The following is a 230,686-nucleotide window of genomic DNA, read 5'->3' as shown; positions in this document are numbered from 1 at the left end:
TGGGGTCGAGGACATCGGCGGGCAGGGCCGCAGCAGCATCAGGCATAAACGAAAGAACGTAGCCGCGACAGTCAGGACGGAGGCAATAGATTAAAAAGCAGCAAGCAGCGAGGCTGTTCTACGTGGCCACCAGGAAAAATGGCGGGCGAGCAGTACGTTCGGCTTGCCTTGTGTTAGGGGTTTGCGCACAAAGTCGGCGACGGGTAGTAGGTTCCGCTTGGGTAAGGGGGTAGGGAGCCACACACGGGGTAAGCGAGAAGCTGGCAACATACAGGAAGCTACGCTACGCAGGAAACGCGACGGTAAAGGTCGAGCCAACGCCCAGCGTACTGGTCACGGTGATGGTGGCCCCGGCGTTTTCAATCAGGCGCTTAATCATGTAGAGGCCCACGCCCGTGCCCTCCACATGGGTGTGCAGGCGCTGAAAGGCTTGAAACAAGCGTTGCTGCTGGCTTTCGCTCAGGCCCAGGCCATTATCCTGCACCGTGAGCACCACCGCTGCTGGCTGGCGCTCGGCGCGCACCCACACCTGGGCCGGGCGGGCCGGGTCGCGGTACTTGAGGGCATTGTTGAGCAGATTATAGACGATGGAGCGCAGATTAGCCGGCGCGAAGCGGACCGACAGGCTGTCCGGGATAGTGACCTCCAGCCGCGCTTGGGCCGCCGTCGCCTCGGCGGCCAAATCTTCCTGCACGGCGGCTACCAGCGGCCCCAGCAGCACCGGCTGCGCGGGGCCCGCGGTCGTTTGCTGCAGCCGAATCAATTCGGTGAGTTGGTCGATGGTCAGGCGAAAGCGGCTCACAGTGTTGTCGAGCAGCCCCAGCAGCGGGCCAATCAGCGGTTGCTGCTGCACGTCCAGGGGTAGGGTGTCGCGCAGCACGGCCAGCAATCCTTCTAGGTTGGTAATCGGGGATTTGAGGTCGTGGCTGGCCGTGTACACGAAGGTATCCAGGTCGGCGTTGGTGCGCAGCAGCCGCTGGTTGCTGATGTGCAAGGTCTGGTTAGTGCCTAGTAGCTCTTGGTTGACGGTCGCCAGCAACTCCTGCTGCTCGTGCAGCTCGTGCGTGCGCCCCTGCACCCGGGTTTCCAGCTCCTGGTTGAGCTGCTCGACCTGCTGGCGGGCGCGCACTTGCTCAGTCACATCATAGGAGAAATCGAGTACGCCATCGATGCGGCCCTGCGCGTCGCGCAAGGGGTGCAGGTACAGGTTGAGAAACACCTGTTCGGGCTGGCCGTTGCCCTTGAAGTCGAACCAACCTCCCAACTCATGGTGGTAGTACGGCTCGCCAGTTTGGTACACCTGGTCAAACAGGGCCACTACCCCCAACCCCACCGACTCTGGGGTGCCTTCGCGAAACGGCCGGCCGAGGAAGGAGCGGTGCGGAAACAAGCTCTGGTAGGACGGGTTAACGAACTGGTAGATATGGTCGGAGCCCTGGTAGACGGCCACGTAGGCGGGCAGTTGCATCAGCACCTCGTGGAAGCGCTGGCGCTGGGCTTCGGCCTCGGCACGGGCGGCCTGCTCGCGGGCCTGGCTGGCACGTAAATACGCTTGGCCCTGCACCTGGGCCGTAATATCGAGCACAGAATGGATAAGCTGCACGACGGTGCCGTGCGCATTGAGTACGGGGGCATTGAGCGGTTGCCAGTGGCGCTCAATGAACTGGCCGGGGTGGTCGGGGTCGGGCACATCGTAGTGCTGCTGGGCCATCTCGTGGGGTTGGCCGGTGGCCAGCACTTGGAGCAGCGAGGCGTGCAGGTTGTGCACCGCTTGAGCCTCGGGCGCCTGCGGGTTGTCGGGAAACGCATCAAATAAATACTGCCCGACCAAGTCCTCGCGCAAGGTCAGGGTAGCGGCCAGGTAGGCGTCGCTCACGGCTTCAATGACCAGCTCGGGCGAGAGCAGCAAATAGGGCCTGGGCAGGGCATTGAAGAGAAGCCCTAATTCTGGCGCGACGAGCATGGTCGAAAGTCAGGAAAGCAACAAGGTAGCGAAGGTACAGCGCTTCGCTACCCCCCCCCGCTGCAGTATGCTCTGGCAAATTGGTACGCTTCCCCTAAATCTTCTAACGTAGGCTGGTATGGCCAGCCGGAGTGCGCCAGCGGACAACCTCCGGCGGGGCCAGCAGCGGCGCAGTAGGTTCGACCAGTGCCGCGCTATTGGCCAAGAGTAAGCTACTGCCTAGAAGAATAGTGTGCAGAAGTGTGCAGATGCATAAAGGCAACGAAGTACGCCTACGCGTAAGATGAGGCTAGCAAAGCGCAGGATTGATAGGGTAAAAGTACCGTTTATTCCGGTTTTTTTACCGTTAGGCCCGTTGCGCAGCCGCCTAGGTTTGCAGGGGCAACACGAGTTGCCCCTCACCTTACGTGCTTATGCAACGCATTGCCATTTACGGATTTGGCCGCATCGGGCGGCAGCTGCTACGCATTGGCTTGCAGCAGCAGCTCTTTGTGCCAGCGGCCGTGGCCGATATCCGCGACGAGCCGACGCTGGCGGCCCTTTTTGCCGTCGATACCAACTACGGGCGCTGGCCCGAGCCAGTAGCCGGCCGCCCCGGTGAACTGGAGGTGGGCGGCCGGCTAATCCCGTATTACAACGCCAGCGCGGCCGTGCCCGACTGGGGCGCGCTGGGCGTAGACCTAGTAGTGGACTGCACCGGCCGGGCTACCACCCGCGCCGGGGCGCAGGTGCACCTCGACCGGGGCGCGGGGCGCGTGCTGGTGAGCGCCCCTAGCAAGACCCTGGCCGACTGCGACGCCGTGCTGCTGAAGGGCATAAACCTAGAAGATTTTGACCCAGCCCGCCACCGCATCGTGAGCATGGGCAGCTGCACGACCAATGCCCTGGCGGCTCCCATCAAGGTCATTAAGGAAGCCTTTGGCATTCAATATGGGCTGTTTTCCACGGTTCACTCTTACACTAATTCGCAGTCGCTAACCGACCAGCCGATGAAAGACCGGCGCGATTCTTGGGCAGCGGCCGAAAACATTATTCCTTCGTCGTCGGGGGCAGCGCGGGCCTTGCAGTTCATTTGGCCCGACCTGCACGTGACGGGTAAGGCGTACCGGGTGCCCACCCGCACGGGCAGCATCGCGGAGCTGACGCTGGTGACCGAGCGCGACTGCTCGGTGCAGGATGTGAACGCCGCCCTGCGCCAAGCCGCGCAAGCCGGGCCGCTGCACGGTGTGCTCGACGTGCTGGAAGATGAGTGGGCCTCGTCGCGCATTGTGGCCGACCCGCATTCTGCGCTACTCGACCTGCCCCTAACGGCTAAGCAGGGTCAGCTACTGTCGGTAGCCGCCTGGTACGACAACGAGTGGGGCTTCTCGAACCGCTTGGCTGAGGTAGCCGCCCACTTGGCCGGCGGCGCGTAGCCCCTGCTGCATTCCCTACCCCTGGTGGTGCTCGCACTGCGAGCACCACCAGCTTTGCCGCGCTACGCGAGTAGATACCAGCGCTGCGGGGCTACGCCTGGAGTTACGGGTACGAGGGCATTCACTGGGCCAATCACCAGCTGCGCTCACCCAGTACTGGCTGCGTTCCACTATTTCCGTGACGGGAAGGGTCACGCTCGCTGTTGCGGTACGCGGCCGGGGTAGCCGCCAGCTGCTGGCCGCCTTAGGTGGCCGTGGCTCTGGGCTGGCTTTGGCTTGATTGCCACTTTGCAGCCCGTTTAGCTGCCGCTGCATCCGAGTCGCCCACAATGGGTGCTTGATGGCCAACTCCCTGCCCTAGCGGCCTTTGCATTTTCCGCCTGGCTCGCTTAGGGTCACCTTCTCTTGTAACGTATGCCCACGCTACTGCCCCTTACCCCCGAAGCGCTGTGCGCTGTTCAGGTCTTCTGCGACCTGCCCGCCGACGTGCTAACCTGGCTGCAACAAGCAGGCGAGTTGCGTCGCTACGCGCCCGGCGAGGTAGTAGTAGCAGCCGACTCGCCGGCCGATAGCCTAGTGGCCGTGCTACGGGGCAGCGTGCGTTTTGGGGATGGCCCGGGGCCGGGTAACTACCGCCTGGAAGCCGGCGAGCTAGGTGGGGCCCTACCCTACTCCCGGGCCGAACGCTTTGCCCACCAAGGCGTGGCCGAAGTAGAAACCGAGGCGTATGTGCTGGCCTGCGGCCGATTTATAGAGCTGGAGCGCCTTAGCCCAGTGCTTACCCAGCGCCTCATTGGCTTGATGAACGACCGCACCCGCGCCGAGGTGCGCGCCCAGGAGCACGGCGAGCGGCTGCGGGCGCTGGGTAAGCTAGCGGCTGGCCTCTCGCACGAACTCAACAACCCCGCCGCGGCCGTGAGCCGCGGGGCGGCCAATCTGACGCAGTTGCTGCAAATCATTCCGCTGGGGCTGCTGGCGCTAGTGGCTACCAGCCCGCCCGCCGCCGCCCTGGCCACTGTTACCGACCTGGCGCGGCGGCCCCTGCTGCCCGTGGCGCTGCTGCCCGCCCTCGAAGCCGCCGACCGCGAGGCCGAGTTAGCCGATTGGCTCGAAACCCAGGGCTGCCCCGATGGCTACGAGCACGCCGCTGGCCTGCGTGAAGCCGGGCTGCACGTGGCCGACCTAGCCCCGGTGGCCGCCGCCCTACCCGCTGGTTCGCGGCCGGCCGCTTTTGCTTGGCTGAGTGGGCACCTGCTGGCCGCCCGCCTCGCGGCCGACATCAGCGAGGCCAGCCGCCGCATCAGCGCCTTGGTAGCCGACGTGAAAACTTACACCCACCTCGACCGGGCCCCCACCGCTGCGCCGCTGGTCGTCACTGAAGGGCTAGATAGTACCCTGCACCTATTTGACCACGCGCTACGGACGAAAAACGTGCGCCTGACTCGCGCCTACGCCTCCGGCCTGCCGCAGGTACTAGGCCAGGCGGGCAGCCTCAACCAAGTGTGGACCAACTTGCTCGACAACGCCCTCGATGCCCTGCCTGCGGCCGAGGGCACGCTCGCAGTGGAGGTAACGGCTGAGGCCAACCAAGTACGCGTCAGTATTACCGACAACGGACCCGGCATTCCACCCGAGGTGCTGCCGCACTTGTTCGAACCCTTTTTTACGACCAAGCCCCCTGGCGAAGGCACGGGCCAAGGGCTCGACATTGCCCGGCGCATCGTGCGGGAGCACGGCGGCCGGCTAGAAGTAACCTTCGAGCCGGGCTGCACTGTGTTTACTGCCTGGCTGCCCGCTCTTCGCCCCATCTCCTCATGAAAAAGCCGCTTATCCTCGCCGTCGATGACGACCCCCAGGTGCTGGCCGCCATCACCCGCGACCTGCGCCAGGAATTTCGCCAGCACTACCGCCTGCTGCCCGTCGGCTCGGGACCGGAGGCCCTTGCCACGCTCGACGCCCTGCGCGCCCGCGCCGAACCCCTGGCGCTAGTGCTGGCCGACCAGCGCATGCCCGAGGTGGAAGGCGTGGAAGTGCTGACCCGCGCTCGCGAGTTATTTCCGGAAGCCAAGCGCGTGCTGCTCACCGCTTATGCCGATACCACGGCCGCCATCCGGGCCATCAACTCGGCCCAGCTCGACTACTATTTGCTCAAGCCTTGGGACCCGCCCGAGCAACTGTTCTACCCTACCCTGCGCGATTTGCTAGCCAGTTGGCAGGCTACCTACCGCCCCGCCTACGACGGCCTGCGGCTGCTGGGCTACCAGTGGTCGCCACGTTCGCATGCGCTTAAGGACTTCCTCAGTGGGTATCTCGTCGGCTACCAGTGGCTTGATTTTGAGCAAGATGCAGAGGCCCGCACCCTGTTAGCCGCCACGGGCTTCTCGGCCCAGGAGTTGCCAGTGGTCATTTACCGCGATGGGCAGGCCGTGGCGCAGCCCGAACGGCAGGAGTTGGCCCGCCACCTGGGCCTGCTGGCCGCTGCCCGGCAAGAACTCTATGATGTAGTAATCGTGGGGGCAGGCCCCGCCGGGCTAGCCGCCGCCGTGTACGGGGCTTCGGAGGGCCTGCGCACGTTGCTTATTGAACGGCAGACGCCCGGCGGGCAAGCCGGCTCGTCGTCGCGCATCGAAAACTACCTAGGTTTTCCCACCGGCTTGAGTGGCAGTGAGCTAACCCACCGCGCCTGGACGCAGGCTACCCGCCTCGGAGCCGAGCTAATGGCCCCACAGGAGGTGACCAGCCTAGCCGTGCAAGATGGCTACAAGTTGCTGACGCTGAGCGACGGCAGCCAGGTGCGCGCCCGCGCCGTGGTGCTAACGATGGGCGTGAGTTACCGCACCCTGCAAGCGCCGGGCCTAGCACGCCTGAGCGGGGCTGGCGTATACTACGGGGCAGCTCGCACCGAGGCCCGCAGCTGCCGCGCCCAACCGGTTTTTGTAGTGGGCGGAGGAAACTCCGCCGGGCAAGCTGCGATGTACCTGTCGGGCTTTGCTTCCCGAGTGTATATCGTCATTCGGGGCGGGAGCTTGGCCGCCAGCATGTCGGCCTACCTCATCGAGCAGCTTACCCAGACCCCTAACGTAGAAATCCTCCCCTACACGCAGGTGTGCGAAGCATGCGGTGAAAGTTCTTTAGAGGCCGTGGTAGTACAAGCCGAAGGCCAGGAGTCGGTATGCTACCCAGCACGGGCACTATTCATTTTTATCGGTACCCGGCCCAGTACCGAGTGGATAAGTTCGCTGGCCCTGTGCGACCCGAAGGGTTTCCTGCTTACCGGCCGTGAACTGCTGGCCGACTCACGTTTTGCCCAAGCGTGGCTCGAGCCCCGCGAGCCGCACTTGCTTGAAACCAGTATACCTGGCCTCTTTGCCGCCGGCGATGGCCGGTCCGGGGCCATGGCCCGCGTTGCCTCGGCGGTAGGCGAGGGTAGCATGGCCATCAAGTTCGTTCATCAATACTTAGGAGAATAAGGTGAGGCGCTAGGATAAGTGAGCTGGCCGTCGCGCCGGGGGTAGTAGCCACGCTGGCACTCAATCAAGTGCGCCAGCCCTTACCCTACGCGAGCCGCGAAATGTAAAAATCGGTCTTTACAGCCAGCAACTAGCGTTTGTAATTGGCGAGCACATTTCGGGTTTGCTAGCGCCGGCTATCGGGAACATCTTATTTCGCGGCGGGGCCAGGGCGCGCTGCTTGCGAAGGGGGCATAGCTCGGTTCGCTCAGCTTAACGAACCTTGATTTTAAAGCGTCGATTCGCTTTCCTAGGTGCTTGAGCTAGGTCACTCTACCCCTCCAAGTTGGAGCCAGCTTTGATAATCTACCTTCTTAGGCCGGTGTAACCTGTAAGGGCTGCTAGTGAGCGGCTACATGGTTGGGATAACCTCATCTATTCGCTATTATCTTGCCTCAAAACTGAGCAATTATCGTTGAAATAAGTTCCGAAAAATTATTTATTTAATTTCTTTCCGTTACAATCCACCGCAAGGAAGTGGACCGTAGGTGGCCCACTAATCTTCCTGTTGCCAGCTAGTGAAAATATTAGAGAAAGAAACTGAAAATCAACTTATTAATCGCCTGTACGCTCGTGATGAAACGGCGATGACGTATTTTTACACCAACTATAAGAAAGCACTGTATGCCACTATTTGGCGGATTGTCAAGCAAGATGAATTGGCCGAAGACATCCTACAAGAGTGCATGCTCAAATTTTGGCTGGCCTTTCCAACCTATGATAGCAGCAAAGGCCGCCTCTTTACTTGGGCACTAAATATTGGCCGAAATTTGGCCATCGACCGCTTGCGGCAATTGCGCCTCGATGCCCAGCGCACGCACCCACTAACAACGGAGTTGGCCGCCACCCTACGGGCTACCCCCTCGTTTAATCCTGACCATATTGGTGTGCGCGATTGGCTGGCTTTGCTCAACTCGAGCGACCGGCAGTTGCTCGAAACCTTGTATCTCAAAGGCTTCACGCATACGGAGGCAGCCGAAGAATTGCAGTTGCCTTTGGGCACGGTGAAGTCGCGTATTGGCCGCATCATTCGTACCCTTGGGCTGGCCATAAGGTAATGGCTGCTATCCACAGCCCAGGCCTAGCTAATATAGCGGCTGCTTAATGCACTGTCGCTCTTAGCAAAAAGGCTAGGCGCTGCAAGCTTACTGCCTAGCGCTGGGCAAATTCATTTGATGCCCGGGGCGTGTAGGCGGTATTTTCCACCTCAGTGAGCAGCTTTTAGAGGCTGCAATCAAATTACGAGTGGGCAATTAGCCGGGGCCGTCTACACACGCAGGGCAACTGCTGGCATACGAAAAGCAAGCGTTTGGATAGATTATGAGCCTACTTAGAGAGGTGATTTTTCACCCTGCTTATTTGGAGGCAATTTGCTGGCATCTCAGCTACTGGGCTGGTACTACAACCCACCCGCTGCGCTTCTACAGCACGCTCTATTTATGACCTCGAAGACAAGTCGCATCAGTGCCGTTCGCCAAGTCCTGAATTCCCTCTCAGTGATTACCCCCAACCCCAGCGAGCAAGAATTGCAACTGCTCACCAATTACGTGCTCGGACACATCTCCTTAGAGGAAGCCAACGAGTTGCTCCAAGGGCGGGGCCGCGTAATGGTTGCGCTGTATGAGTATCAGTTGGTGACCGTTTAAGTACTTGCCACACGTATGAGTGGTGCAGTAGGCACTCTACACTAAGGATGCAACCATCCACTAGATGTAGCCATACTGGTGCCAACGCTTTCCTCGAACGTCTTCGTCGGGGGTAAACTGGCAGTGGCGCACTCCTCAGCCGATACGTAGCTATTCTCTTTTCCTACGCGCTACCAGTCTGCATGGCCCAAGCCGCTACCTGGCAAGCCTACTATATGGCGCACAAATATGAGTAGCCGGGCCCACGCCAGTCACGATTTAGCTAGCTAAACATTAAAGCACTAGCGGCCAGCAATGACTAGCATTGCGTAGGGCTGCTTATAGTGCTTAATGCTGCGAATGTGGCGCTTAGCGAAGCAGAGGGGCAAGCAAGCGGCCCATGCTCACCACTCCCAAGGCCAGTGACAGGGGTAGGATAAGCAGCCACGGACCCCAAAAAGGCATCGTAATCCACCACCACGACAGGGCAGATATATCACTGATGCCTAATAACTTGAGAGCAAGCGGAGCTAATACTAGTAAACAGTATAGCCCAGTGCCAAGTAGGATGGAGCGGCCATCAAAAGGCAGCTGGCCCGACTTGAGCGGGTAGAATGCGATGGACATGGGTGGGAAAAAAAGAGGCGAATGTAATCGGTGGCGGGGAGCCGGGCAGTCTGACACTTTCGTGACGAGCTTTATTCTATCACGTCAGTTCTAAGCATTTAGTTTCATCATTCTCAGAACTTACTTGCAAGCTAACCAAATAATTTGAATTTGCCATCACCTTATTTCCGTCCCACCTTAAACAATTTTAAGGTGCAGACTTACGCTGCGGATAGGTTCTCAATCTTCTACCAGTTTCAAGGCAACTTGGGCGAAAAGCTCAACTTATGGATTTGCGTGGCTAGCTCACTCACTAATTGAGCAGCTAGCCCGGCAGGTGGGCAACGAGTTTTGGAGTGCTACTATTTTGCTAATTAATAGCAAAAATACTTGTTTTACAACATTTTACCAGCGCTATCCGTAGAAGATTATTCTATGGAAAGTGACCGATTAGCTGCCTTTGCTCGCACAGGTAGTGTGCTTTGGCAAACCTTATTGCGGCGCAGCGTTCGGCTATATATAGCACTAAGCGAACCGAATACCGATATCTTGGAGGTGGAAGCCCACCTGCGCCTGATTGAGTTTCAGCTTATGCGGCACTTGCTACAAGGTGAAACGCCCTCGCCAGCCGCTACAGCCCAAGCTCAGGAAATTATTGAGTCTGCTCAAACCAAATTCCTGAGTTCAGAGACTGAACTCGCTAAATTGCGCTGCGAGCTATCGGCCCAGCAAGCGGCTACCCCTCTGCTGTGGGCTACCTTACTACCTAGCCCTCAGCCGCTTTTCGCCAGCGAGCCACTGTAAATGAAGCTGGTCCCTGGCCCCCTAACTAACCATCTTGCCTGACGCAACTGCCTAGTATTACTGCTTGCTCTAGCTGCACTAGACAAGAAATTTGGCAAGCCACGCGCCGCCTAAGCTTACCTTTGCGGTGCGAAACAACCACTGTGGTAAGTAGCTAGTGAGGTGTAGGCACCGGCACCAGCAGATTGCCGCTATTAGCTGCGTCTTACTGCTTTCTGATGCCTTCCTGCGCAGCTACCCATAGGGTAGGGCAGTCAATAAGTTGGCGTGGCCTTCGCTAGTTAGCTCTACGCCTGCCTATGGAAAACCCTACCCCCCTGCCACTAGCCGAAGCCCGGCGCTTACAAGCGTTGCGGCCGTACCAGCTTTTTAACACGATGCGGGACGAAACCTTCGCGGAGCTCGTGCGCCTGACAGCCAAACTATTCAACGTGCCGATTGGCATCATTGCTTTTGTGGAGGAAAATGAGGTGCGCTTTGGGCTCAACTACGGGCTAGACCCGGCAATGGACCGCGTGAACCGCTGGCAAACCCTGTGCTCGGTAGCCATGCTAAACCAGGAAACCAGTGTATTTGAAAACCTGCACGACCAACCCTGCGACCTGATAAACCCTACGCTGGTGCATGAGCTTAGCCTCGGTTTTTACGCTGGTAGCGCCCTGCGCACCCACGATGGCTATCCAATTGGGGTGCTGTGCGTGATTGACCAAAAGCCCCGGTCCTTCAGCTCGGCGGAGGCGGCCATTCTGGAGCGGCTTGCTGCTGTGGTGATGAGCCTACTCGATTTGCGGCTGCACCTGCAACAACAACCCACCTGGAACCAGCAGCTTTGGGAGCGTATTTATACCCGCATCGACACCTCCGTTACGCGCCTAGAAACCCTAGCAGCCTTAGCTAATTGGGAGGAGCAGGAGGATAGCCCGGCGGCCCTAGCGTACCAGCAATCGACGCAGGAGGAGATTTTACGCGTCATTGCGGTACTCACCGAGCAAATTCAGGCGCAAGTAGTCTGACGCCCCCGCTGGCCTCCAGCGCCTTAGTTACTCCCCCTACCCTGCCCGTGGGCAGTAAGCTTTGCCTGGCGCTGGTCAGGTTCGCTAGTTGAATTTGATGCCTGATTCTCGTCGTTTTTCGCTACCCCCAGTACCGGCCGTGTTGCTGGCTATTTTAAGTGTACAAGGTGGCGCCGCCATTGCCAAGGGGTTGTTTCCGGTGGTGGGAGCGGCGGGCACTGCCAGCCTGCGCATTGGCTTATCGGCCCTGATGCTGCTGGTGGCTGTGCGCCCCCGGCTCGGCCAGCTGCGGGCCGCGCAGTGGCGGGCCGTAGTGCCCTACGGCATCGCACTGGGCACCATGAACTTCTTGTTTTACTGTGCGTTGGCGCGCGTGCCACTGGGCCTGGGCGTCACGCTGGAGTTTGTGGGGCCGCTGCTGGTGGCGCTGGCCGGCTCGCGCCGCTTGCTCGATGTAGGGTGGGCGCTGCTGGCGGGGGTAGGCATTGCCCTCATCGCCCCCTGGAGCGGCCACGGCATCGATGTACTGGGAATGCTGCTGGCGCTAGCGGCGGGCGCGTGCTGGGCGATATACATTGTGCTGGGCGGGCGGGTATCGCAGGTGCTGCCCGGCAACACGGCCGTGGCGGTAGGTATGTTATTTGCCACGTTGGCCATCTTACCGTTTGGGCTCGCCAGCGGGCAATTGAACGTACTTACCCCGCGCCTACTGGGCGCGGGGGCAGCGCTGGCATTGCTTTCCAGCGCCTTGCCTTTCACCCTCGAAATGCAAGCTCTCAAGTCATTGCCTACGCGCACTTTTAGCATTCTCATGAGCATAGAGCCCGCGGCGGCGGCCATCTGCGGTTTGCTTTTTCTGCACGAACGTCTCACGCCTAGCCAGTGGGTAGCCGTGGGGCTCGTGGTAATCGCCAGTGCGGGCGCCACGCTCACGGCCCGCCAGCCAGCGGCGGCTGTAGGGGGCGAGTAGTGCCGGGCAGCGAGCCCTACCCCCCTGGCAGCGAGCAGGGCACTTACGCTGCTAAGCGGGCCGCCAAGTTTTCTATATCGGCCCGGCGGGCCAGCACGGCTAGCCACTCGCCCGGAATGGCCTCCTCGCCATAAGCTAGGCCCGCCAAGCCGCCAGCTACCGCGCCGGTCGTATCGGTATCGTCGCCGAGGTTGATAGCTGCCAGCACCGTGGCGGCGTAGGTGTCGTGCCGAAGCAGGCACCACAAGGCTGCCTCAAGGGTGTGCACCACGTAGCCGGAAGCAGAAAGTTGGGCTGCGGGCAGCGTGGGCAAGGTACCATCCAGCACCCGCTGGTAATAGGTATCTTCGACCACGGCGGGGAGGGTGCGGGGAGGGTGCCCATACGTAGCCAAGGAGCCACCAGAAGGCGCATATGCTCATAGGCAGCAAGGGGTGCCAGGCCCTGCCCTACCCCCCTCGCCACTAGCAAGTATAAAAAGCAGCCGAGCGTGGAGCGTGGGTGGCCGTGCGTTACGCTAGCCACCTGCTCAGTCAGTGCCCAAGCAGCATTTAAATCCAAGGTTTCAGCCTGCCAAGTTTGATGAAATAGGAGTGGCAAAATCCGCATTAGGGCGCCGTTGCCATTATCGGCTTCGGCACGGGGGCCGGCCAGCGTGGGTGCCATGTCTTGGCGCAGCCGGCCGATAGCAGTGCGAGTGGCACCTCCCACATCAAAAACGGTGCCTGTAGCCGTCCAGGAGCCATAGTGCAGCCACTTGATGACGCGCTGGGCAAAGTCTCGCAGGTCGGGGCCAGTGGTGCAGCCAGCGGGGCGGGCCAGCGTTTCAGCCAGGCAAAACGTGAGCGACGAATCGTCTGACCACGTGCCGGGCGGTTGGTGGTGCGTGCCGTAGCCACGCATCCCTACCACCGGGTCGCGCCGCCGCGCTTCGCGCCCCATAAACTCGACGGGTACACCCAGCGCATCGCCCACAGCCAGGCCTAATAAGGCCGCGCGCGTGGCGGCGAGGGTAGCAGAAATAGCCCTGCGCTAGCACGAAAAATAGACTGCCAGCAAAGTAAACTTAAACGACTGGTTTGATAGTTGTCCTATTGCCTGGCGGGCCCGTATATTAGGCGGACAAGACCGCTATTTCGGCACTTATCCAAGTCCCGTCGGTGTTTTTGCCGTACCTAACGACTACTCATATTATTGGCTGGCCGTTGCCACCTACATTTGGCTTCTTCTTAATTCCTTCCTAAATGTTTTCCCCTCGCCTCAAAATTGGCTCTTACGCTGGCCTGGTAGCCGCCGTGTTTGGGCTGGCGTCTTACCGCTTCTATGAACACAGCGGCCCGCAGGGGGCGCCCGGTAAAGAGCAAATACTGGTTGGCACCATCGTGCAGGGCTTATCGCAGGCGCATTACCAGCCTGAGCGCATCGACGATGCGTTCAGCAAGCGCGTGTTCGACCTAGGTCTCAAGCGCTTGGACTACCGCAAAAAATTTCTACTGCAGTCCGACGTTGCGCAGCTGATGAAGTATCAGACTGACATTGACGACGAAATCAAGCGTGGCACCCATGAGCTGCTCGACGTGAGCACTAAGCTCATGACCGAGCGTACCAAGCAAATGCAGGCGCTGGCCCACGAGATTCTGGCCAAGCCGTTTACGTTTGACAACGAGGAGACCATCCAGACGGACTTCGAGAAGGCTACCTTCCCAGCCACCTCTGCCGACCAGCGCGAGCAGTGGCGCAAGCTGCTGAAGTACGAAACGCTGACCCGCGTGGCCGAAATGATGGACGAGCAGGACAAGCGCCACGACCGCGTCAAAGTGGCTAGCCTCGCTAAAGAGCCGGCCACCGCCGAGCCCGACCGCACGCCCGTTCAAATGGAGGTGGAGGCCCGCAAGCGCGTGCTCAAATACTACGACGAGCAGTTTGCCGACCAGCCCGACGCCAATGAGGTGCTCAGCAACTACGCCAACGTCATTGCCAATACCTACGACCCACATACCGAGTATTTTGCACCTAAAGTCAAAGCCGAGTTTGACGAGCAGCTCACCGGCCAGTTTGAAGGCATTGGGGCTTCGCTGCAGGAAAAAGACGGACTGATTTACGTGGCCGACATCATTCCGGGCTCCGCTTCGTCGCGACAGGGCGAGCTGAAAAAAGGCGATGCCATTCTGCGGGTGGCCCAGGGCGCGGCCGAGCCGGTAAGCGTCGAGGGCTGGCACACGGCCAAGGCCGTGCCGCTCATCAAGGGCAAGAAAGGCTCGGAGGTGCGCCTGACCGTGAAAAAAGCCGATGGCTCGACTAAAGTTATTTCCATTATCCGCGACGTGGTGGTGTTAGAAGAAACCTACGCGCACTCGGCCATTATCAACGACCCTAGCGGAGTTAAAATCGGCTACCTGCGCCTGCCTGCCTTCTATGCCGATTTTAACGACACCGGCGCGCACTCGTCGGCTGCCGACGTCAAAACGGAGCTAGCTAAGCTCACGGCCGAAGGCGTGAAAGGCGTCGTATTTGATTTGCGCGAGAACGGCGGTGGCTCGCTCAACGACGCCGTGGAGATGGCCGGGCTTTTCCTGCCCAGCGGTCCCATGGTGCAGGTGCACGACAGCCGCGGTACCACGCAGGTGCTCAACGATAAAGACCCGCGCGTGCAGTATAGCGGCCCGCTCGTAGTGCTGGTAAACAAGCACAGTGCCTCGGCTTCCGAGATTCTGGCCGCTGCCATCCAGGATTACAAGCGCGGCATTATTATGGGCACCACCAGCACCTACGGTAAGGGTACTGTGCAGCGCGTTATTGACCTCGACGAAACGCTGCCTCCAGAACTGGCTAGCCTCAAGCCCTTTGGCTCGCTCAAGTTCACGATGCAAAAGTTTTACCGCGTAACTGGGGGCTCGACTCAGTTTAAAGGCGTAGCTTCCGACATTGTGCTGCCCGACATTTATTCATACCTCGACCAGGGCGAAAAAGAGTCGGACTTCCCGCTGAAGTGGGACGAGATTAAGCCCGCCAGCTACCGCCCCTGGGACGACCAGCCCAACTACGCCAAGCTTGAAGCTAATAGCAAGGCCCGCGTGGTAGCTAACCCAGCCTTCCAGCAAATGAACGAGCTGGTGCAAACTCTGCGCAAGCGCAAAGACGAAACGGTGGTATCGCTTAACCTGACCAAGTACCGCGCTTTCCAGCACCAGCTCAAGGCCGAGTCGGACAAGTACGAAGCCATCCAGAAGACGGCTACCCCGCTAGCCCTGGCGCCGCTGAATACCGACCGCACTGCCCTGGGCGGCGACTCAGTGAAGGTGAACCGCTCGATGCGCTTTACCCGTGGCCTCAACAAAGACATTACGCTTGGCGAAGCCGTCAACGTTATCAAAGACCAGATGTAATCTAGCGCAAGTTTTGCTGCTTGATTTAGCATTCAACGCTCCTGAGCCATTTGGTTTGGGAGCGTTTTTTTGTGCCCCTAGCACTGCGTTTTCCGCACTGCAAACACCGCACTAATGCTACTAGTAAATCAACCTTTAAAACAGGCAGAAATAAATATTAGCAATCATCAACTTAATATCTTGGCTATCAACAGTATAATTACCCTAAATTTTCCTCGAAAATCTTTAGCAAATCGCAACTAAAATTCTTCGCAAACAGTTTATCTGGTATGACTACGCAACCGGATACCCGCATTATTCCGCTCATCCCTGCCGAGGTTTACCCTACCCCTGCCGTGATGGCCATTTCGCCAGCCGAAGCTATGCTCTCGCGCGAAGAGCAGGAGCAGCAGCGCTTGGCCGACGAGAACTGGCGCCGGTCTATTCCGGCCCAAGTTTTCCTCAACTATTTCTTCGCCATCAACTACCACCTGCAGGAAGGCGAAGGCCCCCTAGGTGGCTTGCAGCACCTGCCGTTCTTCCGCCAGCACCAAGCTGAGCTAGTTGAGGCCGACGTAGCGGCCCTTATCAAGCTGCTGCACACCTGCTGGAGCACCGAGTACGCCCTGCGCGCCACTGCCGAGTTGGGCGACGATAACTTCCTGCGTAATGCCCTGCACTGGACGTTCCCGCAGGCCTACCACACCATTCTATCGGGCCTGCAAGCCTTCCTATATACCACGGGTGTGCGCACCAACAACGGCCAGGTGATTCGCCGCGAGGTGGGCCGCTTGGTGGTGAAGAACGCCTACCCCCGCCCTATCTCGTTTTACGCAGCTGGTGCCTACGGCGACTTTAGCATTCACCGGCTGCCCTTGGCAGGCTACAAGGCAGGGCTGCACATCGCTTCGCAGGAGATTGATGCCCAGGCGCAGATTGGCCAATTCTTGCGCACTACGCGCAAGCAGAAGGCCATCACCACTCGCCAGCAAGTGCAGGCGAACCCCAATACCGCTATTCGTAGCCAGAAGACAGGCCGCCCGCTCGATAAGTGGACTGCCGCCCACTGGCAGCAGATTACCTGGCGCCTGGGCTACACAACTATTTTCGATTTGCTGGGCCGCCTGCGCATCTCGCAGAGCAGCCGCGAGATTGAGCGCTACGTGGAGGCCGACATCGACTTCCGTCTGTTTCACAGCTCGTTGCTCAACATTGTGAGCTACCTCAATGGCGTGCACGAGACTTACGTAGCCAAGGCGCTGGGCTTGGAGCGCTACGAGCAGTTGGTGCGCGAACTACCTACTCATTTGCAGAACAGCTTTGTACAAGAGCGCCTGCGCACCCGGGTGCAGCCTACGCTGCTAGGTGCCGAGCCCGCCCCGGAGCTCAAAATGGCTGCTTAAATCGCAGATTACGCGGCTATTGCTGATGCTAGCTTCAGCTAGCGAAGGCCAGCTACCTGAGTTAAGCCGCTCCGAAATCGGAGCGGCTTTTTTCGTGAGCTACTTTTGTAGCTTCATCCTCATCTTTCCCTACCAGTCAGCAATTGCCGCGCGCCGATAGAATCAGTGAAATCCGCGCAATCTGCTAAATCTGTGATTTTATGCATCACCTAAGCGAACAAGAGCTGCTGCGCCGTCAGAAACTGACGCAATTGCAAGAAATTGGCATCGAGCCCTACCCCTCCGAATTATTCGACGTAAGCTTCTACGCGCAGGAAATTTTGGACAATTACCGCCCCGAGCTCAACAACTTTCAGGAAGTATCGCTGGCCGGCCGCTTGATGTCGTCGCGCGTAATGGGCAAGGCTTCCTTCGCCGAGCTGATGGACTCCTCGGGGCGCATTCAGCTCTACATCAACCGCGACGAGATATGCCCTGGCGAGGATAAAACGCTCTACAATACCGTATTTAAAAAGCTGCTCGACCTAGGCGATTTCATCGGTGTGAAGGGCCACGTATTTACTACGCAGGTAGGCGAAATCTCGGTACACGTGACGGAGCTAAAACTACTCGCTAAAGCGTTGCGGCCCCTACCCGTCGTGAAGACCAAGAAGGACGAAGCGACCGGCGAAGAAGTTACCTACGATGCCTTTACTGACCCCGAGCTGCGCTATCGCCAGCGTTACGTGGACCTAGTGGTGAACCCGCACGTGCGCGAAACTTTCATTAAGCGGACGCAGCTGGTGCAGGCCATGCGCAACTACTTGAACGACAAGGGCTATCTGGAGGTTGAAACGCCCATCTTGCAGCCGCTGTATGGTGGCGCAGCAGCGCGCCCCTTCAAAACGCATCACAACACGCTGGACATGTCGCTGTACTTGCGCATTGCCAACGAGCTGTACCTCAAACGCCTCATTGTGGGCGGTTTTGACGGCGTGTACGAGTTCTCGAAGGACTTCCGCAACGAGGGGATGTCGCGGTTTCACAACCCCGAGTTTACCCAAATGGAGCTCTACGTAGCCTATAAAGACTACGCTTGGATGATGGACCTGGTAGAAGAAATGGTAGAGCGGGTAGCCCTGGCCCTGCACGGCAAAACGGAAGTGCAGGTTGGCGACAACGTTATCAATTTCCAGCGGCCCTGGCAGCGCTACACCATGTTTGAGGCCATTGAGAAGTTCACGGGCGTGGCCATTGGGGAGATGGACGAAGCGGCCCTGCGCGAAACCGCCGCGAAGCTGCATGTGGGCCTCGACCCCAGCATGGGCAAATCGAAAATCATTGATGAGATTTTTGGCGAGCACGTGGAGCCTAAGCTTATTCAGCCCACGTTCATCACCGACTACCCCGTCGAGATGTCGCCACTGGCGAAGAAGCACCGCGACCACCCTGGTTTGGTCGAGCGCTTCGAGGCTATCTGCAACGGCAAAGAAATCTGCAATGCTTTCTCGGAACTGAATGATCCCATCGACCAACGCCAGCGCTTCGAGGACCAGCTGGAGCTAGGCAAACGCGGCGACACCGAGGCGATGGTGCTCGACGAAGATTTCCTGCGCGCCCTTGAATATGGCATGCCGCCTACGGCTGGCCTAGGCATCGGCATTGACCGCCTGAGCATGATTATGACCAACTCGCATTCTATTCAGGAGGTGCTGTTTTTCCCCCAGATGCGTCCCGAAGGGGAAAACCAAGGTTAAGTCCTACCCTACCCTACAATCAAAAGGCCCGCTACTGAAAAAGTAGCGGGCCTTTTTTTACAAAAGCACAGAACAAATAAGTAGCAAAGCTAGAAGTGTGCGATGGGACGTCTGATTTTACGACTAGAGTGTTTAACCAATTCTAGCAGAAGCTCCTACGGCCGGCAATTTTACTAGCAATACCAAGTCAACTTCGTTCAAGCTGTTTGTATATTCTTTAACGGTAGTGGCAAATGATGGTTACACTAGATTGCGAAAAAAATCGTGTTTTTTTCGCAATCTAGTGTAAGCTATTGTTAGATAGCACGATGCCGGGCATCATTTCCGTTGCCATCATAGTCTAGGTCGTTGTCATCGGGGGCATAATCATCCCCACCTATCGAACTACCGTTGCCAGTAGCCGAAGTTGTGAGGTCGCCGGGCTCGGCCGTGGGGCGAGCCCTACCCCCCCTGCTAGCGCTCATCGAGTCGAAAAGCGCATCGGCAGCTTGGCGGTCTTCACTTACGGCGGCATCGGGGTTGGTGTGAGGCGGCTGTAGCTTGGCGAGGGCATCCTGCACCAGTTTGCCGAGGCTACCCCCCCATTTGCCTGCCGACTCGCGTAGGCCTTTGCGAGCGTCTTCGCCGGTTTCGGGCGCTAGTAGCAGGCCGGCCACTATGCCGGCCGTGGCGCCGGCCAAGAGCGAAACAATAACTTTTCCGTTGTCTGTAGGCATGGGTGAAAAAGAGTTTATGGTGGGGAATAGAGTAAGTATCAATGCGAAAGCTAACGGCGAAACCAGCATCGTGGTTGGCTGCAGCACAAAAAAACCCCGCGCTGGGCAGCGCGAGGTTTTCAGGAATAAGCTATTCGGAATCAGCCTTATTTGGCAGCGTCCTTAGCAGCATCGGCACCTTTGTTCACCGCGTTTTTGGCGGCGTCGGCACCTTTGTCGATGGCATCGTCAGCTTTGTCGGCTACATCATCGCCTTTGCCTACTAAGTCATTGATGATTTTAGTAACTTCAGCTTTGCCTTTGCCCAGTTTGTCTTGCAGTTTGCCGAGGAGTTCTTCGCCTTTGCCTTCCGCATAGGTCAGGTCTTCGTCGGTTAGCTGGGCGTACTGCTGCTTTAGCTTGCCCTTGATGTCGTCCCAGTTGCCTTTAATGTTGAGGCTGCCGCCGGCACCCAACACGCCAAGGTCTTCGAGCTTTTCTGACAGGCCTTTAAACTTGGTTTCCAGGTCTGCGCTGTATTTATTGAACTGTTCGCCTAGTTGGCCGCCATACGTTTTAGCAGCGCCTTTCCAGTTTTCGAGCGTAGTCGAGCCTTTGTCGGGAGCCAACAAGATGCCAGCGATAATGCCAGCGCTAGCGCCAGCAAGTGCGGCGAGGATGATTTTGCCCGAGTTGTTATCTTCTTCGCGGTATGCCATGAGAAGTAAAAAGTAAGTGGTGAAGAGGTGAGTTGGTTGGGACCAGGCAAGCGAGGCTCACCGGTCGGGGGTTGGCAGCTATACGGGCCGGAAAGCGGCAGGTTGGGCGAAAGGTCTTAATTTCTTAAAGCAAGCGCACTGGCAGCGGACAGCTCCTACTTGCCTGTGCGGCCCGCCTCCAAAACCTGGCAGGTCCTTGTCTCGTCTATGTGCAGCTATGGTTCCTACCTCCTTCCTGGCCTTGGCAAGCGCGGCCCTGCTGCTCGGTAGCTGCCAGCGGCCGCCTACCCGCACCACGGCAGTAGCTACTGAGTGCATCGACCCGGCCCGCATCGACCCGACGGGGGCTTGCACAATGGATTACAACCCCGTATGCGGTTGCAACGGCCAAACCTACGCCAACCCCTGCGCCGCCACTAAAGCTGGCCTGCGTACTTTCACCACTGGGCCCTGCCCTACCCCTACCCACCCCTAGTTTACTAGCGCTTACCGATTGCCTATATGGCTACTGAGAAGAAATATTTTCGCAATGCTGCGCCGTTTCGCGTGCCCACCACCGACGGCAAGCTCATTGAAGAACACATTGGCTTGGCCAGCACCCACACTAGCCAGTATAGTGTGGCGCACATGGTGGCGCCGCCGCACTGGAGCGAGCCGCACCAGCAGCCCGAATTCGACGAAATCACGATTGTGGTGCGGGGTCGCAAGCGCTTCGAAATTGATGGCGACGTGGTAGAACTACAAGCCGGCGAGTCGCTGCTCATTCGGGCGGGTGCGCGGGTACGGTACTCCAATCCATTTGAAGCCGAGTGCGAGTACTGGTCGGTGTGCGTGCCGGCGTTCAGCCCCGCCACGGTTCACCGGGAAGAATAAAGCGCGCCTACCCCTTGTATATGCCCACCACCCTTGCCACCTACCCTTTCTTAAATCTTTTGCTGCATCCTGGCCCGCAGCCAGTGCTCGAAACCGAGTGGCTAGGTTTTGCCGGCAGTACTGATTTTCGACGGGCCCTGACGGAGGCGCTGCGCTTTGCCCAGCACCACCGCGTAACGGGCTGGGTAGCCGACGACCGCCGCCTAGGCGCCGTGCGGCCCAAAGACCTGGCCTGGGTGCACTCGGCGCTACTGGTGCCCATTGGCAACCTTGGCTTACGCCGTTTTGCGCACCTCGAATCGGCCGAAACTCTCAACCGCATCACCATCGATGGCATGTATCAAAGTGCGGTGCCTGGCCTACCCTACGAGTTTCGGCATTTTACTATGCTGGCCGAAGCCCGCGCCTGGGCCGGTGCACTAAGCTAGTAAGGCAGCACAAGTGGTTTTTCAACCAGCAGTCGAATACCCTGCCTACTCCCTTCTCGCACGCGGGGGGGTAGGCAGGGCATTTTTTAGGCTCGATGCTACTTCATGCACAAAGCGGCCGTGCTGCCCAACCTAAAATGATGCCTTGGTTCTGCGCAGCTAGTTTAGGCTTATCTAATGCTCAAAACGTGGGCAGTTACAACTCGCGTTAGGCGAGTAATAGCTGCTTGCTGAGCGCACTTGGTTAGAAAAACTGCTTAGACTATTCTTGTGCCGGCAACTGCAAGGGGTCTGTCAGAAACGCCAGCTTGTTGATTGTCATTACTTTGCGCTATGCACGTACTTTCCGTTAACACCGCCCTGCCTCAGGACTTTTCTTGGCAAGGGCAAGTTCTGCGCACCAGCATCTTCAAGCAGCCGGTGGCTGGCCCCGTGCGGGTGTATGCCGAGCACTTGGCTGGCGACGGCCAAGCCGATTTGCGTGTCCACGGTGGGCGCGACAAAGCCGTGTATGCCTACCCCCTGGAGCACCACGCGTATTGGCAGCAGTTTGTGCCGGTCCCGCGGCTAGTGCCGGGCGCCTTCGGCGAAAACCTCACCACAGTCGGGCTGCTCGAAGACCAAGTGCGCGTGGGAGACCACTTCTTGGTTGGTACGGCTGTGCTGGTGGCCCAGCAGCCTCGCCAGCCCTGCGTCAAATTGGGCTTCCGCCTGCAAGATGCATCGCTTGTGCGCCGGTTTGGGGAGGCTCGCCGCAGTGGCATCTACTTTCGGGTGCACCGCGAGGGAACGCTGCAAGCGGGCGATGCTATCACCCTGCTGCATCCTTCGGCGTACGCAGTCACCATCCAAGATATGGCGGAAGTGTACGCGCCAGGCCCCAAGGACCGCGCTAAGCTGGAAGCAATTCATGAACTGCCGATGCTCTCGGCCAGTTGGCGCGAGCGCGTCGCCCGGCTCCTAGAAGCAGCGGAGCCACAGTAAAAATGGGTCGGCTCGTTTGCAAGGAATAAACCAGGCGGGCCCGCAAGCCGCCGGTATGGCCAAAGTAGTAGCCGCAGTCGGCTAGGGCATTGCCCCCTTTTTGCCGAACTTACAGCTCGCTCTTTTCCTACCCCCTCTCTTATGAACAAGCTGCTTTGGCCGCTGGTAGCGGCTGGGCTACTAACCGGCGCTGCCCAAGCGCAGCCGCGCCCGGCAGCCCGGCGGCCCACTCCGGCGGCCGACTACATTGCGCCGGTGGGCATTGTGCGGCAGGCTTCCGACTCGGTGCTGCTCGACATTGTGCAGCGCCAGACGTTTCGCTACTTCTGGCACTTTGCCCACCCGGTGAGTGGGCTGGCCCGCGAGCGCGATAACACCGTGTGGGCACAATATTATTGGGACTACATCAACGAGGCCTACGACAGCCCTAATTTGAGCACGGCCACTTTTGGGCCCGAGGCCTGTGCCATCGGGGGCACCGGCATGGGCGTGATGGCGACGGTGGTAGCCGTGCACCGGCACTGGGTAAGCCGCGAGGCGGCGTTGCGCCGCCTCACCAAAATCGCGGATTTTCTGCTTAAGGCGGACTGCTACCACGGCATCTATCCGCATTTCATGAACGGGGCTACTGGCAAGACCATTGCCTTCGACCGCCTCGAGACGCGGCCGACCTCGTGGAAACCTCCTACCTGCTAATGGGGCTGCTTACGGCGAAAGCTTACTTTAACGGCACTTCCCTGCCCGAGCGCTACTTCCAGAAACGGGTGCAGCAGTTGTGGGAAGCCGCCGACTGGACCTGGCACACCCAAGGCGGACAGAACAAGCTCTACTGGCACTGGAGCCCGAACAACGGGTTTCAAATGAACTTCCCCATCGGCGGCTACGACGAGGCGCTCATCACTTACATCATGGCGGCGGCCTCGCCTACCCACCCCCTTGCACGGGCGGTGCACGATAGCTGCTGGGTGGGCAGCAAGGACTGGCGCAACGGCCATACGTACTACGGCTATCGCCTGCCCCTCGACGCCTACGACCAGGGCGGCCCTTTATTTTTTGAACAATATACCTACTTGGGTATCAACCCTAACGGCCTGACCGACGACCACGGCATCGACTACGCCGAGCAAACGCGCCACCACACGCTCATCAACCGGGCCTATTGCATAGCCAACCCCAAGCACTGGAAAGGCTACGGCCCTACCTGCTGGGGCCTAACGGCCGGCGACAGCTATAAGGGCTACCTGGCCCACTGCCCGAGTGTAGATGTGGGCGTAATTCAACCCACGGCGGCGCTGTCATCCTTCCCATATACCCCTACCGAATCTATGCAGGTATTGCGGCACCTGTATTACGACCTGGGTACCCACTTGTGGGGGCCGTTTGGCTTTGCCGATGGCTTCAGCGAAAGCCGCAATTGGTACGCCCGCACGCACCTAGCCATCGACCAGGGACCCATTGTGGTTATGATAGAAAACTACCGCTCGGGGCTGCCCTGGCGGCTGTTTATGGGCCAGGCCGACGTGCAACGCGGCTTGCAGCGGTTGGGCTTTACCAGCCGCCCCACCAAGCCCTAAAATAGGCTACTCACGAGCTGGCAGTAGCGGAATATATCTAGAAAAAAGGGCGGCCTTGAGGCATACGCAATGACCTGCTAGGGTAGGCAGGGGGTAGGCCTTTATCTACAACGAATTCCAACGACTTCGTGGCAATACTCTAGTGCTATGCCGCAGGCCAGTGCCCAAAGGCCAAACGAAACCTACTTCCCCAGTGGCTAGCTCAGCCAGCGGCACCTAGCTGAACAAGATAAGCAGGTATTTACCAGGTAATAATGCGCGCCCTTGATGGCGCTGCCTTACTACCTCCTTATTGGAGCAGGGTCATAGTTCAGGAAATGAAGCTTAATTCTTCCCTAAACGATGGTTAGCGATATGCCCAGCTCCTTTATTTTTCGGCTGTCGGCAGGCGCTATCCCTTGGTCGGTAATGATGTGGGCCACTTGCTCCAAGCCGCAAATGCGTCCAAAACCTCGCTTGCCAAATTTTGATGAGTCGGCCAGCACGATAGTTTGCTGGGCCGTGCGCATCATCTGCTGGTTGAGCCGCGCTTCCGCGATGTTGGTAGTGGTCAGGCCAAAATCCAGGTCGATGCCATCTACACCCAGAAACAACTTGCTGCACGCAATTTCGGCTAATACCTGCTCGGCGTGTGGCCCCGTCACCGAAGAGGAACTGTGCCGTAGGTAGCCGCCGAGCTGCAACACTTCAATTTCCGGGTGCTTCAGCAGTTCCAGGCCTACATTCAGCGCCGAGGTAATCACCGTGAGCGGCAGTTGTGTCGGAATGGCGCGGGCCAACGCCAACATGGTAGTGCCCGAAGCAATGATAACCGACTCCTGCGCCTGAATTAGCTGCGCCGCAACCGTCGCAATATCGGCCTTCTCACCCACGGCCAACTGCTCCTTCTCGTTGACGGGCCGGTCCTTGATATACGGGCTCTCTAACGATGCCCCGCCGTGCGTACGAAACAGTAATCCCTTCTCTTCCAGCAACTTCAAATCCTTGCGCACCGTCACGGCCGATACATGTAGGGCCTCGCATAGTTCGGGCACTTCAACGTGCTTATAGGCTTGGAGCTGTTGCAAGATGAGTTGGTGTCTTTTCACGCTGGCATTCATAGAGCAAAAGTAGAGCCTTTGGTGAAAGCAGGTACACAGCCTAACATCTGCAATAACCCGTCAAAAAACGAAAGCAAACGTAATTTCTAACGTTTTTCATAAAGCTGATAACGATATACTATTTAACATAACTCTTTGTATAACAGTTGATAAACCTCTAGGGGCAAGCAGCCATTCACTATTTTTATTCTTTCACTTGCTTTCTTTTGTTTCACTTTATTACTTTTACTTTGTTAAGAAAGCTTATCGACTACTAGAATCGAAATCATGCGAAACGTGATGAAAACAGCCACTTTTCACCGGCCTACCCTTATAGACCAGTTAACCAACCAGCCCATTTGGGATTTAATCGTAATTGGTGGCGGCGCGACGGGCCTAGGCGTAGCCATCGACGGCCTTAGCCGGGGTTACAAAACGTTGCTCCTTGAGCAAACTGATTTTGCTAAAGGCACGAGCAGCCGCGCTACCAAACTAGTGCACGGCGGCGTACGCTACCTAGCGCAGGGCGACATCGGCCTAGTGCGTGAGGCGTTGTACGAGCGTGGTCTATTGTTAAAAAACGCTCCTCACTTAGTTAAAAATCAATCATTTATTATTCCTAATTATGAGTGGTGGGGCGGCCCATACTACACCCTAGGCATGAAGATATACGACCTAATGTCGGGTAAGCTAAGCCTCGGTGCTGCGTCGCATATCAGCAAGCAGGAGACTATTGAGCGCCTGGGCAACATCAAGCAAGAGGGCCTGCACGGCGGCGTGGTCTACCAGGATGGGCAGTTTGACGACGCACGCTTAGCCATCAACCTTGCCCAAACGGCCGTTGAGTTGGGCGGCACGCTGCTCAACCACTGCGCGGTACAAGGCATTTTGAAAGATGCCCAAGGCCAAGTGGCAGGCGTAAAAGCCGTAGACAATGAAACAGGGAAATTATATGAAATAAAAGCGAAAGCAGTCGTAAATGCTACCGGTATCTTTGTAGACGAGATTCTGCAAATGGATAAACCTGGCACCAAAAAATTGGTGCGGCCTAGCCAAGGCGTGCACATCGTGCTCGACAAGTCTTTTTTGCCGGGCAATGACGCAATTATGATTCCCAAGACGGACGATGGGCGCGTGCTTTTCGCCGTGCCATGGCACGAGCGCGTCATCCTCGGCACCACCGACACGCCCCTAAACGAGTACAGCGAGGAGCCCAAAGCGCTGGAAGCGGAAATCAACTTCATCTTGCGCACGGCTGGCCGCTACCTCGCCCGCGCTCCCAAGCGAAGCGACGCACTGAGCGTGTTTGCCGGCCTGCGGCCCCTGGCCGCGCCGCAAGACGGTTCGGCAAAAACCAAGGAAATCTCACGCAGCCACAAGATTCTGGTGTCCGATGCGGGTCTCATCACCATTACGGGTGGCAAGTGGACGACTTACCGCCGCATGGGGCAAGACACAGTAAATAAGGCTATTAGCCTGGGAAAATTACCGAAAGCGGAAAGCCAAACGATTAACCTGGCCATCCACGGCGCGCTGGCCACCAGCGACGACGACCGCCGCAACCACCTCTACGTGTACGGCAGCGACCAGCCCGCCCTGCACGACCTGATTAAGCAGCAGCCCGCCCTAGGCGAAAAGCTGGACAATACACTCGAGTTTCTCCAAGCCGAAGTGGTGTGGGCCGCCCGCTACGAGATGGCCCGCACGGTGGAAGACGTGCTTGCCCGCCGTGTACGGGTGCTATTTCTGGATGCGGAAGCAGCTATTCGGATGGCCCCCACGGTGGCCGCGCTGCTAGCCCAGGAGTTAGACCACGACTATGCTTGGCAGCAAGCGCAGGTAGCTGGGTTTACCAAAACGGCTCAGAACTACCTGCTGCAAGCGCAGCCTACGCTTCAAGCGGCCTAGCGGCAGCATACTGTTCAAGTACTAACTACTTACCAACCACTTAGTGGCTGCTATTACTGGCTTTTGGCACTTGCTGCTAAGCCGGATAGGGCTTGTTTACTTTTGGCAGCAGCCTGTTTTATTTTTCCCACCCTTAAAAACTGCTTCCCATGCAGCAATTCATCCTCGCTCTCGACCAGGGCACGACCAGTTCCCGCGCTATTCTCTTCGACCAAAAAGGGCAGATTGTGGCCCAAGCGCAGAAGGAGTTTACCCAGATTTTTCCGAAGCCGGGCTGGGTAGAGCACGACCCGCGCGAAATTTGGTCGAGCCAGGCTGGCGTAGCCGCCGAGGCGACGGTGAAGGTGGGCCACAACGGCAGCAATATCGCGGCCATCGGCATCACCAACCAGCGCGAAACGGTGGTGGTGTGGAACCGCAAAACCGGCGCGCCGGTCTACAACGCCATCGTGTGGCAAGACCGGCGCACGGCCGAGTACTGCGCCCAGCTGCATGAAGATGGGCACGAGGAGATGATTCGTGCCAAAACCGGCTTGCTGTTAGACGCTTATTTTTCAGCGAGTAAGGTGCGCTGGATTTTGGACAACGTGGCCAAGGCTCGCGAGCAAGCCGAGGCAGGCGAATTGGCATTCGGCACGGTAGACAGCTGGCTGGTTTGGAATTTCACCCAAGGCGAATTGCACGTGACGGACGTATCGAACGCCTCGCGGACGATGCTCTTCAACATTCACACCTTGGTTTGGGATGACGAATTACTGGCCCTTTTCGACATTCCACGCAGCATGCTACCCACGGTAAAGCAGTCGAGCGAGGTGTACGGCGAAACCAAAACCACGCTATTCGCCAGCAAAATTCCGATTGCTGGCATCGCCGGCGACCAGCAAGCTGCCCTCTTTGGGCAGATGTGCACCCAGCCGGGCATGGTAAAAAGCACCTACGGTACGGGCTGCTTTATGCTGATGAACATTGGCGAAACGCCAAAACTGTCGCAACATAACCTATTGACTACCATCGGTTGGCAGCTTAATGGCAAGGTGTGCTACGCGCTGGAGGGCAGCATCTTTATCGCCGGGGCGGTGGTGCAGTGGCTACGCGACAACTTAGGCATTATCAAGACTTCGAGCGAAATCGAGCAGTTAGCCACGCAGGTTGACGACAATGGCGGCGTATATTTCGTACCGGCCTTTGCCGGGCTGGGTGCGCCCTACTGGGACCCCTACGCGCGGGGCACCCTCTTCGGGATGTCGCGGGCTACAAAGGCGGCCCACATTGCCCGCGCTGCCGTCGAAGCGATTGCTTACCAAACTATGGATGTACTGAAGGCGATGGAGGCCGATTCGGACCTCGCCATAGCGGAGCTGCGCGTAGATGGCGGCGCCACGGTGAACAAGCTGCTAATGCAGTTTCAGGCCGATGTGCTGCATACCAAAGTCGTGCGCCCCAGTATGGCCGAAACTACGGCTCTTGGCGCGGCCTACCTCGCTGGTCTGGCCGTAAGTTACTGGAAAGACGTGGCCGAAATCAAGAGCCTAGCGCAGGGCGACAGTTCGTACGTGCCCAATGCCGACCGCGAAGGCCTCGAAGCCGGTATTGCCGATTGGCACCGCGCCGTGCGCGCCCTGCAAGTATGGGCAAAGGGTGCTCCGGCCAAGGTTTCAGCTGAAAAAGCCGTAGTTTAATGAGCCCTTTTATCGCGGAGTTTATCGGCACAGCAGTGCTAATTTTGTTGGGCGACGGCGTCGTGGCCAACGTGATTTTGAAGGATACCAAAGGTCATAACGGGGGTTGGATAGCGATTACGACAGCTTGGGCACTAGCTGTATATGTGGGCGTGGTACTAGCTGGCCCCGTGAGTGGCGCGCACCTAAACCCAGCCGTGACGCTAGGTCTAGCACTAGCCGGAAAATTCTCCTGGGCGCTGGTACCCAGCTACGTGGCGGCCCAAATGCTAGGCGGTGCGTTGGGGGCCTTCTTGGTTTGGCTATTATATAAAGACCACTTCGACCGTACCCCCGAGCCGGGCTTAAAGCTGGCCGTGTTTTGCACCGGGCCGGCCATTCGCAACCATGCAAACAACTTTATCAATGAGGTAATTGGCACGCTAGTGCTGATGCTCACTATCTTCTACATTGCCGGGGCCGAAATGACGGCTACGCACGCGGCCATCGGCCTCGGCTCGGTTGGCGCGCTACCGGTAGCCTTGCTAGTATGGGTAATCGGGCTGGCACTGGGCGGCACCACCGGCTACGCTATCAACCCGGCACGGGACTTGGCGCCGCGCATCATGCACGCCCTATTGCCACTGCGCGACAAGGGGCCGAGCGAGTGGTCCTACGCCTGGATTCCGGTGCTTGGGCCACTGGCTGGGGCGGCGCTGGCGGCGCTGCTTTTCGTGCAGTTAGCTTAAGCTGCTACATCGCCTGCGCCTCTTGTCATTGCGAGCGCCGCGGAGAAATTACACGCGCACAATAATCGATTGATAACCTGCTAATGCGATTGCATAGCGGCGCTCGCAATGACAAAAGGCGTGCGTTAAGGCAGAAATTTCCTCCAGCCCCACCAGGTAAAATCATGAAAATAAGTACTTCTGGCTGGCACTTGTCAGCCTCCTGGGCTTGTTTTGCCCGTCCCGCGCCCAGGCTCAGGCCAGCGTGGCCGGCCTCGTGCCCGACTCGACGGACATGCGCTACCAGACCATTGACCTGAATGTGACGCTGAAAAACATGCACCTCTGGCGCGGCTTCAAGGTGACGAATGCCGCCTTGATCGCCGCCGACCTGCACTACACCACCCGCAACGAGCACTTCAGCACCGGTCTCTGGGGTGGGTCGGGTTTCACGGGTGAGTACAAGGAATTCGATTATTATGCTAGTTATTCGAAAGGACGATTTCTGCTTGCCCTTTGGGATATTAACAACTTTTCGAGCTACCCGGACGCTAATATTTTTTCCTACGACCGCGTCGGCACTTCGCGGACCTGGCAGTGGCCTACACGTTGAGCGATAAAATTCAGCTGCAGGCTTCGTAGAGCACCATTTTGCTAGGCCGCGACTGTTACACGGAGGCCGATGGGCGCATCAAAAGCACCTTTTCCCAACTACGTGCAGCTCGAATATCCGGTGTGGCAAAAGGGCAACGCGTCGCTGCGGCTAATTGCGGGCAGGGCATTTGCCTTCGAGTGTGAGCAAAGCTTTTACTCCAACCATCCCAATTTCACCAACCTCAGCGGTATATACGCCAAGACCCTGAAGCTAGTCACCTACGAAGCACCCGTGGCGGCCACCGCCCTCTGGAACCCTGAAAATAATTACGGCGCGCTTCAGATAGCGGCAACGTTTTTTTAAGCAATTAATTTACAGTGAGTAACCCAAGCCGTGATTTATCCTCACAGCTTGAGTTTACTTATTAAAACCTACCCATAACCCTCACCCAAGAGCAATTGGCCACGCCCGTCGGCACCACCCTCAAGCGTTACATTATGCGCAAGCAGACCGAGTTTCCGTATGCTACCGGCGAGCTCTCGCAGCAGCTGCGCGACCTAGCCTTAGCTAGCAAAATAATCAACCACGACATCAACCGCGCTGGCCTCAACCGCGGACACAGTGAATGTGCAGGCAGGGCGAAGCTCAGCAGCGCCTCGATGTGGAAGCCAACATCCGCTTCATCCGTGCCCTCACCAATGGCGGCGAGTGCTGCGCCATTCTTTCGGAGGAGGAAGAGATTATTCAAACGGGCACGGCAAAACAGTATTCTGTTATAATGAGGGTAATAGGTTCGATTACCCCGAGTTTGTACGCAATTTTCTCACCACGTGCAAAAAGCGCCGCTATTCGGGCCGCTTTGTAGTGAGCTCGCCTGCGCAGCCGAGTACCACCGCAACCTCTTCATGGGCGGCATCTACCTCTACCCCCCTACCGTGGCTAAGCCCACTAGCAAGCTGCGTTTGCCCTACGAATGCTACCCCCCTCACCTACCTCATCGAGCAAGCTGGCGGGGCCGCCGTGACCGGGACCGCCAACGTCCTCGATGTGCCCCCAACCACTGAGTTGCACCAGCGCGCGCCCCTTTTCGTAGGCTCGGCCGAGTTGGTAGCCGAGTTGCAGACATGGGCAGCCAAATAGGCGTAATTAGCATCTTCACACTGGCCACGACTTATATCGGCAAACCGCTCATTAAGTGTCGCTTACTACTGGGTGGGCATAAAAAAAGGCCGCGCCACCCGGCACAGAAAATCAAATTAATTAGTGCTTTTAAACGCATTATGAGCACTTTTTATAGGCAGAAAGGGTGGCAGAAAGGTTAAAAAAAGGGCAAGTAAACGCCTTTTTTTAACCTTTCTGCCACCCTTTGTCCTGCCTATTCTGCTGGAAAGTACGCTCGAAAAAAAAACCTGGCATTGCAAGATTTTCTACTAAGGAGCTGCTTAGGCCAGAAATTCTTGGAGCGCCGCCAGCACTTCCAACGGCGCACTTAAATGAGGACAATGCCCCGTGGTGTTTAGTGTAATCAGGGTAGCCTGGGGCAGTTGGGCCTGCAGGTAAGCTGTTACCTCATCCGGCACGGCAACGTCTTCCCGGCACTGCAGCAGCAGCGCCGGCAGCGGCAGCTGAGCTACGTCGGCGCGGTTGTCGGCCAGGAAGGAGAGGCGGGCAAACCGCCGGGCGATCGTGGGGTCCGCCTGGCAGAAATAGCCCGCCAACTCATAACCTAGCGCAGCCGGTTGGTCTTGCCCCATGAGCATAGTGGCAAACGTGCTGGCCCAACTCTGGTAATTGTCGTCCATCGCGGCCAGCAAGTCGAGCAGGTCCTGGCGCTCAAAGCCCCCGTAATAGCCGGGCTCGTTGATATAACAAGGTGAGACGGCCATCAGCACTACTTTGGAGAAGTAGGCCGGCGCCCGGTTAGCCGCCAGCAAGCCAATCATAGCCCCCACCGAATGCCCGATAAGCACGACATCGTGCAGGCTCAAGGCTTCACACACCTCGATGACATCCTGCGCATAGGCCTCCAGGGTGCTGTATTTCTCCGCCTCGTAGGCCGTCAAGTCTGAGTCGCCGGTACCCATTTGGTCGAAGAATACCAAGTGGTAGTGCACCGCCAGCCTAGGCCGAAGGTAATTCCAGATGTGCTGGTTGCAGTTGAAGCCATTGCAGAAAAGCAAGGTTGGCTTCCCGCCCCCTACTACGTTGACGTTGAGTTTTTCCAGTACTCCAAGCCGGACCGGCTTACTGGGTACAGGAAATGCCTGCTGGAATACCCCAGCGGCTCCTTTAGTAGAACTTTGCAAAGAGGATAAAAATGAGTGGGTAGGCAATTAGCGTATAAATATACCTACCTAACAGGCATTTATAAGCGCTAGCTCTACTACGTTCAGCATGCTTATTATACTGTTTTGCTAATAAACAGTATAATAGCAAGAACCCACCTATTATATCCGGCAGCAATCGAGCCACTACCCAGGCTTGCCAGCAGTTCCCATAGCTAAAAAAGTGATCTAGGGCCTTTGAGAACCCTATTTTATACCGCTACGAGGTACTTGTGTATGGTTGCCACGGGCACGCCAGTAGCTAGCTGAATCCTTTTAAGGGTGAGCCCCTCCCCTCTTAGGCGCCGCACTTCGGCCACCAACTCATCGGCCAGGGCGGGCCGGCCGGGAGCCTTATTACTACGGGCCTGGCCGGCTTTGATGCGCTCGGAGAAGCGTACGCGCTCCTGCTTGGCGATGGCGGCCAAAAAGCCAATGATGGCCTCGCGAAACATACCGGTGCTGTCGAGGTACTGCTCGGTGAAGGACTTGAATTGCACGCCGGCCGCCGTGAGTCGTTGCAGGTGGTTGAGCGTCTCGGTCACCCCCTCGCGGCTGAAGCGGTCGAGGCTCCAGAACAGCACCACGTCAAAGCGCCGCTGGTGAGCATCCACAAAGAGTTGCTGAAACTGAGGCCGCTCGGCGCTGCCGCCGCTTTCCTGGTCACAGTACTCCTTATATAGGGAGTAGCCTAGCCGCTGGGCGAAGGCGCGCAGCTCGCGCAGTTGATTTTCGTTGGTTTGGCCTTTGTCTTTCGTCGAGACGCGGGCATAGAGAGCTACTCGCATCGCCTGTTACCCTTTGGCGTGCATGTGCACGAGTTCTTTCATTTTGGCTAGCAGGCGTTCATCTACTGCCCTACCCACGGCGAGGTGGTCAGCCATTTGCGCCGGGGTCTGATACTCTGCCACGCGGCACAACACCTCAAACTTATCGGCGGGCACTTCCCCAAACGCCATGGCCCACTGGGCAAAGCTGCGGGTCGCAATGGGCCCCTCGGCGAGCTTGCGGACGTCGTGGTGACGCGGGTCCTGGACGATGCGCTCGTAGAGGTCCTTGATAACGGCCTCCTCCCCTTCCATTACTTGCATGAACTGGCCAGCGCCGTACACCAACGCCCCCGTCACGTGCTGGCGCTCGTTGAGGGCGCGCGCCTGCATGAGCAACACGACGAGCGTAGTGAGCGTCATCGCTTTTTTAGCCTGACTACTATAAATGATGTGATACATGACAAATTGTGCGCAGTGGAATGCCTACTTAAGGCAGGAAAGTATTATTCACAAAACTACTGTTTTTCGAATGAATTCCGGACCCACGCTAAAGGCCCCAAAAACGCAGGTTTTTGGGGCCTTTTTTAGGGAGGTTTTTCGAACGCCTACTTTGACCGGATGGCTGAGCTCGTCCGCACCTTTTTCAATTTCTCCTGGTCACGCTCCAAACCAAGCAAGTCGAGCACGACCTCGAGCTGGGTCGGCCAGTCCTCCACTAGGCGCAGGCGCTGATCGAGCGAGGCCAGCACCTGCACCAACTGCTGGTTGCCTCCCGAGGCGTCGTCGCTGGCCAGCACGTCGCCGGCAGCACGCCCCTGGCGGTCGCCCTCCGTGGTGGGGCCGCCCTGCGCGTAGCCGCGCTGCCGGCGCGTCTCCAGCCAGTCCTCCACCTGGAGCACCTGCGGGTCCTGCCGCATCCAGGCCGGAATCACGTACTCGTTTTTATGGACGACGCCGGCAATCTCCAGGCCCTGCTCATCCATCAGTTTACCATTGCTGGCAATTCCGAGGCCGGTGGCCTGCTTCACCACGTCCCACATGCTGCCCCCACCACCAGGGCGCTGCATCTGCACGCCGTCGCCGGTGGCGCCACCCTTGGCGTAGCCGTTAATCTTGGCCGCCGCCGTGCCTGCCCTGAGCACAGCCAGGCCACTCATGCCTACGCCGTAGATAGGCCCCGCGATGGGTCCCATCTTCGAGGCAGTTTTCCAGTATTCCTGCACCTCTTCCCACAGAGCTACCCCGATGTTAGCCAGCGCATCCACCTTGCGGGCCAGTTTGAAGGCTTTGTAGAGCACCGTCTGCTTGCCCAGACTCTCCTCCAGCGCCACGACGCCTTCATTATTAAGCACTTTCTCGACATTACCCAGCCCTTTTTTAAACCGGCTCAGGTCGTCGTTGAGGGCCTTGGTCTTGGTCGTGTGAGCCGCCTCCTCCTTTAACTTCTCGGCGTTCAGCTTCTTATACTCGGCCGACTCCTCGCCGTTTTTCAGCTTCACCAGCGCCAGCTCACGGTCGCGGGCCGCCTGCTTGGCCTGGTAAATCGCCTCGTCGTAGTGCTCCTGGTCGAGCGTGCCATCGGCCAGCTTCAGGGCCAGGCGGGCCAGGGCCTCCTCCGACTCGGCCTGGTTCATAGCGATTTTCTCGTCGACCTTTTTCTTGCGCTCGACCTCGTCCTGCTCGTTGAACTTGGCCTGCAACTCGCGCAGTTGCAGCTCACGCTCCTCCACAATAGCCGTCACCTGCTCGGTATAGTCGGCCTCCAGACCCGTCAGCGAGTCGACCTGCTTGGTGGCCGCATCGTAGATTTTCTGCTGCTGCTCGTAGCGCCGCTTCTCCTCATCCGTGAACGACTGCGTGTCGCGGGCCGCCTTGCGCAGGTTGCGCATGTCGAGCTGGTCGCCCTCGTTTTTGATCCATTCTTTCAGGCTATTGAGGCGCTCCTGGTCGGCCTTATCCTGCTCCGCCTTCAGCTTTTTGCGCGCTGCCTCGCGGGCTTTTTCCGCATCCTTGGCCGCTTTGGCACGTGCTGCATCAGTCAGGCCATCGCCGCCCTGGGCGCGCGCCGGGCCGTCGTCGCCGGCCTCCTGCACGCTGGACGTCGAGGAGACCACTTTCTTGGCCGTCGCCGCGGCAAACGCCTCGCGGTAGGCATCGCCGGCATTTTTGCCCAGGGCCGCAAACTCATCCTTTGCGCCCCCAAAATCGCCCTCTTTCACGCGCTTCCAGGCCCGGCCCAGGGTACCGAAGCTGGCCTCCGCCGCGGCCGAGAACGCCTGGAAATAGGCGGGGCCGTTGCTGAGCAATTCGTAGAAGATCTGCACCGGCGCCGCTATCAGCTCCAGCACGTTACGGGCACTTTCCGAGTGCATCGCCCACTCCACCGTGGCTTTCACCAGGTCCGAAATGACGCCCCACAGCAGCCGGGTGGGGATAAACATGAGGCGGAACACCTCGCCCAGCGCCTGGCCGGCGGTCTTGGCCGTCAGGGTGCCTTCGCTTACCCAGCCCATCGACTCGGCCAAGTGCCCCAGCTCCGCCCAAATGTCCTCAATCGGCTGAAACAGCTCTTTGAACGTAGCCCCGAGCGAAGCCAGCAAGGTGTAGAGCACCGTCATCGACTTGTTAGTCAACGTGTCCAGCACGGTGCCGCCCCCCTCAAACTCTTTGGTCAGCTCGTTCTGGGCCTCGGCTAGCTCCGTTTGGGAATTCAGCAGCCGCTCCTGGCGCTGGGTGTAGACGTTGGTTTTGTCGACCAGGTCGTCAACGCCCTTGCCTACGTTTTTCAGGCTTTTCAAATAATCAATGCCGGCATCCTCGCCAGGGCCGCCGAATACATCTGCGATCACCGTCTGCAGCTGGCTGGCGGGAATCTTGGTTTCATCCAGCTCTTTGCCCACTTTTTGCAGCGCCTGCTCGACGGTGATGCTGCCGTTGTTGATGCCGTCGAATATCTGCTTCGTGAAGTCGCTGCCAAACGCGGCCTGCATGGCCTCGGTGGTGGCTTTAGTTTGCTCCCGAATCCGCAGGCCGAATTCCTTCACCACGTCGGCCCCCTTGTCGGAGAAGATGCCCTGGGTGGCTGACTGCGAAATATGGCCGATAAAGTCCTGCGCCGCGAAGCCGGCATCCTTAAACTGCGGGGCATACTCTTTCACCTGGTCGAGGAAATCACCCCCGGCGTCGGCGCCGGCCAGAAAGCCTTGCTGAATCAGGCGCATGGCCTCCTGCTGGCTCACGCCCATCTGCTTGGAGAGGGTGTTGCCGGCGACGAGTACCTCGTTGAAATCCTTGCCGAACGTGCGCGAGACGGCCAGCACCGACGTGGTGAGGCCATCCAGCTCGGCGCCGGTGGCGCCGGTCATGGTGTTGATGTTGCCTCGCAGCTCCGCTACTTCCTTGGTCGTATTGACGATTTCAGCCCCTAATTCCTTCACGCCCTCCAGCACGGCCTCGGCCCCGACGGCTACCCCCGCGAAGGCCAGCGCCTCCTTGAAAACGCTGCTCTCCTCCTGGGCCTCGCCCATTTCCTTTTTCACGCCTTCGATGCGATCCTGCAGGGCCTTGTAGTCATCGAGCAGTTTTTTCCGGCCGGGGTCATCGGCCGAGAGGTCCTTCAGCTGCTTCTCCAAGAGCTTGCCTGCCTGGTCCATTTCGTTGAACGAGGCCGACACTTTCTTGCCGTTGAGCACCACCTGGGCATTTTCCTGGTTGAGCTTCTCGGTTTCAATGCGCAGCTCCTCCTCCGTTTTGACGTAGGTATTGACCTCGTCCTTGGCGGCACCGATGCGCTGCTGCAGCAGCTGAAAGTCCCGAATCATGGCCGCGCGGCCAGGGTCGTCGGTCGACATTTCGTGCAACTGCTTTTCCAGCAGGCCGGCCGCCGACTTCATATCCGTCAGCGAGGCGCCGGCCTGCTGGCCAGTCGCCACGAGTTGGCGATTCGACTCGGCCAGCTGCTCCTGCTCCAGGCGCAGCTGCTCCGCCGACTTGGCCGTGTGCTCGAACGCCTCCTTAGCCTCCCCCATGCGGGTTTTCAGCTCCTGGTAGTCCGCAATCAGCTGGTCCCGGCCAGGGTCGTCGGCCGAGAGTTCCTCCAGCTGCTGACCCAGCAGGCCGGCCGCCTCCTTGATTTCGCGGTAGGAGGCCGTCTGCTTCTGGCCAGCTGCCACGGTGGCCGCCTGCGAGGCCACCAGCTGCTCGTTTTCCTCGCGCAGCTGCTGCTCCGACTTTACGAACCCGTTAATCTCGTCGCTGGCTGCCTTGACGCGGGCTTTCAATTCCTGAAAGTCCTTCTTCATCTGCTCCCGACGCGGGTCGTCCTCGCTCATTTTACTGAGCTGATTCTTGAGCAGCCCCACGGCCGCGCCCATGTCCTTGATACTGGCGTTCGCCTGCGCGGCATTGAGCAGAATCTCTATTTTCCGTTGTTCGCTGGTAGTATCGGCCATCAGAACTAGCGCGTTAGCAGGTTAGCAAATAGGTCGACTTGGCGCTGCACTTCGGCCGTGAAGCTGGCTTGCCGGGTCTGGTGCAGCTGCCGTAAAGCCTGGGCTTTGGCCGGAAAGGCCTCATCCAACGGCAGGTTACGAATGTCTTTTAGGGGCTGCTGAGCCAGGATTTGCAGGTTTTTGAGGGATAGATCGAGTGCCATAATTCACGTAGAAATTGCGGTTAGAAATTGATTGTAGTTTCCCCCGGCACGTCGGTGGCCGTGGTAATCAGGACTTGCCCGTAGAGGTCGAGCATGAGTTCGGAGAGGCGCTTGGTCTGGTAGCTCATCTCGCGCGAGTACCAGTTGCGCGGCTTGCGGGTGTGGCGGCGCAGCTGGCCCCGCGTTTTGCGGATGCGGTCGTAGCCGTCGTCCTTTTTGGTGACGCCAGCGCCCATGCCGCGGCCGACGCCCATGTCGACAAACTTGCCGTACAGGGCGTAGGAAAGCGTCAGCTGCAGGCGCCCCTCCGCGGAGCCCACGACCTGCTGCTTGAAGCTGGCCATGAGGGCGCCCGTATCCTGGATGCGCAGCTGGCGCATGTTGTCGACAAAGCGGGTAATGGTGATGTCCAGCCACTTTTTGGCCACATCCAGGTCACTGACCAGGGTCGGATTAGCAGTCATTACAGGCGGCAGTAGCGGTAGGTGAAGGCGGCCGTGGTGAGGGCGCGCCCGGTGGTGCTCAGGTTCAGCGAGATCTTCTCCCAGAGGTACTTTTTGCCGGCGACCAGCTCCTTGCGGGCCGGGTCGAGCGTGAGCAAATCCACCACACTGAATTGCATGGTGCGCTCCTTGGTGGTGGCGCGCTCCAGAAAGTCGAACCAGGCCTGGTGGCGGGTGGCGTAGAGGCCGTTATCGCCCTCCCAATGCAGGGTGCTCTCGCCCACCTGGAAGCCCAAAAAGTTGACCAGGTCCCACGTGGCCAGGGGGTAGGGATTGGCCGCATCGTCGCCCTGCAGGCCCCGGTCGAAGAGCAGGCGCAGGCCGCAGCGCGAGTCGTCGCCCTGCTCGAAGGCCAGGCTGGCGCCCTTAGCCTCGACGGCCGGCACCAGCCACTGGCGCCCGGCGTCGACGGGGTCGGCCTCGCGCAGCACGTGCAGCGTGCCGGCGTCGGTGCTGATGACTTCCTTGCCGTTGCCGACGACTAGCTTTGTCCAGCCCGTATCGAGGGTTTTGTTCAGCTCATCGTCCTCCAGGCCCATCTCCAGGCTGAAGCCATCGGTGGTGACGGCCGTCGTGCGGGCCAGGCCCCCGACCGCCCGGTCCACGTAGGCCTGGTCGGCCACCACGTCGCGCAGGCTCTTGATGCGCAACTCGCGGCGCACCGGGTGAAAGTCGTAGGCCAGGCCCAGCACTTTTTGCAGGTTGACCAGCACGTCGCCCAGCTGCATATCCGGCACGTGGCGGTTGAGCGGGAACTCGGTTAGCACGTTGCCGGTGGCATCCTCGGCCGCGCGGTCGGAGTAGATGATGAGCTGTTGGGCCTCCACCTCGTCCAGCCAGGGGCCGCTCAGGGCGTAGTCCATCGCCGCCAGCACGCGGCGCAGCAGCGGAATCAGGCGCAGAAACGGCACGATGGGCGAGCGCTTGCCGCCCGGCGCCAGCTGGTAGCCCCCGCGGTAGTAATTCACCACGTGGCAGTAGGCCGCCACCTTGTCCTGGTCATAAAACAACGAGTTGCGCAGGCAGGGCAGCGCGTAGTCGGGCGCATCGGGCACCAGCTCCAGCGGCACCGTGCCCAGGTCCAGGCTCCGGAGCGAGACGCCGTCGATGCGGCTGGCCAGGTCGGCCGCGTCGGCCACGAAGTTGTACGCGTAGAGCTGCTTTTCCTCGTCGTAGTCCAAATACACCAGGGCGCCGACCCAGCGCAGCACGCCGTCGATGAAGAGCTGGGTGGGCAGAGGCGCGATTTTCTCGCCCTGGTCGGCCCGCACCTCGGGGAAGTTGAGGCGCACCTGGTTGGCCGGCGAGCGCGGCAGGCCGAAGGGGTAGGTGATGGTGCCGGGCACCGAATCGAGCGAGAAATAGGGGCTGCTGATTTCCATCGAAATCGTGCCCTCGGCCAGCTCCAAGGCGCCGGCATCGACTTGAAAGCCAATCATAAGGAAGGAGTGTGAAAGCGTTCGGTGGTGAGGTAGAACTCCACTTCCTGAGTGGGCACCTGCTTGCTCTCATCGAGCAGGGTCACGGTTTTGGTTTTGATGAAGCCCGGCAGCCAGCGCTGGCCCCGCTCGTGCAGCAGCAGCACGCGCCGACTCAGCAGCAGGTCCTGCGAGGCCACCAGCTGGCCCTGGCTGCGCGGGCCGGCCGCCAGCTTGACGACGGGGCGCAGCGTGCGCTCGTTGACGGCCACGTCGCCGGCCAGCACGTCGTAGCTCGGCCCCAGGCTCAGGGCCGTCTCGTCGCCCTTGACCTCCACGTCGAGCTGTGTTTCGCCCAGCGCCGCATAGGTGGCCATGCCCCCCAGGCTCGTGGCAAACAGTAGGTAGCGCCGGTGCGGGAAGCGCCGAGCGTTGAGGTAAAAGCGCCGGGTTTCGCTCAGCACCGTGGCCTGGTCGTCGGTCGTGACGTAGACCTCCCACCAGACTACCTGCTGGGTAGCCGTCACGAGGCTGGCCAGCTCCAGGGCCTGGTAGCTCACCGGCAGGCAGTACACCTCGTAGTTGCGCACGTCATCGGCGCCCTGGCGGATGAAAACCTGGCTGGTGTGGTCGCTGAAGCCCACGCGCACCATCGTGCGGAAGTTGCCCGGCGCGCCCAGCACCATGTAATACAAGTACTCCGGCTGGTCGGCCAGCACGTATTTGGCGTTGGGTTCCCAGGTGAGAAAGGGCAGCTGCGCGGGCTGGTAGCTCTGGAACCAAGTCAGGGCCTGCGACTCGTAGAAGTTGAGGCCCCCGCGCACGACGTATTTGTGCTCCAGCGTCGTCGTGGCCCCGCGCACCGGCTCCTGGCCAAACTGCTCGGCGTGCTGCAAATAGAAGCGCCGGAACAGCGGGCCGGCCAGCTCGGGCGTGCTGGCGCCCACCTGCGGCACGTGCCACTCCAGAAAGGCATCGAGCAGGCCTTCGACCTGAAACGTGGTGCGCCCCTGGCGGTCAGCGGGCTGCTCCAGCGAGGTGCCGATCTGCACGAAGTCGCCGCTCAGGTACTCCAGCTCCAGGAACACGTCGACCAAAAAGGTCAGGTTAGGCTTGGTGGTGGGGTCCAGGCGGTAGGCCTCGCCGGCATCGAGCGCCAGCAGGATGGGGTTGCGGCTCCAGTAGAAGCGGTTGGGCACTAGGTTGACCTCCACTTCCACGGTCGCACCGTGGCTATCGGTAATGGTGCAGTAGTACTTACCCGCCTTTAAGCCGGTGCGGTTAGCGGTCGTTTTACCGTCCGCCCACAAGTAGGTGTAGGGACCGACGCCCCCGCGCACGAGCAGGGTAATGTCGGAGTCGGTAGTGATCGTAGTGACTTCCAGGCGCGGGTCAGAGCCGACGCGAATGGGCACCGTCGTGGTGGCGCCACTCGCGTCGGTAACCAGCACGGTGTAGGTGGCCGGCCCGACGAGCTGGGTGCGGCGCTCGATGCCGGGCGTTGGGGCCTGGTCGGCCCAGGAGTACGTATAAATACCTACCGTGCCGTTGCTGGGCCGCAGGGTAATGGCGCCGGTGGCCGAGCCGTAGACCAGGGCGGGCGTGACGTCGTAGTCGACGAAGACCGGGCGCACGCCGTTGACCTGGCTCAGAATCGTCCAGCCCGAGGGCACCTGCGAGGTGGAAGCCCGAAAGTTGAGGTCGGACTCGGCGCCCAGGTACTGGCTGGCCACGATGTCGAAGTCGACGCTGTTGCCCAGGTTAGGGTCACCTACGTAGTTATAGGGGCCGGTCACCTGGTAGGCCAGGCCGCGGCGGGCGATGGTTTGGCGCACCAGCTTGAGCAGGTTAGCGACGCCCTCCATTAAATAGAGGCGGTAGCCCTCCGTGCGGTCGGGGTAGTCCGTGGGGTCGGGCACCACGTACTCGTCGGCGTTGCCCCCGCGGCGGTAGGTTTCCCACACGCCCCCGAGCTTGAACTGCACCTGCTGAGTCTGGTCACCGCGGATGCTGGAAATAATATCCCAGGAGACGCGGACGACGAGTTTGGTATAGCGTTCGTTAGCCATCAGTTAGAAGGAGAAAGCGGCGGGCTTATAGCGCAGCGCGCCGGTGGCGGGGGTGAAAAACTCGAAGTCGAAGCGGGTGCCGTACCAGGTGCCGTCCGAGCCGACCGGCCCGATGGCGTCGGCCTGGAAGCTGCCCACCTGCCAGCGCACCTTGGGCTGGTCCTGGTACTCGTGCAGCACGGCCCCGAGCAGCTCCTCACCGGTGATTTCCGTGCGGTCGAGCACCTGCCAGGCCTGATCCTTGTGGGCCACCTGCTCCAGCACGAAAAAGGCCCCGCGGCGCCGGTGCTGGTAGTTATCGCCCTTGTTATCCTCGTAGGCCGTTTGCAGGCTTTCCAGCACCAGGACCTGCTCACCAGCGCCGGGCTGCAGCTCACGGCCAAGCAGGGTTTCCTGCATTTCCATCAGGTCGACCTGCTTCTGGATGGGGTCCACGGAGACAATGATGCGGGCAAAGCGCGGCGAGTCGTCTTTATGGCGGATGAGGTTATGGGCCTGGGCCAGGCGGTAGAAAAGCCCCTCGTAGGTAGCGTTACGCATGTTATTTCTTGTTTTTGAGACGGTTTACTTCAGCCGCGGCATCCTGCATGTCGGCTAGCACCAGGCGCAGGGGCTGGCGGGCTGTATTCTCGACCGGCCCGAAGGCCCCGCCGGCAAACTGGCGCAGCACGCGGCTCCAGTCGGGGGCCTGCTTCGCGCGGGTTTTGTCATCCTCGTCGGCGGCCACGAACACGTCGGGGAACTCCTGGGCCAGCAGCGCGCGGCAGCCGCGGTACCAGGTCACGACAGCCAGCTTCTGCAGGGCGTCGATGCGGAAAGCGCGCGGGGTGCGGGTTTCGAGCTGGTGCTCGTTGAAAGCCAGGCGCACGTCGCCATTCCAGTCGTCGTCCTCTGGGCTGGCCCCGCGCCGCGCGGGGCGGTAGAGCACCGTCAGGAATTGGTCCAGTAGGTCCTGGGTGCCGTGCAGGCAATAGAGCACGAAGAAGGTGTCAGCAAACATGAACTCGCCAAAAAGCAGGTTCTGCAGGTAGCCGCGGGGGCCGTGCCAGGTGGTAGCTGGCTCACTTAGGCGCCGGCCGGGGATGACCAGGCTCGGCAGCAGCTGCTCGGTGAGCAGGTGGGCCTCCGAGTTGAGCCAGTGCGTGAGGGGTAGCAGCTGGGCCAGCACGACTACCGGCTGAGTGGCCAGCAAGGGCAAAGGGAAGCCGGTGAGAAGATGAAGCAGGCGCAGCTGCCGGCCAGGACGCGGGGCCGCGTAGAGTTCGGCCAGCACGCGCAGCAGCTGCTTGCGCGTTAGCTCGTTCCAGGTAGCGGGCACTTGCCGGGTGATAGCGCCAATTTGCAGGGTTTCCATGGGGCGAAGTTGCCAGCGCCTGCCAGGGTGAAAAAGGACATAAAAAAGCCCCGACCTGGAAAGGCCGAGGCTTCAGCTAACGACTATTTCAGGGGCTGATTCGTGGTTTCGGCACTAGAACTAGTCGAGGATAATCCAGTCGGTGGCGAACATGTCCTCCTGCGAGGGCGCCCAGCCGTTAACGATGCGAAGGTCAGCCGTCACCAGGCACAGGTAAGCGCCAAACGAAATAGTAATTTCCTCGCCGGTGTGGCGGTGGGTCTCGCCTTTGGTGCGCTTTTCTAAATACCTTCTAACCGACGCGGGCAACGAACTTGCCCGGCTGATGTAGCGCACAGGAATCTCATCAGCTGGGCGCATGAACAAGTAATTACCAGCGCAATTCCAGCTGAGGCGGGCTACGCACAGGCCTTTGGCTACGGCCTCCAGGACCTGGGCATAAGTGACGGTGGGGAAGTTAAAGGTGCTTTCCATAAAGGGGCTTAGGGGTTTCGATGCCCCGAAGTTGCCAGGCCCTGCCACGGTTAAAAAGGACACAAAAAAGCCCCGCCCTGGAAGGGAACGGGGCTTATCAAACGTGGGCGTAAAGGATAGTTTTTATAAGTCGGGGTCCAACTCGCGCACGCGCTTTTCCAGGCCAGCAATGATTTGAATTAGCTGCATCTCAAAGACGCTGGTAGGCGCCAGCGGCCGGATGTCGTAGCGCGCAAACAATTCATAGCGGGCCATTTCGCCCACAAAAATCGGCTGAGCCAGCGGGGGTGGAGGCAGTGGGATGTCGCTTTCTGGCGGGTCCTCGACCGGGTCGGGGGCCTCGTCAAAAGGATCCGGCTCGATGACGGTCGGCGTGCGGCCAAACCCGATGGGGGGCGCCTTTTGCTTCTGGTCTTTTGCAGCAGTAGCCATGCTAAGCAAGTAGTTATAAAATGGTAGGGAGACGTTTTCGGAAGTAGAGCACCAGCCCCACTACCAGCAGCAAGAGCAGCACGACTCCTGCTGCCACCAGCGCCCAGGGCGGCACGCCGGTGCGGGTGGTGGCCCCCGCCGTAGAGCCGGGCGCTGTCGACAAGGCCCCACCCTGCTGGCCAGCTCTGGTGAAGTCCTGCGCCTGGCTCGTGCCGGTGGCGACCGGCGCGTTGGCCTTGGCCACGAAGGTGCCGCCACCGGCAGCCCGGCGGTCGCTGCGGTCCTTGTAAGTGCCGGCGTAGAAGTTCTTGGCCACGACGATCATGGTCGTGCCAGGTACGCCGGTCGAGTCAGAGTCCGTCACAACGGGCAGTACCAGAGGCGGGTGCCAGGCTTGCCCAGCTTCAAGCAGGGCGCACCCATTTAGCAATAAGATGCTAATTAATAAGAAGATATAGCGCATAAGTTAATACGTAGGATTATCGATTGGGTTAGCGACGGCGGCGATCAGGCGTTTCAGGCGCCAGTTCTCGTAGACCCCCTCCCCTTCGCGCTTGAGGGCGCCGCCCCCGCCGGTGTTGCCCCCGACCGCGCGCACGCTCGGGCCGGTTCCCCAGGGCGCCACCAGCGTCTCGACGTGGCAGATGTCGGGGTGGCCCCAGGTGAAGCCGAGCACGTCGCCGGGCTGCGGGGCCAGCTTGCCGACCAGCTGCCGGCCGGCGCGCCAGATGGTGTGGGCGGCGTCGAACCAGCTCCTGGCCTTGCCGAAGCGCGGCACCAGGATGCCCGCCTTGCGCATGCTATAGACCACCGTCCAGGAACAGTAGGCATCGCCTACTTTGCCCCCGGCAAACTGGATAAGGCGCTCCACCGCGGCACCGGCATTGCGGCCGACTTCGCGGATGCCGACCAGGCTGCGGGCGATGCTTACAACGCGGACGCGGCGGCTGGCACTGCTGTCAGCGCGGCCGTCAGCGCGTGATTGGCCAGCAGCAAAAAGAATAAGAAGGGCGATAAGGCAAGTACGAATCGAACGCATCGGATAAGAAATTGAAATTGAGCAATGTGACGTTTTTCAGTGACGGCGCGCAGCTTGCAGCTACGGTCGTAGAAGAGCTTTTCCAGGTCGTCCGTCAGGTTTTTGAGCAGCTTGCCCTCCATCGTCTCGACGGCGTAGGCATGCAGGTCCGGAAAGAGCCAGCGCCAGGACGCGTAGGCCATGCTCAGGGCGGCGAAGTAGTGGAAGGCGCCCAGGGCCGCGGCGTTCACGGTATCGGGCGCGAAGCCCCCGGCCGTGGGGTCAAACCAGCGCAGCACGTGGGGCAGGCCGAAGAAGATGAGCAGCGCGACCAGGCCGAAGGTGGCGACGCGGCCACCGGGCGAAAAGGTGGGCAGCTCAGGCCAGGTGAAGCGGGGCACCAGGGGCGAGGTGGCGGCCTCGCCGAAGTAGACCTTCAGGCCGAGAAAGAGGACCAGACACAGGCAGTCGATGCCTTGCAGGAAACTGGAAAAGCCGAAGCAGTGGGTCGACGTGGCCAGCAGACTGACCACGAAACAGAGCAGCCAGGCAAGGGCTACTAAGCGAATTAATTTTAGCGGGGTGAACATAAATAGGTAGTAGATAAATAATTGGTAAATGGGTAATTAGGTGGCAGTTTGAGCGCGCTCCCGACGGTCAGTTAGCACAGCGATGTGCTTGTCGATGTGGGCATGGGCCTCGCGTAAGGAGTTGTTCTGGCCCTTGAGGTCCACCACGTCGGCGCGCAGGTATTGCACGAGCTGCTGAAAGCCACTCATTTCCATGCGCATGTCGTTGACAGCATTGCAGGCGGTGTCGACCTTCTGGCAAGTCGAGTCCATTTTCTTATCCACCGCATCGAGGGTGCGCTTAAGCAGAAAGCCAAGAAGGCCGAACAAGACGCCCCCGATAAGCGAAATAATAGAAGTCGTAGCCATTGTATTAGCGGAATTTATAGATTTTAGAAGTAGCGGTGTTGATGGGCGTAATCTCCTGATTAGGCGCCGTATAAGTCGGGGAGTTGAAGTAGGTGGTGAAGCGGGTGGCTGAGGCCGTGCGGTCGAGGTAGTCGGTGAGCTGACGCAGGTAGCGGGCGCCACTCATGAGGGCCGTGTTGACCTTGTTTTGCAGCAGCTGGTCGAGGCCGGCGTCGGCCTCCTTCGCGTTGCTGTCGTCGATGCGGGCGATGGTGAGGTCGATGCCGTCGCCGTTCAGGCTCAGCCCCAACTCCGGCACGGCGTGCCCGATGGTGAGGCTGGCCAGGGCCGGGTAGACGTAGGTGCGCAGCAGGTTTTCGTTCTCGCTGGTGAGCGTGCGGGTGCGCACCTGGTCGCGCAGCTCCTGCAGGAACTCGTGCCCGAGCACCGGCCCCAGCGCGAAATTCTCCAGCCGGCGCCGCGTCGGGGCCAGGGCCTGGAAGACGATGCGCGAATCAGAAATATTCTCGTACTCCTGGAAGTCGGCGGTGCAGGTGAACAGCTCACGCCGGTGGCGCTGGCCGGCGAGGGAGATGGCCCAGGCCTGTAGCTCGGGCGCGTCGTCGAGGTGGTCCTCCAGCCACTGCACTAAGGCGTCCAGGCCGTTGTGGCCCTTTTTCCAGAGTGCGACCTGCAGCGCGTTGGACTGCCACTGGAAGGCCGTCTTAATCTGGTCGGTGCTCACGATGTGCACGCCGGTGCCGTCGATGCTGGCCTGGTGCATGGTCACGCCGGTGGTCATGGCCAGGCGCGTCAGCGGGGCCTGCACGGCCCGCAGCAGCTGGGTGGCCAGGTCCGTGCCGGCCGGGTTGAAAGTCGGCGCGTCGTAGGCCGCCTGGATCCACCTCAGCAGCGCTGGGCCCAGCACCTGGGCAATAGTAGTCGACTCCGTATCGGCCAGTTCGATGGCCCAGGAGGGCATGATAGATTTCGTGTCGACGGCGACGTAGCGCTTCAGCTCGTCAATAGTTTTGAGCAAGGCCATTAGGGAGTAGGGTTAGCCGATTGCTCGGTCGGTTTGTCGGCCGTATTGATTTGGGGGCTGAGAAAGCGGAACTCCAGCTCCGGATTCCAGCCGTTGTAGTCGCGGATGAAGTAGAGCACCTCCAGGATCAGGTCCTGGTGGAAGCGATGGGTCGCCACAAAGGCATTGAAGGCGACGCGCTTATCGGAGCCACTGCCGGACCCCATGCCCTTCCCCGGGCTGATACCACTCAGGGTCGGATCTACCTGCAGGGCGGTGTAGATGTGGCTGCTGGCCTCCTGCGAGTCTTCCACGTACATGCCACTCTTGAGCTTGTCATCGATGGCCGTGACGGTGAACACCTTGATGGTGCCGCCGGGGTTCTGCGGGTCGGGCATGGTGACGGCCATGACGGTCTTGCCCGCGCCGTTGGTGCCACTCATCGTCTCCTCGAAGGCGTCCAGCTCCTCGCCAATAATCTGCTTGCGCTGGTCCTCCTTCTTCTCCTTCCAGTCGGGGTATTTCCAGTCCCAGTAGCGGATGTCGACCTCAATCAGGTACTTGATGGAGAGCTGGTTGACGAAGAGCTGCTTCTTAAATTCGGGGATAGCCTGCGCCACGTCGAGCCAGCCTGACTTGCGAATCGGGTTCCAGGCCGCCACCTGGTAGAGCGCCTGGCCGGGCGAGGGCAAGGACAGCGGGTAGATGTACTTGTAGCCCCGCTTGTCTGCGCGCAGGGCCTCCACCGGGTCGTGGTAGGGGTCGAGCACTGGCACGGTGGTGGTGTAGCCGTCGCCGGGCTGCGCGGCCGGCCAGTTCGCGGAAATATGCACGCTGGCCGGCACGGCCTGGCCGGCTGCCTGGGCCGAGTAGCGACAGAACGAGGTGTCCTGGATGCAGAGGCTGGTAATCAGGCTGCGGTCGCGGCTGACGATTAGCTCGGGGAAGGCGTTGGCAAAGTACTGCAGGCCCTGGATGCCCTCGAAACCGTAGCGCGTGAGCTTCGATTTGCGGAAGAAGGCCTCGACCACCGGGTCCTTTACGCGCTGAAATATCTCCGAACCATCTGGTTTATAGTCGATCACCTTGCCGTAGATGATGCCCTCGCCGTACACCGCGCGGGTTTTCCAGTCCAGCACCGGCCCGATGATGGTGCTCTTGGCGATTTCGGCCATCACCTGCTGCGGGAAGTCGTTGCCCGGCCCCCACGGCGCGATGACGCCGGTGGTCGTGGTCTTGTCCACCGGCGAAGTGGGCTGCGCCCCCCCGGTCTTGGCCGGCGCAGCGGCGCCACTGGCCGCGCCGAGGGCGCCACCCAGGCGCACGGCGGCCCTGAGGCCGCGATGGTAGCCCAGGCCGTTGCTGGAGAATACAAGTTGCTGCATATCAGAGGTAGACTTTGCGGCCCGCGACGTGCGTGAGCAGGTAGATGTGGACTTTGACCAGCTTGCCGGTGGCCGTATTCACCAGGTTGCGGGTGGCGTTGTGCCAGTGCGCGGGGTCCTTCGTGCCGGTGGGCACCGGCACCTGGCCGTCGGCCGCGACGTCGGCGCGGTCGGCCTCGGTTTCCTCGGCCGCGGTGGGGGTGCGCAGCTGGGCCACGGCCGGCCGGTTGCCGCGGCCGAGGCGCGCGGCCGGCAGGCTGCCGAAGTCGCCGCCGGTTTGGCGGCGCACGTCACATTTGACCCAGCGCACGGCCACCGGCGCGGGGCCATCGAGCAGGGCCAGCGCGTCCTTGAGTCGAATCACGGCGGCCGGCTGGGGCGGGGCGGGGGTAGGTATTCGCTTTTCCATTGGTTGGCCGAAGTACCGGCGCCACCGAGGCAGGGAAAAGGACACAAAAACGGCCCCTACGCGCTGGAAACGACCCAAAAAGCCAATCTCAGTCGTATCACTGTTTGGACGCTGGAAACGCCGTTTTTTGACGAAATCAGGTATTCGGAGTCTCAGGAGTCGAGCGCGCGACCCCGGCTTGCACTGTCGCGTTTTGGCAATTGCCAAAAGCTGCCTCGGTGATATCTGCCTGAGGCGGGGGGGGCGCGGCCAAACAAAAAGCCCCGACCTGGGACAGGTCGGGGCGGGCAGTTGCCGGCAGTAAAGCGGCTCGTGGCTCAGCGGCTGACGATGAGCAGCTGGCTGAAGTCGATGGCCGCGTTGACAATCTCGGTGCCGCAGCTGGCCAGGTGCAGGTCGAAGTTGTCGGTATAGTGGGTGGCGTGCTCCTGGGGGAAGTTCTTCTTGCCCTCGCTCTTCTTGACCTTGATGATGCGCCCCTTCGAGTCCTGGCTCACCGGGGCCAGCAGCAGGGCGGTCACCACGTCCTTGCAGTTGACCTTATTGATGCGGATGCGCAGCAGGTTGGGGTTCTGCTCCCCGAGCAGCTCCTGGGCTACCAGGTAGCGCGTGCCCTGCCCCGAGGTACGGCCCAGGCCGTAGCGCTGGATGCGCCAGTTCTTCTTGCGAAAGGCCGCCATCAGCGTCTCGTTGAGGGTGAACTCACTATCCGGCCGCCGCGAGTCGCCGTACTCCTCGTCGGCCAGGAACTCAATCTCCTTGCGCAGGTGGTAGGCGTAGTAGGTCGTGACCTGCTCGACCAGGGCGTTGATGAAGGCCGGATGCTTGACGTAGAAGCCCTTGAGCACCCGATACTCGCGCTTGTCCAGGTGCGGCTGCCCCATGAGCACCGTGGTGATGCCGCCCCCGAAGTCGACGCTCAGGCGCAGGGCCTGGTGGGAGCGGCAGTCGCTGTCGCCGCGGCTATCCGAGAAGTCCACGTCGCCCAGGAAGCGGGCGCCGCCGGCCGCCGTGAGCTTCTCCAGGTTCAGGCCCCCGCCCTTGCCCTTGGCATTGCCCGGCGCCTTGGGCGAGGTGTACTCGTCGCCCAGCGCCAGGCCCAGCACGAAGTCGTCGTTAGCGCACTCCACCACGTGGAGAGCCTGGTTGAGCTGCGGGTAGAAGCCCCCCTCGACCGTGGTGGGCCGGCGGTTCATCATCTCAATCTGGAACGTGAAGTCCGTCATGAAGGCCCGCTGGTCGACCAGGTACTGCAGGCCCAGGTTCTTGATATTGTCGAAGGCATTGGCCTCCGAGTAGAAGGTGCCGTGGCTGGGGGCGCTGGGGAAGTAGCGCACGGCCTTCATGAGCGGCACCACCTCCTCGCCCCAGATGTGGAGCCTTTCCTCGTCGGTGGGCGCATCCAGGAAGCGGACCTGCGCGTCAATCAGCTCATTCTGACGCTCTTCCAGGTTGATGCCCTCGTTTTCGTAGTATTTGCTCTTATCCAGCAGCCAGCGGCCCGTATCGCCCCAGGGCATGGACGAAAACAGGAAAACGCCGTGGTGCATCGGGTTTTTGCCGAAATACTGCCCGTTGCCGCGGTTGGTGGCCGACAAGTCGGCGTCGAGCTTGGTCTTGTCGAAAAGCAAGGCTTCGTCGCCAATAAAACCGTCCACGTTCAGGCCCCGGCTGGCACTACCACCGGCATCGAGCGAGACCAGGTGAAAACCCGTCCCGTTCTTGAAAACAATGAAGTGGTCGTAGCTCAGGGGGCCTTCGAAGGGGCGCTCCCAATTCAAGGTGGGTGGCGGCTTGCGGCCGATGTAGAAATCGCGGTTCAGGCGGTAGCCCAGACGCTCCAGGCCGGCCACGGTGCTGGGTAGCGTCCTGGTGAGCACCTGCTTATAGGTCGAGCCGACGATGACCCAGCAGCTACGGGGCATGGTGGTCACAATCTGGTGGATATCCCAGGCGATGACGCTGGATTTGCCCGTTCCCCGGCCCCAGATGCTGATGCCCTGCTTTTTACCGCGGGCCGTGATGTAGCGCTGCTGCGGCTGGTTAAACTGCAGCTGCTCTCGGTTGAGGACGCTCATAGCTTGCCGTTCCCTTCCTTCGATTCGCGGATGAGCTGGGCCATCTCGTCGCCGTCGACCACGTTCTGGCTCACGGCCTCCAGGACCTGCTCGAAGTCGACGTCGGTGATGTCCTGCGGCCGGGTGAGGTCGAATTGCCGCGGTTTGCGGCCCTCCACGGTCAGGTTCAGGACGTAGGAGGTGTTACCCACTTCGGCAGCGCTTTCCTCGCCGTGGGCGTCGACGCGCAGCAGGCCGGCGAGCGAGGCCTCGAACTTCATGGCGGCCAGGGCGCCGCGGTAGTCGGGTGGGTTCAGCAGCATGCACAGATTGGCGATTTGGTTGGCCTTTTCAATCAAGACCGACCGTCGACCCTCTTTTTTGACCTTTTTGACGTCGCCAAACAGGTTTTGCGCCTCGCGCAGGCGCCGGTAGGCCGTGGCCCGGCTGATGTCGTAGGCGCCGGCCAGCAGGGGCCAGGCCGACTCGAAGGTCTTATAATTGAGCAGCAGCGCGTAGGCCGACTCCAGCTGCTGGTGCAGCAGCTTGTCCTCCTTGCTCAGAGCCTTGAGGCCGGCGCCGCCCTCCTGCTGGTAGGCGGCAAAAATGCGCTCTATGCCCGTTTTGCGGGGCGGGGGCAATAGCGCTGCCCCCGTCAGGCTAGTGAGGCTGGGCAATAAGTCACTCATATCGATTAACTAGTTAATTTTGAACGGATAAGCACGATTTCAGCCTCCACCACGGCCAGCTGGGCGGCCTTGGCGGGCTGCTTTTTGCGCAGCTTGCAGCGGTAGCTGAGCCGGTTTTGCAGGCGCTGGCGCAGCTGGCCCTGGTCGTTGAGCTGCGCGCTGGCCACCGGGCCAGGCAGCTTGCCGTGCTGCCGCACGTGCGCCTGCAGGGCCTTGATTTTGGCCTCCTCACTGGTCAGGCCGACGATTTGCAGGGCCAGGACCAGGCGGGCCTTTCGGGAGAGGCCCTTGGCCGTCAGCTGGGGGTGCAGGTGGCTGCGCTCGTCGCGCACCTGGCGCAGCTGCTGGCTCAGCTCGGCCAGCAGTTGCGCGGCGTACTGCTCGGCTGCGTCGAGCAGCTCCTCTAGGGGCTGGTTGAAAGCCAAGTGCACCGGGGTGGCTACGGGCGCCACTGGCGCCGGCTCAGGCACTACTGGCACCGGCTCGGGCATCACCGGGGCCGCAGGGGGCACCGGCACCGGGCGCAGGTCCTGGTCCAGGTGGCTTATTTCCTCCCCGACGACCTCCACCAGCTGGGCCAACTCCCGCTGCAGCACGCCCTGGCTGTAGGCCGTGGCACCCAGGGCAAATAAGCGCTGGTAGGTCTTACTGGTGCCTACCTGAGCGTAGAGGGCTACCCCCTCGGTAAAGTCCTGGCCAGAAACCAGCCAGTCGCGGATGTCGGACAATTTCATGCCCCGAAGTTGCCGCGGCCGGCCACGGTAAAAAAGGACGTAAAAAAGCCCCATTGCGGGGGCAATGGGGCTTTTTTACCTTACTTCGACGTACTAGAACTCGCCGCTTTTCGACGCTTTGGTCGCGGGACTAAGTAGGTGAAGTCCGGAATTTTCATCAGTTCCAGCGCCTCGGCCAAGGTCAGCGTGCGCAAGTCAAACGTGAGCCCGAGCCGGGGCATTTCAATCCTACAGGGGATGACGGTGCTCCGGAACTTCTCGGCTACTTCGGGCTGGAGTTGAGGAAGGGGCGACGCCATCGTTATGCTTTGTACTTAACGGTGCCGGCGTAGATATACATGCCGTTGGCGTAAGCCTCGCCCTTCACGGTGAAGCCGCGACGGCCCGAGCTGAGTTTACCCGAGTCGTAGTCAGGGGCAAACTCCACCGGCAGGCCCTCAGCGCCTACCTGCAGGTAAGTACCATCGGCGTCGGGCACCAAGATGATGAGGCCCAGGTTCTTGACGATGCGCATGAATTCGAGCGCCTCGGCGTTATTGCCGGGGTGGAAGCCCTCAAAGCTAATTTTGAGGCCCCGCCCGTCGCGCTCGCCGGTGATGGCAGCCTTGAGCATGTTGGAGTCCAGCGTCAGGTACACCTTAGCGAAACCATCATCGGCATTGGTAAAGGTGTGGTTGTCGGTGATGATGGCCGTCTCGCCGGCCGTGGTGCCGGTTTTGGGCGCCTTGGCAATCTTCGAGAAGGCGTCCTCGCGGGCGACCAGCACGTAGCCCAGCAGGCCAGGCGTGTTGTCGTCTCCCTGCGGACCCTTCAAGTGGGTTAAGCTGAAAGTATTCATACTGAATAACTTAAAATAATAGTGGACTAGGATAAACTATAAATCGTAGCGGGGGCTGAGGTGCTTAGTCGAGCGCCTTCAGGATGCCGGTGCCCGACTCCACCAGGGCCTTCACCAGGTCCTTGTCGGTCTTGAGCGAGTTGGCGTCAATCTCCACCTCTTTGTGGATGAATTTGCGCGCTAGCACCTGGTAGCGCTTCTTCTCGTGGGTAACCACCGGCAGGGCACCCGCGCCCTGCGCTTCGGCCGCCTTGAGTTGCTCGGCCTGGCCTTCGATGATGGAATTCTGCTCAGCCAGTTGCTGCTTGAGGGCCTCGATTTGCTGATCGAGCGTCAGTGTTGGTTCTTTGTCAGCCACGGTAATGGGGCGTTAGAATTTAAAAATGAATAAGTTGGCACCTACAAAGCCGGCCCCTTTGCAGGAGCCGGCTGAGAAGCAGGGGGGCTGGCTTAGGCGTCCAGGTCCTGGTCGTTGGTGAAAATGGCCTGGGGGATGAGGAAGCCGACGCCCTTGTAGAAGTCGGTGAACAGCTTCACCTTGCGGTCCACACTCTCCACCTGGAACTGGCCCATGTTCTGGGTCTTTTTCGCCAGGCGGATCGCGTTGTCGGCGGGCGTCATCCAGATTTTGGGCGAGTCGCCCATTGAGGGCAGTCCGATCACGCGCTGCCGGCTGTGCTGAATGGCCACCGACGTAGTCAGGGGGTCATTGCCGTCCGGCGTAGCCGTCACCACCGGGGTCGTGGCCAGGTTGTATTTGGCATCGCGGCCGATGGCATAGCGCAGGGCCAGGTCCTCGTTCATGGACATGAACATGGGCACGTTGCGGTAGCGCTTGAGGGTGCCGTGGGCGAAGGCCTCCACGTACTCGCAGAAGGCTTTCGGGTCGGTCGGGATGGCCCCGAGCACCACCGGCGTCGTGCGGCCGGCCGTGATGAAACCGTTGATCTGGGTGCGGATGCCGTCCATCGCGGTGCCAGCGGCGCCAGGCGTCGTGCCGTTGGGCTCGACGCGCTTGCCCAGGTAGATTTCGTTGAGTTCGTAATCCTCCTGAATCTGGGGCAAGGCGTGCACCTCAATGAACCAGCGCACGAAGGGCCACTCCGTCCGGTTGAGGCTGTCGCCCGCCAAAAAGCCCAACCAGGTTGCCTCCAAATCGTCCGGCGTTTCCTCCAGGTCCGCCTTCATTTTGAACTGCTTGATGACGATAGGCAGCGCTTCGAGCGCGCCCAGCGGCGTCCAGTTCTTGTGGAAGGGTTGCAGGATGCGGCCCAGCCGGGTCTGCGAGGCCTGGTAGAGCGTATCGTCCGACACGCGGGGGACGAAGAGTTGCTCGGTGACAGCCGGGCGAAACAACAGGCGAACCAGGCGCGTGGCGTTCTGGCCGTTGTTGAGGTAATAGGCGCCGAATTCGGCGATAATGGCTGCGATAGTCATTAGCTAGCGATAGAAAAATAAATAGGTGATAAGCTGATAATTAGCCGAGCGTCTAGCTCCTCAACTGCTGGCTTTTAGTTGTTGAAGAGGGGGTTGTTGTCGAGGGCCTGGTTGTGGGGCAGCTGGGCGATAAGCTTCTGATTGGCATCCGCCTCCTTGTCCACGTCGGTGGCCCCGGCCACCAGGGTCGGGTCGGTGTGGGCCGCCCCAGGGCCTTTGTCGTAGAGGTCGGCCTTCAGCTTGAAGGCATCGCGCTGGCTTACCAGGGCCGCGATGTCGGTGACACCAGCTGCCGCCAGCGCATCGGTGAAGCCTCTGGCCGTAGCCTCGGCCGTGTCGGCACGGCCAGCGCGCGCGCTCAGGTCGCTGTAGGCAGCCTCGGCAATGAGTTGGGCGCCGGTCACGCCGGCCGCCGTTAGCTCACCATTGGCGGCCGTGAGCTGCTCGGGGGTGATGGTTTCGGCCGTGACCAGGGCGTGCGCAGCAGCGCCCAAAACCAGCTTTTTCGCAAAAAGGGACATGTGATTTTTAGAAGATGAAAGGGAAGAATCAATAGAATCGGCCTCGGTGGCCAGCTGCTCGGCCAGGGCGACCGCCTCGTCCAGGCTGCCCATCAGGTCGGCCAGGCCGTTGCTGAGGTTAGCCTCCCCGACGAAGACCATCCCACTGGTGACCAGCTCCAGCTGCTTGGCCGGAATCTTGTCGCCGCGGTTGGTGGTCACGGTGCTCAGGAACACCTCGTTAAGCGGGTCGAGGATTTCCGCGCGCAGCGGCTCAGGATCGCCGTCGATGGCGGCCTGGTAGGAGGCGTTTTTGTTGACAGACTTGGAGGCGTTGACGGTTACCGTCTTGATGCCCAGTTGCTCGAAGTAGCCCGTAAAGTCCAGGAACTCGGCCATCGTGCCGATCGAGCCGCACATGGCCGTCTTGCCGGCCAGCATCACCACGTTGCCGCCACTAGCGCTCCAGTAGCCAGCGGAGCAGGCCTGCTGCACCAAGGAGACGAAGGGCTTTTGGGTGCCGGCGATGACGTTCGCAAAGTCCTCCAGGCCCATTGTGCTGCCGCCAGGCGTGTTGAACACCCCGACGTGGCCGATGAAGCTGGGGTGGGCGTCGGCCTGCTGCACACGCAGACCGATCGTGCCGGTGCCAACCGCGTAGTAGGAGTCGAAGGGCATCATGACGCCCGCGATGGTGTGCACGGCGATCGAGCCGGCGGGCACCTCGTCGAGCGACGAGTAGCGCGTGACGCCCAGGGCCGCGGCGTGCGGGGTAAAGGCCGAGAAGCCCAGCTGCATGACCTCGCGCTCCGGCTCACTGGCGCCGCCCGTTTTGCCAGCTAGCAACTGGGCAATTTGCGCGTAGAGCACCTGCACCCCCTGGCCTTCCAACAGGACGGGGGCTTGCAGCATAGAGGTGAGTGTGGGGTAAGTCAGCATCGATAGCGGGTAAGAATCGATGCAAAGCTGGCCGGCGCCTCAGCCCACAAAAAGGACATCAAAAAGCCCCGCCGGGTGAGGCGGGGCCTTCGCTTAGAAGTAAGTGTAGACGAGCACGAGGCCGTCACCGCCCTTGCCGCCGTTGCCCGCTGGCCCCGGCTGGCCCATGATGCCCCCGGCCCCTCCCCCGCCCCCGCCCCCGGGAAAACCGCCCTTGCCGCCGATGCCGGCGGTGTAGTCCCAACTGGCATTGCCCACAGCCCCACCCCCGCCCCCGTTAGCGCCCAGCCCGGCGCGGGCGGGCAGATCGGCGGCACTGGTGCCATTGGCGCTGGCGTGCGCCTGGCCCCCCAGGGCGGGCGTGGTTTGGCCCAGCAGCATCCCGCCGCTGCTCACCCCGCCGCTGCCGCCGTTGCCACCCTGGCCAGTGCCGTCCGTGGCGGCACCGCCCCCACCCCCCGCGGCGCTGCCGGCGCCGAACTCGTCCACCTGCTGCGGGGCCCCGTCGTAGGCGTTGCTCTGGTTGGCCCCGCCGCCGCCACCGGTGCCGCCGGGCGCGGTACCGCGGGCGGGCATCGTTTGGGCCGAGTATACTTGCTTGAGGGCCCCCACCCCGGGATTACCCCCGAAGGCCCGCAAAAAGGTGCCGAACTGCGAAATGCCCCCTTCCGCCCCGAAAGAGCCGGGTGCCGCTACGTTGCTATTAGTTGGCCCAGCGCCGCCAACGCCGCCAGCCCCTACCGCAATTTCGACGGTGGCCGGCAACAGGGCCGCATCAATCGTGCGCTCGCTGCGCGCGCCCCCACCCCCACCGCCGCCCCCCGTTTCGGACCCGTTGCCGTCCATGCAGCCCGAGCCGCCCCCGGCGCCACCGCCGATGGCAATGACGCGCACGAGCTTGGCACCGGCCGGCTTCGTCCAGGTCGCCGAGGCGGTGAATACCTGCACCGTCGTTGTGCCACCCGCCGCAGCGGGAGCCGCCCCCCCTACGCCGCGCGCATCCGTGACGATGCCCCCGGCCGGCATGGTGTAGGTGCCGTTGGCGTTCTTCGTGCCGGCAGCCAGGAAGTTATCAGGCACCTGCGTGCCGGCCCCGAGCGTAATGTCGCCGCTGATCTTAAAATCCCCGCTCAGCACGCAGGCACTGTAGATACCCCGGGTTAACTCGCTCTGATTGAAGCGGGTGTTGAAGGCCACCACCGCGCCGAACTTGGCGTTGGTAAAGGCGCCGTCGTAGCAGTAGCCGCAGTTCACGACCACCGGACTCTGCGGCGTGCCCGCCACGCTAGTGGCATTGCCGCGCAGAATGCTGGCGCTCACCGAAAGGCCGGCAGCAGGCGTTTCCTTGTTGAGAATCAGCGTACTGGCGCTGCCCACCGCCGCGTAGGCGCCCAGCGACTCGTACACCTGTGCCACGCCGGCGCCACTAAGGGCAATGACGTTGCCACCAACGCCGGGCGCGGCTACTTTTAGCTTCAGGCCCGCATCGCTCGTGTCGCTCAGCCACTGGTATTCTAGGCCCGCTACATTCACCGTGCGCGACTTGCGGGCCGGCACCGGCACGGCGGCGCAGGCCTCGGCTGCCGTGGCGTAGGGCGTACCATCGCGGTGGGCGTAGTAGGCGTCGGCTGGTCCACCGAGGGAGTTGACGTAGCCACCGGGCAAGGTGGTACCGATGTCCTGCGGGCTAAGTGCCATAAGTAAAGAGGTGGCGCGCCGACGTCGCGTAGGGGGTGGCCGCCGTATAGAGGTAAAGGGTATAGTTATAAGGGGTTCCGCTAGGGTCTTGCACGCTGAGCGTGCCCTGAGAGGCATAAGCGGCCGTGACGTTGGCCGACTGGTTATCGACGTCCGTGACGTTGAGCAGCTGGTAGCCGGGGGGTAGGGCAATAGCAAACCGGGTTGCGCTGGTGCCGGTGGTGAGCTGGCCGACGTGGCCGACGTTCGTGAGCTGCGACTGGGGTAAGGCCCGCACCGTTGCCGAGTCGGCCGGCGCCGCGGCAGTGGCCCCGAAGAATAACTTGTTGTACCCGATGAGCAGCACCTGGTTGCTAGGCAAGTCAGTTTCGGCCGCCTGGGGAGCGTCGGGGTTACGCACGGCTGGCGGGCGCGTGTCAGCCTGGTTGGCCGGGGGCACGAGCTTGGCATCGCCGGCACCGTAGCTGACGAAGGCCTGGAACACGAGGCTGCCGAGCACGCGCACGACGTTGGAGTTGCGCACAAACGGCGAACTGGTGCCACCTGAGCTGATTTGGGCGCCGTTCTTAACGATGCGAATGGCCGTGAGCGCGCCGGCATCGCGCTGGTAAAAGTTAGCCGTGAGCGTGTTGGCCACTGACTCCCCTACTTCCCCATCCTGGTCAGCCGATTGGGCTAGGCTCAGGCCTGCAGTAGCGTAGGTGGGGTAGATAGCCTCGACGAGCACGCGCCGAAAGAAGGCATCGTCGAACGGGGTGCCAGCCGCGATGAGGTCGCCGGACTGGAGCGTGCCCATCGTTTTGCCGTTGGAGAGGCTCACGATTAGGTCCGTTTGCGCCGTGGCGCCCCCGCCCAGGGCCGCGACGTCGTCCTTGAACTCGCGCAGGTCCTTCTCCTTGATTTTGAAGTCGTCGTTATCCTGGAAACGCGCGTTCCACTTCTGCTTAAAAAAGGCTGCGGTCATTATACTATCTGATAATCAAGTCCAAATCCGGAGCGCAGCACCACGCTCTTGCCGGCCGGCACTCTGGCCAGTAGCCGGCCCTTTTCAGTGCGCAGTTCGACCAGGCCGCCCGAAGTGCCCAGCTGCAGGCCGCTTTGCAGGCCGCGCTCACTGACCTCCCAGGTGCCCAGGTAGGGCCGGGCGCGCCGGGGCGTTTCGCCGGCCAGCGTCCAGTCGTAGTTGTTGCGCTGGTTCGGGTCCTGGCCCGAGTCGTAGCTGTCGGTCCAGGCCAGGGGCTGCTCGGGCGTGCCCACCAGCTGCACGTGTCCGTTGAAGTCGCGGTAGAGCACCACTAGGGGTTGGCCCTCGAGTGCTTCCAAGCCTTTAGCCAGGTCGGGCGTGTGGCGGGCCAGCACGCCGACGAGCTTCTGCGTTTGGCTCGTGCCGTGGCGGCCGAGGTCCTTGGGGGTCTGCTTGTAGCGCACCGTGCCGCGGGTGCTCACCAGCTGGTACCAGTAGGCGCCGGGCTGGAGCGTGAGCTGGTCGATGACCAGCTCGCCCTCGGCGGGGAAGTCAACCAGGTCGCTGGCCAAGGCGTACCAGAGCGCCTCGATGCCGCCGGTGTTTTCGTCCGGGGGCTGCGCCACGTTGCGCAGTTGGTAGGCGCTAGCGGGCAGCATGGAAGAATTCGGTCTCGAACAGGTGCAGAGGCAGCTTCATAAGCTCTTGACGCACAGCTAAAAAGGTGTCCTTTTGGGACAAAACGCCTGTTTTTTGGGACACTTTACCCTTTTTTTGGGACAAACCGCCCGTTTTTTGGGACAGATTCATCGGAAAATCGCCCGTTTTAGCCGCCTTTTTTTTGCTGGGCCCGAGGCCGGCGTTGCGCTGCACGGCTTTGCGCAGGGTCTCGTAGGCCACGTCGTCCTCCGTGAGGTCGTAGAACACCATGAACGAGCGGATGGCGTCCTTGATGGTGGAGCCGCGCGCCCGGTGCTCGCGCACCCACCAGTAGAGCGTGTCCTTGAAATTGTCGTCGACAAAGTCGTTGAACTGAAACACCACGTAGCTCGTGAGCTTGCCGCGCAGCAGGTCGTAGTAGGCGGCGTTGAAATTGCGCAGATCCACCCCCAGCACGGCCGTGCACTCCTCGCTGCTGCCCTCGTGGCGGGCGCTCTTGGCGGGCTTGCGCAGCAGCTGGTTAAGGGCAAAGCCAAAGCGGTTGGTTTTGGAAAGCAAATAGTCTTCCACCAAGATGGGCGAGTCCTGCAGGCGTTGGAGTTTGAGGTGCACCTGCAGGTATTTGAGCAGGTGCGGCTTAATGGGAAAGTCGATGCGTTTCACGGCGGGCGCGGGCTTAGGCTGCTCAAACCTAGCGTTAGGGGCGGGCGGGCAAAAGGACGGGGAAGCAGTAGAAAGCCGGGAAGTGCGTAAAGAAGAAGGCATGCAGAAAAGCGGGCACAGACGAGCGGTTTTGTAAATATACCGTGAACTATACCTGTTTACCAAGTATGCTGAATGGTCCCGCTAAAACTTTGTCTACCAGCCTTAAGCTCGGCTATTACTCCTGCCCTACCTAGCGCTTATCAAAGTCCACGTAGCGCGTCAGATTCAGGCTCACCCGCTGGATTTCGCCCCACGCCCCGCCGGCGGCCGGGGCCTGCTCCCAGATGAGCAGCAGCGCCGCCACTTCCTCGTAGCGCAAACTCAGGCGCCAGGGCCGGCGCGGGCGCTCGCCTACGTGGTGCTGCTCGACCCAGTGGCGGGCCAGCAGCCGGCCGCGCACCCGGTAGAGCGGGCCGAAGCTGAGCACCAGGGCCAGCGTCGGCCGGGCCGGGGGCTCGAGCTGCCGGCACAGCACCCACTCGATGGCCTGGGCCAGCTGCCCGGCCTCGCCCCAGGGCAAGTGGATGCGCTGGTCGAGGTGGGGCAGGCGCATTACGACCAGGTCCCGTTTTTAAAGCGCCGAATCTCCTCGCCCGTGTGCTGGTCGTAGAGCAGCGCCACCTTGATGCTGGGGGCGGTTTTAGCCACGTAGCGGTCGTGGCGCTTGATTTCCACGGCGCGCGGGTCAGCCGCCAGGCGGCCCTCGGGCAGATTATTGCGCCCGTACCAGGTGCGCACGCCCCCGTCGAAGTAGTAGACGAGCAGCTTCGTGTGGGCCTTGGCAATGAATTGCTGCACGGAGGCAGAGCGGGGGGAAGTAGTAGCAATGGGAGGGAAAAGGAATTAGGTGGTAGCAATCGCAGTAAAGGCAATACGGTGCGGGCTCGGCACGCCCGGCTGGGCGACCTGGGCGTAGTAGCGCTGCAGCGCGTCCGGGCCGTAGGCTTTGAGCTTGGCTTCGTGGTAGCGGAAGAGCTGCAGGCTGCTCAGGACCTGGGTGCGCTTCGGGGCCAGGCCCAGGCGGTGGGCCTTCAGGGCCCGGCGGGCCGTGAGCAGGGCGCGGGTGATGTTGCGCTGGCGCTGGTTGGCCTCCTGGCGGGCCAGCCAGGCCTCGGTGCCCACAAAGCCGCGGCTGTTCTCGGCGTCGAAGTAGCCGCTGCCCGTCACGAACTCGGCAAAGGGGCTGGGCGCGAACTTGTTGGGGTAGCGCTGGAAGTAGGCCGCCGCCAAATCGATGCGCTGCAGCACCTGGTCGTGGTAGCGCTGCCACTGCTCGGGGGTTAGGACCGGCCCGAAGCCCCGGTATACCCCGTACCAGATGGCCCGCATGGCTTTTTGCTGCTCGGTTTCGTCGAAGGCGCAGCTCGGGTAGAGCCGCTTCCAGGCGTAGTGCCAGGCCTGGGCCGTGAGCGCCAGGCGCTCGGCCTGCAGCTGGGCCGCGGCCGCAGTGCCCCCGGCCGGCGCCAGGGGCGCCGCCCGCCCCCCCTGCCCTGCTTTCGTCGCCTGGCGGGGCGCTACAGGCGGCGTGGGGGCCGGTTTTGCCCCTGCCTGCGGCCCTGTGTTGCCAGTCAAGGCACCCGCGCCGCCAGTGGCCTCGGGGGTTACTAACTTATCCACCTGGGCAATTTCTATTTCCTTATTATCCTGTTTTTCCAGTGATACAATAAGCGGAAGATTTGTCGCCGAGGCGGGCGCTGGCGCCGCCGGGGCGGCCTGAGCATTTTTGGGCTTAAATGGACTATTAGAGGTTTTATTGGCAGTTTTCCAGACGAACTCGGCGTTGAGGTAAACCTCGAAATTGGCCTTTGTACCGCGGAAGACTTTGCGGGCGATGAACCCGATTTTTTGCAATTCGCGCAAATGGTCCCGAATGGCCCGGGACGAGACTTGGCGAAAGGCGGCGAGCTGCTCGTTGTTGGTGGCCACCGGGGGCGGCGTGGGCCGCGCGTCGGTGGCGGGCTCCAGCAGCAGGGGCACGCGGCGCAGCTGCTCCACGGCGTCGATGGCCCAGACGAGTAGCACGCGGGCCGTAGCCTGGGCGCCGTCGGAGAGGGCCTTGGGGCGCACCAGGTACTGCTCTGTTTTGCCCCGCACGGTGCGGGTGCGCACCACCAGCGGCATCTGGGCGCGCAGGGTCTTGAGAAACTGGGCTAACCGGCTGTAGGCGGAGCGCAGGGTGTAGGGAAGCGGCAACAAGCTGGAAGGGGGCTGTTGAGGTTAAAAAAAGAAAAAAGATGACCGGGGGCGGTATGGACGCCAAAATCCACCCCCGGTCGAACCTGCGTGCAGGCCCTGTGCTCCCCGGCCGGCGTCGAGCCGGCATGGCGGGTGGCCGGGGCCCCTAAGCGGACCGGAATCCCTTAGGGGCCGCACCACCGCACGTCTTCGTTAGACGAAGGGGAAATAATTACTTGCGGAAAGCTTACTGCGGCTCCCCTACCCGCTTCGTGGGGATTGCTTTGCTGGCCAGCGGGCGAGCAGCGGGCGGCAACTCGGAAAGGGGCCGCAGCACGACCTCCACGCCCAGGCGGCTGAGTTCTTGGAAGGCGCAGGCCAGCTTCGTGCTGACCGATGCGGACGAATAGACGTTGACGCGCGGCATTAGCTGATGGGAATTAATTCGTTGTGGTCGTACTGCTGCGAGGCTAGGCGCAGGCGCGGAGCCCGCGCGTCGTCCTGCATTTCGTTCAGGCGCACCTGGTGCACCTTGCGGATGGTGAGCAGCCGGGCCATCTTGTCCAAGCAGTCCTCGTGGACGGTGGAGCGGGGCTCCAATTGGCGCAGCTGCAGCGCCTGCACGGTAACGGCGACCGAGTACAGGCCCAGGGCCTCCTGGTGCTCGGCCACGGTCAGCTGGGCAAACTCGTCGCCGGTGAGGGTTTCAATCGACATAAAAAGGGAATTGACTGGTAAAGACTTAGGAGGCCAGGCGCAGCCCGGGCGGCTCGCCGTTCGCGACTGGCGGGGCCGGCACCGGGGCCACGGTGCCAGGCTTGGGTGGGGCCGCCGTGGGCGGGGGCAGCGTGGCCAGCTCGAAGCGCAGCCCCCGCTCGTAGGCGACCACCGCGGCCCAGGGGATGCGGGCCTCGGAGTTGAAGTAGAAGGCCTGCAGGCGAATGTTCTGGGCCGCGTTCTGGGGGTCGTGTGGGTCCGGCTTGCCCACCTTGAGCCAGCGGCGCACCGTGCCGGGGTCCACGCTGAGCACCTCGGCGAGCGCTTGGACGCTGTAGAGCACTACGTCGCTGGCGGCCGGTGCCGCGGCGGCCGCCGCGGGGGCTTCGACGCGGGCGAGCAGGGCCCGAAACCAGTGGTCGAGGTAGCCCACGGTGGGCAGGTCGGCAGCGGTCATAAAAAAGTGCTAGAAATTGAACGAAAAATAAACTTTTAGTAAGCTCGTCTTGAACGGCACTCTGGTACAATTCTTAACCTGGGCCGGGCGCACCCACCGTTGGGTGTACTTTCCCGCCCCTTTCCTGCCCATGTGCCCTACTTTCTCCTGCTGCCACCCCCGGCGCGCGAGTTTGCTGAGTACCCAGCTCCACTGCCTGGTGCGCCTGCTGCTGGCCAGCGGCACCCCGGAGCTGCGCCCGGAACCGGCCGGCCTGTCGGCCCGACTCGATGCCCTCTGGCTCCGCACCCATGGCCTGATGCAGACGAGCTACTGCGTGTCGGCGGCGCGGGCCCGCGAGCTGACGGAGAACGCCCTCTCGGCCCTGCTGAGCCAGGAGTGCTGCTGCCAGGCCGTGCGGGAGCGCTTGCCCCTGGGCCAGGCCCTGGGCCGGACGCGGGTCCTGTACCGGGCGGCGCGCCGGCAACGGGCCGCCAAACGAGCGTTGGCTGCGCATTAGGCCGCTTTTTGTAGGCTGAACTCGCGCCGGCAGTCCGTCCAGTCAATTTCCTGAATGCCGGCCGGCAGCTCCGCCACGAGCAGCACTTCCTGGTCTAGGCACCCTTCTTCCTGCGCCGTGCGCAGGGCGGGCGGCATGGTGCCCTGCACGTACACCCGTAGGTGCCCGGCCTGGTAGCAGTAGCCCAAAATGGGCTGCGGCTGGGGGACGGGCACCACGGCGTCGCCGGGGACGAAGGCGGACACGCGCACCCGCTTGCCGGTGCGGGCATCGGTGAGCGAAACACGGGGAAACTGCAGGTGCTTGGGCATAAGGGAAGGAGCGAGAAGGGTGAGAGAGGGATGAGTAGAAAGAAGCAAAAGGCGTAGATTCAGAAGAGTTTAGGCTACCTGGCTGGCCTTACCTGTCACCCCCAGCCCGCCACTGTAGCGGTGGCGGCGGCGGGCCTCCCCACTGAGCACTAGTGGCGCTTCCTCGCGAAAGCGCGGGTGCTGGGCGGCGATTTCGTGCAGGCGGCGCTCCAGCTCCGGCAGGGGGGTAAGCATTACGAGCTGCGGGCTTAGGTGCTGGTGCAGCAGCTCGTGCAAATCGCGGATGCAGGGCTTAGCGAGCGGCAAGTCGGGGGTAGTATTCAGGTGCATGGCAGAGAAGCGATTAGGTGTGTGAAAGACTGATTAGAGACGATGAGGGGCCTACTCCCCTCCTACCGCGGGCAGGCGCTCGGTGGGGCGGCCGTAGCCGGCGCGCACTTCCACGTAGCACTGAGCCGGGTCGGCGGCCCAGCAGACCCACATCGTGGTTTTCCAAGGAAAGCCCGTCACGCCAGCTTCCTGGGCCACCTCGCGCAGCAGGCCCTCGGGCCCGTAGTCCACGCTGAGCACCAGCGAGTAGGCTCTGGCTGGCACTGGCTCGCGCCAAAGCCGCGTGACTACTAGTTCGCGGAGCAGCTGCTCGAAGCCCTCCAACCGGCTGGGCTCGGGCCGGGGCGTGCGCAGCGCGGCCATGCTGGCCATGAGCTGGGCGGTTTCGCCGGCGCGGCTATGGTCGCCGTTGTCGAAGTCGCTCAGGTAGCCGTGGCCTTCGAGGCGCTTGCGCCACCAGGCAGCGGCTTGCTGAGCCAGGCCTTGCAAGAGGGCTTGGCGCTCGGGGGTGCAGGAGACAGTGAGGGAATTTTCGGGCATGGGTGTGCTGAAAAAGAAGGTTACAGGGCCGGATGAGGCAGGGTGGCCAGGGTGCGAGCATTGGCGTAGCGCACGTTACCGAGTAGTAGCCGGCGCACGTCGCGAAGCCGGCGCACGCGCTGGGCGGTGAACAGGACGTCGTAGCGCGCCTCACCGGGCTGGTACACCTGCAGCCGACAGGTAGCGTCGGGACTAGTGCCCGCCACCCAGTCGTAGGTAAACTGGAAGTGTTCGCCGCGGCTGCCCGTCCAGTGCGCCACCAGCACGGTGTATTGGTGGTGCTCAGTGGCCGTAAAGCCTTGCGTGCGCAGCCAGGCGGCAATGGGCTGTGCCAGGTTGCGCAGGGCGTTAGGGGCCGGCGTGTGGTAAGGAGCGCGCGCTTCCATCACGCCAGCAGCGGGGCGGGCGTGGGAGCCGGCAGCAGCTCGGCCGGAATCTGGTACTTGGGCAGACCCACGCGCACCAGCGCCACCAGGTGCCCCAGGTGATGCGAGCGCCCAATGCGCACGTTGTTGAGCATCGAGGCTGACGACTTGTAGTCGTCTCGAATCAGCGCGTCGATGGCGCTAGTGGGTAGGTCCTCGATGACAATGGACAGCAACCGCAGGTACTTCTGGCGCTCGGTCATAGCTCATGTTTGGCACAATTCACCTGGCAGTTGCTTTCTTGCAGCCACTCAGTACTGTACACGCCACAAACATACGGGTATTCTTCCTGATAGTGCTTCCTAATCAGGAATAAAACATTGATAAAACTTCCTAATTATGTCGGAAACGACTATTAATCAGCGCCTAAATTTTCTGCTTAAAGAACTAGGAATGAAGGCGGGCAGCTTTGCACGTGCCCTAGAATTGAGCGAAACAACAGTTCGTAATTATATCGACCGAACAGCTAAACCTAGCTCAGAAGTATTAGAAAAGATTTCCAACACTTTCAGGCAGGTGAATCTGGTATGGCTCATCACAGGTAGAGAAGAGCCTTTTATAAGCGATGATGAAGGCTCGGTGACTCAGACTAATATTTCTGGGGACAGAAATAATGTAGCGAGCGGCAAAAACGGCAAGGCTATCCAGAAAAACGATGGCCTCTCCGACTGCGAGAAGGAGCGCGACATCTTAAAAGCGCAACTCGATAAGACCCAGCAACAGGTAGAGCATCTGCAAGCCCAACTAGCTACGAAGGATGCGCTTATTGCCTCGAAGGAGGAGACTATTGATCTGCTTAAGGCTGCGTTTAATCGACCTAACACCTAACTAATGGATGATTCTTACAAGGCACGGAGGAAAAGACGTGTCATCCAACATATTATGGAGGATGGCTCTTATGATGTAATCAAAAAGCATCTCCCTAAAGAGTGGGTCATTAGGCCATTTAACCAGCCCGATTATGGGATAGACTTAGTTATTGAACTATTTGACAAAATAGATGAGCGATATTCCGAGACGTTGGGAGAGTTTATCTATGTGCAAGTCAAATCAGTCACTGATTTAGAGGAAACGCCAGAAAAAATATATCCAGTTGGCAATGTGGCAAAAGCAGAATGGAGAGAAAACAGGTCTGAGCACATAGAAATACCTGTGATAAAATATCCTTTTGACACAAACTCCATCTATACTATCCAGACTTGGGGAGCAAGTGTATCAGTCTTACTACTTGTAGTCAACATTACAACTGAAGATGCCTACTTCATTTGCATGAACGATTACATTGATAAACTCCTCTTACCCAAGACTCCTGATTACGAGAAACAAGCCTCAGTAACAGTTACTATCCCAGCTTATAATAATCTAAAAGACAAAGAAGTCACCCAAGCAGCCTTTGGATTTTATGGCAAACGAGCAAAGCTGCTAGCCGCTTTTTCTAAGTTCTTCTATCAGAAGAATGAGATTGCACACATATTCCAATTCAAAACGTGGCCTGTTCACACATACAGGGAGCAACTAGAGCACGCAAGAGCTGACACTGATGGATCTACAATAGATGGAAAAACGATAGATGATATACTGCTACTGTTTATAAATCAAATTGAGTATTTGGATATTTGGGAGTATTCTGCTTGGAAACCATTGGCTGATAGCAAGGCGGAGTTACTTGCATTAAAAAGCAATCTGTTGCACCCAAAGCCTGATGAAAAAGCTGAGGTCCTTTTTGGTGAGATACTTATGACTTGGCACCACTTGACGAATCTCGCAAGCATGTATGAGGAGATTTGCCGTGAATGGTATCTACCAAAAATGCTTAGTCTACTCTGCTCATATCCTACTAGCCCTGATATAAAAAAGTCTTAGTATTGCTTTATCAGTTAGCACCTCCTCCGTTCGCCTATATTAGTCCTGATACATGGCTACTTCGTCACAAAAACAGTCTAATCCTAAAGAGCGATCGAAAGAGGAAGAGCGCTTATTACTACTTAGCGCATCACTGAATTAGTTGAATTAGAGTCAGACCGGGGAGTGATTCTCATTCTCGGTGCATACCTAGACGAGATATTAGGCATACTCATCACTGGGGCCTGCGTATCCGACACGTTAGCTGCTGGCATATTGAAGCATGGGCAACCAGCTGGCACCCTTCACGCTCGCCTACTCCTAGCTCAAGCGCTCGGTCTGCGGGGCTTTGATGTACTATTTGACTCCACAACCACTGCCGACCAAGTAGAAGAACTTAGCATCCTGTTTCTCGAACCGCTACCTAATCGTAGCTCAGTCGCCGTGCGGCGCAGCTTTATCGAATCGGCCCGCAACGTTGCCTCGCGCCTTCTACTTCGCAGAACAGATATCAAGCGGCCAACTCTTCCAAAGTCAACCCAAGAGACAATTGCCGAAGCCCTTGCGCTTGAGGGAAACCCTACACTCAGCACTCTCATTGAAGAGTTACGCAAATTTAAAGATAGCCCAGAGGGAAAGGCGCAGTACCAAAACATCGTTCACATGACAAGTAGGCTATTTCTGAATGCTCAAGACTCTTCGGTCGGCAACGGCTTGCCCCAGAGATGTTATTGCTGCAGCAGATATATTGTCTCGCCACACTGCTAATTTCTTTGCTCCTGCCAACGAGAACCAATAGGGCTAACTTCCCAAGCTAAAGGCCTTTGCTGATATCAGCAAGGGCCTTTTTGTTATGAAACTAAACAGCAAAAAATAGCTAATTGAATAAGTAAAGAATCTTTACTTAGTACTGTACTGTATATTCACTCGCACTTTTGCTAATTGTCCCTTCCAATCATTTTTCCGTCTTATAAATGTCTCTGTTTTCTATATTTCGCAGTTCTCATTCTAGCGATGAAGTCCCAAGTTCACCGGAGTCGGTAGCACCAGAACAAACTGAGGAGGTGCCAGCCTGGGTCATGAGCAAGGAGGAATACGATGACCTAAGAAGCATGCTGAAAAAGACGCTCAAAAATCTTGACGTCGTCGACCACAATGTACGGCTGGTCATATCAAGGCTCGAAACGTTGCAAGATGATATGGGCGTGAGCATTCGCAACGAGCTTATCATAGGACGTGACCAAGATGAGTTGATAAAGGATGTTAGGCAAATTAAGCATACGGTCAATAGCCTCAGTAAATAACCTTTTCCCACACTTCCACATGCACCTCCCCTGCCCTGTCGTCTAGGGAGTAGGTGCACGGAGGGGTAAGCTTTACTATCAAGCCAGCTTGCTGAGCTTTAACCAGTTCTAGTTGTAATTCCTCCACTAGGCGCTTAATAGTCGCGGCTACTTGTTGCTTGTCATTGGACATGTCCTTCAAAGAAAATTGACTTAATATATCATTGTTTACCAGCTATTTGCAAAAACACAAATAGTATTCTCGTCTTACAAAACACCTTTCTTGAACCCATTCTGCATTAACTATAATGAAAAAATCACAAGGTTCCACCTGGAAAAAATGGGATTTACATTTTCATACACCCGCGTCTTTCGATTATAAAAATAAGAGTATTACCAACGAGGAAATTATCCAAACACTACAAAAAAATGAGATAGCTGCTGTCGCTATAACAGATCATCACACAATGGATGTTGCTCGTATTAGAGAGCTACAGCAGCTAGGTAAAGCAGTAGATATTACCATCTTCCCAGGTATTGAACTCCGTTCAGATAAAGGTGGATCAGATTCTATTCATTTTATTGGTATTTTTCCAGAAGATTGTAATCTCGACCACGTCTGGACGAAGCTTAGTATAACACCTGCTGACATTGCAGCCAAGGGTGGGGATGAAGGGTTCTTTTGCTTATTCGAGCCTATCTGCGCTGTCATTCACCAACTCGGCGGCCTAGTATCTATTCATGCAGGAAAAAAATCTAATAGTGTAGAAAGCATAACTAGCGCCTTAAGTCATAAAATGGCGCAAAAACGTGACATGGTTGACCACATTGATATCTATGAAATTGGTCAAACCAGTGATATTGAAATGTATGAGCAAAAAGTGTTTCCTCACCTTTCCAAGCGACTACCATTAATACTTTGCTCAGACAACCACGATATACGTAATTATTCTATAAAAGCACCTTTATGGATTAAAGCTGATAATACATTCGAGGGACTAAAGCAAATAATCCATGAGACAGATAGAGTATTTGTAGGTGAAACACCAGAGATTCTAAGACGGGTTAAAAACAATCCCACTAAATACATTAAGACTATTAAAGTCTCCAGAATTTCTGATGCTAAGACTAAGGAAAAATGGTTTGAGAACATAAGCATCGATATCAATTCTGAATTAGTAACTATTATTGGAAATAAAGGCCATGGGAAAAGCGCTTTACTGGATATTGTAGCCTTACTAGGCAATGTAAAGGGGACAGATAAGTATTCCTTTCTAACCAATGCGCGATTTAAAAGAAACAATAAAGCGAGCAATTTTAAGGCCGAGATCATTTGGCACGACGGCAATGGGCAAGAAAGGCCATTAGACTATACACCTGACAATAGCTCAATCGAACGAGTCAAATACATACCACAACAATTCTTAGAAAAACTTTGCAATGAACAAGAGGCTGAATTCCTGAGTGAATTGAAAAAGGTTATTTTCTCTCACATTCCGGATGAATTAAGACAAAATACTGTTACTATTGATGAATTACTTAGTAATAAGTCAGAAATTTTATTAGGAGATATTGAAACGATTAAACTGAAACTAAACCATGTGAATACCACTATAGTCTCGCTCGAAAAAAAGACTTCTGGCGAACACATTCAAAGTTTACGAAATTTACTGACTAACAAGAAACAAGAACTATTAGCTGTTGAGGCACTAATGCCTGAAGAGGTACTAGACCCAGCTCTTAGCAATGATACATCAGCAACAGCTGCTATTAGTGCTAAAATAACGGAAATCATTGATCGTATTAGTGACATAAACCACAAGATTTTTCAACAACAACAAAGCAGAAAGAGAAATAACACCATCTTAGGGAATTTACAAAAAATGCTCCAAGAAGTAGATAGCTTTGTTACTCTTTATGAAAACCACAAGACGAATTTTGCCAAGCTTTTACAAGGAACATCCATGTCCTTTGAACAGTTAATTCATATAACTACTAACAAAGAACCTATAAAAGCTGAAATACTTAAGCTGAAGCAAAATAACACGGGGATAGAAGCCTCCCTTGATGTACATGGAGAGCCAAGCTTACTAGCCCAGTTAAATCTACTTCAAGCAGAAAAGAACCGATTAGAGCAATTGCTCGATGCTCCATCAAAGGCTTATCAACAATACTTAACTGATTACCTAGCTTGGCGAAGCAGGATTGATAAAATACAAGGTCATGCCACGCAAGATGGCACTATTACCTATTATGAGGAACAGGTAAGATATATTGAAGAAGAACTGCGAATAGAAATTGATGCGAAAAGAGCAGAGCGCTTAGAAGTGGCAAAAGAAATTTTTAACATAAAACTCAAGCTTACCGAAATATACTCAGAGCTTTATCAGCCTGTAACGTTATTCATGGACAAGTACAGGGATATTTTAAAAAATTATCCTATATCCTTGAATGTTTCTTTAAAACAAAAGGACCTAGAAGCTGAATTCTTTAGCTTCGTTACACATAGTGCTAAAGGCAGCTTTTGTGGTAGAGAAACTGGACAAGAACAGCTCAAAAGCATTTTAAGAAATTGTGATTTTAGTACTTTTGTAGGCTGTCAATCCTTTTTAGATGCAGCAGTCAGTAATCTTGAATTTGATACTCGGCCTGATTTAAATAATGCACCTCGAGAAATTCACAGTCAAATTCGGATAGCTAAAGAAACTGCCTTTTATAATTTTCTTTTCGAGTTAGATTATTTAGAGCCCACCTATGCACTAATGTTAGCTGACAAGGATATTTCTCAGCTTTCTCCTGGGGAAAAAGGTGCTTTGCTATTAATTTTTTATCTAACACTAGATAAGGCAGATACTCCTTTGCTCATAGACCAGCCAGAGGAAAATCTGGATAACCAGAGTGTATATGAGATTCTTGTTCCTTTTATTAAAAAAGCAAAATTAAATAGGCAGATAATAATAGTTACTCATAATCCTAATATTGCCGTAGTATGTGATTCTGAACAGGTAATAAGCACATCAATAGATAAATTCGATGGAAATAAGGTTGAGATTATAAGCGGGGCTATTGAGAATTCGGTCATTAACGGTAGAATCGTTAAAGTACTAGAGGGTACTATGCCTGCTTTTGCAATGAGAAGTAATAAATACTCATCTATTGTAAATACCTAGTGCTTTACAATTCGTGACTTTTCCGAAATTATCATAGCAAAGCGCTCCTGCTGACATAGGTAGAAGCGCTTTGCTTTGTATAGTACTCCCCACTGTTTGGTAGCTTTGTGTTATGACCGACCGCAGTTCCCAATTCTCCCTATTTGAGGAAACGACTCGCCTAAGTTCGTAGATACTTTCACTTCCTTATTAATTTGAACCGCTAGCACTCTTAGCAGCACGATGTAGCCGCCTAAGCGGTCCACTTAACCAATGTAACTTTGCCATGGCTAGACAACTTAGAGGTTCATGATTCTCCTACTTCCGAGATACCAAGCTACCTTACCAACCAATGGAAGTAACCCGCCAGCTCCTCACTGAGCGGGTCAGTAAGAAAGGTCTGGCCCGCATTCAACTCACCTTCTGCTGGGACAACCTGCGCTTACGTTTAGCTTCCGGCCAGAAGTGCCTCCCAAAAGACTGGGATGACAAACGCGAGCGGGTCAAAGCCAAGCCCGGCACCTACCTCGACGACATCAACACGGTGCTCAACCGCTATGCGGACGCGGCCACCAGCGCCGCGCACGAGGCCAAGATGAGTGGCCGCCGACTCGACAAGCCGGCCATGAAAGCCGAAATCGAATACCGCTTCGCCCGGCTCACGGCCGGTCCCGCCGCGGAGCTACCTCCCCCACCCTCGCTGGCCGCGCCCACGTTTATGCAGCACTTCCAGCGCTGGATCGACGCCGAGGCCACCAAGGTATCCGTGCGCACGGGCCGGCGCTTGAGCCGCGACGTCATCCACTCCCACAACCAGCTGCGCGACGAGCTGGGCCGGTTCCAGCTAGCCACCGGCGCCGGGCTAAGTCTGCACGGCATCGACCCGGCCTTCTACGACCAGTTTCGCAACTACGTGCTCGGCTCAGCCGGCCGCTCGCCGCGCACCTTCAACGGCTTTCTCAAGCAGCTGCGCCAGTTCCTATTCTGGGCCGAGGAACAGGACTTGCCCGTCAACCCCCGTTTCCGGCGCGTGTTGCGCCTGGTGCCCGGCTACGTGGGCGTGGAGGCCCTCACAGCCCCCGAGCTGCTGGCAGTGGCCGCGCTCGACCTGGGCAGCCCCGCCGCCCTGGAGCTGGTGCGCCAAAGCTTCCCCTTGACCTACGAGCGGCGCTCGCTCACGCACGAAGAGCACCGCGACCGGCTCGAGTACACCCGCGATAAGTTTTTGCTCTGCGCCTACACCGGTCTGCGCCTCTCGGATGCCGATAAGCTGGCGCCCCACCACGTGCAGGGCGAACTCTTGCGCATGCGCGCGGGCAAAACCGAGATTATTTGCCGGGTGCCCCTGCTCGACGACGACGTATTTAAGCCCGTAGCCCTGCTGGCCAAGTACGCCCCACTAGGCCTCGATACTTATTTGCCCTGGGTGCGCGACCCCTGGAAGTACTTGCCCCTGCTGCAGCAGCTCCTGGGCTTCACGCGCCTGCCCCTGGGCATGCACATTGGCCGCAAGACGTTTGCTACTCTTAAGATTTACCAGGGCGTGCCGCGCTCGCAGGTGATGATGGCCACTGGCCACCAGACGGAGGCCAACTTCAACCGTTACCTGGGCATCAACGAGCACGAGCTAGTCGAGTCCTACCGGCGCACGGCCCGCACGGGGGAACCCGCTACCAAAAGGGTGGCAGAAAAGGGTGGCAAATCCGTGAAAAACGTGGCCTAGCCTGGCCTGCTGTGGCCGGCGCCTTTTCCTAAAAAGAGCCTCTACGCTAGTTTAAAGCGAGCCAGTGTAGTAGGCACATAAAAAAAGGCCGCGCCACCCGGCACGACCCTTTCCAAACCCGGACGCAGCGAGAATTCCCACCCAGCGCTGGTCCGTGGCTCCAACCCAATGGCTAGTGCCGGAACAAAAGTTCACGGTACTTCACCAGGGGCCAGTCCTCATCGGCCACAAGCAGTTCGAGCTTGTCGGTCGCGCGGCGAATAACCGCGAATTTTTCCTTTACCGTGTCGCAGTACGCAATGGCACGCTCGCGGGCATCTTCAATTTTGTTGGCGTCTTTACGAGCGTTGGTCATTTCATCAACCGTGCTCTTAATAGTCGATACATAACGCGAGATTGCTTTAATCATCTCTACGGTTACTTCGCTGTTTTCGTCGTCAAGGCCTAGCTCACGCAGGCCGCGCACGTTTTGCACCAGCTTGGTTTGATACGATATCGCAGTGGGAATGACGTGGTTAACAGCCAAGTCGCCCAGCACACGGCTTTCAATCTGAATTTTCTTGATATACTCATCCAGCAAAATCTCGTGGCGGGCGTGTAGCTCTACTTCCGAGAAAATGCCGTGGCGCATGAACAGCTCGGCAGCGTCGTCGCGCACCAGCGCGTCGAGTGCTTGGGGGGTGGTAGGCACGTTGGCTAGGCCGCGGCGGGCTGCCTCTTCCTTCCACTCGTCCGAGTAGCCATTGCCTTCGAAGCGGATATTTTTTGAACTGATGACGTAGTTGCGTAGCACGTCTACGATGGCTACTTCTTTCTTCTTGCCTTGGTTGATAAGCTCGTCTACCTCAGTTTTGAAGTCGATGAGCTGGTCGGCCACAATAGCGTTGAGCGTGGTCATGGCCGACGAGCAGTTGGCTGACGAGCCTACGGCACGCAGCTCAAACTTGTTGCCGGTGAAGGCAAAAGGCGAGGTGCGGTTACGGTCAGTATTGTCAAGCAAAATGGCCGGAATCTTATCAATACCGAGCTTGAGGTAGATGTTGTCGCCTTTGTCGAGCGGCAGCTTGGCAGTGCGCTCTAGCTCGTCGAGCACGCCGTCGAGCATCGAGCCCAAAAATACCGACATGATAGCCGGCGGCGCTTCGTTGGCGCCAAGACGGTGGTCGTTGCTGGCAGAGGCGATGCTGGCCCGCAGCAAGTCGCCGTAGCGGTGCACGGCCTTCACGGTAGTGATGAAGAACGCTAGGAACTGGAGGTTTTCCTTAGGCCGACGGCCGGGGGCGAGCAGGTTTACACCAGTATCGGTGCTCATTGCCCAGTTGTTGTGCTTGCCCGAACCGTTGACGCCGGCAAAAGGCTTCTCGTGCAGCAGCACCTTGAAGTTGTGCTTGAGGCCCACGCGGTCCATCACATCCATCAGCAGCTGGTTGTGGTCGATGGCTAGGTTAGCATCCTCGAAGGTTGGAGCGCACTCAAACTGGTTGGGTGCCACCTCGTTGTGGCGCGTACGCAGCGGAATACCCAGCGAGTTGGCCTCTTCCTCAAACTCGAGCATGAAGGCGTGCACGCGGGGTGGAATCGAGCCGAAGTAGTGGTCTTCGAGCTGCTGGCCTTTGGCGGGAGCGTGGCCAAACAGCGTGCGGCCAGTCATTACGAGGTCGGGGCGAGCGTCGAAGAGCGCCTTGTCAACCAGGAAGTACTCCTGCTCGATGCCGAGCGTGGTGTTCACGCGCTGCACGTCTTTATCGAAGTACTGGCACACGTCAACGGCGGCTTTTTCCAGTACTGCCAACGACTTAAGCAGCGGCGCTTTGTAGTCAAGCGCTTCGCCGGTGTACGCCACAAAAATGGTAGGAATACACAGCGTTTTGGCGCCTACCGTTTCAATGATGAAAGCGGGCGAAGTGGGGTCCCAGGCGGTGTAGCCGCGGGCCTCGAAGGTATTGCGGATACCGCCATTGGGGAACGACGATGCATCGGGTTCCTGCTGCACCAAGGCCGAGCCCTTGAAATTCTCAATTGGCCGACCATCTGAGTTGAGGTCGAAAAAGGAATCGTGCTTTTCGGCGGTGGCGCCGGTCAGGGGTTGAAACCAGTGCGTGTAGTGGGTGGCCCCTTTGGCCATGGCCCACGTTTTCATGGCCGATGCTACGGCATCAGCAACTGAACGCTCTACGGGCGTACCCTGCTTGATAGCTGCCTGTAGCTTCTTGAAATACTCGCCGGGCATGTTGGCCCGCATAGCTTCGAGATTAAACACGTTTTGCCCAAACGAGTCGGAGCGGCGGCCTTTTTCGGGCGTCACCGTCAGCGGCTGGCGCTGGTCCACAAGTTCGAGAGCTTTGAAGCGAAGAATTGCCATGAAATGAGAGGATGGGTATCGGTTTCAAGGCAAAAGTACGCCAAAAGAGATAATTCTTTGCCTTATCCCTCTCTAATTGGCACCAACTACCGGGTAAACAGCCCCAAAATCCCGACGAAGCCTTGTCTGTCAACAGGCTTGGGGCGCCGAGAATCTTGGTTAAATGCTTCGCAATTTAATCGTCCGGCTTATTTCTGGTTCTGCTTTACCTTGCCCGACTGGTTACTTTTGCGGCCGTGAAGAGTCGTGTTGCGTTTCCATTACGCTATTTTTTGGGTTGGTTGCTATTCCTGGAAGTAGGACGCGCAGTATTCTTGGTTTATTTCTGGAGTAAATCAGCTGCCCTACCCCTGGCTACGCTGCTAGGCACCTTTGGCTACGGGCTGCGGCTCGATGCCTCGGTGGCGGCGTACCTAAGTATAGTGCCCATCGCGGTTTTCAGCCTTACTAGCTTGGTGGGCCCCGGCGATGCGCTAAAACGCTTGGTGGCGGGCTACACTCTTTTGCTGGGGGCGGCCGTAATCGCCTTGCTTACCATCGACCTAGGTTTGTACCAGGCGTGGGGCTTCCGGCTGGATACCACGGTGCTGCAATACTTAAGTAGCCCGCGCGAATTGATTGCCTCGACGGGCAGTGCCCCGCTGGGCCGCCTGCTGCTGGCCTTAGCTGAGTTGGGGCTAGCGGGCTGCCTGCTCTATCGGTTGCTGGTGCGCCGGCTACCGCCCCTACCCCCCTATTTTGGGCGGGGCCGCGCGGCCCTGGTAGGGCTGCTCTACCTAATCCTGCTCATTGTGCCGCTGCGCGGCGGAGTGCAGCAAATACCCGTTAACCAGAGCGACGTTTATTTTTCAACGTATTCGTTTGCTAACCACGCGGCGGTGAATGCGGCCTGGAATTTTTTGGATGCCGTGCTCCGGCAGGGCGACGAGCACCCGGTGCCGCACTTCATGCCGGCTAGCTCAGCCCGCCAGTTGGTGCAGGAGCTGTACCCGCACCCAAAGACCCCTACCCCCTCGCCCAGTATTGAGCTACTGAGCGAGCCACGGCCCAATGTGCTGTTTATCATCCTGGAAAGCTTCACGGCGAAGCTAGTGGGGAGCGTAGGCGGCGAGCCCGGCGTGACGCCCAACCTCGACAGCCTAGCGCGCTCCGGTGTACTTTTCAACAATATTTACGCGGCCGGCGACCGTAGCCAGAAGGGCTTGGTGGCGCTGCTCTCGGGCTACCCCAACCAGCCCACTACCAGCATTATCAAGTACCAGCACAAGATTGAAACCCTGCCTCACTTGTGCCGTTCGCTGGGCGCGGCGGGCTACTCATCGGCCTATTACTATGGGGGCGAGTTGGCGTTTGCCAATATGCAGAGCTACCTGCGCACGGCCGGCTACGAGCGGCTAATTGGCCGCTCCGACTTTGCGGCCCGCGACCAAAATTCGAAGTGGGGCGCCCACGACCACGTGCTGTTCAACCGGTTGCTGGCCGACCTGGGGCAGCAGCGGGCACCCTTCTTCGTGACGGCTTTTACGCTGAGCAGCCACGAGCCGTTCGAGATTCCAATTGCCAGCCACTACCCCGGCACCGACGAAACCTCCCTGTACCGCAACTCGGTGTGGTACACCGATTGGGCTTTAGGGCGCTTCCTGAAGGCGGCGCAGCAGCAGCCCTGGTGGGCACATACGCTGGTTGTGCTGTGCGCCGACCACGGCCACCCGCTGCCCGGTGGCTCGGCTAATGAGGCACCTTCCAAGTTTCATATTCCGCTGCTGCTGGCGGGCGGGGCGCTGCGGCCCGAGGTGCGGGGTAGGGTGGTGTCTACCTTGGGTTCGCAAACCGACGTGGCCACTACCCTGCTGCGGCAGTTGGCGCTGCCCACTGCGTCGTATAAGTGGGGCCGTAACTTACTCGGACCCATTGCGGTGCCTTTTGCTTACTATTGCTACGACGATGGTTTTGGGGCCGTGGGGCCGGCAGGAGTCACGACGTTCGACAACGTATCTGGCCGCGAAACCAGCCGCACGCCCGGCGTACCCGCCCAGCAGCAGCAGCGCGGGCAGGCCTACGAGCAAGAGTCGCTGCTCGATTTTTCTCGTCGCTAAGCCCTGCGGCCACCCAATACCTTTGTGCCCATGCTCGTCGAACTGCTCGCCCGCTTTCGCCAGATGCGCCGCCAGCGGCGGCGGCGGCATTTGTTTGCCAGCCTTAGCACAGCCGATGCGGCCGCGCTCGTCCAGCAAGCCGTGCCCGACCCCACGCGGGTGCTGGTGCTGCGCAACGACTCGATTGGCGATTACCTGCTTTTTCGGCCGTGGCTGCGGCAGCTCAGCCACGTAGTGCGCGGCCGCGGCCAGCGCCTCACCTTAGCGGCCAATGCGCTGTGGGCGCCACTTGCCCAAGCCTGGGATGGCGACGTGATTGACGAGCTGCTGGTGGTGGAATTTGGGCGGTTTACAACCGATTTGACTTACCGCGCTGCTATGCTGCGCCGCATTGGCGCCGGCGGCTACGGCGAGGTGATTTATCCGCTGCACGTGCGCGAGCCGACTGTTGAGAATTTTATCCGGTTTATGGAAGCGCCGGTACGCGTGGCTAGCCAAGGCGAGCACCACCACGATGCCTGGTTTACTACCCTCAACGCGGGCTATACCCAGTTGCTGCCCACTTCCCGGCAAGTGCTTTTTGAATACGACCGCAACGGAGAGTTTTTTGGTAAGTGGTTGACGACAGTGACGGCCATGGCCAGCCCGCTGGTCTTAGCCAGCCAGGCCCCTACCCCCTCGCCCGAGCTAGATGCACCGCCGCTTCGGCTTCCGCTGGTGGTAATGGCTACCCCCTCAACGGCCTCAAGTTCTCCCTACCTCGTGCTGTTTCCGGGGGCTAGTGCTCGGCAAAAGCGTTGGCCGACCAAGCACTTTGCTCTCCTGGCGGTGGCCTTGCACCAGCGCTACGCTGGGCACTACCGGCTGGTGCTGGCCGGCAGCCCCGGCGATGCCACCTACGCCCGCCAGATTCAGCAGGCGGCGGGGCCGGGGGTGCCACTCGAAAACCACTGCGGCCAAACCGACCTGCCGGGGTTGGCCCAACTAGTGGCCGGTGCACAACTTTTAATTAGCAACGACACCGTAGCGGCACACCTAGCGGCCCAAGCCGGCACGCCCTGCCTGGTGCTGCTGATGGGCGAAAACTACGGCAAGTTTTTTCCCTACCCCCCCCACCTATTGCGGGCGGCCTGCCGTTGCCTGTTTCCGCCTAGCCAGGAAACCCGCTTTGCGCAGGGCGATTTCAGCCCGCCCGCCCGCGACCCCGACCTACGCAAAATTGTGCCCAGCCGGGTACTAGCCGCTGCCGAGGAGCTACTGCGCCCGCAGTAGCGCGGCCCTACCCTAGGAGCTACAGAAATTCGCCGCCGCTCCGCCAGGGCTTTCGTATCTTTGTAGGCTGATGACTCCACAAACCGTTGCCTTTTATACGCTGGGCTGCAAGCTCAATTTCTCCGAAACGTCGGCCCTAGGCCGGCAGTTTGAGGAGCGCGGCGTGCGCCGCGTCGAGTTTGAGCAAGGCGCTGACGTATACGTTGTTAATACCTGCTCCGTCACCGACCATGCCGACCGCAAATGTCGGCGCGTAGTGCAGCAAGCCCTCAAGCATAACCCGCGGGCCTTCGTGGCCATTGTAGGCTGCTACGCGCAGCTCAAGCCCCAAGAGATTGCTACTATTCCGGGGGTAGGCGCCGTGCTAGGAGCCGCCGAGAAGTTTCGGCTAGCCGAAATTCTCAGCGAGTTGGAATTGCCCGAGCCAGCAGCATTGCCAGCCCCCGGCCGAGTGTTTGCCTCGCCCATTTCGGAGGCTACCGAGTTTCACCCGGCGCAGTCGCTGGGCGAGCGCACCCGCACTTTCTTGAAGGTGCAGGATGGCTGCGACTACTCGTGTTCGTTTTGCACTATTCCGCTGGCGCGTGGGGCTAGCCGCTCGGGCAGTGTGGCCTCGGTGGTCGAGCGGGTTGAAAAACTGGCGGCCCAAGGGGTGCAAGAAATCGTGCTTACGGGCGTCAACCTGGGCGATTTTGGTTTGCAGGGCCCCGAACGCCAGCGAGTGGAAGATTTCACCCAGCTGGTACGCGCGCTCGACCAAGTAGCAGGCATTCGCCGCTTCCGCATTAGCTCGTGCGAGCCCAACTTGCTCACCGACGAAATTATCCAAACCGTAGCGGCCTCGCAGCGCTTCATGCCGCATTTCCACCTGCCGCTGCAAAGCGGCTCGGACAAGATTTTGGGCCTCATGCGCCGTCGCTACCGCCGCGCCCTCTACGCCGAACGCGTGGCCCGCATCAAAGAACTGATGCCCCATGCGGGCATTGGCGTGGATGTGATTGTGGGCTTTCCCGGCGAAACCCAGGCGGAGTTTCTGGAAACCTATAACTTCCTCAACGAACTGCCGATAAGCTACTTGCACGTTTTTCCGTACTCGGAGCGGGCCAATACCCTTGCGCCTACTTTGGTCGGGCGGGTGCCCGAGCGCGTGCGCACCGAGCGCACCACGCAGCTGCGCAGCTTGTCCGAAAAGAAAAAGCGCTTTTTCTACGAACAGCACGCGGGCTTCGAAACGGAAGTGCTGTTTGAAGACGACATCACCGACGGCCGCGTCGAGGGCTACACGCCCAACTACATCCGCGTGGCGGCCAAGTACGACCCATTGCTAGTCGGCGCCATTCGCCCGTTGCGTCTCACCGAAGTAAATGCACTAGGATTAATGGAAGCGGAGGAAGTGGGCATCTTGGCTGATTTTGTGCACCTGCCGCAGGTTTAGCCTTAATTACCTCCTACCCCAAAACAAAGCCGGCTCCCTATGCGCAGGGAGCCGGCTTTGCTTTGGGGTAGTTCTTGAACTTCAGCTAAGCTGGGCGACTCTGCAACATCGCCACCATTTGTTGCATAAGCTGTTGCTGTTCCAGCAGGTGCTGGTTGCGCTGCTCGGCCAGCGCTAGTTGGTGCTGAAGGTGCTGCGTGTTCAGAATCGTGGCCAAGTAGCTAGCATCGGGAAGCGGGGGTAGGGCGGGCGCCGCTTCTACTTGCGCAGGGGGAGCCGGCGCGGTTGCGGCTGCTGGTGCGGGGGGGGTAGGCGCAGCCACGGGAGCAGCTACCAGGGGCTCCGGCGCGGCAGGCGCCGGCAGTGGAGCCACGGGCCCGGAGGTGGGTGCCGAAGCCGCCAGCGGGGGTGCCTCGTCGGCCATCATAGGGCCTTGGCCTAGCAACAGCCAGTCTTTCGAGACATTTGGGTAAACCTCAAACACCTTACACAGCAGGTCGTAGCCGGGCTTGTTGCGCTCGTCTACCAGGTGCTGAATGACGGTGGCCGTCTTGTCCAACGACTGTGCGAAGGCGTTTTTACTCAACCCAAGGTGCTGAATAAGTTGGGTAAAGCGTTGGCCGATGGACGAGGGGGTAGGCATTTGCACAAATGGAAAGTTGTGCAAATGTAAAAGGCCCGGCCACTTTGCAGCGGCCAGGCCTTTCAATAAACTACTAAGCAGGCCTTGTCTACTCGTAGCGCAGGCTTTCGATGGGGTCGAGGGCAGCGGCTTTGCCCGCAGGGTACGAGCCAGCCAGCAGGCCCACCGTTACGCAGATGGTCAGCCCTACCCCCACCCACAGCCACGGCACTAAAAACGACTTGCTGCCCGCTAGCACTGCCACGCCATTGCCCATGCCAATGCCCAGCAAGATGCCCAGCGAGCCACCCATCACGCAGATGACGATGGCCTCAATAAGAAATTGCAACCGCACTTGCCGCGAAGTAGCCCCCAGCGCCTTGCGAATGCCGATTTCGCGGGTGCGCTCCGTTACCGAAACCAGCATAATGTTCATGAGCGCGATGCTGGCCCCGAGTAGCGTGATGAATGCCACCAAGCCACCGCCCACTTGCACTTTGCCGGTAAGCGAGTCGAGTTCGCCGGTGAGCGAATCGGGGCTTTCAATATCAAACGAGTCTTCCTGGCCCAGGCGGTCGTGGCGCACGGCGCGCATCACGCCGGTGGCCTGGCTCTGCAAAAAGGCAAGCGCGCTGGCGGTGGTAGTAGCCGTTTTCACGTCGTAGGTGAGGGCACCTTGGCGGGGTAGTTGGTTGCCGGTTTCGAGGGGCACCAGCAGTAGGCGGTCGGCACCGGAGCCGCCCATGGTGCTGCCACTTTTTTCGAGCAAGCCCACCACCTGAAAGCGCCGGCCCAGCGAGTAGATGTACTGGCCGACCGGGCTTTGACTAGGGAAAAGCTTATCCTTCATTTCCTGGCCGATGATGGCCACGTTGGCGCCGGTTTGCAGCTCGGCGGGTGAGAAGGTGCGGCCCTGGGTGAGGGTGTAGCTCTGAATGCGCAGGTAGTTTTCATCGCCGGCCACTACCTGCATGTTGGGGTTGGTTTTCTGGCCGTTGGCCTTGATTTCGGTGGCCCCGCTGATGAAGGCCGACAAGCCCACCACAGCCGAGGGCTCGCGGCGGCTCAGCTCTTTTTTGTACAGGCTGGCTTGCAGGTAGCTAAGCGCCGGATACTGCTTGCCCTGTACGCCGCCGCGCCGGAAGCGGTTGCTGTACCCCTTAGCCTTGATTTCAAACGCATTAGCCCCCAGGCTGGCAAACGTATCGCCAATGGAACTGCGCATGGCGTCGATGGCCGTGAGGATGCCCACCAGTGCCATTAGCCCGATGCTGACGATGAGGGCGGTGAGGATGGTACGCAGCAAATTGCCCGAGATGGAACGCAGCGCTTCGCGGATGTTTTCGAGGAAACTCATAAAATCACAGAGGGAGACGGATGGCGCAGATTGGCGCAACGCCGGGGGGTAGGACGGGCGGAACGCTGCAAATTTCGGCGCTACGCCCGTACCTTGAACTACGGTTGCGGCGGGCTCGTTTGCTCTGCTGGTTAATCTGGCCCCAAAAGTATGTTTTTAAAGCGTCTTGCCCTGCTGTTTGTCTTGCTGGCCCCTACCCTGGCAGCCCACGCCAACCACTTGTTCATCCCGATGGATGAAACCCAGAAGGAGCACTTGAAGGCTTACGGCCTGTGCTACTGGGCGTTGAGCAAGCAAATTGAAGTGGATTGGCTGCTGAATTACCGCGGCGGTTCTTTTGCCTGCGATGCGCAGCCGGCGATTGAAAATGAATTGAATGTGCGCGGCATTACCTTCCAAACCATTTCGGAGGCGCAGTACACCAGCATCCTCTCGGCCATCGCCGACCCCAACGCCAACATGGACGTGATGAAGCTGGAGAAAGTGCCCAAAATCGCGGTGTACACGCCCAAGGGCAAGCAGCCCTGGGACGATGCCGTGACGATGGTGCTCACCTACGCCGAAATTCCGTACGATAAGATTTATGACGATGAGGTGCTTTCAGGCGTGCTGCCCAAGTACGACTGGCTGCACCTGCACCACGAAGATTTTACGGGGGAGTACGGCAAGTTTTACGGCACCTACCGCTACGCGCCCTGGTACCAGCAACAAGTGCGCGAGGCCGAAGCGGCGGCCAAGCGCAACGGCTTTGGCAAAGTGAGCCAGATGAAGGCGGCCGAAGCCGTAAAAATGCAGGAGTTTATCGCCGGCGGCGGGTTTATGTTTGCCATGTGCTCGGCCACCGACAGCTACGACATTGCGCTGGCGGGCCTGGGCGTTGATATGGCCGAGAGCATGTACGACGGCGACCCCGCCGACCCCAATGCGCAGGCCAAGCTCAATTTCAACCGCACGCTGGCTTTTCAGAACTTTCAGCTGAAAACCAACCCTATGGAGTACGAGTACTCCAACATCGACATGCAGCCCGGCGAGCGCGGCTTATACGAGCAAAACGATTATTTCCAACTCTTTACCTTTTCGGCTAAGTACGACCCGGTGCCGACGATGCTGACGCAGGACCACGAGAAAACCATCCACGGCTTTATGGGCCAAACGACGGCCTTTCGTAAAAATCTCATCAAGCCCGACGTCATTGTCATGGGCGAAACCAAGCAGGATGGCGAGGTGCGCTACATGCACGGCACGCTCGGCAAAGGCACCTGGACGTTCTACGGCGGCCACGACCCTGAAGACTACCAGCACTTGGTAGGCGAAGAGCCAACCGATTTGTCATTGCATCCTAATTCGCCGGGGTATCGACTGATTTTGAATAACGTGCTATTTCCGGCGGCGAAGAAGAAGAAGCAAAAAACCTAAGTCATATAGCAATAACCGTAAAACGTCATTCCGAGCTTGTCGAGGAATCTCACTCGCGCCACCCAGGATTTCTGGACGATGCAAGTGAGATTCCGCGGCAAGCTCGGAATGACGTTTTACGGTTATTAGCTAAAAGAACTTAGCCCTTGGCAGTCAGCGTGATGTAGGGAATAATGCACTCCTCCAACGATACGCCGCCGTGTTGGAACGTGTCCTTATAGTAGTTCACGTAGTAGTTATAGTTGTTGGGGTAGGCGAAGAAATAGTCGCCGAGCGTAAAGACGTAGGCCGTGCTCACGTTTTCGCGGGGTAGGAAAATGCTCTCCGGCTTGCGCACCACGTACACATCGCGGCTTTCGTCAAAGCCTAGGTTGCGGCCGTGCTTGTAGCGCAGGTTGGTATTGGTATTGCGGTCGCCCACAATCTTATACGGGCGCTTTACGCGAATGGTGCCGTGGTCGGTGGTGATGATGAGCTTGCCCTTTTTCTCGGCAATGGTCTGGAGCATTTCGTAGAGCGGCGAGTGCAAAAACCACGAGCGCGTGAGGCTACGGTAAGCACTTTCGTCGGCGGCCAGTTCGCGAATCATCGCCATGTCGGTGCGGGCGTGCGAGAGCATGTCCACGAAGTTGTAGACGATGACGTTCAACTTGTAGTTGTTGTGCAAGTTGGTCATCTTGCCTAGCAAATCCTTACCCGCCTGTAGGTTAGTTACCTTGTGGTAGCTGTGCTTAGCCTTTTGGTTGTTGCGCTGGAAATTAATTTCCATGAACTCGGCCTCGTGGAGGTTTTTGCCTTCCTCGTCTTCATCCCACACCCAGAGGTTGGGGTATTTTTTCTGCACTTCGCCCGGCATCATGCCCGCGAAGATGGCATTACGGGCATAGGCCGTGGTAGTAGGCAGAATGCTGTAGTACAGCTCTTCCGAGTCAACCGTAAACAGCTCGGCAATAATGGGTTCCAGCACTTTCCACTGGTCGTAGCGCAGGTTATCGATGAGCACGAAGTACACGGGCGTATCACCGGTTTGCTTCATCAGCGGAAATACCTTCTCCTTAAACAATTGGTGCGACATGAGCGGCGCGTCTTTGTCGCGGCCGTTCACCCAGTCCTCGTAGTTCTCAATAATGAAGCGGCCGAAGTACGTATTGGCTTCGTCCTTCTGCATATTGAAAACCTCGGCCATGCTCTTGCCTTCGGTTTCATTAATCTCCAACTCCCAGTATACCAGCTTCTTATATACGTCTACCCACTCCGAGGGGGATAGGCGGTCGGAGAGCTGCATGCCGAGCTGGCGGAAATCGCGCTGGTAGCCCGAGTTGGTGGTCTCGGTAATAAGACGCTTGTTATCAAGCACTTTCTTTACCGACAGCAAAATCTGGTTCGGGTTGACTGGCTTAATCAGGTAATCCGCGATTTTGGCGCCAATGGCGCCTTCCATAATGTGCTCTTCCTCACTCTTGGTAATCATCACGACGGGCACCGTGGGACGCACCACCTTGATTTCAGTAAGCGTTTCGAGGCCGGTGAGGCCCGGCATATTTTCATCCAGAAAAACCAGGTCGTAAGCGTTTTCCTGCACTTCTTCCAAGGCATCGGCGCCCGAATTGACGGGCGTGACGTCGTAGCCCTTCTCTTTCAGGAATAAGATATGGGGCTTGAGCAGGTCAATTTCGTCGTCGGCCCAAAGAATGGAGTATCGTTGCATAAGCGGGGACGCCAAGCTTGCGCTTCGCGAAGAGGTAAATAGGATTTGTAAGTGTTAGCGTAGCTAACGGTGGCGGTTGCTCCGGTAGTATCCCAGAGGGCAAGCCCGCCGTAGCTTTACCGGAAATCCGGCGTTTAGGTTCGTATAAGAACAATTTAGTCGGCAGACGGGATGCCCTTATCTGCTAACGCCTTGCCCAGCCGGTGCCAGGCTGCTTCGCTCCAATGAACAAAAAAAAGATATTTAACGACCCCGTGTATGGCTTTGTCACCGTGCCCACGGAGTTGTTGTTTGACCTGATTGAGCATCCGTATTTTCAGCGGCTGCGGCGTATCCAGCAGTTGGGGCTCACTAACTTCGTGTATCCAGGGGCGTTGCACACGCGCTTTCACCACGCGCTGGGGGCCATGCACCTCATGCAGCTGGCCCTGCGCACACTCAAAGATAAGGGAGTAAAAATTTCGGCAGCCGAAGGCGAGGCGGCGCAAATTGCCATCTTGCTGCACGATATCGGCCACGGCCCCCTGTCGCACGCCCTCGAAACGTCCATTTTTCAAGACGTGCCCCACGAGCAGCTCTCGCTGTACCTGATGGAGCGGCTCAACGAGCAGTTTAGTGGGGGACTGAGCCTAGCCATTCGCATGTTTCAGGGCGATTATGAGCGGCCATTCTTTCACCAATTGGTTAGCTCCCAGCTGGATATGGACCGGCTCGACTACCTCAACCGCGACTCGTTCTACACGGGTGTGGAGGAGGGTAGGCCCGGCGCCGACCGCCTCATCAAGATGCTGCAAGTAGCCAACGAGCGGCTGGTGCTGGAAGAGAAAGCCGTGTATTCGGTCGAGAATTTCTTGGTAAGCCGTCGGCTGATGTACTGGCAAGTATATCTGCACAAGACAGTTACGAGCGCTGAGCAGATGGTTATCCGCGTGATGCAGCGGGCCCGCGACCTGGCCCGTGCTGGCGTGGCGGTGCCCGGCAGCAGCTGCCTCACCTACTTTCTGGGCCGTGCCGTCACGCTCATCGAGTTCGAAGAAAACCCCGAAATTCTGAGTCATTTCGTGCAGCTAGATGACATCGACATCTGGGGCGCTATCAAATCCTGGACCAGCCACCCCGATAAAGTGCTGAGCTTTTTGGCTAAAAGCCTGCTCAATCGGCAGCTGTTCAAAATCGTTATCCGGCCCGAGCCCTACGACGAGGAGTTTCAGCTGGGTATTGTGGAGTTAATCGCCGAAAGTTTCCAATTGCCTTTGGACGAGGCGCGCCAACTCATGATAACCGGCCGCCTCAGCAACACCGCTTACGACTCCAACGGCCACGAAACCATCGATATTCTGACGAAGCTCGGCAAAGTAGTGAACGTGACGGAGGCCTCGGACCTGCCCAACATCCGAGCCCTGAGCCAGAAGGTGCAGAAATTTTATATCTGCTACCCCAAGGAAATTCTGTGAGCCGGCGCGCTGCTAGTGCCAGTAGTGCCACAGGGTAGCGTAATAGCGCTCTAAGTAGTCGAAATAATGGGCCAGATAAGCTGGGTCGGTGCTGGTGCGGTAGAGTAGTTGGGGCAAGCGCCCTACCCACTCTACCGCCAACAGGCCAAGCGGCAGTAGCAACCACGCTCGCCAAGCGTAGCTGAACCGAGTGGTTAGTCTTTGGGTAAGTGCGCGGTAAGCGGCCAGCATCCGGTCACGGTAGTGCCAGAATATCAGGAAAATTAGCCCGAGGTAGTAAGGCAGCCGCCAATAAAACTCCTCCATTTTCAGGTAGGTGATGTCGGCAATAAGAATATTAACTGCGATGGGCAGCAGTAGCAATGCCCCGAGTAGCGCCGTGCGGTTCCAGAGCAGCAGCAGGGCGGCCACGACCTGAGAAATCCCGATAAATGACTTAAACGGCTCGAAGCTACACAGATACCAATAAAGCCTGAACAGACTGAGCTGGCTTATTGGCTGGGTAGTTTCGGCTGGGGTAATGCCAAATTGGTGACCACTGAGCTTAGCGCCTCCGTAGGCAATGAAAATCACGGCCAAGTATACTCGGGCACTCAGGATAAAAAAGTCCCACAGGCGGGCACTTATTTTTACGGGCATAAGGCTGGTTTTCAGTTAAAACCAAAAATAGCGCTATCTCGCTGCCAGCCAGTATGCCGTGTTTATTTCTGCACGAATTTCTTGCGCAGTTCCGTAATCTGCTCCTTAAACTTTTTGTCGGAATCAATCAAATCCGACACCGTTTGCACCGAGTGAATGACGGTGGCGTGGTCCCTACCCCCAAAGTGGTAGCCAATAGTTTTGAGCGAATGATTGGTGTGCTCCTTGGTGAAATACATGGCGACTTGCCGCGCCGTCACGATTTCTTTTTTGCGGGTTTTATCCTTCAACAAGTTTACCGGCACGCCGAAATAATCGGCCACGGTTTTCTGGATAAAATCAACGTTGACTTCGGCCTCTACTTCCTCAATGATGTGGCGCAGGGCGCCTTTGGCCATTTCGAGGTCAATGTCGCGGCGCGTCAACACGCTCTGAGCCAGCAGAGTAGTGAGCACACCTTCGAGTTCGCGCACGTTGGTTGGCACCGAGTGGGCCAGGTATTCTACCACTTGCGGCGCGATTTCCATCCCGTCCTGCTGCGCCTTGTTTTGGATGATGGCGATGCGCGTTTCGAAGTCGGGGCTTTGCACGTCGGCCGTGAGGCCCCACTTAAAGCGCGATAGCAGGCGGTCTTCCAGCCCGCTGAGCTCGCGTGGTGGGCGGTCCGACGTCATGATAATCTGGCGCCCGCCCTGGTGCAAGTGGTTGAAGATGTGGAAAAACATCTCCTGCGTTTTGCCCTTATTAGCCAAGAACTGCACGTCGTCGAGAATAAGCACATCGACGAGCAGGTAGAAGTTGGCAAAATCCTGCACGGCGTTGCGTTGCAGGCTTTCGATAAACTGGTTGGTAAACTTTTCGGCCGACACGTAAAGCACGAATTTTTCAGTATTCGTAGCCTTGATGTGGTTGCCGATAGCTTGCACGAGGTGCGTTTTGCCCAGCCCTACCCCCCCGTATACCATCAAGGGGTTGAAGGCGGTGGTACCGGGCTTGTTGGCAACCGCAAGGCCCGCCGAGCGCGCCAAGCGGTTGCAGTCGCCTTCTACGTAGTTATCAAAGGTATAAGTGGTATTGAGCTGCGACGGCACAATGTTGCGGTCCATCGTTTTGGCCGCGTCGAAGGGGTTGCGCAAGGTGGTGGCAGCCTGCGCGGCAGCGCTCGCTTGGTTGGCACCGGGCACCAGGTGGCGCGCCGCGGGCGCGGCCGGCCGCAGGGGGTGGCTGCCGCTGGCCGGCGAGCCGTAGGTAGGTCGGCCTTCGGAGGAGGGGTTGCCGGGTGCCGCCTTGCGAGCGGGGGGTAGGTGCATGGTCTTGGCTGAGGCCTGGGCGTTGCCCTGGTCTACTACTACGCTGTATTCGAGGCGGCCTTCGGAACCTAGCTCTTGGTAGATGGCGCGCTTTAGCTCCTCCACGTAGTGTTCTTCGAGGAACTCGTAGAAGTACACACTGGGCACCTGAATGGTGAGCACCTTGCCTTGCAGCTCGATTGGCACCACGGGCTCAAACCATGTGCGGAAGCTCTGCTCGCCCACTTCCGCGCGGATAGCGCGCAGGCAGCTGGCCCAAACGGTGCGAAAATCCTGCGGCATGAGGTGGGAAAAAAAACAAGCCCGGACGAGCAGCCGGCGGCGAAATAAAGCGCCTCAAGTGCGGCCGGCACGCTACCGGCCGCGCTTGGGGGGGACAAATTTGCGCATAAACCAGCAGACAAAAAAGCTGCCAAAAGCTTGCTTTTATCGGGCGGCTAGCAGGTAGCCCCAACTGGCAGCACGAGCGCGCTGGTAGCGCGCACGGGCCGGGCCCCGCGCCGCAGCTCGTAGTCGATGCGGCCGAGGTTAATTCCGGACCAACCTACCTGATTTATAAGGGTAACGTGGCCGTTGGGACCCGTGATGGGTTCGGGGGCGGGCATAAAGGTGTGGGTGTGGCCGCCCAAAATCAGGTCGATGCCGCCCACCTGCGCGGCGAGCTTGCGGTCGTCAAGTTTTTCACTTTCGTACTGGTAGCCGAGGTGCGAGAGGCAGATAACCATGTCGCAGCGCTCGTTTTGACGCAGTTGTTGTACTTGGGCTTTGGCCACCGTTACGGGGTCGAGGTACTGGGTAGTGCCAAAATTTTTGTCGGCTACCAGGCCTTTCAACTCAATGCCCAGGCCAAAAACGCCAATACGGGCGCCACCTTTTTCAAACACTTTATAGGGCTGAAACCGGCCCGCCAGCATAGTACTCGTGAAGTCGTAGTTAGCGATGAGAAACGGAAAGCCAGCATTAGGCAGCTGCTTTTGCAAGCCTTCGAGGCCGTTGTCGAAGTCGTGGTTGCCGAAGGTAGAAGCGTCGTACTTCATGCGGCTCATGAGCTTATACTCCATCTCGCCCTGGAAGAAGTTGAAGTACGGCGTGCCCTGCCAGATATCGCCCGAGTCAAGCAGCAGCACGTTGGCCTCCTGCTTGCGCACGCTGTCGATGAGGGCCTCGCGCCGGGCCATGCCCCCAAGGCCCGCCCACTGCGGGGCGTTGTCGGGAAAGGGCTCGATGCGCGAGTGCATATCGTTGGTATGCAAGATGGTGAGCTTGGCTGGGCCGCTAGCCGCCTCGGCTACTAGGTTGGGGCCGAGCAAGCTGAGGCCCGCGGTGCCGAGCAGGGATTTCTGAAGAAAGTCGCGACGCTGCATAGTTTTAGTTAACAAGTAATAAGGAGCAGAGAGCAGGTAGCGGCAGGCAAGTGCCCAGTGAACCCTTTACCAATGACTGTTCCTGGCCCACTGCTAGTTGCTCACGGTTACATAACTTTCACCCTACCCTCCACTTTGGCCGTTACGGGCTGGCCGGCAGCCGTGAGGGCCTTGATGTGGTCGACGATAACGGTGCGCAGCAGCAACCCCGTGTGGCGAACAGTAGCCGCCTTCAAAAACTCCATGTGGTCGCCGCCGCCAGCTAGGTAGTCCGAGATGGCGATAGAATAGGTCTTGGCTGGGTTGAAGGGCTGGCCGCCGATGCGGATGTTCTGGGCATGGCCCTCGGGGGTAGCGGTGTAGGTGGCGCCCGACACAGCCATGTGCAGGGGCGCGGCGAAGTCAAATAATTGCGTTACTACCGGGCCGGGCGCGTCGAGCACCAGTAGCTCGTTCTCGAAGGGCATGAGTTCGAACACGTTGCCCAGCGTGACGGGGCCGGCGGGCAGCGCGTTGCGCATCCCGCCGTTGGTCATCACGCCCAGGTCAATGGGTTGCCCGTTGAAATACTTGCTGGCCGAGGAGCGCTGCAAGTCGGCCACGAAATTAACGATGGGGTTTTCGCCGGGGTTTTTGCCTAGCGCCACCGGGGCCGTGCCAATTACCACCTGCATCTGGCGCTCTACCTGGTCGTGGAAAGGCTTGATGAAGTCGGCAGCGCCGGCGTCGGGGACCACCGCGCTGCCAACGGGCTGGCTGGTAGCAGCCGGCAAATGGGCCGTGGCCACGAGCGGGCCGCGCTGGCAAGCACTCAGCAAGAGCACGCTAGCGGCCAAAAGAGGAATAAATCGCATACGACGCAGGAAAGCAGCTTTTGTAAAGAACCGCAAAATTAACACGCAGGCATGAGCCGGCCGTGTGGCAGCGCGCCTTGGCCCCGGCCCCGGTAGCAGCTACCCCTTGCCTCCAGAGCTAGCGCGCTTTCGTTAAATCGAAGCTGACCAACACGCTGCCACGCACTACCGGCGTGCTGTAGGAAACGACCCGCATAAAGCCGTCGCTGCGCTCGGCGCGGCCCAGCAGGGAGATGGTATGCCCGGCTAAGCCGGCGGGCAGTTGCAGTCCTACCCCCGCCAGTAGCCCGAATTCGTAGTTGCGGAATGAATTGGCCAGAAATTGTTGGTTGCTGAACAAGGTATACCAATCGGTGCTAGTGCCGTTGCTAGCGGTGGAGCGTACCTGGGGGTCGATAGTGATAGCGTAGTTAAAACTGCCGCCCACTTCTACAAAGGGCCGCAGTTTTTTGCCGGGCATAGTGTAGCGTATCAGCACCGGCACCCGCAGGTAAGCGGTAGTAAAGCGCAGGTCGTAGTGCTGCGTAATAGTGAGGCCGCCGCCAGGCTGGTATTCCTGCTGCTGGTAGCTGCCCTCGGCTACTTGCCGCGCGTAATGCAGCTCGGCGCGCACCGCCAGCTTTTGCCGAAGCACCCGGCGACCTAGCTGCAGGGCCACGCCAACCTCTGGGGCTAGGCCCGCTGGGAGGGTAGCATCGGCCGTGGGGGTAGTAAACATTGTGCGGCTGGCCTGACCACCCACCACTATTTCCAGGTCCGTTGCTGTGCGCGATTGATGTACTTTGGCGAGTCGGTTGGGCTCGCGGCAGGCGTTATAACGCTCCACGGCTGCCACTAGCGCACTGGCCTTATACTCGGTTTTGCTCATGCTCAGCAATACGGCGGGGCAGTCGGCAAACTGCTCGGTGAGAGTGCCGCGGAAGACTGGCAACACTTGCTCGCGGCTGATATTACCTTCTAGTACTCGCTGGCGCACCTGCACCAACTCCGTGGGTAGCGGGGCACCCATTTTTTGTACGTAAAAGTGCTCCTGGCCTGTTTCATCGCGCCAGAGTAGCAGCGAGGCGGGCCCGTCGGCCAGAACTTCTAAAAACAGTTGACGCGGGGCGGCAGCCACTGGGGCGACCGCCGGCATAGGCGTTAGCTGGCTGATGAAGTGCTCGCCACTAGCCAGGCCGTACCCCCGCAGCTGTGCAGGCAGCCAGGTAGCTGTCGCGCCAGCGGCGGGCCGAAACAAGCACTGCTGCCCCCCACGGTGGGCGCCGCGGTAGTCTATATCCCCGCGCACTGTGTCGCCGGCGGGGCGCATAATGTAGCCGGGCCGAAAATCGGCTTGGGCCCGTGCGGCGGTGCTGCTAAGGGTTGCTGCAAGTAAAAATGCGGCGGCAAAGTAATTTTTCTTCACTCAATTTTAAACAATGGGATTAGGCAAAGGCTGGCAAAGGTAGAGCCCTACCCTTACCTGGTGGTGCAGGCAGCGTATGCAGCTGGCACGGTATCTTTCGGCGTATTTGGGCTGGCTGTGCCATTCCCGCGTTTGCTGACTACTGTATGGCTGCTTCTTCCCCGCTTCCCACTCCGCCGGTTTCGTTTCCTGAGTTTGCGCCCGTCACCACGGCCCAGTGGCAGGCCCAGCTGGCCCGCGAACTCAAAGGCACCGACCCGGCCAGCCTGCGCTGGACGCTGCCCGACGGCCTGGTGGCCGAGCCCTTTTACCACCGCGAAGCTCTCACCGAGCTAGGTGGCGCGCCAGCGCCCCTACCCCCCCGCCCCGCCCCGTGCCGCAACGTGGTGGCACTGACAGTGCCCACCGGCACCGATGGCCGCCTTCAAATAGAGCAGGGCGCCGATGCGCTGGCCCGCGGGGCCGATGGCCTGCACTTCGTTTTCAGCGGCGACCCTACCCCCTTTGCCGCGGCCGAGCTGGCGGCGCGCCTGCCGCTGGCCACTACCTGGCTGGGCTACAGCGTGCCCCAGCACCCCGACCAGTTGCTAGAGCGCTTGCACGCCGCCAATGCGGGCCAGCCCCTGCGGGGCTTTCTGCGCTTTATGCCTACTACCGTGCCTGAGGGAGCCGAGCTGCTGCCGTTTCGGGCTACGCTGCGGCGCTGCTTGCTGCTGGCCCAAGGCTGGCCCGACTTCTCGTCGCTGGCCGTGAACGGCACGTATTTTGGCAACCGCGGGGCCACGCTTACCCAGCAACTGGCTTTCAGCCTAAGCACGGCGGCTGCGATGCTGGCGGAGCTGCCCGACGAAGCGGCCGGGCTTTCGCTGGTCGACGTAGCACAGGCGCTGCACCTTGATTTTGCCATTGGGCCCAGCTATTTCCCCGAAATGGCCCGGCTGCGGGCGGCGCGCCGGCTGTGGGCCACGCTGCTGCAGGCCTACGGCCTACCCCCCCAGGGCGCGGTGGCGCTGCCCATCCACACCACTACCTCGACCTGGACGCAGACTACCCTCGACCCCCACACCAACCTGCTGCGCCACACCACCGAGGCGATGAGCGCCGTGCTCGGTGGGGCCGATTCTATTCAGGTGGCGGCATTTGATTGCCTGTACCAGGCGGCCAACGAGTTCAGTGCCCGCCTGGCGCGCAACCTACCCCTCATGCTTAGCCAAGAAGCGCACCTCGACTGGGTGGCCGACCCAGCTGCGGGCTCTTATTTTATCGAAACGCTGACCGATGAGCTGGCCCGCGCTGCCTGGGCCGAGTTTCAGGCGCTGGAGGCGCAGGGTGGCATGCTCGGGGCCCGCGCGCGCGCCCTAGAGGCCATCAGCCAGGCGGGCTTAGAGAAGTTTAAGCGCATTGCCACTGGCCAGGATGTGGTGGTAGGCACCAACCGCTTCCAGAACCCACACGAGAAATTCGACTTTCAGCCCAAGCAACTGTTGCGCTCGCGTGACTTCGATACCACCCGCGCCACTTACCCCAGCGAGGTGCTGCGCCTGGCCACGGCCTTGCACTTCGAGCGCCGCGCCAACCAAGACAAGCAGGCTACGCTGGTGCTGCTCGGCAATGCCCGCGTGAATGAAGACATTGCCGATGCCTTCTGGCACTTGCTGCACCCCAGCCAGCGCGCCGACGAAGTGCCCGCGCCCGCCGTGGCACCCGACGCTTATTCGGTCCTCTTTTCGAAACCCGAGGAAGCAACCCTCATGTACGCGACCCCCGAGCAATTTGACCACTTGGCGCGGGTGGTGCAGCAGGTGCCCACAGACCATGTATTCGACATTCCTTCCCTCATTACCTCCGACCTGGCCACCTTGCTGGAAGCCGTGCGGGTATTTGGGTTTAAGGAATTTGTAGTTGAAGGCCACAGAACCGAGGAGGTGCTGGCCCGGCTGCAAGGGCGATAAAACCTGCTTTGTCTTTGCCTTATAACAAGGACCGTAATTGCTCACTGCTGTATAAGACTTATTCGCTGCTCTATGCGTCCCGACTTCTCTGCTATTTCCTACGACGCGGCTGCGCTCCCTACCCCCCCTAAACCGGCCGACTACCCCAGCGCCGGCCCGGCCGTGTACACGCCCGCCGATGCCGCGCACCTGCCGCACCTGGGCTTTGGGGCAGGCCTACCCCCCTATTTGCGCGGGCCCTACGCCAGCATGTACGTGCGCTCGCCCTGGACGGTGCGGCAGTACGCGGGCTTCAGCACGGCCGAGGAATCGAACGCCTTCTACCGCCGCAACCTGGCCGGCGGGCAGAAGGGCTTGAGCGTGGCCTTCGACCTGGCGACGCACCGCGGCTATGACTCGGACCACCCGCGCGTGGTGGGCGACGTGGGCAAGGCCGGCGTGGCCATCGACTCGGTGGAGGACATGAAAATCCTGTTCGACCAGATTCCGCTGGGCGAAATGTCGGTGAGCATGACCATGAACGGGGCGGTGCTGCCGGTGCTGGCTTTCTTCATTGTGGCGGCCGAGGAGCAGGGGGTAGGGCCGGAGAAATTGACGGGCACCATTCAGAATGACATTCTGAAGGAGTTTATGGTGCGCAACACCTATATCTATCCGCCCGCGCCGAGTATGCGGCTGATTGCGGATATTTTTGCCTACACGGCGCAGCACATGCCCAAGTTCAACAGCATCAGCATCTCGGGCTACCACATGCACGAGGCCGGCGCCACCGCCGAGCTGGAGCTGGCCTACACCCTGGCCGATGGCTTGCAGTACGTACGCGCCGGCCTAGCGGCGGGCATGAAAATTGATGATTTTGCGCCGCGGCTGTCCTTTTTCTGGGGCATTGGCATGAACCACTTTCTGGAGATTGCCAAGCTGCGCGCCGGCCGCCTGCTCTGGGCCAAGCTCATCAAGCAATTCGACCCGCAGAATGCCAAGAGCCTGGCCCTACGCACGCACTGCCAAACGTCGGGCTACTCGCTCACCGCCCAAGACCCCTTCAACAACGTGGCCCGCACCACCGTGGAGGCGCTCGCCGCGGCGCTCGGCGGCACCCAAAGCCTGCACACCAACGCGCTGGACGAAGCGCTGGCCCTACCCACGGATTTTTCGGCGCGCATCGCCCGCAACACGCAGCTGTATTTGCAGCACGAAACCGATATTACCAAAGTGGTGGACCCCTGGGGTGGTTCCTACTACGTCGAAAGCCTCACCGCCGACCTCGCCAACCAAGCCTGGGCCTTGATGGAGGAGGTCGAAGCCCTCGGGGGCATGGCCGCGGCCATCGAAACTGGCTTGCCCAAGCTGCGCATCGAGGAAGCTGCTGCCCGCAAGCAGTCGCGCATCGACGCGGGCCAGGAAGTGATTGTAGGCGTGAATAAATACCTGGCGCCGGAGGGCGAAACCCCGCTTGACGTGCTGCAAATCGACAACGACGCCGTGCGTGAGTCGCAGGTGGCGCGCCTGCAAAAGATTCGGGCCGAGCGCGATAACGACGCCGTGCAAACGGCCCTGCAAGCCCTCACGGCCGCCGCGGGCAGCGCCACCTCTACCGAAAGCACCAACCTGCTGGCCTTGGCCGTGACGGCCGCCCGCGCCCGCGCTACCCTCGGCGAAATCTCCGATGCGCTCGAAGCCCAGTGGGGCCGCCACCAGGCCACCAGCCGCACCGTGCAGGGCATCTACCAGCAGGGCATGACCGACAACGCCGACTTTGCCCAGGCGCGCCGGGCCGCCGAGGACTTTGCCGCCCGCGAAGGCCGCCGCCCGCGCATGCTGGTGGCCAAAATGGGCCAGGATGGCCACGACCGCGGCGCCAAAATCATCGCCACCAGCTTTGCCGACGTGGGCTTCGACGTGGACCTGGCGCCCCTCTTCCAAACCCCCGCCGAGGTAGCCCGCCAGGCTGTGGACAACGACGTGCACGTGGTGGGCGTGAGCAGCCTCGCCGCTGGCCACAATACCCTCCTACCCCAGCTCATTCAGGAATTGCAGAACGAGGGCCGGCCCGATATTTTGGTCATTGCGGGCGGCGTCATCCCGCCGCAAGATTACCAGCAGCTTTACGATGCCGGTGTGGCCGGCATTTATGGCCCCGGCACGGTAATAGCCAAATCGGCGCTGGAGATTTTGAAGAAGTTATAACGGAGCACTTAGGCCCTTCTTTTAGTCAGCCCTACCCCCTATTAGTCGGCCCTACCCCCTATTTTTAAGGGCCGCCCCGTACTTGCCGGGACGGTATTTGCGGGTAATACCTCACTACTTTTTCCGTTTTTGTTATGACGACGCTCACTTCTGCCACTGAACCGGTGCTTTCCCTCCTCGAACGCCTGGGCCAGCAGCTTAGCACCTCGACCCAGACTATCTACGGCCAGCCCGTTGAGCGCGACGGCGTCACGGTTATTCCGGTAGCGCGCGCCTACTACGGCTTCGGCGGTGGCGGGGGTAGCGGTACCGAAACCAACGAAAAAGCCGGCTCGGGCGCTGGCGCCGGGGCCGGCGTGGCGCTCACCCCGATAGGCTACATCGAGCTACGACAGGGGCGCAGCCGCTTTCGGCCCATCCGGTCGTCGGTGGTGCCGCTGGTGGCGGTAAGCGGCGCTATCGCCTGGCTCTTGCTGCAAAGCGTGCCTCGGCTGCTCGGCAAGCGCGGGGCTAATTATAGTTAGGCGCCTTACAAGCGCACCCATTCCGCTGTGCTGCTTCGTGCCTGAATGAGCGTAGCAAATTAAGAACTGGCCCGCCCCACCGGCGGGCCTTTCTACTTTTTGGCGTATTTTCTCTGGGTGTTTTCACCCCCTACCCCCCCCTCCTATTATGCACCTGCTCAGTCAAATACTCATTGGGCTAGTGGCCCTTATCCACGGGTATATCGTGTGGCTGGAGATGTTTGCCTGGACCACGCGGGGGCCGAAGGTGTTTAGGACCTTACCGGCCGCGCTCTTTGAACCGACCAAGACGCTGGCTGGCAACCAAGGCTTGTATAATGGCTTTTTGGCGGCGGGCTTGGGTTGGGCGCTGCTCATAGCCGAGCCGGCCTGGCACCGCTACGTGGGCAGCTTTTTTCTGGGCTGCGTAGCGGTGGCAGGCCTGTATGGCGCGGCTACGGCGGGTAGGCGCATCTTGCTGGTGCAAACGCTGCCGGCGCTGCTGGCCCTGGGGGCACTGTGGCTAGCCTAAATCAAAAAGAGGGGGGTAGGTGTTAAAGAAGCTACGCTATTTTTTCCCTTCTCATGGACCTACAACTCACTTCTAAAACGGCGCTCATTACGGGCTCGACGGGCGGCATCGGCCTGGCTATTGCGCAGCGCCTGGCTGCCGAGGGCGCCGCCGTTATCCTCACTGGGCGCACCGACGGACGCATCGCGGAAGCCAAAAAAGCCATCCTGGCCCAGACGCCGGGCGCGCAAGTCAGCGGGGTAGCCGTCGATTTTGAAAAAGCCGACCAGGTAGACAACCTGCTGAAGCAGGTGCCCACGGTGGACATTCTCATCAACAACATCGGTATTTTCGAGCCCAAGCCGTTTGTCGAAATAACCGATGCCGAATGGCTGCGCTTCTTTGAGGTGAACGTGCTGAGCGGCGTGCGGCTGGCGCGGCAATACTTCCCGCTGCTGCTGCAGCAGGGCTGGGGCCGCATCTTATTCATTTCGAGCGAGTCGGCTATTATGACGCCGAGCGAGATGATACACTACGGCATGACCAAAACGGCCCAGCTAGCCGTGGCGCGCGGCCTGGCCGAACTCACCAAAGGCACGGAGGTAACCGTTAATTCGCTGCTGCCCGGCCCCACTGCCTCGGAGGGAGTAGAGGAATTCTTGAAAAAACTGGCCGGCGAAGGCAAAACCCGCGAGGAGGCCGAGCACGAGTTTTTCCGCGATGCCCGGCCCTCTTCGTTGCTCCAGCGCTTCATCACGGTAGACGAAATCGCCAATACGGCCGCCTACTTGGTGAGCCCGCTGGCGGCCGCTACTACCGGCGCTTCGGTGCGCGCCGATGGCGGGCTGCTGCGCCAGATTTAGCGCACGCTCATTGTTGCGAAGCAAAAAGAACGTCCTGCTGCGCTTGTCGAAGCAGGACGTTCTTTTTGCTTATAGCTGATTATCAGTCCTCAATCTCGGCGCCGCCGAGTAGTTTCCAGGCTTCTTCGTTGCCTTGCTGGCCGGCGAGGTGCAGGGCAGTGAGGCCGCGCACGTCTTTGGCGGTGGTGTCGGCGCCGGCTTCGAGCATGATTCTGACCAACTCGTTGCGCCCGAAGAGGGTAGCAAACATGAGGGCCGTGCCGCCGTTGCCATTGGTAAGGTTGAGGTCGGCGCCGCGCTCGATGAGCAGCCGGGCGATGTCGGCGTAGCCTTTGAAGCACACGCCCATCAGGGCCGAGTTGCCGCTGGCATCTTGCAGGTTGAGGTCGGCGCCGGCGTCGATAAGCACGCGAGCGGCTTCGAGGTGGTCGTCGTAGGTAGCCAGGATAAGGGCCGAGTGGCCCTTGCCGTTTTGGGCGTTGATATCCACCTGGGGGTCTTGGATGAGCTGCTGAATTTCGGCCACATCGCCGCGGCGGGCAGCATCGTAGAGCAGGTCGATGGGTTGGGCAGAGGTGAAAGACATCGGAATACGAGGTATGCGAATTGGTACGACAAACGGGGGGTAGGAGATGTTTGGCCAGGGCAGGGCCGGCGACCCAGCGCAAATTAACCCATTACCCCGGGCGCGCTACGGCATATTTTGAATAAGCGCGGCGTAAAACCGAATCAGCTGCTGGTAAGCGGCGGGGCGCAGGCGCTCGTTGGTGCCGTGTAGGCTCTCGATGGCGGCCTGGTCCATCAGCACCGGCGTGAAGCGGTAGGTGGCCTGGGGGCAAAGCGCGGCGTAGGCGCGGGCATCGGTGGCGCCCACCACCACGTAGGGCGCCACCAGCGCCTGCGGAAACACGCTGCCGATGGTGCGCTGCAACGCCCGAAAAGCCGCGTTGTCGGTGCCCGAAACGGGCGAGGCGTTGCGGCCTTCACCGAGGATTTTCACCCGGATTTGCGGGTCGTCAATAACCTGGGTTACCTGCTTCATTACGGCCGCGACCGAGTCGCCGGGCAGTAGGCGAAAATTGACGGTGGCCGTGGCTTCGATGGGCAGCACGTTGTCTTTGTCGCCACCCCGCATAATGGTGGGCGCCGTGGTGGTGCGCAGGGCGGCGTTGCCGGAGGGAGTCGCGGCCAACGACTTCTTGATAAGCGCCCCAAACAGCCATTGGTTGGCAAATACCAGGCGCTTGCCAAACGGTACGGCTGGCGCCAGGTAAGCCAGCAGGCCGCTCACGCCGCCATCGAGGCGCGCCGGAAAAGGCTGGGCTTCGAGCCGCGCTACAGCGGCAGCCACACGGCCCACACTCGTGAGCGCCGGCGGCATGGAGGAGTGCCCACCCTGCCCGGTAGCCGACAATTCGAGGCTCAGATACCCCTTTTCGCTGACGCCCACCAACGCCACAGGCTGGGTGAGGCCGGCCACCCCGTCGGCCTTAACCAAGCCGCCTTCATCGAGTACCATTTCCAGCTGCGGGTGCTGCGTACGGAGCAGCGCGGCCAGGGCAGCGGCCCCGCGCAGGCCCTGGGTTTCTTCGTCGTGGCCAAAAGCCAGCAGCACCGTGCGGCGGGGCTGGTAGCCAGTGCGCAGCAGGTATTCCACGGCTTCGAGTTGGCCGATGAGGTTGAGTTTGTCATCGAGTGCGCCGCGGCCGTAGAGGTAGCCGCCCGCCTGCTGGCCCGCAAAGGGTGGGCGCACCCACTGGCCTTCGGTGCCGGGCAGCACGGGCACCACGTCTTGGTGGGCCAGCAGCAGCAGCGGCTTGCGGCCGGCGTCGGTACCGGGCCACTCGTAGAGCCGGCCGTAGTGATTGACGGCCTGGAGCTTGAGGCGCTGGTGCACCAGCGGGAACGTGCGCTGCAAGTAGGCCGCCAACTGGTCGAAGGGCACCGTATCGGTTTCGGCGTAGCGCGTGCGCGACACGGTGGCGATGCGCAAAGCCCCCGCCAGGTGGGCCGTGGCCGAATCGGGGGGTAGGGCCAGCGCGGGGGCCGGCGGCCCGGCCGCCAACTGGTGGTTGGGCAAGCGCAGGGTATTCACCAACAGCACGGCCGCCAGCTCGACCAGCACTAGCAGCAAAAAGCGAAGAAATAAGCGCATAAGCAGCACGAGTTTAAGCCACAAGTTTACGCCGGCGGCGTCCTACCCCCTGTTTAGCCCAGCAGCCCTTGCAGCCAGCGGCGCAGGCGCGGCACGGCGGCCACGCGCACGGCGGCATTCACCAGCCAGGGCCGGGCACTGAACAGGCGCATTAGACGGTGGTGCAGCAGCAGCTTGGCGCCAATCTGCTGCTGCACCGCGTCGGTGTAGGGCTGCATAAACGCCGCATCAAACGCCCCAGCCGCGCAGCAGCGCCGGGCCTGGGCGGCGGCCAGAATGCCGCTTTCCACGGCCGTATCGATGCCGTGGCCCTGCAAAGGGTCGATGAGCGCCGCCGCGTCGCCGCATAGCAAAAACCCCGTACCCGCCACCGGCAGCGCCGCCCCTACCCCCCCGCCCAGCGGCAGGCCAAAGCCCCGCGTGGGGCCCAGCTGCCGGGCCTGGGCAAAGCGCTCGGCCAGCGCGGGGTGGGTAGCGAGCCACTCGCGCAGCAGCACTTTCAGGTCGATTTTGTGTGCGCTAATCAGCTCGGTAAGCAACCCCAGGCCTACGTTGTAGCGGCCGTTGCCCACCGGAAACACCCAGCAATAACCGGCTAGGTAGTCGCGGCTGAAATAAAATTCGGTGGTGTCGTCGGGCGCGTCGGCCACATTTTCGAAATAGGCGCGCACGCCCACGCAGGGCTGCGGCTGGGCAGGGCCAGGCAGCAATTGGCGGCGCACCACCGAATTAGCCCCGTCACAGCCCACCACGAGGCGGCAGCGCAGCTCGCCCTGCGTAGTGCGCAGGTGCACACCATCGGGCCCGGCGGTTACTTCGAGCAGACTGGTGTTTTCCAAAATAACGGTATCGGTGTGGTGGCGCACCAGGCCAAGCAGCGCCGCATCAAAATCGAGCCGCGGACTGTTGAAGCTAGGTTTTTGCCAGTGCAGCCACAGGCTGCGGCCGCTGGGCGCCACCAGCCGGCTGTGGCGGGCCGGGCTTTGGGGGCGCAAGCCAGCCAGGGCGACGCGATACGCGGGGTCAAGGGCCGCCAGCGCTTTGAGCGCCGCCCCCGGAATGGCATCGCCACAGATTTTATCGCGCGGGAAAGCGGCCTTGTCGAGCAGCGCCACCCGCAGGCCGCTGCCGCGCAGGGCCAGCGCGCAGGCCGTGCCCGCCGGCCCCGCGCCCACTAGGGCAACGTCGTAAGTGGGCAAAGGGGGGGTAGGCGGCAGCACGGCGTAAAGGTAAAAGCTCGGCCAAGTTTGCCCCCTGGGCAGCGCCTCGGCCTAGCCCGTGGCGAAGCTTGCCCACCCTCAGCCTTCGGGTAGTTGTTATTTCATTCAGCTATTATAAAATGGCCGGCGTACAACTGATGGGCTTTTACTTGCGCCCGTTTCCTGGCCCGTTGGCCCGGCTATTGCTCTCACTCTGTAATACTGCTTTTCGCGTTCTACCGTTAGCTTACCCCCATGGACGACCTCACGCACGCTAACTACGGCCTTTCGGCCGCCCCCGAAGCCCACCCCGCCGAAGAAGTTGACAACTCGCTGCCCCGCGCCGTGCTGCGGCCGGGCGCTCACTTTCTGCTCGATGGCACTTGGCGCTTCGCCATCGACCCCGACGACGTGGGCCTAGCCCAGGATTGGGCCCTGGGCCAGGAATACGACTATACCGCGCAGTGGCCGGGCTCGATTGAGGAGCACATGGCCCAGGCGCACACCGCCGTCGGCCCCGCCTGGCAAGACCGCATTGTGGCCTGGTACGAGCGCGAATTCACCTTGCCCGAAGTAGCCGAAGCCCAGTCGCGTTCGCTGTTTCAGCTCACTTTCGGGGCTTGCGGCTATGAAACGCGGGTGTGGCTCAACGGCCACTTGTTGCAAACTATTGAGGGCGAAGAAATTCACTTTGGTGAGTATACTTCGTTTTCGTACGAGCTACCCGAAGAGCACCTGCACCTCGTCAATCGCCTCACGGTGCGCATCGCCGATACGATGGACGCCGAAACGACCCGCGGCAAGCAGGAATCGCACGTGTACAAGCGCGGCGGCATCTGGTACCAAACCTACACTGGGGCCGTGCGCTCGGTGTGGCTCGAAACCGTGGAGCGCAACCGCCTACGCTCGCGGGTGGGGGTAGTGAGTGTAATTGAAGACCATTTGGTGCGCTTCAACCTGACTATGCGCATCCACGACCCGGCGCAGTATACGGTTCGCCTTCAAGTATTTGAGCTAGATTCGCCGGCCGACGTGACCCAGCCGGGTGTGGTCCCGCTGGCTAGCTCCGACTTTCCACTCTACCTCACCGAAGGCCAGCATGAGCAGCGCCTGGTAGTAGAGGTGCCCGGCGCCGAAGTGTGGTGCCCCGAAAACCCCCATCGCTACCGCCTGGTAGCCCAGCTCATCGACGCGACCGGCTACACGGCCCAAATTGAGGCCCGCTTTGGTTTGCGTAAGGTGGAAGCGCGCGGCCGCAAAATTTACCTCAACAACGAGCCCGTTTACCTCGACGGCATTCTTTACCAGCCGGGCACCGCTACCTACGCCGAAATGCAGCGCCACATGCACGCCATGAAAGCGCTGGGCTGCAACCTAGTACGCGTGCACATCGCCGGCATTGACCCCCGTATTTACAACCTGGCCGACGAGCTGGGCCTGTTGCTGTGGGTAGAAGTGCCCAGCCCACACAGCTCTACCCCCCGCAGCCGCGAAAACCACCACGCCGAGCTGCTGCGCATGCTCACGCTGATGGAAACCCACCCGAGCATCATTATCTGGAGCTTGTATAACGAGGACTGGGGCGCCCAAGACATTGCCACCAACCCCGAAACGCGCGCGTATATCGTGGATACTTACCACTTTATGCAGCTAGCCCACCCGCAGTTTCTGGTGATTGACAACGATGGCTGGCACCACATCTCGTATCACGGCCGCCTGAAGTCAGACATCCTCACGGCCCACCTCTACACGCCCGACCTTGGCCGCTGGCGCGAGCTGCTCGACCGCCTCATTGGCGGCGAAATGCAGGGCACGGCCGCCTTCCCGCTGGTGGTAGGCGACCCGTTTTTCTACCGCGGCCAGGTGCCGCTGCTCGTGAGCGAGTGGGGCGGTTTCGGCTTTAGCGACTACGGCGGCCCCGCCGATGCCGAGGCCCGCACCAACAGCATCCGGGCCTTCAAGCAGGAGCTGCGCAAGCGTCCCATCGCGGGCGACGTGTACACCCAAGCCACGAATATTGAGGACGAACGCAACGGCCTCATCGGCTTCCACAGCGGTGAGCTAGACGTGCCCGAAGGCCTGCTACACTCGGAGCCTGAGCAGATAGGGTAAATCAACTTGATATTCCATTAAATAGAAAAGCCATAGCATTTGCTATGGCTTTTCTATTTAATGGAATAGGGCAGTCGCAATTATTGCATATTATAGCATTCAAAACTGTGCTAATAATTCGTCTTCTTCGTCTGCTTTACCATACGCATCAGCTTCAGTTAGATGTCCGTCCTGTTCACTTACACGCGTTATCTTTTTGCCTTGTCTAAAAATAAGCTGGAGGCCGTGCTCCTGCTCCCAATCGCATTCACAGGCAATTTGAACGTAGATATCTGGCTCTCTATATGGCCTTCTTGATACATAAATATCACTTGGCCAAACGAATCCCCAGATTTCATTTTCGTCATCTATATCTCTTAAAGACTTATCTTCTTCAATGAAATCAACCGCATTTAAGAATTCCATGCAATTCTTATAAACTAAATGAGAAATATTTTCTCTATCAGTGCTGCCAAGAGCTAGAAAGTTGGCTAGTGCTTTATCCGCTTCTATAAGAAATTCTTTATCCTCACCAGGCTCATAGCCTATGAATGTTATGGATAATTCCTGATTATCAAAAAATGGTATTGGGAATTTACTACTCGTCCACCAATTCGAGAAGTTCTTATCCTGTATAAGACTACCTATCACCTGAGAATTTATTCGAGAATCCATGAGTGGCGATGAGTCCTGTCAGCGTGTGAATATTTTGGTTTCTTTCCTTGGTGTGCAATGTATCTATACGGGCTGTGAAACCCCTACCCCCCGCGCCGGGTTATCTTTGCAGCTACGCCCCTAGCGGCGCATTTGCATATGCCTGAACTAACGATAGAAGCCGTCCGCCACGCCCTGAGCTTCGTGGAAGAGCCCGACCTGGGCCAGGATTTAATTACCCTGAACATGGTAGAAGACATCAAGGTCGAAGGCCGCGTGGTGTCGTTTACGGTGGTGCTCACTACCCCCGCCTGCCCGCTCAAGCAGCTCATCCACGATGCCTGCGAGCGCGCTGTGCACACGATGGTAGATAAAGACGCTGAGGTAGTTATCATGATGACGTCGCGCGTGACGACCATGCGCAACAACAACACCATCCTGCCCGGCGTGAAGAATATTATTGCCGTGGCCTCGGGCAAAGGGGGGGTAGGCAAAAGCACCGTGGCCGCCAACCTGGCCGTGGCGCTGGCCGCCACCGGCGCCAAAGTGGGCTTGGTCGATGCCGATATTTCGGGGCCGAGCATGCCCACCATGTTTGGTGTGGAGGATGCCCGGCCGCACGTTTTTCAGGGGCCAAATGGCAAGAATTTAATTCAGCCCATCATTAAATACGGGGTGAAGCTGATGAGCATCGGCTTTTTGGCGCCGAGTGAGAACGCCATTGTGTGGCGCGGGCCGATGGCTTCGTCGGCGCTCAAGCAATTCATCACCGAAGTAGAGTGGGGCGAGCTTGACTACTTGCTGCTCGACCTGCCGCCCGGCACCTCCGACATTCACCTTACCTTGGTGCAAACGGTGCCCGTGACCGGTGCCATCATCGTGACGACGCCGCAGCCGGTGGCGCTGATGGATGCGCAGAAAGGCCTCCAGATGTTCCGCCAGCCCCAAATCAACGTGCCGGTGCTGGGCATTATCGAAAATATGGCGTGGTTTACGCCCGCCGAGCTGCCTGACAACAAATACTTTATCTTTGGTGAAGGTGGCGGGCAGCGCCTGGCCGACAAGCACGAGGTGCCGCTGTTGGGCCAGTTGCCGCTCATCCAGGCGGTGCGCGAAGCCGGCGACGACGGCCGCCCCGCCGTGCTGGCCGATGCAACTTCGGCTGCCGCGGGTACGTTTCGTGATTTGGCCGAAAGCCTGGCTCGCCAGGTAAGTATCCGTAATAATGTGGCACCCAAAACCACTATTGTTACCATGAATAGTTAAGTAGGCGCGGCAAACCGGTAGCTGCTAACTTGCTTGCCACTCGCCGCGCATTCGTTGCCCCAAACTGTTCATTGCCCACTATTCATTGTTAATTGATTGAAGATGGATTCTGTTTTGTCCCGTGTTGAGCAAGCCCTTGATTCGCTGCGGCCGTACCTGGCCACTGATGGCGGCAACGTGCGCGTGGCCGAAATCACGGACGCCGGCGTGCTAAAGCTAGAGTGGGAAGGCGCCTGCGGGGCCTGCCCCATGTCGCCCATGACCCGCGCCGGCCTCGAGGACTCGGTGCGCCGCGCCGTGCCCGAAATCACGGCCGTCGAAGCCCGCTAAGCTCCTAAAAAGCGTCTTTATCGTTTGTCATATTGAGCTTGCCGAAGCAGCTCGCGTGCGCCAATGGGGGGTAGCAACCCTGCTGACGCGCGCTGCTTCAGCAAGCTCAGCATGACAAACGTTTTTTATTACCTGCCAACGCCCGCGCTGACTTTCATACATGCCCGCTTCGCCTGCCAACGACCCTACCCTGCGTTCCTGGATTGACATCCGGCCAACCGACGATTTTCCGATTCAAAATCTGCCGTTTGGGGTGATGGAAACGCCCGAGTGGGGCCCGCGCGTGGCGGTGGCCATCGGCGGCTACGCCTTGGATTTGTACGCCTGCGCGCAACTGGGCTTTTTCGATAGCATAGCGGAAGACGTGCCCGCGCTGGGCGCGGCGCTGCCCAAGGTGTTTCGGCGGCGCTCGCTCAATGCTTTTTTGCGGTTAGGGCCGCTGGCGTGGCGGGCCGTGCGCGAGCGCGTGAGCGAGCTGCTGCGCCACGACAACCCGACCCTGCGCGACAACGAACTGGCCGTGCGCACCTGCCTGCTGCGCCAGCGCGACGTGGCCATGCTGCGCCCAGTGAAACCCACCAACTACGTCGATTTCTATTCGAGCCTCGAACACGCCACCAACGTGGGGGCAATGTTTCGGCCCGATAAGCCGCTGCTGCCCAACTGGCGGCACCTGCCCATCGCCTACCACGGCCGTGCCAATTCCATCGTGGTGAGTGGCACCGACGTGCGCCGGCCACAAGGCCAGTACCGCCCGGCAGGCCAGGAAACGCCGGTTTTTGGCCCTACCCAGCAGCTTGACTTTGAGCTGGAAACGGCCTTTGTGGTGGGCCGCGGCACCGCGCAAGGCACTGCCGTGCCCATTGCCCAAGCCGAAGACCATATTTTTGGCTTGCTGCTGTTCAACGATTGGAGCGCCCGCGACATTCAGAGTTGGGAATACCAACCGCTGGGGCCGTTTTTGGGGAAAAACTTCGCCAGCAGCGTGTCGCCCTGGGTCGTGACGCTTGATGCGCTGGAGCCCTTCCGGGTAGCCGGCCCAGTGCAGGAGCCACCGCCCCTACCCTACTTGCAAACCGCAAGCGACCAGCATTTTGACATTCAGCTTGAGGTGCTGATTCAGCCGGCTGGCTCCACGGTAGCGCCGCTAGTTATCAGCCACACCAGCACGAAGCACTTGTATTGGAGCATGGCCCAGCAGCTGGCCCACCACGCCAGCAACGGCTGCCCGCTCGACGCGGGCGACCTCTACGCCTCGGGCACCATCAGCGGCCCTACCCCCGGCTCGCTCGGCTCACTGCTGGAGCTAACGCAGCGCGGCACCCAGCCCCTGCTGCTACCCAACGACTTGCAGCTGGGCTTCTTGCGCGATGGCGACACGGTTATTTTGCGCGGCTACGCCGAGAAAAATGGGCTACGCATCGGGCTAGGCGAGGTACGCGGCACGGTGCTGCCAGCTGCGGAGTAGCCTGCGTATAGCGTGGCCGCTTGGCCTATGCGAGTCACGGCTTGGCTAGCATCTCGACCTCCACGCTGGCCATGATGAACGACCCTACCCCCTTGAAATCGTTTTTCTTGAGCGGTTCGCTGAGGTAATAGGCGTAGGAGCCGTCGCGGTAGGGCGTGCCGCCGAGGCCGCCTACCCCCACTGTACCGGTGAGGGCCAGCGTACCATCGGGCTCGGTTTGCACAAATTTTTGCACGATGCCGGCGTAGCCGCGGCGCGCCACCTGGCCAAATTTTTTATCGAGGTAGCCCAGGCGCGCCCCTTTGGCCAGCGCGTACACAAACATGCAAGAGGCAGAGGTTTCGATATAATTGCCTGCGCGTTGGCCCTGGTCGAGCACCTGGTACCAGCCGCCAGTAGCAGCGTCCTGGTAGCGCACCAGCGCGGGGGCCAGGTGCCGGAGGTCCTGGAGCAGCGCTGGGCGCTGGGGGTGGTTTTTGGGCAGGTAGTCGAGCACATCGACGAGCGCCATGGCGTACCAGCCCAGCCCGCGGCCCCAGAAATTAGGCGACTGGCCGGTGGTTTTGTCGGCCCATTGTTGGGCGCGGCTGTCGTCGTAGCCGTGGTAGTAGAGGCCGGTTTTGGGGTCGCGCAGGTATTTTTCAACGAGCGCAAACTGCTTGGCTACGTCGTCGAGGCCGGCCGCGTCGTTGGTTAGCACGCTGTACTCGGCTGCGAAGGGCTCGGCCATGTAGAGGCCGTCGAGCCACATTTGCTGGGGGTAGCGCTGCTTGTGCCAGAAGCCGCCCGCCGGAGTGCGGGGCTGCGCCACTAGCTGCTGATGCAGCTGCCGCGCCGCCTGGCGGTACTGCTCGCGGCGGGGTAGGCCAGGCTGCTGCATTAGGGTAAGTAGCGTGCGGCCGGTGTTGATGTTATCGAGGCTAAAATCCTGGTAGGTATAGCGCTGAATGCTGCCATCGGCCCCAATGGAGTAGTCGATGGTGCGCACGATATAGGCCAGGTATTTAGGCTGGCCCGTGCGTTGCCACACGCGCTCGATGGCCTTCAGCAGGAGGCCCTGCTCGTAGCCCCAGCGGGCAGCCTTGTTTTGCAGCAGCCCCAGCGAGTCGGGATACCATTGCATAAACGAATCGGCCATTTGCTGCGACAGCGGCCGGGCAGTTGGCTGGGCCTGGCTGGCCAGGCTTAAAAAAAGACACGCAAGAACAACGCAATATCTCATTGGTATACAAGCAGCTAAGGCATTCGCTGTAAACCCTCCCAGCGCACTACCCAGCCAGTTTTGGGAATGCCCGGGTTGGGGGTAGTGCAGCCGTCGTAGCCGGCGCACATGAGGGCCACGGCCGCGAGCAGCCCCCCGTTGCCGGGCAGGTACAGGGGTAGGCGGCCCTCCTGGTAGTTGTGGCCGTTGGGCAGGTAGGTATTGGTTCGCACCTTCATCAGCAGCGCATCCACAGCCTTGTCGGGCAGGCCAAGGCGGGTGGCCGTCATCGCCGTCATGGGGAAATCCCAGCCCCAGGTTTTGTCCCAGCTCCACTCTTTCCAGACGAGGTCGAAGGTGCGGCGCATGGTGGCCGAGTCCTGCTGGCCGGTGGCGGGCATCATGCCCAAGGCCGCCAGCACCGAGGGGTGGTCGGTTTTATACTCAGGATTGGTGTAGGAATCGGGCGCACTTTCGGTGGCCAAGTACACGCCATTGGCCTGCGGCAAGGCCGCGAGTTTGTGCAGCACGTCGTCCCACTGCGGGTTACGGGGCTGGCCCAGGCGCTCGCGCCATTTTTGGGCTACGTCGAGCGCCCAGTGCCAGTACACTAGCTCGAAGGTTGGGTTGAAAGTATCCTCCGCCTTGAAGCGCTCCTGCGCCGGAATTACGCCTTTACCCAGGATGTAGCGGTCTTTGTCCTTCTCAAAGAAGGGGTAAGACGCGATGAATTCGGCCGTGGCCGCCACCCGCGCCTGGTACAGTTGCAGCGTGGCCGCCGTGGGGCGGGCGCGGTAGCATTCCTCGGCAAAGTAGATGGTGTGCGGCTGCTGCCATAGCAAGAACGCGCCCACCGACGACGGCCCTTCGGCGCCCCAGGGGTCGGTCATTTTTTGCCAGCGCACGCCGGCGTAGCCCTGGCGCTGAGCAATGGCGCGCGCCTCGGCCTGCACGTCGGGGCGGGCATACCAGGTGAGACTTTTTTCGAGTAGCGCGGCGCGGCCCCACAGCGCAAAGTGCGCGGCGTGCCACCAATGCATTTCGAGGTGCGGGCGGCCGTACCAGCTATTAAACAGCAGGCCAGTCTCTTGGGGCGGCTGCGAGCCAGTGTTGTGGATTTTGGTGAGGTACTGCGAGAGCACCACGCGGCGCTCGAGCTCGGCAGCGCGCGGGTCGAGGCTGCCGCTAAAATCCACCGCCCCACCGCTGCGCCAAAAGGCTTGCCACTGCTGCCGGCTGCTGGCCTGGGTAGCGGCGAAGGTGGGCGCGGCCGCCACCTTGCGCGGCGCAAACTGGCAGCTTACTTCCCATACCCGACTTTGGCGGCCGGGCATGAGCACATATTGGTGGGGTAGGCCAGCGGCCAGCTTGGCCGGTCCGCTCCAGGCCAGGGCCACAAAATACTTGGTGGTGTCGAGCTGATGCGCCAGCAGCGCATGGCCCGGCTGCTGCGCAGCAATGGCCGAGCGATGCTGGTCGGCGTGCGCGTAATTCGTGCCCATATCGGCCCAGCCCGCCGTTGGAAACGGAAAGCGCAGGGCCACTCTTAGGCGGCCAGTCTTCAGCAAATCCGATTCTATGCGCACGGCCACGGCGTCTTGCTGCTGGTGCCCGGCCGTGACCACCGCCACCCCTACCCCCTCTACGGTAAAGGAGCTGCGAATTTCGCCGGTCCACGGATTCAGCTCCTGCCGGATGTTGTGGATGTCGCGCAGGCTAGCTGGCTGCTTGTCCTTTTTCAGGATGATAAAGCCTAGATTGCCCAGCTGTAAGCGGTGCGGATTGGCGCGCAGAAAGTCAACGGCGTCTTTGTTGCCAGGCGTTTTTACCTGCACCGAATACGGCACTTGGCGGCCGTTGAAGGTGTACTCGCGCAGGCTTTGCGTGAATTGGTAACCCGCTTTGTTGGGGAAGCGGTGCCAGCCCCACTCCGATTCGGTGCCCAGCGGAATACCTTTTTCGTAGTGCGCCGGGAAGGTTTGCAGCCCCGTAAAGTCGGTGGTGAAGGCAAAGCGGCCGTTGCCCACGGTAAGCGAGGAAAGCGAATCGGTAGTGGTGACGCGCACCTTGTGGCGCTCGACCAGCGCCTGGCGGTCGATGGGGATAACGGGCACTGCTACCACTCCTGGCTGCGCAACAGCTACTTGCAGCATCACTTGCGTAATACCTAGGCAAATCCCTGATTTTCTACCAAATAAGGATAATAAAGAAACCAGGTGTGAGCTGCGTAGCCAGGCGTTGTAGTGCTGCATAAGGGAGGGGTGGGAAGAGGTAAGCGGGTAGCGGCAGCTTGTTCAGCGACGCCTAAAGCTAGTGTGGGCCGTGGCGCGAAGCTCTCCTGTAGCGTACTGCTTGGCTGGCCAGCAAGGGGTAGGGCGTGGTTTTAGCACCCGCTATGTTAGCTCAAAAAAAGCGGGCTGGCCCCTGCTTGCGCAGAAACCAGCCCGCTTTTTGGAGGCAGCTAGGGGCAGGCGGCTATTTGCGGCCCGCCACAATCTCTTCGACCACCAGTGGGTCGAGCAGGGTGGTAGTATCACCCAGGTTAGCGGTTTCGCCCTCGGCCACTTTGCGCAGAATGCGGCGCATAATTTTGCCCGAGCGGGTTTTGGGCAGGCCCGACACAATTTGAATTTTATCGGGCTTGGCGATGCGGCCAATCTGGGCCACTACGGCTTCCACAATGCTGGCTTCGGTGCGCTGGTGGTCGAGGTCGGTGGTAGGCACGCCGTTTTGGCAAATGACGTAGGCATAAATACCCTGGCCCTTCACGTCGTGGGGGTAGCCGACCACGGCGCTTTCCACCACGTACTCGCTCTGGTTGATGGCATTCTCGATTTCGGCAGTGCCGAAGCGGTGGCCGCTCACGTTTATCACGTCGTCGACGCGGCCAATGATGCGGTAGAGGCCGTTCTCGTCGCGGCGGGCGCCATCGCCCGTGAAGTAGTAACCGGGGTAGGGCTGAAAGTACGTTTGGCGGGCGCGCTCGTGGTCGCCCCAGGTGGTGCGAATGACGCCCGGCCAGCTGGCTTTAATGGCCAGGTAGCCCTCCTGGTCGTTGCCTTCAATCTCGGTGCCGTCTTGGTTGAGCAGCACGGGCTGCACACCGGGCAGGGGGAGGCCAGCGCGGGCGGGCACGCTGGGCGTAATACCGGCCAAAGCCGAAATCATGATGCCACCGGTTTCGGTTTGCCACCAGGTGTCTACGATGGGGCAGCGGCCCTTGCCCACGTGCTGGTCATACCAATGCCAGGCTTCTTCATTAATGGGCTCGCCCACCGAACCCAGCACGCGCAGGCTGCTGAGCGAGTAGGCCAGTACGTGGTCGACGGAGTGCGCCATGAGCGAGCGAATGGCCGTAGGCGCGGTATAGAACGCCGTAACGTGGTGCTTGTCAATCACTTCCCAGAACCGACCCGGCGATGGAAACGTGGGCACGCCCTCAAACAAGAGCGTGGTGCAGCCAGCCAGCAGGGGGCCGTATAAGGAATACGAGTGGCCCGTTACCCAGCCGATGTCGGCGGTGCACCAGAATACGTCGTTTTCCTCGATTTGGAATACGTTGCGGAACGTGTAGTCGGCCCACACCATGTAGCCAGCCTGGGTGTGCACCACGCCCTTGGGCTTGCCGGTGCTGCCGCTGGTGTAGAGGATGAAGAGCGGGTCTTCGGCGGCCATTTCCTCGGCGGGGCATTCTTTTTCGACATCCTGCACTTCGTTGTGGTACCATATATCCCTACCCCCCTGCAACTGCACGGGCCAGCCGGTGTGCTCCACCACAATCACGCGCTGCACGGTGGGGCAGTTTTGCAGGGCCTCGTCCACCACGCTCTTCACAGGTATTTGCTTGGCGCCGCGGTTCAGGCCGTCGGCCGTGAGCACGCAGGTAGCGCCCGCATCGTTGATGCGGTCGGCAATGGCGGCGGCCGAAAAGCCCGCAAACACCACCGAGTGCACCGCCCCCACGCGGGCGCAGGCCAGCGTGGCCACGGCCAGCTGCGGTATCATGGGCAGGTAGAGCACCACGCGGTCGCCTTTTTGCACACCGTTCTTCTTCAACACGTTGGCAAACTGGCACACCTGCTCGTACAGCTCGCGGTAGGTGAGGCGCACGTGCCGGGTTTTGGGGTCGTTGGGCTCGAAGATGACGGCTAGCTTATTGGCGCGCTGCTCGAGGTGGCGGTCGAGGCAATTTTCGGTCAGGTTGAGTGTGGCCCCCGCGTACCAAGTGCTAGTGCCGGCCGGCGAAAACTCGCCGCCGCGCACCGTGTCCCACTTGCGGCGCCACGTAAAGGGCTCGGCCGCGGCGGCCCAAAAGGCGTCGGGGTCGTCGATGGATTGTTTATAGTCGGCGTGGTATTCTTCGAGCGTGCGCGTGCGAATGGCAGACATGATTTAGGGGGAGTTGGGAATTGAGAATGAAGTAGGAAGAACTGTTTTTACTTATCAGTGCGCGCCTGCGAAGCAAGCACCCCGGAACGCTGCATAAACTATTGGCGCGCGTATCGTGCGGGTGCGCTTGCTTCGCAGGCGCGCTGGCAATAGGCGGGGGCATAGCAGCTATGGACTAAGCCCCCAGTAGCTCGCGCACTTTTTGCATAAGTTGGCGGGTGCTGAAAGGCTTGGGGATGTAGAGGTCGGCGCCGGCTTCGTAGCCCTTCTGTACGTCGGTGGGCTGGCTTTTGGCCGACAGGAAAATGACTTTGGTGGCGGCGCGGTCGGGGCGCTGGCGCAGCTGGCGGCACACCTGGTAGCCGTCCACATCGGGCATCATCACATCGAGCAGCACCAGGTCGTAGGGCGTTTGGTTGATGGCGGCCAAGGCCTCGGTGCCGTTGCGGGCGATGCCAACCTGGTAGCCATTCTTGCGCATCAAAAACTCTAAGGACATGACGATATTGGGCTCATCATCAACTAATAGGATATACGGCATAGCTTATAGCGAAAAGGAAGGGGTAGGCGAAAACGGCGCCGCTGCCCGCGCGGGCAGCACCAAGGGCAACTCAATAAAAAAGCGGGCGCCCTGGTCGGGGGCGCTCTCTACCCAGATGCGCCCCTGGTGCAACTCCACTATTTTTTTGGTGATGGCCAGGCCCAGGCCCGAGCCCTCGGGCTTGCGCATATTCTGGTGGCGGGCCTGGAAGAATTTGTCAAAAATCTGGTGCTGCTCAGCCAGCGCAATGCCCTTGCCGTTGTCTTCCACGCACAGCAGTAGGGCGTCGGCGGCGGGCCAGGCCAGCACCGCAATGCGGCCCGGCCGGCTCGGCGCCGTGGCCTTTATGGCGTTGGAGAGCAGGTTGATGAGCACCTGCATCAGGCGGTCGTGGTCGGCGGGCAGGGGGGGTAGGGCGGCGGGCACGTCCACGCGCAGTTCGGCGCCGGCCTCGCGGGCCAGTTGGGCCACGGCCTCGGCAGCTTCGTGCACCACGTCGGCCAGGCGCAGGGGCTGGCGCTCGAGGCTAGCCTGGCCGCTCTCAAACTTCTCCAGGTCAAGCACCAAGGAAATAAGACGGGTCAGGCGTTCGGCTTCGCGGCCGATGGTGTGCTGAAAGCGCTCGCGCTCCTCCACTTCCAGCTCGGGGTTGTCGGCCAAGATTTCGGCCAGCGCCCGAATGCTGGTGAGCGGCGTGCGCAGCTCGTGCGTGACGGTGTAGAGGAACTCGTCCTTCTGCTGGTCCAGGGCCTGCAATTGCTGGTAAGCCTGGCGCAGCTCGTCGGTGAGGCGCTGGAGCTGGCGGCTCTGCTTTTGGAGCTGGCGGTTGGCTTCCAGCAGCAGCTGGCTTTCCTTGAGAATGCCCACCACATTGTCGTAGCTCACTTGCTCGGCGCCCGCCACGCCCGCCAGCAGCAGCCGGGCCGAAGCAGGCCCGAGGCTACCGGCCAGTAGCTTTTCGGCGTAAGTAAGCAGGCGCGGGTCGGCGGCCGGCAAGGGGTGATTGGCTGAGGCGGGGGTAGGCGCGCCGGTACCGTCGGCCGTGGGCAAAGCATCGGGAAAGCGTTCGGCGAAGGCGCGCAGCGCCTGGTTGGTGCGCTTTTTACCCAAGAAGCCCAGCAGCAGGGCACGCACATCGGGCAGCGGGGTGCGGCCCTGCCAGCCAGCCACCTCCTCGGCCAAGCTGCGGCGCCGAAACACATCCACGAACACGTCGGCCTGGCGCAGCTCCAGGGCCGTGGGTGGCGTGGCCAGCGAAGCGCCCACGTAGAGCCCAATATTCAGAAACCAACTCCAAAACAACCCGTGCGAGAGGTAATCGAGGCCATCGAGCCCCAGCAGCGCCCCTGGGCGCAGCCAAGCCACCCCCCCTACCCCGTCGCTGAGCACCGAGGCCGGCAGCCGGCCCGGCCCCACCAACGTGGGCAGCACCAAGGTAAAAAACCAGATGGCAAAGCCCCCCAAAATGCCCAGCGTGGCACCGCGCCGGGTGCCGCCCTTCCAGTACAAGCCGCCCAGCAGGGCGGGCAAGAACTGCGCCACCGCCGCAAACGACACGAGGCCGGTATTTACGAGCGGCAGCTGCCGCCCTACCTCGGCGTAGTAGCCGTAGGCCAGGGCCAGCACCAGCACCACCGCCAGGCGCCGGCTGGCCAGCGCCACCCGGCTAAGGTAGGCAAACCAGCGGCGCTGGCGCTCGGGCCGGCCGGCGGGCAGGCGCACCAGCAGCGGCATCAGCAGGTGGTTGCTCATCATCACGCTCAGGGCAATGGTTTCGACGATAATCATGCTGCTGGCCGCCGACAAGCCGCCGATGTAGGTGATGAGCGCCAGCCACGAGTGGCCCGTGGCCAGCGGCAGCGCCAGCACGTAGGTGTCGGCATCGAAGCCACGCCCACCCAGCTTCAGCATACCGCCAAAGGCGATAGGCAGCACAAACACGTTGATGATGAGCAAGTACAGCGGAAACAACCACATGGCTTTGCGCAAGTGGTTCTCGTCCACGTTTTCGACCACCGCCACCTGAAACTGGCGCGGCAACAGCAAAATGGCCGACATGCTGAGCACGAGCAGCGTAAACCACTCGGCGCCGCTGGTACCGGTGCTTTTGAAGGTAAAGAGCTGCCGCAGTGCCGGCTCGGCCGCCGCTTGGTCGAACAAGTCGGTGAAGCCGCCAAACAGCCCAAACGTAACGAAGCCACCCAGCACTAGAAAGGCCAGCAGCTTCACCAGGCTTTCGAGAGCCACGGCCAGCACTACCCCTTCGTGGCGCTCGGTAGCCTCTACCGAGCGCACCCCAAATAGCATGGTGAAGGCCGCCAGCGCCACCGCCGTAAATAGGGCCGGGCCGCTGGTGCCCCCGCCGGGGCTACCCCCCGTCAGAATCACGAAGGACGTGGCAATGGCCTTGACCTGCAAGGCGATGTACGGCACCACGCCCAGCACGCACACCCCCGTGACGAGGGCGCCGAGCGAGGCGCTTTTGCCGTAGCGGGCCGAAATGAAGTCGGCAATGGAAGTGAGGCGCTGCTGCCGGCACACCCGAATTATTTTGCGCAGCACCAGCCACCACGCCGGCGCCAGCAGCCCCGGCCCCAGGTAAATACCCACAAAGCTGAGGCCTTGGTGCGCCGCCCGCCCCACCGAGCCGTAGTAGGCCCAGGCGGTGCAGTACACGGCCATGCTTAGGGCGTACACGTACGGGTTGGCTACTAAGCTTTTGCGGGCCGCCGACCGGCGCTCGGCGGCGTAGGCCACGCCAAAAAGCAGGGCCAGGTAGCCAAAGGAAAATGCTATAACAAGCAGCTTATTCACCGTACGGCCGGCGCGAGGTTTCGCGAAGAAAAGGGTGGGTTAAATACAAGGGTAATAGCAACACGAGGGGGTAGGCCCGGTAGTGCGCAAGCTCGCTGCGGCGCCCGGAGGTTTGCATGAAGCCGGCCGTGGGCTAAGTGGCCTTGCGCACGAGCCAGGCGGTGAGTAGTATCAGGGCCAGCCACAGCAGCAGCAGGTAGAGATAAAGCACCGGCACACCCGCCACGCGCGTTGGCCGGTCTACTGCTGCCAGCAAAGGGTAATTGAGCAGCACCGCAAACAACACTGCCACAAACAGCAGGCGCTGGCCCTGCCGCAGCGCGTTTCCCTCCGGATTCATTTCCTGCTTCATTTTTCAAAACTACTACCCCCTCACTTTAAGCAAAAAACCCGCCGGGCAGCGCGCCCGGCGGGTTTTGTAGCTAGCAGGCAGCGGCCGCCTTAGCTGTCCATGAGCTTGACGTTGCGGGTGTCTTTCATCAAAGCTGAGCCCACAAAAAAGCAAATGAGCGCGATAATGACGGGGTAAGCCAAGCCCAACAGGCTGCTGTGCTCTTTGGCAAACGTACCGGCCGGCTGCGCGGCAGCCCACACCCCAATGGAGGTAGCAATAAGCGGCACGAAGCCCCCAAATACGCCATTGCCAATGTGATAGGGCACCGACAGCGACGTGTAGCGCACGCTGGTTGGGAACAACTCAACGAGGTAGGCGGCGATGGGGCCATACACCATCGTAACGAATACCACGAGGCAGAACACGAGCGCAATCATGGCCGGAATATTGGGCGTGAGCGCCTTCATGACGGCGGGCACGGCCTTGCCAGCGGCATCCACCGTGGCGGGCGTGATTTCGGTGAGCGGCCCGGCAAACGCCTTGATGCCGTAGAAGAGCGGGATGGTGAACAGCGCCCCGCAAATCATGCCCGTCATGATGATGCGCTTGCGGCCAATGCGGTCAGAGAGCGAGCCGAAGTACACAAACAACGGCGTGGCGAGCAGCATCGAGACCACCATGATGATGCTCGAATGCACGATGTCGAGTTTGAGGGTGGCGTTCATGAAGGTGAAGGCCTGAAACTGACTGGTATAGAAAATTACGCCTTGGCCCATGGTGACGCCAAACAGCGCGATGAGTACCAGGCGGCGGTTAATAGGATTCACGAACGAATCGCGCAGCGGGCTCTTGCTGGTGGTGCCGGTAGCTTTGGCTTTAGCAAACAGCGGCGACTCGTGCAGCCGGCGGCGGATATAATACGAGGCAATAACCAAGAAGCCCGACAGCAGGAATGGAATGCGCCAGCCCCACTCTTTAAAGGCCTCTTCGCCCAACGCTTTGCGCGTGATGAGGATAACCGAAATGCTGAGAATAAGGCCGCCGGTGGCCGTAATCTGGATGAAGCTGGTGTAGTAGCCGCGCTTGGCATCGGGGGCGTACTCGGCCACGTAGGTGGCTGCGCCGCCGTACTCGCCGCCTAGTGCCAGGCCCTGCAACAGGCGCAGCACCACCACAATAGCCGGCGCCGCCAGCCCTATTTTGTCGTAGCTAGGGATGAGACCCGTGATGAACGTGGCCCCGCCCATGATGAGCAGCGTCACCAGGAAGGTGTATTTGCGCCCAATCATGTCGCCGATGCGGCCGAAGAACATGGCCCCGAATGGCCGTACTACGAAACCCGCCCCGAACACGGCCAGCGCGCCCAGCAGCGTGTCCTCAATCTTGCCCTTCGAGCCAAACAGCACTGGCCCAATAATGGCCGCCAGCGAGCCAAAGATGTAGAAGTCGTACCACTCGATGACCGTGCCCACCGACGAGGCCGTGATGACCTGCCAGATGGTTTTCGAATCAACTTGGTTGTTGTCGTGCGCCGCCGGCGCGTCCAGCGCCGCATTATAGGCGTTGGGATTCAGGCTTTGTTCCATAAGATGTAGGGTGGGGAAAGTTGATGCTTACTTATTGTTTTTCAGCCCTTAGTGCTCGGCTGCCGGGTTATTTAAATAACCCAAGCACCGGGCACTAATTGCCTACAGATACACCTGCGCTTGCAGGGTGACTTCGGGCCGGTAATTCACGCTATTGACCGTGGCCTGGCCGTTGTTGGCGGGTAGGAAAGACTGGTCGCTGAAATCGGGGCGGGCGCGGTAGTTGAGGGTAAATTTTGCGTTGTGGCCGTCGAGATACAAGTTGAGGCCCGCATCATACACGTTCACGCCCTTAATGGTCCCGTCCGCATTGCGCAATCCCTCCAAGTTGTTGTGCAGGTACGCCACGTAGGGCTGGAGCTTGGCTTTGGGACCCAGCAGATTTTTGGGCAGCAGCAAGCCCAACTGCGCATAAATGCTCTGGCCCGTGCCGATGAGGGGTAGGGCGTTGCCGTAGAGGTTGGTAGCGCCTGTAAAGCCGGTTGGGGCCGCGATGCTCGTGCCGGGGTTTATGACGCCGGCGTTGCGCACGTAGTTGGGGCCCATGCTGTAGTTGTAGTACACCCCGTAGAAGGTAACGGCCGTGTTAGAGGCCGTATCAATCGGCGCATCGTAGAATACATCGGCCCCGAACAGCTTGATGTCGTGCGTGCGAAAGGAAAGCGCGTAGGGGTCGGTGGGCAGCGTAGTGGGCAGGGCCGAAGGCCGCGAAAACATGCCATCGGCGTTGTAGTGGAAGCCCGCCCCGATGTTGAACACCTTCTTAGTACCCAGATATGTACCAGTGGTAAAGGGCAGCAAATTAGCTTCCTTATCCATAAACTCGTAGCTGAAATAGCCCTGGTAAATTTTGTTGGAATTGCGGGCATAGAAGGCGGCTACGTTGGTGCGCACAGTAGCCGGCGTATTGGCCGCGCTGGGGGCCAAGGCATCGTCGATGGCCACGCGGTAATCAAAGTTGCCGATGCGGCCCTTGGCATAGGCCCCCAGAAAAAAGCCAAACTGGTCGGTTTGGTCTAGGGTAGGGAAGTTCACCACCGGAATATCGTAAGCCAGCATATTGGCTGTACTGGCAGCCGTCATGCGCGAGATGCCAGTCTGATAGTTGAGGCCCGCCCCGATGTTGAGGTACTTATTGATGCGGTATTCGCCTACCGCCTCGTGCATGTAAAGCGGCGCACGCTTGCCGGGGCCGTTGGGGTCGTTGGGCAGGCCACCGCTTATGGAAGCTTGGTTCTCAATGCCCAAATCCAGAATCATCAGGAACCGGGGATTGAGTTGCGCCAGCGTGATGAGGCGAGCCCGGCGAATACTAAAGGCTAGTTGGTCGCTCTTGGCTACGCCGTTGCGCAGGGTGTTGCTGTTGTTTTCGTTGTACTGCGCCCAAAACTGCGCCCAGCCGATGAAGCGCAGGTATTTCGAACCATCGGGTGAGAGGTTAACCTTCATTCCCGCACCGTAGGGCACCGGCTTGGCAGGCGCAGGGGTGGCGGGCGGAGCGGCCGGTGTAGCTGGGGGGGGCGGCGTACCCGGTGCGGGTGGCGTAACCTGGCCGAAAGCCGTGCTGGCCAATAACATGCTCCCTAGAGCTAGGGCGTAGCGAGTATTTCGCATGGTGTGTGGGAATGAAAAGAAGAGAAGTAGGCCTACTAAGTCGCCAGAATTGCCCAGCTAAACCAAGCAAGCTGCCTCGGCCTGAACCTCACCAGCCCGATTGGCCAAGCCAAGTAGCACCCGTTCCAGCCCGACAACTACTTCTGTGCAGTAGTTTTGGTAAGCACTATAGATTTTATATCTCTTATCTGTCTCGGAGCGTATATTTTACCTCTATGCAACGTAGTTTATTCCTCATATTCAGCGTTACTCAATTCCATTATCGGGTAATTGTATAATGTCAAGTAATGATAAGACCCATATTTCACAGTACCTTATGTTATTTCTAATCACTGGCTTAAAAAACGATAGCTACTAAGCAAACCTATAATAGTTTAGCGATTAATCGCCTAAACTACCTATCGTTCCTTCCCATTCTCCTAAAAACGCCAAACGGCAGCCCCTTCGCAGGAGCTGCCGTTTTACAACTACTTGATGCTGAAGCCTACTCCACGTAGTTGAGGTCTTTGGCGTAAGTCTCGGGTAGGGTGCTGGCGCTGAAGAAGGCCAGCACCAGCAGCACCGCCCCAATAATGCCGGCCGCCCCGACCATACCCAGCGAAGGGTTAGCCTTAAGGCTCTGGAAAATAGGCACGATGAGTACCGTAGCGCCCCGGGCAAAGTTGGGGGCCGTGGTGGCCACCGTCGAGCGAATATTGGTACCAAACTGCTCGGCCGATACCGTCACGAACAAGGCCCAGAAGCCGCCCGCGTAGCCAATAAAGAAGCACACCGCATAAAACGCCGTGGTGCTAGCCCCATGCAGGCCAAATAAGTAGATGCCCACCATCAACATAGTGGCCGCGATGAAGAGCTGCAGCGTGCGATTCCGGCTGCGCAGCAGCTGGCTTAGGCCGCCGCTCGTGAAGTCGCCCAGCGTGAGGCCGAAGTAGCACCAGAAGATGCTTAACCCACCCGTGACCGGCCCTTGCAAGCCAAAGTGCTTGCCAAATTCGGGGGCTAGCGTAATGAGAATGCCCACCAAAAACCAGAAGGGCGTGCCAATCAGCAAGCAACGTAAGTACCGGTAAAAGCGGGGGCCATTGGTGAAGAGGCTGAGGAAGTTGCCACGGGCCACGTCCGTTTCTTTGGTTTGCTCAAACATGCCCGACTCGAACACGCCGGCCCGCAGCGCCAACAGCCCTAGGCCCAGCGCCCCCCCGATAAAGTAAGCATTGCGCCAGCCGAACTCCTTGCCCACTAAGTAGGCTACCATCGCGCCCGACACCCCCACCGACGCTACAATCATGGTGCCGTAGCCGCGCTTTTCTTTGGGCAGCGTTTCGGCCACCAGTGTAATGCCCGCGCCCAGTTCGCCGGCCAGGCCTACCCCCGCTATCAGGCGCAACCAAGCGTATTGCTCCACAGTCTGCACAAAGCCGTTGGCAATATTGGCCAGCGAATACAGCAGAATAGAGCCAAATAGAACCGAAAGGCGGCCGCGCTTGTCGCCCAGTACGCCCCACAGCACCCCGCCCAGCAGCATGCCCCACATTTGCATACTTAGCAAGTGTAAGCCTTGGTCGGTAATCTGCGCATCGGGCACCCCGATTCCTTTCAGGCTATCAACCCGAATGATGCTAAACAGCACCAGGTCGTAAATATCAACGAAGTAGCCTAGCGAAGCTACGATAACAATCGCGCTGAACAGGCCTACTTCAGGGCGTTTGGCGGTGGGGTCTAGGAGAGGTGCAGGTTGGCGCATGATAGTGGAATTGAGGGTACGCTTGGGACCAAAAAATCGTGGGTTTGGCCCCGGTTGGCAAAGCCACGGCTTTGATAGAGCAAGTAGCAGGCTAAAGCTAGCGGCTGGTGCGCGCTTGCTATCGTTTTGCTAAAGCTGGTATAGCTGCTGCGCCTATTCGGCCCGGAAGCGCTCCCAGCGTATCATCATGTACTTGTCACCAAGCTCGGTCACGACCAAACCGGCGCTTTTAAGGTTTTCGGGTTTCTGAAAAAAATCAGCCAACTCCTTTTGATTGAGTATTTTGTAGGTGGGGTGGTAGTCGGTCTGGCGTGGGGCCTTCACGCCGTACTTCTTTACCCAGTTCATTACGCTTACGTGGCTCACGCCGAGCAAGCGCTCAATCTCGCGGTAGCTCACGCCTTCGATGTAAAGCTGCAAAGCCTTCACCACGTAGTAGGGGTTTACCTCGCGGCCCACCTTGGCCACGGTGTAGTGATAACCGCAGTTTTTGCAGCGAAACCGCTGACGCTCATTCACTACGCCGCTTTTGGTAGCTTCTTTAGAATCGCATTTGGGGCAGGCGGGGGTGGGCATGGGTGAGAAAAAAAAGTCAATGTCCCCTACAGCTATAGGTGTTCAGCAAATGTATAGCGGTTTAGCAAGAAAACGGCCTTTCGTATGCTTTTACTTACTTTCGGACCTGGCCGGCATACCCAAGCGACTATTTCCTCGCAAAAGAAGAAGAAAGCGCATGCGTGGTTTCACGCGCTTCCTGCGCGACCATCAGCGGCGAGCAGCCATTCCATATGCTATTGACCTGGCATATTTTAGCCAGGAATACCGCGATTATATCAAGCTTGGGCTGGCTCCTTGGGCGGTAAATACCAAGCCGCCACGCAGTATTCGGATGCTATGGGTTAGCCGGCTCGTGGCCGATTTTCACCGCTGGCATCAGGAATTGGCGACCCGTTATTCCGATTTCTACCTAGCCGTGTGGCTGTGCGAGCCCGAGTTTGGTCGCTCGCAGCTGGTAGCCGGCATTGAAGAGCGTCAAGCTTGGTACGAAGGCCTTTTCAACTACGATTTAAAGAAACCACTGCCAACTGAATACCAATCGACGCCAGGAGTAACAGCGTTAAAATGGACTGCTTGTCCCGAAATTGTTACCTACTGGCTTGACGAGTTTGCGGAACTGGGCGCCTGGGTGGCCAACAAACCACATTGGAAAACTGAAACGGCCGATGGCAAGCCCTTTTTTGTCGTGCAAATAGGTATAGTGTGGGTAGGCGAGGCGGCCGACTAAGCAGCAGTAGCTTTGGTTCTTCAAGACTTGCCTTGTTTATGCCCGCGCCCACCTTCCGCCCCATTGCCCCCACCGACCTGCCGACGCAGGAGTTCTACCAATTTCTTATCGGAGCTATTGCGCCACGGCCTATTGCATTTGCCAGCACTGTGTCGGCGGCCGGCGAGGTGAATCTGAGTCCGTTCAGCTTCTTCAACGTGTTCAGCGCCAACCCGCCCATTCTCATTTTTTCGCCCGCCAACCGGGCCCGCGATAACTCGGAAAAAGACACGCTATTGAACGTGCGCGAGGTGCCCGAGGTGGTCATCAATATCGCCGACTACGCGCTGGTAGAGCAGCTTTCACTGGCCAGCGCCGAGTACTCCAAGGGCACGAATGAGTTTGCGAAAGCTGGCCTCACCGAAGCGCAGTCCACGAAGGTGCGGCCGCCGCGCGTGGCCGAATGCCCGGCAGCTTTTGAGTGCGTGGTCGAGCAAATAATTGCCCTGAGCGACGCGCCCGGCCACGGCAACTTGGTGGTGTGCCGCGTGGTGCAGGCGCACTTCCGGGAGGATATTTTACTGGCCGACAAGCCCGGGATTGACCCGCACAAGTTCGAGGCCGTGTCGCGCCTGGGCGGCGACTGGTATAGCCGCCTGCGGCCCGAAAACCTGTTTACGGTGACGCGCCCCAATCGGCGCCTGGGCATTGGCTTTGACGAGCTGCCCGAGCACCTGCGCCACAGTACTTTGCTTACCGGCAACCACTTGGCCCGCCTGGCCAATACCGAGCGCGAAGCTCTCCCTACCCCCGCCCAAATTGAGGAGGTGAAGATGGAGCCGATGGTGGCTTACCTACTGAACAAGCACCGCCACGACCCCGCCGAAGCCCAGTACCAACTCACGCTGCTGGCCCGCCAATGGCTCGAAGAAGACCGCGTGGCGGAGGCATGGCGGGTATTGCTGCTGAACTAGCATACAGCTACCTAAGTGATTAAGAAAAAACGTCCTGCTGGGAGATGCTTTGCAAGCTCTCAGCAGGACGTTTTTTTGAGCCAGTCGCCCCTACCCCCTCCCTAGTTCCGCACCGCAATCAGCAGCCCTAGTTCTTTATAGCGCATGTTGAATTTCTTAGCAATGGCGGCATTGGTGAGCGAGCCCTTGTAGATGTAGACGCCGCTGCGGAAATGCTCGTTGGTAAATAGCATTTCGTTGATGCCGCCGTTCTGGCTGATTTCTTGGAGGATGGGCGTAAAGATGTTGCTGAGCGCGTTGGTGGCCGTACGCGGCACCCGCGAAGCGATGTTGGGCACGCAGTAGTGCACCACATCGTACTTGCGGAAAATAGGTTTGCTGTGCGTAGTCAACTCGCTGGTTTCGAAGCAGCCACCCTGGTCGATGCTGATGTCGATGATGATGGAGCCAGCCGCCATGCTGGCCACCATACTTTCGGGCACCATGAACGGAATGCGACCTTCCTCTACTGCTAGCGCACCAATCACCACGTCGGCCCGGCGAATTTGTTGGCTCAGGGCAAATGTATCCAACGTACTGGTGTAGAGCTGCGTACCAAGGTTGTGCTTGAGGCGACGCAGTTTGTAGAGATGGTTATCAAACACCTTTACCTCGGCGCCCAGGCCAATGGCGGCGCGTGCGGCGTACTCGGCCACCGTGCCGGCTCCCAGAATGACGACCTGCGACGGCGGCACGCCCGTGATGCCGCCCAGGATAATGCCCTTCCCCTCGTTGGAGCGGGCCAAGTATTCGGCGGCCACCAGCATCACGGTCGAGCCCGCAATTTCGCTCATGGCGCGCACCACGGGGCGGGCGCCGCTGGGGTCCTTTATCAGCTCGAAGCCAATGGCGTTCACCTTTTTGCGAGCCAGCGCCTGGATAAATTCGGGCGTCATGGTACCCATTTGCAGGGCCGAAATCAGGGTTTGACCGGGGCGCAGCAGCTCGATTTCGTCGAGCATGGGCGGCGCCACTTTCAGAATCACATCGGCCTTGTACACCTCCTCGCGCGAGTAGGCAATGGTAGCACCCGCCTCCGAGTAATCGTGGTCGGAGTACTTGCTAGGCTCGCCAGCGCCGCTTTCGAGCACTATTTCGTGGCCCTCGTTCACGAGGTGCACTACGGCTTCGGGTGTGAGGCCGAGCCGGTTTTCCTGAAGCGAAGTTTCCTTAGGCAGCCCAATGAAAAGTTTGCGCTTGCGCGTTTCCACGGCCAGCATCGACTCTTGGGTAAAATAGGCACGGCCCGTGGCCAAGGCGCCAAAGCCGGAGGGTAGCTGTTCGGCCATATAATTTTCACGAAGCAGGGAGCCGCGCACCAAAAACCAGCAATACTGCCGTAGTGCTTTTGGCTGGCTACTTACTGCTTATTGCTCACTAGTAATTGTTAAGTATCTTGATTCTGGGCCAGTTACAGTTAGCTCGACTACCAGCCGTGCCGGGGGTAGCAGCCCGGCTACGCGGGTGGGCCACTCTACTAGGCAAAGATAACCCGAATCGAAGTACTCGGCAGCACCCAATCGGGCTGCTTCTTCCTCCGAGTCAATTCGGTAGAAATCAAAATGATACACGGGTTTATCCTGCCCGTCGCGGTATTCATTCACGAGGGCAAAGGTGGGGCTGCTTACCTCATCGCCTACCCCCAGCGCGGCGCACAAGGCCCGAATGAGCGTGGTTTTGCCAGCGCCCATTTCGCCCTCGAAGGCGACTACCGTGTGGCCCGCTTCAGCAAGGGCAGTGGCTACTTGCTGGGCGGCGGTAGGCAGTGCGGCGAGGGTAGGAATTTCGAGGGAGAGAAGGGGCATGATAAACGGAATTTATTAGTGCATTCGGTCGTCGCGCACGGGCAGGCTCACCACGATTTCGCCTTCTATTTTCAGGAGTTCCTGCAAGCGGGCGTCCACGGTGGCGGGGTCGCAGTATTCCTTGGCCAGGTCCACGTAGCTCACGAAGTGGCCGGCCTCGCTGGCCATCAGTTCGTAGTAAAACTGGCTCAGCTCGGGGTCGCGGTCTTGCAGGTGCAGCCACAGCAGCTTGAAGCGCTCGCAGGAACGCGCCTCGATGAGCGACGATACCAGCAGCTGGTCCATGAGCTGGCGCTCGCGCGAGCCGCCTTTGCGCACGTGCGCCATCAGCTGCACCACGTACTCGTCGCGGCGGGGACGGCCCAGCGGCAGGTTGCGCTTGCGCAGCTCCTTCACCACGCGGTCAAAATGCTCCCACTCCTCTGCCACTAAAGCGGTTAACTCATCTACTAGCCGCTCTTTTTCGGGGTAGTGCACGATGAGCGAAATACCAGTGCTGGCAGCTTTTTGCTCGCAGTAGGCGTGGTCAACGAGGATTTCTTCGAGGTTTTTGCTGGCCAAATCCGCCCAACGCGGGTCAGAGTTCAGCTTGAGCTTAAGGATGGTTTTTTCTTTCATAACGGAAGCGGGCAGGCCCTACCCCCTTGCGCGCGCAAGGGGGTAGGGCTATTAATCGAAGAATTTCCAGCGCACCCCAAACTGCAAGCGCCGGGGGTAGTCGGTATAATAGGGGGTAGTGAAGTAGCCGTTGGCGGGTAAGCCCTGGTTGACGTACGCCACTTTAATAAAGATGGAAGCTGAACTGATATCGGCGGCTACAAACACATTGGCCACCGCAAAATTCTGCATTACGAAATCATCCTGCACGTAAAACTGCTGGGTGCTGGGCGAGTATTGGTAGCCCCGAAAACGCGACTGGTAGTACACCTCGCCCCCCAGCTGCGCAAACAGCGCGTGCCCAAACACGTGCCGCTGGTAATACACTCGCGAGTTGGTGACGAGCGCCGGAATCCGCAGCCCTTCGCCGTCGCCGCCCTGCGTATAAGTAGCCTGGTTGTCGAAAAACACGTTGCCAATCCGCACGCGGTGCCGCGCAAAACCGATGAGCAACGTCTTGTTTTCACTTAGTTGGGCGGGCACCCCTTGCTGATTGTAATACACCAGACTAGTGAGCAGCGCCGCACTGCCGCTGAGTTCAATGGTATGCTCGGCCAGGAAGGGTAGGCGCTGCTGAAGGCGCACCGTGGCCTGCTGGGTTTTAGTGTTGGCAAAGTCATTATGCCAGCGGTAGTGGTTACCCTCAAAATCTTGCTGCGTAAGCGTAGGTGCGTAGGAGCTGGTCAGCACTTCGGCCGACAGCGGGCCAGTGCGAATGCGGCCGCGCAGCCAGTATTCGAGGCTGCTGAAGGCGGGCTTCACCTCGCCATCAACCTGCACAGCATAAATAGTGCGGTAGTTGAAGGCCGCCGTGCCGCCCAAAAAGGCTTGGCCATATGTATAATTCCCTACCTCCTCCAATGGTACGCTAGTGCCCGACTGGCCGGGCGGGTTAGTAGAAGTACTCGCAGCAGTGAGCGATGCGTTGCGGTAGCGCCCATACACGCGGTACTCCACGCGGTCGGAATGGCCGAGCAGGCCAAACGTGTTTTCGACCTGGCGAAAAGTAGCGCGGTCGATAGTGGCCGTGATATTCCGATATGTGCCCAACCCCGGCCCGGTAGTGGGGTAAAACAGCAGTTGGCTGGTGCTACTCCGGGGCAGCGCGTCGTCGTTGTAGCCGTTGTACTGCCGCCGCACATCCAAAACATGGTAGGCCGTAAGTCCGCGCCCCAATAGGCGATAGGTATGAAATAAGTGAAACTGGTCGCGGTCCTCCACGTTGCGGGCGCTGCTCAGGTACACGCGCTCGTCGGAATAGCTAAACAAGCTATCCACAACGCCCTTCAACTGGTTGATGCGATTTTGCTCTTGGTCAGTCGGCCAGATACCGCCGGTTTCGGCCACGCGGTTGCGGTTCGAGGTGTAGTTGGCCAGCAGGTGGTAGCGGCCATCTTCGCTTTGAAAGCGGCTGTAGAGCGTGAAGCTATTGTGCTCGACCAGGGGTAGGGTAAGGGCCGTGCCCAGCACCTGGTTGGAGGCAATGCGCTCGTAGTTAACCCCCACGCTAAAGTTTTTCTTCAGCGAGCGGCTGTAGTTGATTTCAAATACCTGCTCGCCCTGCGTGCTTTGCACGTAGCGAAAAAACGAGTAGGGCGAGCGGCTATCGTAGTACGGTACCTGGCTGCCCTCACGGGCGTAGCGGTCAAATACGTTGCGTCCGAAGCGGGCGCCGAGCTGCAAGTTGGGCTCATAAAGTAATGGCCGCGAGGCCGTACCTAAGGCTCCCAGGTCTTGCTGAAAAGTGCTGTCGTGCGCCCAAAAGCGCGCCTGCGACCAATTGGTAAGGGTAGTATCGATGGGCGTGCCGCCCACGGAGTCGCGCCGCACCTCGTCTTCGTAGATGATGCGGGTCGTTTTGGGCCCGTACAGCACCTTAGTTGAGTCGTCGACTACCTGCGCACGGCCCAGCAGCGGCGCGCCCAGCAAAAGCCCAAGCACCAGAAAAAGCCACCGAGGGCCCACGTATTTTTTAGAAACCTGCGGTTTGGCAACACTCATTTTTGCGCGGCAACCGCTTTGTAGCGGCCGTATTCGACTTATAAAGGTACTGGCCCAGCCTCAGTCGGCAGCCGGCGGCGCAGCTGCGCCGCGCCATCGCCCAGCAACGCCACCTGCACCGGAATCGTGTATATGGGCAAGCTCCGGAGCGCTGCGGCGAGCTCGGGCGCCAGCAGGCGGGTAGCGTCCTTTTCGGTGGTAAAAATAACCTGGCCCGGGTGCCAGCTGCGCCGCACCGCCACCAGGTCGGCCGGCGTGAAGGCGTGGTGGTCGGGAAAAACAAACTCTTGCACCAGCTTAAACCCGCTGGTTTGCAAGTGCTCGCGCAGCGGGCCTGGCTGGGCAATACCCGTGAGCAGCAGCGCTAAAACCTCAGCCGCCGGCTCGCCCTGCGCCTGGGCCGCCGCCGTGAGCGGCCGGGGCGGGGCGTAGGCATAGGCCGAAAAAAGCACGGGCGCCTCGGGCCGGGCGTAGCGCCGCACGTGGGCCGTAAGCTCAGCTTGCTGGGCGGTAGTAAGCGCGGGCGGGCACTTCGTGACGATAACCACATCGGCGCGAGCGGCCCCGGCGCGAGCTTCGCGCAGGAGGCCGGCTGGCAGCACAAAATCGTGGTAAAAAGGCCGGGCAAACTCGGTCAGCAAAATCTGGAGGGTAGGGCGCACGCGGCGGTGCTGGTAGGCATCGTCGAGCACCACGGTGGTCAGCTCGGGGTGGGTTTGGCGCAATAGGTCGAGGCCGAGCTGGCGGTTTTCGGCCACTGCTACGGGCACATCCAGCGCCCCAAACTGCTCGAAGTATTGCCACGGCTCGTCGCCGACCGTAGCGGCCGAGTCGGTGGGCGCGGCTAGGCGCGGGCCGGTGGTTTGGCGGCCGTAGCCGCGGCTTAGAATGGCCGGGCGCTGGCCCTGGCGCAGCAGCTCGGCCACCAGCCAGGCCACATGGGGCGTTTTGCCGGTGCCGCCCACTCGTAGGTTCCCTACCCCCACCAGCGGCACCCAGCCGGGCGCCGAGCGCTTCCAGCCGTGGTCGTAGAGCCAGTTGCGCACCGCCAGCACAGCGGCGTAAAGCCAAGAAAAGGGCAGCAGCAGCCAAGCCGGCCAAGGAGGTAGCATGGGGCAAAGGTCGGGTGCGGGCGCCACCTTTGCAGTATGCCCAACTTTGCTGCGCGCCTGCTGCACCTGCTTTCGTCTTTTCCCCTACCCCCCGCCCCACTGCCGGGCGCGGTTGAAGTACGGGGCTCGTTTCAAGACCCGGCCGTGGCGGCCATCCTCACCCAATTTGCTCAGAAATACTACGTCGCCGACACGCAGCGCGTGGGTATTTTCGGCATCAATCCCGGCCGGTTTGGCGGTGGCCGCACGGGCGTAGCCTTCACCGACCCCGTAGCGCTCACCACTATTTGCGGCATTACCCACGACTTGCCCAAGCAGCGGCGCGAGCTGTCGAGCGAGTTTGTGTACAAGTTTATTGAAGCCTTGGGCGGACCGGCGGCCTTTTACGAGCACTTTTTTCTCAGCTCTATTTACCCATTGGAGCTAACCCATGCTGGCAAAAACTACAATTACTACGATTCGTCGGCCGTTACCAAAGCCCTCTGGCCCGACATGCGCCTCTCGCTCACGCGGCAGGTAAAAGAACTTGACTTGCGCCGCGATGTAGCCGTGAGCTTGGGCCGCCGCAACGGCGAGTTTCTCGCCAAGCTTAATGCAGAGTTGGGTTTATTCGAGCGTGTTGAAGTGCTTGACCATCCGCGCTTTCTCATGCAATACCGACGCCGCTACCTAGCCGAAAACGTGGCTCGCTATGTGGAAGTACTGGGCAGCCTGCTCAAGTGAAAGCAGCGCGGCCTTCGGTAGTCTGTGGCCACGCCCGTATTCTTTTTTCTTTTAAACACGAACTGCCAAGTTCGCGCTATTTTCCACTCCCGTGCCTACTGTCCAAGACCTTGCCCGCCTCGTCGAAGCCGCCGCACCCCTCGCTTACCAAGAAAGCTACGACAATGCCGGCCTGCAATGCGGCCTGCCCGCAGCCGAAATAACCGGCGTCCTGATTGCGCTTGATTGCACGCCGGCCGTGATAGCCGAGGCCGTGCGCCGCGGCTGCAACGTAGTACTATGCCACCACCCCGTTATTTTTCGGCCACTTAAGCGCCTTACCGGCAAAGGCTTAGTGGAGCAAACCATTATGGCCGCGCTCAAGGCCGATGTGGCCATCTACGCTGCCCACACCAACCTCGACAACGTGCGCCAGGGCGTAAATGCGAAGCTGGCTGAAAAGCTGGGGCTGATTAACACGCGCATTTTAGACCCTAAAACCGGCACATTAGGCCGCCTCACTACCTACGTACCCAACCGCCCCGCAGACCTAGCAGCGGGCGTGGCCAACCGCGTTTTGCAAGCGATGTATGCGGCCGGCGCCGGCCAGGTCGGGGACTATGCTAACTGTAGTTTTCAGGCGCCTGGTACCGGCACATTTACGCCGGGCGCGGGCACGCAGCCAGCCATCGGCGCCGAAAATCAGCCGGAAATTGTACCTGAAGTGAAGCTTGAAGTGCTCCTACCCCTGCACCGGCAGGCGGGCGTACTGGCGGCACTGCGCCAGGCGCACCCCTACGAAGAAGTTGCCTATGAGCTGGTTAAGCTCGAAAACCAGCACCAGGATGTGGGCGCCGGTATGGTAGGCGAGCTGCCGACGGCCCTACCCCCTGCCGAGTTTCGGAGCTTGCTCAAAGCGGTGCTGGGTGTGCCCGTGGTGCGGCACACGACGTTTGAAAAAGACATTAGAAAAGTGGCGCTCTGCGGCGGGGCGGGCAGCTTTCTGACCAGCGCGGCCGTGGCGGCCGGCGCCGATGCCTACGTGACGGCCGACGTGAAGTACCACGAGTTTTTCGCCCCCGAAGGCCGCCTGCTCCTCTGCGACGTAGGGCACTTTGAGAGCGAGCAATTTACGGGCGAAATCTTCCGCGATTTGTTGCTGGCGAGGTTCGGTCGTACTTTTGCGGTCTTATTCGCAGAAACCCCCACGAATCCCGTTCAGTATGACTGCTAACTCTGCCGCCGTGGTAAATCCGGCCGACGCGCCCATTGCCATTAAGCTCGAAGCCTTGCTTAACCTGCAACGCATTGACTCGCAGCTTGATGAGATTCGGCGCGTGCGCGGCGACCTGCCCGAGGAAGTGCGCGACCTCGAAGATGAAATTGCGGGCTACGAAGCCCGCGTCAAGCGTTTCGACGAAGAAATCAGCGGTCTGCAAGACCAAATTAAGCAGCGCAAGGCCGCTACAAAAGAGGCTGAAGGCCTCATTAAGCGCTACGAAGAGCAGCAAACCAACGTACGCAACAACCGCGAGTACGAAGCAATTGCCAAGGAAGTGGAGCTGCAGCGCCTCGAGATTCAGATTTCGGACAAAAAAATCAAGGAAGCTCAGTACCTGATTGAGCAACGCAATACCGAAGCCAACGTAACCCGCTTGCGCCTCGACGAGCGCCGCAAAGACCTTGACACCAAGAAAGCCGAGCTCGACACTATTGTGGCCGAAAACGAAGCCGAGGAAAAAACACTGGTTACGGAGCGTGAAACCGCTACCCAACCCGTGGAAGACCGCCTGTTGACGGCCTACGACCGCATTCGCAGCAACATGCGCAACCGCCTGGCGGTAGTGCTAGTGCGCCGCGATGCTTGCGGCGGCTGCTTCAACACGGTGCCCCCGCAGCGCCAGGCCGACATTATCTCGCACAAGAAAATTATCGTGTGTGAGCACTGCGGCCGCATCTTGGCTGATGTAGAAGGCCGGGCCGCGGTAAACGCCTAGTTTTCGCGGTAGCGTAAAGAAAAAGGAACGGCTTAGGCCGTTCCTTTTTTTGTATAATCGTTTTATTACTAATTGTTTAGGTGATTGTGCTGAAAGTTTCCACTGAGGTACGCAGAAGGGTTCGCCGAGGGATGCTGAGTGTGGCAGTAGGCCTATTGAGCACCTCAGCGAGCCTTGGCGAAATCCATTGTGCACTTCAGCCTGAACTTCCTACGCAGCCTACCCCCCTCGAAGCGGCAGTAGGGCCCGTGCTCTCGCCTGGTGCTCGCCGCGCCTACGCTGAAGTGCTGAAACTGCGCATTCCGGCGGCTGGGCAGTTGCTGGCAGCCGAGCCGGCCAGTGCCCCCGGCACCCTGCTCGTGGCCGACTGTGCCGACTTTGTGGCACTCATGATTTCGCAAGATGCCGGCCGCTACGAGGCCGCTATCGCGGCCCAGGATGCCCGCTTGGCCATGCTGGAGAAAATACCTGCCAGCGCGGTACGCGACTATACCCAGGCCGAAATTCGCCTGCACCAAGCGGTAAGTCAATTGGTGTTCAACCATGAGCTAAGGGGAGCCTGGAATCTGCGCCAGACGGTGGGCTTGTTGCAAACGGCCGCCTACCGCTACCCCAGCTTTATACCTCTGCGCAAAAGCCTGGGGATGTGCCAGTTTGGTATTGGCTCGCTGCCTGAAGGTTATCACTGGCTGCTGAAAATACTGGGCCTAAATAGCAGTGTAGAAGAAGGGCTGCAAAACCTAACGCTGGCCGCTACCCGCCCCCATGACTTCCAAACCGAGAGCCGGATTGTGCTGGCCCTCATCCAGGAAACCTACTACAAGCGCCCCGCCGATGCGGTGGCCCTTATGGAAAGCCTGCGCCATGAGCAGCCCGACAACCTATTATTTAGTTACTTGGTTATCAGCCTCAACAAGCGCCAGCACCACACCGACGATGCCCTGGCTGCCTACCGCGCCCGGCCCACTGGCCCCGCCTACCTGCCGGTGGCCTATCTCCACCACATGGCCGCCGACCTGCTTCTCTACCAGGGCGACTACCGCGGTTCGGAAGCTGAGAACCAGCAGTTTTTGCGCGAGTACCGTGGCCAGCACTACCGCAAGGATGCGGCGTTTAAATTGTACTTGGTGGCGTGGCTAAGTGGGCAGCCGGCGGCTACCGTAGAGCGCTACCGCCAGCAAATTAACCTGGCGGGCCCTTTAATATTGGAGGAAGACATCTATGCCCAGCGCTTTTACCACGACGCCCTACCCCTCAATCTTACCCTAACCCGCGCCCGTTTTCAAACGGATGGCGGTTATTACCAGCTTGCGCTGAGCACGTTGCACAAATTCGAACCTTCGTCTTCCACGCCTACTCGCGAGCAGCTAGAGTTGCTCTACCGCCGGGCGCGCGTGTGGCAGGGCCTCCTGCGCACCGATTCGGCGCGCCTCGACTACCTACGCACCGTGCGGCTAGCGGCGGCGCTGGGCCGGCCGCCCTACTACTTTGCGCCCCAGGCAGCTTTGCAGCTTGGCTACCTGGCGCAAACAGCTGGGCAGCGGGCAGCGGCCAAAACTTACTTCGAACAGGCCCTCGCCTACCCCAAGCACGAGTATAAAAACAGCACTGACCAGAAGGCTAAACTGGCCTTACGCGAGTTGTAAGCCCAAACTGCTTATGCAAACCATTCTGCTCGCCGACCTGCCTGCCGATTTCCGTGCTCGCGCCTTGCAGTGGGCGGCGAGCTTTGTGCATTGTGCTTATTTTGAGCATAATGACTTGCAGCAATCGGCGCCCGGCGCCTTTGCCCGGCTGCTGGCCGTAGCTCCTGCCGCTGCGGCTGCACCGGCTGATTTAGCCGCTCTACCCCCCTATTTGCGCCAGCCCCCGCTAGGGGCACCGCGCTGCGGTTTCGTTACTTACGACGTTAAAAATGAGATTGAAGCCCTGGGCAGTCGCAATTTTTCGGGGTTAGATTGGCCAGCATTACACTTTTTTTTGCCTGAAACGTGGCTGTACTGGCGCTCCGACACCCTGGAAATTCACGGAGCCACCGTAGGCGTGCTGCCCGCCATCTTGGCTACCAGAGTGCCCCCCAGCGTGGCCCCACCCACCGTGCCGCCGCTGCTGGCGCGCATGCCCCGTGCCGAGTACTTGCAGGCCGTTGAGGACGTGCGCGAAGATATTTTGAACGGGGAAGTGTACGAGTTGAATTTGTGCCAGGAATTTTACGCCGAGCAGGTGACGCTGGACCCAGTAGCCACGTTTTGGCGGCTCAATGCGGCCTCGCCAGCACCATATGCGGGCTTTTTGCGCCACCACGACCATTACTTGCTCTGCGCTTCCCCCGAATTGTTTTTGGCGCATCACGAGTCGGTTATCGTTTCGCAACCCATTAAAGGCACCCGGCAGCGCGGCCCTACCCCCACCCTAGACGAGCAGCAGCGCCTGGCCCTGCTGCACGACGAGAAAGAGCGCGCCGAAAACTTGATGATAGTAGACCTCGTGCGCAACGACCTAGCCCGCATTGCCATCCCCGGCACGGTGCAAGTGCCCGAATTATTTGGTACGTACGGCTTTAAGCACGTCTGGCAACTAATTTCGACCGTTGAGGCTGAGCTGCGGCCAGACGTGGATTTGGCCGCTATTTTGCGCGCTACCTTCCCCATGGGTTCGATGACCGGCGCGCCTAAAATCCGCGCCATGCAGCTCATCGAGCGCTATGAAAACAGCCGCCGCGGCCTATACAGCGGCTGCTTTGGCTACGCCTGGCCCGACCGCGAGTTTGAGTTTAACGTGGTGATTCGCAGCCTCCAATACCGCGCCGACACCGGCTACCTAAGCCTGCAAGTTGGCTCGGCCATCACCTACGACTCGGTGCCCGTCCAGGAGTACGCCGAATGCCTGCTGAAGGCGCAAGGGGTGCTGCAAGCACTCCACACCAGCATCAGGGAGCAGTGAGCAGGAGAACTGTTTGCTGCTCCCTGATGCTGCCATTCTGTCATTTACCGGCCCTATTTCGTATCTTTGCTATCTGCCCTGCACCTGGCCAGGGTGCTCCGTCTGCTATGTCGCAACCGCTCATTACGTTAGATTTTCTCGATAAAGCGCCCGCTACCGAGGCGCCAGCCCTACCCCTCGATGTGCGCGTGAGCGCCGCTACCCGCACGGGCCGCACCCGCAAGCTCTACATCGAGAGCTACGGTTGCCAAATGAATTTCTCGGACTCCGAAATTGTGTCTAGCATCTTGGCCGACGAAGGCTTTGACACGACCGAAGACCTGGCCGGCGCCGACCTCGTGCTGCTCAACACTTGCTCCATCCGCGAGAAGGCCGAGCAGACGGTGCGCATGCGCCTCACCCAAATTAACTCGCACAAGAAGCGCAACCCCGGTATGTTGGTGGGGGTGCTCGGCTGCATGGCCGAGCGCTTGAAAGCCAAGTTTTTAGAGGAAGAAAAAATCGTGGACCTCGTGGTCGGCCCCGACGCCTACCGCGACTTGCCCCAGCTCATCAGCCAAGTAGATGGCGGGCAGAAAGCCGTAAACGTGCTGCTGAGTCGCGAGGAAACCTACGCCGATATCACGCCCGTACGCCTGAATTCAAACGGTGTGTCGGCTTTCATCAGCATCATGCGGGGCTGCGACAATATGTGCTCGTTTTGCGTGGTGCCCTTCACCCGCGGCCGCGAGCGCAGCCGCGATACGCACAGCATTTTACAGGAAGCCCGCGACTTAGTAGCTGCTGGTTATAAGGAAGTTACGCTGCTGGGTCAAAACGTAGACAGCTATAAGTGGGCCAGCGCCGACGGCCTAGAGCACGTCAACTTTGCGCAGTTGCTAGAGCGCGTGGCGCTAGTTAGCGCGCACCTGCGCGTGCGTTTTTCGACCTCACACCCCAAGGATATTACTGACGAGGTGCTGCACACAATGGCGCGCCACGACAACATCTGCAAATACATTCACCTGCCCGCCCAAAGCGGCAATTCGCGGGTGCTGGAGCTGATGAACCGCACCTACGACCGCCCGTGGTACGAGGAGCGGGTAGCAGCCATTCGCCGGATTTTGGGCGACGACTGCGCTATCTCGACGGATATGATTGCTGGCTTCTGCTCCGAAACCGAGGCGGAGCACCAAGATACGCTCAGCCTCATCGACCACGTGCAGTACGACATGGCCTACATGTTTTTCTACTCGGAGCGCCCCGGCACCCTGGCCGCTCGCAAGCTCGCCGACGATGTGCCGCTGGACGTGAAAAAGCGCCGCCTCCAGGAGATTATCGACCGCCAGCAAGCCCACAGCCGTGCCCGCTACGAGCGGGGGGTAGGGCGCGTGCACCAAGTATTGGTTGAGAACTTCTCGAAGCGCTCGGAAGAGCACCTAAGCGGCCGCAATAGCCAAAGCCAAGTGGTTATTTTTCCCAAACAAAATTTCCAAAAAGGCGATTACGTTAACGTACTCGTGACCAGCACTACCGGCGGCGCACTGCTGGGCGAGGCCATATAGAAAGCCCGAATTTTACGTCTCTCGTTGAACGACTGATGCTTACCAAATTCGTACGCTATCGTTCCATGTCAAGGCGCCTTGAGGCGCCTCTGCAAGCAGAACTCAGAAATTGACAAATCAAGAAATTCAAAGCATTAAGCAACGGTTTGGCATCATCGGCAATGCGCCGACGCTGAACTACGCTATTCAGGTGGCTACGCAAGTGGCCCCGACTGACATGACCGTGCTTATCACGGGCGAAAGTGGGTCGGGTAAGGAATCGTTTTCCAAAATTATCCACGCGCTCTCTCCGCGTAAGCACGGGCAGTTCATTGCCATCAACTGCGGCGCCATCCCCGAGGGCACAATTGATTCGGAGCTATTTGGGCACGAAAAAGGTGCGTTTACTGGCGCCAACGAGGCACGCAAAGGCTACTTTGAAGTGACGGACGGCGGCACCATTTTTCTGGATGAGATTGCCGAAATGCCGCTTGGCACCCAAGCACGCCTGCTGCGTGTACTCGAAAACGGCGAGTTTATTCGGGTGGGTAGCAGCAAGGTACAGAAAACCGACGTGCGGGTAGTGGCAGCTACCAACGTGAATTTGCTCGACCGCGTGCAGGCCGGCAAATTTCGCGAAGACCTCTACTACCGCCTCAACACGGTGCCCATCACGGTGCCACCGCTGCGCGAGCGTGGAGACGATATATACCTGCTGTTCCGCAAGTTCACGGCCGATTTTTCGGAGAAGCACCGGGTAAAGCCCATTTCGCTGACGCCCGACGCGGTGCGGCTGCTAACACGCTTTCGGTTTCCCGGTAATATTCGGCAGCTTAAGAACTTAGCCGAGCAGATTTCGGTGCTTGAGCTAGAGCGCGAGGTGGATGCTACGCGCCTCGCCACGTACTTGCCCGCGGCCCAAACCTCGCTGCCTATGGTGCTGCCAGGCGGCGCCGATGCCAACGGGGGCTTTGGCTCGTACTCGGAGCGCGACATCCTGTATCGCCTGCTTTTCGACATGCGGCGCGACATGACCGACCTCAAAAAAGTGGTACTGGAACTTGCTGGGGGTAGCAGCAACCCGCGCCCCGCCGACGCCCAGGAAGTGCTGCGCCAGAACAGCCACCTGTTCAATAACCTTAACGAGGCATCGCCCTACCCCAACCCCGAGGGCCCAGCCGAGAGCAACTACTACCTGCCGCCCGCCGCAACGGCGCCGCTGCGCGTGGACGTGTCGCAGGCGACCACTTACGACGAAGACGACGATGCCATCCAGACGGAGGACATATCGCACGAAACAGAAGAGGAAACCCTTTCGCTCGACGCTATTGAGAAGGAGATGATTCTCAAGGCTTTGAAAAAGCACCACAACAAGCGCAAGTACGCCGCCCAGGACCTGGGCATCTCAGAACGCACCCTCTACCGCAAGCTTAAGCAATATGACTTGGAATCGGCCTAACCTGTCGCGTGCGTGGCTGCTGGCGCTATTGCCGGTGCTGCTGCTCTGCGGCGGCTGCGGAATCTATTCGTTTAATGGCACGAACATCGACCCGACGGTAAAGACGTTTTCCATTCAGACGTTTCAAAATAGTGCCCCCAACGCACCGGCTTACTTGTCGCAGCGCTTTACGGAGGATATTAAGGACTACTTTCAGCGCAATACCACGCTGAAGCTAGTGCCTCGCGACGGCGACCTGCAGTTTGAGGGCACCGTGGCGGCGTATGACTTTGCTCCGGCCGCTATTCAGCAGGCTGGTACGCTGCCCACGGCGGGCGCCAACCGGCTCACCATTCAGGTGCAGTTGCGTTTCACGAATACGAAGGATACCAAGCAGGATTTCGAGCAGACCTTTCAGAGCCAGCGCGACTTTGCCTCTACGCAAGACATCGCGGCGGTGAACAATGACCTGACTTCGGTGCGCGAAATCACGCGTAACATCATCACCGACATGTTTAACAAGTCGGTGGCCAACTGGTAGTTGGCGGTTGATTGCTGGCGAGCTGCTACCCGCGTTTGCTGCTTCGGTTGTAATGTTGCCGGTTCAACTACGGCCCTTCCTCTTACTCATTTTCTCGGCTCACCCCTCGCATGACTCGCGCTTCGCTGCTTCACCTCCTCGCCCACCCTGCCGCCCTCACTGGGCCCGACGTGCGCGCGCTGGAAGAGCTAGCCCAAGCCTTTCCGTACTGCCAAACAGCCCACCTACTGCTGGCCAAAGCTGCCCACGACCAAGGTTCTATGCTGGCTGCCCAGCGCTTGCGCCGCGCCGCGACCTATGCAGCCGACCGCGCACAGCTGCGCCAGCTTATTGAAACGCCGGCGCCCGTAGCCGCAGTGGTAGTCGAAGAGACCCTACCCGAATTGGCGCCCCTAACGCTGGCGCCTACCCCCCCGGCTGAACCACAAGTTCTCCCCGAAATTGAAGTAGCACCTACTGCTAGCGACACTGCGCTTGAGCAAGGACTACCTATTGAAAGCCAATCAGTTGCTCAGCTAGAAGACAAGCCTGACCAAATAATTGGCTTGGCTGAACCCGAGGAAGAGCTACCGGTTTCTCCCCCCCTTGCAGAGCAAGAGCCGCCTGCTCCTACCCCCCTCGTGGAGGAAGAGCTACCAGTTCAGGCACCTCCCATTCGCCCACCGGCCGAGGCCGAAACGGCACGGCGTGAGTTTGGCTTGGCTGCTCAGGAGCCGGCCGAAATTATGGCTTACCGCCTACCAGAATTAGAGGAAGCCGCGCCTGCTACCCCAGCGCTGGCCACGGCCGCTACCCCCTTGCTGCCGGTATTTAGCGGCGTAGCCGACGTTGGCTATGCACCCAGCGAGGGTAGCCGCCTGGGATTTTGCCTAGTCAGGGGCGGTGAGGGCAGTGAAGAGAAGCTTGACCCTATTTTGCCCAGTGCTACCCTACCCCCTGCTGGCGAGTTCTTTGCGCCGGACGCGCTGTTGCTTGACCACCTCACGACACACCAGCCTGTCCCACTGCCTAAAGTGAACCCGCTGGACCTGATTAATAGCTTCTTACAGCGTGCCCCTACTGCTTCGCGCCGCCGGGCCATGCCTACCCCCGCCATGCCCGACACGGGCACTCAGGCCGACTTGTCCGTGCGCAGCACCCGCCCCGAGCCGGAGCTAGCTTCCGAAAATCTGGCGCGCATTTTGGCGCGGCAAGGGAAAAATGAGCGCGCCATCGCAGTTTATGAACGCCTTATGGTGAAACACCCGGAAAAAATGGCGTACTTTGCAGCCCAAATTGAATCTTTGCGCCCATTGGCGTAGCTTTTACTCATTTCCATGTACCTCACTTTAGTTATCCTTATCCTTGTCGTGTGCTTTCTGCTGGCCTTAGTGGTGCTGGCCCAAAACCCCAAAGGTGGCGGACTTAGCAGCCAGTTTGGCGCGGGTGGCGCGGCTAACCTCATGGGAGTGAAACGCACTGGCGACCTCCTCGAAAAGCTTACTTGGGGCTTCGCCGTGGGCCTGATAGTACTGGCCCTGGCTACCCATATGCTTGGCGGGGGCGCCGGCCCAGTGCGTAGCGTCAACCAGCAGGCGGCGCAGAAGACGGCGCTACCCGCAGCCCCAGCCCCGACTACCCCAGCCGCACCAGCCCCTGGTGCACCAGCCGCACAGCAGCCTACTACCCCGGCTCCTCAGCCTACCCCGGCTAACTAAGAACAAGCGTACATTTTTTAGAAGCCAGTGGCTTCCGCGCTAGGCGGGGCCACTGGCTTTTTTTATTGAGCACGGGGCCGGCTTTGCCGGCCTACTTGGCTAGCCTAGGGGTTGTTTTCTGCCAAAGCGGGCCAGGTTGGCTTACATTCTGTCAGGTTTGGTTGGTTGGCACATTTAGTGTCAATCGCCGCTACGGAACTATCAAGTTTCGCTTTTATCCAAAACATCCATTCCCCTATCCCAACAAATGGCACTGAGCATTAAACCGCTGGCCGACCGCGTGGTCATCAAAGCCGCCGCCGCCGAAGCCACTACCAAGTCTGGCATCATCATCCCCGACACCGCGAAGGAGAAACCCCAGCGCGGCGAAGTAGTAGCCGTAGGTGCTGGCAAAGTAGCTGACAACGGCACCACCATCAAGCCCGAGGTGGCAGTAGGCGACCAGGTGCTGTACGGTAAGTGGACCGGCACGGAAATCACCGTGGATGGCGAAGACTACCTCATCATGCAGGAAAAGGACATTCTGGCCGTCCTCTAAGACGCGTCAGCTTCTGACCGATAGTCTTTTCCTCCTACCCCCTTTATTTCCCTCCCCCTAGCAATGTCTAAGAACATCCTATTCGACGCCGAAGGCCGCGACAAACTCAAACGCGGCGTGGACAAACTGGCGAATGCCGTTAAAGTAACGCTTGGCCCTAAAGGCCGCAACGTTATCATTGACAAGAAGTTCGGCGCGCCTTCTATTACGAAGGACGGCGTAACGGTAGCCAAAGAAATTGAACTACGCGACCCCATTGAAAACATGGGTGCCCAGTTGGTAAAAGAAGTTGCCAGCAAAACTGCTGACCAAGCTGGTGACGGCACTACGACTGCTACCGTATTGGCTCAGGCCATCTACGCGGCTGGCTCGAAAAACGTAGCCGCCGGTGCTAACCCGATGGACTTGAAGCGTGGCATCGACAAGGCCGTACTGGCTGTTGTTGCTAATCTGAAGTCGCAGTCGAAGCCAATCGCCAACAGCGCCGAAATCGCGCAGGTGGGTACTATCTCGGCCAACAACGACGCTGAAATCGGTAAAATGATTGCCGATGCCATGGATAAAGTTGGCAAAGAAGGCGTTATCACGGTAGAAGAAGCGCGTGGCACCGAGACCGAAGTAAAAACGGTAGAAGGCATGCAGTTTGACCGCGGCTACCTGTCGCCCTACTTCGTGACCAACCCCGAGAAGATGGAGACGGAGTTTGAGAACCCCTACATCCTCATCTACGACAAGAAAGTGAGCACCATGAAGGAGCTCCTGCCGGTGTTGGAGCAAGTGCTGCAAACGGGTAAGCCCCTGTTGATTATCTCGGAAGATGTGGACGGCGAAGCGCTGGCTACCCTGGTAGTAAATAAACTCCGTGGCTCGCTGAAAATTGCCGCCGTAAAGGCTCCTGGCTTCGGTGACCGCCGCAAGGCGATGCTCGAAGACATTGCTACCCTCACGGGTGGTACGGTGATTTCGGAAGAGCGCGGCTACAAGCTGGAAAATGCAACCCTCGAGTACCTCGGTACCGCTGAGAAAATCATCATCGACAAAGACAACACCACGATTGTCAATGGTAAAGGCCAAAAAGAGGACATCACGGCGCGCGTGAACCAGATTAAGGCCCAGATGGAAACCACCACGTCGGACTACGACAAGGAGAAGCTGCAAGAGCGCTTGGCTAAGCTGAGCGGTGGTGTAGCCATCCTCTACATCGGTGCTAGCACCGAAGTGGAGATGAAAGAGAAAAAAGACCGCGTAGACGATGCGCTGCACGCTACCCGCGCCGCCGTTGAGGAAGGTGTGGTACCCGGCGGTGGCGTAGCCCTCGTGCGCGCTATCGAAGCGCTCGACGCCGTTGATACTCACAACAGCGACGAGAAAACCGGTGTGCAAATTGTGCGCACGGCCCTCGAAGCTCCTCTCCGTACCATCGTAGCTAACGCCGGTGGCGAAGGCTCGGTAGTAGTGCAGAAGGTGCGCGATGGCCAAGGTGACTACGGCTACAACGCCCGCGAAGACCGGTACGAGAACATGACGGCCGCTGGTATCATCGACCCAACCAAAGTAACCCGTTTGGCCCTCGAAAACGCTGCTTCTATCGCCGGCTTGCTGCTGACGACCGAAGCCGTTATCTCGGACGAGCCTGAGCCTAAAGAGTCGGGTGCTGGCCACGGCGATGGTGGCATGGGCGGTATGGGCGGCATGGGCGGCATGATGTAAGTGCAGCCTACCGCTGATTCGGCAGATTTTGCTGACGCAGTATCCCAACAAAAAGCCCCGCTGGACAATGTCCAGCGGGGCTTTTTGTTGGGATGAGTTCTGACCCCCTCTATCCTACCGCAGGTGGGTAGTTGCGGGCATCCATCATTTTGGCCAAGCGGCCGCTGATGAGGAACAACAGACCGGCTGCCACGGCTGCCGATACGACAAACACCATGAAAAAGTCGTAGAGGCTAGTAATGTGGAAGCCTAGCAACACCGGCGCGGGCTTCGTCGATTTGGGGTCGGGGTAGAGACTGCTCATGTAGCCAGCGAGGTAGTTGGCCGCCGCATTAGCTAAGAACCACACAGCCATTAGCAACGAGGCGAACTTGACCGGGGCGAGTTTATTCACCAGCGACATGCCGATGGGCGACAGGCATAGCTCGCCAGCCGAATGCAGGAAATACAGCGCTACTAGGAAGAACATGCTCACTTTCACACCGGGCACTAAGTTGTGCACGCCAAAGCACATAACGAGGTAGCCAGCGGCCAGTAGCGCCAGGCCCATCGCCATTTTAACGGGCGAAGCGGGCTCGGTACCGCGCTTGCCCAGGGCCGTCCAAACCAACGCCACCAGCGGCGCGCCGGCCACCACGAAAATAGCATTTAGATTCTGGAAGATACTGGCTGGCAGCTCGTAACCGAAAATGGTTCGGTCCATTTGCTCATCCGCGAAGAACGTGAGGGAAGCGGGTGCCTGCTCGAAAGCAGCCCAGAAAAACACCACGAAAAACGACACGATAAAGATGACCATGATGCCTTGCACATCGGCTCCGGTCAGCGACTTGTCGCTGAAAATCATGAAGCCAATGGCTACCAACGCGATACCTAGTAGTGGCGCAATAGTGGGGAACATGGCCGAATCAAGCCACAGAATACCCAGTACCAAGGCAAACAATACCGGCAACAAGGCGAAAATGCCCTTCACGCCGCCCGAATGAGCGGGCGTTAAGCCCAGTTGCACGCCCTCGGGCGTATGTAAGTATTTGCCCTTACCCCAGTTAAAAACTGCCGTGCCTAGCACCATCGCAATACCGCAAGCCAAAAACGCCCAGCGAAAATCGCCGGGGTGGCCAGTATCACCGATAAGGCTAGTGATGGTGTTGCCAATGAAAGAGCCCAAGTTGATGCCCATGTAGAAGATGGTGTAAGCGGCATCCTTGCGCGTGTCGCCCGCCGAATACAGCGAGCCCACCATCGACGAGATATTGGGTTTAAAGAAGCCGTTGCCCACAATCATCATTCCCAGGCCCGCGTAGAGCAGCCAGTGGCTAGCGGGTGTGCCGTAAATATTGGCCGCCGCAAATAGCGTGAATTGCCCCACGGCCATTAGCAAGCCGCCTACCGTGATAGAGCGCCGATTGCCCCAGTAGCGGTCCGAGATAAAGCCGCCGATAAGCGGCGTTAGGTACACTAAACTTGTGTAGCCACCATAGAACTTCGACGCGAACGCCTTGTCCATCATCATGGCTTTAGTCAGGAAGAGCACCAGCACGGCACGCATGCCGTAGTAACTGAAGCGTTCCCACATTTCGGTGGCGAACAGCAGGTAGAGGCCGCGCGGATGGCTGCCCGAGGCCGTTTGGGGCGGTAGCGGGCGCAGGCTGGCGGTAGCAGGTTGCATGCAGTAAACGAAGAAGTAAAAGAGAAGAAAGAAAATACCCTGGCGCCGCAGTGGGCGGGGGCTGGGTAAAGCTAAGGAAACTTTGGGGAATAGTGGCCCTGCCTACCCCCCCGTAAACCTACCATAACGGCAGTTTTACGGCTGCGCCACAGCCAGCCTAGCTTATGCTCAACGTTTGAGAAAAAGATGGGGGTAGGCAATCACGTTGAACTACCGCTTGGCTAGGTGTGATTTGAGCAGTAAAACTTCCGCAAACGTTTGTGGGATTTGCGAGCTATCATTCGTACATTTGCGGGCACTACGCCGCTCATTCCCACCCACTTTTGTACTGTGGTTAACTAATCATTTGATTGGTTAAACCTACTAAATAAGTTTGCCCACAGAAAAGCCCCGTTGACTAAGTGTCAGCGGGGCTTTTCTGTGGGCAAACTTATTTAGTAGGTTTAGTAGGAACGATGCGCAAACCTAGTAAGCGATTGGCACTACCCGTCTGAAACACAGGCAACACCAAGTAATTAGCGGCATTGGACTGCAAGGAAGCCCGGCCCATCAGGCTATCCTCGTGCTGGCCTACTAGCAACAGGTCGCGCACCTGCCGGGTACGGGCATCATAGTTAGCTACGAGCGTAAAGCCCTGCATCTTAAATGCCAAAGCTGAATCGGGTAGTTCTAAGCCTCCGGCAGGGCCCATAACCGGGTCGCTAAAACCTGGCGGCAGCGGCTTGGGCACTCCTAACCGATGGCGCAGGCCATCAATTGAGGTGCCGAGCAAGGCCGGCACATTAACTGTGGGCGCTATACTATCTCTTTTTATGCTTGAAATGGGCACGTGAGTGGGCTCGTGGGCACCGGAACAAGCCCCCAAAAGAAGTAAGCCGCCACCTACTAGCGCGCTAGCCAGCGGGCGCAACTTATCCCTAGTAAATACCCCCCTACCCCACACCTGGCCTTTCATTAGTCGGAAGTAGTCGTTTTGGCAGGCTTGCCGGCCATCTCGCTCAAGTAGTGGCGTACTACTAGCGTGATGGAAGCATACGACTCTTCGAGACGCGCTAGAGCATCTTGGGGCGACATCCAGCGCACTTCCTCAATGTATTCCTCGGTTTGAGGGCGCATCACCGAATCGTCGAGGCATTGCATCACAAACCAACTGGTTTTCTTGAGCATCTTGTTGCCTTTATAGGCGTAAGAATGCCAAGTGCTGGGTAATTCTTCACCCAACTCTACCTTAATATTGCATTCTTCTTCTACTTCACGCATGGCTCCCAGGGCCACGTCCTCATCGCTCTTGAGCTTACCCTTGGGCAAATCCCACTTTCCGAGGCGGTAAATCATGAGCACCTGCCCGTTCTTCACTACCAGGCCACCCGCGGCCTTGGCAATTTTGAACTGGTCTTTGAGGTGCAAAATGAGATTTTTCTTTTTGCGCACCAACATGGTGAGCGAGTCAAGTTTTTTAAGTTTTTTTACTTCCATCAGCCGCAGCAGGCGGTCGAGGAAGGCGGGGGTAGCGTCGCGCACGAGCACGTCGCCAACCAGGTCTTTGCTGGTGAAGTCATCATCGGCCGCGAGAACGAGGTCGTATTTATGCTTGTACACCTTCTCGCTGAGCTTTTTAATAATCAGCGGAACATCGTTGATGAAAACGTTCATCGGGAAAAAATCGGAAATGAAAAGCGAGAGCCGGCCGCAACTGCCCCCGGTGCTGCCCATACGGCGGAGAGCGCTGCAAGATACACGCTGCTTTCATTTCAGCGCTAGCTCGGCAGTCCGGCTGCATCTTTGTGGCTTATGACGCGCATCGGCTTGCTTTCAGATACCCACGGCTACCTCGACGAACGCATTACCCACCATTTGCGCGGGGCCGACGAAATATGGCACGCCGGCGACTTCGGCGCCGCCGATGTAGTAATGGAGCTGGCGGGGCTGGCGCCAGTGTTTCGGGGCGTGTATGGCAATATCGACGGGCCCGAAATTCGTGGCACCGAACCGCTGGTACAAGACTTTGAGGTAGAGGGCCTGCGGGTATTGATGACGCACATTGGCGGCTACCCCGGCCACTACTCTCCGGCAGCCCGGCAACTGTTGGCCCAGGCACGGCCGGGGCTATTCGTGTCGGGGCACTCGCATATTTTGCGCGTCATGCCCGACCCCAAGCTGCACTTGCTGCACCTGAACCCCGGCGCCGCAGGGCGGCACGGCTTCCACAAAGTGCGGACGCTCGTGCGCTTTGGCATCGACCAAGGCAAAGTAGTGGACGTGCAAGTAGTGGAGCTGGGCCCGCGCAGCGCGCTAACCGAATAGCTATCGCCCTACCCCATAAAAAAGCGCCTCCCTTCGAAAAGGGAGGCGCTTTTTAGTTGTTTAGACCAGGCTTAGCAGGCAAGTGCCCACTAAACGCGAACTACAAAGCGATTTCAGGCTTGGGGTGCTCGCCTTCTTGGCCGTCTTCGTTCACCGGCTTGGTTTCGGCTTCAGCGGCGTCGAAGCCTTCGCTACCAGTCTGGTTGGCTTTGGTGGCTTGGTTTTCTTCGGGGCTATCGCTGCTGATGACATGCTTAGCGCCTTCCACGAGGTTGTGGGCAGCTTCCTGCACAGCTTCAAAAGCGCTGGTGTGCGTAACGGCTTCGGCAGCGTCGCTGGCTACCTGCTTTACTTTTTCGGCAGCGGCCGAAGCAGCGTGAGCTACTTTGTCCAGCAGGCCTTCGGCCTTTACGCTAGGCTCAGAATTTTTTTTTTCATCGGCAGCCTCCACGGGCGCCGACGTAGTGAAACGCGACTTCAGCTCGTCCAAGTCCACGTTCTTCAGCACGGGCGTACGCAGCAAGTTCTTGATTTTGCGCGTTTCATTGTTGGCACGGGCAATGTTTTTGCGGTGCTTGCGCTTTAGACGGGTAACGGACATGATATTCGGGGCAATTAGAGTTCTGGGGGACTTCTGGCAAATGAGGTGCAAAAATAAGGCTTTACTTTTGAAATCCCAAACCTTTTGCTCAATCCTTTGGCTTTCCCTCTTTCTACCCTGCCCCTCATCGACTTGCGCTCCGATACCGTGACGCGCCCTACCCCCCCCATGCTGGCTGCTATGCAGGCGGCCGCCGTTGGCGACGACGTGTATGAGGAAGACCCCACCGTGCGCGAGCTGGAAACCAGCCTAGCGGCGCGCTTCGGCATGGCCGCTGGCCTATTTTGCCCCTCGGGCACGATGACCAACCAGTTGGCCATTATGGCGCACTGCGCGCCCGTGTCGGAAGTCATTTGCGAAGCTTCGGCCCACGTGTATTTGTGGGAAGTAGGCGGCATCATGCACCATGCCCGGGCCTCAGTGGCGCTGCTGCCCGGCGAGCGGGGCCGCCTCACGGCCAGCCAAATAGCGGGTGCCATTCGGCCCACCGGCAACGTTCACTACCCCACTACCCGGCTGGTGTGCCTCGAAAACACCCACAACCGTGGCGGTGGCAGCTGCTACCAATGGGCTGACTTGGTGGAGATTGCTGCCGTGGCCAAGCAACACGGCCTAGCGCTGCACCTCGACGGTGCGCGCATCTTCAACGCCTTGGTGGCTACTGGCCAGCGCAGCGAGGACTATGGCACGCTGTTCGATTCGATTTCGGTGTGCCTGAGCAAAGGGCTTGGGGCGCCAGTGGGCTCGGTGCTGTTGGGCTCGCAAGAGTTTATTAATGGCTGCAAGCGGCTGCGTAAATTATTTGGGGGCGGCTGGCGGCAGGCGGGCTACTTGGCCGCAGCCGGGCTATTTGCCTTAGAAAACAATGTGGCGCGCCTAGCCGACGACCACCGCCGCGCCGCCCAGCTAGCCGAGGCGCTACGCCCGCTGCCCTACGTAGCCGAAATTTTGGCGCCCGAAACGAACCTAGTAATTTTTCGGCTCGATGAAAGCCACCTGACGGTGGCTGACTGCCTGAGCCGGCTCGAGGCGCAGGGCATCAAGGCCAGCGGCTTTGGGGGCAGCTGGGTGCGCTTTGTCACGCACCTCGACGTGACGGACGACATGCTGGCGCGGGTAATAGCCGCTTTGCCGGAGCTAGCTGGGGCCGGCCGGCCAGCTTAGTCTTTGCGTACTAGCGGCAGCCTACCCCCTCCTCCTTTACTGACCGCATGGATTTATATAATGCTTTGGCTTTGCTGCTGGTGATGGCAGCTGCTTTTGCCTATCTCAACCTCCGCTTCCTCAAAATGCCCCCGGCCATTGGCCTGATGAGCCTGGGGCTACTGCTGTCGCTGGGGCTGATTGGCTTGGCGCAGCTGGGCGTGGGGCCGGTACTACACTTGGCCGCGTTGGTAAGCCACATCGACTTCAGCGCCCTAGTGATGCAGGTGATGCTGGGGTTTTTGCTTTTCGCCGGGGCCATTCACGTCGATGCCCGGCGGCTGGGCAAGCTGCGCTGGCCGGTGGGCACGCTGGCACTCATCAGCACGCCGCTGAGCACGGGGCTGGTGGGTGGGGCCATGTACGTGGTGCTGCCCTGGCTGGGGCTGCCTACCCCCCTTACTTACTGCCTGCTGTTTGGGGCGCTCATTTCACCCACCGACCCGGTAGCGGTGCTAAGTATTCTAACCAAAGCCAATATCGCTAAAGACCTGGAATTGAAGATAGTAGGCGAATCACTGTTCAACGATGGCGTGGGAGTCGTGCTGTTTGTGGTGCTGCTGGAAGTAGCGCGGCTGGGCCCGCAAGAAGTATCGGTGGGCCGCGCGCTGGCCATTTTTTTGCAGGAAGCGGTGGGCGGCTTAGCCCTCGGCACGGCCCTGGGCCTAGCCACGGCCTGGCTGCTGCGCTCCATCGACAACTACCAGGTAGAAGTATTGCTGACGCTGGCGCTGGTGGTGGGTGGCACGGCCCTGGCCCAGCATTTACACACCTCGGGGCCGCTGGCGATGGTGGTGGCCGGCTTGCTGGTAGGCCACTTTAGTCGCAGCGGCCGCCTGCTGTCGGAGGAGTCGCAGGACTACGTGGATAAATTTTGGGAGCTCATCGACGAAGTGCTCAACGCTTTACTCTTCGTCCTGATGGGCCTCGAAGTGCTGGTGCTGCACCTGCCCCAGCGCACGGTGTGGGCCGGGCTGGTGGCCATTGGGGTAGTGCTCCTGGCGCGGCTGCTAGCCGTGGCGCTGCCGCTAAGCGTACTCAAATTGAACCCCCATTTTCGGCCCTCGCGCCACGGGGTAGCCATGCTTACGTGGGGCGGCCTGCGCGGGGGGCTGTCGGTGGCGCTGGCGCTGGGCCTGCCGGCTGCGGCGCCTCGCGAGCTGCTAGTGGGCATTACCTACGTAGTAGTGGTATTTTCGATTATTGGGCAGGGGCTGACTATTGGGCCGTTGGTACGGTGGCTGGGAGTAGGGCGGCCGGAGGCAAACGCGCAGGCCGACTAGTGTTTTTTTGGGCTGGCTGCGGCTTGGCTGGCTACTTTCCGGCACCCAAGCGGGGCAGTTGCTGTTCTTAATGAAGTATGAATTTCTTTGTGATTGCCGATATCCACGGCTGCCTGCACACCTTCCGCGAGCTGCTTACCCACTGGCGGCCGGCGGAGGAAATGCTGGTGCAACTCGGCGACTTGGTAGACCGCGGCGGCTTCAGCCCCGAAACGGTAGAACTCTGCCGCCAGCTCAGCCAGGACTTTCCCACCAAAACCCTGTTTTTGCAGGGCAACCACGACTGGGCCATGGCCGAGCACTTGGGGCCGAACGGCCCCTACTCGCCTTGGCTGAGTTGGGGGGGTAGGGCGACGCTGCTGCAATACCAGCGCCAGCGCAACTGGCTGGCGCCGCACGCGGCCTGGCTGGCCGACCGCCCACTATTTTGGCAAAACGAGCATGTGCTGTTTTCGCACGCGGGCTTTGCCAATACGCCGCTGCCGCTCAACCGAGTTAATAACGATGGCGTGCTGTGGCGGCGCGGCCCGCTGCGCAATATGGGCCAGCTGCAAGTAGTGGGCCACACGCCTACCGAAAGCAACGCACCCGAGCGCGACGAAAAATCGAACACCATTTACCTCGATACGGGGGCGGCTCTTGGCCACTGCCTCACGGGCCTACGCCTGAGCGAAACCGGCACCAAGCTGGAGATTATCGCCATCCCGACCTACCCCCGCGACCTCAAACGCGATTAATTTTATGCCCGATTCTTCTGCTTTAGCGGCTGCTGCTGAGCCACATTGGCACGCTGCTGGCCTGGCCCACCTCGCCCAGGCCGACCCTATTTTGGCACAGGCCATTGCCCGCGTTGCCACGCCGGTGCGGCCCGCCGCCCACGAAGACTTGTACCTGGCCCTGCTGCGTGCTATTGTCAGCCAGCAGATTTCGACCAAGGCGGCGGCAGCCATTTGGCGGCGCTTCACCGCCCTTTTTCGGCCCGATGGCTACCCCGAGCCCCGCGAGGTGCTGCGCCTTAGCGAAGACGAGCTGCGCGAGGCGGGTCTTTCGCGCCAAAAGGCTGGCTACCTCCAAGCCATTGCCGACTACCAAGAGCGCGGCCTGCTCGACTACGAGCACCTGAGCCAGCTTGATGAGGAAGCGTTTACCAAGCACCTCACTGCCATAAAGGGGGTAGGGCGCTGGACGGCCCAGATGCTTCAAATGTTTGCCCTCGACCAACCCGACGTGTTCAGCGAGGGTGACTTGGGCATCCAAAACGCCATGCGCAAGCTCTATAGCCTGGAAGAAACCGGCCGGGCGCTGCACAAGAAAATGCTGGTACTGGCTGAGCCCTGGCGCCCCTACCGCACCTTGGCCTGTAAGTACTTGTGGAAATCGCTGGACCCTACCCCCCCTATTAATGCGGACCTGGGCTGGGATAGCTGAGGTAGCGGCGGCTCGGCAAGTCAACGCGTAAAGCGGTTTTAAGCTGCCTACGCGCCTACCCGTAGAGTCCGCGCTACAGCTACCTATCTTTGGGCTTTAACAAAAAGTTACTTTTTCTCCCGCCCTACCCCGATGGCCGACCCCCACGTAGCCGCCCACCCAACCCTTTCTAAAACCGACCTGCTGGCCGCCAAGAACCAGGAAGCCCTCCTTGGCGGGGGCCAGGCTCGCATCGACGCCCAACATAAAAAAGGCAAGCTCACGGCCCGCGAACGCATTGACCTGCTAGTAGATGAAGGTTCGTTTGAGGAGATTGGCAAGTTCGTAATGCACCGCTCCAAGGACTTTGGCCTCGACAAAGAATACTACCTTGGCGATGGCGTGGTGACGGGCTACGGCACGGTGCACGGCCGTTTGGTGTACATTTTCTCGCAGGATTTTACGGTGTTTGGCGGCTCGCTGAGCGAAACCCACGCCGAGAAAATCGTCAAAATCATGGACCTGGCCATGAAAAACGGCGCCCCCGTTATCGGCCTCAACGACTCGGGCGGGGCGCGCATTCAGGAGGGGGTAGTGAGCCTCGGTGGCTACGCCGACATCTTCTATAAGAATACGCTGGCCAGCGGCGTGGTGCCGCAGCTTTCGGCCATTATGGGGCCGTGCGCAGGCGGCGCGGTGTACTCACCGGCCATTACGGACTTCATCTTGATGGTCGAAAACACCAGCTACATGTTCGTGACCGGCCCCAACGTGGTCAAAACCGTTACCCACGAAAACGTGACTAGCGAGGAGCTTGGCGGCGCCAGCACGCACAGCACCAAAAGCGGCGTCACGCACTTCACCGCCGCCAACGAGGTAGTGTGCATTCAGCAGCTCAAGCAGCTGCTGAGCTACATGCCCCAAAACTGCGAGGAAACCGCGCCCGCCCAGCCCTACCCCCTCGGCCAAGACGAAAGCCGCCCGCAGCTCGACACGCTCATTCCCGACAACGCCAACCAACCCTACGACATTCGCGAAGTTGTTGAGGGCCTGATTGATGCAGGCTCCTTTATGGAGGTGCACCAAAACTTTGCCGAGAATATTGTGGTAGGCTTTGCGCGGCTGGCTGGCCGCAGCATCGGCATTGTGGGCAACCAGCCGGCCGTGCTGGCCGGCGTGCTCGACATCAACGCCAGCACCAAAGCCGCGCGTTTCGTGCGTTTCTGCGACTCGTTTAACATTCCGCTGCTCGTGCTCGAAGACGTGCCCGGCTTCCTGCCCGGCACCGACCAAGAGTGGCGCGGCATCATCACCAACGGCGCCAAGCTGCTTTACGCGTTCTGCGAGGCCACCGTGCCGCGCATCACCGTCATTACCCGCAAAGCCTACGGCGGGGCGTATGACGTGATGAACAGCAAGCACATCGGCGCCGACCTCAACTTTGCCTGGCCCACCGCCGAAATTGCCGTGATGGGCGCCAAGGGCGCCGCCGAAATCATCTTCAAACGCGAAATTGCCCAGGCCGAAGACCCCGAAGCCAAGCTGCAAGAGAAGGTGGACGACTACCAGCAAAAGTTTGCTACCCCCTACCGCGCCGCCCACCGCGGCTTCGTCGACGAGGTAATCCTGCCTTCGCAAACTCGGCAGAAGTTAATTCGAGCTTTTAAGATGCTGGAGAATAAGGTGGATACGCTGCCGCGCAAAAAACACGGGAACATTCCGCTGTAATTCCCACTCTGTCATGCTGACGAAGGGAGCATCTTATCACGGGCTGCTTTTGTCAGAATTACCCTATACCCGAGCCTTGCGAACGTGATAAGATGCTTCGCAAACTCAGCATGACACAAGTAAAAATGCGTCCTGAATCCTTCGAGTTTCTCCAAAAATACCTTAATAACCCTTCCCCCACGGGCTTCGAAAAAGAGGGCCAAAAACTGTGGTTAGAGTATATTAAACCCTATATCGACTCGTATTTCGTCGATACCTATGGCACCGTAGTAGGCGTTATCAACCCGGATGCGCAGTACAAAGTCGTGATTGAAGCGCACGCCGACGAAATCTCGTATTTCGTAAATTACATCACCAAAGAAGGTTATCTGTACCTGCGCCGCAACGGCGGCTCCGACGCGTTGGTGGCGCCTAGCAAGCGGGTCAACATCTTCGGCGACAAGGGCATTGTGAAGGGGATTTTCGGCTGGCCGGCCATCCACGTGCGCAAAATTGAACAGGATAAGGCGCCGACTATTGAGACGATTTTTCTAGACTGCGGCGCTTCCTCGGCCGATGAAGTAGCCGAGATGGGCATTCACGTGGGCACAGTCGTGACGTTTGAGGACGAGCTTATGACCCTGAACGACAAGTACTACGTAGGCCGCGCCCTCGACAACCGAGTAGGCGGTTTCATGGTGGCCGAAGTGGCCCGCATGCTTAAAGACAATGGCCGCACGCTGCCCTTTGGCCTCTACATCGTGAATGCGGTGCAGGAAGAAATTGGCCTGCGCGGCGCCGAGATGATTGCCCACCGCATCAACCCCGACGTGGCCATCATCACTGACGTGACGCACGACAGCCAGTCGCCGATGTATGAGAAGAAAACGGCCGGCGATATTTCCTGCGGCAAAGGCCCGGTCATTACCTACGGCCCGGCCGTGCAAAACAACCTGCGCGACCTCATCATCAGTACTGCCCAAGAAACGGACATTCCGTTTCAGCGCGCCGCTGCTACCCGCGCCACCGGCACCGACACCGACGCCTTTGCCTACTCGGGCTCGGGCGTGGCGTCGGCACTTATCTCCCTACCCCTCAAGTACATGCACACCACCGTGGAGACAGTGCACAAAGATGACGTGGACAACGTAACTAAGCTCATCTACGAAACGCTGCTGCGTATCGAGGATAACCACGACTTCCGCTACTTCTCGTAGGTAGGCAAGTAAAAACAGTTCCTCATCCTCAGTTAGCGGCCGCTTGCACAACCCTCGCAAAAGCCACTAACTGAGGATGACCGTTTTATATGGATTTACCGCAGTTTCCGGCCCTACCCCTCACCGTAGCTGACCAGCTGGGGCGGCGCGTGGCCGTGCCTTTTCCGCCACAACGCATTGTTTCGCTGGTGCCCTCGCAAACCGAGCTTTTGTTTGACTTAGGGCTGGGCGAGCGCGTGGTGGGAGTAACCAAGTTTTGCCTTCATCCGGCCGGAGCCCGACAGTCGGCGGCCGTTATTGGTGGCACTAAAAACTTCGATTTTCACAAAATAGCCGCTCTAAAACCTGACTTAATCCTTGGGAATAAGGAAGAAAATTACCAGGCCGGTATCGAGCAGCTGGCCGCGCACTACCCCGTGTGGCTCAGCGATATCAGCACGCTGCCCGAAGCGCTGCAAATGATTCGGCAGGTCGGCTTTATTGCGGGTGCCAAGGCGCCAGCCGAACGCATAGCCGCCGAAATCGAGGCATCGTTTGCCGCGTTGGCTGCTACTGAACCCGTTATTTCGGTGGCTTACTTTATATGGCGCAAGCCGTATATGGTGGCCGCTGGCGGCACTTTTATTGATGATATGCTGCACCGGGCGGGCCTGCGCAACGTATTCGGCGCGCTGGGCCGCTACCCCGAAATAACGGCCGAGCAGCTGGCGGCGGCGGCACCCGCTCGCATATTGTTATCGTCGGAGCCGTATCCATTTGCGGAAAAGCATGTGACCGAATTTCGGGCTATTTGCCCAGAGGCCGCTGTGCAGCTTGTGGACGGCGAATTGTTTAGCTGGTACGGCAGCCGGCTGCGGTTGTCGGCCAGCTATTTAGCCGCCATCACCTAGCCTCCTCACTAATTTTTCCTTAGCTAGCAAGGCTTTTTCTTACGCTGGCTGCCAACGATAAACCCTGATGCACACCAATTATTATTTTTTGCGCCAACTGGCTCCGGCCCTGACGGTGCGCTTGCGCGGCTACCGCGTAGCCAGCTGTTTCTCGCAAGAAAAAGATGAGCTAGTGGTGGGTTTGCTGGATGCACTCGGGGGCGAATTTTGGCTGAAAGCGCAGCTAGGTGCCGCCTTTCCGGCGCTGGCTTTGCCCGAGAGCTTCCACCGCGCCCGCCAGAATTCCGTCGATTTGCTACCGGAGCTGCTGGGCCGCACCGTGGCGCACGTCGAGGCTTGGCCGCAGGACCGGGTACTGCAATTCACATTTGTGGAAGACAACGCTACCCTGGCGTTTAAGCTGTACGGGCCGCGCCCGAACGCTATTTTTCGCCCTACCCCCTCGGCCCCGGCCCAGCTCTTTCACCAGCGCTACGCGGCCGATGCCACGCTGCTGCCTAGCCCGGCTCCTACCCCCCCAGCCACGGCCGAGGCCGGTAGGGCTGAGGTAATGCCATCGGGTAAGTTGCCGCCGGCCCTAAGCGATTTGCCGGGCCGCTTCCTGCGCGAGCAGCGCGGCTACGACCCGGCCCCGCTGGCCCAGAAGCAGCTGCTAGTGGCCGAGTTGCTGCGTGAGTTGGAGAGCCCTGCGCACTATTACATTATTTATCTTGATGGCCGCACGCGCCTCAGCCTCGTGCCGCTGGGAGCGGTACTCGAGACCCTGCCCGGCACCGACCCCATCGCGGCGTTGCGGCGCTTTGTGCCGCAGGCGTTGGCACGGCGGGCCCTCGAAACCGAGCGCCGCCAGTTGCGCCAGCTACTAGAGCGCCGCGCCGAAGAAGCCGCCACCAGTGCCCAGTTGGCCAGCCAGCGCCTGCACGCATTGGCTCATGAGGCCGGCTACCGCCACCGCGCCGACCTCATTATGGCTAACCTGCACACCATTGCGCCGGGCGCGACGGAGCTGGAGGTGGTGGATTTTTATACAAATGAGCCTACAACCCTCAAACTCAAACCGCTCGAAAAGCCCCAGCGCACCGCCGAAAACCTATATCGCAAGGCCAAAAACCAGCAGATTGAAGAAAAGCAGCTCCAAACCCGCATTGCGCGCCGCGAAACCGAGGCCTTGCAAGCCCTAGAGCAGCTAGAAGAACTGGAAACCCAACCCGCCCTACAAGAGCTGCGCGGCTTGCGCACTTGGCGCAAACAGCACGGCCTCGACCCGGCCGCTACCCCCGCCAAAGCGGCCAACGAGTTGCCCTTCAAAGTCTTTGAAGACCACGGCTTCACCATTCTGGTGGGTCGTAATGCTCAGAATAACGACCTGCTAACCCAGAAGTACGCTCATAAAGAGGATTTGTGGCTGCACGCCAAAGACGTGACGGGCTCGCACGTCGTTATCCGGCACCGGGCGGGGCAGCCAGTGCCCGAGCCGGTGGTGGAGCGGGCCGCCCAGCTGGCGGGCTGGTATTCGCGCCGCCAGCACGACTCCTTATGCCCCGTAACGGTGACGCCCAAGAAGTTTGTGCGCAAGCCCAAGGGCGCCCTACCCGGCCAGGTGGTAGTCGAGCGCGAGCGCGTAGTGCTTGTAGTGCCCGGCAACCCTTTTGAGCATACTCAATAGCCGTAGCAGTGCACAAAAAAAGCCCGCTTCACAGCGGGCTTTTTCGTTTTGCGTGCGCGCGGGGAGATTCGAACTCCCACACCCGAAGGCACCACCCCCTCAAGATGGCGTGTCTACCAGTTTCACCACGTGCGCAAAAGGCAATCGGTAACCAGACTCCGGCGTTTGGCCGGCTTCGCTGAGGCGGCGAAGTGCTGCAAAGGTACTACCCTGGTGGGTTTTTCTGCAACTAACGCCGCGGGTTTTGCCGCAAAAAATGGGGCTTCAGCCTAGGTTCACTACTTTAAGTCTTATTTGGCAGAATATTAGCTAGGCGTAAGGCCTGCTTTTTAGGCGCACTTTTTTATGTCTGACTCCTCGCACTCCAGCAAAAATTCGTTTTTTGGACGCTTTGCCGAGCAAATAACCAAGTATTCGGGCAGCACCGCCGTGTTTGTGGGGGCGGTAGCGCTCGTGCTACTGTGGGCCATGGTAGGGCCCATTTTCCACTATTCTGAAACCTGGCAGTTGGTTATTAATACTAGCACTACCATCATCACTTTCCTGATGGTGTTCCTAATTCAGCGGGCGCAGAACAAGGATTCGCTGGTGCTGCACCTCAAACTCAACGAATTGATTGCGGCTACTAAGGGCGCCAGCAATCGCCTCATCAACGCGCAGGACTTTTCAGAAGAGGAAATCCGGCTTATTCACCAATTTTACTGCCTATTGGCCGATAAGGCGAAGGCCGACAACGACTTGGGCGAAACCCACTCGATAGAAGAAGCCGAGGACAACCACCACGAGAAGCTGGCGGCTCACCGCGAGTAACTCTGCCATAAGCTCCTCAAACCGGACAGTTCTGGTGGGGTCTGTTAGCCTAACCAAGAGCCTGAAATGCACGCATTGCTGCTTCATCGCTACGTTTAACGATGGAAGCGGCCCCGGCCTTTGAGCAGTAGTATACTAGGCTATCTTTCAGCATGAAGCATCAGGAATTTGACCCACCGGAAGAGCTACGGGAGGCTATCAAGTGCTTTTGGCACATCAGCCGAGACTTCGGAGAAACACCCGCGCGTTTTGAGGTAGTGCCGGATGGCTACGCGGAAATTATTTTTCATTTTGGCAGTGGGTGTAGCCTACTCTATGCGGGAGCTTTGCAGCCCTTACCCTCCCCGTTTCTGACGGGCCTACTCAACCAGCCGGTTCATTTTTACACGGAAAATCGGTTAGAGATACTAGGTGTCCGCTGCTTTCCCTGGACCGTATTCGAGTTGCTTGGTCTGCCGCCCAGTAAAGACGGCGTGCGCATCTTTGAGCATCCCATCGCCCAGTTGCAAGCCGCGCTGGCTGAGTCGATTCAGGCGGGCCAGGTAGCGGAAGCACTAACTCAGGTAACACAGTATTTTTTGAGTGCCCGGTCGCGGATGGCCAATGACCGGTTGCTACTTCGAGCGGGCGGGGCGATGCGGGAAGCCAACGGCACCCTGCCAGTAAGCCAGGTAGCGGCGGCGGCGCATGCCACCATCCGGACCCTAGAACGGAAGTTCAAACAAGCAGCGGGCTATACCGTGAAGGACGTGTCGGGGCTGATGCGCTTTGAGCAGGTACGCAACCAGCTGTGGCTTCAGCCGAATGCCAACCTGGCCGGCTTAGCGCAGGAGTTGCGCTACACGGACCAGGCCCACCTAAGCCGGGAATTTAAGCGGTACAGCGGTACGACGCCCGCGGCATTCGCCCGCGAGCAAAAAAAGGGAAACAGGTTGTAGACAACGATTTTGTCGTGTTTGTACAAACCTAGCGCGAGCACTTTCCAGAACTTTGTGGCATGAAAGCTACCCTGGAAAGCAAAGACTCTACCCAACATCCGGTTACCTATGATGTCATCATTTCCGGCGCGGGGCCGGTAGGCCTGTTCCTCGCCTGTGAGCTAGCTTTAGCTAGCTGTGCCGTTCTGCTGTTGGAAAAGGCAGAAAATCCGCAGTCGCCCTTGAAGCGACTTCCATTCGGGATACGCGGGCTTAATGCGCTTTCTATCGAAGCGCTGGACCGCCGGGGGCTGCTGCAAGAGCTTGAGTTGCACAAGCGCTTTAAAAATCCTCATCAAAATGCCGGGCAAGGGGCACGTCGGCAGGTTGGGCATTTTGCCGGCATTCCCTTTCAGGAGGGTGATATAGACGCTTCCCAGTGGAAGTATCGCCTGCCAAGCTCAACCGATACCAGTTTGATGTCTGAGCTCGAGGAGTTGGAAGCCGTGCTCACTCGCCGCGCCAAAGCCCTGGGGGTAGCCATTGAGCGCGGGCTGGCCATTACAGATTTTCAACAAACGGAGGATAGAGTAACCGTTCAAGCAGGTAGCCAATCTGTTGAGGGCAAATGGCTCGTGGGGTGCGATGGCAGCCGGAGTGTGGTACGCAAGGTGGGCGGGTTTGAATTTGCCGGGACGGAGCCAGAATTTACCGGCTACACAACTAAAGTGGACATCGCCGACCCCGAAAAGCTTAAGCCAGGCCGTAACCTGACGTCAACCGGAATGTACTTGCAGTCGCAGCCCGGCTACATCATACTCCAGGATTTTGATGGCGGGGCGTTTCACACTTCCGGAAAGCCCATCACGCGCGAACGCGTACAGGAAGTGCTACGCCGCATTTCGGGCACCGATGTGACTATCAGCGCCCTGCATACGGCAACCACGTGGACGGACCGCGCCCGGCAAGCCACTACCTACCGCAACGGCCGGGTACTGCTGGCCGGCGATGCCGCGCACATTCATTCGCCGCTGGGTGGCCAAGGGCTTAACCTTGGGCTGGGCGATGCGATGAACTTAGGCTGGAAGCTCGCCGCCACCATCCAGGGGCAAGCGCCGATAGGTTTGCTGGACAGTTATTATACCGAACGCTACCCCGTTGGGGCACAAGTCCTGGATTGGTCACGCGCCCAGGTTGCCCTTATGAGCCCAAGCCCCCAGAGCCGCGCGCTACAGGCGATTTTCCGCGACTTGATGAATACGCGCGATGGGGCCACCTATGTGGCCGGGCGGGTATGGGGCATTTTCACGCATTACCACCTCGGGGGCGACCACCCGCTGGTAGGCTACAGCGTTCCCAACTTTGAGCTTGAAGACGGCACGAAGATGAGCGAACTCATGCGCGCTGGCCAAGGCATACTGCTTGATTTTGCTAGCAACCCAGCCCTGAAAACCTGGGTAAGTGCTTATAGCGACCGAATTAAGTATGTGGCGGGCCGGGCAAAAGAGCAATTAAGCTTACGCGCGGCACTGATACGCCCTGATGGGTTTGTTGCTTGGGCTGCTGACAGCGACCTAGACTGCAACGCACTTGAACAAGCTGCCGCTCGCTGGTTTGTTAGCGATTCGGGGTTTGAGCACTAACAAAGTAGAAGGCCGGCGTAGTGCTGCTGTAGCAGCTCGGTAATTTTCGCGCTTCCTAACTTGCGAGCGTAGCCCTACCCTACCCAAGCGAATCCGCAGCTAGACTGTCTATTTTTGGGGAAGTAGCACCCTCCTACCCCCTACTACGCAACAAAGCCTGGCCAGTAGTGGCCAGGCTTTGTTGCGTAGTAGGGGGTAGGAGGGTGCTTACTGGGCGCGGAGGAGAGGCGCATCTACCAAGTGCTCGGAAACGAACCATACTTCCTGTTCGTTTTCACGCATTACATCACTCACGGCCAAGTCATTGGTGCCATCATCACCGGTATCGGCAGCGCGCTTGGCAATATCGTGGCACTGCTTGAGAATAATTTGGTGGGCTTGCAGCAGGCGCGAAATCATCACGGGTACTTCTTCGCGGTCGCGGGGCGCACGTGGAATGCTCGTCATCTCGGCCACGTCGAAAGCCAGCGCTACCGTTACCCCACCCAGCATCTGAATGCGTTCGGCAATGGTATCAACTAGCTCCGACTGCTTCTCGTAGTGCGCATCGAACAACAAATGCAGCTGGTAAAAGGTAGGACCCATTACCTGCCAATGGCTCTTTTTATACAGGTCGCGCAGCACCATAGTATCGGCCAGCAACTGGTTGAGCATGTTCACGCTATCGAGGCGTACTTCGTCGGTCAAGACTACGGGCAGGCGCTGGCTCACGGTGCCAAAGCGCTGGATGGGCTCAGGAGCCTTGAGCTGCTGGTTGAGCAGCGGCTGAACATTCACCGCAGCGTTAGTTTGGGGAAGGCCGGCACCTTCCATTTTGGTAACGCCCTTTTCGGCCGTTTTAGTGGCGGTTTTGGGGGAGGCTTTCGTAGCCATAAGAAAAGAAAAAGAAGTGTAGAAAAACGACGGCAGGAGTGAGCCGAATGGCCCAGGCTGCGTATCTGTACGCAAAGTGAGGTAGCGGGTTGAGTCGGTACTACTTTTGAATCCGTTATTTTCTGGCGGTGAAAGCGCATTTTGAAAGCTTTCCTGCTTCTTTATTTGTATGAACCAAGCCCACTGGCACCTTCTGTTTAATCATGCGCCCATTTTCGGGGCGCTCGTGGGGCTCTTACTCTTGCTAGCAGGCCAGCTTCGGCGGCAAGCGGCTATTATAGAGGCCGGGCTGTGGGCGCTGGTGGTGGCCGTGGCCGTGGGCCTGCCGGCGCAACTCACGGGGCCCGGCGCGGCCCGGGTAGTGAAGGATATGCCCCGGGTAAGCCAAGCTCTTATTCATAACCATGCCGACGCGGCCCGGCTGGGTTACTACGTGCTGGTAGGCACCGGCACACTGGCTTTGTTGAGCCTGCAATTACTGCGGCAGCGCTCGGCCCGCGCCGGGCTGCTGGTGTGGCTCACGCTGGCCGGGGCGGCGGGCAGCTTTGGGCTGCTGGCGCGCGCTGGCAACCTGGGTGGGCAAATTAGCCACCCCGAAATCCGGGAGGGCTACGGCACCCCCGACGAGCTGTAAGCGGCCACTATTCATCATTAACTAAAAATCAAAGCGTGGCATTTCCTTTTTTTGGCGACAGCAAATCAACCATCGCGCAGCTATTGGCTACCCTCCCTCAACAGGGCAAGCTCGAATGGATAGGCCTGCGACCTGCCCGGCGTGCCGAGTTGCTGGCCGTGCCTGAGGCCGAGGTACTTACCGACTCGCGCCTGGCCGGCGACCACGCCAGCCCCAAATCCGGCGGCAAGCGGCAGCTCACCCTCGTGCAGCACGAGCACTTGGCAGCGGTAGCGGGCTTTCTGGGGCTCGATGGGCCAGTAGCGCCCGGCCGCCTACGGCGCAACCTAGTAGTAAGTGGCCTCAACTTGCTGGCGCTCAAAGGCCGGCAAGTACAAATTGGCGAATCGGTGGTGCTCGACATCACTGGCGAGTGCCACCCGTGCTCACGCATGGAGGAAGAATTGGGCCCTGGCGGCTACAACGCCATGCGCGGCCACGGCGGCCTCACGGCGCACATTGCGCAAGGCGGCACCATTCGGGTGGGCGACGCGGTGCGGGTGCTCCCTACCCCCACCGAAATCGCCAAGGCATAAAAAAACCCTCCGCCAAAGGCAAAGGGCTTTCCACACTATGAAAACACGGCTCTCATGAGCCTGCCTTTTTTACGAAATTGGCCGGTAGACTGGATTTAGCCCAGCCGAACAAATTTTTAAGCCAGCTATTTTGCATTTCTATAAGATACTACTGGCCTGATGATTATATTCTAAAAAAGCTTTTTCAAGATTCAGAAATATTCTGAACTACGTACTAAAAACGTTTCCTGCAATCTGGCTGACTACCCGGAACTACGCGCCGTCCATCCGCACGATTTTGGGCGTAAAGGAACCTAGCACATCCACTAATTCCTGCTGGCTAGCCATCACGGTGCGGATGTCTTTGTAGGCCATCGGCGCTTCGTCGAGGCCGCCCCCGATGAGCTCGATGCCGTGCGCGGCCAAGTGGCGACGCACGTCGGCTTCGCCAATTTCGGCCTTGGCACGGGTGCGCGACATAAGCCGGCCCGCCCCGTGCGAGGCCGACGACAGCGAAGCCGTTACCCCCCTACCCCGCACTATAAAGCCCGGCGCCGTCATCGAGCCCGGAATGATGCCGAGCACGCCCAGGCCCGCTGGTGTGGCGCCCTTGCGGTGCGTGATAACCTCGCGGCCATCGGCTAGGCGCTCCTTCCAGGCAAAGTTGTGGTGGTTTTCAACCTTCGCCAAGGGCTTCTCGCCCAAGGCTTTGGCCAAGCGCCGGTGAATTTGTTCGTGGCAAGCCGAGGCGTAGTCACCGGCCAAGGTCATGGCGGCCCAATACTCTTGGCCGGCCTCGGTGTCGAGGCCCAGCCAGGCAAGGTGGGCAGCTTCGGCAGGCAGTTTGCACACGTCCTTAGCCAGGCCGGTGTAGTGCTGCGCCACGCTAGCACCCAGGCCCCGCGAGCCCGAGTGCGATAGCACGCCTACGTACTGGCCGGGGGGTAGGCCCAGGTCGTTGGTCGGGTCGGTGATGTCGACTAGGCCGAATTCCACAAAGTGGTTGCCGGAGCCCGACGTACCAATTTGCTCATAAGCCGCAGCGTGCTTGTTTTTCAAGAACGGCACCGCCTGAAACTCGTCGCGGTCGAGCACGGCGTGGTCGAGGCGTTGCCCGCGCTCCCAGCCCCGGCCACTGCCGAAGCGGGTATTGTCAAGCAAGATTTTGCGGAGTTCCTGGGTGCGCTGGCCCAGGTATTTGGCGGGTAAGTCAAACACCGACAAGGCCATACGGCAGCCGATATCCACCCCCACCGCGTAGGGAATCACCGCGTTGTCGGTGGCCAGCACCCCGCCGATGGGCAGGCCATAGCCAAAGTGAGCGTCGGGCATGAGCGCGCCGGCCACGGTTACGGGTAGTTTCATGGCCGTTTCCATTTGGTGGATGGCGCCCTGCTCGATGTGCTCGGCGCCGAAAGTGGCGTACTCCTTGCGGGCGACCAGGTTGATGTGGCGCGAGGGAGGGGGTAGCAACGCCCCGGCCACGTGGCTCCAGGCCAGGTCGGTGAGGAAGTTGCCAGGGTTAGCCAGAATCGTTTTTAGCAATTCCAGCTGGTCGGTTTGTGAGAGGCGTTTGAATTCTTTGCGCTGTAACTGCGCCAGCGCCAGCCCAATAGCGCGGCCTTCGGGAAAACCGAGTTGCCGCAAGTCGTTGCCTCGTAGTTGTGAAGCCATTTGTTTTAGTGGTTAATTATCAATGTGTAGCACTTGCCAAGCGACAATTAATTTTTAACCGTCGCTTAGCAAAGCCCTAAAAACACCGGAGCAATGAGCGGCCTGCGCAACGGGCCCAGCGGGCCCGACGGGACAGGTCGGAGTAGCGCAAGCCTACGGCATCCGGCGTAAAAAAGCAGGTGAAAAAAGGCGAAAATCGACCAACCGTTTTGGCGTTTTCAGAACGAAGTAAGGCTGCACTACGGCACCTCTTCCACCTGGGCAATAAACTGTTTGGGGCAACAAGCGCCCGGCCTTCATATCCTGCTCTACCAGCTGAGCTACAGCCACTACCGCAGTAGCAGCCAGCAGGATTCGAACCCGCGACCTGGGCAATCGAAATGCGAAGTATGGCCGGGCTACGGCACCCAAACAGCCAAAATAAGTAGCGGGGCAACGAGCGACGGGCCTGTTATAGATAAGCGCGTCTACCAGTTTCGCCACCCGGCGCACGCGCCGGGGTAGGGCTCGAACCTACACTTCCTTGCGGAAACAAATTGCGAAGTATGGCCCGCCTACGGCACCCGCTAAGTACCCTTATGCAGTAAATATTTCCTACCAAAAATTCAGAGCGACAAGCAGTTGGCGTATTCGCCACGCCCGAAGCGGCGGCGATGGGATTCGAACCCTGCGGCTTGCGCCGACCACCACGAAGTAACGCCGACCTAACGGCACCTGAAAAGGAAGGAGGGGGACTGGTTTGGAACGGTCCGCCAGAGCACTTGCGCCCCGGCGGAGAGCCGTTCCGGCCAGCGGCTGCCATTAAGGGGTCAGCCGTTTGCCTAAGTCGTGAAGCATAAAAATGATTCGTTTAAAGAGTGTGCAATTATTCGGCCAATTTCACTTAAACCGCAGATTAATTAGAACTTTATGGGGCGCCGCGACCCGGAAGTGACGCCGCTTTTCTGGTATATATCACTTCCGGTGCAGCTTTTGAAAGAATTAAAAGTCCATCTTTTCGATTTCGGTCAGGGCATTGCCACCGTTTTCTAATGCCGCCAGCACGTCGAATATTTTATCCGACCAGCCAGCGATAAGGGCTACCCCCTGCTCGGCGCGTACGTCGAGCGGAGCCAAGCCGTGGCCAGCTAGGTCGAAGAGATAGAGGCGGGCTTGGGGCGCCACGTGGGCACGGTAGGCGGCCCATTCCTGGGCCAGGGTATTGTCCCGGCCGGTGCTATCCCAGAGCTGGCAGTCGGTGAAAATCATCACCTTATCGACCACTTCCCGGCGCTGGCGCAGGTCCTGTATTACCAGGTGGCCGTTGGTAGCGTAACCTACCTCTCCCTCACGGCGGTACAGTTCCTGCACGTTGCGCAGCACCTGGCCCTGGGGTAGGGCCACGCGCTTCCAGGTAGCGCCAAACATGCCAGTGACCACATGCTGGCAGCGGCTTTGCAGCAGCATAGCCAGCACCAAGCCCACGTCGTAGAGCAGCACTTTGCTGCGCGGCGAAATAGGCTGCTGCATCGAGCCCGACACGTCGCAAGCGAGGACCACGCGGGTTGCGGGGCCGAAGCCGCGCAGGTTGGCCGCACTGCCGACAATGGCGGCTTCGAGGGCTGCCAGCAGTGGAGCGGCAGCGCCCATGTTCAGAGCCAATACCTCGCGGTAAGCGGCCAGGAACCGGAAGGGTAGCTGCCGGGCCCGGGCTACTTGGCCGGGGTCGGCGAGGGTAGCGCAGGCTTGGGCGATGGTGGCGCCGCTTACGTTGGCTTCCAGTAAGTTGCGCAAGTTGCGCAACAGGGCCATGTAACCTAGGCGGCGGCTAGCCACCAACGTTTCCCAGGTGTGGGCCACAGCGGCTTGGCGCTCGGCTGGCGTAGCATGGGCCACTTGGCCAGCCGCCGACAGCTCGGTTTCCCAGGTGTAGGGCACTGGCAGCGTGCCCGCCACAAGTTGGTCGAACACCGCTTGCTGGGCCTCGTCTTTGGGGCGGGGGTGCACCAAAAACAACGCATCGCGCAGGCGCACGGCTGCCCCGTTGCGGTCGTATTTAGCCAGCTGGTAGGCATCGAAGCGGTTGAAAGACAGGGCCAAGCCGCGCTGCACCTGCTTCGAGAGGCGGCCCAGCGTTTTGGGGCCAGTGCGGGCGTTGGCCTGGGCATAGCAGGCCAGTAGCTCGGGGATTTCGTCGGCGCGCTGCACCACCCGCGCCACCAGGCGGCTCACTAGGTTGTCGCCCTGGTGAATACGCGCTAGCTCTACGGCCAGTACCAGCGGCACCGAGCGCAGGTATAGCTGCTCGCGGGCGTATACCGCCAGTTGCGCCACAAATAGCGGTTCATTCTGGGCTACCAATTCGCGCAGCCGCGCCAAACGCGTGTCGGCCGCTTCGTAAAATTGGTCGCTTAGGGCGGCCGTGGCTACCGCCGCGTACAGCGCCAAGGCCGGCGTGAGGGGGTAGGCCGGTGCGCCTTCGTGATTGCGCTTGGGAGTGGCCGCCCGAAATTTAAAATTGAAACGCATGGCAACTAGTAGTATCGGGTGAGAAATAGGCAGAATTGATTAATAAGTAATTAATTCCAATTAGCATTGGACGTAATTCTTCCTTGCGAATAAAAGCATTTTTTATTCGTTAATTAAGCAACAAAAAAAGCCCAGCTTATAGAGGCCGGGCTTTAACTGCTGCGTATGCTATTCGGTAATTACCGGTAGCTATACCGCAAAGAAAAAGCACGACTATGCCGCTTCAGCCGGCCACTCGTGGGCTGGCCGCTAGGCTGCTGCAACGGATAAGTGGGGCGGATAAAGGACATCGGGTGAGGTTTGTAAACAGTTGACTACCTGAATAACAACAAAAAACCCGAGCTTTACTGGCTCGGGCGGTGACAGTTTTAGCGAAGGCTAAAATCAGGCAAACGTACCAAGCCGCGGCAGCCTTTCGGGCTGCATCTTATCCGAAATATGGAAACTTAGTAAGCGGCGGTACATGGTGTTGGGGGTTTAGTACGACAAAGGTGAGACAATATTTTTAATTGCACAACTATTTGCGAAATAATTTTTTAATTAATTTCAATTAATTATTTCGTAACCTATTTGGCAAAAGTTTGAGCTAATTAATATTCGCTATTTCTTTCTACTATTTAAAGCATTTCTATCATCGGCTAGCGAACAACAAACTGCTTTGTATTTCCAGCGCTGCACCCCGAACTGCGAAATACGCATAGCCCGGCTAGGTAGCGTCCGATAGGATGCGGGTTTCCTTACCCAGTACCTTTGTGGCCAGTGGCTGACTCTTCCCTACCCTTACGCCAAACGCTGCCCGTGCGCGCGTCGGCGGCCCCAGTTGGTACACCAGCGCAGCAGGCGTTTCGCCAAGCTATTCAGGCCGTAGAAGACTTGCGTACGCAGCTGCAAGCATTGCGTGCGGCCCAGGCGGCGGCCCGCCAAACCTACTGGCAGCAAGTAGGACCCGTGGCCGCAGCAACTGTAGCCGCGCGCCGCGCCTTATACGAACCCCTGGAAGTGGCCCTCACGAGCGGCTACCTCAGCCGCGCCGAGGAGCAGCAAGTGACGATGCTGCTCGTGCACAATGCGCGCAGCCTGCACGAGCGTTTTGGTGAGGACGAAGCTGAGGTCTTGGCGCGCTATGCGGCCGACGCGGAGCCCACCCCTACCCCCCCCGTAACGCCCCAGGCCTCGCCAGCGGCCGACATGCGAACCGAGGCCCCAACTGAACAGCCCCACGAGCGGGCCGCCGCCGAGGCGCGCGCCCGCCGCCAGCAACGCGCGCAGCAGGTGCGCGAAGCCAAGGCCCGCGCTGCCGATACCGAGGGCCAAGCGTTGCTGCAAAACACCAAGGCCGCTTACCGCCAGCTGGCGCGGCTGCACCACCCCGACCGCGCGGCCCAAGCCGACGTGGCTACCCAGCAGTTACAAACAGAACTGATGCAGCGCATTACGGCGGCCTACGCGGCCGGCGACTTGGCTGCGCTCCTCTCACTGCTCGCTACCGAGGATGGCCCTACCCCCACTGCCGAAGCGGAGGAGCTGCTGCAACGCTACACGCAGGCGTTGGCCCAGCAGCAGGCCCAGTTGGGGCAACAACTGGCCGCCGCCCAGCGCCCGGTAGAAAATGCCCCCTGGAGCGGCACCGAAAAGCAACAAAAAGCCCGTTTGCGTCAGTTAAAGCGCGACTTACGCGCCGAAACCGACTACCTCGTGTTGCTGCTGCGCGAACTGCGCGAGCCGACGGGCCTGCGGGGTCTATTGCGCGAGCTAGCCAGCCGCGGGCAGGCAGGATTTTAAATTCCAGCTACAAGCGCGTAGCGAAGCAATATTTTGTGTCTCCTCATGGGTCTTTTTCCACTCGCAGCGCGCCCAAATGAAAGCCGTTGGCTTACTAAAAAAGCCCTTGGCGCTAAGTTGCGCCAGGGGCTTTTTGAAAAGAGCTCGCGCGGGTGGCAGCTACTTGCTTAGGGCATCTACGGCGGCTTGCACGGCGGCGGCACGGTAGGCGGGGGCGGTAGCCGGGGCGCGCAAGAGCCTGAGCAGGTGCATGTATTTGCGGCGGCCTTCGGCGAGCATATCCGTGGGCACTTCGAGGGGGAACACGCCGAAGGGCTCGACTTTTTGCACGCCTACCAACAAGAAGCGCTCGGCTTGCAGGGCATCGGTGTAGAAGGCCGCCTGACGGTCGTAGTCGTAGTGGCTGCATTGCAGCCGGAAGTGGTCGGCGTCGCGGGCCAGGGTGGTTTTGAAGTCGATAATGGTGTAGGGCTCGCCGGGCAGGTCGGCCACCAGGTCGGCACGTAGCTTGCAGAGCGTGCCGGTGGTAGGCTCGGTGAAAAGGGCACTGCGCTCGGTGAGGCCGCCTTCGAGCAAGCGGTTGAGCTCGGTGTTGAGCTTCACGCCCTCGACCAGCCACCAAATGAGGGTATCGTTGAGGCTAGGCTGGCCGGGCTGGTAGTCGGCCGGCTCAAGCAACGCGGTGTGGAAAGCCGTGCCAAAGCTGAGAGCGCCGGAGCCCGAATCGGTGCGCGGGGGGCGGCCATCGAGCGCATCGCGCAGCCGCGAAAGGTCGGAGTTGGCGATGGCGGGCAGGGCGCGGTAGTCGTCGTAGGAAACGCGCAGCAGGTCGGGGCGATGAGCGGGGGTAGGGAGCAGGTCGGACACAGAGGCTTAACAACGAAAGTGGCTCGAAAGTAGCCGAGTTTAGGCTAGAATATCCCTTACTAGCTAGCAGCCAGGGCGCAAAAAAATACCCCGAAGCCAGGCTTCGGGGTAGTAATAAGCTTGATAGAGAGGCGGAAAGCGCAGATTCTAGAATTTACTTTACCTGAATGAGATACAGGCGCAGTTGCAGCTTGTCGGTGCTGCGCTGGCTGCCCAGCACGGCCCGGCTAGGGAGGGCCGGGCTCACCGACGATACCAGCAGGCCGTTGTTGGGGATGACGTGGTTGAGCACAGCCTGGCAATAACTGGCCACCGACCATGTATAGCCCCCTTGGTCGAGCCCGCTGAGGGTAGACGTACTGGTGAGGTACGACACGCTACTGACGTAGGTGCCCGTGGTGCCGCTCACGGCCGTGGCCACTGGTTGGTTTACCGCGTTGGCGGTGCTGATAAGCAACGCCGGGGGGGTAGGCACGAAGGGACTCAGCGTGCTGGCCGTCACCGGCACCGTGAAGTCGGCGCTGGTGATGGTAGCATTGGCGCCAAAGTCGAGCAAGTTGGTGAGGTACGGAATTTCTACCTTGGTTTGCAGGCCGAGGGCCCCTTCTACGAAAGTTTGCTGGGCGGTGCGGCTGGCGTCCACGGTTTGCAGCGAGGCGGTGGGCAAGCCCATGACGCCCCCCGTGCGGCGGTCGGCGCGCACTTGGTAGAAGTTGCGGTTGCCGGTATAAATCGAAAAGGAACTACTGAGTACCGTGGTCGCATCGGTGGGGTCGTGGTAGTACACGAGCAGCGCGGCATCGGTGACGGTGGCGCTAAAAAGCACCAGCGCCGCGTTGTCGGTAGCGGCCGGCGTGAGCACGAGGCCCGGCAGATAGGTATCAAATTCATCCTGCGTGGTGAGGCGGCCCGCTTGGCCAGCAGCCAGCAGTTGGCGCCCGAAGGTATCGTCGAGGCGCAGGCGCAAGCTAGTGAGGTTGGGCCGGGCCCGCCGCACCGGCGCCTTACCCCCCTGGTTAAGCACCGTGGTCGAATCGTAATTCAACTTAGTAAGCTTAGTGGAGGCAAACGACGGCTTGGTGGCCGAAATAGGGTCGATGAGGCGGTGCACCTCCACTAGGGCCTGCGTTTTGGTGGTGTCGCCGTAGCGGTAGGCCGTGGGCGTGGTGATGAGCGGCAGCACCAGCGATACCGAGTCGTACACGAAGCTGCCCGAGGGCGTGAAGGCCGCATCCATGCCCAGCCGGCAGAAGCTTTTGGCCGTGATAGTACCCAGCAGCGGGTCGGTGGTGCGGCCCACCAGCAGGTAGCCCGAGCCCGAGGTCACTACCGAGTCGCGCAGCACCGTAGAGGTGCGCACCGTGAGGGTATCGACCAGGTAGGCGCCGGTGTTGGTTTGGGCGCTGGGCAGGCCCACGCCAATGTCGCTGGTGCTGGTGGTGCAGGCGGTGGCTACCAGGGCGAGCACGGCGGCTAGCAGCACGGCCAGCAGCGCCCGCCCGCCTGACGCCCGGCGAGACTTAGGTTTACTCTTGGTCGGCATCGGGTGCGAACTTCCAGAAGTCATCGAAGCTCGAAGTGCCCGAGCTGCCCAGCCCTACGTAGCCAATGCCGTTGATGCCAAAGGACACGCTGTAGTTGCGGCCCGAGCCCAGAAAGGGGTTTTTCAGCGTCCAGGTATCAGCGGCCGGGTCGTACACGAAGCAGTCGGTACGCACCGACGTGTTGCTACCCACCGTTACGTAGGCCAGGTTATTCACCACGAAACCTCCGGCGTAGGCGCGAGCCACGGCGCTGTAGTCGTAGATGTCGGAGCCAGTGGTCTGGTTTTTCAGGTTGCGGTGCACCGTCCAGGTATCGCTCACGGGGTTGTACGACGATACATCCGTGTTGTACTGGTTGTTGTTGATGCCGGTAGCCACGTACATCTCCCCGTTGATGGTGAAGGTGAGGCCGCCCATGCGCTTATCGCCGGGGAAGTTGTTGACTACCGACCACTTATCAGTCGTGGGGTTGTACTTGTAGAAGTCTTTTTCGTAGTTGCCGTCGTAGCCACAGCCCACGTAGCCCATGTCGCTCACGCTGCCGGCCACGGCCCAGTAACGCGCCGTGCCGCCGGTGGCGGTGGTGAGGTCGGCCACTTGCTTCCAGCTGCCGCTGGTAGTAGTAGTTACGCCATTAGTGGTGGTAGAAGTTGAGCCTGCGGGGTCAAACTGCCAGAAGTCGCTGAGGGCCTTGCTACCGTTGTAGCCCGTGCCCACGTAGCCTTTGCCACCTGCCACGAAGGCCACGGCCCGGTAGCGTACGCCAGCCGCGGCGGGCATAGGCGTCAGCTTGTTCCAGCCGCCAGTAGCGGGGTTATACGAGTATAAGTCGTTGTAAATGTTGCTTGAAGCATCGATGCCCGTCCCCACATACGCAATGTTGTTGATGACGAAGCTCACCGAGTTGTTGCGCGCCGTGCCGGCAAACGAGTTGCCAGTGGTCCAGTCGCCGGTTACGGTCGTGGTGTCGTCTTTTTTGCAGCTGCTGAGGCTGAGGCCACCCAGCACCAGCGACATAGCCAGCAAGCGAACGGCTAGCCGAGGAAAATTTTTCATGTAAAAAAGGGTTGGTTTGGCCAGAGGAGCCCGCTTTCTAGCAGACTAGTTGCACGAAGCCGAAATGGCCCAAATGCCCCTCTTGGCCCCACAAAGCACGTTTTTACCCTTCCCTACCCCAACTTTCATCGCCCAACGCCCGCTTTTCATCGAGCAAAAGGGTTGAAGTGTCGCCCCGCTCATTTGCGCTTTTTGAGCCTTCATTTAAGCCTCACCGAGCTAGCTGGCGCGGGCCGGTTGCCTTGCTCACCCACCAGTTTGGCCCGCCGCGCTGCCCCCAAGTTGGGGCTAGCTAACCTGCGTTACTCAGCCGCGGCAGGCTAGCCTGCGCAAGCGACTACCTCAGGTATAGCGGCGCGTCATGGTGGCGCAAAAATCGGCGAATTCCTCCGGGTGGCGCGGCGGGCTGGTGCGGCGCGGCTGAATGCCTTTGGCTTCGGGCGTGAAGCAGAAAGTGGCCGTCACCTCGAATTCTTCTAGCCGGCGCATCACGTGGTCAAACCACCTCTCGGCATCGGGGCGCAGCCAGTCGGCCCAGCTCAGGCCAGTACGCAGTTTTCGCACGCCCAGGCGGCGCAGCCAGGCCAGGGCCGATTCAAACCGAGGGTCTTCGTAATGAAACCACTGGCAGATACCCAGCTCTGGCGTATAATCGGCAAAGTGCTTGAGGGCTAGCTTCGGCGTGCCGTCTTCGCGCAGCAACCCCATATGGAAGTGGCGGTGGTACGACACGCCCTCGGCCTCGCGGTGGCGGGCAGCGCCATCCCGGGTTTGCGGCAAGTCGAAGAGGCTGCACCAAAATACGCGCTCCACGCGCGGCTTACCCAGCAGCAGTTCGGCCGTGCGGCGCAGGCCAAACACCTGCACTTCCTCGGCCCCGAAGCTTGAGGCGCCCACCTCCGTCACCCAGATGGGCAGGGTAGTAACGGCGGCCACTTCGGCAATTTTAGTGGGCCACTCGTGGAGCGGCCACAAGCTCCAATCGAGCGGAAAGCCGTGCACTGCCACGGCGTTTAGGTCTTGCAGCGCCCCGTGGCGCTGGAGCTGCTTCACAAACAACGGGTCGATGGGTGAAATACCGCCGAGCACGCGCCGAATGCCGGCGTTTTCGGCCTTCACGGCCTGCGCACCCAGCCGCACCATCTCGGCGAAGGTCCGCCAGTGGGGGTCAATTTCGAAGGCCCAGTGTGCTTTATTGTTTGGCTCGTTCCAAAATTTTACAGCTTCAATCATACGTTCTTGATTGGCCGAGCGGCTCTTGCCGCCGCTCAAGCATAGGTAAAAACAAGGCAATAGGCTAGGCCAGAAATAGTGGTAGCTGATGGCCAGCAGGCCCTACCCCACCCCATTAAGCGAAGCACAAAGGGTAGGGCCGCCGCGAATCGGCCGCGTAATATAGCTGTGTAGTACCGCCTTAGCCAATACCTGTCCTTCCTACCACATCCGCTACCGCAGCCCCACCCCTTTCGCAACGAACTAGGTAGGTGGGCGCTCCACTCGGCTGCTACCCCCTCAATTAGTATAGAGGGGGTAGGGCCATGTTGCCTTCGAGAAAGGCCATACAACCGTTATTGCTAGGCTTTATTTGCACGCCTTTACCAGATAGTGCATTGGCGTATAAGCTCATACGTAGCCAATGGGGGTAAGCAGCCAGAGTTGCCCGCCCCCGTCGGGCAGGCATTGGCAACGGTAGTAGCCGCGCAGCAACTGGCCGTTAAAATTGAGGCGCAGCACGCCCTCGGCTAGGTCGGCGCGCAAGTCGGGCTGGGTACCGGGGTGCGCTGGAGCGAGCTGCATGGAGCCGGTATCTATGCAACTGGTTCCCAGTACGCAGGGTGTCGGCAGCAGCCACACCAGTACAGGCCGCTTGGCTAAGTGCCTGAGGGAGTGCGGTATTACCCAATGGGCCAGGTGCCCTTGGGCATCCTCCAGCGACAATTGGTGGTAAGTAGGCTCCGCCTGAGAGCGATAGACCTGAAACGAGGGGCCAGAGCGAACGGGCAATATCGCCGCTCCTGTAGAAGAGGGTTGCATAGTCATAGTGCGGCAATGGGAACTCCAGAACTATAACGCGTTAGCACCTACTTAGGTAGAAGCCAAAAATACGGATTTTAGCAGCCTTAAACAGGCCAGCCAGCTCCGTATTTCTACGGGGCATCGAACAACTAACATCACTGAAATAGCGGGGTAGCCCGCTTATCACTCTCCGGGCGGGCCCAGGCCTAGCTGGGCGCTATTTTTCCTCGATGAGTGAGTACCGGCCGGGCCCTCAGCAAAGCGCTACTGAAAGGCTAAGTCTTGCGATATGGTGCTTAGTCTTTCAATGGCGCTTTGCTGAGGGCCCGGCTATGTACTTAGTCGAAGCGGATGGCCACCATGGGCTTGATGCGGGCAATCATGTAGGTGGGGATGAGCACGGCTAGCAGCGCGGCCAGCAGCGTGGCCACGTTCAATAGCAGCATCACCTGCGCGTCCCAGGCAATGGGCACGCGGTCCATGTAGTAGTTCTCGGGGTCGAGCGGAATAATGCGGAAATAGAACTGCAAGGCATTGAACCCCAAACCTACTACATTGCCAATAACAAGCCCTTTGAGCGTAATGGACAGGCCTCGAAAAAAGAACATTTCCCGAATCTGGTTGTCGGTGGCGCCCACGGCTTTCAGGATGCCTATCATCTTGGTGCGCTCCAGAATCATGATGAAAATGGTGGCTACCATGTTGAACGTGGCCACGAAAATTATCAGAATAAGGAAGATGATGACGTTGCGGTTTAGCAATTGCAGCCAGTCGAATAGCTGGGCGTACTGGTCGGTGATTTTTTCGACGCGCACCTCGTAGGGCAGCTGCTCATAAAACTGGTCGAAGGTGGCGTTGAGGCGGCTAAAATCGCGCAGGCGCACTTCGAGGCCGCCTACCAGCGAGTCGGGCCAGGCATTGAGCTCCTGAATCTGGCGCAAATCACCGAGTACGTACACCTCGTCGAACTCGTCGAGGCCGGTTTGGTAGATGCCCGACACCCGAAACTTGCGCACCCGCGGCGGCTGCTGAATGAAGTAGAACAGCGCCGGGCTGCCCACCTTAAGCCGCAGCTTGTCGGCCACTTTCTGCGAGATAACGATGTCGTCGCTGGCCGCTGAATCGGCAAACTGGATGAACTTGCCGGCCACCATGTTCTGGCGCATCGAGCTGGGGCCGTGCTTCTCCGACACGCCTTTCAGCACCACGCCCAGCACCTCATCGGTGGTTTTGATGATGGCCGTTTTGCGAGCAAAGGGCTGAATGGACGTTACTTGCGGGTAGCGCACCAGCTGCCGACGCAGCTCGGGCTCGCTGATGGGCGCCACCTCCAGCGAATTACTGGTGTCGTAGCGCGAGAGCTGCAAGTGCGCTCCAAAGGAAAATATTTTGTTCTGAATCTGCTCGCGGAAACCGTGCAGAATCGAGAAGGAAACTATCATCACGGCGATGCCCAAGGCAATGCTGACCGTGGCAATGCGCGTAACAGAATGGGTAAAGGAGCCGGAGTCGGCCCCGTCCATGCGGCGCGATATAAAGCGGGCGGTATTCACGAGTGGGGGTAAAGCTACGGCCGGGCGGGAGGTTTGCGGTGCAGGTTAGGCGGGCTTCTTACGGACGGGGGTACTTTTGGGGCATGATGACGCGGATTTCTTTCGTTTTGGGGCTCGGGCTGGCGCTGGCCGCGGCGGGCGCCTGCGGCTCGGCTGGCGCGCCGACTACGCTCCTCCCTACCCCCCCAGTCGGCGCGCAGGCGCCGCTGCAAATGGGCGCGGCGCAGCTCAAGGCCTATCTGCCCTTGCTCAAAAACAAGCGGGTAGGGTTAGTAGTGAACCAGACTTCGCGCCTCGGCAGCACCTACCTCGTGGACACGCTAAAGGCCTTGCACGTGAACCTGACGGCCATCTTCGCCCCCGAGCACGGCTTCCGGGGCGAGGCGGCCGATGGGGCCACCATCACGGACGGGCGCGATGCCCGCACCGGCGTACCCGTGCGCTCGGTGTATGGCAAAACCAAAAAGCCTACCCCCGAAATGCTGGCCGACGTGGACGTGCTGGTCTTTGATATTCAAGATGTAGGCACGCGGTTTTATACCTTCATCAGCACGCTGCACTATGTGATGGAAGCCGCCGCCGAGCAGGGCAAAACCGTGGTGGTCCTCGACCGGCCCAACCCCAATGGCATGCTTGTGGATGGCCCCGTGCTCGAAGCCAAGTACCGCTCGTTTGTGGGCCTCGACCCGCTGCCCATCTGCCACGGCCTCACGGTGGGCGAATTGGCGCAGATGCTGAACGGCGAAAAGTGGCTGGCCGGCGGCCGCCAGTGCGCCCTGAAAGTGATACCCATGGCCGGGGGCTATACCCACGCCACACCCTACCCCCTGCCGGTGCGGCCTTCGCCCAACCTGCCCACGGCGCGGGCGGTGGCGCTTTACCCGTCGGTGTGCTTGTTTGAAGGCACCAACGTGAGCGTGGGGCGCGGCACCGACCGGCCATTTGAGGTGATTGGTGGGCCCACGCAGCCGGCCACGCGGCCCTACCAGTTTACGCCGCGGCCCAATGCGGGCTCCCCTACCCCTCCGCTCAATGGCCAGCTCTGCTACGGCCTCGACCTACACCAGCCCGCCGCCCAAGAGCCAGCGCAGGCTTTTACCCTGAAATATCTGCTCGATTTTTACCAACAAAGCACCGATAAGGCGCACTTTTTCAGCAAATATTTTGAAGAGCTGGCGGGTACCGACTCGCTGCGGGCGCAGGTGCTGGCTGGCCGTTCGGAGGCCAGCATCCGCGCCTCGTGGGAGCCGAAGCTGGGGCAGTTTAAGGCGCGGCGCCGGAAGTACTTGCTGTATCCAGAAAGGTGAAACACTTAACTATAATCGCTCCTAATTCTATAGAAACCGAACGTTATACTGCGCTTGCCGAAGCATCTCTACCACTTCACCAGAACCGTTTAGCGAAGCGATAGAGATGCTTCGGCAAGCGCAGTATGACGCCCTTTTAACTCTCCTGGTTACCCCAATGCCTACCCCCCTTCGCCTCATCTTTATGGGCACGCCCGATTTTGCGGTGCCTACGCTTGAAACGCTGCTTACCATGCCCGAGGCGCAGGTAGTGGCCGTGATAACTGGCCCCGACCGGCCCGCCGGGCGCGGCCGCCAGCTGCAAGCGTCGGCCGTGAAGGTGGCGGCGCTGGCCCACGGCCTGCCGGTGCTGCAACCCACCAATTTGAAATCGCCCGAGTTTCAGGCCGAGCTGAAAAGCTACGCGGCCGACTTGCAGGTGGTGGTGGCTTTTCGGATGCTGCCCGAGGCGGTGTGGAACATGCCGCGGCTGGGCTCGGTGAACATCCACGGCTCGCTGCTGCCACAGTACCGCGGGGCGGCCCCCATCAACTGGGCCCTGATGCACGGCGACACCGAAACGGGCGTTACTAGCTTTTTTCTGCGCCACGAAATTGATACCGGCGATTTGATTTTGCAGGATAAATTGGCCATTGAGCCCGCCGATGACTTCGGCGCCGTGTACGGCAAGCTGAAGCTGGTGGGCGCCAACTTGGCGCGCCGCACCGTGGCGGCCATTGCGGCGGGCACCGCGCCCAGCACGCCCCAGGCCAACTCGCCCGCCTTGCGCCCCGCCCCCAAGCTTACTAAGGAAACTGGCCGGCTCGACTTCACGCGCCCTACTCCCGAGCTGGTGAACCAGGTGCGCGGCCTCAGCCCAGTGCCCGCTGCCTACACTACCCTACCCGACGGGCGTGGCCTCAAGGTGTTTCGGGCACAGGCCCTCCCCCCCACTGCCGACGAAACCGCCTCGAACCCCGACGCCGCGCCCGGCACCTGGGCCACCGATGGCCGCCACTACTTGCGCGTGCGCACGGCCACGGGCTGGCTCGATTTACTGGAAATTCAGCCCGAGGGCAAAAAACGGATGCTGACCGCTGAGTTTTTGCGCGGGGCCAAACTTACTTTTTAAGCGATGGTAACGCTCGTAGTGGCTGCGGCCGAAAACAACATTATCGGTCGCGACGGTCAGCTGCCCTGGGGCCGCCTGCCCGCCGACCTTCGGCACTTTAAGGAGTTGACCCTGGGGCACCCCGTGGTGATGGGCCGCAAAACGTATGACAGCATTGGGCGCGCTTTGCCGGGCCGGGCCAACCTGGTGGTGACGCGCCAGCCCAACTGGGCGGCGCCCGGCTGCGAGGCCGTGCCCTCGGTGCTGGCCGCAGTGGAGCGCGCCCGCGAGTTGGCCGGGCCCGAGGGCACGGTGTGCATTATCGGGGGGGGCGAAATCTACCGCGAGGCCCTACCCCTGGCCGATGTGGTGTACCTCACCGAGGTGCACGGCACCTTCGAGGGCGATGCCAGCTTCCCGGCTCTACCCCCCGCGGCGTGGCGCGAGGAAACCCGCGCGCGCCACGCCGCCGATGCAGCCAACCCCTACGCTTACAGCTTCGTGACGCTGCGGCGGCGCTAGCCTGGGTACCCAAGTGCATAACTAAGCTTAGCGGGAGCGGCGGGCCAAGAGGTAAGCCAACGCAGCGGCGGATACCCGCCCTACCCAGCGCGCCACTGCATGGCTAGGATTGTCAATCAGCCGATAGAAAACCTCCGTAAGCACGACCAAGGTGCCACCCGATAGCAAGGCCATCAGCCCAAAGCTGGCGTTGTACGCAAAGTGCCCGCGTAGCCACCCAAACAGCCACGCCGAGCCCGAGCCCATGAGCAGAAAGTGCAGCAGGTACAGGGCAAAAGCGCGCTTGCCCAGGCGGCGCAACAACGAGGTAGTTGCTATTTTTTGCAATCTCCCCGAGAGCAGCAGGGCTGCCAGCAGCGTGCCAGAGCCCAAAATGTGGTAAAAATCAGCTGCGCGGCTGCCCTCAACCCCAGGTAGCTGCAGCCATGTATACGCGGCGCCCGTCACCGAAAACTGGTAGGCAGACTCTGGGTAGCTGGCCAGGAAGGCCGTGGCCAACAGCAGCCCCACAACAAGGACGCGGCGCGTAGAGGCTGCCAACCGCCGGTGCCACTGCCGGTGGTAGACGTCGTGCAAGCTCAGCCCCAGTAAAAAGGCTACGTAATAAGGGTCGGCCTGCGCTGCCATGAAAGCCAGCGCCAGGCCCGCATATAGTGCTAGGCGCCAGGGGTCGGTACCGGCCAGGGCCAGCACGCCCAGCACCAGCAGCGAGCCTTGCCACTCCACCATCATCGTCCAGAGCACGGGGTTGTAGCGCGGAATATTGCGCATCATTACCCCACCCAGCGCATCGCGCACAAACTGCCCAAAGCTGGGCAACCACTGCCAAAACGGCTCCAGCCAGGTTGCCCCATTGGCCACCAGCACCTGCGGGCGGAAGCTGTGCGTAAGCAGCAAGGCGTAGGCCAGCACCAAGCTGGCTGCTACCGGCAAGCTCAGCCGCACGTAGCGGCGGGCTAGCTGAGGCAGTAGCGGGCGCCACCCGCGCGGCGCCCGGGCCACCGACGCGGCCAGCACCAGTCCGCTTAGCGCGAAGAAAAGCGACAGCCGAAAATTGAGCAGTACCGGCGAGGCCGCCAGCCAGGTTTCCCAGTGGCCGGGCAGGTGGGCGGTGGCCGGGTCCCCAGTCATGGTAGTGGGGTAAAAGGCCGCCGAATAATGATGAATTAGTACCCCCAGGGCCGCCAGCCCGCGCAAGCCATCCAAAAAATCAAGGCGGGCGGGCACAAGCGGGAGGGGTAGGGCCGGCGAATGAGGGCTAGGCAAATGGGTGGGTAAATGGGCCATAAAAAACCCCTTCCATGCAAAGGAAGGGGTTTTTAGCGTAAGTACGCAAAAGCGGCAAAGCCGTTAGCGGAGTAGCACAAGCTTACCCCAATCGTTTTTGAAGGCCTTATCGCCGGCAGTTTCGCGGCGGCTAAAGTCACCATTCGGGTCGTCGAGGGCCACGCGGTAGAGGTAGGTGCCATTGGCGAGGCGGTCGCCGTACTGGTCGGTGCCGTCCCAGGCGTAGTCGGTGATGTTGTTGCCGATGTGCAGCGGCCCCAGTTCGTTCATGAAAATTTCGCGCACTACCTTGCCAGTGAGCGTCATAATCTGAATTTTCATGTTACGCGGCAGTTCCTTGCCCGTTACCGTAAAGACGAACTTAGCCTTGCTGGTTACCGGGTTGGGATACGGGTAAACGTTGGAAATTGTGGACTGATTCACGACCTCAAACTTTACCTCGTACTCCTGGGTGCCGGCGCTGGCGTTGGAGGGGTCGCGGCCCTGCACGCGCAGGGTGTACATGCCATTTTCGAGCGCCCCGTTGAGGCCGGGCTGGAAGTCGAGCTTGGCCAGGCTGCCCGAAGTATTATCAACGCTAAAATGCACCTGGGCGCCATTCACGTCCACTACCTGGGCCGTGGTTTGGCCGGGGCGCTGCAAGAATACCGAGAAAGCCGAGGCGTCGGTGATGCGGCGCAGCTTATCCTCATCCTTGAGTTGAATGCTGATGGTGGGGGTAGGCGACACCAGCTCGCCGTTGAGGATGTGGCGGCCATCGACCGCCACGTCGAGGGTTGGCGGCACGTTGGTATCGCGCACCGTGAAGGCGTCCAGCTTCAGCTCGTTGTTGAAGTAATATAACTCGGGCTGAAGCTGCGGATTCACCACCACGCGGGGGTAGAAGGTGCCGTATTTGCCCACCACGTCGAGGTTCACGCGCACCGTAAGCACGCTATCGCCGGCGGCCGGGGCCCGCGGCGCGGTAATGAGCTGGGTAGTGCCAGCCACGGGCAGGCCAGTAGCCACGTTCACGAGTGACACCTGCACCTGCAACGGATTGGCAAACGACTCCTGCGATACGTTATCGAACTTCACTGGGAAGCTGAGCTTGCCCAGCGTAGTAGCCTGGTTGCGCAGGCGCACCGAGTCGTACACAGCGGTAGCCACCAGGTCGCGGCGCACCACGCCTTCGGGCAGGCCCTTGTAGGTCACGAGCCACTGCTTGAGCTGCGGCGGCGTGCGGTTTACCGAGTCGCTGAGGGCCAGCTGGAGCTGCATGTAGGGGTAAGTAGCGGTTGAGTAGCCGCTGAGGTCGAGGGCCTGCGGGCCCACGTTGCTGTTGAGCACCGTGGTTTTGCCGGCGGCATCTACTCCAAGCAGCGTCAGGGTGTAAGAAGAAGTGGAGGTTTCGCGGCGAATGGTATTGTAGAGCGTTTCCCACTTCTGCGCCGGGCCAATGAGCGTGCTGGTAATCGAGCCAGCCTGGCCGGGCGTGCTCAGGGTATAATCCAGCGTAATGGTTTGGCCATAACCGGCTGCACCCTGGCTGCCGTCGGGGCCTTGCTCGGCCAGCAGGCGGCCACCGGCGGTGCGCTTTTGCGCCACTAAGGTCAGGGGCTCGCCGTTTTTGAGCTTCAACACGAGCTTGCTGCCCAGCACCGTAGCTAGCTGCTGCAGCACCGGGGCCAGAGCGGGGTCGGCGAAGCGCAGGCGGTTCTCACTCACCAAGGCCACATAAGCGCCGTCGGGCACATTTTGCAAGAAAGTCTGCAGCTGGGTGCGGCGGGTAGGGCTGTTGTTGAGGTTGTCGAGCGTGTCGGTGCCAGTAGTAGCAAAGTGGTAGAACGTTTGCCCGCCCGCGCCGCAGGTCGAGTAGGCGCCCGGCACCGTCAGGCGTTGCAGCGAATGCTGGTCGAGCACCACCACCAACAAGTTAGGCGAGTTGATGCCGCAGTCACCGATATAGGGCGCCGATGCCACATCCGTCCGAATACCGAAGCCCCCGAGCACACTAAATGTAGGGGCGCTGCCGGGCGTACCGCCGCCCACGGTGCGTAGCTGCAACGGCAGCTGCTGGGCCGGAAAGCTCCAGCGGTTGCTGGGCGCCGCCACCGCCACATTGCGCAGCTGGTTGCGGGCAAACTGCCCATTGTGGCTCTGCGACCAGCCGCCGCCGGCGGCTTTGGGTATTACCCGGAATGAGCTCACGTGCCATTCCTTGTCCTCGTTGCCCACGGGGTTGCTGAAGCGCACCCGCCAGTACCATACCGCCGAATCGCGCTTAGCCACAAGGGCCTTGGGCACGAAGCTCGCCACTACCCCCGCCGAGATGGTGGAGCTTTGCAGCGGTGAGCCGCCCTGGCTGTTAAACGTGGCTACCGAGTCTACTTGAAAATCATAGCTCCGCACGGCGCCGGTCAGGTCGTTGCTCTGGGCTACTAGGCGGGGGGTAGGGCTGGGCGCAATGGCAAATTCGTTGGGCGCCAGCAGCGTTACGCCGCTTTTGAGGAAGGAGAAAGTCAGCTGGGCCGTGTTGTTGGTTTCGCTCAGCTCGGCTATCTTGTTGCGGTAGTCCAACTCTACTTTGAAGACGTTATCGCCAAAGAAGTTCGTATTGGCCGGGTTGGGAATGGTGATGGCGTACGTCGTATCGCGCTGGAAAGCCTGTGGAAAAGGCTTGTTGCCATGGTTATCAAACAAATACACTTGGCTGCCGCCGGGGTAGGTGCGCGTAACCCGAATCTCGACCGAGTCGCGAGTGATGCGCGCCGGGTTGCTTACCCCCACGTTCAGCGTAAACTGCGTCGAGGTAGCCGTCACAGTCTGATCGGGCGCGATGGGCGTGAGCGACAGCGCCGCATTGCTGGCCACCAGGTCGGGCTTAGCCGGGGCAAAGAGGCGCAAGGCCGGGTCGCCCTGCCAGATAGTGCACAGCAGCTGCTCAATGGCGGGATTGTTGCCCGCAAACAGGCCGTTGGTTTGCAGCCGGCGTACCAGCTCCTTGCGCACTTCTGCCACGGGCCGGCCAAACCACTGCGGGTCGTTGAACAGCAGTTGGTCTGACAAATCCTGGGCGGGGTCGAGCAGGTAGGCGTAAGAAAAGCCGCTTTCGGCCATCATGCCAATCGAGCCTTTATTGGCCGCCAGCAGCCAATCGGTGCCGAAGGTTCTGCCGTAGAAAAACGCTGCCCCCGCCGAGCACCCGTTGTACATCAGCACGGGGTACTTATGCAGGTTGTTGTAGCCCTCGGCCGGGTCGTTGATATTCTTGCTGATGTTGAGGTCAAAGTCGGTGGTCGAGCCGTGGCCGAAGTACATGATGGCGGTTTGGCCCGCGTTTACTTCCTTGGCAATATTGAGGCCGATGGGGAAGCTATTGGGGGTAGTGCGCCGGAAAGTCGTTACCTGGCCACCTAGCAAAGGATGCTCGATGCGGCGGCGGTACTTATCCATGTAGCCGCCAAACTCCGCGAAATCGGCTGTTGATTCGCCACCCACCAAGTGCACTACGCTCTTGTGCCAGGGCTCGGGGTTGAGCTGATTGGGGTCGAGTTGGCTTTCGTAATCCTGCAGCTTCGTGAGGTAATTGACCACCTCTTGCGGGGTAGAGGCCACTACCCGGCCCGTCGGAAAGGCGGGTTCGTACTTGTCGTGCGGCCAATCGCTCGATAGAAAGTTGTCCGACGGCGAGCGGGTCGAAACCGGCACTAAATCTACGCCCATCTCTCCCTGCACCCGCGTCGACCAGTACCAGAGCGAGCCCGTGATGGTATAATCCACAAAATTGGAGGCATCAACCAACGGCCCCGCCACGGGTGCCCCGGGCGAAATACCCTTGCCCAACAGCAGTAAGTACTTGGTTTGGGCGGCGGGTTTGTTGGCCGCCAGCCACAAGGCAAAGTGGCGCAGCGCTATCACCGAGCGCTCGCCATAGTGAAACTGGTCGTATAGTTGCGGGGCCGTCACCATGAGGGTGTCGTAGCGGCCGCCGGGGGTAGAAGCGCGGTAGTTGGCGTAGGCCCGGGCAGCGTTGGGCACGTTGCCGGCGGCCCCCATCAGCTTGGGGTGCGTGATAATCACGAAGTTGGGCTTCACGGGGTCTATCGGCCGGAAAACCACCCGTTGGGCTGGCAGCGGCACTTCGAGGCGGGCGGCATCGGCCAGCAGCAGGTGGCGCCTTTGCTGCTCGGTGGCGCTCGGAAACACGTAGCGGCGGCCAGTACTGCCCAGCGTGACAGCCGCAGCAGGCTCGATGCGCTGCACGTTCCAGGGGTCCTGAATGTCGTAGCCGCGCACCGTGGCCGGAATATTATCTACCTCATACGTGGCCGGCCCAGCCAGCAGCGAATCGTTTTGAAACCACACCAGGCGGCGGTCGCTAAACCACACATTTTGCTGCGGCGCCGTAACGCGCCACCACGAGTAGCGCCAGCCCTCCTGGGTGCCCGTAGTAGCCTGGTTTACTACATCGTAGTTGATAGTGAAAGAGCCGTTGCTACCAATATCGCTGGGTAGCAGCTTGTAGCGCCCGCCCTTATAGCCGTAGCCCTTGTAGCTGAGTACGCCCAGCACCCGCGGCGAGGCGCCCGGCGGAATAACGCCCACGCTCGTATTGTGGTTGACGTTGTTGGCGCCTACCACTACCGTTTCAAGGGTGGGCGCGGGTGTACCCGGCGCCGTCGATACGGCCCGCAGCAGCGAGTCGAGGGGCTGGCTCCCCGCCCCTTTCTGGAAGCCTTGGAAGAAACCCTCCCCCAGCTCCAGCCAGGGTAGGTAGGTGACGCCTTCGGTGGGCGACTCGGTATAGGTGCCCACCATTTGCCGAAACGACGACTGCAGCCGCCAGCCGTGCGGGGTGCCGCCGGCCGCCGTGGGCTGGGCCATGCGCTTGCCCGCGCGGGCGCCCCACGTCACGAAGTACGCGGCCGTGTCGGTGTACAGGCTGTAGTAGGGGTTAGCCTGGTCGAGCGGGTTTTTGAAGAACTCCTTGTCTAGGGCCGCATCGTTGCGCTGGCCATAAAACTCTAGATAGGTGGAGTTGTCCAGCGTGGCCGAGTTGCCGCCCTGGTAGATGGCCAATTCCTTGCCGCGGCGCCATATCTGCAACTGCGTGGGGGCTACCCCCCCCGCCCCGAGCTTGCTCAGGTAGGCGTAGTCGAGGCGGTAGAGGCCGTCGCGCCACACCTTTATTTTATAGTAAGGCTGGCTGGGCACTATCCATTCGTTGCCGTAGGGCCCCGATTGGGCCTGGGCGGCAGGCCCCCCCACTAGCAGCCCCACCACCAGCAGCAGCAGGCGCCAGGCGCCGGGCCAGAGCCCTACCCCCCCTAACTGACCAGTTGTATATTGTTTATTCATCTGTATAACAAGCGATTATAATGGCATGAAGTCTGGCGGCGGTGCGCGCTAGCGCGTGGTGGTGGGCAGCCCGCCGGTGCGGCTGCCCAGGCCGTAGCCCAGGCTCACGATGAGCGAGTTGGTTTGCGACGTTGAGCCCAGCTTTTCTACCGCCAGGCGCGAGAGGGCCAAGTCGATGCGCAGGCCACTGAAGGCCACGCCCGCCCCCAGGCTGTACTCGCCCTTCCACTGCTTCTTTTGGTCGAAGGTGGTTATTTGCTGGTAGTTGCCTACCCCCCCGCGCAGAAAGGCCAGGTTGCGGTAGCCTACCTCCACCCCTACCCGCGGGTCCACGCTCACAGGTTTGGCCGACACCAGCGTGTTGCGCTGGCCATCGGTGGTGGCCTCCAAGTCGGCGGCTACCAGGGCCGAAAACTGCCCCGGCAGCGTAAACTGCCGCCCTACCCCCAGCACCAGGCGCGGGAGCGTTATCTCGGTCGAGTTCTTCGGAATCGTTTCGCCCGGTAGGGCCGTAGCCGTAAACTTGTCGGCGTCGATGCTCCAGGCGTTGAAGGTGGTGGTAATGTCGCGGGCCATCAGACCCAGGCGCCAGCCCTTGTGGTTGTACTGCAAGCCCACATCCACCCCAAAGCCGTAGGCGTTGGCAAAGCTGCCCACGTTGCGGTAGATGAGCTTGCCGCTTCCCCCCACGCTCAGGCCCTCGGGCCCCAGCTTGCGCGCGTACGAGAGCAGCAGCGCATAATCGGCCACCGAGAAGTACGTGATTTTATCGTACTGAATCTGGCCGTACTCGTTGATGAGCGCGCGGGTATCGGCGATGTTGTCCACACCCAGGCGCAGCAGCGTCACGCCAATGGCGCTTTTCTCATCGAGCGGCATGGCAAAAGCCGCATAGTCGTTCTTCACTACCCCCGAAAACAGTTCGGAGTGCATCAGCACGCCATCGTACTTGGCTGTGATGTTTGTGAGGGCTGCCGGGTTCCAGTAGCTGGCGGTGGCGTCGTTGGCCAAGCTCACCTGCGTTTTGCCCATACCTAGCGAGCGCGCACCGGCCCCTAGGTTCAAGAATTCATTGCTGTACTTGGGCGTGTTTGTTTGGGCCTGAACCACGGGGGCAGCGGCCAAACCAAGTAATGCACTGAGCCCCAGGCTGACCATCCACGAAGGCTGGCTACGAGCGGAAAGTTGTAGCATAGATGAATTAATGCGGAAAAATAACATGAGCGGCAACGCAAGTTACTGCCGGATAGTGCGTCGGCGCGCGCACAAAACCGCCACTGTACGGCCTTGCGCCTGGGTTTTGGGCAGTTAGCTGGCGCCGTTTGGCACAATGCCGAGAACCGGTTGAACCTCTCCGGTTTAGGCTCAACTATTTTTTTCACAAACGCAACAAAAAAAATTTCACCAAGTATTATGTAATGCAAAGTACCTACACTACATTTGTACTGTTCCTCACCTACTACTAGTTCATACCGCCCATGAAACTCGAGAACACCCAGGTGCAGATGCGCAAAGGCATCCTCGAATTCTGCATCTTGGAGATAATTGGCCGCGGGGAGGCCTACGCCAGCGACATGCTGGAGGAGCTAACCGCGGCCCGCATGATAGTGGTCGAGGGCACGCTCTACCCCCTGCTCACGCGCCTCAAGAATGCCGCTCTGCTCGATTACGTCTGGAAAGAATCCACCTCCGGGCCACCCCGCAAGTACTACACCCTCACCGAAGCCGGCCGGCAGTTTTTGGAAGAACTGCGCCAGACCTGGGAAGAAATGGCTCTTTCGGTGGGCATCATTCGCCAGCCCCCGCGCCCCGTTTAACCTACCCGTCTTTTTCGCCAAACTTCCTTTCTCAGCTTAAAATTGCCGCGCTTCGCGCCTGCGGCCTTTCTCATGAAAAAGAACATCAGCATCAACTTGCAGGGTATCATCTTCCACATCGAAGATGATGGCTACGAAGTGCTTAGCCGCTACCTGCACGAGGTAAAAGCCCACTTTGCCAGCTACCAGGGCCACGAGGAGATAGTGGCCGATATTGAGGGCCGCATCGCCGAGTTGTTTGCCGCCCGCATTTCGGTGAACAAGCAGGTTATTACCCTGGCCGACGTGGAGGCCATGACCGCCCAGATGGGCCGCGTCAGCGACTTCCAGGTGGAAAATGAAGAGGACGAGCCCACCGTTACTTCGACAGCCGGTGCGGGCCCTACCCCCCCCTTTAGCAGCAGCGTGCCTCCCCGCGAGGACGACGGCCAGCCCCGGCGCCTGTACCGCGACTTGGCCCACCGCAAAATTGCGGGCGTGTGCGCCGGCCTGGCGCAATACTTCCGCGTGAACCCCCTGGTAGTGCGCCTAGTTTTTCTGGCGCTGGTATTGCTACCTAATTTGGTGGGTGGGTTTGACCGCATTCCCGGCACCGGCCTATTTCGCCACCACTTCGACCTGGGCGGTTTGGCCGTGGTGGCCTATGCCATTCTGTGGGTGGTGCTGCCCAAGCGCAACGATGCCCCTACCCCTATCGATACCCTCGACCTGGGCGGGTCGCTCTCCGGCCGCAAGCTCTTCCGCGACGTTGATGCCGGCAAGGTCGGGGGCGTGGCTTCGGGCCTGGCCCACTACTTCCGCACCGATACGGTGCTGGTGCGGGTCATCTTCTTGCTAGGCGCCTTCCTGACGTTCGGTTCGACTATTATCATCTACATCATCTTGTGGGTAGTGGTGCCGGAGGCCCGCACCATGTCAGAAAAAATGCAGATGCGTGGCGATGCCGTTACCCTCTCGGGTATTGATAATAACTTGCGCAGCAACGCTTTCGACGGCGACAGCACGACCCCGGCCGGCAGCCGCTCGGTGGGCACGTTTCTGGAAGGCGCAGCGCGCGGCGCCCAGCCAGCCGTGAGCTTTCTCGGTACGCTTATTCGCTGGGCAGCGGCGGCGGTGCTCATTATAATGGGCGGCTCGTGGCTGCTCACGGCACTGGGTTTTGCCGGCGCGGCGCTGGGCGTTATCTCCAGTGAGTCGGTTATTCACACGGACAATGACTTCCGCTTTGGCGACGAGAGCTTTAACTCGGTGATGCACAACGCCCAGCCCTGGGGCATTGTGGCGGCCACGCTAGTAGTCGTTATTCCGGCGCTGGCGCTCATCTTCCTGGGGGTGCGGCTGGTGCTGCGCCGCTCGGTGCTGAGCCGCACCGCCAGCTTGTCGCTGCTCGCCTTGTGGCTGCTGGGCGTGGTAGGCACGGCGGTGGCCGCCGGCCAGATTTTCCGCGATACCCGCACCCGCGCTACCTATACCACCGTGCGCCGGCTGGCGCCGGTGCCTGGCCCCGGCATCGTGCTCGACTCGCGCAACATGGATGACTTTATGGAGGCCGCCCGCCTGCACCTGGCGCTGGCCGACAGCGGCGCCGCGCCCTACATCGAGGAAGAATACCAGGCCCGCGGCCGCACCCAAAATTCGGCTCGCCTCACGGCGCAGCAGTCTATCCTGTACACTGTTAGCCAGCAAGACTCAACTATTACCTTCGACCAAGGCATCACGCTGCGCGAAAATGCCCCCTACCGCGGCCAAAAGCTGAACCTGACGTTGCACTTGCCCCTGGACAAAACGTATCGCTTGACGCCCCTTTTTATTGAGAAGCTCGACGACGACGATTTCACGAACAACAAACGGCCCGATAGCGACGCGCCGCACCGCGCCCGCTTCACCCGCGAGGGCAAGTTTACCTGCCTCGACTGCCCACCCAGCAGTGCTGACGAGGACGATTCGGACAGCGATGGCGATGAGGTAGTGAACTTGGACGTGAACGGCAACAAAACGCAGGTGCGCGTGAACACCGACGGCGACGAACCCAAAATCCGGGTGCGCACCTCGGCTACGAAGTTCAATACCGACCCTAGCCACTACGGCACGGGCCGTAAAAGTCTGAATACCCCCGGCGAATTCAGCGAAATTGAGGCCTTTGGTGGTTTCCGGGTACTCGTGCGCCAGGGCGATAGCTACAAAGTAGAAGCCGCCGCGCGCTCCGAAGACCTCGACGATGTGCGCCTCAGCATCGACGGCAGCCGCCTGGTAATTCGCCACCGCCGCAACCGCGACTGGCTGTCGGCGCTCAGTTCAAACACCGGCCCGGTGCTGGTAACCATTACCCTACCCCGCCTTCGGCACCTAGAGCTGAGCGGCGCCTGCCAGGCCGACGTAAGCGGCTTCCGCGATGAGGCGCTGCGCCTCGAAGCTTCCGGCGCTTCGACGGCCTACCTCGACGTGAATGTGCCGCGCCTAGAGCTTCAAGTAAGCAGCGCCAGCTCGGCCAACCTCAGCGGTTCGGCCAACGAGCTATCCGTTGATGGCTCCAGCGCCAGCCAAGTAGAGGCCCGCGGCCTGCGCGCCAACAAGGTCAAACTCGACCTCAGCAGCGCTTCGCAGGCCAAGGTAAACGCCACCGAGGAGCTAAGGGCTGACCTAAGCAGCGGCAGCAACGCGCGCTACACCGGCCACCCCCGCAACATCGAGAAAGACCTGAGCAGCGGCAGCTCGCTCGAAGAAGAATAAATACCAGCGGCTCACGCTTAAATGGGGAGGGGTTACTGTCGTTCTGGCTATTGAACGACGGTAACCCCTCCCCATTTAAATTCTACGCACTGACACCTACCCGCCTATCTGCTTGGCTTTGTAGCCGTCTTTGAGCAAGATTTCTAGCACCTTGGCGCGGAAATCGCCCTGCACCACTATCTCGCCATCTTTGGCGCTGCCCCCTACCCCACACTTGGTTTTCAAGAGCTTACCGAGGGTTTGCAAATCCTCGTCGCGGCCCACAAAGCCAGTAATGAGCGTCACCTTTTTGCCACCGCGCTGCTTTTTATCGAGCTGCACGCGCAATTGCTGTTGCTGGGGGGGTAGGGTGGCGGCCTCGGCGGGCTCGTTGGTTTGGTAAGCGAAATCGGAGTTGGTGGAGTATATCACTCCCTGGCGGCGCGACTGGTCGTTTTTCATAGCGGCAAATACTTAGGCGGTAGCTGGTTGCTGGGTTAGCGCCTGCTGAATGCCATCCCAGAGGCCCACGCGGGCGGCCATGCACTGCGCGGCCACGTCGGCGGCCTGCTGCCAGCGCTGCGAGTCGGTAGCGCAGAGGTCGCGCACCATTTGCTGAGCTAGCGGGGCATGGTTTTCCTCATCAAGCTCGATGTGGCGGTTGAGATAATAAATAAACGTATCGAGCTGCCCCGGAAAACGCTGGCCCAAATCGGCCACCAAGTTGCGGAACATATCGGGGATAACATCTTCACGGCCAAACGTAAAGGCGGCTGCCACGGCGTGCGGCTGCCCGGCGGCAATCACGGCAAAAGTTTGCTTCACAAACTCCTGCACGAATGCCGGCGCTTGCGCGGCCGCCAGGGCAGCGGGCACACTGGCGCCTTCGGCCAAGGCGGCCAGTAGGCGCTGCGCGGGCGCCGTGTCGGCGCCGCACTCCTGCATGGCACGCAGGTAGAGCTCGAAGTGGCTGGTGGGCCGGCCCTCGGGGTCCACGTCCGTTTCTTCTTCCAGCACTATCTCGTTGATGAGGCGGCGCGTGGCGGGGTTGCCCTTGGGCACCCACGGTAGGGTCGTGCAGGTGAGGTCGCGCTGCAAAGCCTTCAGCAGCGACATAAAATCCCACACCGCAAAGACGTGGTATTGCATAAACACGCGCAAATCGTCGAGCGACTGAATGCGGCGGTACACCGAGTGGTCGACCAGCTGCTGCCGGGCGGGTTGCAACTGCGCTTGCAGCTCCTGAATAAAATCTTGAGACACTGACTTTTGAAGTATAATATAAGAGATGTAATTACTTGCTGAACAAGATTTTATTCTGTTTTGCCAAAACGAATAAACTAAATCAACAAGCTACATGGTCCTGTAACGAGGAAGGAGGACTAGGGCGCCCTACCCTACCCAAGTAGTTTGATTAGCCAAGCATCTAGCCTACGTTCCCTACCCCCCTTCAGATTGCGGAGGCAGGCTATTTATACGGCTACTTCCAGGGCCAGGGGCAGTAAGCCTATTTCAAACTCGGTCGCGTGGCCTAAATAATCGCCATCGGCGTGGCAGCCGATGGGCGTGGCCGCGCGCACGGTGGCGCTGCGCGTGTGGCTATAGGCAGCGCCGCCGGTGCGCGGCAATGTGCCTAGCGCCATGCCCAGCACTACCTGCACGGCTCGCCAGGGGGGTAGGGCATCCATGAGGCACATGTCGAGCAGACCATCTTGCAGGTCGGCATTGGGGGCGATATAGGCGTTGTTGCCGTATTGCGAAGCGTTGGCGAAAGCCAGCACGTAGCAGTCCGTATGGAGCGTCAAGCCGTTGGTTTCGACTACCACTGGCACTGGCTCAAAGGTTTGATACTCCTGCACCGTCACGCGCAGGTAGGTACTCAGCCCGCGCGAGCCCGCCAGCGCAAATTGCTGGCTCACCCGCGCATCAAACCCCAGCCCCGCCGTGCAGAAAAAGGGCCGGCCATTCAGCGTGCCCACATCCATGCGGCTGAAAGCAGGCTGGCGCAGCCGGCGCAGCGCGGCCCCCAAGTTCAGGGGTACTTTGAGGTGGCGAGCCAAGCCATTGCCCGAGCCGCGGGGCACAATGCCCATGGCCGTGCCTTCCTGGTGCAGCAGCCCGCAGCCCACCTCGTTCACGGTGCCATCGCCGCCCACGGCCACCACTACCCGGCAGCCGGCCTGCGCCGCAGTGCGGGCTAATTCGGTGGCGTGGCCCGGGCCTTCAGTGGGGCACAGCACGTAGTCGCCGCTCGCCTCCGAGCCAAATTGGCGAGCCAGTAACGTCAGAAAATCGGCCCGCCGGCCAGTACCCGCCGTTGGGTTAAAAATAAAACAGGTACGCGGCATAGAGCAGTACAAAGCCCTTAAACGGGGGCTTCTAATAGAAAATAAAAAGGCCTGCCTAGCAGGCAGGCCTTCTATATAAGAGGTAATGGGCAGCAAATAGTGGCTAATGACTATGTAACTTTTGAACAGGGTTAGATAATCACGAACCAGTAAAGCTTAATCATTGCTCACTACCCTACCATTTTTGCCCCAACCTTCTGGATGAGGTCGGCGGTGCGGGTCGAATAGCCGGTTTCGTTGTCGTACCAGCCCACTACTTTTACCAGCGTACCGTTGGTCGAAGTTAATTCTGAATCGAAGATGCACGAGTGCGGGTTGCCCACAATGTCGATGCTCACCAGCGGGTCGGTGCTGTATTCCAGAATGCCTTTCAGCGAGCCTTCTTCCGATGCTTTTTTCACAGCATAGTTGATTTCCTGCTTCGAAGCCTCCTTTTTCAAAATCACGGTCAAGTCCGTGGTCGAACCGTCTGGAATGGGCACGCGCATGGCGATACCATCAAGCTTACCCTTCAATTGGGGTAGCACCAAGCCCACCGCCTTGGCAGCACCCGTGCTAGTTGGGATGATGCTGTAGGCAGCAGCCCGAGCCCGGCGCAAGTCCTTGTGCGGAGCATCTTGCAAGTTCTGGTCCGAAGTGTAGGCGTGCACCGTGGTGATGTAGCCCTTTTCAATACCAAAGGCATCGTCGAGCACTTTTGCCATGGGTGCCAAGCAGTTGGTAGTGCAGCTGGCGTTCGAAATAATGGTTTCGGCGCCCGTTAGCGTGTCGTCGTTCACACCTAGTACTACCGTCGGAATGTTGCCGGTAGCCGGAGCCGAAATGATGACCTTTTTAGCTCCAGCCGTGAGGTGCTGGCCAGCCCCTGCTTCGTCTACGAAACGGCCCGTGCTTTCGAGCACGATGTCAACGCCCATGTCCTTCCAAGGCAGCAGCTTGGGGTCGCGCTCGGCCAGAGCAGCAATGTGCTGACCGTTAACAGTTAGGCTGTTTTCATCATAGCTCACCGTGCCGTTGAAGCGGCCATGCACAGAGTCATACTTGAGCAGGTGGGCTAAGGTCTTATTATCAGTCAGGTCATTGATAGCCACAATCTCAATATTGTCGCGGCCAAGCAGCGACTTGAAAGTGAGGCGACCAATACGACCGAAGCCGTTGATAGCGACTTTAATTTTTGCCATGATATTGGAAAAAATGGAAGTATAACGGCCCACAAAAGTGGCACCGCTTAAATATGGGGCGAAGGTACGCTTTTCAAGGGCTTTGCCTAATAGCAATCTCCACGTATCTCGTTTGCAACAACAAAATCAATGAGCTCACAGTTTTTTTGCGGCTGAAAATCAGCGCCCTTTTGATTTCAAGCCACTTTTTTTAGGCCCAGGATTTGGTTTGAAGCCGCATTCTCGTACCTTTGCATCATCAAAACGAACAACGGTCCGTTCGTCTAGGGGTTAGGACAGTAGATTTTCATTCTACCAACAGGGGTTCGATTCCCCTACGGACTACTAAAAAACCGCTCTACAGTACGTAGAGCGGTTTTTCTGTTTTTCAGGGGACCCTGACTGTTCGCTCCAGCTTTCCAAGGCTCTCGGCATACACGGCCCAAGTGTATATTTCGGCCCCACCTAGCTCTTCATTAGAGTTTGCTTACGCGACACCTGTATGATTCCAGCGTTTATAGCTGACGGGTTGGAGAGCGAACAGGCCGCCCTTGAACAAGCCTACGCGCGCATTAGCCAGGATATGCGGCATCAGTATCTGTGTAAGGTTGCCGACTATCCCATCGCGGCCCGCCGTTTCGCCGAGTGGCCCTTGGCTTTTCAAACCCTCTCGCCGGCCCAGTTTGCTCACTTAGGCAGGTATCTCGTGCCCACTCAGGTAAAGCAACATCTCCCGGTCTACGGATCCGCTGATACCTTGTTTGTAGAGGCTATGCGAGCGCTCATGCAAGTATCCGCTGTCAAATAACCGCAGTCAATTACTTGATTTATAAGTATATATTCTGTGAGCCAATTAGTGGCAGAAATAACCAACTTACGAACTGCACTGCTAGTATGATAAGAGGGAGAATACTCTAGTTAAGAGTCAACGAGAAATGCTTTAAAAAAGGATTTTCACACGCGAGAAACGCTTTCTTGAAAACCACTTAATAAAAGACCCGTGGCGGTTCCAGAGTTCAGTGCGCCGTTCCTAAATCGCTTCCTCTGTCGCTGCGCAAACTTAGTGATACTCTGTGTACCTCTGTTAAGCGCGCCAAAACATACTGTTCGTGGCCGGCTAGTGGCCTAGTTGGATGACCAATACCATACTCCGAGGCTGTTTCACTAGGTGTTTGAATAGCTTTTTAGAGTTGCAATCTGCAGCGGCTAGCACCATCGTTTTGTGCGTGGCTGCCTGGCCCTTGGTGACTAGGCGCAGCAAGCCGTAGTGCAGCAGCAATTAGTCCAGAGCGAGTTCAACCGTACTTTGGCGCACTCGGCGCATGTGCTGACCCTGCCAAACAAATATGTTGCTAGTGCCAGCCCCAGAATAAAGGGCATCAAACGCTATACGAGTTATTTGCATCGGGGCGCGCTGGGCGTGCAATCGCCTTTGAGCGGACAGCGCGTACAGTCCTTCGCGTGCAGTCCTTATAGTTGGCGTCATAATTCCGCTGCCAGCTGCTATTGGGCGTACTACCATAGTTGCTAAAGGGCAGCAGTTTACCTGCTTGGCACTGATATGCATTCTTTTCTAGCAAGTAATTAAAGCCCTCGCTTGCAAGCCGCAAGGCACAGTACTCAACCAGCCATCGGTCACTAAACAGATTTTCCAACCGGCTGACCAGCATAAGCTTTAAAGAGCACCACCGGGTCGGGCGAGGGCTGGCTGGTGTGGTTGTAAAAAGCTTACGTCTGCTGCTGAAGGAAGTCTCATTACAGCAGTTCAGCGAGGCGACGGCAGAGATGGGCGGCACGCGCTCGGACAAGCGAGAGCACATAACGATTTTATCGGTGAACTGCTAGTGGCTTGCATAAGGCTAAGGTGCCGCTAGCCAGTCACCTAGTTCTGCAACAGTCACCGCGTCTTCTTAACTCAAATATAGAATCTTAAGCTGTTCGATGTTGCTCAACCACCACGAAATATTTTAGCAACAATTTGCTATTGATTTGTACCTTAGGGCTTATTCCCACCCTCTACGCTTTCTGTTCGTGTTCTCCTCTTCTTCTAGCAGCTATGCCGCCCTCTCGGATGCAGAACTGCTTATCGCCTTGTGTACCGATGATGAAGGTAGCTTCACTGAAATCTATCAGCGCTATTGCTATCAGCTATTTACGGTGGCTTACCGCAAGCTAAAGAACCGCGAAGTTGCGGAGGAATTGGTGCAGGACCTATTCGAAAATCTTTGGAATCGACGTGCCAGCCACGAGATAGCCCAGTTAAAGCAGTATCTATTTTCGGCGTTGCGCTACCGCATCATCAATTACGTTAAGGCGCAGCAGGTCCGGGCTGGCTATGAACTGTATTGCCGCTTGGCTGGCACCAAATTCGACACTACCACTGAAGACACGCTGGCTCATGGCGAACTCAGCGCTGCTTTATTGGCTGGGATGCGAAAGTTACCCGCTAAAACGCGTGAGATATTTCAGCTCAGCCGGTTAGAGCAATACTCAGTAGCCGAGATTTCGGGCCGGGTAAACTTGTCGGAAAAAACAGTAGAGTACCACCTCACCAAATCGCTCAAGTTACTTCGTAGCTACCTGCAGGATTTTTTGGTGTTGTCGCTGGTAATGTTTTACTATTTTTAAATTTATTTTTTCACTTATTAAATTACTAATATTCAGTATTATACGGCATTATACTCTATTATTTTATATAAAAGTTTGCTTGAGGCATTAGGGATAAACGCAGGTTTCTTGACTTGTTAAATAAGCGTTCCTAACCTCTTGCTTACCCGTGACGGAAACCGAATTTTATCAGTTACTCCAGCGCTACCTTGATGACCGCTGCACGCCCGCCGAGCGGGCGCAGGTGGCGCAGTGGTACAACAGGCTTCAAGAGCAGGAGCTAGCCGATTCCAAGCTACCCAAGCCGACACAACAAGCTGTAGAAGCCGCCATTTGGCAACGCCTGCGGCTCGACCCAGTCGCTGCTAAGCCTACCCCCCGCGTGCGGCGATTAATGCCGGACCTGTGGCGACAGCCCACCTTGCGCTGGGCGGCCGGGCTAGGGCTACTCGTGCTAGGCCTAGGCGGGTTGCTGCCCTACGCCCAGCACTGGCGGGCCACCTCGACAGCCACAGCCACTAGCATAGAAGCTGGCTGGACGCGCCACCGCAACACGACCCAGCAAGTACAGCTATTTCAGCTACCCGATGCCAGTAGGGTCAGCTTGCAACCCGGTAGTAGCCTACGCTATACCACCGCGCTGGCCGGACCACGGCGCGAAGTGTACTTAGATGGCGAAGCCTTTTTTCAAGTGCATAAAAACCCGCAACGGCCCTTTCTGGTATATACTAGCCAATTAGTAACCACCGTCTTAGGCACTAGCTTCGACGTAAAGGCTTATCCTGGTCGGGCGCAGGCACTGGTAGCCGTGCATGAGGGCAAGGTGTCGGTACAGCCTCGCGAAACTGCCCAGTTGAATGCTACGCCCATGCACCCGGCTAAGTTGGGTGTGCTGCTGCTACCCAACCAGCAGGTAGTGTATTCGTTGGACAGCCGTCGACTCAAGAAAGAATTGGTTGACCAACCAGCGGTGTTGGTGCCGCAGGCTTTTGAGTTTGAGGAACGGCCCGTAGCCGAAGTGTTTGCTGCGCTGGAAAAGGCTTATGGCGTGCCCATTCACTACGACCAGCAAAAGCTGGCAGGCTGTACGGTCAGTATCACCTTCTACGACGAGTCACTGTTTGAGAAGCTGAGTTTATTGTGTAAGTCGTTAAGTGCCTACTACACCTTGACCGATACCCAGATTACGATTCATAGTACGGGCTGCCAAGCCAGCCCTACTCCGCCGCACAGCTAAGCGGCGATTCGACTAAGCTGGTTAATAACTGGTTCGAGCAACCCAATCCTCCAGGTTTTCGCACACAATAGTTTGTTTTTCAATAATTTCCTGCATTTGCAAAAATGCTGAACGGTTCCCCTTTTTCTTTATTTCCCACCCTCACCCATGAAAAACCAGGTACCATTTTCTCCTCCCTTGCGGCCGTTGCTGCGGCACTTGCTGCTACCGGCTATGGTGGTCTGCCTTCAAACCAGCCCCGCGCTGGCGCACAAGTCTATCGCTCAAACGGTGTTAGAACGAGCTGTGACTTTACAGGCAGAAAGCCAGCCTATTAAGGCAATTTTGAGTCAACTGACTAAGCAAACCAAAATACACTTTGTGTACAGCCAGCAGCTAGTAGGGGCTGACCGCAAAGTATCGGTGCGCGTTCAAAACGCACCGCTGGCCACGGTGCTTGATGAAATTTTTGCACCTCTTAAAATTGAGTACGAAATAAACCACGACCGTGTCGTACTGCGACTTCCAACCAATTCTAATTCCGCAAATGATTCTTGGGGTTCTAGCTTGGCACCGCAGGCAGTGCCTGTTACGGGTAAGGTGGTCGATGCTAAAGGCACAGGCTTGCCCGGCGTCACGGTGCTCGTGAAGGGCACCACCAACGGCACGAGCACCGGCGCAGATGGTAACTTTACCATTCAGGCGCCCGAAAACAGCGTGCTGGTATTCAGCTTCGTGGGCTACACCCGGCAGGAACTGCCCGTGACCAGCGCGACTACTAGCTTAACTGTGACACTAGTTGAAAGTGCCCAGGGCCTAAACGACGTAGTAGTAATTGGCTACGGCACAGCCCGTAAGAGTGACCTGACGGGTGCCGTGGCCTCGGTAAATAGCGCGCAGCTGACGCAGGTAGCCACCTCCGACCCCGTGCAGGCCCTGCAAGGGCGTGTGGCCGGCGTGGAAGTAACTTCGAACAGCGGGCAGCCGGGCTCGGGCACCCGCATCCGGGTGCGGGGTGTGGGCACCATCAACAACAGCGACCCGCTGTACGTGGTGGACGGCATTCAAACCAGCGATATCGGCTTTTTGCTGCCCACCGACATCGAATCGACCGAGATTTTGAAGGATGCCTCGGCCACTGCCATCTACGGCTCACGCGGAGCCAATGGGGTAGTGCTCATTACGACTAAGCACGGCAAGGCGGGAGCTACGCAGTTCAACCTATTCGGCTACACAGGCTTTCAGCAAATCCGGAACACGCTGCCGCTGACCAACGCGGCCCAGTACTCGACGCTTGTGCTGGAGGCTTTCGCTAACGCGGGGAAAGCGCTGCCCGACTACGCCCCGCAGCTGCAAAATGCTATTGCAACCAACGCCGAAGGCATTGATTACCAGAAGCTGGTAACGCAGAAGGGCTTGATTACCAACTATAGCTTGTCGGCTTCGGGCGGCACCGAGCAAAACCGCTACCTAGTGAGCGGCAGCTACTTTCAGCAAAACGGCATTATCCAGAATTCGGGCTTCAAGAAGTTCGTGCTTCGGGTGAATGATGACGTGGTGCTCACCAAGCGCATCAAGGCGGGCGTGGCGGCCATCTTCACCAACAACAACCAGACGGGCAGCGGCGATGGGCAGGGGGGCTCGCAGCCCTACACGATATTGCAATATGCGCAGCAAAAAAACCCGGTTCTTGACCCGTTTGGCCCCAACGGGACGTATAACGACGACGTTATCACGCGCAACGCGCTGAACGTGCCGCGCCTCCTCGACGAGCAGCAGTATAACAAGCTCCAGAATAACAACCTGTTCACCAGCAGCTACGTCGATGTTTCGCTGTTCAAGGGGTTGTCGTTCCGCTCCACATTCGGCATTAACTACTTCAACAACCATCCCAAAGTCTACCAGCCACAGTACTACATCGGGCCGGTAGACCAGCGGGCGCAGAGCGCGCTCGTCGAGACGCGCAACGAAAACGTGAGCTGGGTGTGGTCGAACTACTTCAACTACAACAAGACGTTTGGGGATAACAGCAACTTATCATTCACTTTAGGCCAGGAGGCGCAGCGCGGCTACGGCAACGGCATTTCCATCACGGCCTACAACGTGCCACTCGATGCTACGCTGCAATACGCGTCGGCCTCGCGCAGCTCCAACAACGTGGTGCGCAGCTCGCAGTACGACGGCAGCTTGTCTTCCTATTTTGGGCGGGCCAACTATAATTTCCGCGACCGCTACCTCCTCACGGCTACGTTGCGCTTCGACCAGACTTCCAAATTCCTCGGGCCGGTGCGCACGGGCACGTTCCCGTCGGTGGGCGCGGCCTGGAATATCTCGAACGAGAGCTTCCTTAAGGATGTCAGCTACTTATCGGTGCTGAAGCTACGGGCCAGCTACGGCCAGGTGGGCAACCAGAACGCCGCCCCCAACTACGGCTACGCTTCGGTGGCGCGCAACAACCAAACCTACGTATTCAACAACCTGCCGGCCCCCGGCTTGGCCATCAGCCAGATAAACAACCCGGATTTGAAGTGGGAAACGGCCATTACGACCGACGTAGGCCTGGATGCGGAGTTTTTTAACAATAAGCTGACGTTTACGGCCGACTACTTCGAGCGCCGCACCCAGGACATGATTGCCCTGCTGCCGGTGCCCGACTACGTGGGCCAAGCCCCTGCCAGCGCCAACGTAGGTTCGCTGCGCAACCGCGGCCTGGAACTAGCCTTGAACTACCGCAATGCCATCGGCAAGCTCCAGTACAACGTGGGGGTTAACTTCACCAAAATCAACAACGTAGTAACTAGCCTGGGGGGCGGCAACGCCATTGCCAGCGGCAACGTGCTGCCGCAAATCGGCAACACGACCCTCACCGACGTAGGCCGCGAAGTCGCCTTCTTCTACGGCTTGCAGGCCCAGGGCGTGTTTCATAATCAGAGCGAGATTGACGCCTATAAAAACGCGGCTGGCGGGCTGGTGCAGCCCGGTGCCCACCCCGGCGACGTGCGCTACCAGGACACCAACGGCGATGGCCAGATTACGGCTTCCGACAATACGTACCTGGGCAGCGCCACGCCTAGCTTTAGCTACGGTGCCTCGCTGAACCTGAACTACTCTGGTTTCGATTTCAAGGTGTTGCTGTACGGCGTGCAGGGTGCCGAAGCCATCAACGGCGCGGCCTTTAACCTGTCGAAATCGGCCGACTTTGTAGGCGTGTGGAGCAACTTCTACGCGAGCCGCCTGGACCGCTGGACGCCCAGCAACCCCAACAGCGACCAGCCCCGCGTGACCTCGAACGATACCAACGGCAACGACCGCTTCAGCAGCCGCTACGTGGAAAACGCGAGCTACCTGCGCGCCCGCAACATGGAGCTGGGCTACACCTTGCCCCAGGTGCTGCTAGGCAAGGTGCAGGTGAAAGGGGCCCGGGTGTTTGCCTCGGTCGATAACGTGTTCACCATTACCAAGTACACGGGCTACGACCCCGAGATTTCAACCGTGGCTAACTACAATAACCCCCTGTCGTACGGCGTGGACTACGGCAACTACCCGCAGGCGCGCACCTACCGCCTAGGCTTCAATGTGCAGTTCTAATCAGCTATTTCCTACCCACTCTATATGAAACCCACCCGCGCCGCCGTATTGCTCGGCCTACTGCTAACCACTGCGCTTACTCCGGGCTGCAAAGACTTTCTGGACAAAGACCCCCTGGGTACCACTACCCAGGACAATCTTTTCAAAGACCCGACCAATGCCGTACAGGCCATTAATGCCGTGTACGACGTGGCCGCCTGGGACCAAGGCCCCAAGTGGGGCGACCCCAGCGGCCAGTACGTGGCCCAGACCTACGAATGGATGTTCGGGGACTTAATGACCGATGACTCCGAAAAAGGGGGTAGCTCGCCTAGCGACTTTGGGCCACTCATCGAACTCAAAACCTGGAACATTCCGCCCTCCAACCAAACCGTAACTACGCTGTGGGTGCACAGCTTCACGGGTATTGCGCGGGCTAACACGGTGATTAACAACATCGACGCGGGCACCATCGACGGAGCGCTGAAGTCGCGCCTGAAGGGCGAAGCGTTGTTTTTGCGGGCGTACTTCTACTTCAACCTGGTAAAGGGTTTTGGAGGCGTGCCGCTGTTTGAGAAGAGCGTAACGCCGACCGAGGCGCCCAACGTAACTCGCGCCACTATTGCTCAGACCTACGCTTTCATTGAGAAAGACCTGAAGGCGGCGGCGGCCCTGCTGCCAGAGAAGAACGCCGCCGCCGCCGCCGACCTGGGCCGGGCCACCAAAGGTGCGGCCAATGGCTACCTAGCTCGCGCCATCATGTACCAGCTCGGCACCGTGAATGGCAATAACCACACCTGGCAGGAAGTGTACGACATCACGAGCACCATTATCAGTTCGACCCAGTATAGCCTGTATCCCAACTACGCGGCCATTCACCAGGACGTTGGCGAGAACAGCAGCGAGTCTTTGTTCGAGATTCAGTTTGCCTCGGACAACAACACCTACGGCCCCATCTCGATTGGTACGACCAACAATATTTTTCAGAACAACCGCAAGACCTGGGGTTACGGCTTCAACAACCCCACGCAGAACCTGGTCGATGAGTTTGAAGCCAACGACCCACGCAAGGAAGTTACAATTATCAAAAACAACGACATCGTGCTGGGCATCCTCAATCCCGTCGATATCACGCAGAATGCCACGGGCTACTTCAACCGCAAGGCGGCCATCATTGCCCCCAACGCCCCGGAATCGGGTCCGCAGAACATCCGCAAGCTGCGCTATGCCGACATCCTGCTGATGAAGGCCGAAGCCGCCGCCCAGCTCAGCCGACCCGCCGAAGCCATAACCCTCGTGAACCAGGTGCGCGCCCGCGCCCGCATGTCGACCCGGCCGCCGGGCACCACGCTGGGCTCCATGAGCTACGACCCCACTAACGCCCCGGCCAATACCCTACCCGACCTGGTAGGCCTGTCGGGCAGCGCCCTGCTCAACGCCATCTGGCACGAGCGCCGGGTGGAGTTTGCCGAGGAGTCGCTGCGTTTCTGGGATTTGGTTCGCACTGGCCGCTACCTGGCTGTCCTGCCGGCCGACGTCCGGGCGCGGGCCATGTCGCACATTGCCACCGAAACTTCGGTGAACCCCACGCCGCTGCTGCCCATCTCGCTGAACGACGCCCAGACTTGGAAGCTGCCGCAAAACCCTGGCTATAATTAGAGCAGTGTTTAAGTCAGTGTACACGGGGTAGAGACGCAATACTTTGCATCTGGCGTCAGGACAAGCTGCTCAGCAACGTCAGACGCAAAGTATTGCGTCTCTACCCCACTCAACGACTGTACACTAATCTGAAGGAGCCTGCGGTAGCTTGTGCTTGCGCATAGGCAGTCCACGAAGAGCCCGTAGCCTGTGCACCCGCAGGCTGCGGGCTCTTTGTAAAAATAGGGGCGTTAAAGACGCCAACGATGCACTATTTCACCTGCGCCAAAGTGGACATAGCTCACATTCAGCTCGGTTTTGCAGTCAGATTATATGAGGATGCAGAGACGCATACCCTGACTGCAAAACCGCTTTAGGCAGGTGCCACCTATCGGTAGTGTTGCACTGAAAAACAGACTGTAGTTTAGCGCGACACCTGTTTAGTGGGCGACAACGCCACGCCGGTGCTCCCAACAGTAGTACCCTTCCCCATCAATGCGTACCAAACAATTTCTTGCCGCCTTAGCCGTGGGCATGCTGCCTACAACGGCGCTGCTTGCACAATCGATTGAGTTAGTCAATCCCATTCTAACTGGCTTTTACCCAGACCCAAGCATCACGAAGGTTGGCAAAGATTATTACCTGGTTAATTCTACGTTTTCGTACTTTCCGGGCATACCGGTGATGCACAGCCGGGACCTCAAGAATTGGCAGCAGGTCAGCAACGTCATCAGCCGGCCCTCGCAAATGAATTTTCTGGGCGACCGCATGACGCGTGGGCTCTTTGCGCCGGCCATCGAGTACCACAACGGGACTTATTACGTCACCTGTACGCTCATCGACCACAAGGGCAATTTTGTGGTGACGGCCAAAAACCCCGCCGGGCCGTGGAGCGACCCTACTTTCTTACCCGAAGTGCGGGGCATCGACCCCTCGCTGTATTTTGAGGGTGACAAGGCCTACGTCATCTACAACAGCGACCCGCCCGACAACAAGCCGCTCTACGACGGCCACCGGTCCATTAAGGTTATCGAGCTGAACCCGCAAACGCTGCAAACCGTGGGTGAGGCCAAAATCGTGGTGAACGGCGGCGTGGACTTGAGCAAAAAACCCGTTTGGATTGAGGGCCCGCACCTGATGAAGCGAGGCAGTTGGTACTACCTCTACGCAGCTGAGGGCGGCACGTCGGTCAACCACACGGAGGTCGTATTCCGCAGCAAGGCGGCCCTCGGGCCATTCGTGCCCTACGAGAAAAACCCCGTTCTTTCGCAGCGCGAGCTGCCCAAAGACCGCAAAGACCCCATTACCTCGGCGGGGCACGCGCAGTTTGTGGAAGGGCCGGATGGGCAGACCTACGCCATTTTTCTGGCCGTGAGACCGTACGAGGGAAACTACTATAACACAGGCCGCGAGACGTTTATTGTGCCCGTGGTGTGGCAAGACGAGTGGCCCGTCATGGACCCGGGCCCCAACGGCGTGCAGTATTCCTACAAGGCCAGCTATCCCGAAGTGAAGCTACCCGGCGCGCGGCCCCAGAGCGGCAACTTTGGCTACACCCTCACCTTCGAGAAGCAGCTAGACCCGGCGCTGCTGTTTCTGCGCACGGTCGATAGCACCAATTTCTCGTTGAGCAAGGCCAAGGGCCTCACCTTGAAGCTGAAGCCTGAAACGTGCGCGGAGCTCGGCAACCCAGCCTTTATTGGCAAGCGGCAGCAGCACATGTATAGCAGCGCCGAAACCGAGCTGACGTTCGCGGCCAAGGCGGAGAATGAAACGGCGGGTCTGGTGGCGTTTCAGGATGAGAAGCACTTCTACTACCTCTGCAAATCGACGGAAAATGGGCAGCCCGTAGTGCAGCTCTTTAAGAGCACAGCCGCCCCCAAGAAACCAGAGCTGCTGGCAAAAGCGCCGCTGAAAGCGGCCGCCGCCAAGGTGCAGCTGCGCATCAATGCTGATGGCGACACTTACAGCTTCTGCTTTTCGGAGGATGGCAAAACGTACACTTTGCTGAAAGACAAGGTAGATGCGCGCTTTCTGAGCACGCAGGTGGCGGGGGGCTTTATAGGCTGCCTGTTTGGGATGTATGGCACATCAGCCGGGCAGCCTACTACTAACACGGCCTCCTTTAAGTGGCTGAAATACGAGGGGCACGACCCCATGTACAAGAAATAAAAACCACCGGCTTGCCCGTTGGCCGTGAGCGACGGGCTGGCCGGCAGCCCCACTCACAACACTGGCATTAAATAACTAATTACAAGTAACTTATGGGCCATTATACAAAGCTGTCTATCGGTAGGCGGTTGGCGTTGTTGCTAGGTTTGCTGTACGCTGGCCTGGGCAACGTAGCCGCCCAGCGCGCGCCCCGACCGGCCCCCGCTAGCCAGCAAGGCGCTTTCTACACGGGCAAGTACCCTAGCCTGCTGCGGGAGGCGGGCTACAGCCAAGCCGACATCGACCAGAAGGTGGCGCAGGCCTACCACGACGTGTTTGAAGGCCTCAACAAGGTCTACTTCGAGGTGGGCGATTCCATGGCCTACGTGTCGGACGTGAAAAACCACGACGCCCGCACCGAAGGCCTTTCCTACGGTCTGATGGTGGCCGTGCAGCTCGATAAGAAAGAGGTATTTGACCGCATCTGGCGCTGGTCGAAGAAGTATTTGCAGCACCAAAGCGGGCCGCTGACGGGGTACTTTGCCTGGAGCATCAATACAGCCACGCTGAAGCGAAATTCGGAGGGTCCGGCCTCCGATGGGGAGCTGTATTTTGTTACGAGCCTGCTGTTTGCGTCTAATCGCTGGGGCAACGCTACCGGCATTAACTACTACCAGGAAGCCCGCCGCATCCTGGACGCGATGTGGCAAAAGGATGGCACCGGCGACGTGCACAACCTGCTGAATACCCAGCACAAGCAGATATCCTTCGTGCCGGTCGGGGATATGTACAACTGGACCGACCCGTCGTACCACCTGCCGGCGTTTCTGGAAGTGTGGGCCGCTTACGCCAAGGACGGGCACGAGCCGTTTTACCGGGCGTGCGCCGACACGTCGCGGGCGTTTTTGCACCGCGCGTGCCGCGCCGCCACGGGCCTCAACTACGACTACACCGAGTTTAGCGGCCAGCCCCACGCCACCAAGTGGGCGCCGCCGGCCTTTCGCTACGATTCGTGGCGGGTGCCCATGAACATTGCCATGGACTACGTGTGGTTTGGGAAGGATAAGGCCTGGCAGCAGCAGTATGCGCGGCGGTTTCAGGGGTTTTTGCGCGGCAAGGGCCTGCACACCTTCGAGGACCAGTTCAACGTGGATGGCTCGCGGCCCGATTTTATTCTGCCCGCCGGCAACGTCAAAAAGCTGCGGCATTCGCTCGGGCTGGTGGCTACCAGCGCGGCGGCCTCGCTCATGCGCCAGGACCAGCAGCTGGCCTTCGTGCACGCCCTCTGGGAGGCCAAGCTGGCGCCCTACGAGGATGGCTATTTCGACCCGTACTACGACGGCCTCCTGTATTTATTTAGCCTAATGCACCTGAGCGGTAAATACCAGGCTATCAAGCCTGCGCAGCCCTAACCACTCCCTGGCGTTGGTAGTCTTTCAGCTATGCTTTACTTTCTGAAGCGGAGTAGTTTACTCGTCGGCATCCTCTTCGCGGCGGCCGTTGGTGCGCCGCGGCTGGCGCAAGGGCAGCAGGCGCAAAACCCCGTACTGTTTGCCGATGTGCCCGACCTGTCGATGATTCGGGTAGGCAAAACGTACTACATGAGCAGTACGACTATGCACCTGAGTCCGGGGGTGCCCATCATGAAGTCGAAGGACTTGGTTAACTGGCGCTTAGTGAGCTACGCCTACGATACCCTGGCCAGCGTCGATGCCCTGAACCTGGCGCCCGGCCAGAGCACCTACGGGCACGGCTCGTGGGCCAGCAGCCTGCGCTACCACCAGGGCACGTACTACGTCAGTACGTTTGCCCAAACCACGGGCAAGACGCACGTGTATTCGACCAAAAACATTGAAAAAGGCCCCTGGAAAGCGATTTCCTTCCGGCCAAGCCTGCACGACCATTCGTTGTTTTTCGACGACGATGGCCGCGTGTACATGGTCTACGGCTCGGACAAGATTCAACTGGCCGAACTCACCGCCGACGTGTCGGGCCTCCAGCCGGGCACGACGCCGCAGGTCATCATCGAGAATGCCAGCGCCCCGGCCGGCCCCAATCTCGGCCTACCAGCGGAGGGGTCGCAGCTGTTCAAAATCAAGGGGAAGTACTACCTCTTCAACATCACTTGGCCCAAGGGCGGCATGCGGACGGTCATCGTGCACCGGGCCGACAACATTCAGGGGCCCTACGAGGGCCGCGTGGCGCTGCAAGACCTGGGCGTGGCTCAGGGCGGCCTCATCGACACGCCCGGCGGGGAGTGGTTTGCGTACTTGTTCCGCGATTTTGGCGCGGTAGGCCGCATTCCGTACCTGGTGCCGGTGCAGTGGCAAGCGGGCTGGCCGGTGCTGGGCACGGCAGGCAAAGTGCCCCAAACGCTGGCCCTACCCCCCAGCCAGGGCCTGATTTCCGGCTTGGTAGCCTCCGATGAGTTTGCGCGCCGGGCGGGCGAGCCGGCCCTGCCGCTGGTGTGGCAGTGGAACCACAACCCCGACAACGCCCTGTGGTCGCTCAGCGCCCGCACTGGCTACCTGCGCCTCCGAACCGGCCGCGTGGACACCTCCTTCCTGCTGGCGCGCAACACCCTGACCCAGCGCACCATCGGCCCGACCTGCACCGGCACGACGGCCCTCGACGTGTCGCACCTGAAGGACGGGGACTTGGCCGGCCTGGCCCTCGTGCAAAAGCGGTACGGCCTGGTAGGGGTAGACTACCGCAACGGCGCCAAAGCCATCGTCATGGTCAGCGCCGAGTCGGAAAAGCCCGTCGAGCTGCAACGCCTGCCGCTCACGCAGGCTACCGTTTACCTGAAGGCGGAATGTGACTTTACGGAGCGCAAGGACGTGGCGACGTTCTACTACAGCCTCGATGGCCGCACGTGGCAGGCCATTGGTGGGCCGCTCAAAATGGCCTACACGCTACCCCACTTTATGGGCTATCGCTTTGGGCTTTTCTCCTATGCCACCAAAAACCCCGGCGGCTACGCCGATTTCGACTATTTCCGCCTTGCGAACACGACCACCGCGCCGAAGTAAGCTGCGCGACACTGCGCCTGCCACCCCACCCCTTACCCCCTCCCTGACCTGATGGTGAATTACCGACTGTTTTATCTCCTGAGCGTGCTGGCCGGCCCGCTGTTGGGAAGCACTGTTAGGGCACAAAACCCGTTTATTACCAACCAGTTCACGGCCGACCCGTCGGCGCGCGTGTTTAATGGCCGGGTGTACGTGTACCCGTCGCACGATATTCTGGCCACCCCAGGGCGCGGCCGTGTCGGCTGGTTTGCGATGGAGGACTACCACGTGTTTTCCTCCGCCAACCTCACCGACTGGACCGACCACGGCGTGCTAGTGACGCAAAACAAGGTGCCCTGGGTGAAGCCCGACAGCTACAGCATGTGGGCGCCCGACTGCGGCTACCGCAACGGCAAGTATTACTTCTACTTCCCCTCTACCCCGCGGGATACTACTATCAATAAGGGCTTTACGGTGGGGGTGGCCGTAGGCGATAAGCCTACCGGGCCCTTCGTGCCGCAGCCGCTACCCATCAAGGGAGTGCGCGGCATCGACCCCAACGTGTTCATTGACAAGGACGGGCAGGCCTACCTGTATTGGTCGCAGGGCAACATCTACGGGGCCAAGCTGAAGGAGAACATGCTGGAGCTGGCCTCCGAGCCCCAGACGCTGGGCGAGCTGCCGACCAAAGGCCTCAAGGAAGGTCCCTACCTGTTTGAGCGCAACGGCACCTACTACCTCACCTACCCGCACGTAGCCAACAAAACCGAGCGCCTCGAATACGCCACCAGCACTAGCCCCCTGGGGCCGTTCACGGTGCAGGGCGTCCTCATGGACGAGTCGCCCACTGGCTGCTGGACCAACCACCATTCCATTCTGGAGTTCGAGAACCAGTGGTACTTGTTTTACCACCACAACGACTTGTCGCCAAGCTTCGACAAAAACCGGTCTATCCGCTTGGATAGCCTGTTTTTCGAGCCCACGGGTGCCATCCGTAAGGTGGTGCCCACCCTGCGCGGCGTGGGCCTGACTGACGCCCGGCAGAAAATTCAGCTCGACCGCTACAGCCGCCTGAGCAGCCACGGCGCGTCCATCGCCTTCCTGGATACCCTGAACAAGTTTCAGGGCTGGAAAACCGTGTTTGCCAGTCCCCAGGCCTGGGTGCAGTACAATGGGGTAGCCTTCGGCAAGCAAGCGCTCCGCACAGTGACGCTCCGCACGCAGGCTGCCGCGGGCGCCACGGTACAGCTGCGGCTAGACGGGGCCACTGGCCCGCTGCTAGCCCAGGTAACCGTGCCCAAGGGCAGCCAGTGGCAGGAGGTGAAGGCGCCCCTGACTGCATTCAAGCCCGGCACGCATACGCTGGTCGTTTCCTCCCAAACGAATAGCCCCGTGGCAATTGACTGGGTCAAGTTTGAGTGAGCATAGAAACCGTCGCCAGGCCTCCTATCGCCAGGCCGTCATGCTGAGCTTGCCGAAGCATCTCTACCGCTTCGTCTGGGCCGCTCAACGAAGCGGTAGAGATGCTTCGGCAAGCTCAGCATGACGGGCGGTTTTCATTTTTCAAACTTCTCAGACAGCCTTCAATACCTCGTTGGCCAACCTTTCTTCTGCGTTATGAAAAACGTATTTCCCACCATGCTAAGCGTTGCCTTGCTGAGCGCGAGCAGCGCGTTTGCTCAAAAAATAACGCCGCTGGAAGCGCCCAAGGGCTTCGACCAGCCGGTGGCAGGCATCGCCGCTGGCCGGATAGACAGCGTCAGCTACCCGTCGAAAACCGTGGGCACGGTGCGCAAGGCGCTGGTGTACACGCCGCCGGGGTTTTCCAAAAAGAAGAAGTACCCGGTGCTGTACCTGCTGCATGGCATCGGTGGCGACGAGAAAGAATGGCTGAAGGGCAGGCACCCGCAGGTGATTCTGGATAACCTGTACGCGGCGGGCAAGCTCAAGCCGATGCTGGTGGTGATGCCTAACGGCCGGGCCATGCCCGACGACCGGCCCATTGGCAATATCTACGGCCCCGACAAAGTAGCCGCCTTCGCCAACTTCGAGAAAGACCTGCTCACCGACCTCATTCCCTACGTCGAAAAGCACTACCCCGTGCTTACTAATCGCGAAAACCGGGCCATTGCCGGGCTGTCGATGGGCGGGGGCCAGTCGCTGGATTTTGGGCTCGGTCACCTCGATAAGTTTGCCTGGGTAGGCGGCTTTTCGTCGGCTCCCAACACCAAGCAGCCCGAGCAGCTGGTGCCCGACCCCGAAAAAGCCAAAAAGCAGCTCAAGCTGCTTTGGATTTCGTGCGGCGACGCCGACGGGCTGCTGCCCATCAGCCAGCGCACCCACGACTACCTCTACCAGCACAACGTGCCGCACGTGTACTACCTCGAAGCGGGCGGGCATGACTTTAAGGTTTGGAAAAACGGGCTGTACATGTTCTCGCAGTTTCTGTTTAAGCCCGTGGATGTGGCAGCGCTGCCGACCTACACCGTGCTAGGCACGCCGGCCGCCACCAACGTGCGCAACGCCAAATACCCGCAGATTTTGCCCGATAACCGCGCCGTATTTCGCCTAAAGGCCCCCGGCGTGCAGCAGGCCCAGCTAGACCTGGTGCGGAAATACGACATGGTGAAAGACAGCAGCGGTACCTGGACGGTGACGACCGACACCCTGAGCCGGGGCCTGCACTACTACTCGCTGGTGCTCGACGGCCTGCCCATCGCCGACCCCGCCAGCGACACCTTCTACGGCATGGGACGCATGGCCAGCGGCATCGAAGTCCCGTACCGGGGCGGCGACTTTTATGCCCTTAAAGATGTGCCCCACGGCCAGGTGCTGCGGAAGCGCTTTTACTCGAAAGTCACGAATTCGTGGCGGCAATTCTACGTGTACACGCCGGCCGGCTACGACGCCAATACGGCCACCAAGTACCCGGTACTGTACCTGCTGCACGGCGGCGGCGAAGACGAAACTGGCTGGGCCAAGCAAGGCAAAGCCGACTTGATTCTGGACAACCTGATTGCCGCCCAAAAGGCCAAGCCCATGCTCGTGGTGATGCTCGACGGCAATATGGGCGGCCCCGGCGGCCTAGCTGGCTTCAACGAAGGCACACTCAAGCGCTTCGAGGACGAGCTGAAGCAAACCGTGCTGCCGGTGGTGGAAAGCAGCTACCGCGTAGCAGCCGGGGCCCAAAACCGGGCGCTGGCCGGGCTGTCCCTCGGGGGCCTGCAAACGCTCTACGCCGGCCTGCGCAACACCGACCAGTTCCAGTATCTGGGCGTGTTCAGCTCGGGCTTTTTCGCCAACAACCCCCAGCTGTCCGACCCGCAGTACGCCTTCATGAAGGCCAACGCGAGCACCATCAACACCAACCTCAAGCAGCTGTGGCTCTCGATGGGCGGGCCGGCCGACATCGCCTACGCCAACAACAAAGTGATGCGGGCCAAAATGGATGAGTTAGGCATCAGGTACGCCTACAGCGAGTACTTCGGCGGCCACACCTGGCCCGTCTGGCGGCACGACCTGTACCTGTTTGCCCAGACGCTGTTTTAGGTAATTTCTGCTTTCGCTTCTTTCGAATTTTCCTATGCTGTTTCGATGAAAAAGACCTTTCTTTTTCTGCTCACGGGCCTGCTGGCCGCCGGCGCCAGCCAGCCCCTGCGGGCGCAAAACCCGATTATCAAAGACGCCTTCACGGCCGACCCGGCGCCGCTAGTGTACCGCGATACGCTGTTTTTGTACACCGGCCACGACACGGCCTCGGTGCAGGAAACGAACTACAAGATGCCCGACTGGCGCATCTACTCCACCACCGACATGGTGCACTGGCAGTCCTACGGCAAGCGTCTCTCGCCCAAGACCTTCGCCTGGGCCACCGGCGATGCCTACGCGGCGCAGTGCGTGTACCGCAACGGCAAGTTCTACTGGTTTGTGGCCACGTTTCATAAGAAAGACGACCAGAGCCAGGGCGGCGCGGCCATCGGCGTGGCCGTGTCGGACCGCCCCACCGGCCCGTTTAAGGATGCCATCGGCAAGGCGCTTATCGTGAATGAGATGACCACCGATAAGCCGCACGCCTGGGACGATATCGACCCCACCGTGTTCATCGACGACGATAAGCAGGCCTACCTCTACTGGGGCAACGGCAGCTGCCGGTGGGTGAAGCTCAAGGACAGCATGACGGAGCTGGCCGGCCCCATCATCACCTTCACCCCCAAGAACTACATCGAAGGTCCTTGGGTGTACAAGCGCAAAAAGCTGTACTACCTCGTGTACGCCAGCGCCGGCACCAAGCCCGAAATGATTGACTACTGCACCGCCCCCAGCGCCACCGGCCCGTGGACGTACCAGGGCATCATCCAAGGCAACGTGCCCAACAGCTTCACGACTCACCCCGGCATCATCGACTACAAGGGCAAGAGCTACTTCTTCTACCACAACGGCTCCTTGCCCACCGGCGGCAGCTACCGGCGCTCCATTTGCGTCGATGAGCTGCACTACAACTCAGACGGCACTATTAAGCCTATCGTGCAGACAACCAGCGGGGTGGCACCCGCTAAGTAACGCCTATTGCTTACTGAAGTGGTCAAGTAAATTTGGAGAGAATGGGGTCTTACCCTTTCGTATGTCGTGAAAGACTGAAGAGCGTGTTTAGAAATCGGGCAGCGAAAAAGACGATTAGATAAGTTGCCAACCTGCGCTAAGTATACTCGTAAGGCCTACGCCAGCTAGTGGCTTCATTCTTTCCTTTTCCTAACTATTTGCCTGATGGACAGCATCAATCAACAACAACCCGAGCACAACCACGAAGACTTGCACCAAGCCGACGCGGTGAAGAAAATCAAAGAGCTGGCGAACAAAACCAACACCTGCTTCTTCAGCACCAAGTTTCGGGCCGCCACCGTGCCGGCCACCCGGCCGATGGCCGTGCAGCAGGTTGATGAGGAAGGCAATTTCTGGTTTCTCAGCTCTAATGACAGCCACAAAAACCAGGAGCTTCAGGAAGACAACCGAGTGCAGCTACTCTTTCAGGGCTCGGCGCATTCCGACTTTCTAAGCGTGGTGGGCACAGCTACCATCTCGACTGATAAAGCGCGCATCCACGAGTTGTGGAATCCGATTTTGAAGGCTTGGTTTACAGAGGGCGAAGACGACCCGCGTATCACCGTTATCAAGGTAGCCGTGACGGATGGCTACTACTGGGACAACAAACACGGCAACGCCGTGGCGTTGGTCAAAACAGCTATTGGGGCCGCCATCGGCCAGACTTTGGACGACTCTATTGAAGGTAAGCTGTCAGTGTAAGTATTTGCTAAATAGCACTAAAAAATAATCCGGTTCAGCTACGCTGGACCGGATTATTTTTTAGTGCCAGTCACTTGGCTGGCTGCCAGAACATAGCATCTCATGAAACCCCTCGTACCCAGCACTTCCCTTGACCACCGCATTTGGTTAATTATCACTATCCTGTTTCTGGATGTGGTGGCGAGCTCGGCCATCGGGCCGGTGCTGCCAGCCTTTGTGCGCGGCCTGATGCAGCTGTAGCTGAGTACGGCGCTTTTTCTGGGGATGCCGCTGTTTTCGGCCCCCGTACTGGGTATGCTCAGCGACCGCTACGGCGCGGCGCAAGTCATTAGCATGGCTGGCTCCACGGCTAAGGCACATGCTCACTGTAGCACTACCTAGTCCGTGGGCAATAATAGCGAAATAAAACGTTGTTTGACCCAAAGCGCTGTAGTCGTTTTGACGTACTTTTCTACCCTTACCTGTTCCTCCTAGTGTTGTTACCCCTACCCTTTTACTACCCCGCGTGCGCCTGCCGAAACTGCCGGGGCGAACTGCCCATCACCTTTGTAAATAAGCGGGAAAAATAATACGCATCCTCAACACCCAATTGCCCTGCTATATCCTTGACTGGCAAAGCAGTGTGCAATAGCTGCTCACAGGCTCGCTGCACCTTCAACGAGTTAAAAAACATGATGGGCGGCCGCCCGGTCTGAGCCCGAAATAAGGCCGAATAGTGCGAGCCCGACAGCCCCGCCTGCTTGGCCAGCTCGGGCACCGTCACGGCCCGTTCCAAATGTTGCCGCATGTAGGTAATGGAGTTGGCTACTACCTCGGCGGCAGCGGTGGGCTGCGCCACAAGGCTTCCCACTGGGGCCAGCGTAGCCAGAAAGTGTGGCAAGTGGAGGCAGGCCTGCACCAGGCTATCGGGCTCGGGCAACTGCATTAGTTGCGCGAAAATGGCTTCAAACAAACGCAGCCGCTCGTCGGCAAACGTTATAGTAATTGGCTTACCCAAAGAGCTTTCGCATAAATAGGTATAGAGCGCGGCAGCTTGCGAGCCTGCAAAGTGCAGCCAATAAATAGTCCAGGGAGTGGCATCGTCGGCTCCGTAGCGATGGGCCGTTTCGGCCGGCAGAATTATCCATTGGTTGGCTTTGAGCGCCCGCCGCCCCTCCCCTCCTATCTGGTACCAGCCCTCGCCGTGCACGCAGTAGAGCAGGATGTACTGGGGGCTACCCGCGCGCCGCGCCCGCTTATGTAAGCGAGCGGCGGGGTAAAAACCGATATCGGTGAGGTACAGCCCCTGACACAACGGGTGGGCGAGCAGCTGCGCGAGCAGCGGGGCAGGCATGCTGTACGAGCGCTGCCCCCGAAAACCGTCTTTCATACAGGCGAGGAAGTACTTTTGACGAACCCAAATATAAGCGTATTGTCCATCTTTTCAGTTGGAAAAGCTATTTGTGTTCGGGGGTGTACTTTCCACCTTTGTGCTGCTTCGCTCTACTGTTCCCACCCGCTATGCCCTACGTTCTTCCCGCCCCGCCGGCCCCAGGTACCAGTGCCGTCAATACGCCCTACGTGGTGGGCATTGCCTTCATTGCAGCGCTGGGCGGCTATCTGTTCGGCTTCGACTTTGCGGTGATTTCGGGGGCGCTGCCGTTTTTGCGGCGCGAGTTTGCGCTCGATGCCTGGTGGGAAGGCTTTCTCACGGGCTCCCTAGCGCTGGGCTGCATGGCCGGGTGCTTGGTGGCGGGCCAGCTGGCCGACCGCTATGGGCGGCGGCCGGGACTGCTGCTGGCGGCGGGCATCTTCGCCGGGTCGTCGCTGGCGATGGCCTTTGCGCCGGGCCTAGCGCTGTTTGTAGTGGCGCGCTTTGCGGCTGGTATTGGCGTGGGCATGGCGTCGATGCTGAGTCCGCTTTACATCGCTGAGGTGTCGCCGGCTGCCGTGCGGGGGCGCAATGTGGCCATCAACCAGCTCACCGTGGTAGTAGGTATTCTGGTGACGAATCTGGTGAATTACCTGCTAGCTGACCAAGGCCCCGATGCCTGGCGCTGGATGTTTGGGCTGGGCGCAGTGCCGGCAATACTGTTCTTGGTGGGCGTGCTGTGGCTGCCCGAAAGCCCCCGCTGGCTGGCCCAGGCGGGCCAGGTACCACGGGCCGAAGCCGTGCTGCATAAAATCGGCAACCCCGCCTTTGTGGAAGCCACGCTGGCTGAATTGGCCACGCGGGCAAGCAGTGGCGAACCCAAGGCCCGGTTTCGTGATGTGCTGAGCGCCGACGTGCGGCCGGCCGTGGTGGTGGGGGTAGTACTGGCTGTATTCCAGCAGTTTTGCGGCATCAATGTGGTGTTCAACTACACAAGTACCATCTTCGCAGCAGTGGGCGCTGACTTGAACCGCCAGCTGCTCGAAACCATTGGTATTGGCGTGGTAAATCTGGCTTTCACACTGGTAGCTATGTTCTTAGTCGATAGATTGGGGCGGCGGCCATTGCTGCTGTTTGGGGCGCTGGGACTGACGGTGAGCTACCTAGCGCTGGCTTTTTTGCTGCAAACGCACGCCGCACCTGGGCTGGTGTCGGGGGTGGTGCTGGCGGCCATTAGCACTTATGGGCTGTCGCTGGCCCCGGTGACGTGGGTGGTGATTTCCGAGATTTTCCCGACCCGCATCCGGGGCGTGGCCTCGTCGGTGGCGACGGTGGCGCTGTGGGGTGCCTATTTCATGCTGGTATTCACCTTTCCCATTATGGTTCAGGCTATTGGCACTTACGGGCCGTTCTATCTGTACGCGGGTATTTGCCTGGCGGGCTTCTTCTTCGTGCGAGCCAAGGTGAAGGAAACCAAAGGCCAGACGCTGGAGCAGCTAGAAGGCACCTTCGCCCGGCATTGAGGACAAACCGCCCAGTCATGCAGAGCGTAGCGAAGCATCTCGCGTGGGGTAGTAATTCTCAATCGATTGAGTTAGTTGAAGCACGCGAGATGCTTCGCTGCGCTCTGCATGACCGAGTAGTTTTCTGCATGGCCAGATAGTTTCAGATATAGATAAAAAACTCATACTTATGCCCACTTCCGAAGTCTACATCTGGCAGGAAACCGTACTCATTCCCACCTATGGCATCGGTGAGCCCGACCGCAACCCGATGTTTTTCGAGAATCGGGTGTATCAGGGCAGCAGCGGCGCGGTGTACCCGCATCCCATCGTCGATAAGATTTACGATACTAAGACCGACCAGCCCTACGTGGGGCTGTTTTTGGAGAATGAATACCTGAAAATCATGATTTTGCCCGAGCTGGGCGGGCGCGTGCAGCTGGCCTACGACAAGCTGGCAAAGCGCCATTTTGTGTATCACAACCAAGTGATTAAACCCGCGCTGGTGGGCCTCACGGGGCCGTGGATTTCGGGCGGCATCGAATTCAACTGGCCCCAGCACCACCGGCCCAGTACGTTTGCGCCCATCGACTACCGACTCGAAGAGCACCCTGACGGCAGCAAAACCGTGTGGGTGAATGAGGTAGAGCGCATGTTCCATACCAAGGGGCTGGCCGGCTTTACGCTGTATCCCGGCCGCGCCTACCTCGAAATCAAGGCCCAGCTTTACAACCGCACACCGCTGCCCCAGACGTTTTTATGGTGGGCCAACCCCGCCGTGCGCGTCAACGACGACTATCAGTCAGTGTTTCCGCCCGATGTCAACGCCGTATTCGACCACGGCAAGCGCGACGTGTCGGCGTTTCCCATTGCCACGGGCACTTATTATAAGGTCGACTACGCGCCAGGCACCGACATTTCGCGCTACCGAAATATCCCGGTGCCAACCTCCTACATGGCCATCAACTCGGCCTATGACTTTGTAGGCGGCTACGAGCACGACACCCAGGCCGGCCTGCTACACGTGGCCGACCACCACGTATCGCCCGGCAAGAAGCAGTGGACCTGGGGCCACGGTGATTTTGGCCGCGCCTGGGACCGCAATCTCACCGACGAAGACGGTCCCTACATCGAACTGATGACGGGCTTGTTCACGGACAATCAGCCGGATTTCAGCTGGCTGATGCCCTACGAGGAAAAGACGTTCACGCAATATTTCCTGCCTTACCGAGCGCTGGGCGTGGTCAAAAACGCCACCCAGGACGTACTGCTGAATGTAGAATTAACTGCTAACGAAGCCGTAGTACAGGTGTTCGCCACGTCGGCGCAGCCCGACTGCCGGGTGTTGCTGCTGGTAGCCGGTCAACTAGTCCTCAACGAAACTCAGGACTTGGCACCTGAGCGCCCTTATGCCCGGCGCTTGCCTATGCCGCCCGGCACGACGGAGTCCGACCTGCACATGCGCGTGCTCGGCGCGGCTGGCACCGAACTGCTGCACTACGCCCCCGCCACCAACCGCCAGGCCGCCCTGCCCGAAGCCGCCCGCCCCGCCCTACCCCCCACCGAGGTAACCAGCAACGAGCAACTTTTCCTCACCGGCCAGCACCTGGAACAGTACCGCCACGCCACCTACAGCCCCGTGTCGTACTACGAGGAAGCCCTGCGCCGCGACCCCTCCGACGCCCGTTGTAACAATGCTCTCGGCCTGTGGCTGTTGCGCCGGGGTCAGTTTGCTCAAAGCGAGGTGTATTTTCGGCAGGCGGTGGCCACGCTCACCCAACGCAACCCCAACCCCTACGACGGCGAGGCCTATTATAATCTGGGCCTCAGCCTGAAATACCAAAACCGGCCGGACGAGGCCTACGAGGCGTTTTTCAAAGCCACCTGGAGCAGCGCCTGGCAAGACGGCGCCTACTTCGCAGTAGCACAGCTCGACCTTGCGCGGGGCCATTACGCGCGGGCCCTGACACACCTGGGCTGGTCCCTAGACCGCAACGCCCGCAACGGCCGTGCCTATGTGCTGCAAGCGGTAGCTCTGCGCAAACTCGACCAGCCTGACAAAGCCCTGCAAACGTGCATCGTAGCACTCGAACGCGATGGGTTCAACCTGGGTGCGTTGGCTGAGCAGTCGGCTAGCTACGAAGCCCTCGGCCAGCCCGTAGAAGCCGCCCACAGTTTGGCCCAGCTGCACGAGTTGGCCCGCGCTGAAGCCCATAACTACCTCGAATATGCTCTCGATTACGCCGCTGCCGGCCGCTACAGCGAGGCCATCAAACTGCTCTATTCGGCCCTACCCCTGGCTGCGCCCGACCTGCTGCTGCGCTACCATCTGGCTCATTTTCACCATTTGGCTGGCAACGAAGCAGCAGCGCTGTCGCACTTGCAAGCCGCGGCCGATACGCCCGCCAGCCTATATTTCCCCAACCGGCTCGAAGACCCGGCGGCGCTGCAATGGGCTACCGCTACCCTCCCCGCTGATGCCCAGGCCCCCTACTTACTCGGCAATTTGTGGTATGATAAGCGGCAGTACGCCGAGGCCATTACGGCTTGGGAAGAGGCCGGGGCTCGCCAGCCCACTTTCGCCACGGTGTGGCGCAACCTGGGCCTGGCGTATTTCAACAAGCGCCATGACCCATCGCAAGCATTGGCCTTCCTTGAGCGGGCTTTTGCCTTGAATCCAGGAGACGCTCGGGTATTTATGGAACTCGACCAGTTGCGCAAGCGCCTCAATCACAGCCCACAGGCGCGGTTAGCGCATTTCAAAGCCCACCCCGTATTGGTTGAGTTTCGGGATGATTTGGCATTGGAGCGAGCGGCGCTCCACAACCTGCTGAACCAGCCGGCGCGGGCTTGCGAACTGCTATTGGCGCGGCAGTTTCACCCCTGGGAAGGCGGCGAGGGCAAGGTGGCTGGCCAGTACCTGCACAGCCTGGTCGAGCTAGCTAAAACCGACCTGCGCGCCGGGCACTACGCGGCAGCAGTAGCTTGGCTCACGCAGGCGCTGGCCCCTTCCTACCCACCCAATCTGGGCGAAGGCAAATTACCTGGCGCTCAGGAAAACGACACCCATTATTGGCTCGGCTGTGCCTACCAGGGCTTGGGCGAGCTTACGCTGGCCCGCCAAGCCTGGCAGCAGGCCGCTGCTGGCAGCGCCGCACCCGCCGCCGCGCTGTTCTACAACGACCAGCAGCCCGACAAGATATTCTACCAAGGCCTGGCCTTGCGCCAACTGGGCCAGCACGACGCGGCTCAAACCCGATTTGAACAGCTGCTGGCCTACAGTCAAGAGCACCAGCACGACACCGTGCAGCTGGACTATTTTGCCGTGTCGCTGCCCGATTTGCTGATTTTCGACGACGACCTCAGCCGCCGCAACGCCATCCACTGCCAGTACCTGATGGGCTTAGGCCACTCCGGCTTGGGCCAGCCCACTGCTGCCGAAGCCGCTTTCCACGAAGTACTGCGGCAGGATGCCGCCCACCTTGGGGCTCACACGCACTTGGCGCTGCTCGAAACGCTGGCAGCTGATGCGCCTGCTGTCGGATAGCGGCCGGCCTTCTCTTTATGAAAACCTGGTTCATCAACTTTCTTTTCCTGCTCGTAGTCGACGCGGCCAGGCCGGCTCAGGCCCAAACCGGACCGCTGATGGTAGATGCCACCGCGCCCACCCCGCCTCCCGAAACCGGCTACCTGCGCCTGGGCACGAGCACCGCGCCCGGCGGCCACACCTTGGGCGTGAACAGCCAGTACCTCACCCGCGACGGCCAGCCCTGGCTGCCGGTTATGGGCGAGTTTCACTTCGCCCGTTTCCCGCGGGCACGCTGGGAGGCGCAGCTGCTCAAAATGAAGGCCGGCGGCGTGCAAATCGTGGCTACCTACCTGTTCTGGATTTTTCACGAGGAAGAAAAGGGCAAATTCGACTTCAGCGGCGACCGGGATTTTCGCTATTTTCTCCAGCTCTGCGCCCGGCACAACTTGCTGGTGCTGGCCCGCATCGGCCCCTGGAACCACGCCGAGCTGCGCAACGGCGGCTTCCCTGATTGGGTAGTAAAAGAGCTGCCGGCCAGCGCCTTGCGCAGCAACGACCCCGCTTACCTGGCCGCCGTGCGCCCCTACTGGCATCAGCTGCGCGCCCAAACCCGCGGCCTGCTCTGGAAAGACGGCGGCCCCATCATCGGCATTCAGCTCGAAAACGAGTACAACCGCGGCAAAACCGGCCAGGGCGCAATCCACATTGCCGAGCTGAAGAAAATGGCCCTGGCCGAGGGCTTCGACGTGCCGCTTTACACCGTAACCGGCTGGCAGGGCGCCCGCTACCCCGAGCAGGAAGTGCTGCCCGTGTTCGGCGGCTATCCCGACGAGCCCTGGGGCCGCGGCCCGTCCAAAATGCCGCCGGTGGAAGTGTATAATTTCCGGTTCAAAAGCCGCGAGGGTGGCAACCTGGGCATCCAGGGCGGCGAAACTGCCGTGCGCAACAACCCCGCCCAACTGGCGCACTATCCCTTTTTAGGAGCTGAATTCGGGGGCGGAGTTCCGGTGATGTACCGCCGCCGGCCCCTGCTCGCGCCGGCCGACGTGGCATCTATGCTGCCGGTTCAGTTGGGTTCGGGCGTGAATCTGTATGGCTACTACATGTTTCACGGCGGCCGTAACCCGCGCGGCCGGCGGTCGTGGCTGCAAGAGTCGAGCCGCACCGGCAGCTACAACGACCTGCCGCGCATCGGCTATGATTTTCAGGCCCCGTTGGGCGAAACCGGGGCCGAGAGCCCGCTTTTCAGCCAGCTCAAGCTGGTGCATTATTTCCTCAACGATTTTGGCGCGCTGCTGGCTTCCATGGCCCCGCACGCCCCCGCGCAGCAGCCCGCCAACGCTGCCGACCTCATGGTGCCGCGCTGGGCGGTGCGCACCCGGGGCCAACGCGGCTTTCTGTTTTTCAACAACTACGTACGCAACTACCCAACGCCAATGTGGCCGGGCGTGCAGTTCACGGTGCAGCTGCCGGGCGAAACGCTCACGTTTCCGCAGCAGCCCATCACCGTGCCGGCCGGCAGCTACTTCATCTGGCCCTTCAACCTCGACCTGGGCGGGGCGCAGTTGAAATACGCCACCGCGCAGCTGTTCACCAAGTTGCAGGTTGGCAATGAGCCCTACTATGTATTCTTTGCCCAGCCCGGCATTCCGGCCGAGCTGGTGTTTGATGCCGTCAGTGTGCAGGAAGTTAGCGCAGCCAGCGGGCCGGTAGCCGCCGTGGATGGGCAGTTCCGGGTGGCCGGCATCGTGCCTGGCCCTGGCGTGGCGCTTACGGTGCAGCCGCGCACCGGGCCGGCCGTGCGCATACTGGTTTTGACCGAGGAGCAGGCCCGCCACACCTGGAAAGCGCCGTTGGCCGGGGCCGAGCGGCTGGTGCACACGCCCCAGGAAATCTATTTCGACCACAGCCAGATACAGCTGCAAAGCGAAGGAGAGCCGGCCTTTGCACTCGGCATTTTCCCGGCCTTACCCACCACTCCCAGCGGCAGCCTGCCGCTGCAAAAAGGCAGCCTGGAAGGCGTGTTTCAAACCTACGCAGCCACTGCGCCAGCCCGCACCATCGGGGCCACGGCGCAGATTGAGCAGCCAGGCGGCCCGGTGCCGCCCATCCGCCAGGGCGGGCCGGCCAAAGGTGCCGTAGAGCCCAGCGATACCGCCTACCAGCAGGCAGCAAGCTGGCGCATTGCGCTGACTAATGCTAATCTAAATAACCTGGATGACGTCATTTTACGCTTCACCTACGCCGGCGATGCCATCCGACTGGCGGCAGGTACTACCCTGCTCACCGACGACTTTTACAACGGTGCGCCCTGGCGGGTAAGCTACCGCAACATTGCCCCCGACCTCAAGCAGCGCTCCTTGCGACTGAGCATTTTGCCGCTACGCCAGGACGCCCCCATCTACCTCGAAGACGGCCGGCGGCCCAGCTTCCCGGCCAGCGGGCAAGTGAGCGAGCTGCGGCAGGTCGAGGCCATTCCGCGCTACCGGCTGGTGGTCACAACCAAGCCTTAACTGTTTAACTCTTAAAGAATAACCGTGCGCTCTTTTATTGTTTTTTGCGTGGCGCTGCTGGGGCTGCTTGGCGGCCGGCCGGGCCAGCTGAGGGCGGCCGAAATACTGCCGTTGGCCGGCGAGTGGCGCTTTCGGGCTGATGCCCAGGATGCCGGCGTAGCGGAACGCTGGTTTGCTACCCCTCTGCCCGAAACTGTACGCCTGCCCGGCTCGATGGCCGAAAACGGCAAGGGCGACCCCATTTCGCTGCGCACGAAGTGGACGGCTACCATCTACGACAGCTCGTGGTTTTTCAACCCGCGCATGGCCAAGTACCGCCAGCCCGACAACTTCAAAATCCCGTTCTGGCTCACGCCCGCCACCTACTACGTAGGCGCGGCCTGGTACCAGAAAACCGTCGAGATTCCGACGGCCTGGCGCGGCCGTCGGCTGGTGCTATTCCTGGAGCGCGCCCACTACCAGACCCGCGTCTGGGTTGATAATACGGAAATCGGCCAGCAAACTTCGCTGGTAGCTCCGCACGAATACGACCTCACGGCGGCCCTCACGCCCGGCGCGCACACGCTCACGGTGCGGGTCGATAACCGCCTCACAGTGCTCAACGTCGGGCCCGATTCGCACAGCGTGTCCGACCACATTCAGGGCAATTGGAACGGGATGATTGGCCGGCTGGAACTGCGGGCCGGGCCAACCGTTTTTTTGCAAAGTGTGCAGGTGTACCCCAATGTGGCCCACCGCACGGCCTTGATTAGGCTACTGATAAAAAACAGTTTGCTCAAAACCGTCAGCGGTACGGTACAGCTAGCAGCACAGGCGTTCAACACCGCCACCCCGCACCAAGTGGCGCCGGCCAGTATCAGTTTCAGCGCCAAACCGGGCGAAACGGCCGTGGAAATGACATTAACTATGGGCGAGGCGGCGCAGCTCTGGGACGAGTTTCACCCCGCGCTTTATCAGCTCACGGCCACGCTGCAACCCAAGAAAGGTTTGGCCGATGAGCAGCGCACCAGCTTTGGCCTGCGCGAAATCAACGTTCAGGGCAACCGGCTGCTAGTGAACGGCCGGCCGGTGTTTCTGCGCGGCGACTTGCACAACGGCGAGTTTCCGCTGACCGGCTACCCGGCTACTGATGTGCCCAGCTGGCTGCGCGTGCTGGGTGTTATGAAAGACCACGGCTTCAACCATGTGCGCTTTCATTCGTGGTGCCCGCCCGAGGCAGCTTTTGCGGCGGCCGACCAGTTGGGTTTTTACCTCCAGCCCGAGGGGCCGAGCTGGCCCAACCACGGCACCTCGCTCGGCGACGGCCGGCCCATCGACCAGTTTATCTACGACGAAACCACCCGCATGGCCGCCGCCTACGGTAACCACGCTTCTTACTGCCTGCTGGCCGCCGGCAACGAGCCCGCCGGCCGCAATCAAGCCAAGTACTTGGCCGACTTCGTGAAGTTCTGGCAGGCCCGCGATAGCCGCCGCCTCTACACCGGTGCCTCGGTGGCCATGAGCTGGCCGCTGGTGCCTGAAAATGAGTACATGATAAAATCGGGCGCGCGCGGCCTGCCTTGGGTTAAAGAGCAGCCCAACAGCACCTTCGATTACCGCGCTGCCATTGAGAAATTTACCATGCCCTACATCACCCACGAAATGGGCCAATGGTGTGTATTCCCCGATTTCAAGGAAATCAGCCAGTACACCGGCGTGTACAAGGCACGCAACCTGGAGCTGTTTCAGCAAGACCTCGCCGGCCGGGGTATGGCCGACCAGGCCGAGGCATTCCTGCAAGCATCGGGCAAGCTGCAAGCGCTGTGCTACAAAAGCGAGATTGAAGCCACGCTGCGCACGCCCGGTCTGGCGGGATTTCAGCTGCTGGGCTTGCAGGATTTTCCGGGCCAGGGCACGGCGCTGGTGGGCGTGCTGAATCCGTTTTTTCGGAAGAAAGGCTACATCACGGCGGCGCAGTACCGGCGCTTCTGCCAGCCCACAGTGCCGCTGGCGCGGCTGCCCAAGTTCGTGTTTACTAACAATGAAACCTTTGAGGCTACCGCCGAGCTGGCGCACTACGGAGCGCAAAATATGCCCGCCACCGCCCTGGCCTGGTCCATCAAAAATGGTACGCAGATAATGGCACAGGGCAACTTTGCCCCGGTGGCCGTGCCCACTGGCACCAACACGCCGCTGGGCACCGTGCGCCTGCCGCTGGCTAGCATCACTGCCGCCACCAAGCTCACGCTAGAAATCATCCTGCCCGGCACCGATGTGGCCAATGACTGGAGCTTCTGGGTGTACCCGGCCCAGCTGCCGGCCCTGCCCAAAAGCGACGTGTACGTGTGCACCCGCCTCGATGCGCGGGCGCAGCAGGTGCTGGCGCGGGGCGGCCGGGTGCTGCTGAATGCGGCCGGCACCGTGGTGAAAGGCAAGGAAGTGGCCATGAATTTCACGCCCGTGTTCTGGAATACGTCGTGGTTCAAGATGCGCCCGCCACACGTCACGGGCTTCGTGGTGAACCCCGCCCACCCGGCCCTGGCCGACTTTCCCACCGATGCGCACAGCGACTTGCAGTGGTGGGAAATCGTGAATCAGGCCCAGGTGATGCACCTAGAGGATTTTCCGCCCGGCTTCCGGCCCATCGTGCAGCCCATCGACACCTGGTTTCTAAACCGCCGCTTGGCCTTGGTGCTCGAAGCCCGCGTAGGTCCCGGCCGCCTGCTAGTCACCAGCGCCAACCTCGCGCCCACCGCCGACGCCCAGCGCCCCGCCGCCCGGCAGCTCTACTACAGCCTGCTGCGCTATGCTCAATCAGCTAATTTTCAGCCCGCTGCCACCGTGGAGCTGGCCGTGGTGAAGGACTTGTTTGAAACGCCCTCGCGCGAGCAGTTCAGCACCTTCACCAAGAACAGCCCCGACGAGTTGAAGCCCCAACGCAAATGAGCAAAGCATCAGGCGCATGGTCAACATTGCGTCGATAACGGAGCGCTGGTCCTTGGTTGTTAGGTAGTAGTGCTAGGGTAGCAAAATAGTTGTAGTCAGCGGCTTTTCTCAGCAACTCAGTGGTCGCCTCGGCTATCTAGCCCAAAGCCGAGGCGACCACTTCGGATGCTATGTACTGACTGGTATCGCCGGAGTGGACCTCGTGGTGTTCTTACTGTTCATGTTCTAAACTCGTGACCAGTCTGTAAGTGAAGTGGGCGGCCCGCGCCAAGTGACTTAGGGCGGCGCAGGCATCAGGAAACTACCCGGTGTTGATACCGGACCAGCGTATCCCAGATTTTGAATATGGTGGTCCCGCCGGCCCGGGCCGCCAGGTTGGTATTGAGCAGCAACACGCGGCTTATGCCGGATTTGAGGTCAAAAAATAGCAGCGTCACTACGCCCGGGTCGCCGCCGGTGTGGCCGACGTAGCTGGTGTAGCCGAAAGCCATGAAGATGCCCACGTTGTACGACTCGTTGTAGGGGTTGCACTCGTTGCGGCTTTCAAAGTTTTTCGCTGTTAGCTCGGGCCGAAATAGCTCGCGGTAGCTGGCCGGCGTCAGCACGGTGCCCTGTCCGTAGTAGCCGCGCAGCAGCTCGTGCAGGTACGTGCCCAGGTCGGCCACCGACGAGATGAAGTTGCCATCGGGGTAGGTAGTCAGCCCGTAGTAGGGTAAGGGCACGGTGGGCGACTGGTAGAGGCGAGAGTAGCGCGAAAAATCAATTTCGCCAAAGCTCCAACCCGAATCGCGCAGGTGCTGCGGCTTAGTGATGTAACGGGCAGTAAAGCGTGGAAACGGCTGGCCACAGGCGCGTTCGATGATGTAGGCCGCCAAAGCAGTGGCCATGTTGGAGTACTCATACAGCTCGCCCGGCCGGCGGTTCAGAAACCCCTTTGGCTGGTACCACTTGCCCTGCGGCGTGAGCACGTTTTGCAGAAACACGGGCAGCGCTACTGCCGAATCGGCGGGAACAAACGTCTGCTCGTCCTCGAATGCCAGCGGCAGAACTGTTAGATTCTGGCCGGGCTTCAGGTAGTAGTTTTTGCTCAGGTAAAAATCGTTGTCGCGGATGCTAGACGTGTGGGTAGCCAGCTGCTGGATGGTAGTGGGCACCTCCGAAAAATTCGGATTCACTACCCGGAAAGGCAGGTACTTATTGACGGGGTCGTCGAGTTGCAACTTGCCCAGCTCCTGGGCTTTGAGAAGGGCTAGGCCCACCACTGTTTTAGAAACCGAACCGATATTTTGCACCGTGTGGATGCTATACACCTTGCCGGCTTGCACATCGACCAGGCCAAAGCCGTGCTGGTAGAGCACGCCCTGCCGGCTCACGATGGCCACCCCAAACCCGTTGAAATAACCCTGGCCACGCAGGGTTCCCAGCTCGGCCGTCAGCGAATCCTGCGCGGCTCGGTATTGCGCCGGCTGGGCCACCGCCGGCGTAGCCCAGCCGCCAACCAGGGCCAAGAAACCAGCAAAAAGGAGCTGATTCATGCGCCAAAGAAAACAGCTTGGCGCCCGCACCACCTCGCTCTTGCGCCGCTGCCACCCTAGCAGGATACTTGGAAATTGGAAATCAGCACAATGCCAATAACTAGCCGGCCGGGGAGGTCGTGCAGCACTACCCCAGAGTTGGCCGGCATACGGAGGCTATCGTAATAGATTATCCCCCATCATTTAATGCCCGCCGTGGCCGTCGAATCGATGGGGGCACGTTGTGGCTTCCCGCAGCTTGCTCAACAGCTTAACCAACTAATCAGACGTTTCTAGAAAACCCTTAACAGTCTCATGTGCCTGTTCCTTTTAGCTCCCGATTTGCGCAAGCTGCGATGACTATCCTTTCCGGTGCACGCGCCTATTTCCCAGGTGATAATTTGGTCGATTGCTGGCAGATGTAGGTTACGCAGCTTGCGGCCTTGTTTTTAAACCCGCTTCCGGCCACCAGAATTGCGTTAGCCGAAGACAACCTCCATTAGCGTTTCACTTCGGCAACTACAACAGCTTCTTCTGGGTAACATAGCTAAGCTTTCTCTTTACTATAACAGCTACTCAAAAGCAGTACCAGCCAGCCCCGTATAGTCGAGTATCTTCTCTGCTTCCTCTTGCGCCTGGGTTCATATTCCCTGCCAAAGCTTTCTCCCTGGAGTACCGCGCCAATTTGGGCCCCGCTATACAAATACAGCGACCGACTGGGCCACCTGCAGGCAGCAGGCGCTGACCTAAGTAGAGGGACTCATTTTCTGACCTTTCCTTCACCTTACCACTGTTGCTGTAGCTAACCAGCCAATTGCTACCCAATCCGCTCCGGAAATAATACCTGCACTCCCTCTTTTTATGCCGAGAGCTTCGCTTGAATGTAGCGAAATTCCTGCGTCAGGCCACCGAAGCCGTAGGCCTCGGCCCGCACATCGTGCACGTAGATGTAGCTTTCGGGGTGCAGGTCGCCCAGCAACTCGCCCATGCGGGCAAATACTTCTTGTTGATAGTGCGCTTTTTCGTCTTTGGTGTTGGTGCCATCGACTATCTTGATATCCAGGAAAAAGCTGGCTTTGCCATGTTCGGCCAAGCTCCTACCCCCGACTATCCAGTGTTCCGGCGCCACATAGTCCACCGCGACGGACGTGAGATCTGCCTTTTTATGCAGAATACGGGCGGTTATCTCGACGAGCGTCGCCGCAACTTGGTGGGAGAGTTCCGGCGTGGGGTGGGCGCTGAGTTTGACTTGCAAAATAGGCATGAGGCCAAGGGATTAAGGGGTGAAAAATAACTCCCCAAAGGTCTTGGCCCGGGGGGCCCAATGCCTTGATGTACATCAAGAAAAAGCGGCGCTAGGCGTCGGCCGAGCACGTAAGCGGCTCAAGGTTTCGGGCTGGATGCCTAGGTACGAGGCGATGTGATACTGCGGCACGTGTTGTTCCAGGGTGGGGTATTGCTGGAGTAAGGCGTGGTAACGCTGGTCGGCGGCGTGGCGCAGAAACGAACTTTCGCGGCGGCATTTTTTGATGAATTCGGTTTCCATCAAGCCCTTACTGAAATACAGCCAAGCGCCGTGCCGCGCGTAAAGGGTTTGCAGAAAGTCCTGCGAGAAAACGACTAGTTCGCAGGGTTTCAGGGCCTGTACCGTCCACACCGAGGGCACCTGGGTAATGAAGCTGGTGAAGGCACTCACAAAGGAGCCCGGCAGAAAAAAGTCATTGGTGACCTCCCGCTCGGTGGTAGTCAGGAACGAGCGCAAGACCCCGGTTTCCACGAAGGCCAGGTGCCGGCACACCTGCCCGGGCACCACAAAGGCCTCGTGCTTGTTTAGATGCAATCGGCGCAGGTGCGGCGCGGCAAACGCCCATTCTGCTTCGGGCAACTTGACGGTCTGGCGCAGGTGCTGCTGCAGGGCTTCGAACATAACGTTAACTACGTAAGGACCTAGGAGGAAAGAAGGGTACTCCCCACGTTGTTTGTCTCATTTGCCGGCCTGCTGCGCCGCCTGCTCAATCAGGGCCGCTACTTCTTTGGCGTGGGAGATATAAACCGAGTGGCTAGCCCCCGCAATCTCGATGGTGTGGCTGTGGGCGCGGGCGGCGTACATGCGTTCCAGGTCGGGGTTAATCATGCGGTCGGCCCCGGCCACCAGGTACCAGCTAGGCTTGGTTTTCCAGGCGGGCACGCTGATGGGGGCTGCCGCGGCAACCGCGGCGACTGGCATCTGGGCGTGGGCCATAAAGGCCGCCTGCGCAGGCGGCAGGTCGGCGGCGAAGTCGGCGGCAAAGTGCGCCGGGTCGATAAAGAGAAAGCCATCCGGGGTGGCGGCCACGGCTTTGGTGGCGCCGGGCAGCTTGTTCTTGTTGGAGGTGGTGCTCTCGCCCGCGTCCGGCGCGTGGGCCGCAATGTAGACCAGCCCGGCCACCTGGGCATCGGTACCAGCTTCGGTAATTACGGCCCCGCCGTAGCTGTGCCCCACCAAGATAACGGGCCCCGTTTGCCGGGCCAGTACGCGCTTAACGGCGGCCACGTCCTCAGCCTGCGAGGTCAGCGGCTCCTGCACCAGGTTCACGGAGTAGCCGTCTTTGACGAGGATGTCATATACCCCTTTCCAGCCTGAGCCGTCGGCATAGGCCCCGTGCACTAGCACGATGTTACGGATGCTAGTGGGCGCGGTTTGGGCCTGGGCAGTGGGGGAACCGGCTACGAGTGGCAGGCCAGCGGTTAGGATGGAGGCGGCGATTCGAGAGAGCGGGAACATGAGGTTTCGTATGGTAAGAAATTAGTACTTGCTAAACAGCTAGATAGGCGGGAGAGAACGTCGGCCTACCAGCAGCTAGGCAACTGAGTCCGATGAAGTAGCCAGCGCCGAGGAACGCAACCGCCAGGCCGCGAGCAGGAAATAGAAGCCCCCAAACGCGGCATACCGCCATAAGGTGTTGAGACCCATTTCTGGTGAATGGGCGTGCGCAATGAACAAGCAGCCGGCAACGGCCGATTGCGCGCCACTCAGCATCATCGGCCACTGGCCGCCCACGCCGCGGTGCCGCCGCCAGGCCAGCACAAGCTGAATCAACCCGGTCAAAATAGCCCATACGCCGAAGACGAGGAGCACTGCCGCCGTGCTCTGTTGCAGGGCCACGGCCACGGCTACCGTGGTAACCAAGCCAATGACGATGTTGAGGTAGCGCGACCCATTGGCGGCCAGGCTACTGCGGCGGCTGGCCCGCAGGTCGGCAAAGGTGGCTACCACATCCCAGGTAGGATACAGCAGCAGGAGCAAGGGCGTCAGGGCCGGAAGTTTGGCGGCCAGCAAGCCGGCCCAAACGAAGGCAAAAGCGGCGCGCACGAAATACAGGAGGCGTAAGTCCCGGACCGTATTGGCCGGCTGCGAGAAGGTGGCGGTGGAGGGTGCCATGTGATTTGAGAGGAAGTTTAGACTGCGTGAGATTGGCGGAGCACTCGCTCCGTCACCAGATAGCCGGAGGGCTACCTGCTTGACAATCAAACTTACGGGCGGCTTTGAGCCGCTGCTAGGGCCTCGCGGCCAGGTGGCCTTATCCGGCCCTGAGTTGGCCTTTTTGGCCGCCGGCAGCTAGGCGAAGCGCTTCAAAAACTGCTGGATGGCCGCGTTGTAGCTGCGCGACGAGCTGACGTGCTGCCCGTTGGCCATGCGAAACAGGTACTCGCCGTGGGCCCACGCCTTGAACTCCACAATGTGGCCGGTATTGATGACGAACGAGCGGTGGATGCGCAGGAAGTGGGCCGGGTCGAGCCGCTCGGCCAGCTGCCCCAGCGCGGCGCGCACCAGGTGCGCCGCCCGGGCCGTGTGCAGCAGCACGCCGCTGCTCGTGGCTTCAAGGTAACACACGTCGGCCGCGGGCACGAAAAACTGCCGCTCGGGCTGCTTCACCACAAACCGGTCTTGGTACTCGACCGGGGGGGTAGGGCTGGTGCCGGCCGGCAACGGCCAGGCGCGTAGTAGGGCAGCCAGGTCGGCCCCCGCGGCCTGGCTGTGGCGCTGGGCCGCCTGCTGCTGCACCCGGCGCACGCACTCGGCAAACCGGTCGGGGTCGAGCGGCTTGAGCAGATAATCGACCGCGTGCAGCGCGAAGGCGGCCACGGCGTACTGGTCGTAGGCCGTCACGAACACTACCAACGGCAGCGGCTGACCCGCGTCGCGCAGGCGTTGCAGCACCTGCACCCCGTCGAGGTCGGGCATTTGTACGTCCAGAAAGACCACGTCGTACGTCCCGGTTTGCAGGGCGGCTAGCGCTTCGAGGCCATTTTGGCACTCGCCCGCGATGGTCATTTCCGGGAAGTCGGCCAGCAACTCCCGCACTAGGCCACGGGCCAGCGGCTCATCATCTACCAATAGGGTGCGCAGGCTCGTGCTCATGCAGGTAGGGAGTTTGGATTGGCGGGCACTGCGGCCTGGAAGGGCAGCGACAATTGGAGGCAGTAGCCCTGGCCGGGCGCGGTTTCCACAGTCACAGCGTAGTCGGCGCCGTAGCGGGTGGCTAGGCGACTTTCGAGGTTGCGCAAGCCGATGCCTCGCACGGCAGTATCGGTGGTGCCCCGCCCATTGTCTTGCACCTGCACAATGAGCCGGTCGGCCTGCTGCCGGGCGCTGATGGCCAGCTCCCCTACCCCCGCCTGCGGGGCCAGGCCGTGGCGCACGGCGTTTTCCACTACTGGCTGCAAGAGCAGGGCGGGCAGCAGCGCAGCTTCTGTGCCGGGCGCGATGTGGTAGGCCACAGTCAAGCGGTCGGGAAAGCGGGTTTGCTCGATTTCGAGGTACAGGCGGGTCAGGTGCAGCTCCTGGGCGAGCGTCACCTCCTGCGTATCGCTGCCCTCCAGCACCAGGCGCAAAAACTGGCTGAGCTGGGCCAGCATGCGCCGGGCTGCCTTCACATCGGTGCCCATCAGGGCCGAAACGGCGTTCAGGGAATTGAACAGAAAGTGCGGCTGGAGCTGCATTTTTAGCGCCTGCAGCTGCGCCTGCACCAGTTGCGTTTCCAGTTGCGCCGCCTGCACTTGGCCCTGGCGAAACCGCTCACGGTACTGCACGGCGTAGGCAACGCAGAGCAGCATCCAATAAACAGGCACCCAATTATTGGCATTTAGAATGACCGTAGGCAGCGAGAAGGCCCCCGGCTGGGCCCCAAAAACGGTCATTAGCCCGGCGTAAAC

200 protein-coding genes, 2 tRNA genes and 1 pseudogene (2 of these 203 only partly in view) are annotated in these 230,686 nt (G+C 59.5%); 97 read left to right on the top strand and 106 right to left on the bottom strand.

Going from position 1 to position 230,686, the window contains the following annotated elements; translation table 11 throughout:
* Window positions 1–46 carry the beginning of a hypothetical protein gene (locus tag GO988_RS15740; RefSeq protein WP_157567131.1) on the bottom strand. Its footprint begins 194 nt before the window's first position, so the window shows 46 of its 240 coding nt (coding positions 1–46); it begins with the start codon at window positions 44–46; the stop codon falls past the left edge of the window.
* Between the two features lie 237 nt (window positions 47–283).
* On the bottom strand, window positions 284–1,963 hold the full coding sequence (locus tag GO988_RS15735) for a PAS domain-containing sensor histidine kinase (RefSeq protein ID WP_157567129.1): 1,680 nt from the start codon (window positions 1,961–1,963) through the stop codon (window positions 284–286).
* A 413-nt stretch (window positions 1,964–2,376) separates the two neighbouring features.
* On the opposite strand from GO988_RS15735, the gene GO988_RS15730 reads away from it, so the two are divergent.
* The 5 genes from GO988_RS15730 to GO988_RS15710 all read left to right on the top strand — a co-directional run bounded on the left by GO988_RS15730 (window position 2,377) and on the right by GO988_RS15710 (window position 8,533).
* Window positions 2,377–3,378 (top strand): type I glyceraldehyde-3-phosphate dehydrogenase, encoded by a 1,002-nt coding sequence (locus GO988_RS15730; RefSeq protein ID WP_157567127.1) that lies wholly within the window; start codon window positions 2,377–2,379, stop codon window positions 3,376–3,378.
* A 414-nt stretch (window positions 3,379–3,792) separates the two neighbouring features.
* Window positions 3,793–5,196 carry a sensor histidine kinase gene (locus GO988_RS15725; protein WP_157567125.1) on the top strand — a complete coding sequence of 468 codons (1,404 nt, stop codon included), beginning with the start codon at window positions 3,793–3,795 and terminating at the stop codon, window positions 5,194–5,196.
* Window positions 5,193–6,848, top strand: coding sequence for an FAD-dependent oxidoreductase (locus GO988_RS15720; RefSeq protein WP_157567123.1), 1,656 nt, complete (start codon window positions 5,193–5,195; stop codon window positions 6,846–6,848). The genes GO988_RS15725 and GO988_RS15720 overlap by 4 nt, the downstream gene beginning before the upstream one ends.
* Before the next feature lie 557 nt (window positions 6,849–7,405).
* Window positions 7,406–7,945: an RNA polymerase sigma factor gene (locus tag GO988_RS15715; protein ID WP_317164886.1), complete on the top strand. Its 540-nt coding sequence runs from the start codon at window positions 7,406–7,408 to the stop codon at window positions 7,943–7,945.
* A 438-nt stretch (window positions 7,946–8,383) separates the two neighbouring features.
* Entirely contained in the window at window positions 8,384–8,533 is a 150-nt protein-coding gene (locus GO988_RS15710) for a hypothetical protein (RefSeq protein ID WP_157567121.1), read from the top strand.
* A 348-nt stretch (window positions 8,534–8,881) separates the two neighbouring features.
* On the opposite strand, the gene GO988_RS15705 is transcribed toward GO988_RS15710, so the two are convergent.
* Window positions 8,882–9,139 (bottom strand): hypothetical protein, encoded by a 258-nt coding sequence (locus GO988_RS15705; RefSeq protein ID WP_157567119.1) that lies wholly within the window; start codon window positions 9,137–9,139, stop codon window positions 8,882–8,884.
* A 1,082-nt stretch (window positions 9,140–10,221) separates the two neighbouring features.
* Here GO988_RS15705 and GO988_RS15700 point away from each other — a divergent pair.
* Together GO988_RS15700 and GO988_RS15695 are read left to right on the top strand one after the other, a co-directional pair.
* On the top strand, window positions 10,222–10,935 hold the full coding sequence (locus GO988_RS15700; RefSeq protein ID WP_157567117.1) for a GAF domain-containing protein: 714 nt from the start codon (window positions 10,222–10,224) through the stop codon (window positions 10,933–10,935).
* A gap of 97 nt (window positions 10,936–11,032) precedes the next feature.
* Window positions 11,033–11,905 (top strand): EamA family transporter, encoded by an 873-nt coding sequence (locus GO988_RS15695; protein ID WP_157567115.1) that lies wholly within the window; start codon window positions 11,033–11,035, stop codon window positions 11,903–11,905.
* Between the two features lie 43 nt (window positions 11,906–11,948).
* On the opposite strand, the gene GO988_RS24455 is transcribed toward GO988_RS15695, so the two are convergent.
* Both GO988_RS24455 and GO988_RS24780 read right to left on the bottom strand, forming a co-directional pair.
* Window positions 11,949–12,260: an ADP-ribosylglycohydrolase family protein gene (locus GO988_RS24455; protein ID WP_317164885.1), complete on the bottom strand. Its 312-nt coding sequence runs from the start codon at window positions 12,258–12,260 to the stop codon at window positions 11,949–11,951.
* 116 nt (window positions 12,261–12,376) lie between these two features.
* Window positions 12,377–12,847: pseudogene (locus GO988_RS24780) on the bottom strand (ADP-ribosylglycohydrolase family protein); the annotation flags it as partial.
* Between the two features lie 302 nt (window positions 12,848–13,149).
* Here GO988_RS24780 and GO988_RS15685 point away from each other — a divergent pair.
* The 3 genes from GO988_RS15685 (at window position 13,150) to lysS (ending at window position 18,409) form a co-directional block, all read left to right on the top strand.
* Window positions 13,150–15,291: a carboxy terminal-processing peptidase gene (locus GO988_RS15685; protein WP_157567113.1), complete on the top strand. Its 2,142-nt coding sequence runs from the start codon at window positions 13,150–13,152 to the stop codon at window positions 15,289–15,291.
* 269 nt (window positions 15,292–15,560) lie between these two features.
* Window positions 15,561–16,673 (top strand): hypothetical protein, encoded by a 1,113-nt coding sequence (locus GO988_RS15680; protein ID WP_232341529.1) that lies wholly within the window; start codon window positions 15,561–15,563, stop codon window positions 16,671–16,673.
* 200 nt (window positions 16,674–16,873) lie between these two features.
* A complete protein-coding gene (gene lysS / locus GO988_RS15675) occupies window positions 16,874–18,409 on the top strand; it encodes a lysine--tRNA ligase (protein ID WP_157567111.1) in 1,536 nt (511 codons plus the stop codon).
* 296 nt (window positions 18,410–18,705) lie between these two features.
* Here the strand turns inward: lysS and GO988_RS15670 are convergent, their stop codons facing one another.
* Window positions 18,706–19,125, bottom strand: a complete 420-nt coding sequence (locus tag GO988_RS15670; RefSeq protein WP_198172798.1) for a YtxH domain-containing protein — start codon at window positions 19,123–19,125, stop codon at window positions 18,706–18,708.
* Window positions 19,126–19,271: 146 nt separating this feature from the next.
* The gene (locus GO988_RS15665) at window positions 19,272–19,823 is read right to left on the bottom strand and encodes a CsbD family protein (protein ID WP_157567107.1); all 552 of its coding nucleotides are present in this window, start codon (window positions 19,821–19,823) and stop codon (window positions 19,272–19,274) included.
* Between the two features lie 217 nt (window positions 19,824–20,040).
* On the opposite strand from GO988_RS15665, the gene GO988_RS15660 reads away from it, so the two are divergent.
* The 6 genes from GO988_RS15660 to GO988_RS23800 all read left to right on the top strand — a co-directional run bounded on the left by GO988_RS15660 (window position 20,041) and on the right by GO988_RS23800 (window position 23,682).
* The gene (locus tag GO988_RS15660; RefSeq protein WP_157567105.1) at window positions 20,041–20,298 is read left to right on the top strand and encodes a Kazal-type serine protease inhibitor domain-containing protein; all 258 of its coding nucleotides are present in this window, start codon (window positions 20,041–20,043) and stop codon (window positions 20,296–20,298) included.
* A gap of 26 nt (window positions 20,299–20,324) precedes the next feature.
* A complete protein-coding gene (locus GO988_RS15655; protein ID WP_157567103.1) occupies window positions 20,325–20,696 on the top strand; it encodes a cupin domain-containing protein in 372 nt (123 codons plus the stop codon).
* 20 nt (window positions 20,697–20,716) lie between these two features.
* Entirely contained in the window at window positions 20,717–21,124 is a 408-nt protein-coding gene (locus tag GO988_RS15650) for a DUF2236 domain-containing protein (protein WP_157567101.1), read from the top strand.
* A 333-nt stretch (window positions 21,125–21,457) separates the two neighbouring features.
* Entirely contained in the window at window positions 21,458–22,108 is a 651-nt protein-coding gene (locus tag GO988_RS15645) for an MOSC domain-containing protein (protein ID WP_157567098.1), read from the top strand.
* Window positions 22,109–22,249: 141 nt separating this feature from the next.
* Window positions 22,250–22,804 carry a hypothetical protein gene (locus GO988_RS23805; protein WP_198172796.1) on the top strand — a complete coding sequence of 185 codons (555 nt, stop codon included), beginning with the start codon at window positions 22,250–22,252 and terminating at the stop codon, window positions 22,802–22,804.
* Entirely contained in the window at window positions 22,783–23,682 is a 900-nt protein-coding gene (locus tag GO988_RS23800) for a glucoamylase family protein (protein ID WP_198172795.1), read from the top strand. The genes GO988_RS23805 and GO988_RS23800 overlap by 22 nt, the downstream gene beginning before the upstream one ends.
* A gap of 335 nt (window positions 23,683–24,017) precedes the next feature.
* Here the strand turns inward: GO988_RS23800 and GO988_RS15635 are convergent, their stop codons facing one another.
* A complete protein-coding gene (locus GO988_RS15635) occupies window positions 24,018–24,770 on the bottom strand; it encodes a DeoR/GlpR family DNA-binding transcription regulator (protein ID WP_317164884.1) in 753 nt (250 codons plus the stop codon).
* 279 nt (window positions 24,771–25,049) lie between these two features.
* Here GO988_RS15635 and GO988_RS15630 point away from each other — a divergent pair, with 279 nt between their 5' ends.
* The 8 genes from GO988_RS15630 (at window position 25,050) to GO988_RS24645 (ending at window position 30,790) form a co-directional block, all read left to right on the top strand.
* Window positions 25,050–26,669 (top strand): glycerol-3-phosphate dehydrogenase/oxidase, encoded by a 1,620-nt coding sequence (locus GO988_RS15630; protein WP_232341528.1) that lies wholly within the window; start codon window positions 25,050–25,052, stop codon window positions 26,667–26,669.
* A 149-nt stretch (window positions 26,670–26,818) separates the two neighbouring features.
* Window positions 26,819–28,348 (top strand): glycerol kinase GlpK, encoded by a 1,530-nt coding sequence (gene glpK, locus GO988_RS15625; protein ID WP_157567094.1) that lies wholly within the window; start codon window positions 26,819–26,821, stop codon window positions 28,346–28,348.
* Window positions 28,348–29,076, top strand: coding sequence for an MIP/aquaporin family protein (locus GO988_RS15620; protein ID WP_157567092.1), 729 nt, complete (start codon window positions 28,348–28,350; stop codon window positions 29,074–29,076). Before glpK ends, GO988_RS15620 begins: the two co-directional genes overlap by 1 nt.
* A 208-nt stretch (window positions 29,077–29,284) precedes the next feature.
* On the top strand, window positions 29,285–29,668 hold the full coding sequence (locus GO988_RS15615; RefSeq protein WP_157567090.1) for a hypothetical protein: 384 nt from the start codon (window positions 29,285–29,287) through the stop codon (window positions 29,666–29,668).
* Between the two features lie 102 nt (window positions 29,669–29,770).
* A complete protein-coding gene (locus GO988_RS15610) occupies window positions 29,771–30,013 on the top strand; it encodes a hypothetical protein (protein WP_157567088.1) in 243 nt (80 codons plus the stop codon).
* 298 nt (window positions 30,014–30,311) lie between these two features.
* Window positions 30,312–30,515 (top strand): hypothetical protein, encoded by a 204-nt coding sequence (locus tag GO988_RS24655; protein WP_317164892.1) that lies wholly within the window; start codon window positions 30,312–30,314, stop codon window positions 30,513–30,515.
* Window positions 30,516–30,555: 40 nt separating this feature from the next.
* Entirely contained in the window at window positions 30,556–30,714 is a 159-nt protein-coding gene (locus GO988_RS24650; protein ID WP_317164890.1) for a hypothetical protein, read from the top strand.
* Window positions 30,671–30,790, top strand: coding sequence for a hypothetical protein (locus tag GO988_RS24645; RefSeq protein WP_317164883.1), 120 nt, complete (start codon window positions 30,671–30,673; stop codon window positions 30,788–30,790). Before GO988_RS24650 ends, GO988_RS24645 begins: the two co-directional genes overlap by 44 nt.
* 302 nt (window positions 30,791–31,092) lie before the next feature.
* On the opposite strand, the gene GO988_RS15600 is transcribed toward GO988_RS24645, so the two are convergent.
* The 33 genes from GO988_RS15600 to GO988_RS15440 all read right to left on the bottom strand — a co-directional run bounded on the left by GO988_RS15600 (window position 31,093) and on the right by GO988_RS15440 (window position 61,818).
* Window positions 31,093–31,956, bottom strand: coding sequence for an alpha/beta fold hydrolase (locus tag GO988_RS15600; RefSeq protein ID WP_198172793.1), 864 nt, complete (start codon window positions 31,954–31,956; stop codon window positions 31,093–31,095).
* Between the two features lie 230 nt (window positions 31,957–32,186).
* Complete coding sequence (locus tag GO988_RS15595) at window positions 32,187–32,762, bottom strand: recombinase family protein (RefSeq protein WP_157567083.1); 576 nt, start codon at window positions 32,760–32,762, stop codon at window positions 32,187–32,189.
* Window positions 32,763–32,768: 6 nt separating this feature from the next.
* Window positions 32,769–33,203 carry a BLUF domain-containing protein gene (locus tag GO988_RS15590; RefSeq protein ID WP_157567081.1) on the bottom strand — a complete coding sequence of 145 codons (435 nt, stop codon included), beginning with the start codon at window positions 33,201–33,203 and terminating at the stop codon, window positions 32,769–32,771.
* Between the two features lie 146 nt (window positions 33,204–33,349).
* A complete protein-coding gene (locus GO988_RS15585; RefSeq protein ID WP_157567079.1) occupies window positions 33,350–37,195 on the bottom strand; it encodes a phage tail tape measure protein in 3,846 nt (1,281 codons plus the stop codon).
* A 5-nt stretch (window positions 37,196–37,200) separates the two neighbouring features.
* On the bottom strand, window positions 37,201–37,398 hold the full coding sequence (locus GO988_RS15580; RefSeq protein ID WP_157567077.1) for a hypothetical protein: 198 nt from the start codon (window positions 37,396–37,398) through the stop codon (window positions 37,201–37,203).
* Window positions 37,399–37,418: 20 nt separating this feature from the next.
* Window positions 37,419–37,862 (bottom strand): hypothetical protein, encoded by a 444-nt coding sequence (locus tag GO988_RS15575; RefSeq protein WP_157567075.1) that lies wholly within the window; start codon window positions 37,860–37,862, stop codon window positions 37,419–37,421.
* Window positions 37,862–39,340, bottom strand: coding sequence for a hypothetical protein (locus GO988_RS15570; protein WP_157567073.1), 1,479 nt, complete (start codon window positions 39,338–39,340; stop codon window positions 37,862–37,864). Before GO988_RS15570 ends, GO988_RS15575 begins: the two co-directional genes overlap by 1 nt.
* A complete protein-coding gene (locus tag GO988_RS15565; RefSeq protein WP_157567071.1) occupies window positions 39,337–41,388 on the bottom strand; it encodes a hypothetical protein in 2,052 nt (683 codons plus the stop codon). The genes GO988_RS15570 and GO988_RS15565 overlap by 4 nt, the downstream gene beginning before the upstream one ends.
* A 3-nt stretch (window positions 41,389–41,391) precedes the next feature.
* Window positions 41,392–41,928, bottom strand: coding sequence for a hypothetical protein (locus GO988_RS15560; RefSeq protein WP_157567069.1), 537 nt, complete (start codon window positions 41,926–41,928; stop codon window positions 41,392–41,394).
* A 1-nt stretch (window position 41,929) separates the two neighbouring features.
* On the bottom strand, window positions 41,930–42,742 hold the full coding sequence (locus GO988_RS15555; protein ID WP_157567068.1) for a hypothetical protein: 813 nt from the start codon (window positions 42,740–42,742) through the stop codon (window positions 41,930–41,932).
* Window positions 42,743–42,862: 120 nt separating this feature from the next.
* Window positions 42,863–43,216, bottom strand: a complete 354-nt coding sequence (locus tag GO988_RS15550) for a Thoeris anti-defense Tad2 family protein (RefSeq protein WP_157567066.1) — start codon at window positions 43,214–43,216, stop codon at window positions 42,863–42,865.
* Between the two features lie 123 nt (window positions 43,217–43,339).
* Window positions 43,340–43,648 (bottom strand): hypothetical protein, encoded by a 309-nt coding sequence (locus GO988_RS15545; RefSeq protein WP_157567064.1) that lies wholly within the window; start codon window positions 43,646–43,648, stop codon window positions 43,340–43,342.
* Window positions 43,649–43,661: 13 nt separating this feature from the next.
* Window positions 43,662–44,111 (bottom strand): hypothetical protein, encoded by a 450-nt coding sequence (locus GO988_RS15540; protein WP_157567062.1) that lies wholly within the window; start codon window positions 44,109–44,111, stop codon window positions 43,662–43,664.
* Between the two features lie 3 nt (window positions 44,112–44,114).
* Window positions 44,115–44,519 carry a CHAP domain-containing protein gene (locus tag GO988_RS15535; protein WP_198172791.1) on the bottom strand — a complete coding sequence of 135 codons (405 nt, stop codon included), beginning with the start codon at window positions 44,517–44,519 and terminating at the stop codon, window positions 44,115–44,117.
* A 56-nt stretch (window positions 44,520–44,575) separates the two neighbouring features.
* Complete coding sequence (locus tag GO988_RS15530) at window positions 44,576–45,256, bottom strand: hypothetical protein (RefSeq protein WP_157567058.1); 681 nt, start codon at window positions 45,254–45,256, stop codon at window positions 44,576–44,578.
* A 36-nt stretch (window positions 45,257–45,292) separates the two neighbouring features.
* Complete coding sequence (locus GO988_RS15525; RefSeq protein WP_157567055.1) at window positions 45,293–45,604, bottom strand: hypothetical protein; 312 nt, start codon at window positions 45,602–45,604, stop codon at window positions 45,293–45,295.
* A gap of 4 nt (window positions 45,605–45,608) precedes the next feature.
* Complete coding sequence (locus tag GO988_RS15520) at window positions 45,609–46,628, bottom strand: DUF6712 family protein (RefSeq protein ID WP_157567053.1); 1,020 nt, start codon at window positions 46,626–46,628, stop codon at window positions 45,609–45,611.
* Window positions 46,628–47,992: a hypothetical protein gene (locus tag GO988_RS15515; RefSeq protein WP_157567051.1), complete on the bottom strand. Its 1,365-nt coding sequence runs from the start codon at window positions 47,990–47,992 to the stop codon at window positions 46,628–46,630. The genes GO988_RS15520 and GO988_RS15515 overlap by 1 nt, the downstream gene beginning before the upstream one ends.
* Before the next feature lies 1 nt (window position 47,993).
* Complete coding sequence (locus tag GO988_RS15510; protein ID WP_157567049.1) at window positions 47,994–48,401, bottom strand: hypothetical protein; 408 nt, start codon at window positions 48,399–48,401, stop codon at window positions 47,994–47,996.
* Between the two features lie 317 nt (window positions 48,402–48,718).
* Complete coding sequence (locus GO988_RS15505; RefSeq protein WP_157567047.1) at window positions 48,719–50,479, bottom strand: hypothetical protein; 1,761 nt, start codon at window positions 50,477–50,479, stop codon at window positions 48,719–48,721.
* Window positions 50,476–51,147, bottom strand: a complete 672-nt coding sequence (locus GO988_RS15500) for a hypothetical protein (RefSeq protein WP_157567044.1) — start codon at window positions 51,145–51,147, stop codon at window positions 50,476–50,478. The genes GO988_RS15505 and GO988_RS15500 overlap by 4 nt, the downstream gene beginning before the upstream one ends.
* A 5-nt stretch (window positions 51,148–51,152) precedes the next feature.
* The gene (locus tag GO988_RS15495; RefSeq protein ID WP_157567042.1) at window positions 51,153–51,881 is read right to left on the bottom strand and encodes a hypothetical protein; all 729 of its coding nucleotides are present in this window, start codon (window positions 51,879–51,881) and stop codon (window positions 51,153–51,155) included.
* 301 nt (window positions 51,882–52,182) lie between these two features.
* Window positions 52,183–52,719 carry a hypothetical protein gene (locus tag GO988_RS15490; protein WP_157567040.1) on the bottom strand — a complete coding sequence of 179 codons (537 nt, stop codon included), beginning with the start codon at window positions 52,717–52,719 and terminating at the stop codon, window positions 52,183–52,185.
* A 64-nt stretch (window positions 52,720–52,783) separates the two neighbouring features.
* Window positions 52,784–53,077, bottom strand: coding sequence for a hypothetical protein (locus GO988_RS15485; protein ID WP_157567038.1), 294 nt, complete (start codon window positions 53,075–53,077; stop codon window positions 52,784–52,786).
* 92 nt (window positions 53,078–53,169) lie between these two features.
* Window positions 53,170–54,156 (bottom strand): hypothetical protein, encoded by a 987-nt coding sequence (locus tag GO988_RS15480; protein WP_157567036.1) that lies wholly within the window; start codon window positions 54,154–54,156, stop codon window positions 53,170–53,172.
* A gap of 74 nt (window positions 54,157–54,230) precedes the next feature.
* The gene (locus tag GO988_RS15475; RefSeq protein WP_198172789.1) at window positions 54,231–55,568 is read right to left on the bottom strand and encodes a S49 family peptidase; all 1,338 of its coding nucleotides are present in this window, start codon (window positions 55,566–55,568) and stop codon (window positions 54,231–54,233) included.
* Between the two features lie 120 nt (window positions 55,569–55,688).
* Window positions 55,689–57,293: a glycine-rich domain-containing protein gene (locus GO988_RS15470; RefSeq protein WP_157567026.1), complete on the bottom strand. Its 1,605-nt coding sequence runs from the start codon at window positions 57,291–57,293 to the stop codon at window positions 55,689–55,691.
* Entirely contained in the window at window positions 57,283–58,257 is a 975-nt protein-coding gene (locus tag GO988_RS15465; protein WP_157567024.1) for a hypothetical protein, read from the bottom strand. Before GO988_RS15465 ends, GO988_RS15470 begins: the two co-directional genes overlap by 11 nt.
* On the bottom strand, window positions 58,257–58,916 hold the full coding sequence (locus GO988_RS15460) for a hypothetical protein (RefSeq protein ID WP_157567022.1): 660 nt from the start codon (window positions 58,914–58,916) through the stop codon (window positions 58,257–58,259). Before GO988_RS15460 ends, GO988_RS15465 begins: the two co-directional genes overlap by 1 nt.
* A complete protein-coding gene (locus tag GO988_RS15455; RefSeq protein WP_157567020.1) occupies window positions 58,903–59,580 on the bottom strand; it encodes a hypothetical protein in 678 nt (225 codons plus the stop codon). The genes GO988_RS15460 and GO988_RS15455 overlap by 14 nt, the downstream gene beginning before the upstream one ends.
* A gap of 232 nt (window positions 59,581–59,812) precedes the next feature.
* The gene (locus GO988_RS15450; RefSeq protein ID WP_157567018.1) at window positions 59,813–60,175 is read right to left on the bottom strand and encodes a hypothetical protein; all 363 of its coding nucleotides are present in this window, start codon (window positions 60,173–60,175) and stop codon (window positions 59,813–59,815) included.
* The gene (locus GO988_RS15445) at window positions 60,175–60,420 is read right to left on the bottom strand and encodes a hypothetical protein (protein ID WP_157567016.1); all 246 of its coding nucleotides are present in this window, start codon (window positions 60,418–60,420) and stop codon (window positions 60,175–60,177) included. The genes GO988_RS15450 and GO988_RS15445 overlap by 1 nt, the downstream gene beginning before the upstream one ends.
* A 45-nt stretch (window positions 60,421–60,465) precedes the next feature.
* On the bottom strand, window positions 60,466–61,818 hold the full coding sequence (locus GO988_RS15440; RefSeq protein WP_157567014.1) for a hypothetical protein: 1,353 nt from the start codon (window positions 61,816–61,818) through the stop codon (window positions 60,466–60,468).
* Between the two features lie 251 nt (window positions 61,819–62,069).
* On the opposite strand from GO988_RS15440, the gene GO988_RS15435 reads away from it, so the two are divergent.
* Window positions 62,070–62,207: a hypothetical protein gene (locus GO988_RS15435; RefSeq protein WP_157567012.1), complete on the top strand. Its 138-nt coding sequence runs from the start codon at window positions 62,070–62,072 to the stop codon at window positions 62,205–62,207.
* A gap of 16 nt (window positions 62,208–62,223) precedes the next feature.
* On the opposite strand, the gene GO988_RS15430 is transcribed toward GO988_RS15435, so the two are convergent.
* Together GO988_RS15430 and GO988_RS15425 are read right to left on the bottom strand one after the other, a co-directional pair.
* Window positions 62,224–62,514, bottom strand: a complete 291-nt coding sequence (locus tag GO988_RS15430) for a hypothetical protein (protein ID WP_157567010.1) — start codon at window positions 62,512–62,514, stop codon at window positions 62,224–62,226.
* 25 nt (window positions 62,515–62,539) lie between these two features.
* On the bottom strand, window positions 62,540–62,971 hold the full coding sequence (locus tag GO988_RS15425; protein ID WP_157567008.1) for a hypothetical protein: 432 nt from the start codon (window positions 62,969–62,971) through the stop codon (window positions 62,540–62,542).
* A gap of 130 nt (window positions 62,972–63,101) precedes the next feature.
* Between GO988_RS15425 and GO988_RS15420 the strand changes: the two genes are divergently transcribed.
* Window positions 63,102–63,470, top strand: coding sequence for a hypothetical protein (locus GO988_RS15420; protein WP_157567006.1), 369 nt, complete (start codon window positions 63,102–63,104; stop codon window positions 63,468–63,470).
* Here GO988_RS15420 and GO988_RS15415 read toward each other — a convergent pair.
* From GO988_RS15415 to GO988_RS15395, 5 genes are all read right to left on the bottom strand, one after another.
* On the bottom strand, window positions 63,467–63,781 hold the full coding sequence (locus GO988_RS15415) for a hypothetical protein (RefSeq protein WP_157567004.1): 315 nt from the start codon (window positions 63,779–63,781) through the stop codon (window positions 63,467–63,469). The two genes, GO988_RS15420 and GO988_RS15415, sit on opposite strands and share 4 nt — an antisense overlap.
* Window positions 63,782–63,850: 69 nt before the next feature.
* Window positions 63,851–64,111 carry a hypothetical protein gene (locus GO988_RS15410; protein ID WP_157567002.1) on the bottom strand — a complete coding sequence of 87 codons (261 nt, stop codon included), beginning with the start codon at window positions 64,109–64,111 and terminating at the stop codon, window positions 63,851–63,853.
* A gap of 51 nt (window positions 64,112–64,162) precedes the next feature.
* Entirely contained in the window at window positions 64,163–64,651 is a 489-nt protein-coding gene (locus tag GO988_RS15405; protein ID WP_157567000.1) for a hypothetical protein, read from the bottom strand.
* 20 nt (window positions 64,652–64,671) lie between these two features.
* On the bottom strand, window positions 64,672–65,037 hold the full coding sequence (locus GO988_RS15400; protein ID WP_157566998.1) for a hypothetical protein: 366 nt from the start codon (window positions 65,035–65,037) through the stop codon (window positions 64,672–64,674).
* The gene (locus tag GO988_RS15395) at window positions 65,037–65,279 is read right to left on the bottom strand and encodes a hypothetical protein (RefSeq protein WP_157566996.1); all 243 of its coding nucleotides are present in this window, start codon (window positions 65,277–65,279) and stop codon (window positions 65,037–65,039) included. Before GO988_RS15395 ends, GO988_RS15400 begins: the two co-directional genes overlap by 1 nt.
* A 136-nt stretch (window positions 65,280–65,415) precedes the next feature.
* Between GO988_RS15395 and GO988_RS15390 the strand changes: the two genes are divergently transcribed.
* The 3 genes from GO988_RS15390 (at window position 65,416) to GO988_RS15380 (ending at window position 68,222) form a co-directional block, all read left to right on the top strand.
* Window positions 65,416–65,904: a helix-turn-helix domain-containing protein gene (locus GO988_RS15390; protein WP_157566994.1), complete on the top strand. Its 489-nt coding sequence runs from the start codon at window positions 65,416–65,418 to the stop codon at window positions 65,902–65,904.
* A 3-nt stretch (window positions 65,905–65,907) separates the two neighbouring features.
* Window positions 65,908–66,939, top strand: coding sequence for a DUF4365 domain-containing protein (locus GO988_RS15385; protein WP_157566992.1), 1,032 nt, complete (start codon window positions 65,908–65,910; stop codon window positions 66,937–66,939).
* Between the two features lie 953 nt (window positions 66,940–67,892).
* On the top strand, window positions 67,893–68,222 hold the full coding sequence (locus GO988_RS15380; protein WP_157566990.1) for a hypothetical protein: 330 nt from the start codon (window positions 67,893–67,895) through the stop codon (window positions 68,220–68,222).
* Here the strand turns inward: GO988_RS15380 and GO988_RS15375 are convergent.
* Entirely contained in the window at window positions 68,212–68,394 is a 183-nt protein-coding gene (locus tag GO988_RS15375; protein ID WP_157566988.1) for a hypothetical protein, read from the bottom strand. The two genes, GO988_RS15380 and GO988_RS15375, sit on opposite strands and share 11 nt — an antisense overlap.
* 115 nt (window positions 68,395–68,509) lie before the next feature.
* Between GO988_RS15375 and GO988_RS15370 the strand changes: the two genes are divergently transcribed.
* Window positions 68,510–71,371, top strand: a complete 2,862-nt coding sequence (locus GO988_RS15370; RefSeq protein ID WP_157566986.1) for a TrlF family AAA-like ATPase — start codon at window positions 68,510–68,512, stop codon at window positions 71,369–71,371.
* A gap of 331 nt (window positions 71,372–71,702) precedes the next feature.
* On the top strand, window positions 71,703–73,073 hold the full coding sequence (locus tag GO988_RS15365; RefSeq protein ID WP_157566984.1) for a hypothetical protein: 1,371 nt from the start codon (window positions 71,703–71,705) through the stop codon (window positions 73,071–73,073).
* 172 nt (window positions 73,074–73,245) lie between these two features.
* Here the strand turns inward: GO988_RS15365 and GO988_RS15360 are convergent, their stop codons facing one another.
* A complete protein-coding gene (locus GO988_RS15360; RefSeq protein WP_157566982.1) occupies window positions 73,246–75,435 on the bottom strand; it encodes a glutamine synthetase III family protein in 2,190 nt (729 codons plus the stop codon).
* A 272-nt stretch (window positions 75,436–75,707) separates the two neighbouring features.
* On the opposite strand from GO988_RS15360, the gene GO988_RS15355 reads away from it, so the two are divergent.
* The 3 genes from GO988_RS15355 to mtaB all read left to right on the top strand — a co-directional run bounded on the left by GO988_RS15355 (window position 75,708) and on the right by mtaB (window position 80,238).
* The gene (locus GO988_RS15355) at window positions 75,708–77,531 is read left to right on the top strand and encodes an LTA synthase family protein (protein ID WP_157566980.1); all 1,824 of its coding nucleotides are present in this window, start codon (window positions 75,708–75,710) and stop codon (window positions 77,529–77,531) included.
* 30 nt (window positions 77,532–77,561) lie between these two features.
* Complete coding sequence (locus GO988_RS15350; RefSeq protein WP_157566978.1) at window positions 77,562–78,803, top strand: glycosyltransferase family 9 protein; 1,242 nt, start codon at window positions 77,562–77,564, stop codon at window positions 78,801–78,803.
* 70 nt (window positions 78,804–78,873) lie between these two features.
* Window positions 78,874–80,238, top strand: a complete 1,365-nt coding sequence (gene mtaB / locus GO988_RS15345) for a tRNA (N(6)-L-threonylcarbamoyladenosine(37)-C(2))-methylthiotransferase MtaB (RefSeq protein WP_157566976.1) — start codon at window positions 78,874–78,876, stop codon at window positions 80,236–80,238.
* 85 nt (window positions 80,239–80,323) lie between these two features.
* On the opposite strand, the gene GO988_RS15340 is transcribed toward mtaB, so the two are convergent.
* On the bottom strand, window positions 80,324–80,881 hold the full coding sequence (locus GO988_RS15340; protein WP_157566974.1) for a helix-turn-helix domain-containing protein: 558 nt from the start codon (window positions 80,879–80,881) through the stop codon (window positions 80,324–80,326).
* An 88-nt stretch (window positions 80,882–80,969) separates the two neighbouring features.
* Window positions 80,970–82,217, bottom strand: a complete 1,248-nt coding sequence (locus GO988_RS15335) for an ABC transporter permease (protein ID WP_157566972.1) — start codon at window positions 82,215–82,217, stop codon at window positions 80,970–80,972.
* A gap of 150 nt (window positions 82,218–82,367) precedes the next feature.
* Between GO988_RS15335 and GO988_RS15330 the strand changes: the two genes are divergently transcribed.
* Window positions 82,368–83,633 carry an asparagine synthetase B gene (locus GO988_RS15330; RefSeq protein ID WP_157566970.1) on the top strand — a complete coding sequence of 422 codons (1,266 nt, stop codon included), beginning with the start codon at window positions 82,368–82,370 and terminating at the stop codon, window positions 83,631–83,633.
* A gap of 139 nt (window positions 83,634–83,772) precedes the next feature.
* Here GO988_RS15330 and porX read toward each other — a convergent pair whose 3' ends face one another.
* Window positions 83,773–85,341: a T9SS response regulator signal transducer PorX gene (gene porX / locus GO988_RS15325; RefSeq protein ID WP_157566968.1), complete on the bottom strand. Its 1,569-nt coding sequence runs from the start codon at window positions 85,339–85,341 to the stop codon at window positions 83,773–83,775.
* Between the two features lie 224 nt (window positions 85,342–85,565).
* Here porX and GO988_RS15320 point away from each other — a divergent pair, with 224 nt between their 5' ends.
* Complete coding sequence (locus GO988_RS15320) at window positions 85,566–86,795, top strand: HD domain-containing protein (protein ID WP_157566966.1); 1,230 nt, start codon at window positions 85,566–85,568, stop codon at window positions 86,793–86,795.
* Between the two features lie 12 nt (window positions 86,796–86,807).
* Here the strand turns inward: GO988_RS15320 and GO988_RS15315 are convergent, their stop codons facing one another.
* The 5 genes from GO988_RS15315 to GO988_RS24640 all read right to left on the bottom strand — a co-directional run bounded on the left by GO988_RS15315 (window position 86,808) and on the right by GO988_RS24640 (window position 92,367).
* Window positions 86,808–87,434, bottom strand: coding sequence for a DoxX family membrane protein (locus tag GO988_RS15315; RefSeq protein WP_157566964.1), 627 nt, complete (start codon window positions 87,432–87,434; stop codon window positions 86,808–86,810).
* A gap of 62 nt (window positions 87,435–87,496) precedes the next feature.
* On the bottom strand, window positions 87,497–89,026 hold the full coding sequence (gene dnaA / locus GO988_RS15310; protein ID WP_157566962.1) for a chromosomal replication initiator protein DnaA: 1,530 nt from the start codon (window positions 89,024–89,026) through the stop codon (window positions 87,497–87,499).
* Window positions 89,027–89,181: 155 nt separating this feature from the next.
* A complete protein-coding gene (locus tag GO988_RS15305) occupies window positions 89,182–90,108 on the bottom strand; it encodes a bifunctional metallophosphatase/5'-nucleotidase (protein WP_157566960.1) in 927 nt (308 codons plus the stop codon).
* Window positions 90,109–90,215: 107 nt separating this feature from the next.
* Window positions 90,216–90,962 carry a 5'-nucleotidase C-terminal domain-containing protein gene (locus GO988_RS15300; RefSeq protein ID WP_157566958.1) on the bottom strand — a complete coding sequence of 249 codons (747 nt, stop codon included), beginning with the start codon at window positions 90,960–90,962 and terminating at the stop codon, window positions 90,216–90,218.
* A 118-nt stretch (window positions 90,963–91,080) separates the two neighbouring features.
* Window positions 91,081–92,367, bottom strand: coding sequence for an outer membrane beta-barrel protein (locus GO988_RS24640; protein ID WP_157566956.1), 1,287 nt, complete (start codon window positions 92,365–92,367; stop codon window positions 91,081–91,083).
* Window positions 92,368–92,513: 146 nt separating this feature from the next.
* Between GO988_RS24640 and GO988_RS15290 the strand changes: the two genes are divergently transcribed.
* The 5 genes from GO988_RS15290 to GO988_RS15270 all read left to right on the top strand — a co-directional run bounded on the left by GO988_RS15290 (window position 92,514) and on the right by GO988_RS15270 (window position 98,383).
* Complete coding sequence (locus GO988_RS15290; RefSeq protein ID WP_157566954.1) at window positions 92,514–94,319, top strand: methylmalonyl-CoA mutase family protein; 1,806 nt, start codon at window positions 92,514–92,516, stop codon at window positions 94,317–94,319.
* Between the two features lie 72 nt (window positions 94,320–94,391).
* Window positions 94,392–96,506 carry a methylmalonyl-CoA mutase gene (scpA, locus tag GO988_RS15285; protein WP_157566952.1) on the top strand — a complete coding sequence of 705 codons (2,115 nt, stop codon included), beginning with the start codon at window positions 94,392–94,394 and terminating at the stop codon, window positions 96,504–96,506.
* A 134-nt stretch (window positions 96,507–96,640) separates the two neighbouring features.
* Window positions 96,641–97,030: a spore germination protein GerW family protein gene (locus GO988_RS15280; RefSeq protein WP_157566950.1), complete on the top strand. Its 390-nt coding sequence runs from the start codon at window positions 96,641–96,643 to the stop codon at window positions 97,028–97,030.
* A 148-nt stretch (window positions 97,031–97,178) separates the two neighbouring features.
* A complete protein-coding gene (locus GO988_RS15275) occupies window positions 97,179–97,541 on the top strand; it encodes a DUF1304 domain-containing protein (protein WP_157566948.1) in 363 nt (120 codons plus the stop codon).
* Between the two features lie 53 nt (window positions 97,542–97,594).
* Window positions 97,595–98,383 carry an SDR family NAD(P)-dependent oxidoreductase gene (locus GO988_RS15270; RefSeq protein WP_157566946.1) on the top strand — a complete coding sequence of 263 codons (789 nt, stop codon included), beginning with the start codon at window positions 97,595–97,597 and terminating at the stop codon, window positions 98,381–98,383.
* Between the two features lie 82 nt (window positions 98,384–98,465).
* Here GO988_RS15270 and GO988_RS15265 read toward each other — a convergent pair whose 3' ends face one another.
* From GO988_RS15265 to GO988_RS15255, 3 genes are all read right to left on the bottom strand, one after another.
* Window positions 98,466–98,969: an ankyrin repeat domain-containing protein gene (locus GO988_RS15265; RefSeq protein WP_157566944.1), complete on the bottom strand. Its 504-nt coding sequence runs from the start codon at window positions 98,967–98,969 to the stop codon at window positions 98,466–98,468.
* Window positions 98,970–99,074: 105 nt separating this feature from the next.
* Window positions 99,075–100,538 (bottom strand): M20 family peptidase, encoded by a 1,464-nt coding sequence (locus GO988_RS15260; RefSeq protein WP_157566942.1) that lies wholly within the window; start codon window positions 100,536–100,538, stop codon window positions 99,075–99,077.
* A 53-nt stretch (window positions 100,539–100,591) separates the two neighbouring features.
* On the bottom strand, window positions 100,592–101,758 hold the full coding sequence (locus tag GO988_RS15255; RefSeq protein ID WP_198172787.1) for a geranylgeranyl reductase family protein: 1,167 nt from the start codon (window positions 101,756–101,758) through the stop codon (window positions 100,592–100,594).
* 234 nt (window positions 101,759–101,992) lie between these two features.
* Here GO988_RS15255 and GO988_RS15250 point away from each other — a divergent pair, with 234 nt between their 5' ends.
* Window positions 101,993–103,849, top strand: coding sequence for a glycoside hydrolase family 2 protein (locus GO988_RS15250; RefSeq protein ID WP_157566938.1), 1,857 nt, complete (start codon window positions 101,993–101,995; stop codon window positions 103,847–103,849).
* 99 nt (window positions 103,850–103,948) lie between these two features.
* Here the strand turns inward: GO988_RS15250 and GO988_RS15245 are convergent, their stop codons facing one another.
* Window positions 103,949–104,503 carry a DUF6985 domain-containing protein gene (locus GO988_RS15245; RefSeq protein ID WP_157566936.1) on the bottom strand — a complete coding sequence of 185 codons (555 nt, stop codon included), beginning with the start codon at window positions 104,501–104,503 and terminating at the stop codon, window positions 103,949–103,951.
* A gap of 138 nt (window positions 104,504–104,641) precedes the next feature.
* Here GO988_RS15245 and GO988_RS15240 point away from each other — a divergent pair, with 138 nt between their 5' ends.
* From GO988_RS15240 to fahA, 3 genes are all read left to right on the top strand, one after another.
* Window positions 104,642–105,748: an Mrp/NBP35 family ATP-binding protein gene (locus tag GO988_RS15240; protein WP_157566934.1), complete on the top strand. Its 1,107-nt coding sequence runs from the start codon at window positions 104,642–104,644 to the stop codon at window positions 105,746–105,748.
* Between the two features lie 102 nt (window positions 105,749–105,850).
* Window positions 105,851–106,078, top strand: coding sequence for a NifU family protein (locus GO988_RS15235; protein ID WP_157566932.1), 228 nt, complete (start codon window positions 105,851–105,853; stop codon window positions 106,076–106,078).
* 160 nt (window positions 106,079–106,238) lie between these two features.
* Window positions 106,239–107,546, top strand: a complete 1,308-nt coding sequence (gene fahA, locus GO988_RS15230) for a fumarylacetoacetase (RefSeq protein WP_157566929.1) — start codon at window positions 106,239–106,241, stop codon at window positions 107,544–107,546.
* A 34-nt stretch (window positions 107,547–107,580) separates the two neighbouring features.
* Here fahA and GO988_RS15225 read toward each other — a convergent pair whose 3' ends face one another.
* From GO988_RS15225 to GO988_RS15180, 10 genes are all read right to left on the bottom strand, one after another.
* Entirely contained in the window at window positions 107,581–108,768 is a 1,188-nt protein-coding gene (locus tag GO988_RS15225; RefSeq protein ID WP_232341527.1) for a glycoside hydrolase family 88/105 protein, read from the bottom strand.
* Window positions 108,769–108,782: 14 nt separating this feature from the next.
* Complete coding sequence (locus GO988_RS15220) at window positions 108,783–110,999, bottom strand: hypothetical protein (protein ID WP_198172785.1); 2,217 nt, start codon at window positions 110,997–110,999, stop codon at window positions 108,783–108,785.
* A 223-nt stretch (window positions 111,000–111,222) separates the two neighbouring features.
* Window positions 111,223–113,136, bottom strand: a complete 1,914-nt coding sequence (gene acs, locus GO988_RS15215) for an acetate--CoA ligase (protein WP_157566927.1) — start codon at window positions 113,134–113,136, stop codon at window positions 111,223–111,225.
* Between the two features lie 175 nt (window positions 113,137–113,311).
* Entirely contained in the window at window positions 113,312–113,677 is a 366-nt protein-coding gene (locus tag GO988_RS15210) for a response regulator transcription factor (RefSeq protein WP_157566925.1), read from the bottom strand.
* Between the two features lie 3 nt (window positions 113,678–113,680).
* Window positions 113,681–116,491, bottom strand: coding sequence for a sensor histidine kinase (locus GO988_RS15205; RefSeq protein WP_317164880.1), 2,811 nt, complete (start codon window positions 116,489–116,491; stop codon window positions 113,681–113,683).
* Between the two features lie 133 nt (window positions 116,492–116,624).
* Window positions 116,625–116,843: a hypothetical protein gene (locus GO988_RS15200; protein WP_232341526.1), complete on the bottom strand. Its 219-nt coding sequence runs from the start codon at window positions 116,841–116,843 to the stop codon at window positions 116,625–116,627.
* Between the two features lie 89 nt (window positions 116,844–116,932).
* Window positions 116,933–118,411: an MFS transporter gene (locus tag GO988_RS15195; RefSeq protein ID WP_157566923.1), complete on the bottom strand. Its 1,479-nt coding sequence runs from the start codon at window positions 118,409–118,411 to the stop codon at window positions 116,933–116,935.
* A gap of 102 nt (window positions 118,412–118,513) precedes the next feature.
* The gene (locus GO988_RS15190; RefSeq protein ID WP_157566921.1) at window positions 118,514–120,025 is read right to left on the bottom strand and encodes a hypothetical protein; all 1,512 of its coding nucleotides are present in this window, start codon (window positions 120,023–120,025) and stop codon (window positions 118,514–118,516) included.
* 484 nt (window positions 120,026–120,509) lie between these two features.
* Window positions 120,510–121,769 carry an MFS transporter gene (locus GO988_RS15185; protein ID WP_157566919.1) on the bottom strand — a complete coding sequence of 420 codons (1,260 nt, stop codon included), beginning with the start codon at window positions 121,767–121,769 and terminating at the stop codon, window positions 120,510–120,512.
* Window positions 121,770–121,922: 153 nt separating this feature from the next.
* Window positions 121,923–122,345, bottom strand: a complete 423-nt coding sequence (locus GO988_RS15180) for an IS1/IS1595 family N-terminal zinc-binding domain-containing protein (RefSeq protein ID WP_157566916.1) — start codon at window positions 122,343–122,345, stop codon at window positions 121,923–121,925.
* A gap of 157 nt (window positions 122,346–122,502) precedes the next feature.
* Between GO988_RS15180 and GO988_RS15175 the strand changes: the two genes are divergently transcribed.
* Together GO988_RS15175 and GO988_RS15170 are read left to right on the top strand one after the other, a co-directional pair.
* The gene (locus tag GO988_RS15175) at window positions 122,503–123,054 is read left to right on the top strand and encodes a hypothetical protein (protein ID WP_157566914.1); all 552 of its coding nucleotides are present in this window, start codon (window positions 122,503–122,505) and stop codon (window positions 123,052–123,054) included.
* 38 nt (window positions 123,055–123,092) lie between these two features.
* Complete coding sequence (locus GO988_RS15170) at window positions 123,093–124,007, top strand: flavin reductase family protein (protein ID WP_157566912.1); 915 nt, start codon at window positions 123,093–123,095, stop codon at window positions 124,005–124,007.
* A 101-nt stretch (window positions 124,008–124,108) separates the two neighbouring features.
* Here the strand turns inward: GO988_RS15170 and GO988_RS15165 are convergent, their stop codons facing one another.
* From GO988_RS15165 to lpxK, 5 genes are all read right to left on the bottom strand, one after another.
* Complete coding sequence (locus tag GO988_RS15165) at window positions 124,109–125,335, bottom strand: alanine dehydrogenase (RefSeq protein WP_157566910.1); 1,227 nt, start codon at window positions 125,333–125,335, stop codon at window positions 124,109–124,111.
* Window positions 125,336–125,413: 78 nt separating this feature from the next.
* Complete coding sequence (gene tsaE / locus GO988_RS15160) at window positions 125,414–125,851, bottom strand: tRNA (adenosine(37)-N6)-threonylcarbamoyltransferase complex ATPase subunit type 1 TsaE (protein WP_157566908.1); 438 nt, start codon at window positions 125,849–125,851, stop codon at window positions 125,414–125,416.
* 15 nt (window positions 125,852–125,866) lie between these two features.
* On the bottom strand, window positions 125,867–126,469 hold the full coding sequence (gene miaE / locus GO988_RS15155; protein WP_157566898.1) for a tRNA-(ms[2]io[6]A)-hydroxylase: 603 nt from the start codon (window positions 126,467–126,469) through the stop codon (window positions 125,867–125,869).
* A 51-nt stretch (window positions 126,470–126,520) separates the two neighbouring features.
* Window positions 126,521–128,509 carry a putative porin gene (locus GO988_RS15150; RefSeq protein WP_157566895.1) on the bottom strand — a complete coding sequence of 663 codons (1,989 nt, stop codon included), beginning with the start codon at window positions 128,507–128,509 and terminating at the stop codon, window positions 126,521–126,523.
* Between the two features lie 38 nt (window positions 128,510–128,547).
* Complete coding sequence (gene lpxK / locus GO988_RS15145) at window positions 128,548–129,621, bottom strand: tetraacyldisaccharide 4'-kinase (RefSeq protein WP_157566893.1); 1,074 nt, start codon at window positions 129,619–129,621, stop codon at window positions 128,548–128,550.
* A 36-nt stretch (window positions 129,622–129,657) separates the two neighbouring features.
* On the opposite strand from lpxK, the gene GO988_RS15140 reads away from it, so the two are divergent.
* The 12 genes from GO988_RS15140 (at window position 129,658) to groL (ending at window position 142,710) form a co-directional block, all read left to right on the top strand.
* Window positions 129,658–130,344, top strand: a complete 687-nt coding sequence (locus GO988_RS15140; protein ID WP_157566891.1) for a uracil-DNA glycosylase family protein — start codon at window positions 129,658–129,660, stop codon at window positions 130,342–130,344.
* Between the two features lie 91 nt (window positions 130,345–130,435).
* Entirely contained in the window at window positions 130,436–131,557 is a 1,122-nt protein-coding gene (locus GO988_RS15135; RefSeq protein ID WP_317164879.1) for a Nif3-like dinuclear metal center hexameric protein, read from the top strand.
* A complete protein-coding gene (locus tag GO988_RS15130) occupies window positions 131,547–132,320 on the top strand; it encodes a zinc ribbon domain-containing protein (RefSeq protein WP_157566888.1) in 774 nt (257 codons plus the stop codon). The genes GO988_RS15135 and GO988_RS15130 overlap by 11 nt, the downstream gene beginning before the upstream one ends.
* Window positions 132,321–132,475: 155 nt before the next feature.
* Window positions 132,476–133,966, top strand: a complete 1,491-nt coding sequence (locus GO988_RS15125) for a DUF3808 domain-containing protein (RefSeq protein WP_198172783.1) — start codon at window positions 132,476–132,478, stop codon at window positions 133,964–133,966.
* Between the two features lie 13 nt (window positions 133,967–133,979).
* Window positions 133,980–135,263 (top strand): anthranilate synthase component I family protein, encoded by a 1,284-nt coding sequence (locus GO988_RS15120; RefSeq protein ID WP_157566884.1) that lies wholly within the window; start codon window positions 133,980–133,982, stop codon window positions 135,261–135,263.
* 107 nt (window positions 135,264–135,370) lie between these two features.
* Complete coding sequence (gene miaB, locus GO988_RS15115) at window positions 135,371–136,807, top strand: tRNA (N6-isopentenyl adenosine(37)-C2)-methylthiotransferase MiaB (RefSeq protein ID WP_157566882.1); 1,437 nt, start codon at window positions 135,371–135,373, stop codon at window positions 136,805–136,807.
* A 109-nt stretch (window positions 136,808–136,916) separates the two neighbouring features.
* Window positions 136,917–138,245, top strand: coding sequence for a sigma-54 interaction domain-containing protein (locus tag GO988_RS15110; protein ID WP_157566880.1), 1,329 nt, complete (start codon window positions 136,917–136,919; stop codon window positions 138,243–138,245).
* Entirely contained in the window at window positions 138,226–138,765 is a 540-nt protein-coding gene (locus tag GO988_RS15105; protein WP_157566878.1) for an LptE family protein, read from the top strand. The genes GO988_RS15110 and GO988_RS15105 overlap by 20 nt, the downstream gene beginning before the upstream one ends.
* Window positions 138,766–138,875: 110 nt before the next feature.
* Entirely contained in the window at window positions 138,876–140,066 is a 1,191-nt protein-coding gene (locus GO988_RS15100; RefSeq protein WP_157566876.1) for a hypothetical protein, read from the top strand.
* Window positions 140,067–140,081: 15 nt separating this feature from the next.
* Window positions 140,082–140,462: a preprotein translocase subunit SecG gene (gene secG / locus GO988_RS15095; RefSeq protein WP_157566874.1), complete on the top strand. Its 381-nt coding sequence runs from the start codon at window positions 140,082–140,084 to the stop codon at window positions 140,460–140,462.
* 247 nt (window positions 140,463–140,709) lie between these two features.
* Entirely contained in the window at window positions 140,710–141,000 is a 291-nt protein-coding gene (gene groES / locus GO988_RS15090; protein ID WP_198172782.1) for a co-chaperone GroES, read from the top strand.
* 63 nt (window positions 141,001–141,063) lie between these two features.
* Window positions 141,064–142,710 carry a chaperonin GroEL gene (gene groL, locus GO988_RS15085; protein ID WP_157566872.1) on the top strand — a complete coding sequence of 549 codons (1,647 nt, stop codon included), beginning with the start codon at window positions 141,064–141,066 and terminating at the stop codon, window positions 142,708–142,710.
* 109 nt (window positions 142,711–142,819) lie between these two features.
* Here groL and GO988_RS15080 read toward each other — a convergent pair whose 3' ends face one another.
* From GO988_RS15080 to GO988_RS15070, 3 genes are all read right to left on the bottom strand, one after another.
* Window positions 142,820–144,376 carry a peptide MFS transporter gene (locus tag GO988_RS15080; protein ID WP_157566870.1) on the bottom strand — a complete coding sequence of 519 codons (1,557 nt, stop codon included), beginning with the start codon at window positions 144,374–144,376 and terminating at the stop codon, window positions 142,820–142,822.
* Between the two features lie 430 nt (window positions 144,377–144,806).
* On the bottom strand, window positions 144,807–145,028 hold the full coding sequence (locus tag GO988_RS23795; RefSeq protein ID WP_198172780.1) for a hypothetical protein: 222 nt from the start codon (window positions 145,026–145,028) through the stop codon (window positions 144,807–144,809).
* Window positions 145,029–145,330: 302 nt separating this feature from the next.
* On the bottom strand, window positions 145,331–146,029 hold the full coding sequence (locus GO988_RS15070; RefSeq protein WP_157566866.1) for an NUDIX hydrolase: 699 nt from the start codon (window positions 146,027–146,029) through the stop codon (window positions 145,331–145,333).
* 138 nt (window positions 146,030–146,167) lie between these two features.
* Here GO988_RS15070 and GO988_RS15065 point away from each other — a divergent pair, with 138 nt between their 5' ends.
* Entirely contained in the window at window positions 146,168–146,680 is a 513-nt protein-coding gene (locus GO988_RS15065) for a metallophosphoesterase family protein (protein ID WP_157566864.1), read from the top strand.
* Between the two features lie 100 nt (window positions 146,681–146,780).
* Here the strand turns inward: GO988_RS15065 and GO988_RS15060 are convergent, their stop codons facing one another.
* Window positions 146,781–147,281: a hypothetical protein gene (locus GO988_RS15060; RefSeq protein WP_157566862.1), complete on the bottom strand. Its 501-nt coding sequence runs from the start codon at window positions 147,279–147,281 to the stop codon at window positions 146,781–146,783.
* A gap of 96 nt (window positions 147,282–147,377) precedes the next feature.
* On the opposite strand from GO988_RS15060, the gene GO988_RS15055 reads away from it, so the two are divergent.
* The 8 genes from GO988_RS15055 (at window position 147,378) to GO988_RS15020 (ending at window position 156,654) form a co-directional block, all read left to right on the top strand.
* The gene (locus GO988_RS15055) at window positions 147,378–148,445 is read left to right on the top strand and encodes a threonine aldolase family protein (RefSeq protein ID WP_262885686.1); all 1,068 of its coding nucleotides are present in this window, start codon (window positions 147,378–147,380) and stop codon (window positions 148,443–148,445) included.
* Between the two features lie 47 nt (window positions 148,446–148,492).
* The gene (locus GO988_RS15050) at window positions 148,493–149,767 is read left to right on the top strand and encodes a cation:proton antiporter (RefSeq protein WP_157566860.1); all 1,275 of its coding nucleotides are present in this window, start codon (window positions 148,493–148,495) and stop codon (window positions 149,765–149,767) included.
* Between the two features lie 77 nt (window positions 149,768–149,844).
* Window positions 149,845–150,504, top strand: a complete 660-nt coding sequence (locus GO988_RS15045; protein WP_157566857.1) for a metallophosphoesterase — start codon at window positions 149,845–149,847, stop codon at window positions 150,502–150,504.
* Window positions 150,505–150,508: 4 nt separating this feature from the next.
* The gene (locus GO988_RS15040; RefSeq protein ID WP_157566855.1) at window positions 150,509–151,195 is read left to right on the top strand and encodes a DNA-3-methyladenine glycosylase family protein; all 687 of its coding nucleotides are present in this window, start codon (window positions 150,509–150,511) and stop codon (window positions 151,193–151,195) included.
* 132 nt (window positions 151,196–151,327) lie between these two features.
* A complete protein-coding gene (locus tag GO988_RS15035; RefSeq protein WP_157566853.1) occupies window positions 151,328–152,902 on the top strand; it encodes an acyl-CoA carboxylase subunit beta in 1,575 nt (524 codons plus the stop codon).
* 125 nt (window positions 152,903–153,027) lie between these two features.
* Window positions 153,028–154,098: a M42 family metallopeptidase gene (locus tag GO988_RS15030; RefSeq protein WP_157566851.1), complete on the top strand. Its 1,071-nt coding sequence runs from the start codon at window positions 153,028–153,030 to the stop codon at window positions 154,096–154,098.
* An 89-nt stretch (window positions 154,099–154,187) separates the two neighbouring features.
* A complete protein-coding gene (locus tag GO988_RS15025) occupies window positions 154,188–154,988 on the top strand; it encodes a helical backbone metal receptor (RefSeq protein WP_157566849.1) in 801 nt (266 codons plus the stop codon).
* Between the two features lie 67 nt (window positions 154,989–155,055).
* On the top strand, window positions 155,056–156,654 hold the full coding sequence (locus GO988_RS15020; RefSeq protein ID WP_157566847.1) for an NFACT RNA binding domain-containing protein: 1,599 nt from the start codon (window positions 155,056–155,058) through the stop codon (window positions 156,652–156,654).
* Between the two features lie 53 nt (window positions 156,655–156,707).
* On the opposite strand, the gene GO988_RS15015 is transcribed toward GO988_RS15020, so the two are convergent.
* Window positions 156,708–156,789: transfer RNA gene (locus GO988_RS15015), tRNA-Leu, on the bottom strand.
* A 210-nt stretch (window positions 156,790–156,999) separates the two neighbouring features.
* Here GO988_RS15015 and GO988_RS15010 point away from each other — a divergent pair.
* From GO988_RS15010 to GO988_RS15000, 3 genes are all read left to right on the top strand, one after another.
* Window positions 157,000–157,464 carry a low affinity iron permease family protein gene (locus GO988_RS15010; protein WP_157566845.1) on the top strand — a complete coding sequence of 155 codons (465 nt, stop codon included), beginning with the start codon at window positions 157,000–157,002 and terminating at the stop codon, window positions 157,462–157,464.
* A gap of 152 nt (window positions 157,465–157,616) precedes the next feature.
* Window positions 157,617–158,402, top strand: coding sequence for a helix-turn-helix domain-containing protein (locus GO988_RS15005; protein WP_232341525.1), 786 nt, complete (start codon window positions 157,617–157,619; stop codon window positions 158,400–158,402).
* A 59-nt stretch (window positions 158,403–158,461) separates the two neighbouring features.
* Window positions 158,462–160,024, top strand: coding sequence for an FAD-dependent monooxygenase (locus tag GO988_RS15000; RefSeq protein ID WP_157566843.1), 1,563 nt, complete (start codon window positions 158,462–158,464; stop codon window positions 160,022–160,024).
* Window positions 160,025–160,231: 207 nt separating this feature from the next.
* On the opposite strand, the gene GO988_RS14995 is transcribed toward GO988_RS15000, so the two are convergent.
* Entirely contained in the window at window positions 160,232–160,897 is a 666-nt protein-coding gene (locus GO988_RS14995) for a Dps family protein (RefSeq protein WP_232341524.1), read from the bottom strand.
* 169 nt (window positions 160,898–161,066) lie between these two features.
* On the opposite strand from GO988_RS14995, the gene GO988_RS14990 reads away from it, so the two are divergent.
* Together GO988_RS14990 and GO988_RS14985 are read left to right on the top strand one after the other, a co-directional pair.
* Entirely contained in the window at window positions 161,067–161,531 is a 465-nt protein-coding gene (locus tag GO988_RS14990) for a hypothetical protein (RefSeq protein ID WP_157566841.1), read from the top strand.
* A gap of 35 nt (window positions 161,532–161,566) precedes the next feature.
* The gene (locus tag GO988_RS14985; RefSeq protein ID WP_317164878.1) at window positions 161,567–162,106 is read left to right on the top strand and encodes an MOSC domain-containing protein; all 540 of its coding nucleotides are present in this window, start codon (window positions 161,567–161,569) and stop codon (window positions 162,104–162,106) included.
* Window positions 162,107–162,358: 252 nt separating this feature from the next.
* On the opposite strand, the gene GO988_RS14980 is transcribed toward GO988_RS14985, so the two are convergent.
* Together GO988_RS14980 and GO988_RS14975 are read right to left on the bottom strand one after the other, a co-directional pair.
* A complete protein-coding gene (locus GO988_RS14980; RefSeq protein WP_157566839.1) occupies window positions 162,359–163,759 on the bottom strand; it encodes an RtcB family protein in 1,401 nt (466 codons plus the stop codon).
* 981 nt (window positions 163,760–164,740) lie between these two features.
* A complete protein-coding gene (locus GO988_RS14975) occupies window positions 164,741–166,267 on the bottom strand; it encodes a TROVE domain-containing protein (RefSeq protein WP_157566837.1) in 1,527 nt (508 codons plus the stop codon).
* Between the two features lie 759 nt (window positions 166,268–167,026).
* Here GO988_RS14975 and GO988_RS14970 point away from each other — a divergent pair.
* The gene (locus GO988_RS14970) at window positions 167,027–168,049 is read left to right on the top strand and encodes a J domain-containing protein (RefSeq protein ID WP_157566835.1); all 1,023 of its coding nucleotides are present in this window, start codon (window positions 167,027–167,029) and stop codon (window positions 168,047–168,049) included.
* A gap of 159 nt (window positions 168,050–168,208) precedes the next feature.
* Here the strand turns inward: GO988_RS14970 and GO988_RS14965 are convergent, their stop codons facing one another.
* The 6 genes from GO988_RS14965 to GO988_RS14940 form a co-directional block, all read right to left on the bottom strand.
* On the bottom strand, window positions 168,209–168,916 hold the full coding sequence (locus GO988_RS14965; protein WP_157566833.1) for a PD-(D/E)XK nuclease-like domain-containing protein: 708 nt from the start codon (window positions 168,914–168,916) through the stop codon (window positions 168,209–168,211).
* Window positions 168,917–169,070: 154 nt separating this feature from the next.
* Window positions 169,071–170,483: a DUF4270 family protein gene (locus GO988_RS14960; RefSeq protein WP_157566831.1), complete on the bottom strand. Its 1,413-nt coding sequence runs from the start codon at window positions 170,481–170,483 to the stop codon at window positions 169,071–169,073.
* On the bottom strand, window positions 170,443–171,516 hold the full coding sequence (locus GO988_RS14955) for a Kelch repeat-containing protein (protein ID WP_157566829.1): 1,074 nt from the start codon (window positions 171,514–171,516) through the stop codon (window positions 170,443–170,445). The genes GO988_RS14960 and GO988_RS14955 overlap by 41 nt, the downstream gene beginning before the upstream one ends.
* A gap of 342 nt (window positions 171,517–171,858) precedes the next feature.
* Window positions 171,859–172,749, bottom strand: a complete 891-nt coding sequence (locus GO988_RS14950) for a glycosyl hydrolase (RefSeq protein WP_157566827.1) — start codon at window positions 172,747–172,749, stop codon at window positions 171,859–171,861.
* A gap of 390 nt (window positions 172,750–173,139) precedes the next feature.
* Entirely contained in the window at window positions 173,140–173,313 is a 174-nt protein-coding gene (locus tag GO988_RS14945; RefSeq protein WP_157566825.1) for a hypothetical protein, read from the bottom strand.
* Window positions 173,314–173,870: 557 nt separating this feature from the next.
* On the bottom strand, window positions 173,871–175,085 hold the full coding sequence (locus GO988_RS14940) for an ABC transporter permease (RefSeq protein ID WP_317164877.1): 1,215 nt from the start codon (window positions 175,083–175,085) through the stop codon (window positions 173,871–173,873).
* Between the two features lie 83 nt (window positions 175,086–175,168).
* On the opposite strand from GO988_RS14940, the gene GO988_RS14935 reads away from it, so the two are divergent.
* From GO988_RS14935 to GO988_RS14925, 3 genes are all read left to right on the top strand, one after another.
* Window positions 175,169–176,392 (top strand): exo-beta-N-acetylmuramidase NamZ family protein, encoded by a 1,224-nt coding sequence (locus tag GO988_RS14935; RefSeq protein ID WP_317164876.1) that lies wholly within the window; start codon window positions 175,169–175,171, stop codon window positions 176,390–176,392.
* A gap of 157 nt (window positions 176,393–176,549) precedes the next feature.
* Entirely contained in the window at window positions 176,550–177,503 is a 954-nt protein-coding gene (gene fmt / locus GO988_RS14930; RefSeq protein WP_198172778.1) for a methionyl-tRNA formyltransferase, read from the top strand.
* A gap of 3 nt (window positions 177,504–177,506) precedes the next feature.
* The gene (locus GO988_RS14925) at window positions 177,507–178,004 is read left to right on the top strand and encodes a dihydrofolate reductase (protein ID WP_157566823.1); all 498 of its coding nucleotides are present in this window, start codon (window positions 177,507–177,509) and stop codon (window positions 178,002–178,004) included.
* Window positions 178,005–178,031: 27 nt separating this feature from the next.
* Here GO988_RS14925 and GO988_RS14920 read toward each other — a convergent pair whose 3' ends face one another.
* The 3 genes from GO988_RS14920 to GO988_RS14910 all read right to left on the bottom strand — a co-directional run bounded on the left by GO988_RS14920 (window position 178,032) and on the right by GO988_RS14910 (window position 185,825).
* Entirely contained in the window at window positions 178,032–179,291 is a 1,260-nt protein-coding gene (locus GO988_RS14920; RefSeq protein ID WP_157566821.1) for an acyltransferase family protein, read from the bottom strand.
* Window positions 179,292–179,354: 63 nt separating this feature from the next.
* A complete protein-coding gene (gene porU2, locus GO988_RS14915) occupies window positions 179,355–184,631 on the bottom strand; it encodes a putative type IX secretion system sortase PorU2 (RefSeq protein WP_157566819.1) in 5,277 nt (1,758 codons plus the stop codon).
* Window positions 184,632–184,679: 48 nt separating this feature from the next.
* The gene (locus GO988_RS14910) at window positions 184,680–185,825 is read right to left on the bottom strand and encodes a putative type IX sorting system protein PorV2 (RefSeq protein WP_232341523.1); all 1,146 of its coding nucleotides are present in this window, start codon (window positions 185,823–185,825) and stop codon (window positions 184,680–184,682) included.
* A 284-nt stretch (window positions 185,826–186,109) separates the two neighbouring features.
* Here GO988_RS14910 and GO988_RS14905 point away from each other — a divergent pair, with 284 nt between their 5' ends.
* Both GO988_RS14905 and GO988_RS14900 read left to right on the top strand, forming a co-directional pair.
* Window positions 186,110–186,448 carry a PadR family transcriptional regulator gene (locus GO988_RS14905; RefSeq protein WP_157566817.1) on the top strand — a complete coding sequence of 113 codons (339 nt, stop codon included), beginning with the start codon at window positions 186,110–186,112 and terminating at the stop codon, window positions 186,446–186,448.
* Window positions 186,449–186,520: 72 nt separating this feature from the next.
* Window positions 186,521–189,178 carry a GIN domain-containing protein gene (locus GO988_RS14900; RefSeq protein ID WP_157566815.1) on the top strand — a complete coding sequence of 886 codons (2,658 nt, stop codon included), beginning with the start codon at window positions 186,521–186,523 and terminating at the stop codon, window positions 189,176–189,178.
* Window positions 189,179–189,274: 96 nt separating this feature from the next.
* Here GO988_RS14900 and GO988_RS14895 read toward each other — a convergent pair whose 3' ends face one another.
* The 4 genes from GO988_RS14895 to gap form a co-directional block, all read right to left on the bottom strand.
* Complete coding sequence (locus GO988_RS14895) at window positions 189,275–189,619, bottom strand: translation initiation factor (RefSeq protein WP_157566813.1); 345 nt, start codon at window positions 189,617–189,619, stop codon at window positions 189,275–189,277.
* Window positions 189,620–189,631: 12 nt separating this feature from the next.
* The gene (locus GO988_RS14890) at window positions 189,632–190,420 is read right to left on the bottom strand and encodes a DUF3050 domain-containing protein (RefSeq protein ID WP_317164875.1); all 789 of its coding nucleotides are present in this window, start codon (window positions 190,418–190,420) and stop codon (window positions 189,632–189,634) included.
* A gap of 209 nt (window positions 190,421–190,629) precedes the next feature.
* Window positions 190,630–191,505: a diacylglycerol/lipid kinase family protein gene (locus tag GO988_RS14885; RefSeq protein ID WP_157566811.1), complete on the bottom strand. Its 876-nt coding sequence runs from the start codon at window positions 191,503–191,505 to the stop codon at window positions 190,630–190,632.
* A gap of 170 nt (window positions 191,506–191,675) precedes the next feature.
* Window positions 191,676–192,686, bottom strand: a complete 1,011-nt coding sequence (gene gap / locus GO988_RS14880) for a type I glyceraldehyde-3-phosphate dehydrogenase (protein ID WP_157566809.1) — start codon at window positions 192,684–192,686, stop codon at window positions 191,676–191,678.
* A gap of 252 nt (window positions 192,687–192,938) precedes the next feature.
* Between gap and GO988_RS14875 the strand changes: the two genes are divergently transcribed.
* The 14 genes from GO988_RS14875 to GO988_RS14810 all read left to right on the top strand — a co-directional run bounded on the left by GO988_RS14875 (window position 192,939) and on the right by GO988_RS14810 (window position 212,396).
* Window positions 192,939–193,010: transfer RNA gene (locus tag GO988_RS14875), tRNA-Glu, on the top strand.
* A 157-nt stretch (window positions 193,011–193,167) separates the two neighbouring features.
* On the top strand, window positions 193,168–193,473 hold the full coding sequence (locus tag GO988_RS24775; RefSeq protein ID WP_157566807.1) for a BLUF domain-containing protein: 306 nt from the start codon (window positions 193,168–193,170) through the stop codon (window positions 193,471–193,473).
* A 1,223-nt stretch (window positions 193,474–194,696) separates the two neighbouring features.
* Window positions 194,697–195,293, top strand: a complete 597-nt coding sequence (locus GO988_RS14865; RefSeq protein ID WP_198172776.1) for an RNA polymerase sigma factor — start codon at window positions 194,697–194,699, stop codon at window positions 195,291–195,293.
* A gap of 148 nt (window positions 195,294–195,441) precedes the next feature.
* A complete protein-coding gene (locus GO988_RS14860; RefSeq protein ID WP_157566802.1) occupies window positions 195,442–196,509 on the top strand; it encodes a FecR family protein in 1,068 nt (355 codons plus the stop codon).
* 147 nt (window positions 196,510–196,656) lie between these two features.
* On the top strand, window positions 196,657–200,076 hold the full coding sequence (locus GO988_RS14855; protein WP_157566800.1) for a TonB-dependent receptor: 3,420 nt from the start codon (window positions 196,657–196,659) through the stop codon (window positions 200,074–200,076).
* Window positions 200,077–200,100: 24 nt separating this feature from the next.
* Window positions 200,101–201,714, top strand: coding sequence for a RagB/SusD family nutrient uptake outer membrane protein (locus tag GO988_RS14850; protein ID WP_157566798.1), 1,614 nt, complete (start codon window positions 200,101–200,103; stop codon window positions 201,712–201,714).
* Between the two features lie 474 nt (window positions 201,715–202,188).
* A complete protein-coding gene (locus GO988_RS14845; protein ID WP_157566796.1) occupies window positions 202,189–203,865 on the top strand; it encodes a glycoside hydrolase family 43 protein in 1,677 nt (558 codons plus the stop codon).
* A 92-nt stretch (window positions 203,866–203,957) separates the two neighbouring features.
* A complete protein-coding gene (locus tag GO988_RS14840) occupies window positions 203,958–205,256 on the top strand; it encodes a glycosyl hydrolase family 8 (RefSeq protein WP_157566794.1) in 1,299 nt (432 codons plus the stop codon).
* Window positions 205,257–205,286: 30 nt separating this feature from the next.
* Complete coding sequence (locus GO988_RS14835; RefSeq protein ID WP_157566792.1) at window positions 205,287–206,876, top strand: glycoside hydrolase family 43 protein; 1,590 nt, start codon at window positions 205,287–205,289, stop codon at window positions 206,874–206,876.
* A gap of 51 nt (window positions 206,877–206,927) precedes the next feature.
* Window positions 206,928–208,277, top strand: coding sequence for a family 43 glycosylhydrolase (locus GO988_RS14830; protein WP_157566790.1), 1,350 nt, complete (start codon window positions 206,928–206,930; stop codon window positions 208,275–208,277).
* A gap of 195 nt (window positions 208,278–208,472) precedes the next feature.
* Entirely contained in the window at window positions 208,473–210,404 is a 1,932-nt protein-coding gene (locus GO988_RS14825; RefSeq protein ID WP_157566788.1) for an alpha/beta hydrolase-fold protein, read from the top strand.
* Between the two features lie 45 nt (window positions 210,405–210,449).
* Window positions 210,450–211,415, top strand: a complete 966-nt coding sequence (locus tag GO988_RS14820) for a glycoside hydrolase family 43 protein (protein ID WP_157566786.1) — start codon at window positions 210,450–210,452, stop codon at window positions 211,413–211,415.
* A gap of 204 nt (window positions 211,416–211,619) precedes the next feature.
* Window positions 211,620–212,156, top strand: coding sequence for a pyridoxamine 5'-phosphate oxidase family protein (locus GO988_RS14815; protein WP_157566784.1), 537 nt, complete (start codon window positions 211,620–211,622; stop codon window positions 212,154–212,156).
* Between the two features lie 102 nt (window positions 212,157–212,258).
* Entirely contained in the window at window positions 212,259–212,396 is a 138-nt protein-coding gene (locus GO988_RS14810; RefSeq protein ID WP_157566782.1) for a hypothetical protein, read from the top strand.
* 256 nt (window positions 212,397–212,652) lie between these two features.
* Here GO988_RS14810 and GO988_RS14805 read toward each other — a convergent pair whose 3' ends face one another.
* On the bottom strand, window positions 212,653–213,525 hold the full coding sequence (locus GO988_RS14805; RefSeq protein WP_157566780.1) for an AraC family transcriptional regulator: 873 nt from the start codon (window positions 213,523–213,525) through the stop codon (window positions 212,653–212,655).
* Window positions 213,526–213,656: 131 nt separating this feature from the next.
* Here GO988_RS14805 and GO988_RS14800 point away from each other — a divergent pair, with 131 nt between their 5' ends.
* From GO988_RS14800 to GO988_RS14785, 4 genes are all read left to right on the top strand, one after another.
* Window positions 213,657–215,030, top strand: coding sequence for a sugar porter family MFS transporter (locus tag GO988_RS14800; protein ID WP_157566778.1), 1,374 nt, complete (start codon window positions 213,657–213,659; stop codon window positions 215,028–215,030).
* A gap of 169 nt (window positions 215,031–215,199) precedes the next feature.
* Complete coding sequence (locus GO988_RS14795) at window positions 215,200–218,556, top strand: DUF5107 domain-containing protein (protein WP_157566776.1); 3,357 nt, start codon at window positions 215,200–215,202, stop codon at window positions 218,554–218,556.
* 17 nt (window positions 218,557–218,573) lie between these two features.
* Window positions 218,574–221,051 (top strand): beta-galactosidase, encoded by a 2,478-nt coding sequence (locus GO988_RS14790; protein WP_157566774.1) that lies wholly within the window; start codon window positions 218,574–218,576, stop codon window positions 221,049–221,051.
* A 24-nt stretch (window positions 221,052–221,075) separates the two neighbouring features.
* Window positions 221,076–223,976: an exo-beta-1,4-galactosidase gene (locus GO988_RS14785; RefSeq protein WP_198172774.1), complete on the top strand. Its 2,901-nt coding sequence runs from the start codon at window positions 221,076–221,078 to the stop codon at window positions 223,974–223,976.
* Window positions 223,977–224,269: 293 nt separating this feature from the next.
* Here the strand turns inward: GO988_RS14785 and GO988_RS14780 are convergent, their stop codons facing one another.
* The 7 genes from GO988_RS14780 to GO988_RS14750 all read right to left on the bottom strand — a co-directional run.
* Window positions 224,270–225,511 (bottom strand): serine hydrolase domain-containing protein, encoded by a 1,242-nt coding sequence (locus GO988_RS14780; protein WP_157566771.1) that lies wholly within the window; start codon window positions 225,509–225,511, stop codon window positions 224,270–224,272.
* An 838-nt stretch (window positions 225,512–226,349) separates the two neighbouring features.
* Window positions 226,350–226,754, bottom strand: coding sequence for a tautomerase family protein (locus tag GO988_RS14775; RefSeq protein WP_157566769.1), 405 nt, complete (start codon window positions 226,752–226,754; stop codon window positions 226,350–226,352).
* 75 nt (window positions 226,755–226,829) lie between these two features.
* Window positions 226,830–227,417: a Crp/Fnr family transcriptional regulator gene (locus GO988_RS14770; protein ID WP_157566767.1), complete on the bottom strand. Its 588-nt coding sequence runs from the start codon at window positions 227,415–227,417 to the stop codon at window positions 226,830–226,832.
* Window positions 227,418–227,474: 57 nt separating this feature from the next.
* The gene (locus tag GO988_RS14765; protein WP_157566766.1) at window positions 227,475–228,254 is read right to left on the bottom strand and encodes an alpha/beta hydrolase; all 780 of its coding nucleotides are present in this window, start codon (window positions 228,252–228,254) and stop codon (window positions 227,475–227,477) included.
* A gap of 75 nt (window positions 228,255–228,329) precedes the next feature.
* The gene (locus GO988_RS14760) at window positions 228,330–228,911 is read right to left on the bottom strand and encodes a DUF308 domain-containing protein (RefSeq protein ID WP_157566764.1); all 582 of its coding nucleotides are present in this window, start codon (window positions 228,909–228,911) and stop codon (window positions 228,330–228,332) included.
* Window positions 228,912–229,088: 177 nt separating this feature from the next.
* Window positions 229,089–229,892: a LytR/AlgR family response regulator transcription factor gene (locus GO988_RS14755; protein ID WP_157566762.1), complete on the bottom strand. Its 804-nt coding sequence runs from the start codon at window positions 229,890–229,892 to the stop codon at window positions 229,089–229,091.
* Window positions 229,889–230,686: the 3' portion of a sensor histidine kinase gene (locus GO988_RS14750; protein WP_157566760.1), read on the bottom strand. It continues 318 nt past the right edge of the window; 798 of the gene's 1,116 nt are visible here — the last part of the coding sequence; its start codon lies beyond the right edge, outside the window; it ends in the stop codon at window positions 229,889–229,891. Before GO988_RS14750 ends, GO988_RS14755 begins: the two co-directional genes overlap by 4 nt.

The sequence above is a fragment of the Hymenobacter ginkgonis genome (assembly GCF_009755225.1).
Taxonomy (GTDB): Bacteria; Bacteroidota; Bacteroidia; order Cytophagales; family Hymenobacteraceae; genus Hymenobacter; species Hymenobacter ginkgonis.
Note: the sequence above shows the minus strand (reverse complement) of the source record. Positions and strands in the feature narration are given on the sequence as shown.

Excerpts from the sequence above, each read along its gene's own strand:
- GO988_RS15735 (WP_157567129.1), bottom strand. The coding sequence starts at position 1,963 with ATGCTCGTCGCGCCAGAATTAGGGCTTCTCTTCAATGCCCTGCCCAGG.
- GO988_RS15730 (WP_157567127.1), top strand. The coding sequence starts at position 2,377 with ATGCAACGCATTGCCATTTACGGATTTGGCCGCATCGGGCGGCAGCTG.
- GO988_RS15725 (WP_157567125.1), top strand. The coding sequence starts at position 3,793 with ATGCCCACGCTACTGCCCCTTACCCCCGAAGCGCTGTGCGCTGTTCAG.
- GO988_RS15720 (WP_157567123.1), top strand. The coding sequence starts at position 5,193 with ATGAAAAAGCCGCTTATCCTCGCCGTCGATGACGACCCCCAGGTGCTG.
- GO988_RS15705 (WP_157567119.1), bottom strand. The coding sequence starts at position 9,139 with ATGTCCATCGCATTCTACCCGCTCAAGTCGGGCCAGCTGCCTTTTGAT.
- GO988_RS15700 (WP_157567117.1), top strand. The coding sequence starts at position 10,222 with ATGGAAAACCCTACCCCCCTGCCACTAGCCGAAGCCCGGCGCTTACAA.
- GO988_RS15695 (WP_157567115.1), top strand. The coding sequence starts at position 11,033 with ATGCCTGATTCTCGTCGTTTTTCGCTACCCCCAGTACCGGCCGTGTTG.
- GO988_RS15685 (WP_157567113.1), top strand. The coding sequence starts at position 13,150 with ATGTTTTCCCCTCGCCTCAAAATTGGCTCTTACGCTGGCCTGGTAGCC.
- GO988_RS15680 (WP_232341529.1), top strand. The coding sequence starts at position 15,561 with ATGACTACGCAACCGGATACCCGCATTATTCCGCTCATCCCTGCCGAG.
- lysS (WP_157567111.1), top strand. The coding sequence starts at position 16,874 with ATGCATCACCTAAGCGAACAAGAGCTGCTGCGCCGTCAGAAACTGACG.
- GO988_RS15670 (WP_198172798.1), bottom strand. The coding sequence starts at position 19,125 with ATGCCTACAGACAACGGAAAAGTTATTGTTTCGCTCTTGGCCGGCGCC.
- GO988_RS15665 (WP_157567107.1), bottom strand. The coding sequence starts at position 19,823 with ATGGCATACCGCGAAGAAGATAACAACTCGGGCAAAATCATCCTCGCC.
- GO988_RS15660 (WP_157567105.1), top strand. The coding sequence starts at position 20,041 with ATGGTTCCTACCTCCTTCCTGGCCTTGGCAAGCGCGGCCCTGCTGCTC.
- GO988_RS15655 (WP_157567103.1), top strand. The coding sequence starts at position 20,325 with ATGGCTACTGAGAAGAAATATTTTCGCAATGCTGCGCCGTTTCGCGTG.
- GO988_RS15650 (WP_157567101.1), top strand. The coding sequence starts at position 20,717 with ATGCCCACCACCCTTGCCACCTACCCTTTCTTAAATCTTTTGCTGCAT.
- GO988_RS15645 (WP_157567098.1), top strand. The coding sequence starts at position 21,458 with ATGCACGTACTTTCCGTTAACACCGCCCTGCCTCAGGACTTTTCTTGG.
- GO988_RS23805 (WP_198172796.1), top strand. The coding sequence starts at position 22,250 with ATGAACAAGCTGCTTTGGCCGCTGGTAGCGGCTGGGCTACTAACCGGC.
- GO988_RS15630 (WP_232341528.1), top strand. The coding sequence starts at position 25,050 with ATGCGAAACGTGATGAAAACAGCCACTTTTCACCGGCCTACCCTTATA.
- glpK (WP_157567094.1), top strand. The coding sequence starts at position 26,819 with ATGCAGCAATTCATCCTCGCTCTCGACCAGGGCACGACCAGTTCCCGC.
- GO988_RS15620 (WP_157567092.1), top strand. The coding sequence starts at position 28,348 with ATGAGCCCTTTTATCGCGGAGTTTATCGGCACAGCAGTGCTAATTTTG.
- GO988_RS24650 (WP_317164890.1), top strand. The coding sequence starts at position 30,556 with ATGGGCGGCATCTACCTCTACCCCCCTACCGTGGCTAAGCCCACTAGC.
- GO988_RS15595 (WP_157567083.1), bottom strand. The coding sequence starts at position 32,762 with ATGCGAGTAGCTCTCTATGCCCGCGTCTCGACGAAAGACAAAGGCCAA.
- GO988_RS15590 (WP_157567081.1), bottom strand. The coding sequence starts at position 33,203 with ATGTATCACATCATTTATAGTAGTCAGGCTAAAAAAGCGATGACGCTC.
- GO988_RS15585 (WP_157567079.1), bottom strand. The coding sequence starts at position 37,195 with ATGGCCGATACTACCAGCGAACAACGGAAAATAGAGATTCTGCTCAAT.
- GO988_RS15580 (WP_157567077.1), bottom strand. The coding sequence starts at position 37,398 with ATGGCACTCGATCTATCCCTCAAAAACCTGCAAATCCTGGCTCAGCAG.
- GO988_RS15575 (WP_157567075.1), bottom strand. The coding sequence starts at position 37,862 with ATGACTGCTAATCCGACCCTGGTCAGTGACCTGGATGTGGCCAAAAAG.
- GO988_RS15570 (WP_157567073.1), bottom strand. The coding sequence starts at position 39,340 with ATGATTGGCTTTCAAGTCGATGCCGGCGCCTTGGAGCTGGCCGAGGGC.
- GO988_RS15565 (WP_157567071.1), bottom strand. The coding sequence starts at position 41,388 with ATGGCTAACGAACGCTATACCAAACTCGTCGTCCGCGTCTCCTGGGAT.
- GO988_RS15560 (WP_157567069.1), bottom strand. The coding sequence starts at position 41,928 with ATGCGTAACGCTACCTACGAGGGGCTTTTCTACCGCCTGGCCCAGGCC.
- GO988_RS15555 (WP_157567068.1), bottom strand. The coding sequence starts at position 42,742 with ATGGAAACCCTGCAAATTGGCGCTATCACCCGGCAAGTGCCCGCTACC.
- GO988_RS15550 (WP_157567066.1), bottom strand. The coding sequence starts at position 43,216 with ATGGAAAGCACCTTTAACTTCCCCACCGTCACTTATGCCCAGGTCCTG.
- GO988_RS15545 (WP_157567064.1), bottom strand. The coding sequence starts at position 43,648 with ATGGCTACTGCTGCAAAAGACCAGAAGCAAAAGGCGCCCCCCATCGGG.
- GO988_RS15540 (WP_157567062.1), bottom strand. The coding sequence starts at position 44,111 with ATGCGCTATATCTTCTTATTAATTAGCATCTTATTGCTAAATGGGTGC.
- GO988_RS15530 (WP_157567058.1), bottom strand. The coding sequence starts at position 45,256 with ATGTTCACCCCGCTAAAATTAATTCGCTTAGTAGCCCTTGCCTGGCTG.
- GO988_RS15525 (WP_157567055.1), bottom strand. The coding sequence starts at position 45,604 with ATGGCTACGACTTCTATTATTTCGCTTATCGGGGGCGTCTTGTTCGGC.
- GO988_RS15520 (WP_157567053.1), bottom strand. The coding sequence starts at position 46,628 with ATGGCCTTGCTCAAAACTATTGACGAGCTGAAGCGCTACGTCGCCGTC.
- GO988_RS15515 (WP_157567051.1), bottom strand. The coding sequence starts at position 47,992 with ATGCAGCAACTTGTATTCTCCAGCAACGGCCTGGGCTACCATCGCGGC.
- GO988_RS15510 (WP_157567049.1), bottom strand. The coding sequence starts at position 48,401 with ATGGAAAAGCGAATACCTACCCCCGCCCCGCCCCAGCCGGCCGCCGTG.
- GO988_RS15505 (WP_157567047.1), bottom strand. The coding sequence starts at position 50,479 with ATGAGCGTCCTCAACCGAGAGCAGCTGCAGTTTAACCAGCCGCAGCAG.
- GO988_RS15500 (WP_157567044.1), bottom strand. The coding sequence starts at position 51,147 with ATGAGTGACTTATTGCCCAGCCTCACTAGCCTGACGGGGGCAGCGCTA.
- GO988_RS15495 (WP_157567042.1), bottom strand. The coding sequence starts at position 51,881 with ATGAAATTGTCCGACATCCGCGACTGGCTGGTTTCTGGCCAGGACTTT.
- GO988_RS15490 (WP_157567040.1), bottom strand. The coding sequence starts at position 52,719 with ATGAATACTTTCAGCTTAACCCACTTGAAGGGTCCGCAGGGAGACGAC.
- GO988_RS15480 (WP_157567036.1), bottom strand. The coding sequence starts at position 54,156 with ATGACTATCGCAGCCATTATCGCCGAATTCGGCGCCTATTACCTCAAC.
- GO988_RS15475 (WP_198172789.1), bottom strand. The coding sequence starts at position 55,568 with ATGCTGCAAGCCCCCGTCCTGTTGGAAGGCCAGGGGGTGCAGGTGCTC.
- GO988_RS15470 (WP_157567026.1), bottom strand. The coding sequence starts at position 57,293 with ATGGCACTTAGCCCGCAGGACATCGGTACCACCTTGCCCGGTGGCTAC.
- GO988_RS15465 (WP_157567024.1), bottom strand. The coding sequence starts at position 58,257 with ATGACCGCAGCCTTTTTTAAGCAGAAGTGGAACGCGCGTTTCCAGGAT.
- GO988_RS15460 (WP_157567022.1), bottom strand. The coding sequence starts at position 58,916 with ATGCTGCCCGCTAGCGCCTACCAACTGCGCAACGTGGCGCAGCCCCCG.
- GO988_RS15450 (WP_157567018.1), bottom strand. The coding sequence starts at position 60,175 with ATGCGCCTGCCCCACCTCGACCAGCGCATCCACTTGCCCTGGGGCGAG.
- GO988_RS15430 (WP_157567010.1), bottom strand. The coding sequence starts at position 62,514 with ATGTCGATTGAAACCCTCACCGGCGACGAGTTTGCCCAGCTGACCGTG.
- GO988_RS15425 (WP_157567008.1), bottom strand. The coding sequence starts at position 62,971 with ATGACCGCTGCCGACCTGCCCACCGTGGGCTACCTCGACCACTGGTTT.
- GO988_RS15420 (WP_157567006.1), top strand. The coding sequence starts at position 63,102 with ATGTGCCCTACTTTCTCCTGCTGCCACCCCCGGCGCGCGAGTTTGCTG.
- GO988_RS15415 (WP_157567004.1), bottom strand. The coding sequence starts at position 63,781 with ATGCCCAAGCACCTGCAGTTTCCCCGTGTTTCGCTCACCGATGCCCGC.
- GO988_RS15410 (WP_157567002.1), bottom strand. The coding sequence starts at position 64,111 with ATGCACCTGAATACTACCCCCGACTTGCCGCTCGCTAAGCCCTGCATC.
- GO988_RS15405 (WP_157567000.1), bottom strand. The coding sequence starts at position 64,651 with ATGCCCGAAAATTCCCTCACTGTCTCCTGCACCCCCGAGCGCCAAGCC.
- GO988_RS15400 (WP_157566998.1), bottom strand. The coding sequence starts at position 65,037 with ATGGAAGCGCGCGCTCCTTACCACACGCCGGCCCCTAACGCCCTGCGC.
- GO988_RS15395 (WP_157566996.1), bottom strand. The coding sequence starts at position 65,279 with ATGACCGAGCGCCAGAAGTACCTGCGGTTGCTGTCCATTGTCATCGAG.
- GO988_RS15390 (WP_157566994.1), top strand. The coding sequence starts at position 65,416 with ATGTCGGAAACGACTATTAATCAGCGCCTAAATTTTCTGCTTAAAGAA.
- GO988_RS15385 (WP_157566992.1), top strand. The coding sequence starts at position 65,908 with ATGGATGATTCTTACAAGGCACGGAGGAAAAGACGTGTCATCCAACAT.
- GO988_RS15380 (WP_157566990.1), top strand. The coding sequence starts at position 67,893 with ATGTCTCTGTTTTCTATATTTCGCAGTTCTCATTCTAGCGATGAAGTC.
- GO988_RS15375 (WP_157566988.1), bottom strand. The coding sequence starts at position 68,394 with ATGTCCAATGACAAGCAACAAGTAGCCGCGACTATTAAGCGCCTAGTG.
- GO988_RS15370 (WP_157566986.1), top strand. The coding sequence starts at position 68,510 with ATGAAAAAATCACAAGGTTCCACCTGGAAAAAATGGGATTTACATTTT.
- GO988_RS15365 (WP_157566984.1), top strand. The coding sequence starts at position 71,703 with ATGGAAGTAACCCGCCAGCTCCTCACTGAGCGGGTCAGTAAGAAAGGT.
- GO988_RS15360 (WP_157566982.1), bottom strand. The coding sequence starts at position 75,435 with ATGGCAATTCTTCGCTTCAAAGCTCTCGAACTTGTGGACCAGCGCCAG.
- GO988_RS15350 (WP_157566978.1), top strand. The coding sequence starts at position 77,562 with ATGCTCGTCGAACTGCTCGCCCGCTTTCGCCAGATGCGCCGCCAGCGG.
- mtaB (WP_157566976.1), top strand. The coding sequence starts at position 78,874 with ATGACTCCACAAACCGTTGCCTTTTATACGCTGGGCTGCAAGCTCAAT.
- GO988_RS15340 (WP_157566974.1), bottom strand. The coding sequence starts at position 80,881 with ATGCCTACCCCCTCGTCCATCGGCCAACGCTTTACCCAACTTATTCAG.
- GO988_RS15335 (WP_157566972.1), bottom strand. The coding sequence starts at position 82,217 with ATGAGTTTCCTCGAAAACATCCGCGAAGCGCTGCGTTCCATCTCGGGC.
- GO988_RS15330 (WP_157566970.1), top strand. The coding sequence starts at position 82,368 with ATGTTTTTAAAGCGTCTTGCCCTGCTGTTTGTCTTGCTGGCCCCTACC.
- porX (WP_157566968.1), bottom strand. The coding sequence starts at position 85,341 with ATGCAACGATACTCCATTCTTTGGGCCGACGACGAAATTGACCTGCTC.
- GO988_RS15320 (WP_157566966.1), top strand. The coding sequence starts at position 85,566 with ATGAACAAAAAAAAGATATTTAACGACCCCGTGTATGGCTTTGTCACC.
- GO988_RS15315 (WP_157566964.1), bottom strand. The coding sequence starts at position 87,434 with ATGCCCGTAAAAATAAGTGCCCGCCTGTGGGACTTTTTTATCCTGAGT.
- dnaA (WP_157566962.1), bottom strand. The coding sequence starts at position 89,026 with ATGCCGCAGGATTTTCGCACCGTTTGGGCCAGCTGCCTGCGCGCTATC.
- GO988_RS15305 (WP_157566960.1), bottom strand. The coding sequence starts at position 90,108 with ATGCAGCGTCGCGACTTTCTTCAGAAATCCCTGCTCGGCACCGCGGGC.
- GO988_RS15300 (WP_157566958.1), bottom strand. The coding sequence starts at position 90,962 with ATGCGATTTATTCCTCTTTTGGCCGCTAGCGTGCTCTTGCTGAGTGCT.
- GO988_RS15290 (WP_157566954.1), top strand. The coding sequence starts at position 92,514 with ATGGCTGCTTCTTCCCCGCTTCCCACTCCGCCGGTTTCGTTTCCTGAG.
- scpA (WP_157566952.1), top strand. The coding sequence starts at position 94,392 with ATGCGTCCCGACTTCTCTGCTATTTCCTACGACGCGGCTGCGCTCCCT.
- GO988_RS15280 (WP_157566950.1), top strand. The coding sequence starts at position 96,641 with ATGACGACGCTCACTTCTGCCACTGAACCGGTGCTTTCCCTCCTCGAA.
- GO988_RS15275 (WP_157566948.1), top strand. The coding sequence starts at position 97,179 with ATGCACCTGCTCAGTCAAATACTCATTGGGCTAGTGGCCCTTATCCAC.
- GO988_RS15270 (WP_157566946.1), top strand. The coding sequence starts at position 97,595 with ATGGACCTACAACTCACTTCTAAAACGGCGCTCATTACGGGCTCGACG.
- GO988_RS15265 (WP_157566944.1), bottom strand. The coding sequence starts at position 98,969 with ATGTCTTTCACCTCTGCCCAACCCATCGACCTGCTCTACGATGCTGCC.
- GO988_RS15260 (WP_157566942.1), bottom strand. The coding sequence starts at position 100,538 with ATGCGCTTATTTCTTCGCTTTTTGCTGCTAGTGCTGGTCGAGCTGGCG.
- GO988_RS15250 (WP_157566938.1), top strand. The coding sequence starts at position 101,993 with ATGGACGACCTCACGCACGCTAACTACGGCCTTTCGGCCGCCCCCGAA.
- GO988_RS15245 (WP_157566936.1), bottom strand. The coding sequence starts at position 104,503 with ATGGATTCTCGAATAAATTCTCAGGTGATAGGTAGTCTTATACAGGAT.
- GO988_RS15240 (WP_157566934.1), top strand. The coding sequence starts at position 104,642 with ATGCCTGAACTAACGATAGAAGCCGTCCGCCACGCCCTGAGCTTCGTG.
- GO988_RS15235 (WP_157566932.1), top strand. The coding sequence starts at position 105,851 with ATGGATTCTGTTTTGTCCCGTGTTGAGCAAGCCCTTGATTCGCTGCGG.
- fahA (WP_157566929.1), top strand. The coding sequence starts at position 106,239 with ATGCCCGCTTCGCCTGCCAACGACCCTACCCTGCGTTCCTGGATTGAC.
- GO988_RS15225 (WP_232341527.1), bottom strand. The coding sequence starts at position 108,768 with ATGAGATATTGCGTTGTTCTTGCGTGTCTTTTTTTAAGCCTGGCCAGC.
- GO988_RS15220 (WP_198172785.1), bottom strand. The coding sequence starts at position 110,999 with ATGCAGCACTACAACGCCTGGCTACGCAGCTCACACCTGGTTTCTTTA.
- acs (WP_157566927.1), bottom strand. The coding sequence starts at position 113,136 with ATGTCTGCCATTCGCACGCGCACGCTCGAAGAATACCACGCCGACTAT.
- GO988_RS15210 (WP_157566925.1), bottom strand. The coding sequence starts at position 113,677 with ATGCCGTATATCCTATTAGTTGATGATGAGCCCAATATCGTCATGTCC.
- GO988_RS15200 (WP_232341526.1), bottom strand. The coding sequence starts at position 116,843 with ATGAAGCAGGAAATGAATCCGGAGGGAAACGCGCTGCGGCAGGGCCAG.
- GO988_RS15195 (WP_157566923.1), bottom strand. The coding sequence starts at position 118,411 with ATGGAACAAAGCCTGAATCCCAACGCCTATAATGCGGCGCTGGACGCG.
- GO988_RS15190 (WP_157566921.1), bottom strand. The coding sequence starts at position 120,025 with ATGCGAAATACTCGCTACGCCCTAGCTCTAGGGAGCATGTTATTGGCC.
- GO988_RS15185 (WP_157566919.1), bottom strand. The coding sequence starts at position 121,769 with ATGCGCCAACCTGCACCTCTCCTAGACCCCACCGCCAAACGCCCTGAA.
- GO988_RS15180 (WP_157566916.1), bottom strand. The coding sequence starts at position 122,345 with ATGCCCACCCCCGCCTGCCCCAAATGCGATTCTAAAGAAGCTACCAAA.
- GO988_RS15175 (WP_157566914.1), top strand. The coding sequence starts at position 122,503 with ATGCGTGGTTTCACGCGCTTCCTGCGCGACCATCAGCGGCGAGCAGCC.
- GO988_RS15170 (WP_157566912.1), top strand. The coding sequence starts at position 123,093 with ATGCCCGCGCCCACCTTCCGCCCCATTGCCCCCACCGACCTGCCGACG.
- GO988_RS15165 (WP_157566910.1), bottom strand. The coding sequence starts at position 125,335 with ATGGCCGAACAGCTACCCTCCGGCTTTGGCGCCTTGGCCACGGGCCGT.
- tsaE (WP_157566908.1), bottom strand. The coding sequence starts at position 125,851 with ATGCCCCTTCTCTCCCTCGAAATTCCTACCCTCGCCGCACTGCCTACC.
- miaE (WP_157566898.1), bottom strand. The coding sequence starts at position 126,469 with ATGAAAGAAAAAACCATCCTTAAGCTCAAGCTGAACTCTGACCCGCGT.
- GO988_RS15150 (WP_157566895.1), bottom strand. The coding sequence starts at position 128,509 with ATGAGTGTTGCCAAACCGCAGGTTTCTAAAAAATACGTGGGCCCTCGG.
- lpxK (WP_157566893.1), bottom strand. The coding sequence starts at position 129,621 with ATGCTACCTCCTTGGCCGGCTTGGCTGCTGCTGCCCTTTTCTTGGCTT.
- GO988_RS15140 (WP_157566891.1), top strand. The coding sequence starts at position 129,658 with ATGCCCAACTTTGCTGCGCGCCTGCTGCACCTGCTTTCGTCTTTTCCC.
- GO988_RS15130 (WP_157566888.1), top strand. The coding sequence starts at position 131,547 with ATGACTGCTAACTCTGCCGCCGTGGTAAATCCGGCCGACGCGCCCATT.
- GO988_RS15120 (WP_157566884.1), top strand. The coding sequence starts at position 133,980 with ATGCAAACCATTCTGCTCGCCGACCTGCCTGCCGATTTCCGTGCTCGC.
- miaB (WP_157566882.1), top strand. The coding sequence starts at position 135,371 with ATGTCGCAACCGCTCATTACGTTAGATTTTCTCGATAAAGCGCCCGCT.
- GO988_RS15105 (WP_157566878.1), top strand. The coding sequence starts at position 138,226 with ATGACTTGGAATCGGCCTAACCTGTCGCGTGCGTGGCTGCTGGCGCTA.
- GO988_RS15100 (WP_157566876.1), top strand. The coding sequence starts at position 138,876 with ATGACTCGCGCTTCGCTGCTTCACCTCCTCGCCCACCCTGCCGCCCTC.
- secG (WP_157566874.1), top strand. The coding sequence starts at position 140,082 with ATGTACCTCACTTTAGTTATCCTTATCCTTGTCGTGTGCTTTCTGCTG.
- groES (WP_198172782.1), top strand. The coding sequence starts at position 140,710 with ATGGCACTGAGCATTAAACCGCTGGCCGACCGCGTGGTCATCAAAGCC.
- groL (WP_157566872.1), top strand. The coding sequence starts at position 141,064 with ATGTCTAAGAACATCCTATTCGACGCCGAAGGCCGCGACAAACTCAAA.
- GO988_RS15080 (WP_157566870.1), bottom strand. The coding sequence starts at position 144,376 with ATGCAACCTGCTACCGCCAGCCTGCGCCCGCTACCGCCCCAAACGGCC.
- GO988_RS15070 (WP_157566866.1), bottom strand. The coding sequence starts at position 146,029 with ATGAACGTTTTCATCAACGATGTTCCGCTGATTATTAAAAAGCTCAGC.
- GO988_RS15065 (WP_157566864.1), top strand. The coding sequence starts at position 146,168 with ATGACGCGCATCGGCTTGCTTTCAGATACCCACGGCTACCTCGACGAA.
- GO988_RS15060 (WP_157566862.1), bottom strand. The coding sequence starts at position 147,281 with ATGTCCGTTACCCGTCTAAAGCGCAAGCACCGCAAAAACATTGCCCGT.
- GO988_RS15050 (WP_157566860.1), top strand. The coding sequence starts at position 148,493 with ATGGATTTATATAATGCTTTGGCTTTGCTGCTGGTGATGGCAGCTGCT.
- GO988_RS15045 (WP_157566857.1), top strand. The coding sequence starts at position 149,845 with ATGAATTTCTTTGTGATTGCCGATATCCACGGCTGCCTGCACACCTTC.
- GO988_RS15040 (WP_157566855.1), top strand. The coding sequence starts at position 150,509 with ATGCCCGATTCTTCTGCTTTAGCGGCTGCTGCTGAGCCACATTGGCAC.
- GO988_RS15035 (WP_157566853.1), top strand. The coding sequence starts at position 151,328 with ATGGCCGACCCCCACGTAGCCGCCCACCCAACCCTTTCTAAAACCGAC.
- GO988_RS15030 (WP_157566851.1), top strand. The coding sequence starts at position 153,028 with ATGCGTCCTGAATCCTTCGAGTTTCTCCAAAAATACCTTAATAACCCT.
- GO988_RS15025 (WP_157566849.1), top strand. The coding sequence starts at position 154,188 with ATGGATTTACCGCAGTTTCCGGCCCTACCCCTCACCGTAGCTGACCAG.
- GO988_RS15020 (WP_157566847.1), top strand. The coding sequence starts at position 155,056 with ATGCACACCAATTATTATTTTTTGCGCCAACTGGCTCCGGCCCTGACG.
- GO988_RS15010 (WP_157566845.1), top strand. The coding sequence starts at position 157,000 with ATGTCTGACTCCTCGCACTCCAGCAAAAATTCGTTTTTTGGACGCTTT.
- GO988_RS15005 (WP_232341525.1), top strand. The coding sequence starts at position 157,617 with ATGAAGCATCAGGAATTTGACCCACCGGAAGAGCTACGGGAGGCTATC.
- GO988_RS15000 (WP_157566843.1), top strand. The coding sequence starts at position 158,462 with ATGAAAGCTACCCTGGAAAGCAAAGACTCTACCCAACATCCGGTTACC.
- GO988_RS14995 (WP_232341524.1), bottom strand. The coding sequence starts at position 160,897 with ATGGCTACGAAAGCCTCCCCCAAAACCGCCACTAAAACGGCCGAAAAG.
- GO988_RS14990 (WP_157566841.1), top strand. The coding sequence starts at position 161,067 with ATGAACCAAGCCCACTGGCACCTTCTGTTTAATCATGCGCCCATTTTC.
- GO988_RS14980 (WP_157566839.1), bottom strand. The coding sequence starts at position 163,759 with ATGGCTTCACAACTACGAGGCAACGACTTGCGGCAACTCGGTTTTCCC.
- GO988_RS14975 (WP_157566837.1), bottom strand. The coding sequence starts at position 166,267 with ATGCGTTTCAATTTTAAATTTCGGGCGGCCACTCCCAAGCGCAATCAC.
- GO988_RS14960 (WP_157566831.1), bottom strand. The coding sequence starts at position 170,483 with ATGACTTCTGGAAGTTCGCACCCGATGCCGACCAAGAGTAAACCTAAG.
- GO988_RS14955 (WP_157566829.1), bottom strand. The coding sequence starts at position 171,516 with ATGAAAAATTTTCCTCGGCTAGCCGTTCGCTTGCTGGCTATGTCGCTG.
- GO988_RS14950 (WP_157566827.1), bottom strand. The coding sequence starts at position 172,749 with ATGATTGAAGCTGTAAAATTTTGGAACGAGCCAAACAATAAAGCACAC.
- GO988_RS14945 (WP_157566825.1), bottom strand. The coding sequence starts at position 173,313 with ATGCAGCTCGCTCCAGCGCACCCCGGTACCCAGCCCGACTTGCGCGCC.
- GO988_RS14935 (WP_317164876.1), top strand. The coding sequence starts at position 175,169 with ATGATGACGCGGATTTCTTTCGTTTTGGGGCTCGGGCTGGCGCTGGCC.
- fmt (WP_198172778.1), top strand. The coding sequence starts at position 176,550 with ATGCCTACCCCCCTTCGCCTCATCTTTATGGGCACGCCCGATTTTGCG.
- GO988_RS14925 (WP_157566823.1), top strand. The coding sequence starts at position 177,507 with ATGGTAACGCTCGTAGTGGCTGCGGCCGAAAACAACATTATCGGTCGC.
- GO988_RS14920 (WP_157566821.1), bottom strand. The coding sequence starts at position 179,291 with ATGGCCCATTTACCCACCCATTTGCCTAGCCCTCATTCGCCGGCCCTA.
- porU2 (WP_157566819.1), bottom strand. The coding sequence starts at position 184,631 with ATGAATAAACAATATACAACTGGTCAGTTAGGGGGGGTAGGGCTCTGG.
- GO988_RS14910 (WP_232341523.1), bottom strand. The coding sequence starts at position 185,825 with ATGCTACAACTTTCCGCTCGTAGCCAGCCTTCGTGGATGGTCAGCCTG.
- GO988_RS14905 (WP_157566817.1), top strand. The coding sequence starts at position 186,110 with ATGAAACTCGAGAACACCCAGGTGCAGATGCGCAAAGGCATCCTCGAA.
- GO988_RS14900 (WP_157566815.1), top strand. The coding sequence starts at position 186,521 with ATGAAAAAGAACATCAGCATCAACTTGCAGGGTATCATCTTCCACATC.
- GO988_RS14895 (WP_157566813.1), bottom strand. The coding sequence starts at position 189,619 with ATGAAAAACGACCAGTCGCGCCGCCAGGGAGTGATATACTCCACCAAC.
- GO988_RS14885 (WP_157566811.1), bottom strand. The coding sequence starts at position 191,505 with ATGCCGCGTACCTGTTTTATTTTTAACCCAACGGCGGGTACTGGCCGG.
- gap (WP_157566809.1), bottom strand. The coding sequence starts at position 192,686 with ATGGCAAAAATTAAAGTCGCTATCAACGGCTTCGGTCGTATTGGTCGC.
- GO988_RS24775 (WP_157566807.1), top strand. The coding sequence starts at position 193,168 with ATGATTCCAGCGTTTATAGCTGACGGGTTGGAGAGCGAACAGGCCGCC.
- GO988_RS14855 (WP_157566800.1), top strand. The coding sequence starts at position 196,657 with ATGAAAAACCAGGTACCATTTTCTCCTCCCTTGCGGCCGTTGCTGCGG.
- GO988_RS14850 (WP_157566798.1), top strand. The coding sequence starts at position 200,101 with ATGAAACCCACCCGCGCCGCCGTATTGCTCGGCCTACTGCTAACCACT.
- GO988_RS14845 (WP_157566796.1), top strand. The coding sequence starts at position 202,189 with ATGCGTACCAAACAATTTCTTGCCGCCTTAGCCGTGGGCATGCTGCCT.
- GO988_RS14840 (WP_157566794.1), top strand. The coding sequence starts at position 203,958 with ATGGGCCATTATACAAAGCTGTCTATCGGTAGGCGGTTGGCGTTGTTG.
- GO988_RS14835 (WP_157566792.1), top strand. The coding sequence starts at position 205,287 with ATGCTTTACTTTCTGAAGCGGAGTAGTTTACTCGTCGGCATCCTCTTC.
- GO988_RS14830 (WP_157566790.1), top strand. The coding sequence starts at position 206,928 with ATGGTGAATTACCGACTGTTTTATCTCCTGAGCGTGCTGGCCGGCCCG.
- GO988_RS14825 (WP_157566788.1), top strand. The coding sequence starts at position 208,473 with ATGAAAAACGTATTTCCCACCATGCTAAGCGTTGCCTTGCTGAGCGCG.
- GO988_RS14820 (WP_157566786.1), top strand. The coding sequence starts at position 210,450 with ATGAAAAAGACCTTTCTTTTTCTGCTCACGGGCCTGCTGGCCGCCGGC.
- GO988_RS14815 (WP_157566784.1), top strand. The coding sequence starts at position 211,620 with ATGGACAGCATCAATCAACAACAACCCGAGCACAACCACGAAGACTTG.
- GO988_RS14810 (WP_157566782.1), top strand. The coding sequence starts at position 212,259 with ATGAAACCCCTCGTACCCAGCACTTCCCTTGACCACCGCATTTGGTTA.
- GO988_RS14805 (WP_157566780.1), bottom strand. The coding sequence starts at position 213,525 with ATGAAAGACGGTTTTCGGGGGCAGCGCTCGTACAGCATGCCTGCCCCG.
- GO988_RS14800 (WP_157566778.1), top strand. The coding sequence starts at position 213,657 with ATGCCCTACGTTCTTCCCGCCCCGCCGGCCCCAGGTACCAGTGCCGTC.
- GO988_RS14795 (WP_157566776.1), top strand. The coding sequence starts at position 215,200 with ATGCCCACTTCCGAAGTCTACATCTGGCAGGAAACCGTACTCATTCCC.
- GO988_RS14790 (WP_157566774.1), top strand. The coding sequence starts at position 218,574 with ATGAAAACCTGGTTCATCAACTTTCTTTTCCTGCTCGTAGTCGACGCG.
- GO988_RS14780 (WP_157566771.1), bottom strand. The coding sequence starts at position 225,511 with ATGAATCAGCTCCTTTTTGCTGGTTTCTTGGCCCTGGTTGGCGGCTGG.
- GO988_RS14775 (WP_157566769.1), bottom strand. The coding sequence starts at position 226,754 with ATGCCTATTTTGCAAGTCAAACTCAGCGCCCACCCCACGCCGGAACTC.
- GO988_RS14770 (WP_157566767.1), bottom strand. The coding sequence starts at position 227,417 with ATGTTCGAAGCCCTGCAGCAGCACCTGCGCCAGACCGTCAAGTTGCCC.
- GO988_RS14765 (WP_157566766.1), bottom strand. The coding sequence starts at position 228,254 with ATGTTCCCGCTCTCTCGAATCGCCGCCTCCATCCTAACCGCTGGCCTG.
- GO988_RS14760 (WP_157566764.1), bottom strand. The coding sequence starts at position 228,911 with ATGGCACCCTCCACCGCCACCTTCTCGCAGCCGGCCAATACGGTCCGG.
- GO988_RS14755 (WP_157566762.1), bottom strand. The coding sequence starts at position 229,892 with ATGAGCACGAGCCTGCGCACCCTATTGGTAGATGATGAGCCGCTGGCC.